Consider the following 230,686-nt stretch of genomic DNA (forward strand, 5'->3'; position numbering starts at 1 on the left):
GCTAGCTCCTAGTAAAGCTTAACAAATGGATAACTTCAAAATCACCTTTTTGGTCTCACATCATTGACAAAGGTACATTTACTTAAATGAAAACGTATTTTTTCTTTAGTTTTCGAGCTTAGTATATTGTTAAAAAATAGTTTTCAAAATAGATTTCTTTCATATATTTTCACTATTTTTCACTTTTATATCAATAAAATTATAAAACCCCGTTGATTACAACTGGTTTCATGATTATTCTTGCTCTTCTTTTTGTTTTTTCTTTTTGAGTAGTCCAAATAACAGCATTCCTCCGAGCAAGGAGAGGGATTGCTGGATAGAGTTGGATAGTGACTCGGAGACGGACTCAAAGGCAGATTCCTATACGGAGAGACTCAAACTCTCTGTCATAGGCTGGTAATGAAAAGAAAAGATAAGATTACTCTCACCTTTTCCATTTTTCTAAAATTGAAATCTTTTGCATACATTTTTGATAGTCTTGCATCCTACCAGCTTTCAAATAAAAATCCTTGTGTAGATTCAATCGCCATCTATACGCCATTAATTCCGGCGCAATATCAAAACCAATTAATGACAAAACTGTAATTCGTTCTTCAATACTTTTTAGAGGAAAGACAGAAGAGATTTCGACCGTTTTAGTAACACTTGTTTGTCTTTTTCGATGGTAATATAAACTCGTATTTGAAAAGACAATGCGATCAGCATTCAGATAAATTTTCCAGGTTGTATAGTCGTCCTCAACTTTTTCATCTTCTGGATAAACAATGCCTTCCAATAGGGAGGATTTATAGAGTTTGCACCACGGAACTGTAAAGCATTGACTAATCGCAAATCGGCCTTCATACTCTTTATTAAACCATTCTTGCGGACTATAAACCTGTCTAAAGTAATCTTGAGCTTGTAAATGGAAAGCAAATGAACTCGTCTCTTCCATAAATTGTGTAAAGTTAACCACAGCAATATCAGCATCCGTCTCTTTCAACGACTGATAGAGATATTCAATGTGATTCGGTTCCAACCAATCATCATTATCAACAAAGAGAATATAGTCTCCACTCACCAATTGTAAGGCTGTGTTTCTGGCTGCACCTACTCCACCCCCACCCAGAGGCTTATTCACCAGTTTAACTCGACTATCTTTTTGTCGGTACTGCTCACAAACGCTAGCACTTCCATCCGTTGAACCATCATTCACCAATATTATTTCAAGATTTTGATAGGTTTGATTTATAATACTATCCAAACACTGTTTCAAATAAATACCCGCATTAAAAACAGGAACGATAACCGATACTTTTTCCATCCTACTTAAACTTTCTAAATTGATCGTATAATTCTAACTTCACCCCTATCGTTCGATACAATTCTATCTGTCCTGCATAGAGGGCATCGGCTTTACATTTTTCTAAGCGAGCAACATACGAAGCGATCTGAGCTTGTGGATTATAGCCCATCGTCACTAGCAGAGCAATACGCTCCTCGGCATTACTAATCATGGTCGTAATATCCTGCAACATAGCAGATCGAGATAGTCCTTCCGGCCGTTGAGAATAGTAATAAGGACCTTCATTGGTGAAATGAATCTGGTTAGCTTTCAAATACAACTTATAAATCGTTGCATCATCTTCTCTAAGACGCCCTACCGGATAGCGAATATCCCCAAACAAGGACCTTTTAAATAGTTTCAAAGGAGAGAAGGTGAAAGCTAGATGCATATTGTTCTTCATATCTCCTTCTAGATCCAACCACTCCTGGACAGAATAGACTGTTTGGAAGTAATTTCCTTCGTTATGGTAAAAAAGGAAAGACTGCCGTTCCTCGTTGAAAGAGGTGAAATTTGTGGCAGCAATATCCGATCCTGACTCTATCGCTCCATCATACAGATGTTTTAGATAGAAATCTTCCACAAAATCATCCGAGTCAACAAAGGTAATATATTCCCCATTTGCATTATCGATTCCCTTGTTTCGAGCAGCAGATACTCCTGCGTTTTCCTGATGAATAACTCGGATCCGCTCATCTTTTTTGGCATATTCTTCCAAAACGAAGGCACTTCCGTCTGTCGAACCATCATTAATTAAAATCAATTCAAAATGAGGATAGGTTTGTTTCAATAAGGAATCAATACAACGTTTTAAGTATGGCTTCACATTATAAACAGGGACAATAATACTAATCAAAGTAGATTCTGATTGCATTTTATGCTCTTCTTTCACCGAAACCTCCTGTAGAGTTTGCGGCGCAACACCCACCCAAGCCTTTACGGAAAGAAGGTAGTCCGCATCATCTGTAAACTGAATATCTGTATCAAAATTATGCTCAGCAGTGTGCTTGTGGTCAAGTTTCACCTTGGAAGTCGCTTTCATTTGGAACCATTCATACTCAGAATCGATGTGGCCCAAATCAATTGCCTGATGACCTCTCTTCATCAAATCAACTCCCAAGACCTTGGCTGTTGGCCCCAACATCAGAAGGACCAGCTTATCATCTGCATGCTCTAGAATCGCTTCTAAAATGTCATCGTATTTAGCAAAAGCATTCTTTGATGGACAAACGATTCGAGAAACAGATTCTGCTCCAGCAAACAGATCATTACCAACTCCTGATCGACTGGTCTCACCTTCGACAATCAAAATATCTCGACCCCGCCATAAGTCCTTAATGGCTGCAAAATAGGCTGCCGCAGGTTCCTTATCCACCAAGTCAATATAGGGACGTGAAATGAAGGTTGAACCGTACCAATCAGATTGACACTCGTGGGCATAAAATTGACCATAGCGCTCAAAATGACTCTTCCAAAATTGTTGAGCATTTGAATTATACCGTTCCAATCCTTGAAAGACATCTGGCAAACACACCACTAATTCCGGAGAACTTGGAATGGTCAAAATAGCTTTTAAGGCTGCCGCTAATTCTGAATCATATGGCTGATAGGGGATACTAGACCCCTGAATCACATCAATTTCTCCATCTCCAAATCTCACAACAGAGGATTGGTGTTCTTTGATATAAGCAAGGCTATCTAAAATCGGCAAAACACGAATTTCTTCTAATTTTCTCATCCTTCTCCCCCATCACATATGGCACTAAAGACAGCATCGATCAATAATTTTTTCGTAAAATAGCCTTGTCGAACCAAGGGATTAAAGGCCCTTACTCTAGCCACAAATCCCTGATAGTCAGCTGGTGTCATAGCTTGAATTTTTTCAGCCGCTTCATCCAGACTGTCTACAACCAAACCAAGTCCATTCGCCTCGATGATTTCCTGATTGGCAATTCCTCTCTGAACAATCACAGGGATTCCTGCTGCTACAAAAGCACCTAATTTATACGGACAATAGAGGGTTTGATACCCCTTGTCATGATCATCCATCCAGACCAAGCCAAATCCGCCCTGCGACATTTCTAACAAGAGCTGTTCATCTGGGCGATAAGGCAGGCGTTTCACCATGGTTGGCAACTCCACCTCTTGGCGACAATAAAGATGAACCTGAACAGGATAGTTCCAGCTTTTCATGAAACTAAAACGCTCTGGTGAGCCCGGAAAGTGAATTAAGGGCTTGTAATAAGCTGGTAATTGCGGAGCATTGGTCGGATGATCCCACATCCCCTGAACTAGTGTCTTTTTCACAGTCAAACCATGTTCACGCAAGACATCAATCATCTTTTGACTCGGAGCCACAATGACATCTGCTAGATTATAATAGGCAATGGTCCGGTCCATCAAGTAGTAATTCCCCGCAAACATTAAAGGAACAACATCGTGGATAAAAATCACAATTTTGATTTGATAGGCCTTCAACTTTGCCATCAAGCGCTCATCAAAATTCGTTGTATTCCAAGTCGGCGTTTGGAAGATGACAACATCCCCATGCCGCAAGCCAGCCACAATCCCATCCAAGCGTTTACTGAGTTCAGACGGACTATCTGCCTCCATATTATAAGCATAGACCCCCAGTTCACGATAGCCAAGCCCAATCGCAATATCTGTCACCATATTTTGTCCAAGCTGCGCCGTTGAAGATGCTGCTTGACCGTTTAAATTTGTAATATAGACTCTCATTTAGTTGTTTCCGTATTTATCTATCATCCGCTTGCGGAATTCCAGGTTCTTATAAGCTACTACATCCCCATTACGCAGTTTGCTATCCCGATTTATCTGCGAACGCCATTTGTAGGCGGCAATTTCCCGTGACAAATCAAAACCAAGTAAACCCAGCACCTCAAGGCGTTCTGCCACTGGCTCCGTTGAAAATATTGTCGCCTGATCGGCTGTCTGGGTCATCGACCCCGCATTGACACGATAAATCAGACTAGAGCGATGCATATAGGCGATTCGATTCGCTGCCAAGTATGTTTTCCAAGTTGTCCGATCGTCCTCCCCAAAACCATCTGTCGGATAGAGGATGTATTCAAACAGAGACTTTTTATACATTTTGCTCCAAGGTACTGTGAAACAGAGGGAAATATTGTGGCCAACACCATATTGGAAAGCAAACCACTCTTCTGGGCTATAAACAGCCTCGTAATAATCATCTGTCCCAATGTGTAAATTGAACTGCCCAGTCTCCTCGTAATACTGAGTAAAGTTGGAAATGGCTATATCACTTCCTGTACGAGTAAGTAGTTCATGCAAATCAGAAACATGATTGGGATCTATCCAATCATCTGCATCTACAAAGACGATATACTCTCCTGTCGCCACTTCAAGCGATGTATTACGTGCAGCACCTAGGCCCTCATTCTTCCTCTTGTGAACCACTCGAACCCGTGAATCTTGCTTACGCAACTGCTCGCACAAGAGAGCTGACCCATCTGTCGAACCATCATTGATCAATAAGATCTCTAGATTTTTATAATCCTGTGCAATAATACTTTCGACACACTGACGAAGATGTTTTTCCCCATTGTAAACAGGTACAATTACACTCACTTTTTCCACTTATATGCCTCATTCCCTCTTTATATATTACCATTATCATAGCATGCCTAGACTAGAAATGCAAAAATAGTCTGTTATTTTTCTATAAACAAAAAGGGGATTTTCCCCTTTTTAACGATAGATTCCATAATACTGGTGAGCTGACCATAGCCCCGTCACCATAGCTTGAACCAACTCTGGATCCATCAAAAAATCTGTAACTGCCTGCCCATTGAGGTATCCAGCTTCGCTCTTAAAACCTGTGAAGGCTTGGCAGCGTTCCTCTAGTTCCTTCCGAATGTCCAGATACTTTTGTGGATTTTGCAGAGGCTGGTTCACATCACAAGCTCCTGCCAAAAACTCCTCAATCGTCATGTGATTGGCCAACTCACGCAAACCAGCAAAACGCCCTTCTTCAAATCCTTGTTCCTGAATATTCAAAACAGGTGTTCCAAGCGCCAAACATGGCAAGGTTCCATGCAGACGAGTGGTGACGACAAAACGTGCTGATTGATAGAGATAGAGGTAGTACTGAGCCACTTTCATCCGTTGAGAAGGGCTCATGTACTGGTGGTTGATATCTGCACTCATCCGAATAACAGGATAAATAGATTCTCTTGCCAACTTATCATAAACAGCATTTGGCAAATCAATCGCTAAGACAAAATCCTGCTTTTTCACATTCTTTTCTGGTTGAATGGTTAATGTCAAGCAACCAGACCAGTACGAGTCTACACCGATCGATTCAAGGAAGTCTTTGGTAGCTCCACTCCTCGCACCAACTGGACCATATTTTTTGAAAAATGCTCTATTTTCTTCCGTAGAAAATTGCTCTTGCACCAGATCATCGATAAACATCGATATCAATAAAGGATCGATTTTTTCATTTTTTAATGGAAAATTTTCCGGGCGGTGGGAATACCAGCCATTCATGATAAGCTTGATTGATTCCTCACCATCATACTGGAACTCATTTAAATAATCCCTGTTCACATAGTAATCTATCTGTGGTAAAAAACGACTCGTCGCTACCGACTGAATCTCATCTCCAATATTACCAGTGGTATACGAAAAAAGGGCATATTTGGTCATGACATCTCCTACTTTCTTATTTGGTTCTAGTATAGCACAATATAGTAGGAATGCGAAGCTCGTAGCTTAGATTGTTCGAGCTTGACCTACCCCATTATTGATTTTAAAGACATACTTATGCCCCTGAGTCAGACTATGATAAAAACCATCTCCCTCATAGACTTGGAAAATCTGCATGGTCTTGCGACTTTCCTCGTCCTTGTAAACATGTTGAACATAGGGATTATCCGCAAAAACCTTCTCCAAGAGTTCTTGACTAGCCGGACGTGCCTTCCCTTCAATGCGAATGACCTGAATCAAGTAGTCTTCTTCTGACAGGGCGGTTAGCGCCACGCGCTCATCCCCCATCAGTTGTTGATAGAAATGTGTTTCCGAACCTGTCATAAAGAAAATACCATCTTCATTGGCAGCTGTGATATGGATAGGCCGCGCATGAGGATTTCCATCTGCATCAACCGTCGCAAAAATCCCTAGCTTCATTCCTTCCAAAATTTCCATGACATCTTTGACTTCCATAAGTAGCCTCCTAGACTTACATTCTACCTAAATTATAGCAAATTCCATAGGGAAAGTTAAGGTTAACATACAAAAACCCTTCCGAATATTTCCCATCCCTCTAGCCCTGACGCCCTCTCTTTAGCTGAGTTGTCTTTACATAGTCCCTAAACTGCCAAAGGCATAAAATGACCAACAACCTTTCCTACAATTTTAGGCTGGTCTTCATAAAAGGCAAACTTGTCCGGATGGTCCGGATTAATGGATACAAGTCGGAAACCTTCTTCTTCCCGATAGACACGCTTGATATAGGTATGGCCGAACCAGACAATGGCATAAATACCACCGTCATAATCAAAACCAGTCTCCTTGATAAGCGCCACTTCTCCTGATTGGAACATGGGCTCCATGGAGTTTCCCTTTATCCAAGTCGCTACATCATGGTCCATCTCTTTATCAAAATAGACTGTTTCTGTTTCAAATTCATCATCAAAGGCCTCACCAGGCCCTGCCGACAGCAAAATATTGGTCCGAACCTGATAGGCCACAAACTGTAGAGACTGGTGCTGCTCCTCCAACAAACGCTGTGAGTAACGCTTCACCTTACCTTGATGAGCGCTAGTCAGTTTATGGTAGACCGACAAGAGCTCAAAATCTGCATCAAAATATCCCATTTCCACCAAAAATGTTTCTTCCAATGCTCGCAAATGCTTGGCATTGGGAACCGTCGTCTCCGATTCCCACTTAGAAATCGTCACCTTCCCAACACCAACCAGCTTCCCTAGATTTTCCTGCGTCATCTCATTGACCAAACGAATCGCTCGCAAACGCTCCCCTGAAAACATCCTTCACCTCAATAAGTTTCTTTATAAAGTAACTATATTATACAAAATATTCTGTTTTCTGACAAGTTTTTTTCTATTTCTTTCCACTATTTATATATAGACTCTCTAGCTCAAACTTATTCATTGCATAAAAACCATATACAAAGCATGATTTACCAAGGTTTCTATTTAATATATAAAAAGAGAAGACCAAAATGGTCTTCTAAGTGGCACGCTTTCTTTTGTTCATTACAGTTTCTGGTGATTCACACTTTCACAGAATTTAGTACCAACCAATCAGCTGATGAAGCCATTCCTCAAAAGCAGGAAAGTTCTTCATGGCAAGCAATGTCAAAACCATAACTGCTATCAGAATTAGGAGTACAAGGTATTTCTTCTTCACTTTTTTACTCCTATTTGACCCAAGCAGTCAACACTTCCTCATCAGAAATGGTTTCTGAGATAAAGCTGCCGTTGCTGGTGCGTTCAGACAGGCTAAGCTGGGTCACATCGACCTCATAGAGTTTGCCTGTTTTGGACTGCACGTGAAGGATTTGACTTGTCGTTTCATCTTCATTTGCTGTGCTAAAGAGGTCAAAATCCCCCTGGTCCGTCAAGACTGGACCCGCCGCAAAGACACGGTGAGGCTTGGCCTTGAGTTCACGAAGGACTTGCAAACCACGCTTGGCACGGCTGGTCACAGGGATTTCCTCCGTCGCCATCCGCTTAAGGCTACCACGCTGGGTCAGAAGATAGACAGAGCTGGTCTTGCTGATAAAGGCCGCAGTCACCACATCCTCGTCCTTGAGGTTGACCGCCTTGACACCGGCCGCCTTGGCACCGATAATTGGCACTTCTTCGATGTTAAATCGCAGAGCGTAGCCCTTTTCTGTCATGAGCATGATGTCATCCAAGACTACAGGCGATACAGTAATGACCACATCCTCTGCATCTTTGAGTTTGGCATACTTGGTTGACTTGGACTTGTAAGTCCGCCATGGCGTGAACTCCTTCCGCTCCACACGCTTGATTTGACCGTATTTGGTCACCGCGAAATAAGTTCCCTCTTCAAAATTCTCTACCAATTCAGCGAAGATAATCTCTTCATTGGTGTCAAAGTTCATGAGAGTCTGGCTCAGGTGTTCACCAATATCCTTCCAACGAATATCTGTCAACTCATGGACAGGTCGGTAGATGACATTTCCAAGATTGGTAAAGAGCAATAGGTGCTGGGTTGTCTTGGCATTCTGCAAGAAAATCAGCTGGTCGTCGTCCCGCTTGCCCATTTCTTCAAGGGTTGAGGCATTGAAAGAACGCGGACTTGTCCGTTTGATGTAACCTGCCTTGGTCACGCTGACAAAAGTTTCTTCTTCGACAATCAAGCTGGCGGTGTCAATCTCAATCGTTTCTGCCTGATCCTGCAATTCACTCAAACGAGGATTGCCAAACTGCTTCTTGACCTCACGCAGTTCTTTCTTCATGAGATTGAACATGGTCCGCTCATCGCCGATAATGGCCGCCAAGGTCTGAATCTGCTCGCGTAGGGTTGCTTCTTCATTTTCCAAGGTCACAATGTCGGTATTGGTCAAGCGGTAGAGTTGCAAGGTCACGATTGCTTCTGCCTGTTCCTCACTAAAATCATAGCTGATTTTCAAGTTTTCCTTGGCGTCAGCCTTGTTTTCAGAAGCACGGATAAGGGCAATAACCTCGTCCAAGATGGAAATGACACGAATCAAACCTTCTACGATATGGAGGCGTTTTTCTGCCTTTTCCTTGTCAAACTTAGACCGGGCAATGATAATCTCACGACGATGGGCAATGTAACTAGACAGAATTTTCTGCAAGCCAACCTGACGCGGGGTAAAGTTGTCAATGGCCACCATGTTGAAGTTGTAATTGATTTGCAGGTCGGTGTACTTGTAGAGATAATTTAGGATGGTCTGCTCGTCACTATCTTTTTTCAGTTCAATGGCAATTCGCAAGCCCGTCCGGTCTGACTCGTCACGCACTTCTGCAATGCCCGGCACCTTGTTGTTAACACGGACATCATCAATCTTCTTAACCAGAACAGCCTTGTTGACCTCGTAAGGAATCTCGGTAATGACAATCTGTTTCTTGCCAGCCTTGAGTTGCTCGATTTCACAACGGCTACGGACAACGACACGACCCTTACCAGTTTCATAGGCTTTCTTGATTTCGTCAGCCCCTTGGATAATGGCACCTGTTGGGAAGTCTGGTCCAGGCAAGAACTCCATTAGCTTTTCTAATTTAGCTGTCGGATGATCAATCATGTAGACAACGGCATCAATGACCTCCGCTAGATTATGCGGCGGGATGTCCGTCGCATAACCTGCAGAAATTCCTGTCGCTCCATTGACCAAGAGATTAGGGAAGGCAGCTGGTAGCACAGTGGGTTCTTTTTCCGTATCGTCAAAGTTCCAGGCAAATGGCACAGTCTTTTTCTCGATGTCAGCCAGGAGGTAGCCTGCCATCTCCGACAGGCGAGCCTCGGTGTAACGCATCGCCGCAGGCGGATCACCGTCCATGGAACCGTTGTTCCCGTGCATCTCCACCAAAATCTCGCGGTTCTTCCAGTCCTGACTCATGCGGACCATGGCATCATAAATAGAGAAGTCACCGTGCGGGTGGAAATTTCCCATGATATTTCCGACTGACTTGGCGGACTTGCGGTAACCCTTGTCAAAGGTGTTGCCGTCCTTGTTCATAGAATAAAGAATCCGACGTTGCACGGGCTTGAGACCGTCACGAATGTCCGGCAAAGCCCGCTCCTGAATAATGTATTTGGAGTAGCGACCAAAACGCTCTCCCATGATGTCCTCAAGGGACATGTTTTGAATATTACTCATAATATTCCTTTTTCTTATTTTCTTATTTTTTTGTTAAAAAGTTTACTGCTAATTATACTTGTAACAGCATAATAAGATCTATATCTTCTTTTTTTCAAAGCGTTGTTCAATGGGAACATCATCTTGTTTAGGGTTTGTCTCTATTTTCTGCCGAGCGCAGCTTCTTCCATGCCCGATAATCTTCAATGTCTTTATTAACCCAGTTCCAGCAAGTTGCTATAACCAGCGCATCATCCATTTGACCAAAGAATGGAATCCAGTCTGGAACTACATCTACAGGCGAGAGAAAGTAGATTAAAGCCGAAACAATTGCGAGAATAGTCCTTTTAGGAATCTTGGTATAATCTCGTTTCAAATAGCTTCGAACCATACTAATCATGATGGGAATGTTTTTAAATTCCTGCGCTAAAAAGGGAATCCATATAATTTTCTTTTCTATTTTCTCCAAGAAAGGTTCCATTTTTGAATCATCTTTCAACAGTGACTCAGCTTTCTGGTATCTCTTTTGAATTTCCTCAATTGCCTGTTTTTTAGAAAATCTTTTTTTCATCTTGTCTTCCATACTTTCTTTGTCATAAGTGAAAAACTGTTCATCAAAATACTGTGTTTTCTTCTAGCGTAAACCTAACATTATCCTCAATCCACTTACGGCGTGGCTCGACCTTGTCGCCCATGAGGACGGACACACGGCGTTCAGCACGTGCCAGGTCTTCAATGGTGACACGGATAAGGGTACGGGTTTCAGGGTTCATGGTCGTTTCCCAGAGCTGATCGGCATTCATCTCACCAAGACCCTTGTAGCGTTGGAGGATAAAGCCCTTGCCAAAATCCTTGCGGAGATCTTCTAGTTCCCCGTCAGACCAAGCATATGCAATCTTTTCTGTCTTGCCCTTGCCTTTGGACATCTTATAGAGTGGCGGCAGAGCGATGTAAACTCGCCCTGCTTCTACCAAAGGTCGCATGTAGCGATAAAAGAAGGTCAGCAAGAGGGTCTGAATGTGGGCGCCGTCCGTATCCGCATCGGTCATGATAATAATCTTGTCATAGTTGACATCTTCTAGCGTAAAGTCTGAACCAACACCTGCACCGATGGTGTAGATCATGGTGTTGATTTCTTCGTTTTTGAGGATGTCTGCCATCTTCGCCTTAGCGGTATTGATAACCTTACCACGCAAAGGTAGAATGGCTTGGAACTTGCGGTCACGGCCTTGTTTGGCAGATCCTCCGGCAGAATCTCCTTCGACTAGATAGAGTTCATTTTTAGCTGGATTTTTGGACTGGGCTGGGGTTAATTTTCCTGATAAAAGCCCTTTGTCCTTCTTGTTTTTCTTACCGTTTCGGGATTCGTCACGCGCCTTACGAGCGGCTTCGCGGGCATCACGCGCCTTAATGGCTTTCCGAACTAGATTAGATGCTAGCTCGCCATTTTCCAAAAGGAAGAAGGTCAGCTTATCCGACACAATGCCGTCCACCACAGGACGAGCAAGCGGACTGCCCAGCTTGTCCTTGGTCTGTCCTTCAAACTGCAAATGCTCTTCTGGGACAAGGATAGAAAGGACCGCAGACAGTCCTTCACGGTAGTCAGAGCCTTCCAAGTTCTTGTCCTTTTCCTTGAGCAAGTTGGTCTTACGAGCATAGTCGTTCATGGCCTTGGTAATGGCTAGTTTAAGACCTGTTTCGTGGGTACCGCCGTCCTTGGTACGAACGTTGTTAACGAAGGACAGGATATTGTCCGAATAGCCGTCATTGTACTGCATGGCCACCTGGACTTGGAAACCAGACTCCTCTCCCTCAAAATAGAGAACTGTTGTTAAGGTCTCCTTGTCCTCGTTTAGATAAGTGACAAAGTCCTGCACCCCATTTTCGTAGTGATACTCCTCCTGCTCACCCGTCCGCTCATCCGTCAGGGTCATGGTGACTTGTTTGAGTAAGAAGGCTGATTCTTTCAGGCGTTCGGCAATGGTGTTGAATTTGAAATCCGTCGTTGAGAAAATGGTATCATCAGGCATAAAGGTAACTTTTGTACCTGTTTTTGATTTTGGAGCTGTGCCGATTTTCTCCAAAGTCGTAACTGGCTTGCCGCCCTGCTCAAATCGTTGCTTGTAAACAGCACCGTCACGGGTAATCTCAACTTCCAACCAGCTGGACAGGGCATTGACCACCGAAGAACCAACCCCGTGGAGACCTCCAGAGGTCTTATAGCCACCCTGACCAAACTTACCACCAGCGTGAAGAACGGTAAAGATGACCTCAACCGTCGGTTTCCCAGTTGCGTGCATACCGACTGGCATACCCCGCCCCTTATCTGCTACCGACAAACTACCGTCCTTGTTAATGGTCACCTCAATCCGATCACCAAAACCTGACAGTGCTTCATCGACCGCATTATCGACAATTTCCCAAACCATGTGGTGCAGTCCATTGCCATCGGTCGAACCAATATACATCCCCGGACGTTTGCGAACCGCATCCAACCCTTCCAGCACCTGAATGGCATCGTCGTTATAATTATTTATGTTTATCTCTTTCTTAGCCAAATCTGACCTCCATACATATCGTCTTTACTATCTTACAAGTTTTTAAGCATTTTTGCAAAAAATTTCTGCTATTTCGGCTGGAACAGGGCAAACTTGACTATTTGATGAAAAAGCCGGACAACTATGCTATAATCTAAGTATGTTACAGACAATTTTACTTCTAATATTAGCTTATTTACTGGGCTCGATTCCGTCAGGTCTCTGGATTGGACAAGCCTTTTTCAACATCAACATCCGAGAACATGGTTCGGGCAATACTGGGACGACCAATACCTTCCGTATCCTGGGTAAGAAAGCTGGAATGGCGGTCTTTGCCATCGACTTTCTCAAAGGTACCCTAGCGGCCCTCCTGCCAGTTTTCTTTCATGTAAATAGCCCTTCACCTATCCTATTTGGCTTGATAGCTGTTCTGGGACATACCTTCCCGATTTTTGCCAATTTCAAGGGAGGTAAGGCTGTGGCCACATCGGCTGGCATGTTGCTGGGTGTTGCGCCCCTCTTCTGCCTCTATCTGGTCTTTATTTTCGCGACCTCTCTCTACCTGACCTCCATGGTTTCCTTTTCAAGTGTCTTGGCAGCAGCCCTGGCCATGCTTGGAGCTCTGATTTTCCCAGCCCTTGGTTTCTTGGTCAATAGCTATGACTGGTTGTTCACCGTGATTATCCTATTTCTGGGTAGCTTTGTCATTATCCGACACAAGGACAATATCCAACGCATTTTGAAAAAAGAAGAGAACCTCGTTCCCTTTGGATTAAATATTACAAAGCAAAAGAAGAAATAATTTCAAGCGCCGAGAGGCGTTTTTTTATATCATGAAAGAGAAATAAAGCAGCTTTTTTGTAAGATTCAAAACCCTAAAACTGCTAACTTTGATAAAAAGTTCGTAAAAAGAAGGAGCCAACCAGCTCCTTCAAAACACTTATTTTTCAAATACAACCTGTCCATCCGCAATGGTATAACGAACTTGGCCCATGAGCCAATCACCGACAAAGGGAGAATTGGCGGATTTAGAGGCAAAGGTTGCTGATACTTGACGATTGACTGTAGGATCAAAAATCACTAGGTCGGCCGGTCCATTTTCAGCCAGATAACCTGCATCCAAGCCATAAAGTTTGGCAGGATTGATGGTCATTTTCTCCAATAATTCTTGGAGTGTCAGATGCCCTTCTTCCACCAAATGCGTCAAACCAAGTGATAAAGAGGTCTCCAGTCCAGTCATGCCAGACGGTGCTTGCGTCAAGTCCTCTACATTTTTTTCATCCGCATGATGAGGTGCATGGTCGGTCGCAATAACTGAAATGACACCTGATTTTAGCCCTTCTATGACTGCCAAACGATCGCTTTCCAAACGAAGAGGCGGGTTCATCTTGGCATTTGCCCCCTTGGTCAATAACAAATCTTCTGTCCGAGAAAAATGCTGAGGGGCTACTTCTGCGGTCACACGCGCACCCATACCTTGTGCAAATTCGACCACCTTGACAGACTCAGCTTTGGACAGATGCTGGATATGAACACGGGCACCCGTTTCATAGGCAATCATGACGTCACGAGCAATCATGCTGTATTCAGCCACACCAGTTGCGCCACAGACGTGAAAATACTTGGCAGCGACTTGCTCGTTCAAACCTAGAATACCATTCAAATCTGGATCTTCTTCGTGGAGGCTTAGCAGGCAATCCAATTTCTTAGCCTCCTGCATAGCTTTTCGCACCACACCAGCATTTGTCAATGGAATGCCGTCATCAGAAAGAGCTACAGCACCTGCAATCATGAGCCCTTCAAAATCCGTCAAATCTTGGCCGTTAAATTGATTGGTAATGGTTCCCACACTGTAAATATGAATGTTTTCCTTGCTGGCCGATTGCAGCACATCTTTCAAGGTGTCCACTGTCGAAATGGTCGGATTGGTATTAGCCATCATGACAACCGAGGTAAAACCACCCGCTGCTGCCGCCAGGGCCCCTGTATGAATATCTTCCTTGTGAGTCTGACCAGGCTCACGGAAATGAACATGGACATCCACCAGGCCAGGCGCAACAACCAAGCCACTAGCATCGATAACTTGTTCCGCATCTACCTCAATCTGCTCAGCAATCTTGATGATTTTCTTTTTTTCTATCAAAATATCAGCGACTGTATCCAGACCGGACTGCGGGTCTATGACGCGACCATTTTTAATTAACAGCATGAATACTCCTTTTTAAATGCTACTGTTTAGCCACAGCTTCAACCATTTGCTCCACTTCTTGAGCACTAATCTGGTCATCTACTTCTAAGTAAAGTTCCTTAGCTCGTTCAAAATAGCTGCACTCTTTGGTGATTTCTCCCAAGACACGATTGGCACTAGCTTCCAAATAGGGAAACTCAATACGAGCTGCCTCCTTGAGTACTTTTCGCATCTCTTGCTCTGCCAACTCCATATCTCCCATTAGAAAATGCAAATAGGCTTGCTCATAAGTATTACCAACAAGTTGAGACTCATTGTATTCAAATAGTAAAGATGCTTCCTCTTCAAGAAACTCCAAAGCTTGCTGATAATTGCCTGCTTCTCGCTCTACATCTGCCACCTGGCGCAAGGCCACTGGCTGCAATTCTCTCAGAAAAAATTCCTCAGCCTGGCTATGTTCTCGCGCCAAAACAAGATTAGCCTGAGCCAACTCTTTTGCCAAGTCCATTTCCTTCTCGGCAATCGCCAAATAAATCCGTTGATTTCGTAACCAAAAATGGCCTGAAATATGGGCATCATCCAGCCTTACAACTCCTTCTTCATAAAGCTGGTGAGCTAGGCTAAAGTTCTTTTCATCCAAAGCCTCAAAGAATGATATATCTCTTTCAAAATCGGTCATTTTCATTCCTTCAATTAACTTCATCTTCGCCAATCAATCTCTTCCTTCCCATTCTGTTTCAAAAAGGCATTAGCCTGTGAAAAAGGCTTACTCCCAAAGAAACCTCGGTAGGCTGAAAGCGGACTTGGATGGGCCGACTCGATAATCAAATGTTTGGGATTGTTTATAAGAACCTTCTTCTTCCGGGCATAGACTCCCCAAAGAATGTAGACAACTGGTTGGTCCAGACTATTGACCACCTTGATTACCACATCCGTAAAGGGCTCCCAAATTTGTCCAGCATGTCCATTGGCCTGACCGGCCGGTACCGTCAAACAAGCATTGAGTAAGAGAACGCCCTGTTCAGCCCAGCTGGTTAAATCATGACCTTGTTTGACACCGACATCTTCAGCCAACTCTTTTAGGATATTTTGGAGAGATGGCGGAGCTGGAATGCTATCTGGGACTGAAAAGGATAGCCCTTGTGCTTGTCCAGGTCCGTGATAGGGATCCTGCCCCAAAATGACCACTTTTACATTTTCTAAAGCCGTCTTTTCCAAGGCTGCAAATACCTTTTCCCTGGGTGGGTAAACAGTTCCGGCAGAATAAACCTGGTCCAAAAACTGATTGATGTTGCCAAAATAATGCTCCGGCAACAAGGCCTTTATCCGATCATGCCAAGCAGAATGCTCCATGCTGACTACCTCTTACTTCTTCTCTTTGATGATATAAACCGGTCGATGCTTGGTTTCCAAGAAAACCTTAGCCAAATACTTACCTAAAATACCAATGGTCATCAACTGCAAGCCACCTAAAAAGAGGATGATACAGATAGTTGACGGCCAACCGATAGTCGGATCCCCGAAGACCAGAGTCTTAAAGACAACGACAACCATCAAAACCAAGGACAGGAGGAAGGTGAAGAAACCAGTATAGGATGCAATATTCAGCGGCGTATCTGAAAAATTGATAATCCCTTCAATCGAGTAGGAAAGCAACTTCCAGAAGGACCAGCTGGTTTCACCAGCCACCCGCTCAACATTTTCATAAGGCAGGTATTCTGTCTCAAAACCAACCCAGGCAAAAATTCCTTTTGAAAAACGATTGTACTCTGAAACCGACAGGATAGCATCTACCATGTGTCGGCGCATGAGACGGAAATCTCGGGCCCCGTCCACCACTTCTACCTGGCTAATCTTGTTCATCAGCTTGTAGAAAAGCTTTGCAAAGAAGCTCCGAATAGGCGGCTCGCCATTACGGCTGACACGACGGGTACCAACACAGTCCAGTTCTGGATTAGTATCCAAGATGGCCTTCATCTGGGTAAGCATTTCTGGTGGATCCTGCAAATCCACATCCATGACGGTCACCAATTCACCCTGCGCAGCCTGCAGGCCGGCATAAAGAGCGGCCTCCTTGCCAAAATTTCGGGAAAAGGAAATGTAGCGGACACCATTGCCCTCAGCAGCCAACTGCCGAAGAACCTTGAGCGTCCCATCCTTGGACCCATCATTGACAAAAATATACTCAAATTGCTCCCTCATCTTCCGACGGACCACTTCCATGGCGTCGTAAAAATAGGGAATCGCCTCTTCCTCATTGAAACAAGGAACGATTACTGAAATCATACACTTCTCCTCATACGGTCAATTGTTTTCCCAACATTATACCATTTTCGGGGCCATGTTCCCAGAAATCAGTCGATTTTGCTGTGAAAACTAGTCCTCCAACCAAGTTTCAGGATTCTGGCGGAATTTTTTCAAGAGAGTCAAGCCATCCGCATTGATGTAGCCCTGCACTTTTGCGACTTTTATAAGTTCAGAATAATTGCTGAGCGTCACCAGTTTGACACTAGTGTTGTCAAAATTCCGGTCTGCCACAGGCAATTGGTAGGTGAAAATGGCTGCCACACCAAGTACCTCTGCTCCTTCACGTTGAGCCGCTGCCACTGCATCCAAGACAGAACCACCTGTCGAAATCAGATCTTCGATGATAACCATTTTCTGCCCCTTGACAATGCGACCTTCCAGTTGATTACCAGCCCCGTGCTCTTTTGGTTTGCTACGGATGTAAGCAAATGGCAGATTCATGCGGTCTGCAATAATGGCTCCGTGCGGAATGCCAGCCGTTGCCGTACCTGCAATCACTTCTACTTCTGGAAACTCCTCTTCAATTCGTTGAACAAAACCATCCTCAATCAGGTTACGGGTATCCGGATAAGAAAGCGTGATACGATTGTCCGTATAAATAGGTGACTTGATGCCAGACGCCCAAGTAAAAGGCTTTTCTGGTCGCAAATGAACCGCCTTGATGTCCAACAAATGTGATGCAATTTCTGTTGCTAGTGCCATGATAATTCTCCTTTAGATTAGTAATATTGTTTATTTAGATATTCCATTCTTCTTTGATAGCCAGGTATGCTTCATAAGGATTGGCCGCATGTGTGATAGGACGCCCGACCACGATATAGTCACTGCCAATGCTGGCTGCCTGTGCTGGAGTGACAACCCGTTTTTGATCACCTACTTCGCTACCAGCTGGTCGAATTCCTGGTGTCAGACAGGAAAAGGCTGCACCAGTGGCCTGCTTAATCAAATCGACCTCCTGAGCCGAGCAAACGACACCGTCCAGTTCTGCTTCCTGAGCCTTTTTGGCGTAATGGACCACTGCATCCACCAGGCTAGTCTGGATATTCTGATCCGCCTGCATCTGCTCTTCCGAAGTCGAGGTCAGCTGGGTCACAGCGATCAAGATTGGTCCAGGTCCCAGTCCCTTTCTAGCCGATTGCATCATCTCTACGCCCCCAGCTGCGTGAACATTGGTCATATCAACACCCAGCTTGGCCAACACCGACATAGCTGATTGGACAGTATTGGGAATATCATGAAGTTTCAGGTCTAGGAAAATGCTGTGCCCGCGATCTTTCAGATCTTTGATAATAGCCGGACCTTCCGCATAGTAGAGCTCCATACCAACCTTGAGATAGAGTTTTTCCTGACTTGGGAAATGAGTCAAAAAATCAACGACTTCTTGACTACTTGCGAAATCCAAGGCAATAATGGGACGTTTTTCTTTCATAGTATCCTTTCTGTACACAGAAAAACCCTGCCTACTCTGGACAGGGTTCACGAAATGAGCTTAGAAATTCGACTTCTAAGATGCTTACCATGATACCTTTCCAGCCTCTCTGGACTCAGTTAAAGGTTCTATTTGACTCTATACTACTATTTTATTTGATTTCTGTCAATAGTTTTGAGAATTTCTGCTACAAATAAGGACAAAAGATGAACTTGAGGATGGAAAGCGATTTTGTTTTAGAGAGCTAAATTTGATTGTGAGGTACAAACTGGATCACAAAAATGAAAACACTCATGAAACAATCACAAGTCAACAATAGACTACCATTTTTTTGATTTACAGCTTGAAAGCAAGAAAAGCAACCAGATTTACTGATTGCTCGCAAAGTATTAAATTAGAGTGCTACGCTCCTTTCGTATTGGATTTCAGAAGTAGCAACTCCGTGATACAACTGAATGAAAGCCTTGTAGCATTATTATAGCATGTCAGCCGCCCAGATACGCTTTTCTGACTTCATCTGATGCAAGGAGTTCTTTTCCTGTTCCAGAGAGGACAACTTTTCCTGTTTCTAGGACGTAGCCACGGTCTGCGATTGCGAGGGCCTTGTTGGCGTTTTGTTCAATCAAGAGAACTGTAGTACCTTGTTTTTGGATATCTTGGATGATATCAAAAATTTCTTGGATAAAGATTGGCGCTAATCCCATTGAAGGTTCGTCAAGAAGCAAGAGTTTTGGCTGGCTCATGAGGGCACGCCCCATTGCCAACATCTGCTGCTCACCACCTGAAAGAGTGGCTGCATCTTGGTTCTTACGTTCTTCTAAGCGTGGGAAACGGTCAAAAATCTTTTTCAGATTTGCCTGATTTTCCTCACGGTTGTTACGAAGGAAGGCACCCATTTCTAAGTTTTCCATAACCGTCAAGCCTGCAAAAACGTGACGACCTTCTGGTACTTGAGACAAACCATCTGCCACGATTTTACGAGCTGGAACTTTTTGGATCTCATTTCCGAGGAAAGAAATGCTTCCAGCAGACGGACGAACCAAGCCTGAGATGGTGCGGAGAATAGAGGTCTTGCCTGCACCATTGGCGCCTATAAGGGTCACAACTTCGCCCTCATTGACTTCAAAGCTCACATCCTTGACGGCTTCAATCGCACCGTAGTTGACGGAAAGATTTTTTACTTCTAACATGGTCATTATGCTTCACCTCCAAGGTATGCTTCAATTACACGTTTGTTGGTCCGGATTTCTTCAGGCGTTCCGTGGGCAATCAAACGGCCGTACTCCAGTACATAAATCCGCTCAGTCACTTTCATAACCAGGCTCATATCGTGCTCAATCAGGATAATGGTAATGCCAAATTCCTTTTGAATACGGCGGATGAGTTCGGTCAATTCTGCCGTTTCCTGCGGGTTCATACCAGCCGCCGGCTCATCCAAGAACAAAATTTTCGGTTCTGTCGCAAGGGCACGAACGATTTCCAGACGACGTTGCTGACCATAAGGCAAGTTTTTCGCCAGCGAGTCTGCATCCTTGTCTAAATCGAAAATTGCCAAGAGTTCCATAGCCTTAGCCTTCAAATCCGCCTCGCTCTGGTAATACTTAGGCAAGCGCAGGAAGGAAGCCAAGAGATGCGGTTTGTGATGATTGGCAAATCCAACCAATACATTTTCCAAAACCGTCATATCCTTAAACAGACGAATATTTTGGAAGGTACGTGAGAGACCAAGAGATGCAATCTTGTAAGGTGCCTTACCATTAAGCAAGTGACCGTCAAGCGTCACAGTTCCCTCGCTCGGCTCGTAAACACCGGTCAAAAGGTTGAAGAGGGTTGTCTTACCAGCACCGTTAGGACCAATCAAGCCGACCAACTCACCTTCATTGAGCTCCATGGTAACGTCGCCAACAGCAGTCAAACCACCGAAGTGCTTGGTCAAATTTTTAATTTCCAAAAGTGCCATCTTTGCCCTCCTTCGCTTTTTTCTTAAATAATGATGAGAAGGTTAATTCCCATGTACCGAGCAGACCACCTGGACGGAAAACCATGACCAAAATAAGAGCCAATGAGTAAATAATCATCCGAAGGTCTGAGAAATTTTGCAGGAACATATTGAGGAAACCAAGAACAAGGGCCGCCAAAATCGTACCTGTCATAGAACCCAAACCACCAAGCACCGCGATAATCAAGTAATCAATCGAACGCATGATAGTAAAGTCTTTAGGAACAACCGTACCTATATAACCAACGTATAGAGAACCTGCGATACTTGATAGGATAGCCGCGATAACAAAGACTGTTACCTTGACTTTGGTTGTATTAACACCCATGGACTCCGCAGCGATTTCATTTTCACGCACAGCGATAACCTGACGGCCAAATGAGCTCCGTAAGAAGTTGAGAATCAGAACCGTCAACACTACCACAAATAGAAAGACAACTGTCCAAGTTGTATACGGCAAGATGCCTGTTAAACCAGCAGCACCGTTGGTCAAGTCACCACCATTGATAATGGCAATACGGATAATCTCAGCCACACCAAGGGTTGCAATAGCTAAGTAGTCACCCTTTAGACGAAGAGTTGGGATACCGACCACCAGGGCTACCAGGGCAGCTACAAGACAGCCCACAAGAATAGACAGATAAAAGCCTGCATAGGTAGGATTAGCCTTGGTCAAAATAGCTGTCGCATAGGCACCAATTGCCATAAAACCAGCCTGCCCCAGCGAAAACTGACCTGAAAAACCGAGAACAAGGTTGGTTCCCAAAGCCATGATGATAGAAATTCCAATCCCCATCAAAATCTGTATATAGTAAAGCCCCAGGGCACCAGAGCCAATCAAGGCAGAAAGAACTGCAAAGATAACAAGGACAAGAGCAAGCCAGGTTAAAATTGGTTTGATATTTTGTTTCATAAACTTACACCTTCTCCTTCACATTTTTACCTAAAATACCTGCTGGACGCACCAAAAGGATGATAATCAAGATGCCATATACAACTGCATCACGGTAGCTGGAAAGACCTACAGTTACCGCCAGGGTTTCCAAGAGACCGATGATAAAGCCACCGAGAGCCGCACCTGGAATAATACCAATACCACCGAGAACGGCCGCTACAAAGGCCTTAAGACCTGGCGCCATCCCCATCAGAGGTTCCACAGAGTTATAGTAAAGACCAATCAAGACCCCTGCCGCACCTGCAAGAGCAGACCCAAGAGCAAAGGTAAAACTAATGGTCGAGTTGACGTTAATTCCCATGAGCTGAGCCGCGTCACTGTCTACAGAAACCGCACGCATGGCCTTACCCATTTTGGTTTTTTGGACGATAAATTGCAGAGCCAACATGAGGAAAACAGAGACACCCAAAATCGTCAACTGAACATTGGTCACAGTAATCGGACCAAGGTTGAATTTAACCGTCTCAAGAGCTTGAGGGAAGGCACGTGTATTGGCACCAAAGAGATAAACCATACCGTATTCAAGGAAGAAGGACACACCGATAGCCGTAATCAAGGCCGCAATCTTAGTTGAGTTGCGCAATGGACGGTAGGCCAAGAATTCAATCAGCACACCCAAGGCTGCTGTTAAAACCATGGTCAAAACAAGCGCAACAAAGAAATTTAGCTGGAAGGCATTAATCAGATAATAACCAATAAAGGCCCCCATCATATAAAGGTCACCGTGGGCAAAGTTAATCAACTTGATAATGCCGTAAACCATGGTATAACCCAAGGCAATCAAGGCATAGACACTTCCCAAGATAAGACCATTCACCAATTGCTGGAGCATATAGTCACCAAACTTTCTATAACATAAATAATATCTGGAGAGGTCCAAGCCTCCCCAGATTACATTTTTTAGCTTATTCGGCGCTTACTGCTTCTGCTGAAGCTTCTGCACCGTTTTCCAATTTAACCATGATAGCAGATTTGATAGGGTTGTGGTTTTCATCGATTGAGATTGGACCAGTTACACCTTCAAAGTCTTTCAAGCCAGCAAGGTTTGTTGCTACATCTTTTGAAGTTTTTGCGCCTTCTGCTGCGTCAGCTGCCATGTAGACTGCATCGTAAGCAAGGGCTGCAAACATATTTGGCTCTTCACCGAACTTCTTCTTATAAGCATCAACGAAGTTTGTTGCCTTGTCAGAAAGTGCTACTTTAGTAGAGTAACCAGATACGTAGTAAACATTTGTCGCATTCTTGCTGCCAGCACCTTCGATGAATTTAGCATCCGCAAATCCGTCAGGACCAAGGATTGGCTTGTCGATACCCATTTCACGCGCTTGTTTTGTAATCAAACCAGCTTCAGTGTAGTAACCTGGGATGATGATTGCATCAAAATCTTGATCTTTCAATTTTGTCAAAGCAGCCTGGAAGTCCTTATCGCCTGATTGGTAAGTTTCTTCAACAACGATTTCACCCTTGTAAGCTTCTTTGAAGGCTTTAGCGATACCTTTTGCGTAGTCACTTGAGTTGTCTGAGTAAAGAACAACTTTCTTAGCATCAAGTGTCTTTGTCGCAAATGTAGCCAAGACTTGACCCTGGAAGCTATCTTGGAAAGTTGAACGGAAGACATATTCTTCAACCTTACCATCTTTAGCTGTCAAATCGTCCTGTGTACCAGAAGGTGTAATCAATGGAACGCCTGCTTGTGTCGCACCTGGAGTTGCCGCAGCTACAGCACCTGATGTTGCAGGACCAATCATCGCAAGAACTTTTTCTTCTGTTGCAAGGTTGGTTGTAACAGTCGCTGCTTCAGCGTTGTCAGATTTGTTGTCTTTTGAAACAACTTCGATTTGTTTACCGTCGACACCGCCAGCTGCATTGATTTCCTCAACAGCAAGGTCAGCACCGTTTTTCTCAGCTTGTCCGTATGCTGCTACAGCACCTGATAATTCCAAGTTGTAACCCAATTTAATCGTATCACCAGCTTCGTTACCAGCTGCTGATGAAGTGCTTGTTGGAGCTGCGCCACAGGCAGCAAGGAGAGCTGCTGAAGCAAATGTAGCGATTGCTACTGCAAATTTTCTTGTTTTCATGAAAATACCTTAAAACTTTCTTAAATTTTTACGATGTATCTAATATACAGAATTATCAGAAAATTGTCAACAAAAATGATAAAAATTTTTTAAAATTTTTACAGCTCCAACAAAAAGAAAAGCAGGCTCATTTAAACCTACTCCTTCTCTAATTACAAAGTAACGGGATTTTGCTCGTCCTGCCATAGATTGCCAACAAAATTCTGATCCAGTTCCTTGATGTAGGAAGGAACTACTTTTTTGACAAACTTCTCTTTTTTGAGCTTGCTCATGACTTCCTCAGCTTTTTCTGCATTAACATATAATATAACATAACGCAGGCGCTTTGAATGGTAAATCATGTCACCGTAGTGGTTGAGTTTTCTGGAATCCCGATTATAATGCAAATAAACAGTTAGGCTGGTGCGTTCTTTTTTCTCAAACATGGACTTCTCCTCAGACATTTCTATCTATAATTATACCCTTTTCCAGGGAAAATGAAAAGGACCAAATCCAGCCCTTTCCTTATTTTATTTAGTTTTGCTGTTATCCATGATTTGGTCAATGAAGCCGTATGCCAAGGTTTCTTCAGCGGTCATCCAGTAATCACGCTCCGCATCCTTGTGGATTTGCTTGACTGTTTTACCTGAATTGTCAGCCAAGATTTTTTCTAATTTATTACGGGTTTTAAGCAAGTGTTCTGCAGCAATTGCCATGTCGGTTTGTTGTGTACCGCCGCCAGTTCCACCCATTGGTTGGTGGATCATGTACTCGGCATTTGGCAACATGAAACGTTTGCCCTTGGCACCACTAGATGCAATGATGGTTCCCATAGATGCTGCTGTTCCCATAACAATTGTCTGGACGTCTGCCTTGATAAAGTTCATGGTATCCACGATAGCAAGACCTGCTGACACAGATCCACCTGGGGTATTGACATAGAGATAAATGTCTTTAGTCGGATCTTGCGCATCAAGGAAGAGCAATTGGGCAATGATAGAATTAGCCATATTGTCCTCCACCGGTCCTGTCAACATGACGATACGGTCCTTGAGCAAACGGGAATAAATATCATAAGAACGCTCACCACGACTGGTTTGTTCAATAACTACTGGAATCATAAGAATACTCCTTTTCGAGATAGATATGTGCCTATTATATACCAATAGTCAAAATTGGTCAAATATTTAACACAGAAAAAGAAACCAGCCGAGCTGATTTCTTTTTTACTTATTTTGGCTCTATAATTTCTGTAGTAGGTAAATCCACTGTAGAGATTATGGAGCCTTTTTGAGTGTAGAAAAAAAGTCCCATATGACCTATAATGAAAAGCGACTAAACAACTCATTAGAAAGGGTTCATATGGAACAGCTTTATCATACCACAGAACTAATCGGAATCAAAGACAAAAACATCAAAATTCTCTTCATTTTGAAACATCAGACCCATCTAGAAATCAGGGCAAAGCTAGATTACGACAGCCCTGGTTGTCCTCATTGCCAAGGAAAGTGTATCAAGTACGACTTTCAAAAGTCGTCAAAGATTCCGATTTTGGATTGCCAGGGCTTTCCGACCCTCCTCTTGCTTAAGAAACGGCGGTTTCAATGCAAATCTTGCCAAAAAGTGACTGTAGCTGAGACAGCTCTAGTCAAGAAAAACTGTCAGATTTCCCTACCTATTTGGGAGAAAGTGACACAACTCCATACAGAAAACATGACCAATATAGCCATCGCTAGGAGATTACATATCTCCGTATCAGTCGTCCAGAGGAAACTGGCTCAGTTTCAATTTGAGTATGATTTTACGAAATTACCAAAAGTCTTGAGTTGGGATGAATTTAGTCGGAACAAGGGAAAACTCGCCTTTATTGCTCAGAATTTTGAGACGAGATCGATTGTGACCATTCTTGACAACAACCGCCAAACCACCATCAAGAACTATTTCTACAAGTATCCTAGGGCGGTCAGAGAAACTGTCGAGGTCGTAACGGTGGATATGTCGGGGAGCTATATTCCCATCATCAAAAAACTATTTCCAAGAGCTAAAATTGTCCTTGATAGATTTCACATTATCCAACACCTGAGCCGTGCTATGATGACAACTAGAATTGATATTATGAAGACTTTCGATACGCGTTCCCTACCTTATCGATCCATGAAAAATCACTGGCGTATTCTCCAAAAAGATAGTCGAAAACTGTCTCTGAATCGCTTCTTTTCTCGCACTTTTGGGCAAACAGTAACACCGAGAGAGGTTGTCCAGAAAACATTGAATTTCTCTGAGGAACTGAAATTCTATTACGAACTCTATCAGATCCTTCTCTTCCATTTCCAAGAGATGAACTCAAAATATTTCTTCGAGCTTCTAGAAGACAATCTGAATCTTGTCAATCCTGCCTTTAAAACTGTTTTTAAAACTTTTCTAAAGTATAAAACGTACATCACGAACGCCATGGAGCTTCCATATTCCAACGCTAAGCTGGAAGCGACCAATAAACTCATCAAAGACATCAAGAGGCAAGCGTTCGGCTTTAGGAACTTTACGAACTTTAAAACCAAGATATATATTGCTTTAAACATCAAAAATGAGAGAACGAATTTCGTCCTCTCTAGGTGTTAGCTTTTCATCTACCCACTACAGTTGACAAAGAGCCCTTATTTTGTACCGAAGAGGCGGTCACCTGCATCTCCCAGACCAGGGACGATATAGCCTTTTTCGTTGAGTTTTTCATCCAGGGCAGCTGTGTAGATGTCAATATCTGCATGAGCTTCTTGAAGAGCCTTTACACCTTCTGGAGCTGATACGAGGGCCACAAATTTGATATTGGATGCACCACGTTTTTTCAACGAATCAACAGCAAGAATAGCTGAACCACCTGTTGCAAGCATTGGATCCACAACAAGGATGTGGCGTTGGTCGATATCCTCTGGTAATTTCACCAAATATTCAACGGGTTGGAGGGTCTCTTCATCACGGTACATACCGATGTGACCAACTTTGGCTGCTGGTACTAGGCTGAGCAAGCCGTCCACCATACCAACACCGGCACGCAGGATTGGAACGATTGCCAATTTTTTACCTGCAATCTGCTTTTGAACCGTCTTTGTAATCGGTGTTTCGATTTCTACATCTTCCAATGGCAAGTCACGCAAGACTTCGTAGCCCATTAGCATGGCAATTTCATTAACCAGCTCACGGAAATCTTTTGTAGAAGTTGTCGTCCGACGAAGGATAGACAATTTGTGCTGGATAAGTGGGTGTGAAATAACTTGGAATTTCCCCATAATGATAAAACCTCTCTTTGATGTTTATTGCGGACATTAGAGACTGTGAAGTTTCATGTCACTATATTCTACCAAAATTTCAGGAAAAATGCTTGGAAATATAATAGGAATTTTACTTTTTATAGACTAGAGCTTCATAAGGTCGCAGTTGAGAGGTATCTTCTGATTCCGTTGAATAGTTGTGAAAAAGGATAGTTTCTCCTAATTGTTCTTCAAGACGGTATTCCTGAGCTTGATTGCTAAAGTTGACCAAGACCACAAACTCATCTACATCATCAAATTTACGATAAGCTAATACAAAGGGATTACCTGTATCTAAAGTCTCATAGTTCCCTTCTGCCATGCAGGGATAGAGCTTTCTCAAGGCAATCAATCGTTGGTAGGTATAGAAGAGAGAATTTTTGTCTTCTAATGCCTTTTCTACATTGATAGATGGATAGCTTGGACTAAGCGATAACCATGGTTGTCCCTCAGTAAAACCAGCTCCTTCTTTACCAGACCACTGCATTGGTCGGCGAGCATTGTCTCGCCCTTTCGCATTTATAGAAGTCAATAACTCCTCATTCGAATAGCCCTGCTCCAAACACTCTGCGTACATGCGACGCGTCTCGATGTCATCCGCTTCTTCAATACTTGAAATCGGAGTGTTAACCATGCCAATTTCTTCCCCTTGGTAAATATAAGGCGTACCCGACATGAAATGCAGATAAATAGCTAGCATTTTTCCGCTTAGTTCCCTGAATTCAGGACTATCATCACCAAAGCGGGAAATAGCCCGTGGCAAATCATGGTTGTTCCAAAAAAGCGAGTTCCAACCTTTCCCAACTAATTCTGTCTGCCATTTTGATAAAACCTGATGTAACTTGGCAGGATCAAGCGGAGCTAAATCCCATTTTTCTTTGCCGGCTTGCTGGTCTAGACAAACGTGCTCAAATTGAAAAATCATCGAAAATTCATTACGGTCTGGGTGAGAATATAGCTGGGCACTCTCAGGGGTTGCACTCCAGGTTTCTCCCACGGTTACAAGGTCATAGGCACCAAATGTTTGCTGGTTTAGTTCTTGAATCAAGGGATGGAGAGTCGGACCGTCTGCTGTGATTAAGTTTTCAGGCTCTTTCCCAATCAAGTCAATCACATCCAGTCGAAAACCACCGACTCCCTTGTCAATCCAGAAGTTAATCATCTGCCAAATTTCTTCCTTGACGGCAGGATTCTTCCAGTTCAAGTCTGGTTGTTTGACCGAAAACTGATGCAAGTAATACTTGTCCAAATGTGGAACATATTCCCAAGCAGATCCTGAGAAAGTAGATGTTAATTCATTCGGCTCATCGGCCCATACATAGTAATCATAATAGGGATTTTCTGGACCTTTCAAGGCTTCTTGAAACCAAAAATGTTCGTCAGATGTATGGTTGAGGACCAAGTCCATCACAATCTTAATATTTCGCTTCTGCCCTTCTGCTATCAGCTCCTCCATGTCTTCCATAGTCCCAAATTCCGCCGCAATGGCTTGGTAATCACTGATATCATAGCCATTATCATCCATAGGAGACTGATAGACAGGACTGAGCCAGATAGCCTCTATCCCCAATGTTTGCAAATAATCTAAACGGCTGGTAATTCCTTTGATGTCTCCAATACCATCACCATTCGAATCCTGAAAACTCCTCGGATATACTTGATAAATAACCGACTTTTTCCACCAATTTGATTTTTCCATGTCTATTCCTTTCCAAAGGAAACAAAGGCTAGGAAAGCAATCCTAACCCTTCTTCCAAACTTTATAAGTTGATTTCGTGATGTTGTCCGTCAACTGTTTCAATGATTTCAAATGTTTTATCTTTCAGATTAGCTCTTAATTCTGCCACTGTATTGGCATCGTCATTGGTCCAGCTGATATGAATTGTATTGGCATCTGCCATCTCCACAGCAAACTCTCCATCGAATGCTGCACTGGTATTGCGGAACTTGAGCAAGTTGAACAGGGACTGAACAACCGGACGTTGAACTTCTCGCTCAATTTCTTCCAAATCATAATAGTGACGGTTGATGTTGCGGCCTTCTTTGGTTGATTCGAGCAATTCGATATCATTTTCTCCTGCCAACAAACCAACGTAGTAAATCTGCGGAATACCTGGTGCAAAACATTGAAGCACACGTGCCAAGAGATAGGCTTGGTCATCATTTCCTAAAGCTGAATAGTAGGTGCAATTTATCTGGTAAATGTCCAGATTATTGTAAGCCTCTGTGCTATAAATCTTCTTGACATTTGCTCCTTGGGCATAGAGGGCTTCTCTTGTGGCCTCTGTTTCCTCATCTGTCAGCAAGTCCTTGACATCGACCACTCCGATACCATCATGCGTGTCCAAGGTTGTAAATTGCTTGCGAGGGCAGATTTCCATCCAGTGAACAAGACGGTTGACATTGCCTGAATAAAGAGCATGAAGGACCAACATCGGTAGGGCAAAGTCATAGACATAGTAGTCTTGCTCAGCGATTTTTTGCTGAATGGTGTAATGTTCATGGATTTCTGGTAGAATTTCCACTCCTTTTGGTGCCAATAGCTGACGCGGAAAATGAAGCATGTCCCAAATATCTGGCTCAACAAAGAAACAGTTTGTTCCAATTTTCTTATTGGCGTAGGCAAAGGCGTCCAAGCGAATAATGGAAGCTCCGTGGTCCGCCAGCTGTTCCAGATTTTCTTTGATAAAGCGACGAGTTGTTTCCGTTGTCACATCGAGGTCAATCTGTTGCTCATCAAAGGTACACCAAACTTTTTCCTCACTACCGTCAGCAAACTTGGCAATGCGATAGGGAGCACGTGGCTTCCGTTTATAAATCAGGTCAACATCTTCCTGAGTCGGCTCACCATTTGGCCAAAAGTTTTTGTAGCGGATAAACAAATCTGCATAGACAGACTCATCTTTCTTTTCTAGGAAGTCAAGGAAGTAAGGCGACTTGGCTGAAATATGGTTAATCATGAAATCAAACATGAGGTAGTAATCCTTACTGAGTGCCTCAATGTCGCTCCAATCTCCAAAAGCCTCATCAACCTTGGTATAGTCCATGGGTGCAAACCCGCGGTCACCCGATGATGGAAAGAAGGGAAGAATGTGGACACCACCGACCACATCTTTCAAAGGACCTTCCAAGACCTGCTTCAAGTCTTTCAGATTTTTTCCAAGACTGTCTGAATAGGTAATTAACATTGCTTGATTTTTTACTTTCATTTTCTTCTCCTTTTGAAAGCTTTTTCTTATTGATTTTTGGCAAAAGGTTGAGTTGCCTCAACCTTTCGAGTTTTATTTAACAGATCCGCTGGTCATACCTGAAATGATATGCTTTTGGAAAACGAGATAAACCAGTAGGATTGGGATAATCCCAACTACATAGGACGCAAATGACGGTCCATAATCGCTGAAATACATTCCTTGATAGTTATACTGGAAGAGGGGCAAAGTCCACATTTCTTGGTCACGGTTGAGGACCAAGAGAGGCAAGAGAAAGTCATTCCAGACCCAGAGGGCATTGATGATCAAAATCGTAGCGTGCATGGGCTTCATCAATGGAAAAATAATTCTCCAGTACATTGTAAACTTATCACAACCATCAATTGCTGCCGCCTCGTCCATCTCTTCAGGAACAATTGTCTTGATATAACCAACATAGAGGAAGAGGGCCTGCGGCACTGCATAGGTCAAATAAAGAATAATCAACCCCAAAATATTGTTCAAACCGAGACTAGACATCAACTTGGTCATAGGAAGCATAATCACTTGGAAGGGAACAAAAATTCCGATAATCAAGAAAAAGTAGATAAAGTTGAAAGCTGTTTGCCTCTTCATTTGACGGGCTACTGCAAAGGCTGCCATTGGAATAACCAGAATAATCAAACCTACTGCAGCAATGGTAATCAGAGCAGAATTCCCAAAATATTGAACAACTCCATCTTCAAACAAGCGACTATAGTTGTCTAGTGTGAAATTTTCAGGTAAGCCAAAGAAGTTACCTGTAATTTCTTTAGTTGGCTTGAAGGAACTAATCACCGTCACCAGTAGCGGAATAAACATAAAGAGAATGCCGCTGAATAGAATGAGATATACCCACCAATTGCTTTGTTTGGTCTTATTCATAAACATACCTCCCTATACTTCAAATTTCTTAGAAATCCGCATCTGAATCAAGGAAATCACAATGATAAAGATGAAGAGAACGACTGCCAGAGCGTTGGCATACGAGAATTTATTGTCAACAAAAGCGTAGTTATAAACTAGCAAACCCAGTGACTCTGTCTTGCCATCTGGACCTCCGCTGGTAAGAGCAAAAATGAGGTCAAAGGCTGTCAAGCCAGATTTCATCGCCAGGATAAAGACCATGCTGATAGATGGTAATAGGAAAGGCAATTCAATGTTGAAGAACTGCTGGGAGCGTGTCGCACCGTCGATAGCTGCTGCTTCCTTCACATCATCTGGAATACTTTGCAGACCAGATAGGAAAATGATAACCGGCATCGCCAGACCCTGCCAAAGAGCGACAAAGAGGACGGACGGAATAACAGTATTCTCTTGTACCAATAGGTTTTCCATTAACCAGTCGATTTGGAGAATTTCGCCAATCTGTGTAAAACCGTAGTTAAACAGTTGAACAAAGATGAGACCCAAGGTTACCGTTGACAAAACTGCTGGGAAGAAATACCAGGTCCGGAAAAAGCCAACTGCTTTGATTTTCCGATTAAGCAAGGTTGCCAACCAAATACCAATGACAATTTCCCCAATTACTAGACCAATGGTAAAGATGATGGTAAAGGTGATACTGGTATAGAAGTCAGGGTCCTTCAAAATATCAATGTAGTTTTGAATCCCAATCACATCGTAACTACTGGATAAACCATTCCAGTCTGTTAAACTGTAGAACACCCCTGTTATCAAGGGATAGAAGAAAAAGATTAACTGAAGAGCGATTGGCAGAGCTACAAATAAGTAGGGCCAATATTTTGCAACAAATCCTTTTTGATTCATAAAGAACTCCTTTACTAAATTTATCAAGTATAGTTGTTTAATCTCAGTTCCAAAAAGAATTAGGGGACTCTCCTTCAAACTGAGGTTAAACAACTATAGGGGGGACAGGTTTGGGAAACCCAAACCCTAATCCCATAGTTGTTTTTCATGCTGATTATTTCATCGGATCAAAGAAGGCATTAAGTTTCTTAACAAGTTCTGCTGAATCTGGTTTTTTCACCATTTCAACAGTGATATTCCAAAACTCATCTTCTGAATCCCACTCACTTTGCAACCATACGACATGCTTGTCTGTGAAGGCATATTGTGTAACTCCAGCAGTTTCTTCAAACTTGCCTTCAGTGTCGACTCCTTCAACTGAGGTTGGTGATCCGTCCACGTCATAGTATTTCTGAATGACTGTTGGACGTGAGAGGTATTCTAAGAACTTCTTAGACTCTTCTGGATGCTCTGATTCAGCTGATACAGATAGGGCTAGGTCTGCCGCACCGATCGTGTAATCACCACCTTTTTCATCTCCTGGGAAGGTAAACATGCCGTATTCAAATTCAGGCTCTTGCTGATTGATTGCTGTAGCAGCCCAAGTTCCTTGTGGCATCATGAGGGCTTCTCCTGCTGCAAATGAAGCAACCGCGTCGGCGTAAAGTGCTCCTGTGAAACCTTTTTGACCATTGTCAGTCAAGAGTTCTAAACGCTCCAAGACTTCCTTAGTTGTTGCATCATCTTGGATAGCACCCTTGGCACTGCGAATCAAAATATCCTCTGCACCGTCAAACCCACCTGCAACTGTTACCCAAGCTAATTGGTGGTAACCATTGAGCGACCAGGCATCATTTAGAGAAAGGGCAAATGGTGCCACACTGCCATCAGCCTTAACTTTGTCTACCAAAGCAACAAATTCTGCATAGGTAGTTGGTACTTCCAAACCAAGTTCTTCAAATTTATCTTTGTTGTAGTAGATACCATAGGCATTGGCAGTCAATGGAAGAGTGTAGTTTGTATCATTTACAAGATAAGGTGTTACTGCCCCATCTTTCAAATGACTAAGACCTGCATCATCACCAATTTCAAGGAAACGGCCATCTGCTGCATACTCTTTGAAATCTGCATTTTGAGGGTAGATATTGATAACATCTGGTGCTTCATCATTGGCCATCCGTGTTTTCAAAACAGTTCCTGCGTCTGGCACATTTGAAAACTTAACTTCAATATCTGGATTCTCTTTCTCAAAGTCATCAATAATTTCCTGCAAGGTTGCTTGCATTTCAGGCTTTTGCGAGAAAAATTCAATTTCTACCTTGTCGCTGCTGCTAGAATTTCCGCAGGCTACAAGGAAGCTTGCAAAAGCACAAACCGACGCACATTTGAGAAATCTTCTCATTTTCATAATAAAATCCTCCTAGATTTTCTTAAATATATATTGTACACTAAAATAATCTTCTTGAACATGGGGCATGGTTAAGCCGATGTTCATGAGCTCATCTCCATAGAAACTTGTTTCCAACTGTGGACAGTAATAACAAGCTTCTGGGTCTAGCCCCTTCAATCTTACCTGCAACAGAGGAGCTTCTGGTTGAGCTAGTATTTTTACGAAAGTCAAAACAGCCTGACTCTTATCTGCATCAACATAGTTGGCTGCCCAGGTATTTGCCGTTTTTTTCAAACGATAGAGGTCACCAAACTGGACTGTTGAGCGAATCTGCTTAAAGGTTTCAACCTGTTCAGTAAGAGTTGCTAATTCTTCCGGTGACAGTTGGGTAACATCTAACTCGTAACCAAAGGCTCCGCCCATCATAGCCACATTTCCTCGGGTTTTCAAGGATGTAATTCGACCGACTTGATGGTTAGGAACTGCTGATACATGGGCACCCATTGAAGAGGTTGGGTAGAGCAAGGCCGTACCTTCCTGAATTGAGAGGCGTCCAATCGCGTCTGTATTGTCACTAGCCCAAGCCTGTGGCATATAGTAAAGCAGCCCCAAGTCATTTCGACCGCCACCTCCTGAACAGGATTCAAAGAGAATATCTGGGAAGCGACTGGTCAGAGTTTCTAATACTCGGTAGAGCCCCAACATATAGCGATGATGGAATTCGTAAGAATCAGCGTTAGCGAATTCTTGAGACATACTGGTGATATTACGATTCATATCCCACTTGACATAATCGATTTTGGCAGATTTCAGTACATCGGATACAGCTTGGATAATGTAGTCACAAACTTCTGGTTTGGACAAATCCATTACCAACTGCTCTCGACTGTAAATTGGTGCGCGTCCATCAATATGAATAGCCCAATCTGGATGTTGCCTATAGAGGTCACTATCTATGGAAATCATCTCTGGCTCAAACCAAAGACCAAATTTCATCCCTAAGGCCCGAATCGAATCTGCTAGACCTGCTAAACCATTCGGAAGTTTGTCTGTGTTGACAATCCAATCTCCCAAGGAAGACTCGTCATTGTTCCGTTTTCCAAACCAGCCATCATCAAGCACAAATAACTCAATGCCTGCCTGACTGGCCAATCTGGCCATGGAAAGAATCTTCTCTTCTGTAAAATCAAAGTAGGTTCCTTCCCAGTTATTGATGAGAATCGGTCGTTCTTGATTGACAAATTGAGAACGAATCAAGTGTTTTTTGATGAAGTCATGACTATCCTGAGTCATACCTGTAAAACCTTTATCCGTAAAGGACAGGAGGACCTCAGGTGTCTGAAAACTTTCTCCGGAAGCCAAATTCCAGCTGAAGCTAGTATCATTGATTCCCATGCCCCAACGGACTGTTTCCAAAGCAGTTGTCTCCACAAAACCAGTGAAGTTTCCACTATAGACTAGTTGGGCGGTATAAACTTCGCCATTATCTTCTGTAGCAGTTGGAGCCGCCAAGGCTAAGAATGGAGTCCGCGAGTGACTTGAAGCCCCTCGAATGCTTCCAATAGAGTAGGTACCACTCGTAATCGGCGTTTTCGTCCACTCTTTTTCATAAGCATAGCGACCTGTCAAACTATGGATGACAAAGTCCTTATGGGGCATATCCAAGGTGAAGGACAAGGCTTTTTCCAACTTAGAGGGATAGCGACCTACTTGGATACGAGCCGAGCGTGCAAGATAGTTACTTTCTTCGAAAACCGCATACTGCAAGGTCACTGTCACATCTGCTACAGCATCATAGAGGTCAATTTCTAAACTCTCCACTTCCTCTTCAGAAGCAAAGCTAGCTGGTAAACCATCTAGCAAGGGCTTGCCTTGATAAATCCGGTGTTGCTTGTACTTCAAATCCAAGGCAATGCCGATTTCATTTCGCACATCAATAGAGGCTGTCCGAAAGTCTCCTAGCCCATTGCTGGAATATTCCAAGGACAAGGTGTCCAGTGAGTAGGTCCGATTTCCAGTAATTGGACTAGGCGAGAAGGCTCGGTCCAAATATGTTATTTTGTTTCCATCGCTAAATTTTTCGATTTTTTTCCCAAAATAACGATGAACTAGATCGCCTGTTTCTAGCACCTCTATCACGTAGGAAAATTCTCTTGTTTTCATGTGAAATAGGCCATGTTCTTCTATGTATTGAATCATACTGTCAGCTCCTATCTGTATTACATGAATTATTCTAACAAATGTAAGCGTTTTACAAAATAGGGTTTTGTTGTTAGAATATGGTATAATGTTTCCTAAGGAGAAGAGCTTATGAACATTCTAAATAGCTACAATGAACTAGACAGCCATAACTTTGACCTAAATATCGACCATTACGGTGCGGAACAATGTGATAAAAACTATTCTTTTGGCCCAACCATTCGAGATAATTATGTCCTCCATTTTATCACTGAGGGCAAGGGGAAAATTAGCATTCTCGGAGAAACGACTGAATTGGCTGCGGGCGACTTGTTTATCCTCCCTAAAAACAAGGCCATCTTCTACCAAGCAGATGGACAAGACCCTTGGACTTATATTTGGGTTGGTTTTAGCGGGTCAAAAGCTGAGTCAATTCTTGAACATAGTCGCTTATTGGAAAAATTTTATCTGCATTCCAGCCTCCAGTCCCCCATTTTACAAAAAATGATAGACATTACCAAAACAGACAAACACCCCTTACCAATGGTGGCAGAGCACATCCTGGTCGGCCATCTTCATCAATTACTTGCCTACCTTGTTGCAGAATTTCCCAATCAACAACTGAAAGAGGCCGGTACTCTTGCCAAAAGCTATGTTCACCATGCTATTAAGCTGATTCACAGTCACTACGCTCTACCGATTAAGGTGACAGAAATTGCAGATCAGCTCGCTCTAAGTCGAAGTTATCTCTATAAAATTTTCAAACAGGAAACTGGCTACGCCATCAAAGACTACATTCTTCAGGTAAAAATGAATCGAAGCTGCCAACTCTTAGAAGATCCCGAACGAACCATTACGGAGATTGCTAATTCTGTCGGCTACTATGACCCCCTGACTTTCAGCACAGCCTTTAAGAATTACTTTCACATGAGTCCTACTGACTATCGAAAACAACAAAAAAAGGAATAGCCTAGCTCTTCCTTTTTCTATTTTTATTGCAATCTGGAAAATTGAAAAACAAATTTTCATTCATGGACTAAACTGGCATTCACACCAAAAATATTTCTGTTATTATTTGTTTGGCCAGAAAATGCTCGGACTTCATTGAATTTTTTCTATATTTCTTAGTTACCCAAACACTTCCACCAGTCGTCGGCAGGCTTCCTTGATGACAAATTGTGGTGTTGCTGCGTTCAATCGGAAATGCTTTTCACCTTCTTTTCCAAAGGTCAATCCATCATTCAAATGCAGTTGTGCTTCTTCCAACAATTTCTCTGCTAGCTCTTGATGACTAAGTTCATAGGCTGAAAAATCCAGCCAAATCAAGTAGGTTCCTTGTGGCTTAAGGACCTTTATGAGTGTATTTTTACTCAATTCTTCTTGGACCAACAAGATATTTTCTTCCAAAACTGGTTTTAAGGCGGCCAACCAAGGTTTTCCGTGTCGGTAGGCAACTTCCGTGGTAATCAAGCCTAGGCTAGGGATTTCATGTTGGTTATTGGCCAATTGTCTCTTGGTAAAAGCTTTACGCAACTGAGGATTTTCAATAATAGCAAAGCTGTTTTTTGTTCCCGCTATATTAAATGTCTTGGTTGCAGAAGACAAAATGACCGAAAATTCCTTATGGTTAGAGGAAACCGTATTGAAGGAATGGTGCTCATGTCCAAAAAGGGTTAGGTCCTGATGGATTTCATCAGAGACTAAGATGACTCCATGCTTCTGACAGATAGCACCGAGCTCTTGTAGTTCCTGATGACTCCAAACTCTGCCACCTGGATTGTGGGGATTGCAGAAGATGTAGAGTTTGACACCCTCTTCAACAATCTTTTGCTCCAAAGCCTGAAAATCAAGAGTAAATTGGTCATTTTCTACACGAAGAGGCTGACTAATCAACCGTCTATGATTGAGTTGAATAGTACGGGCAAAAAGGGGATATACTGGCGTATTGCTCATAATTGCATCCCCCTCAGCTGTAAAAACTTGAACTGCGATGGATAGAGCCGGAACTACACCTTCTACCAAAACAAGGGCTTGCCAAAACCAGATAGAAATCATTTTTTCACTTTAGAAGAAGGTCATCACTGTAGTTGAAAATACTTTTTATCTAGTCAATGGTCTTAATAACACGGGCCGGATTGCCAGCCAGTACGACATTGTCTCCGAAAGATTTGGTCACGACAGAACCCGCTCCGACCACGACGTTGTCACCCAAGATCACGCCAGCCAAGATAATAGCACCCCCACCAATCCAGACATTATCACCAATCTCAATCGGTGCTCCATATTCAGGTCCAGCAATGCGTTCCTCTGCCTTGAGCGGATGAAGGGCTGTGTAAAACTGAACATTTGGTCCCAACATAGCATTCTTTCCGATGGTCACAGGGCAAGTATCCAAAACAGTCCAGTTGAAATTGGCATAAAAATCTTCTCCGACGTGGATATTGCAACCATAGTCCAAGGTCAGGGGTGCTTCAATGTAAATCCGCTCTCCCGTTGTTCCCAGCCACTGCTTGGCAATTTCTGTTCGTTTGAAGCTGTCCAACTCTGCAGCATTAAAGGCCTGGCGGTAAACTCTGGCCTGCTGCCGCAAGGCTACCAATTCACTATCTGCTGCATTGTACATCTGCCCCGCCAGCATCTTTTCTTTTTCTGTTTTTTCTTCTCTTTTATCGTTCAAGCTAAACTAGCCTCACTTTCCAAAAACCCTTGCAATCCGCTCACTGGCTTCTTTTATGGTATCAAAAGGTGCTGCGGCATTTAATCGTACATGCTGCTTACCGTCGCTGCCGAAGACCAGACCGTCATTTAGGAGGACTTTAGCCTCTTTTTCTAATTGTTCCATAAGGTCAGCCTGACTCAGGCCGTAAGCTGAAAAATCTAGCCAGATTAAATAAGTCCCCTGTGGTTTCATGACCTGAATCTTGGTACGGGTTTCCAGATAATCCACTGTAAAATCAACATTTGTTTCGATGACTTTTTTCAATTCTGCCAACCAATCGGCTCCGTAACGGAAGGCTGTTTCGGTGGTAATCAAGCCGATAGCAGGAATTTCATGCTGGCTATTAGCCAATTGACGTTTGGCAAAAATCTTCCGCAGTTCTGGATTTTCAATAATGGCAAAGCTATTTTTGGTGCCTGCAATATTGAAAGTCTTAGTCGCAGACGATAGGACAATCGAAAATTCCTTGAATCGGTCATCAACTGTATTGAAGGACTGGTGCTGATTGCCAAAGAGGGCTAAATCCTGGTGGATTTCATCTGAAACCAGAAGGACGCCATGTTTCTGGCAGAGCTGGCCAACAGCAGCCACTTCTTCCTTGGTCCACACACGGCCACCGGGGTTGTGTGGATTACAAAAAATATAAATCTTGACCTCATTTTCGAGGATGTCTTTTTCTAATTTTTTCAAGTCAATGGTAAAAATTCCGTCTGACTTGACAAGAGAATTAGTCACCAAGTGGCGGTTGTTGAGCTTGATAGTCCGCGCAAAGGGAGGATAGGCAGGTGTATTGATGAGGACTGCGTCCCCTTCCTTGGTAAAGGCCTGAACGGCAATGGTCAAAGCTGGTACAACTCCTTCGACCAAGAGAATGCTATCGCGCTCAATCTCGTAGCCATGCTGGTTTCTTTCCCAATCAATAATGGACTGATAAAGCCCCTCGCTGGCATAGGGATAGCCAAAAATGTGCTGGCCAGCATAGTCACGGATAGCTTGGCGGATCTCTGGTAAAGGCTCAAAATCCATGTCCGCAATCCACAGTGGCAAGAGGTCTGCATCCTCTTCCACCTTACGCCATTTTTCTGCATGTTGGCCCAATCGGTTGGGCCGGCTGGTAAAATCATAGCTAGTCATATGATCCCTCCAAGGCTTGTTTCAAATCAGCAATCAAATCATCCGCATCCTCAATTCCAATAGATAGACGGAGTAAATCGTCTGTCAGACCATAGGAATGACGGGTTTCTGCTGGAATATCAGCATGGGTCTGGGTCTCTGGATAGGTAATCAAACTTTCCACCCCACCCAAACTTTCCGCAAAGGTAAAAATCTCAAGGCTGTTGAGAATGTGGGGAATGGTCGCCTCATCTGCAACCTTAACAGAAATCATGCCACCCTTGCCGGTATAGTAAACCTGCTTAACTGCTGGGCTATTCTCCAAATAAGCCACAATCTTCTGAGCATTCTGAGTCGCACGTTCCATGCGGATCGACAGGGTTTTGAGACCACGCATGAGCAGGTAGGCATCCAGCGGCGACAGGGTTGGACCAGTCGTATTTTGGTCATAGAAGAGCTTGTCGTAAATAGCCTGGTCATTGGTCATGAGAACTCCAGCCAAGACATCATTGTGACCAGACAGATACTTGGTCGCAGAATGCAGGACCACGTCAGCACCCAGCGTCAGAGGATTTTGATAAATCGGACTGTAAAAGGTATTATCGACAATGACCTTGGCACCTTTGGCATGGGCGACAGCCGAAACCTTAGCAATGTCAAATTCCACCATGAGCGGGTTGGTCGGTGTCTCAAGGAAAACGTAGTCGGTATGGTCGTCAATGGCCGCTAGTAGATCCTCCTCGCTATTGGCATAGGTAAAGCTGAAACGCCCCAGACTCTCCTGCTCGTTAAACCAGCGGAAAGAACCACCGTAGAGATCACGCGCTGCCACAATTCTACTGCCGACTGGAAAGCCGTTGAAAAGCAAAACCAGAGCCGCCATTCCTGAGCTGGTCACCAGGGCATAGTCCGCCTTCTCAATCGCTGCCAGAGTTTTTTCCAAACTAGCACGGGTCGGATTTTTGGTGCGGGTATAATCAAAACCTGTGGACTGGCCGAACTCCGGATGCTGGTAGGTAGTCGAAAGATGGATAGGCGATATGAGGGCTCCCGACTTCTCGTCACTATTTATGCCCGTCCGGGCCAAAATCGTATCTATTTTTAATTCTGTCATCTTCTCTACCTCGTTTCTATATCTACTAGTCTAGCAGAAATTGGCTTATTTTTGGGAAAGAAACCGAAGATTTCCTATAGGAAAAACTAGAGCTTTCTTATAGTTTTTAGCTATAAAACCCCGTGAACATTTGCATAAAAATCCTGGACAACATCCTTAAGAATTGATATACTATACTTGTGAAAGAGCTTTCAAAGGAGGTTCCTATGACATTCCAAAAAGATTTTTATCGCTATTCGGAGTTTTATTGGTTGATTTTCTGGATGATTCAGATTGGACATATCTGGCTTAGTTACCCGGAAAGTCAGTACCTGCCTTTAAATCTGTTTTTATCTCTGACTCTGCTCATTCATGCTTATCGGGCCTTTTTCAAGCCCAAGCATCGCTTTTCGAAAACCAGAACCATTTGGCTTGTCATTGCCTTGCTACTTCTGTGGCTTGGTGCTATCGTGATATATAGGGGCTACTAAGATGTTCAAACAGTTTAACAATCAGTTTTACCGCAGTCTGGATTTTTACATGGCCATTTGCTTGATACTATATAGTTTGGGAGCTATTTTGGACAATGAATATAACTGGTGGATATACTTACAACCGATTTTGATTCCTTTCACTCTCTACCAATCCTTCTTTTCCAAGAAGGGCAATCTGAAAAAGGATTGGCTGATTTATCTTTGTGTCGGAATCGTCTTCTTGGGATTCTGGTTAGAATTCATTGCCTAGTTACTTGCCCTCTCGTGTATTTCCGAGAGGGTTTTCTTGTCCTGACTTGTCAAATATCCTCGATAGGTTTACAATAGAAACATGATAAAAATTGAACGTGTAGTAGACATCTTAAAAGCGGATAACAACTTCCGCCAGATCAAACAAAATAATCAGATTGATAGCACTTGGACGGATGTCCAGTTTGACGCTCTCAGCTATGACAGCCGCACTGTTAGCCCAACGACCCTCTTTTTTGCCAAGGGTTTGGCCTTTAAGAAGGAATTTCTGGAAAAGGCTATCGAGGCTGGGCTGGCTTTTTACGTGTCTGAAATCGACTATGAGGTTGGCATTCCTGCTATCATCGTCCATGACATCAAGCAGGCTATGAGCCTGATTGCTATGAATTTTTATGGTCATCCCCAGAAACAGCTCAAACTCCTGGCCTTCACCGGTACCAAAGGTAAGACAACGGCGGCTTATTTTGCTTTTAACATTCTTAAACAGAGCCACAAACCTGCCATGCTTTCGACCATGAACACCACGCTGGACGGCAAGACTTTCTTCAAGTCCACCCTGACCACGCCTGAAAGCCTGGACCTCTTTGCCATGATGGCGGAGGCGGTCCAAAACGGCATGACCCACTTGATTATGGAGGTGTCTAGCCAGGCTTACTTGGTCAAGCGAGTTTACGGGCTGACCTTTGATGTCGGCGTCTTCCTCAACATCAGCCCTGACCACATCGGCCCCATTGAGCACCCGACCTTTGAGGACTATTTCTACCACAAGCGGCTTTTGATGGACAATAGCAGAGCGGTTATTGTCAATGCTGGAATGGACCATTTTGAGGTGGTGAAAGACCAAGTCAGCTCCAAAGACCATGACTTTTATGGGCCGACTTCTGAAAACCAGATTAGTCAGTCAGCAGGTTTTGACTTCACAGCGACTGGCAAATTGGCTGGCCACTACGACATCCAGCTGATCGGAGGCTTCAACCAGGAAAATGCCATCGCAGCTGGACTGGCCTGTCTCCGCTTGGGTGCAAGTCTGGAAGATATTCACACAGGGATTGCCCAAACCAATGTCCCTGGCCGCATGGAAGTCCTGACCCAGCAGAACGGGGCCAAGGTATTCGTGGACTACGCCCACAACGGCGATAGCGTGAAAAAGTTAATCGATGTCGTCTTGGAACACCAGACTGGCAAGGTTATCTTAATTTTAGGAGCTCCTGGTAACAAGGGAGAAAGCCGCCGCAAGGACTTCGGTCTCCTCCTCAACAACTATCCGCAGATTGAAGTCATCTTGACAGCAGACGACCCTAACCGAGAAGATCCTGCTGCCATTGCCGCAGAAATTCGTTCCTACATGACTAGACCCAGCGACTTTATCTTGGACCGTGAAGAAGCCATTGCAAAAGCCATGAGCCAAACGACTGGTGGTCAAGATGCGGTCATTATCGCAGGGAAAGGCGCCGATGCCTACCAGATTGTCAATGGAGAGCATGCTCCTTACGACGGCGACTTGGAAGTTGCACGGAAATATCTATAAATAATAAGAGCCCGGGAAAGACCTAGGCTCTTATTTTCAGCAATTTTTCGATGTCCTTTTTCAACTTGCTAGGTGGAGTTGTCGGCAGATAGCGCTTAACAACCCGCCCCTGTCTGTCAATCAAAAATTTGGTAAAATTCCATTCAATGCTCCTGCCCAAAAGGCTGGATTTTTCTTTTTTCAGCCATTGATAGAGCGGATCCGCCTCGGGACCATTAACCTTGATTTTTGCGAAACGAGGGAAGGTCGTACCAAAATTTAGACTACAGGCTTGGTGAATTTCTCGGTCCGTTCCACTAGCTTGATTAGCAAACTGATTGCAGGGAAAATCCAGAACCACAAATCCTTCATCTTTGTAGCTTTCGTACAATTCCTGCAATTCCTTATACTGGGGTGCCAGACCACATCCCGGTGCCGTATTGACTACCAGCAAGACTTGACCAGCAAAATCAGACAGGTCTTGCTGGCTGCCGTCCATTTTCTTCACTGAAAAATCGTATAGATTCATACTTTTCTCCTCAATCGAAATAGGTCAGTAAATGTTGGATTTCTGTTTGGGTTAAGGTTCTGTATTGACCCAGAGGTAAATCTCCTAAAGCGAAGCCGCCAAAACTGATCCGTCGCAGATAAGTCACCTTGACTCCATAGGCTAAAAACATTTTCTTGACCTGATGAAACTTGCCTTCGGACAGCTGGATGGTCGCTCTGCTATGTTCCAAAGAAGAAAAATCAACCGTCAGCTGACAGGGCTGGCAGCGTGTGCCGTCCAAAAAGGTTACGCCTGAGGCAAAGAAAGTGGGCGCATCCTGGCTAAGCGGGCCATTGACCTCTACATAATAGGTCTTGTCCACATGGTGCTTGGGATGGAGCATCCGAAAGCCTAGAGGTCCATTGTTGGTGATGAGGACCAGGCCTTCCGTGTCCCTATCCAAACGCCCCACTGGATATAGCCCAGTCGCCCGATCCTCAGGCTCAAACAGGTCAATAACGGTCTGGTGCTCCTTGTCGGACACGGCAGAAACCACACCCGCAGGCTTATGAAGCAGATAATAACGACTGCCTTCCAGTTCAACCCTCTGGCCTACAACTTCAATGTTCTGTAGACCTGGGTCCACAATTTGGCTTAGGCTGGTTGCGACCTGTCCGTCAATGCAAATCCGCTGGGCTTTGAAAAGTTTTTTTACCTGCTTGCGGGAGCCAATCTGAGCCGCCTCCATACATTTGTCTAATCTCATGGGACTATTGTATCACAAATCATATAGCTTGACTCTTTTTGAAAAAGGTTTATAATACTAGTTAGTGATATATTTTTTTACAAAGGGAATCCAATCATCCTATTGGATTTCCCATTTTTTCAGTAAGGGAGAAAATTCATGGGACTTTTACAAGATGGCAAATGGGTAGATCAGTGGTATGATACCAAGTCTACAGGTGGCAAGTTTGTTCGTACAGTCACACAATTTCGCAACTGGATTACACCTGATGGTCAGGCTGGTCCGACAGGAAAAGCTGGTTTCAAGGCTGAGTCTGGTCGCTACCACCTCTATATTTCTCTGGCTTGTCCTTGGGCTAGTCGGACCTTGATTATGCGTAAATTGAAGGGCTTGGAAGACCATATTTCCCTGTCTGTCGTTCATCCACTCATGTTAGAAAATGGCTGGACCTTTGAAGATGGACCTGGTGTTATCAAGGATCCCCTCTTTAACAGCGACTATCTCTATCAGGTCTATTTGAAGGCTGATCTGCATTACACTGGCCGTGTGACAGTGCCTGTTCTTTGGGATAAAATATCCAACACCATCGTCAGCAATGAGTCTGCTGAGATTATGCGGATGTTCAATACTGCCTTCAATGACATTACGGGCAATCATGATGATTATTATCCAGCAGACTTGCAGGCTGAGATTGATGCCATGAATGACTTTGTCTATCCAAACATCAACAACGGCGTTTACAAGGCAGGCTTTTCAACCAATCAAGCAGTCTATGAAAAAGAAGTCAAAAATCTCTTTGCTGCCTTGGAGAAATTGGAAGAACATTTAGTAGATAAGGACTATCTAGTTGGCAATCAATTAACCGAGGCTGACCTGCGTCTCTTTACCACCTTGGTGCGATTTGACCCTGTATACTTTGGACATTTCAAATGCAATATCAAGGCCTTGGTGGACTATCCAAACTTGTGGGATTATACCAAGCGGATTTACAACCATGCTGGTATCGCAGAAACGGTTGACTTTAACCATATCAAACAGCACTATTACGGTAGCCACAAGACCATCAATCCAACAGGCATTGTCCCTGTCGGACCTGATTTGGACTGGACACTATAAGATATAAAGGGAGATGATATCCTCCCTTTTCGTATGGTATAATAGTTCAGATTTTTTTAAAAGGAGATTGACATGTCTGAAATTATCGCAAAACGCGTATCCAACTATGAATTATTTTATGATTTGGTCTTTGTCCTGGCCACTTCTTCACTGACTGGACTCTTGCACGGTGACCATATCGGTCTCAGGGAAATTCTACTTTTATCACTGCCAACCTGATTATTATGACCTTGTGGATTAATGAGACGATTTACCTCAACAAATATGGTGAACGGGATTTGTTGGATATTAACACGATTATTGCGTCCATGTTTGTGGTGGGACAACTGTCTCTAACCTTTAGCCATGATTTTGAAGCGACCGCCCTACCATTTACCATCTTTTTGACCCTGTCATATTCGATACTTTGCTTGCAGTACTACCTTCGTGGTCGGAAAATCGGTTTTACGGCAGATATAAAAAATAGTCTCTATATATTTGGGATTTATGTGCTGGTATTTTTCTTGACTTCGGTAGCTATTTACTTTAATTTCTGGACCTATGATGAAAAGAGCCTCTTGCTTTTATATCTCCCGTATATTATTTCCTATTTCTTCAAGGACAAACTCAGTCACGATGCTATGAACTTTCCTCACATCGTTGAACGGTGTCAGTTGATTACCATTATTACCTTTGGTGAAACGGTCATTGCGATTTTGAAGAATTATCCGATTCAGACGCATCTGCTCACTAGTGTTCTCTTCTTCTTGGCAATGGCTTTCTCCTTTATGTTTTACATTTCGCAAACCTATCTCAATATCAATCACCATCAAAAGACAAATGTAGCCACCTTACTCTATGCCCATATGGTACTGGTTTTAGGCCTCAACTTTTTTACAGTTGCTGTGGAGGTTTTACCGGGTGAGCACGCTAGTTTGGGTTTGCCTTTCCTACTCATTGGTTACTTCCTCTACTATCTAGGAATCCTAATGACCAGTCGCTACAACCAAGACCTTTATCGACTGAATAAAATGGTTTGGCTTCAATATGCCATTCTGGTATTCAGCACCATCATTCTTCTGATAGCCTTCCACCACTATCTAACCTTGATTGCCGCTATACTGGTTGCTAGTTCATTTATGATGCTCGTCATCTCTTTCCGCCACCGCAATCGTGTAGAAGCTGACCTTGAATCCTAAAAAACCGACTGCCAAAAATGGTAGTCGGTTTTGTCTGTTATGCTAATTTACTGGCTGCTGCCTGGTCCACGATGAGGACTACATCCTCGTGGTTCTGAAGGACGCTGGCAGGGACATCTGTGGTCACTGGCCCTTCCACTGTTGCCTTGATGGCGTCGGCTTTTTCAGGTCCATAGGCCATGAGGACAATGGTTTTTGCCGCCATGATGTTAGCAATCCCCATGGAAATAGCCTGTTTTGGCACTTCCTCAATGGTCTCAAAGAAGCGACTGTTGGCCTCGATGGTCGAAGGAGCCAAATCAACCAAGTGAGTCTGACCGTCAAAGGGCGCCCCTGGTTCATTGAAGCCGATGTGGCCGTTGCGACCGATACCCAGGATTTGAAAATCGATGGGTTTGTCTGCCAAAATTTGATTGTAGCGGGCTGTTTCAGCTGCCGCATCCTCAGCCAATCCATTTGGCAGGTAGGACTGCTTGAAGGGTTTGCTATTGAAGAGTTGCTCCTTCATAAAATAGATATAGGACTGATTACTTTCCTCGCCTAGCCCGACATATTCGTCCAGATTGACCGAGATCAGGTCAGAAAAGTCCAGGTCGCTCTCGCGGATGAGTTTGTAAAATTCCAGAGGACTGGAACCTGTTGCCAAACCGAGGACCTTGGCACCGCCGGCTAATTTTTCTTTTAATAAATTGAAGGCCAAATCTGCGCCTTCTGCTTGATTTTCAACTACATGAACTTTCATGGTAACCTCCTTGTTGGTATAGACCGTTTTCCTAATTTTATTATATGGTATATACCAATTTTTGTCAAGTCATCTTGCTTACAATTCCCATCCTGCTAGCCTATTCCCCCTAAAAATGCTATAATGAAGGTATGTTAAAAGATTTACTCATTCTATTTTTTCTGGGAAATATCCTCTGTCTGATTGGGTATTTTGTGAAAAATCAAGTCCTGCTCAAGCGTATTCTCTATGGGATTGGTGGACTATTGATTGCATCACCATTTTTAGTTCTGGCCTACTTTTTATACGCTATTTTTTTGTAAGGAGTTGATATGAAAACAACAGATTTTGATTTTGAATTGCCTGAGGAGCTGATTGCTCAAGTTCCTCTTGAAAAACGGGACAGCTCCCGCCTGCTCATCCTGGATAGGGAAAAACAGACCATGGTGGACAGCCATTTTGACCACATCATCGACCAGCTCAATCCAGGAGATGCCCTGGTTATGAACAATACCCGTGTCCTACCGGCCCGTCTCCACGGCTTTAAGCCTGAGACTGGTGGTCATGTGGAATTTTTGCTCCTGAAAAATACCCAGGGGGACCAGTGGGAAGTTCTTGCTAAGCCAGCTAAGCGGCTCAAGGTCGGTACTACTGTCGCCTTTGGAGACGGCAGATTGACCGCCACAGTGACCCAGGAATTGGAACATGGTGGTCGCATCGTCGAATTTGCCTACGAGGGCATTTTCCTAGAAGTCTTAGAAAGCCTGGGAGAAATGCCACTTCCGCCCTATATCCATGAGACCCTAGAAGACCGCGACCGCTACCAGACCGTCTATGCCAAGGAAAATGGCTCCGCGGCGGCACCGACAGCTGGTCTCCATTTCACAGAAGAATTGCTCCAAAAAATCGAGGCCAAGGGTGTCAAGCTAGTCTATCTGACCCTCCATGTGGGATTGGGAACCTTTAGACCAGTATCAGCTGATAATCTGGATGAGCATGAGATGCACTCAGAATTCTATACCTTGACGGCCGAGGCTGCAACAATACTCAACCAGGTCAAGGCTGCTGGCGGACGCATTGTCGCTGTCGGCACCACCTCGATTCGCACCCTTGAAACCATCGGCAATAAATTTGACGGCCGACTGGAAGCTGACTCTGGCTGGACCAATATTTTCATTAAGCCCGGCTACCAGTTCCGCATTGTCGATGCCTTTTCTACCAACTTCCACCTACCCAAATCAACCCTGGTCATGCTGGTATCTGCCTTTGCCGGCCGGGAATTTGTCTTGGAAGCTTATAAACACGCCGTAGACCACCAATACCGCTTCTTCAGTTTTGGCGATGCCATGTTTATCCAATAAGGATTGCACTGTATAAAGGAGTTTGCAATGAATAAGATTGAAAGTCGGCACCAACTCATCCTCTCCCTGGTCCTGGAAAAGAAAATCCACACCCAGCAGGAGTTACAAGATTTGCTAGAGACCAACGGTGTGACGGTCACCCAGTCCACCCTGTCGCGCGATATCAAACAGCTCAATCTTGTTAAGGTCAATGAAGCAAACTCCGCCCACTATATCATCAATCCGATAGCGCCATCTCGGTGGGAAAAGCGGCTCCGCCTCTATATGGAGGACGCTCTAGTCGTTTTGAAACCCGTGCAACACCAGGTGGTTCTGAAGACCCTACCTGGTCTGGCCGGAACCTTTGGCTCTATCCTAGATGCCATGGAAATTCCTGAAATCATTGCAACCGTCTGCGGAGACGATGTTTGCCTGATTATCTGTCAGGACGAGGAAGCAGCGCTGGCCTGCTTTGAAGAGCTCAAGCACTACACGCCACCCTTCTTCTTTTCCAAGTAAGTGACAAAAACTCCTAGTTCCAAGTGAGCTAGGAGTTTCTTTTATTAAAATACCTATTTCAGACTAGTTCAAAATAGATTATTTTGTATTTTTCTTTTTGAACAAATAAACTGCGCTGGCAACTGCAGCAAGGCCCAGTAGGGCGTAAGGAAGGACATTCATGGAAGATGATTTTTCCTCACTGGTCTCTTCTTTTTTCTCAGGCGCTGCTTCTACTTCTAGAGTAGCGACACGCGCCTCCAAGTCCTTCTCAATCTCTTTCAGACGGGCAAAGGTTGTTTCCGCCCGCTTGATACTGGTTTCAGTGGCGTGCTTGCTTGCCTCTTCAGGATTTTCAGCTACTAGGGAAATGATTTCCTGGTTCAATACATCCTGTTCCTTGATCCAGTCCGCTTCCAGACTCTTGACTTGGTCAATGACTTCCGTACCAAATTCATCTGGATATTGAGCTACCATATCGTTGATATGAGAAATAACCCAGTACCAAGAATCCGCACTGTATTCTGTGCTGGTGTCCTGATAGGCCTTATAGGTGTCTATGATATTACCAAAATACGGTAGATAAGGTGCATTGCGCGGACTTCCCATGGCTAACCACATCACTCCGCCACCGACTTCTACAGGCAATTCATCCTTGAGCTGGAAGATATGGGCCTCCATGACATTTTCATTAGAAATCGGATAGGCATAGCCATCGATAGCATTCTTATTCTCAGGCTTGCCCTTACCGTCCAATTCCATTTGGTCCAGAGGTTTCAAATCCAAGCCTTCAAAACGGTTTCGCTGCAGGGCCATGGCATCTTCCAAGCCCAATTTTTTATCCGTCGTGTGCAATAATTCATAGTAATCATCTTCGTAGGTCACCTTGGAATCCGGGTCCAATGACTTGATGCCTGAAAATGACCGCGAACGGTTGGCGTCTGATAGCGGTGGATTGTAGGATTGGGCAATATGAAACTGACCGTCCACTTCCTTGTAGGTACCCGCTTCTTCCGCCAAACCTTTGACATTGTCAGAAGTAATCACGCCCTCCTTATCCGAAAAATCAATATGACCTAGATAGAAGGTATTTGGAAAGACAGCAAACTTATCTGCTGGGAATTTGATAGCTACATACTGGTGACCAGACAAGATTTCCATATACCAGATGCCTTCCTTGTCCGCAAAGAGGACAATATTCCCTTCTGCTGAGCCCTTTTCAGTCACAATTTTTGCGACCAGGTCTACAGCTTCACGGGCCGTTTTAGCATATTGGAGAACAATACTGGTCATGGAAGATTCTGCCAATCCATCTTCTACATAGGGATCCAATTTTAGAATGTCATCATTTGCCGTTGCAGAAACGGTCGCTGAAATTGACAGGCCATGTTCATTAAAACCAGCCTCGTCGTAGACACCATACTCCGGAGTAACATCGGGTACCGCTGTGTATTTGTGAGATACTGCTGGCAAAGGATAGGTAAAACCATTAGACTGGTCTTCCCACTTGGCCCCTTGCTCATTTTCCGTCCGTGGATACACGCGGAAGGTCTTATTGTGATTTGGTTCCAGGTCTTCTGTCCGTCCATAAAGCCAGGAACCATCTGTGGTCAGGTCCTTACCGATGACAAAACCCGTGCAGGCTGACACGATTGGCTGACCAATCCATAGACTACTGCACAAAAGCAACAGTATAGCCGATAACTTTTTCTTCATGACTTCCTCCATTCTGAAATCAGTGCAAAAAATAACCTGTATCCACATAGAGCCAGCAGACACAGGTTTTGATAAGAACACAATTTGGAAGTGGAATTCCAATCAGCTACTAGAAGCCGATAACTTTCCAACTTCTATTGATCAGAACCTGCTAGACGATAGACCGCCTCAGCATATATTTCCATGGTCTTATACAAGTCTCCCAGGGGCATTCGTTCATTTTCTTGATGCTCAGTTTGTGGCGTTGATGGGAAGCAAGCCCCAAAGGCCACACAATTTGGCATGGTCCGAGCGAAGGTTGCTCCTCCAGATGAGATGGGCTGACTGTCTAAATCACCTGTTTTTTCCTGATAAACAGCCATCAGCGTAGTCACTAGCTGGCTGTCCAGAGGGACATAAAGGGATGGGAGATAGTCAAATTCCTCATAGGTCAAACCCAAAGCTGCTGCCTTAACAGACAGAGTCTCCACCAGCTGGTCCTTATCTGCCAGGACTGGAATGCGAATATCCAGACGAATTTCAGACCGGTGGGAATCGATGGTCAGGCCCGCAATATTGAAACTCAGAGCACCAGACGGCTCATCACTTACATCTCCAAATAAGCCCTGAGCCGTCGCGTCCTCCCCAATCGTATTAGCAATGAAGTCCAAAGCTGGGTGCTGCTCAAACTTATCCAGAGCCTTGGCCAAGCGCACAATGGCATTGACACCCTGGGCCGCATCCTTGGCGTGTTTGGACAGACCGAGTACGACAACCCTGTCGTCATCCATTTCATAATCAAAGCCCAATTGCTTCAACTCAGCAATAACGCTGGCCAGGAGATGGCCAGAATAGCAAGCCTTAGCCGGTACGACATTGTAGGCCGTCCCAGCCTCCAGGTGCAAATCTCCCTGACCTGGACCATGGAGTTTGGCCTGCAAGAGCCCCTTTTCAGCATAGGTTAGCGGGAAGGATGAATCCGGTGCAAAGCCCATTGTAGCCTCTTCTTCCAGCTGATTGTAGCGATGGAGACAACGCCAGAGCGTTTCCTCATCCGTTCCGAAGATAAAACGCACACGTTTGGTAAAGGTCACACCAGCATCCATCAGGGCCTTGACCGCAAAGAGCGCAGCCATGGATGGTCCCTTGTCATCCTGCACCCCCCGCCCAATCATGAGACCGTCCTTTATCACAGCCTCAAAAGGGGGCGTCTTCCACTTGGTCAGGTCACCAGCCGGCACCACATCCAAATGACAGAGAATGGCTAAAAGTTCCTGACCCTGCCCCACCTCAGCATAGCCGTAATAACCTGCCGGGTCCAGATAGGTTGAAAAGCCTAGCTGACGACAGAAGTCCAGGGTAAATTCTAAGGCATCCTGAATCGGTTGACCAAATGGTGTCTTGGTTTGATGTTCTTGTAAAATAGAGGGGAAGGCGACCAAATCTTGAATGGCCGCTAGACAAGCCTGCTTGTCTTCCTCTCTGATAAAATTCCTTGTCACCTCAATACCTCCATTCTATCCGATAGTCGGAAAACATTCATGGGTAGTTGGCTATATTGCCTAGTCTAAAAGAAGGTTGCTACTGCCAGAATGAGGATGGAAGCCACAATGATAGCGGCAATCAATTTACCAACGTATTTGTACCAGATACCAATTTCGATACGTCCTAGAGCCAGGGCACCCATTACAATACCAGATGTCGGTGCTACCAGGTTAAGGACACCAGACGCTGCCTGGAAGGCTGTGATAATCAAGCTAGCAGGCACATTGACAAATTCGCCCAAAGGAGCCATGATACCCATAGAAGCTCCTGCCAAACCTGAAGTTGATGGAATCAAGAAGGACATTGGCAGATAGAAGAGATAGGTCAGGATGATAAAGACTTGAGGAGATAGGCCTTGCAGACCAACTTCACCCCAGTTGAGGATGGTAGCTGTAATCATACCATCGTTCATAATGACCTGGATACCACGCGCCACCGCACAAATCAAGGCAACGCTGAGCAGGTCGGCTGCACCATTCAAGAAGGATTTGACCAGGCGTTCTTCTTCCATTCCGTAGACAACACCAATCATAACACCGGCTACACCAAAGAGCATAGCACCTTCTGGGAAGTACCACCATCCAAATGGATAGGTCGTAATCCCCACAATTTGACCAAGAACTGGAATGGAAATCAGCCATTCTTTGATATCTGTAAAGAAATTCACGCCCAAGTCTTCCCAAGGAATGAAACTCAAAATCATGAAGACAAAGGTTAGGAAGAAGAGGATCAGCACGCGTTTTTGGGCAGGTGTCAAGGTATTATTGACCTCACGGTCGGCATTAACATTGAAATGCTCCATGTCTGCTTCACGCTGGTTGTAGACCAGTGATTTGGTAGGATCCTTTTTCACTTTTTCCGCATAAGATGCCACAAAGAACATGCCTAAACCGAGGATAACGATGAAAAATACAATCCGCCAGATCATACCATCTGCGATGGAAACCCCTGCTGCCGCTGATGCCACACCAGTCGCAAATGGGTTGACCGTTGAAGCCAAACAGCCAATCTGTGAACCCAAGAGGATAATGGCAACACCAGTCAGACTATCATAGCCAACCGCCATCATAACCGGAATTAACAGAGGGAAGAAGGCCATGGTTTCCTCGCCCATACCATAGGTCGAACCACCCAGGGCAAAGAGGAACATAAGGATGTAAATCAACCATTTTTCATGGCCCTTGAAGCGCTTCACGATAGAGGCAATCCCTACGTCCAGCGCTCCAGTTTCATTCACAACTCCCAGGAAAGCCCCAACCATCAAGATGAAGAAGGAGACATCAATGGCAGCTGATGTTGCTCCGTGGCCCAGCATAGCCCGAACCGGAGCCATAAAGACATCCCAGATACCCTGCGGATTTGAGTCCACAGCTTCATAGGTGCCTGTGATAAAGTTTCCCGCATCATCAACCTGATATTGACCCGCAGGAATAATCCAGGTCATCACTGCCATCGCGGCAATAATGAGCATGAGTATAGTGTAAGATGAAGGCATTTTAAAGCCTTTTTTTACTTTTTCGCTCATGGCAAAAAACCTCCTAATATATTTTTACATGATTGTTTTTCACAGGAAAAACACTTAGAAGCTCTATTCACAAGCAAGGAACATTTAGACCAGAAAGTTTTTCTTATCAAGATAATTTCTTCAAGAATACAAGATATTCTGAAAAAACTAGGATGATTGACAGATAACCAGTCATAGCCAAATGCACTGCTCTGTGAATACAGATTCCTACATACAAATACACAGGCTGGTACAATCTTAGACTTAGAAAATAGATTTCCAAGCTAATCGCCAAGCCTTTTATCAAAAGAGGTTTGAGCAAGTAAATGAATAAAGTTAATCCAGGTCGTCAAACTGACGCAGGAAGGCAGACAGGCGCTTTAAGCCTTCTTGGAGAATAGACCGATGGGTACAATAGCCCAGTCGCGCATAGCCCGGCATATCAAAGCGATTGCCCGGTACCAGCAAGACCCCCTCCTCCTGCAAGAGACGGAGGCAGAAACTCTCCGTATCTTCTGGAATATCCAATCGAATAAAGGAAGTTGATACCTGTTTTGGGAAGACCAGTTGCACATGGGGCTCATGTTCTACCCAATCCTGGAGAATCCGCAGATTGCCTTCTACCAGACGGCGATTGCGCTCCAGGATGGCTGCCTTATTTTTCAATACATGAGTTGCCAAGGCATCATCAATCACACCAGCACAAATCATGGTGTAATCTCGATATTTGCGAAACAAATCCGACAATTCCTTGTTGGCTGCCACCCAACCGACCCGAATCCCAGGAATGGAATAGGTCTTAGACAGGCTATTGGTCGAAATGCCCTTTTCGTACAAATCAACGATGGCAGGCACATCCATCCCTTCTTCCAAGGGTTGATAGACCTCATCTGACAAGATATAGGCACCCACACTCCGAGCCAGTTCAACCACTTTCTCCAAAAAATCCCTGGTCATAACAGACCCCGTCGGATTGTTGGCATTATTGATACAAATCATCTTGGTATTTGGCCGAAGGAGGGACTTCAAGTCCTCCAAGTCAGGCAACCAATCACGCTTCTCATCAATCCGCCACAAGTCTACCTCCGCCCCAAAAGAACGAGGAATATCATACAACTGTTGGTAGGACGGATAGAGAGAAATCACATGATCTCCTGGCTGGATCAAGGCGTAGATGGCCAAGTGGTTGGCCCCTGTCGCTCCATTGGTCTGGAGAATCGAGTCGACACTGACTGTCTCGTATAACTTGGCAACTTCTTCCTTAAAGGCAGGTGAACCTTCTATCCAGCCGTAGTTCATCTTGGCTTGCAATAAATCCCCCATCACCGCCTGGCCATCTCCCAAAGCCAAGACCTCTTCCAAGGTCATTGAAGCAATCGAACTACCTGCAATATCATATTTGGCTTGAGTTTCCCACTCATTGAGCCATTCTTCTACACCAAAGGCTTGAATGTCCATCTTTCTTCCCCTCTTCTCTATCCAGAAGCTCGGACAAGCAGGTCCGACTTCCAGAATCAATCCTTGTTATTATAACATAGTCCGAAATCAAGTCCTCACAATTACCCTTGGCTAGGCCCTCTTCCTTTTCATTTACTGCTTAACTTTTGACAATGATGGTGCCACTTTCTGATTCAATCAAGGCACCGAGATTTTCAAGAGAGGTGATAATTGCTTGGGAACTTGGCTTATGATTGACAAAGGCAATCGTCGCCTCTACCTTAGGCAGCATAGAACCTGGTGCAAATTGGCCTTGTTTGATGTATTCTTCCAATTCTGCCACCGTCACGCGCTCCAACTTCTCTTGATTTGGTTTGTTAAAGTTGACATAGACATAGTCCACACCTGTCAGGACGATAAAGAGATCTGCATCGACCAGTTCAGCCAGACATTGAGAGGCAAAATCCTTATCAATAACAGCCTCTACCCCTGTCAAGGTGCCATCAGCCTCCTCAATGACCGGAATACCACCGCCACCTGCAGCAATAATCACTTCCTCTGCATCCAAGAGGGTACGGATGGTGCCGATTTCCTTGATACCAATTGGTTTTGGTGAGGCAACGACCTTGCGCCAACCACGACCAGCATCTTCCTTAAAGGTTGCTCCTGTTTTTTCCGCTTCAGCCTTGGCTTCCTCTTCTGTATAGAAGGGACCGATTGGCTTGGTCAGATTCTCAAAAGCAGGGTCTGCCTTGTCAACAATGACCTGGGTCACTACTGAAGCGACATCCTTCTTAATGCCTTCCTTGACCAACTCATTTTCCAGGGCATTTTGCAACCAAAAGCCGATAGAGCCTTCGGTCATGGCCACCAGGCTATCCAGTGGAAAGGCAGGGTTTTTCTCAGAATCAGCCGCCAAATTTTGCAACAGCAGATTGCCTACCTGCGGACCATTTCCGTGTGTGATGATTAAGTCATCACCATTTTTTATCAACTTAACCAGGTGCTTGGCTGTGTCAACCAAGGCCTGCTTCTGGGCCTGGGCTGATGGATCGGATGATAGAATGGCATTTCCACCCAAAGCCACGACAATTTTACGATTTGCCATAGAACAAGATCACTCCTCTCTTTTATTTAGGAAACCGTTTTCACGATTCTCTTGAAGGGAGGACTGACTCGTCAAAAGCCAGCCCACCCACTGCTGCTGTCATTTCATCAACCTACTTCTCAACCTCCAATATCTCGGAGATTGATCAGCAAGCAATTTTATACTTCTATATTACACTCTTGGCACAAATGGATCACCCAAGGTCGCAGCCATGACTGCTTTGATTGTGTGCATGCGGTTTTCAGCCTGGTCAAAATGACGAGCGTATTTGCTGCGGAAGACTTCGTCTGTCACTTCCATTTCTTCTACGCCAAATTTCTCAGCCACATCCTTGCCATAAACGGTATTGGTATCGTGGAAGGCAGGCAAGCAATGCAAGAAGATGAGATTTTCGTTGCCAGCTTTTTTCACCAAATCCATATTAACTTGGTAAGGTTTGAGCATTTTCACCCGTTCTTCAAACTTAGCTTCTTCACCCATAGACACCCAAACGTCCGTATAAAGGACATCTGCGCCCTTAACTGCTTCGTCCGCATCATCCGTAATCAGGATACGCGCGCCACTTTCCTTGGCAAATCCTTGCGCCAATTCCACGACTGTTTCATCTGGGAAGAGTTCTTTTGGCGAGAAAATATGCACATTAACACCCAGAATAGCACCAGTCACCAAGAGAGAATTAGCAACGTTATTGCGGCCATCGCCACAGTAAACCAAAGTTACACCTTCCAACTTGCCGAAGTTTTCCTTGACGGTCAAATAATCGGCCAACATCTGTGTTGGATGCCAAGCATCGGTCAAGCCATTCCAGACAGGTACGCCAGAGAATTCTGCCAATTCTTCGACCATTTTTTGGCTAAAGCCACGGAATTCAATCCCGTCAAACATCCGGCCCAAAACTTTTGCGGTGTCCTCAGTTGACTCTTTCTTGCCCAATTGAATGTCGTTGGCACCCAGATATTCTGGATGAGCACCCAGGTCAATGGAAGCTACTGTAAAGGCCGCACGGGTACGAGTGGACGTTTTTTCAAACAAGAGAGCAATATTTTTCCCTTCCAAATAACGATGTGGAATATTGCGCTGTTTCAAATCCTTCAAGTGTGCCGCAAAATCAATCAACCATTCCAATTCTGCGCGTGTAAAATTTTTTTCTGCTAGGAAATGTCTTCCTTTGAAAATATTTGTCATTTGTCTTTCCTCTTCTAAAAAGCTGTATTCACAAGTGAGGTAAATGTAGATAAGAGATAGTTTTTTGCTGGAGTACTGACTGTATTTCGTAAAAAACTAGCCTTAGCTCAGGTGCCGAGCTGTGAATATAGATTCTAATCATTGTCTAATCGTTTTGACAGGGTCTGGCACCATTCCCCATCTTCCTGGTAAAGCTCTGAACTGGCCACATATCCCAAAGACTCATAAAAGGTCTTAGCCGTCAGCTCCGAATGGATATCCAAGTGGTGAATACCTACCTCTCTGGCATAGTCTTCCAGGGCCATGACGATACTTCTAGCATAGCCCTTACCCCGATGACTGGCCAAGGTAGCAATCCGTGTCAACCGTGCTCTCCCTGAACCTATTGGAAGAAAGCGACCAGTTGAGACAGGTTCTTCATCAATCAAGAGATTCGCATAGACACGTCCTTCTTGATCATGGCTATCAAATTCATCTTCGAGATGAATCGAGCGCTCCAGGACAAAAACTTGGAATCGCACATAGATGGAACATGCCCGTTCCCAGGCCTGCGAGCCGACCACAAGTTTTTCATTCTTCATCTTAAATATCTTCCCGCTCAAACGGCATTGACATACATCGTGGACCACCACGACCACGAACCAATTCACTACCGCTAACCTTAATCAAGCGAAGTCCCTTGGATTCCAAAATCGCATTGGTGATGGTATTACGCTTGTAAACAACAACCACACCAGGTGCCACAGTCAAGGTATTGGAACCATCATTCCATTGCTCACGACCAGCAGCAACCAAGTCACCGCCACCGCAACGAATCAAATCAACCTTTTCAAGACCCAGATTGCTTGCCAATACTTCCGCTAAATCACCATGCTCTTCTTCGATGTGCAGGGTTTCATTTTCATAAGTCACAGAGAAGACACGCAGGGTTCCTTCAATCTCAGGGTGGATGGTAAATTTATCATAGTCCACCATGGTGAAGACCGTATCCAGGTGCATGAACTTACGGCTATTGGCAAATTCAAAGGCAATCACTTTCTTGAAGCCAACGCCACGTTCAAAGATATTGATGAGCAGTTTTTCAATCGAAGCCGCATCTGTCCGCTGAGAAATACCAACCGCCAACAAGTCTTTAGACAAGACAAGCTCGTCACCGCCCTCGATACGAGTGGTTTCATCACGATTGTAAACCAATGGCACCTTACCTGCATAGTCAGGATGGTAGGTGAAAATATATTTTCCATAAAGCGTTTCACGGTTACGAGTCTCCGCATACATGTGATTAAGAGACACCGCGTTACCAATAGTCGCAAATGGGTCACGAGTGAAATAAAGGTTTGGCATTGGGTCAATGGCAAATGGATAGCTGGATTCTACCAAGTCTGTCAAACCAGTTTCTTCCTCAGGCATCGCTGGCAATTCACACTTCTGCACACCTGCCATGGTCTTTTCAATCAACTCACGATTGCCCTCAATCGCCAAGAGCAACTTGCGAATGGCTTTTTTGGTTGCACGTCCGCGGATATTTGCTTCATTCAGGTATTCATCAATGAATTGTTCCTTAACTTCTTGGCTAATCAAGGATTCCGCTGCCAATTGCTCCAGATAGAGAACCTCTACTCCTTCGTCGCGCAGGGCTTGAGCAAAAGCATCGTGCTCCTTCTGAGCTTCTTCTAAGAATGGAATATCATCGAAGAGGAAGCGCTCCAAATAGTCCGGCATCAAGTTTTCAAGTTCCTTACCTGGCCGGTGCAACATAACTTTTTTCAGTTTACCAATCTCTGAAAAAACGTGAATGGGATGTGTAGACATCTCAGTACCTCCTATTGTATATTTTTTTCTTTGTGGCAAGGTTGAGTAAGTATTTCCTCGCCTGTTCACCTATACTTTATCAAAGAAAGCGGATGCAATCATGAAGTTTTTAGCAATCAATATGAGAGGAATTTCTCATTTTCAGGAGACATGGTAGATTTTTATGCAAAAATGCGGCCAAATAATCAATATTTCTATCATTTTAGCGATTTAATCAATATTTATTTTTTTGTTAAAAGTAACAAAAAAGCTCTCCTGTCAGTTTTGACAAGAGAGTCTATCTCCTACAGATGCGATTGGTTAACAGGGAGGACGTTTCCAATCACATCATAAGAAGCTTAATATAATCAAGAGGAGAGGCCCTCAGCAGATAGGGCTGACTGCCTCTACTCAATGATCCCCATGCTAAGATGGGAAGTTGTTGCCTAGTCTTCGCGACGACGGCGTTTGCCTGCAAGGCCAAGGGCTGCAACCAGCATTGCTGCTCCGAGAACACCTGCTACTGATGAAGATTCACCAGTGTTTGGCAATTGTCCAGCTGTAAATGGTTGTGCTGGAGTGTCGGAACCTGGGTTGTACCGCCTGGGCTGTTATCGCCACCATTTGGTCCACCTGGCTTATCATCAGTGCCTGGCTCACCTGGTTGACCATCATCCTTAACTGGTACATAAGGAATATGTGTATCTTCCCTGGGTTTCTTGGAACTGGTGGAATGTAGCCCTTAGATGGATCTTCTGGATTTACTGGTTTCAACGGCTCATTCGTACCTGGATCAACCGGAACATAAGCTGGAACGTGTGGAATAACTGGGACATCGCCACCTTCAACTGGTAATGTTAAATCTGCAGGGACAGTCATCGCGGAGCAATCATTCAACTTGAGATAAGAACACTTTCGGCGATTGGTTTCATAGACACGTTGTCCACTATCAGCGAAATAGGTGCTGAAATAGGTTCGTTTCCCATTCTTATCCTGTACCTGATCTACTGAACCACGTTTGATTTCTCGACAGATTGTAGACCGGTGACGACCCAGAAGTCGAGCGATTTCAATTGGTTTCTTTCCCATTTTAAGATAAGCAGCAATTTCACCACGTTCTGTGGCTGAGAGATGAGAATAGGATGTTTTTCTGGTAGAATGAGTGTTGGACATGTTCATCTGCTTTCTATGCTGAGTTGGGGAATTCTAGTATATCAGACGAACATGTCTTTTTTCTTGCACTTCATTTTACAACGTGGGATTTTTATGCAATAGTTTACAATAACTAAAAGACAAGCCCAACGGACTTGTCTAGAAAGGAGAATCAACTAATTTAAACTTTTGAGGAAGAAAGGAACATCCTTGTAGGTCAGGCGCTTGTGGCCGTAAGCGATTTTATCAGCTTCCTTTAATTCCTTGCAGACATGGCTAGCAGTTTCCCTAGTCGTAGCCGCCAGGCGGGCAATCTCTTGGATACTAATGTCAAACGGTAATTCCTCCAAGAACTCTCGCCGGCACATGTCCCAGTAAAGTAAGGCTAGGACCTGAACCACTCGACTACTGGCCTTTGACACCATGGCATTGCGCAAACGCAGCTCCTGAAAACGCAGGATATTGGACAATTTTCTGTTGATATAGACCAATTGCCTCGGATTGCGCATGGAATACTTTTCATAAAGAGCCATAGGAATAATAAAGTACTCCAAGTCCGTGATGGCAATGGCCGTATAATGGTAGGTCTTGTCCTGAAACATATCTCCAAAAGGAAATGAACCGCCCTGCCGAATGTAATCCAGGTAGCTGTAAGTGTCCGTCTCATCATACTGCTCAATCCGCGCATAACCCTTGCCTATGACAAAGAGATAGTCACGCTTGTCTTCCGCATAGAAAATGATCTGACCCTTGGGAATCTTCCGAAAACGGATTTCCTTGGCCAGCTGATCAAAATGCTCCACGAACAGCTGATTAAAGCTTGGATGATTTTTCAGGTACATATACTGGTCAGTTGTGATCATGGCACTCCTCATCCTATTTCTCTACGGCTATTGAACATCCACGTGGTGACACCGGTGTCATTTAGCTTAATTTTTAGCGACTCCTATATTCATTATATCAAAATATCTTTAATTTTGAAAAGGAATACACAAAAAGCAAGCAGGATTGAATCCCGCTTGCTATCAAGTGTAAGGAGCTTATTGAACTTCTTTACGCTTAATTGAAACAGCTGTACCCAGTGATACCAATCCACCCAAGCTGATAAGGAGAGCTGTCAAGTCAGATTGACCAGTGTTTGGCAATGTTTTCTCTTCCTTGCTAGCTAGAGTTGGCTTTGGTTCTGTGGTTGGGTCTATGATCGGGTCGGTTGGTCGAGTTGGTTTTTGTTCTGGTTTTGGATCAGTTGGGTCTTCTGGGGTTGGGTCTATGATTGGGTCGGTTGGTCGAGTTGGTTTTTGTTCTGGTTTTGGATTAGTTGGGTCTTCTGGGGTTGGCTTCTCTGTTTCCTCCTGAGGAGTTGGGTCTGACGGTGGAGTTTCTTCCTCAATTGGAGCTGGCTCTTCTTTCTCGATAAATTTCTTACGACCATAGATTTGAGCAGTGATTTTCTGACCAGCTTTTTCCAAGTCTGACAGGTATTCAACAAAGACTTCAGTATCGGGATTGATGGCCCCAATCAATTTTGCTTCCTTGAAGATAGAGAAACCATCGCCACCGCCATAGAGGAAGTCATTGATAACCAATTGATAGGTCTCAGTTGGCACTAATTCACTACCATCTGCCTTGAAGACTTTGGCTACCTTATATGGATTTTCTTCCGTTGGATTGTCCGCTACTGTGTAAATGTAGTTAAGACCTGACACTTGAAGAAAGTATTTTTCACCTTCATCGTACTGCTGGTTAAGGGCAGTGATAATTTGCTCACCTGTCATTTCCACAACTTGAAGGATATTTCCAAATGGCTGAACAGCCTGTGCAGCACCCCACGTCACTGTACCATCTTCTTGAACAGCCAAGTCTGCACGGATACCACCGTTATTTGTAAAGGCGAAATCAACATTGTAGCCAGATTTTCTAGCGATTTCCAGCTGGGCAGTTGTCACCAGATTTCCGACTGCACTTTCATTGAATTTATTAACATCACGAGAAATGGCAGTTGTAGACGCCGCAGTCGCAATTTTTTTGTCTGTCACTTGTTTGACGATGGTATTTGCCTCATCGACAATGGCCTGGATGGTTGCGGACGGTGTTTTTTGGTCAGGTGCTACTGCCTTGATAGTCGCCGTTGGAATAGCCACAAAGTCTGCGATGTCTGTCTCATAAATAGCACGAACATCCGCAAAGGCCTTACCTTGTGAAGTTGCTTGGACAATCAAGGTATTGCCCGCTGTGCCATTTACTGCGACATGGTTGTGACCCGCAAAGACAAGGTCCACTGAGTTTTCTGGGTAGAGGCTATTGAGTTTTTCCAGCATATCCGCTGCTGCACCAGCTGCCACACCTTCCTTACTTGTAGCAGGAACGTGGGCAAGAACAACAATCGCCTTGACACCTTGGTCGTTCAATTCCTTAGAATATTTGGCAATGGTTTCTGCCTCGTCAAGGAAGTCATATTGTTCGTAGTTTGCCTTCAAGACAAGGTTTGGAATTTCTGTTGTTACCACACCGATAAAGCCGATATTGGCAACTTTGTCATTAACAGGAATGGTCTTGATAGCATATGGTTTCCAGCCAAATGGAATTTCGCCTGTTGCCTTATCTACCACGTTTGCGATGACAATTTCCTGCGTAGAAGCCTGGCGGTCATAACTATCCACGATTGGGTTGAATTTTCCAGCTTCTGGGGCCTGACCAGTCACGATACGGTCGAATTCTGCCAAACCTTCGTCAAACTCGTGGTTACCCAAGGTTCCGTATTCAACGCCAATTTCATTGAAGACTTTGACAGTTGGCTCATCCTGCAAGAGGCCTGAGTTGGCTGGACTGGCACCAACCATATCACCAGCCTGAACACGGATAGATTCCGCTGGAATTTCTTTAGCTGTTGCTTCTGCTTCAAATTCTACTTGAGCATCATCCATGTAGGTATCTAGCAAGGCCGCTGTACCAGCGTTACGGACAGTTTCCCCCTCCAAACGAGCTGTACCAGTTGTATCCAATGCACCGTGGAAATCGTTGACACCCATGATTTGCACAGCCAACTCATCTGCCAGGGTGGTTTGCGTAGCTGCCACACTAAAACCAGCTACCAAGGCCAAGATACTAGACTTCAAACGAATATTCTTCATCAGAATGACTCCTTGTTCTTATATTATTTTTATATAATTATCATAATCCTATTCTCAGCAAAAGGCAAGATAAAACAACGTTTTTTATAAAAATAACGATAAATGTTCGCTTTATGTGAAATTGTAGTGAAAAAATCAGAAATATTATGAAAATGGAGGTGAATTTCTTATTTCATTCGATATTTTGTTTCTAGGAGCATAAACTATCATACAACAAAAAACAAGCAGGTTTCCCCACTTGTTCTGTCTGTTATTTAGCCGCTTTATAAAGCTCGTTTACTTTGTCCCAGTTAATGACTTCAAAGAATGCTTTGATGTAGTTTGGACGAACGTTGCGGTAGTTGAGGTAGTAGGCATGTTCCCAAACATCCAAGGCCAAGATTGGCTTCAAACCTTGCATGATCGGTGTATCTTGGTTGGCTGTTGAAATAACTTCCAACTTGCCTTCTTTGTTAACAACCAAGAAAGCCCAACCTGAACCAAAACGAGTTGTTGCTGCAGTTGTGAAAGCTTCTTTGAAGGCATCAAATGAACCAAATGTTGCATCGATGTCCGCCGCCAATTCTGCTGAAATTTCTGTTTTTTCTGGCGAAAGCAATTCCCAGAAAAGCGCGTGGTTGAGGTGACCACCACCATTGTTGATCAAGGCTTGACGGATGTCCGCTGGAATAGACTCAACATCTGAAAGAAGAGCTTCCAAGTCTTCACCGATTTCAGGATGCTTCTCAAGCGCTGCATTGGCATTTGCCACATAAGTCGCATGGTGCTTGTCATGGTGAAGCGTCATTGTCTCTGCATCAATGTGTGGCTCCAAAGCGTCGTAAGCGTAAGGTAGGTCTGGTAAAATAATTGCCATAATCGAATTCTCCTATCAATTTGATAGTTTTATTTTACCGCTTTCTGGCAGCCTTTTCAATTTATTTGTCTGAAAATCACGACGTAGCGATTTTGAGTAGAATGAGACAGTATATTAAATAGTAAAACATCAATAACTATTTTCTACCCGTTATTACAATTGTGATGGTGGGAGATTGGGACTGCTTCTACAATCCCCTTTAATTATTTTTGAAAGGACGGTGATGCCTATGAGCATAACTACTAAAATCCTATTATAAAGGAGCAGCAACTTTTGTCCACAGCAGAGGATTTGTAGTGATGCTAGAGTTTGGCGGTTTTACCATCAACCTATTAACACTTGTCATAGCGATAAACCTGCTTACAGATAAAAAGAAATAACCGTCTTAAACGGATTTTCGCAGGAGTTAGTTGGAGCTAACTCCTTTTATATTTTTATTATAACTTATGACTTCTTTTTTCAAGTTTTATCATCTCCATTGCCTCAAATCAACTCGTAGCGATTTTAAGCAGGGCCAAGTCAAACAGGTAATCCTTGTCCATGACTCCAGTCTTTATTTGGTAATCCGTCTCAATCAGCAAGCGCACCACCTTCTTGAGAAAGCCTACCGACAGATGCCTTGAGTCACGCAGGGCAAACTTAATCTGATAAGGATTGACCTTGCGCCCCGAAATCTCAGACAATTCCGCCACCATCTGCTGCTCACTCCGCCCCTGCTCCTGCATGATTTGCACCTGCAGATAGGTTCGAAACTGGGTCAGCATAATCGCAATCAGTTTAATCTCATCCTCCCCTTGCAGGCGTAAGTCCCGCACCAGGCTCCTTGCCTCATCCATCTTAGACTGGAGGACCAGCTGGGTCAGGTCAAAAATATTATCCTGCAGGGTCTTAGGAATAGCCGCATCAATGTCCGCCTGTGAAATCTGCTCCTGCCCCTTATAGGATTGGAGAAAGGCTAGATTTTTACTGACTTCAGCAAATTCAAAATTGGATTTGACCAAGAGATAGTGATAGGTCTGGGCATCTAGATTGAGCCCCAGGCGACCAATTTCTTTCTGAAAATGAGCCTTCAAATCATTTTCCTTGAGAGGATTGGCCTCCAGAATCAGTCCATCTCGTTTGAGAATTTTCACCAAACGGCGCTTGCTATCTAGCTTACCAGGGGCTAGGATGACCAAACGCGTCGTCTCAACCGGATTTTCCAAATACCCCTCAAAAAGCTTGAGCTCATCATCCGTCAAATAGCGCTTTTTATCAGACGTAATATCCGCAAAATAATCCAAAATGACCACTTTCTCATCCGAGAAAAAGGGTAGGGACACCAAATCTAAATCCACCTGGCTGTAATCCGCCTCAGACATATCAAAATAAGCATAGGTCAAGTCCGCCGGATCAAACTCCAACTGTTGCAGCAGGCGGTCCTTGGCTATCTGGTATTGACCCACGTCCTCACCGCAGAGCACCGTCAGTAAGCCCAATTTATCTTTTTTTACTGTTTCAATCTGTTCAATAACTGTCATAGGAATATTATACCATGTAGATGAAAAAGGAGGCTTACTTAGCCCCCTCGATATCATATTTACTATCTAGACCCTCGTCGGCCACCAGCACGCACCCTCCGGCGTTTTTTCTTGATGCGTGAAATGATAAAAAGGAGCACCAACAGACCAAAGAAAATTCCCAGTCCCAAGAGGATATAAGGCATTAGCGGAGAGGAAATGAGGGAACTAGTCGTTTCAAGAACCGTATCTACCACAGGTTTTTCTTCGACAATGTCCACTCCCTTACTTGAATCAATAGAATTGGCAAGCATGACCTTATTGTTCTCAATAGTCAGACTTGGCTCTTCCCCCTCCTTAACCAAACCGGTCAAGGGCTGTTCAATACGGATTTCCTCACCATTTACAGTGTGTTTCCCAGGTTCAAGAACCGTTGCTTGTTTGTAGTCTGCGAAGCTTTTTTCCAAGAGGCCATTGACATAATAATGACGAACAAATTCACCCTCTGGATCGCCCCACTCGCTCGCTCCTAGAACTACCGTAATCAGGCGGGTATCACCCCGTTTAGCAGTGACAATCGAATTGTAACCAGCACTTGGGCTAGAGCCCGTTTTCAGACCGTCTACCCCTTCAATTCCCATAGGATCACCAGGCAGAGAGTGGTTATAGGCCTCAAACGATTCCTCATTCGGAGTACCTTCTTTGACTGTCACCTTGGTCGCATTTGTGAATTCCAGAACCTCTGGGTGGCGTTTAATCATATGATAGCCAAGAATAGCCAAATCCTTAGCGGTTGATTCATTGGCCAGGCTTTGATCAACTCCCTCCGGAGCATATAAACCTTCATAGGCCTCTGTAATAGCCCCCGTCGCGTTGTAAAATACCGTATTCTTCATTCCCAGAGCCTGGGCCGTATCATTCATCAATGTAAGGAATCCAGCGTCATCCCCTTCAAAAATCAAATGTGCCAACATCAGTGTCGCCACATTGGACGAGGGAACCAGGGTCATAGTCAGCAACTCTCTGACTTTGTAACTAACACCTGCAAGGATATTATTATTACTCAAGGCATAGATTTGGGAAATAGCCTGGTCTTGCTCTGTCGCAACCACTTCTGTGTCTAGGGTAATTTTTCCCTGACTAATGGCTTCTAGAGTCAAATACACCACCATTACCTTGCTCGTGCTTGCTGGATCGCGCACTAAATCTCCATTGTCGTCCCATAAAATCTGACCATTGTCTGCATTGATAACAATAGAGCTCTTTGGCGCAGTCTCTTCACTAGCTGGATAACCTGCCGCCTTGGCAATGTCTACAATTGACTCTGCAGCCAAAACAGAATGTAGGGGGGTGAAGCACCAACAAACCAACAATACTAAACTAATAACCTTTTTCATGATTCCTCCGTCTCGAATTTACCCTTACTAGTATAGCATAGAAAAGCCTCATTTGTAAAAAGAGGTGAAAAAAACTCACTTGAATTATGCTGAACAAGTGAGTTTTGGAAAAGGGGCTAGCTCATTTAAGCAATTTGAACATAGCGACGATTTCCACTATAGGCAATATAGGATAACCAGGTTTTACCGTCTTCTTTCACCACACGGTCGTAATTGATGCTTTCACCGGCTGCGAAGGTGTAAAGAGCTGGGCTCGTAGATTTTGCTGCGTTTCGGACAACTGCTCCCTTGGTAAAACGGTAGGTTCCTTTTGCTGGCAATGGCTGAGCAGCGACATTTGTAGCACCACTGTTAGCTTGATTAGCTTGGACAGTTTGTTTCTTCTGATAATCTCCCCCTGGAATACCGTAATATTCCTCAAGAGTCAGACCAGATTGGTAAATATCCTTGGCTTCCTTACCAACGTAACGGAGATGCCATGGCTCAGACATGTAGCCTGTCACTGCTTCTTTTCCTGGTAGGTAGCGAACAACGAAGCCGTACTTGTGGGCATTGTCCTTGAGCCACTGCTCTGCTCTGCTATTTGTCAATAAAGCGCCTGAAGCATCTGTCAGGTCAAAGGCTAAGCCAGTCTGGTGCTCACTGTGACCTGGGCGAGCTGAGTAACGATCCGCCGCAGCCTGCCCATCACGTTGAACATAGTTCAGATAGAGAGACTGCTGGGTCTCATAGCTACGGAAGCCACTGTAGGCCTTGCCAACGTTGAATCCTTGGCGAATCATATCATTGCGCAAGTTCTGATAAGCGTTACGAGCAGTCGGATTCTCACCTGGGTTATAGGTGGAAGCCAGCCCATGCTGTTTATTGACAATGATAACTGGACCGTACTTGCCATCAACGCTGTAGTATTGACCGTTGAAGGTAAGCTTGGCTTTTTTTGCCTGTGTCTCAGTCGAAAGATTTGAAACTGATGGTTTGTCAGCCTTATCAGTCAGCTTAGCCACTGGGATATAAGAACGACCGCCGCTGAAGGAAATGTAGCTTAGCCACTGATGATTATCGGCTGTGATAACCTTGTCATAGTTGACCTTCATGCCCTTGTCGTAAAAAGCAACATCTGGACTGGTCATTTTGGCTTCGCGTTTTATTCCAACACGCTCAGTAAAGGTGTAGGTGCCTTGCGGAGCTAGCTTGAGAGACGCTTCTGCGGTTTCAGTTTGGGATGCTGCTGGGGTGACAGTTGGTTTGTCTGGTTTTGGACTTTCAACAGGTTTGTGAACGGTTGGAGTGGTTACAGGTGCAACCTTAGCCACTGGGATATAAGAACGACCGCCGCTGAAGGAAATGTAGCTCAACCACTGATGATTGTCGGCGGTGATAATCTTGTCATAATTGACCTTCATACCCTTATCATAAAAAGCTACATCTGGGCTAGACAATTTGGCTTCACGTTTAACACCCGCACGCTCGATAAAGGTGTAGGTGCCTTGCGGAGCTAGCTTGAGAGACGCTTCTGAGGTTTCAGTTTGGGATGTTGCTGGGGTGACAGCCGGTTTGTCTGGTTTTGGACTTTCAACAGGTTTGTGAACAGTTGGAGTGGTTATAGACGCTATTTTAGCCACTGGGATATAAGAACGACCGCCGCTGAAGGAAATGTAGCTCAACCACTGATGATTGTCAGCGGTGATAACCTTGTCATAGTTAACCTTCATGCCCTTGTCGTAAAAGGCAACATCTGGACTGGTCATTTTGGCTTCACGTTTGATACCTACACGCTCGGTAAAGGTGTAGCTACCTTGAGGAGCTAATTTGAGAGACGCTTCTGCGGTTTCAGTTTGGGTTGTTGGTGGAGTTTGAACCACCGGAGTGACTGGTGTAGCGACTTTTGAAATGGCAATGTAACGACGAGTTCCATTGTAAGAAACATAAGAAATCCAATTATGGTCATCCGCTACCAGTGTTGAATCGTAATTGACTTTCTCACCTTTTTGATAAAAATATTCCGCTGGGCTACTCATTTTAGGCTGATTGCGGATAGGCATATCTTGAGTAAAACGATAAGTACCAGCTTTAGGGAGTTCTGATACAGGTGTGGCAGTTTCAGCAGGTTTGTGAACGGTTGGAGTGCTTACAGGTGCAACTTTAGCCACTGGAATATAAGAACGGCCGCCACCGAAGGAAATGTAACTCAACCACTGATGACTGTCAGCGGTGATGACCTTGTCATAGTTGACCTTCATACCCTTATCATAAAAAGCAACATCTGGACTGGTCATTTTGGCTTCGCGTTTGACACCTACACGCTCGGTAAAGGTGTAGCTACCTTGAGGAGCTAATTTGAGGGAAGTCTCTGCGGTTTGAGTTTGGTTGGTTGCCGGAGTTTCAACAGGCTTATCAGTAACTAATGTAGTCGTTGGTTCTGTTTTTGTTAGCTTATTGATAGGGGCGTAGCGACGAGTACCACTGAAGGAAACATAGGAAATCCACTGATAGTCATCCGCTGTCATAACCTTATCATAGATGACCTTTTGCCCCTTATCGTAATAAAATTGATCCTGGCTAGCGATGACAGGTTCATTTTTGATTCCAGTCTTTTCAGTAAATGTATAAGTCCCTTGCTTAGGAAGCACTGATACTTGAACAGTCGGAACTTCAGTCACAGTAGCCTCCGTCTGTGTCCCTACGTTGCTTGTAGTCACGCTGGCACTTGTAGTCTCCGAAATAGTTTCAACTACCTCTCTAGTCACAATCGGAGGACTAACAAGAACTGGATTTTCTTCACTAGGCGGCGTTGACTGAATCTCATCAGCAGCTGCAATTTGGCTAGACATAAAAGAAAGGGTTGCAAGCAAGACAGAAGCTGCACCAACAGAATATTTGCGAATGGAGAAACGATTCTCTTGCTTAGTGTACCAACGTTTATTCATTTTTCTAATCCTCCTTTGTAATTATTTTCACTTACATATATTTTTATTATAACATAGGTTTTGTAAAAATAAAAACAAAAACGTAATATTTTGAAATATTTTTGTAACATTTGTCATAATCAGACCATTACCAAATATCCCTTCACCTATCAATTCGCAAAATTTCTAAAAAAATCTGGAAAATGTTAAATTTTTTATAAAAAAATAGAAAGTGACCCAAAAATCACTTTCTACATTTATCTATTTACCTAAAACAGCAGACGCCAAGGCCTTTTGAATAGCAATGACGGACTTGTCGCTCTTAAATTGCAGAGTCTCTGCTGGCTCTGCTGCTGAAGAAATCCATATTTTCAACTCCGCATCCAGGTCAAAATGTCCAGAGGTTTCGACCGTAAAGCGAGAAATGGAACGATAGGGAATGGACTTGTAGGATACTTTTTTGCCCGACATACCTTGCTTATCCACCAAAATCAACCGATACTCGGTAAAGACAATTAGGTCGCGAACCAAACTAAAGGCCATTTCTACCTGTTCCGCATCCAAAAGGATATCTGCCAACTCTTGCTCTACCTTGTCATTATTCATCTGCGAGGCATTGCCCATCAAACCTGAAAACAAACCCATGTGTTTACTCCTTTTTTTACTTTTCCTTATTTTACCGAAAAATGTGGAATAAAAAAAGCAAAAACCCCAGAAGAGTTTTTGCTGCTGTCAAACTTAATAAACATCACGACGATAGCCAACAGTCACCACAAGTACAACCAATTCATCATCAATAATATCACAAATAACCTGATACCAGCAATCAGCGGTCCACTGGTCATATAGTCCACCAATTGCGGGAAAAATGGTTTGTCCGTCAAATGGTCATAGTGGGCGGCAATCAAGTCTTCCTTCGCCGTCATCATTTTCAAATCAGAAATGGTAAAGCCACGGTGCTCGATGCGGGAAATCATCTGCCCCACCAGCCCATGCTGGACAGCGTCTGGTTTAATAATGAAAAATGTACGTTCCATAAATTACCTCCATTTTACAGGTGTCAGAGGGACAAAACCTCAATCTGATTTCCGCCCAAAAGAATTAAGTATGAGTCCACTCGGTCAATCGCATAGGCCTGTCTCAAGCTGGCAGCGTAGAGGGCCATTTGTTGCCGGTAACGTTCTCGTAATTGTTCCGGATGCTTGTATTTATCGGTCTTGTAATCAAACAGAACGATATGGTCCTCATAAAGGATGTAGCCGTCAATAATTCCACGCAGGACAAATTCCTCTTTAGAAGTTGCATCTTTTTGGATACTGGCAAAAGGTGCCTCTCGGTGTAGCTTGTCAGTATTGGACAAGATTTCCCGTCCCAAATCTGTATCAAAAAAGTCAAAAATCTTCTGAGTATCAATCCTGTCCTTGACAGCCTGATCAGCCTGCACACGGGCAAGAGCTTCTTTAACCGTATCCTCTGTCACCAGCCATGACAAATCAATAGCCTGCATGAGCTCATGGATGGCAGACCCAATATCAGCACCTGTCACCTGCTTGTGTTTAGTGAAATTCGGTAAGCTAAAGGAATGCTCTGTCTGTCTCGGTTCAATCACATCCAGGGCCTCATCAGATAAGACCGGCTCATAGAGTTTTTTAATCTGACTTGGCGTCCGCAAGGTCGGCAAATCAATAGCTGGCTTGTAGCGCTGATTGAGTTCTTCGACACCTTTTAGTTGCTTGATAGTATCTGAAATAGCTTTAGACTGTCGCTGGTCTTTGCCCCCAGGATTGGTCTGCTTGTCAGGCATTTCCAACTTATCCTCATCAGTAAATTCCAAATCAGTGTCTTGGATAAATCGCTTCTTGAAATGCAGGTCTTGGTCTGGAAAGGCCGCCTCAATGGCTAGCACCCAGTCTTGGAAAGAGGTCATGCTCTCTCTGCTGGCCCTTGCAAGAACGCCATCTTGACGCTTGCCATCGTAGCGAGTAGCTAATTTTTCCTGACTGCCCTTGCCCACTAGATAGAGCTTTTTCTCCGCACGGGTCATAGCCACATAGAGCAAGCGCATTTGCTCCGATAGGTTGGCAATTTTCAGCTCCTGGCCATTTATCTGATAGGGAAGGGTGTCCATTTGCACGCGCACATGCGGGAGCGGCGTATCAAACTGGTCTTTCATATCTGCGATAAACTGGATGCCCAGGCCATTTTCCCGACTGAGAATATAAGGCGCCCGACTTTCCATGGCATTGAACTTCTTGTCCATATTCATGAGAAAGACATACTGGAACTCCAAGCCCTTGGACTTATGGACCGTCATGAGCTGGACAGCCTCCTTGGGAACAACCACTTCTACCTCGGCCAGGTCATTGTCGCTGGCTAGGACCTTATCAATCATGCTGATGAAGCGTGACAAGCCCTTAAATCCTGTCTTTTCAAACTGATTGGCCCGCAAGCCCAGGGCATAAAGATTGGCCTGCCGCTTCTGACCATTGGGCAGAGCACCCACATAATCATAGTAAAAGCGGTCATTGAAAATCTTCCAAATCAGGTCGTGAATGGAATGAAGCTTGGCAAATTTTCTCCAGTCTGACAAGACGGCATCAAACTTCTGAACTTTTTCCAGTAAATCCTGCTCAATCAAGTCTGCATTCTCCGATTGACCCGATAGAGCCAGCTGAATCTTGTCGTAGAAAAATCCAGTCTCTGACTGGAGAGCCAGACGAGCCAACTGGTCCTCATCAAAAGCGAACATAGGGGATTTGAGCAGGGCTACCAGGGCATAATCATTGAGTGGCTGGTTAATGGTCCGCAGGGTGTCCAGCATGACCATGACCTCCAGCGACTTGAGATAGGAAGCCATACCACCATCCGCTACCAAGGGGATACCATGCTTTTCAAAACTGGTCAAGATAGCATCGTTGCGGGTCCGACTTGGCACCAGTAGCGTAATCTTTGAAAAAGCTACTCCTTCCTGCTTATGCAGGCGAATGATTTCCTTGGCCACCAGCTCCACCTCGCCAGCTGTAAAGGATTGCTCCTCCTGCTCCTCGTCAGATATATCCGTATTGTAAATCAAATACTCCATCTCATTATTGGGCAGGATGAGTTCTTGTTTCCCTTGCTCCTCACTACCAGCAACCAGGCTATGAGTCTCATCATACTTGATTTGCCCCACTTCCTTGTCCATGAGGCGCGTGAAAATAGCATTGGTCGCATCGATGACCTCTACCCGGCTACGGAAATTTTCCTTGAGCAAGATCAGTTTGCCAGCCTCTGGTTTGGCCTGGTAGAGCTCGAACTTATCTTGGAAAATCTGAGGATCCGCCTGACGGAAACGGTAGATGGACTGCTTGATATCTCCCACCATAAAGCGATTGTGCCCATTTGACAAGAGGTCCAGCATCCGCTCCTGGGTGTGGTTGTTATCCTGATACTCGTCCACCATGACCTCATGGTACTTTTCTTGGAAATGCTGGCGAATCTGCGCATTGCTTTCTAAAATACCGATGGCTAAATGGCTGATATCAGAAAACTCAAAAGCATTTTCCTGCATCTTGGCCTGCAAATATTGATAAGAGAAATCGCAAACAAATTCCTGCAAAATCCTCATAAGTGGCAAGACCTGGGGCTGGTAGGCAAAAATTGTCTCTAAAAACTGGAGATTCTGCAAGTGGGATTTGAGCTGCTTAAAGACAGGGTACTTGACCCCAGCCACTGTGACATCGCTGGACGAAGGGAGGATGTCCACTAATTTACCAGTCAATTCCGGCAGGCGGGCCGCATCCATATGCCTGTCAAATTCCTGGGCCCACTCGCGCAGACTTTGGAAAATCAATTGGTGCTTCTTGTAGACCGCCGTATCCTCTCCCTTGGCTGTTTTTTGCTTGTAATCCGGCAAATCAGTCAAGTCCTGCAGGTCATCAGCGGCCTGAAACATGGCTGCCAGCAAACCTGTTAGGCAAGAGCTAGGCAGGCTCTCCCAGTCCCTATAAACTTGATAGCCCTTGAGCAAATTTTGCCGCAGCCACTTGTCTGGTGCGCTAGTTGCCTGGCTAAAGTCATAGATCTGGTAGACCAATTCCCGAAAATTCTTATTATCCTTGCGGTTGCCGGAGAAATTCCGAACCAATTGCTCAAACGACTTACCATCTTTTCCAGACAGATAATCTGCAAAGAGATCACCGAACACTTCATTTTTCAGCAAATCCTGCTCATTCTTATCTGTCATGATACGAAAATTGGGCGCCACGCCCAGCTCATAGCCATAGGTCGTGACTAATTTCTGGGTAAAAGAGTCCATGGTTCCGATATCCGCATTGCCCAATTCAGCCAATTGAGCCGTCAAATGCCTGCGGATGTCCTCATCCACCGTCTCTTTGATTTCCGTGTTGAGCCTTTTCTCAATCCTCTCCTTCAATTCACCGGCCGCCTTGACCGTGAAGGTGGAGATAAAGAGCTGGTCGATATGGACACCCCGTTTGAGCTTGTCCAAAATCCGCTCGACCATGACAAAGGTTTTTCCTGAGCCCGCTGATGCGGACACCAGAATATTCTGCCCATGGCTGTAAATGGCCTCAATCTGCTCTGGAGTTCGCTTCTGGTCTTTTTCGGAAGCCAATTCCTGGGCCTGAATCTCTTTGATTTCTTCTTCGGTTAAAAATGCTTGAAAGCTCACAATTGGCTCCCTCCTTTCATTCGCTCTAACCAGTCTTCTCGCCTACCACCCTTGACCAAGACACGAGCCTGGCTCAGATGCCGGTCTGCTTCAAATCCGGTAATGGCCTTGAGCTGGTCACCTGCAACGGAACGTCCATCTTCTGTATAGGGATTGATGGCAAATTCCCCCTCTAAAATGCGGCTGGCTGCCTGGCGGTACAATTTCTCATTATGGGCCATTAGAAGCCCTAATTCCTTGCGACTATACAGACTGGCCTTGGTCTTATGATAGAGCTGGTTGAGACGATTGCTCTCCTCTTCGATAAACAAGCCCTTATAAACCAAGGATTTGTATGCTTCAGCAAGTACCTGGTCCTGCCCCTTAGTATCGGCTAATTTGACAATGGGATCCAGCAAATGCAGATACATGGCCCCAAATACCTTATCTGTCTGCCCAGCAACCTTCATCTGACTAACGGCCGACAGATAGGTAATGAGCTGGGGACTAAGGCCATTGTAAAATCTGTCAATCTTAAAGCTATTGGCACTGGACTTGTAGTCAACCACACCCAAAGCCTGGTTTGATAGCAGCTGATCCAGGCGGTCAATCTTACCGATAATTTGTAGCTTACGACCACCTTCTAGTTCTAAATGGGCTTGCTCGTTCTGACCAAACACTGCTTCATTGGCCAAGACTCGCACAGGATTATCGCCTCTTAAAACGAGGGAACTTGCACGCGCTACGTCCAACAAAATTTGCTCCGAATAACGACTATCGGCATTCTCACCGTATAGGGCCTGGAAATCCTTTTCCTGACGGGTTGCTGCAATGGCCTGCTCCAACTTTTCATCGAAGAAGGCACTGCTGTGGTCCATGGTCACGCGCTCAAAAATCCGATGGAGGAAATTCCCATGGCTACGAGCATCCGGTCGAATAGAATCCTGCTCCTGCAAACGCAGGACATGCTTAATGAAAAAGAGGTATTCATTCTTGTAGAAGTCCGTCAAACTAGACACCGACAACCTCAAGGGCTGGTCAACTGGATAGAGGGTTGCCAGAGTTTTCTTGGCCAGCTTCTGACTGCGCAATTGGCTGGAAATTGTCGGAATGGTAACGCCCTTTTGCTTTAACTTCTTATCAAGATAACGGACAGCCGCCGACCAAAAGTTCTTGATATCAGTATCCTCTTCTGTAGCCAATTCCTCAGGATTGAGCTTAATTACTTGGGATAGGAGACCATTAAAATGCCCGACATCCGTTGGCAGAAGGGTCTTCCTCCGACCTTTTTCAATGGATTTCACACCCAAGCCCGTCAATAGCTTCAGATAAGGAGAGACTAATTCCTGACCTTCATTGTACAATTGCGGAGCTGATAAGACCAGATGCTCAGTCGCCGAATACAGCAAGGACATAAAGGTAGCATGGTTTTTCTTGCCATTTTCCCGACTAGGAATGTGGAACTGGGCTAGGGAGTCCGAACGTTCATTCATCCTGGCCTTCTCCTCGTCGGTCAAAATACCTGTATTCTTGGCAACTTTTGGGAAATTCGACTGGCTCAACCCCAGGGCATAGACATACTTGGCCGTATGCGGTTCAATCAAATCATAGGACTTGACAGACACTACATCCACCGTAGCTGGCACGGTCCGGTAATGACTAGATTGCATACCCGCCTTGAGTAGGGAAAGGAAATCTTCGACCGACAGGGTTTCCTTGGCAAACAAGTGTTGAAAAACTTCCAGAATATGGCAGAAAGCCTTCCAAACCTCTTCCTCTTTTTCAATTTGCAGCTGCCTCAGTCCCTCTGACAAGGCAGCCATATTTTCAGCCAAGTTGATGCGACGGGCAAACTCCATGAATTTTTCTAGGAGGGATTGGCCTGACTGCGGACGAGCCTTGAAAAACTGTGTCAGAGGTGCCATAATGTTCTCTCGTAGCTGGTTCAAAACCTCCAAATCATAATTCGCTCTGCTATTGACCGTAAAATCACGAGAAAACTTAGCCTGGCCCTTGAGATCCGCAAAGGTAATATAAGCGTGGAAGCGGTCCAGTTGCCCCTGCTCCAACTGGCCATAGAGACCAGATTTCAGCAAGTTAATCAGGTCCTCCGCCCGAAAATTATAGCGTTTCAGACGCTCCAGGGACTCCACAAAATGCACCAGCGGATGGTGGCTCATTTCCTCAGCCCTGCCAAAATAGTGGGGGATTTCATATTTATCAAAAATCTTGCCAATCTGAAGTTGGTAGCTATCCACATCACCTAGCAGGACTAGGATATCCTTATAGCGAGTCCCCTCAAACAATCTTTTACGAATGGAACGAGCAACCGCTTCGACCTCCTCCTTTTGATTGGTAGCCTCCCAAATTTCAATAGCTGACAAATCCTCTTCAGTCAGCTCATAGGCAGGTTTGGAATAATCAAACTGGCTTTCAATATTTTTGGAGAGTTTTGCAAGGGATGGCCTCGGAACATCGCCATCATCCCTTGTCAACTTGCCTTGATCAACTCCGTCCATGAAAATGGGCTTGGTCTGGTAGCTAAAAGCCAAGTGACGGAGAAATTCAACACTAGCTTGAAAAACATTCCCCTCAAGATGAGTTTCCTGGTAGGCTTTTTTGCTGGCATAGCTGGCAATGTGTATTTCCGCTACACGCCCATGAAGGCTGGCAATTAGGGCTTCCTCTTCAGCTGAAAAACGCGTAAAACCGTCCACAATCAGGACCACCTGGCTGAGCTGGTCATCCAATTGACCTGACTCTACTTTCCGTCTGAATTGCGCCAACTTGGTCTCATTTTCATAATCCTCGTCCATGAGAACGTCCTGCAAGGCTGACAAAATCTTGATAATATCTGCCTTCTTGGCAGAAGTCTCCAGATTTTCCAAGGCAGAAAGGGGCATGTTGGAGGTTTGCAATTCCTTGTAAAGATTGACCACCTGCTCAATAAATGCCGGGTCCTTCTTCAAGCGGCCATAGACCTGCAAATCACCATCTTCAAACTGTGTTAAAACTCGATAGACCATCATGGACAAGCCCAAATCATCCAACGCTTTTTTGCTGTTCTCTTCATGGTAGATAAAATAACGGGCCATTTGCGCAAAGCGGGTCACCAGGATTGACAAACTAGCCTTTCTCGGCAGGTAGGATAGGACCTTTTTTTCCTTTTCAAAGGACAAGGAGTTGGGCGCAATGTAAAATACCCGTTGAACTCGCTGGGACTCTTCCAGTGCTAAAGCGGTCAACTTCTTGGTAATATCATTGCTGATGTCTGAATAATATAACTTCATGGTTTCCTCACACAATTCTGGCGTCTATGAACTGTTCTTTATAATCTGGACTCACAAGTAAGGTACATTTAGGTAAGAGATAGTTTTTTGATAATTAGGACCGTTTTTTGAAGGAATACTGACTGTATTTCTAAAAAACTAACGATGAGTAGTAGAAAACTAGCCTTAGATAAAAGTGCCGAACTGTGAATACAGGTTCTTTTTCCATTATACCAAAAAAAGCCCACCTAAAAGGTGGGCAAGGGCATCGTTTCCGATGAGGTTAGAAGGTTCACAGCATCTAACCAAGGTCCGCTCCTGCGTTTCAATCTAATGAAGACCTCCCTAGCGTCGAATGTGACAAAGTCACTACTCGGCTCATCGCATGTAACTATTCTACCATAATCTCAAGGATTTGCAAGCCTGATTACTCCATTCGTTCTTGAATGGTTACTTGTACTCTATCACCAGCCTGTTTTCCAATAGCTGCTCGAATAGCCTTTTGAACGCCAATAATGTAACAGATATTGCCTGCTTCATCCTTAACTCCCATATTGACAATGGAGCCATCATAGGGATGACCATCAAATCTGGCATGTACTTTTACCCTCCCCTTGTCAAACTCTTCTCGTATATCATAGGGAAAGATGACATAGGCTCCGCCCTTATCTGGAACAGGGTGGATAGTTGCTACAAATTCATATACTTTAGACAAGATTCCTCCTAAATGTACTTACTAGCTTCACGAATGGATAAGCCTGCCATTTGGGAACTGTACTTTTTTAGAAAAGCCCGTACCCAGTCAGGATTGGTCTTGGAATAATCTCGCAAACTCCAGCCAATCGCCTTGTTAATGAAAAATTCAATCTGATTGAGATTATTGATTAGGATTTGTTCCAACAACTCTGTATCTGTCTTTTCTTTCTGCAAGAGTTGGTGGTCAATGGCAATCCGTCTCAACCAGAAATCATCATCCAAACTCCATTCCAAGATTGTCTGCTTGGCCTCTGGATTGTCCAAAACAATCTTACCGACTAGTTTATCTAATCCATCAATACTATCCCACCAAGACTTACTTTGAGCCAGTTTTTTCAAACGGGGTAAATCAGCTAGAACCAAGTCTTTTTTCTTGGTAACCAGATAATCAATGGCGATATATTGAAATTCACGGTAGGGCTTAGACCAGCAAGCCTCAACAAATTCCCAGTCAATTCCCTGAGCCTTAGATTCTTTGAAAAATTGCCTAGCAACTTTTCGGCGGTCAGGAGTTCGCACACCCAGAAAGTCAAAATTGTTTTTCATATAAGCCTTCATAGGCTGGGCCTGACTGGCATCCGCCACAGCCAACAAACGTTTTTCTAATTCGTCAATCTTCATTTTGCTTACCTACAAGAGATTTTTGAAGCCAGACAATATCATGCCAGGTATCAAATTTATAACCAACATTTTTGAAATGTGCTACCTGTTCATACCGTCTCTTCTCATGGAGAGCAAGCGAGGCTGGATTAGGAAGAGCAATACAGGCTAAAAAGTTCTTAAAGCCACGCGCTTTCAAATCTTCTTCTATGGCATCATATAAAAGACTTCCGATTCCTTTTCCACGTGCCTCATTACTGACATATACAGACATTTCAACTGTCCAATCATATGCAGCACGAGCATAGTAGGTCGATGCGTAAGCATACCCCACAACCCGCCCTTCTTCTTCTGCGACAAGATAGGGGAATTTCTCCAAGGTCTTTTTAATCCGACTAGCAAAGTCTGACACCGTAGGCACTTCTGTCTCAAAAGTAATGGCTGTATTTTCAACATAAGGAGCGTAGATAGCCACCAAATCTGCAGCATCCTCTATCCTTGCGGAACGAATGTCTATCATTTAGTTCTCCAATAATTCTCTATCATAAATGGTATAGTCACAACGATAGATAATCAAACGCTTACCATCAATCAAGAGCTCAGATGTTTTTGGCGCATCAGAAGCATAAAGGGATACCTTATCACCAACATAGGTCGCTAATGGTGTTCCATTTTGCGAACGAATCAAGACTACCTTGGCCTTACCTGTAAAATCATTTTTCAAGCTAGAAACCATCCGATTAACCAAGGGAATAGAACGATCATAGTTGGCAATATCTACAGTCGATTGATACTTGGCAAATAAATCCTCCAAGCCCTCTTCGGCAGCAATCAAGGAAGAACCAACATGGTCAATTTCATAATTACCTAGTGTCACCTTCAAAACAGACGAATCCGCATTAGAAAAGCCTTCGGCATCTACTGAGTCGAATTCTTCATTCCGCGAAATCGATAAGGACTTACCAGACATTTCGTCTATTAGCTGAGAATTCTCATCAAATGTCCGAACTGTCATTTCCAGGCCAATCCACTCTTCCTTGGTATTTTTCCACCAATTTGAAATCGACTGACAGGCTGATAAAGTAAACAAACTTGCGACTAAGACAGCACTGAGTGCCAATTTTTTATTCCATCTCATATAAAACCTCCAAAATATGATACTTTATTGTAACATGAAAAAGTTTAGCTGATATAAAAAATCTAACTGTCTTTTATAAATAATCAGGCAACCATAAACAGTATTGCCCTTTTTCAAATTGAAAAAGGCTAACAAAATCTGATTTGCATCAAAAAACTTTTTAAAACTTGTAAAAAGAAGTCTGTGGCAACTTTTAAAAGTTTAAAACGCATCATTTTGTTTGGAATACTACTTTTAAACATTTATAACATTCAACTTGCTCTTGAGATACACCTTTTCAAATTTAAAACTATTTTTCAAATTTTGCACATTTTTGGTTTCCTTTAACGAATAAATAGATAACCGGATAAAAAAATAAAGCGAGGTATATTAAATGAAAATCCGAATTCCATTATACGCCCAACATTTGAATCAGGCAGAGTTTGTTCAACTCATGAGTAGCACAGTTGATACTCTAAAACAGTATCGTTCTTCAAGCAATGATCCTATGGTTGCTGACCTGACACAACGTTTAGAAGACTCCTTACCTTTGATGAAAGAGAGTCTCAAACAAAAACGAGGATCTGATTTGACCAAGGAACTGAAGCAAGCTCTTAAAATCCGAAAGATTGATTTTGCGGCTTTTGTAGGTGGTCTCAAACTCTTTCAAAATGCTCGAACAGATGAAAAGTTAAAGGCCTATCGCCTGTTGCAAGAGCTGGTCAAATTGTATAAGACTGCTCCAACTGCCAATATGCAAGAATCATCTGCCTTGATGGATTCCCTGCTTGCTCGACTCGCACAGCCACCTTACTCCGAAGCTGTCACTATGCTGATGTTAGAGGAGGCTGTCGCCAATCTGCGTGACAGTCAAGAAAAATCCTATAGCCTTTATCTCCAACGTAGTCAAGATACCAGTACACGTGTCAAGATTGATAGTGCTAAAATCCGTAAAAATATGTTCAAAGACTATACTCTTCTGTATAACCACTTGGTCAATAAGGTAAGTTATAATGCTAACGCTAGTGAGAAGGTCATCCTACAAATCCTAAACGATATTCGCCAAGATTTTTCAGAGCGAAATAGACAGAAAAATAAGGTAGAATCTAGCCCTTCCACCATTGAAATCAAAACTGTTTTGCCACAAGGAAAAGAATTGGAGACAACATAGAAAATATCCCCCTAGTCGAAATGATTAGGGGGATTTTCTAAATGAATATGCAAAATATTAATTTTCAGTTAAAGTATAGTTTGGTTGCATGATGGCTGAATCATAAATATTTGGATCTATTATTGGAATAAATTCAATAACTTCCCACTCATTTTCAGCTCTATCTTCATTCCAAAAATGATTGATATACTGTATAATTGCCTTCGGTGATAAAGCGTGAATGTTTCTTTGCAACATTAAAACTGAATTACTCAAGTCAAAGATTGCATTTATATCATTCGCTATAAATTCATCATCATCTAATGGAACATCTCTTTCACTTTCCTCTGTAGCCTTTGCAATATAGGGCATAGCATTATTGGTCAATCGTTCAAATTGCATTAAAAGCAAGTCATTTTCATCAACTCGAAAATTTTTCAATCTAATCGGATCACCATTATATTTCCAACTTCTAGCATCTAAATCTAACTCTTTAACCTTTTCAGCAAATTGCGTTAAATCAAAAAGCATCTTTTCCCGTGAATTATCAACAGTTCTATCAACTTTTAGTTGATAGTATAAAAACTTTACAATTACTTGATTCATTGACATATTCTTCTAATCTCCCTCCCCCACCCTAACCTGTCCATTCATCAGCATTGGCAAGAGCCAATCACGGAGTTGGGTCAGTTCTTGGTTTTGTTGTTTATTTTTTTGTATTGTATTTATAATGGGACGAAAAATATCAACAAACATATTAGCAATAACTGGACAATGTGGCTGGCTGATATTTTGAACATCTCCAATTGTAATATATTTAATTATTGACCCATTCGAACCTTTTCTAAGCTTTTCAATGGATTGCAAACATGCGGGATACATGAATAATAACTCGTTTTCATCTGCTGATTGAATAACATATGTTCGTTGATATGCCTCAAATTTTCCTTCTGTAAAGTTAATATAGAAATTACCGTTACCAGCAATTAATATAGCTTTCCCTTCAAAAGAATACTCATCTGCCTTTATAGGTTCATTGGCTGTTGTCCAAAAATCATACTGACCATTTTCAGTACCAAAATTGGCATCGCGTTTCCCTGTTGCTATATCCAACTCCCCCAACTGCTTCACTCCCCACCCTTCTGGGATTTCGCGTTTGAGTTGGTCGTTATAGACCATTTTTCCACCAGAGGACTTGTAGGGCTTTCCATTTTCATTAGGGAAATCAAACTGCACAAACCAATAATCATAAAGCGTCTTAGCCATCGCTTCCAACTCTTCGTTGATTTGGTTATTCAGAGCGATTTTTTGGTCGATATTGTCTAGAAAAACGGATATTAATTTTTGTTTCTGTAAATCAAGTTCAATATCAACAACCATATTTTTCAACATTGTTTGTGTAATTAGAGGTTGGCTAGAACCTATCTGCTTAGAATTTAATCCTAAAGACTTGAGTAAGTAATAAAAAAATTTTAAATCTTTTTCCTGACTAACAATTCCTGCAATTGCATTATCTGACACCCAACAGGAATTCTTTTCCATGTGAACACTACCACAATATGCACCAACTCTTCCTATGATTATCGTATTCTCATAGTTAGACACATCTGTATAACCAAGTATTCCATTTCCTCCATAAATTGGAATTTTTCCTGATGATTGTTTAATTGCTTTACCATTTTTAAAATCAATTAATTCTCCGAGAGCAACTTTACTCATACCTCACCCTCCTCATCTGCTTCTCTATTTCCTTTTCCAATTCATGGGATTGGGCAAAGAGGCTGGCTAGGCGGTCTTGGAAGCCTTGCATTTTTTCTTCAAACTCTTCTGGGCTAATATCAACGTAGTCAATCTTGATGTCAAAGTACTGACCTGCACTGAGGGAGTAGTTTTTGTCCTTAATCTCCTCATAGCTGACCTTGACAGAAAAGTCTTCGACAACTTCTTTGTTAATAAAGGTCTCAATGATTTGGCTTTCTTCATCAGTGCTAAGGACAGTCTTTTGGTTCTTGCCTTCCTTGACCTTGGTTCCCAGATTAGAAGCATCAATCAAGACCACATCGTCCTTATTCTTCTTATCAATAAAGAGGATAGAGACATTGGTTCCTGTGGTCGCAAAGATATTGGACGGCATGGACACAACTCCTGCTAGCATCTTCTCATCGACCAGGTGCTGACGGATTTTCTTGTCAATACCTGACTGGGCAGTGATAAAGCCCGTCGGCAAGACAATAGCTGCCTGCCCATCTTCTTTAAGACTATAGATAATATGCTGGATAAAGAGTTGGTAAATAGCCATACTCTCTTTCTTCTTGTTGGGAATCTTCGGCACACCGGCAAAAAATCGCTCACTGCTATTTGGTAGGCTTTCTACCTGGTCCCGCCATTCCGAAAAGTCCAGTTTGAAAGGAGGATTGGACACGATATAGTCCATCTTCTCCACATGACGATTGTTGAGGATAGTATTTCCCTGTACAATATTGTGAATGGAATGCTGCAAGCCATTGAGAATCAAGTTGAGACGCAAGAGATTGGAGGATTTTTGAGAAATATCCTGACTGTAAACGCTGGTACGGTCCGTACCAATCTGGCTGGCCAAGTTCATCAAAAGGGTACCTGAACCTGCAGAAGGATCGTAGATTTTGACGTTACTTGGTTGGTCATTTCCCACCAAAATGGCCGCGATGATTTTGGCAACAGAGTGAGGTGTGTAGTATTCCGCATACTTTCCACTATCCTTGTTGTAGTCCTTAATTATGTACTCAAACAAGGTAGAGAAGAAGTCAAAGCCCTGTGAAAAGATCTGCTGGTCAAATTTAACACGCGCCAAGAGATTGATAATAGAAGCCGCCACTTCATTTCGCTTGCTGGCATCAGAAATGGTATCCGTAATCAAGCGTTGATCAAAGAGGCGAATATCTGTTCCACCATCCGTATGAACTGAGAAAATAGCATTGTTGTCAATGGCAATCTGATTGAGCGTTTGTTCAAAAATCTCAGAAAAATCTGCTTGGTTCTGTTGACGGTGTAAGCTTTCAATCAATTGTTCAGGTTTTAGATGAGCAGTTTTAGTCCCAATATCGTCTAAAAACCAGTCATAATCCTCTTCAGAAAGGTCCAAAAGACCTTGATAATCATAGTTATTGTCAACGACTAAGGCTTCGTAGAGAAACTTATCATTTAAAAACTTATATAGGAAGGACTGGGTCAAGAGTTTATACCCTCCTGCTTCACCCCATAATCCTGCATTGGTTAATACTGCATTGAGTTCATCTACCAAGCCTTTTACTTGGCTTTGTACCTGTACGATATAATTGTCTTCCATTTGGTTAGTATTCTCCTTCATAGACTTCCATCAGGGAACGAATCAACTTATCATAATCGACTCGTTTGAGTTGCTTCCCTACTTCTGTTTTCTTCATTTCTTCACGGGCTAGGCGCTTGATCTCCCCTTCCAAATAGGCTTCGTTGTCAAGGATTCCTTGGTTGAGTCCGATTTGATAGTCAATCAAAGGCTTGGCACCTTTTAATATTTGATAAATTGCTGGATAATCACTCACTACTGTGGATTGGGTAACTCGTTTAAAAGTACGGGCTGACATGCTATCTCCGCCAAAGTTCATAGCCAAACGATTCATCCGTGATTTGTAATCCTCTACAGAATCGAACAAGCTTTGGTAGGCCTGTTTGGTCTCCTTGATACGTTCCAAGCTATATCCTTCAACTTCCTGTGTCATGTGTTTGTTTAGAACTCGTTGGAACTCTTCAAATAGGCTAACCCACTCTGGATCTTTCTCGTCCCTACGTAGATTGATACCACTGGCCACACGACGACGGATGTCATCAAGATCATTGGCCGCAAGGCGCAACTCCTCTTCTTTGATCTTTGTAAAGCTAAAGCTAGTTTCAGACATGGCAAGATTTAAGAGTTGTTGGCTAGAAAAACTATCTGGTTTGTCAATCAAACTCAGGGTCAATAGTCGGCGAGATAACATATTTAATAGGCTGGCTATTTCTCCCATATTGACCTGCTCGATGACTTCGTGATAGCCATGGAGGCGCGCCATGTTGTAGTACTGCCGAATGGTCTCAAGCGACTTCCTCAGTTGGATTAATTCCTTCCTATCCTTCACTTGGTCAATTGCTTTTTCAAAATATTCCAAGTTATCTGTTGGATAGTTCATCAAAACCCCTTGCGATTTTTCTAACTGGTCTTTGACTTCTTCTGGTGTGACAAATATAGCTCCAAACGGATTTTCCCCATCCTCATCAGTTAAAGCTGATTGGTATTCGCGATTGAGTTCTTCCAAGTAGGCTTTATTGGTCTTGTCGAATTCTTTAGAAATATCCGCAAAATCAACTACATAGCCAAATGTATAATCCTTGTATGGACGATTGACACGGGTCAGGGTTTGTAAGAGGTTATGAGCCTTGATTTTCCGTCCAAGATAGAGTCGTTTCAAACGTGGTGCATCAAAACCTGTCAAGAGCATAGAGTAGACGATAACAAAGTCAGTTTGACCTTTCTTAAACTTTTCTACTTCTTCTTTCTTGTAATCCTTATCTCCTGCATCATGCAAAATCAAGGTAGAGGTGAAACTTGTATGACCTGCTAGTCGCCGTTCTTCTAATTGCTTATGCAATTCCCGAGCTTGTTCGGAAGAATCACAGACAATCATTCCTCCAATGGATTGATCATCAAACAGTATATTTCGAGCTCTTGTAAAATCTTCTAAAATGAAATCCAACATAGGACTGACATAACGAGGATGAGCAAAAATTTCTTTTTTATCAATCGAACCTTTTTGAATCTCTTCATGTATGGCTTTCAGGTTCTCTTTATAGGATGTTTCGATATCCTCACGTATTAGTCTCAGCGTAAAACCATCCGCAATGGATTGATTATAGTAGTATTTATGGATATAGTCTCCAAAAATATCACGAGTGGTTATAGCCGTTTCCTTGGATTTACCATCTGCTTTCGGAGCAATCAATGGAGTACCTGTCAGCGCAATCTTGATAGCTTGCTTATCAGCATTATACAGATTTGGTAGATAGGACCCTTTTTCATTGTAGGAACGATGGGCTTCATCGATAAAATAGATATTCTGCCGATTTAAGTTATAACCAGAATGGTCCGTCAAGTCGGATGTATCCTTAAATTTTTGAATATTAACCACCGAAACATGACACTTGGCTGGTACTTGATTTAACTCACTGGGCTTGTTTATTCGATTAACTGTTAGGCCACGCTTGCTAAATTCTTTAAAGGCCTGATCAGCCAAATCCAACCTATCTACCACAAAATAAAAACTTGGTACCATACCCTTATCAGCATAATAGTCACGCAAATAGCGGATATTGAAGAAAGCAAGAGCTGTTTTACCGGAGCCTTGTGTATGCCAAATGACACCTTTCTTCAAACCATTTTTCAAGCCTCTTTCAATTGCCTTGGTCGCAAAATATTGAGGATAACGCATGGCGTGTTTTTGTAGTTGAATCTGGTCATGCTCATCTCGTTCTTCCACATAGACTAGACCATAGCGGAGCATGAAAAAGAGCCGTTCTTTCTGATAAAGGGAAGTTAAAAAGGAATTGCAAGGACTTGCAGGATCCAAGTTGGTTCGGAATTCAACTTGCGACTTGAGGGCAAAACGATTAACATCTGTAAGAACCAAATCAATCATTTTTTCTTCCAATGGAGATAGAACTAATTGCTCTGGTTCTTCTTCCTTGAATGAGTTAAATTTGGTACCAGATGAAGCATTGGTGCAGTAATAAGAGCCTTGTAACTGTTGTCCTTGGCTATCATCATAGGGAAGATTGTCTGAAAAAGCAATCAACTGTGTGATATTGTTAAACCGTCTGAACTTTTTATTTTCAAATCGAAACTTGGTCCGATCCTTTTCAGACTGAATACCTGTCTTCCCATCTCGAATGGCATTTGGTTGTTTGACTTCTATATAACTAAGTGGTAAACCATTTATAAATATCGTAATATCTGGTCGGAACTCGTCCTCACCATTTTGACAAGTGACTTCCAAAGCTATATGAAATGTATTTGCCTCAAGATTTTTCCAATTGATATAGGTATAGCCAGAATCAGCATGAATACGTTTGAAGAAACTTCGTCCTAAATCATCTTGTTCTAATTCCAGGCGAATATTTTCAAATTCTTGTTCAAAATCAGCTTCACTTGCATAATTGTTCAATTTAAGGAACTGTTGTTTAAAAATGGATAGTAAGATATTTGTATCCGGATCTCGTTCTTTAATTTCTTTACTAGTAGCCGAAAGATAGTCATAACCGAGTCTGGTCAAATGTAAAGCAGCAGGTATTTGCACCCTCGTAAACTCATTGTGTTCCTTTCTTATCATACATGCTCTCCTAGTCTATTCTTACCATTCATTATACCATATTTGCAAGTGCTTACCGACAAAAAACCGCCCTGTCGGACGGTCAGTACTCTATTAAAAATTAAAGACGTCATTCAAATTCTCAGCCATAGTTGGGTGAGTGAAGATTTGAGTCTTGAAGTAGGTATATGGAATCTTGTTGTCAATGGCCATAGCAATCAAGTTAATCAGCTCCTCTGAGTTGCGACCAAAGAGAGTCGCCCCCAGAACAAGCTTACTTTCCTTATCCACGATAACCTTGAAGATACCTTTGAGGTCGTTATTGACATGGGCACGAGGCATATTGGCAACAGGCAATTCATTGGCAATGTAGTCGTAGCCTACTTCTTTGGCCTCCTTCTCGGTCAGACCAACACGAGACAGCACAGGCGTGATAAAGACGCTGGTTGGAATAGACTTACGTTGGCTCAAGCTGTAAGTTCCAGTCCCAGTCAACTTTCCGAAGACGATACGGAAGTCGTCTAGGGATGTGTAAGTGAATTGTAGACCACCATTGACATCTCCAACAGCATAGACACCTGGAACAGTGGTTTCGCAGTAGTCATCCACCTTAACAGCACCATTTTCCAAAAGCTCAATGGCCGTATTTTCCAAGCCCAAGTCTGCGGTGTTTGGCACACGACCTGTCGCATAGAGGACAGCATCAAAGTTAGCTGTTTCACCATTGACAGTCACAGCCACTTGCTCGCCCGCAGCTGCTACTTGCTCGATGTTAGCTCCAAGCTCGAAGGACACGCCAGCTTCTTCCATATACTCCTTGGCTAGCTGAGCGACTACTTCCTCTTCTCTTGGTAAAATAGCAGAGCCAGCTTCATATACCGTCACCTGACTACCGAGTTTGCTGTAAAGCCCAGCAAATTCCAGTCCAATGTTACCTCCGCCAATAATAGCCAACCTGTCAGGACGAGTTCCCAAGTTCTGAATGCCTGTACTATCATAAACGTGTGGTGTATCCAACAAACCTGGAATTGGAAGAACACGTGACTTGGCACCTGTGTTAATGATAACAGTTTCAGCAGTTAACTGAAGGCTTTCTTCTCCAGCAACTACCTCCACAACCTTGTCAGCCACAAAACGCGCGTGACCTTGATAGAGATGGGCTCCACTGCCTTTCAAGACCGCTTCATTTTTGTTCCGCAAGCGAGTTGTCACAGTTTCCTTTTGCTCCATCACCTGCTCAAAAGTCCAGTTCTTATCTGCTGCAACCAAGAGGGTCTTGGTTGGAATACATCCGATATTGATACAGGTCCCGCCAAACATAGCAGGATTTTCCTCCACCAAGGCAACTTTTTTACCTACCGAAGAAAGCTTTCCTGCCAAGGTCTTACCTGCCTTACCAAAACCAATTACTAACAAATCATACTGTTCCATAAAATACTCCTTTTGCTATTTTCAACCCTAGTCTATCAAAAAAGAAAATTTTTAGCACAATTCTGCTACGGATAACAAAAATCCCTTGAAAATAAGGGATTTCATGTCTTAAAACCGAATAACAAACCGCATGGTATGATGATCAAGCGGAAAAAATTCATAGGAAAACTGGTGACTGTCCAAAATCTGCTTGACCAGGTAGAGTCCAATACCTGTCCCTCCGTCCTCCTTGCTACGACTGTAATCTGGTCGGTAGAAGGGCTGGAAGACTTGGTCAAGTTCTTCCTGGCTGAGGAAATGAGAAACCTGATTATCTATTAAAAGCTGGTTAGCCTGGAGTTTGAGTTTGATAGTTGCTTGATGGCTGGCATAACGAAAGGCGTTGTCCAAGATATTTTTAAAGGCCTTAGTCAGATAAATTGGATTACCTTGGACAAAAACGTCTTCCAAATCTGTTTGAAACTGATAGCCTTCTAACAATGCCCAGTCAACATAGGAAGGTAGGATTTCTTCAAGCAGGCTATGAAGGGCTATTTCTTCTCCCTTGTTTTTTATAGCCATATCCACTGTGGTAGCTTCTAGGATAGACTGAACGAGGGCTGCTTGCTCAGCTAGGATATCACGACACTTGGCTAGGTAGGTCTGATGGTCCTTGAAATCCCCGACATTATAAAGCATCCCCTCGACCAGACCGGTCATGCTGGCAATGGGCGTTTTGAGTTCATGTGAGGTCATACGGAGAAAGTCAGATTTCTCCTTCTCACGCACCAGGCTACGCTCGTTTTCTTCTCGCAACTCTTCTATGCTGCTCTGCAATTTTCCATAAAGATGGTTGATGTCCTGGGCCAAAGTAGCAATCTCATCACGACCCATCACTTGACAGGCCAGACCTGCTTGTAAGCTCTGCATTTGCCGTGTCGTCGCAGAGAGGTGGGTAATCCTACGAGTTGAGAAGCGGCTATAAATAAAGGCTGAGGTCACGGCTAGGGCAATAATCAAGAGGAGCACAAAGGGATAGAAGGTCAAGAGAGTTTGACTGACTCCTGATAGGGTATGGAAACCATATTCGGCTGTGAGAACCAACTCCTTGCCTTCTTTTGTAGTGACAAGAGCCGACCAAGAGCCAATCTCATCGTACTGGCCTTGCTCCAGATAACTGCTTCCCCTCTCCTGACTGCTCTCTTCCTGCGAAGGATAGATAATCTCCTGATCGGCAGAATAGAGGGTCAAAAGTAAGTCGGGGGAATCTTGGTCGTAGGCGGTCAAACTGGCGAGAATCCTTTCCTGGTCCTGACCTTCTAGGGAAATAAGAACTTGGTTATATTCCTGTCTGAGCTGGTCTTTCTTAGCTTGATTGTAATAAATAGGCATGGCATAGTAGAGTAGACCAAGCAAGATAAGTGAGGTCAGGCTGACCATTAGAGTTACGATGAGGAATTGTTTTTTGGCTAGTTTCATCTTAGGTCTCCAACTGATAACCACGGCCAATGACCGTTTTTAGGGGAAGGTCTGGTAATTTCTTTCTCAGATTTTTGATGTGGTTGTCAAGAACGCGAGTATCCAATTCTGTATAGCCCCAGATATCCAACATCAGGCCGTCTCGACTGACAATCTGGCCCTTGTGCTTGATCAGATAGTGTAGAATGCCATACTCCTTCTGGGTCAAGGAAACCAGCTTGCCCTGGTCATAAACCATACCTGTTTTTTCAGATAGGCTGATGTTCCTCACCACCAGTTGATCTGTCTGACATTCCTGACGGAGAATATTCTCAACCCGCTTCATCAGGATAAGAGGAGAAAAGGGTTTGGTGACATAATCACTGATCTGCTGATTAAAAGACAGGAGCTGGGTGCACTCGTCCTCCAAGGCTGTCAGCATGAGCACAGGCATATCGGAGGTTTTCCGAACTTCCTGTAAGACTTCCAAGCCGGTCATATCAGGAACCATGATGTCTAGAATAAGGAGGTCAAACCGGCTTTCCTGACTAGCTTGATAAGCTGCTCTGCCATTGACAAAACTCAGGACTTCGTGCCCTTCTTCCTTCAAAAACTCACAGACAACCTGGTTGATAACAGGGTCGTCTTCCAGTACCAAAATGCGTGCCATAGTCGCTCCCTTTTCTTTCTCTTCTCTCTCCATTATAGGCTTATTTGTCCGAGGGCTCAACTGATTTTTGACAATCGTTGCAAAAAACAGATAAAAAACAGATGACGGATAGGATGAGAATAGTTGGATTTGCTAAACTGGGGATAGAAACTAGAAAGGATGCTTATGTTAAAAGAAAAGAAGAAGTATATTTCGCCAGTGGATTTGCTAGTTGTGGCTGTGATTTTATTCGGTGAGGGAATCATCAACTCAACCTTACAGTGTATCGGTCTTTTCACTCAACAAACCAGCCTGGCGGAGAATTTGACCTTTACACCTCTTGACAATATCAAGGCCTTGCTGATTCAGTTAGTTTGGCTCAGCTTAGCCCTGGCCTATCTTATCTGGCGGAAGGTGGATATTTTTCAGTTGAAAAAACGAATATTCTGGACACCTTGGGTTCCTTTACAGGCTCTAGTAATTTTCGGATTGGCGGCTCTTTCTATGGACCTGTTTCACTTGCTGACCTACCAATTGACCAGTCCAGTCACGCCCTCCATGTTCAGCCTTTTTCCAAATATAGATATCACCCTACTAGCCTACTCTCTCCTCAACGGCTTTTACGAGGAAATCTTTTTTCTTGGGCTATGCTTTATGGTTAAACCAGAGAATAGGAAGTGGCTTCTTCCCTTCTCGCTCCTGGTTCGGTCTAGTTTTCATACCTATCAAGGTTTGGTAGCTGGAATTGGTCTTGGCTTGATTGTGGGGCTTCTCTTTCATTTTCTCTATCAAAAACTCCAGCCCCGCAATCTACTCCCCTTCTTTTTAGCTCATAGTCTGGCTGATGTCATCGGTCTGACAGTCTTGTCTTATCTTCTTTACTAAGCATACGAAAGGAATCTTATGAAACACCTATGGAATACCTCTAAAAGTCAATTTGCCCTTGTTCTTGCCAGCTTTGGTTTTGTCAGTGGTTGCAAAATAATTTTTGATGAACTGGCCAAGCCGAATGGCATGGAAGAAAAATATCCTCTCTTTCTACTGACCATTTCACTGGTAGTCCTCTACCTCCTTCCCTTACTGGTCCTCATCCGTTACTTGGAAAAACGCTATGCTATTTCCAAAAAAGTCAGTCATTTAAGTTGGATTTTGGGCCTGACTGCCGGAGTAGCTTTTTCAGACTATGGACACACAGCTATTGGCTACTTTTTGCTTGAGATTGTCAAGGTCAGCGATGATTTTCGTTATGACTGGGGGGCTGCTGTTTCAGCCCCGTTTGCAGAAGAATTTGGCAAGGCTCTGGTTGTTGTCTTAGTTTTACTCATTGCAAGAAAAATGACTCTCAAACATGCCTTGGTCAGTGGTATCATCGCTGGTCTTAGTTTCCAAATCATTGAAGATATCATGTTCACTTTTCGTGATATATTTATTGGTAAACTAGATGGGTTTGAGACCATTATCGGTCGTGTTGGACAGGCTGGTTGGACCCACTGGGTATTTACCATGCTCTTTGCTATTGGTATAGTGACACTTTTTACCAAACAAAAAGCCGTGTCAAGAATTCAAGGTCTATTTTGGATTGCGGCAAGTATCAGTCTGCACTTCTTCTTCAACTCCCCATTACACACTGGTATATTGACAACCCTACTCCCAATGGCTAGTGTCTTGCTGGGACTTCTTGCCTATCGAACAGTTGATCAGCTAACAGAGTAACAGAAAAAAATCCGCCCAGCCGAGCGGATTTTTTCTATTTCATCAGTTTAGAACAGACCAACGCCAATAATTGCCTACTTGCCAGAACAAACCTCCAAGTTCTGAATGCCTGTGCTGTCATAGACATTTGACGTATCCAACAAGCCAGGAATTGGAAGTATGCGCAACTTAGCACCTGTGTTAATGATAATGGTTTCCGCAGTTAACTAAAGGCTTTCTTCTCCAGCAACTTCCTCCACAACCTTGTCAGTCACAAAGCGTGCGTGACCTTGATAAAGATTGGCACCGCTGCCTTTCAATACTGCCTCGTTTTTGTTCCTCAAGCGAGTTGTTACAGCTTCTTTTTGCTCCATAACCTGCTCAAAAGTCCAGTTTTTATCTGCTACTACCAAGAGGGTTTTGATTGGATTACAACCGATATTGATACAGGTGCCGCCAAACATAGCAGGATTTTCCTCGACAAGAGCTACCTTTTTACCAAGTGAGGCCATCTTCCCAGCCAGGGTCTTACCTGCCTTACCAAATCCGATAACCAACAAATCAAATTGTTCCACGAGATCACTCCTAACATTATTTACTTATCTTCATTCTAGCAAAAAAAAAAAGCATTTTGGCAGAATTTTGCTACGAAAAAAGACTTGAACCATCGTCCAAGTCGATTCTATTTTATGATAAGCTGTCTAGGGCTATCTTCAAGTCTTCAATCAAGTCGTTTACATTCTCGAGACCAATTGAAAGACGGATTTGATTTGGCGTGACACCTGCTGCGAGCTGAGCTTCTTCTGGCAATTGAGCATGTGTGGTAGTAGCTGGGTGGACCACCAAAGATTTAGCATCAGCAACGTTGGCCAAATTAGAGAAGATTTCCAAACTATCAATGACTTTACGAGCTTCTTCGTCTCCGCCTTTTACCTGGAAGGAGAAGATGGACCCCACTCCTTTTGGCAAATACTTATCCGCCAGTGCCTTGTAAGGGCTATTGTCCAGCGAAGGATAATTGACGGATTCTACCTTAGGATGATTGAGCAAGAAATCAACGACTTTTTCTGCATTGGACACATGACGCTCAACGCGAAGAGAAAGAGTTTCTAACCCTTGCAACAACAAGAAGGCGTTGAATGGAGCTAGGGCTGCACCCGTGTCACGGAGCAATTGAACACGAACCGCCACAATGAAGGCTGCTGCACCCAAATCACGGGTATAGCTGATATTGTGATAGCTAGGATCTTCCTCAACAAATTGCGGGAACTTCCCAGATGCTGCCCAGTCAAATTTACCAGAGTCAACAATGACACCACCAATTGTTGTACCATGTCCACCGATAAATTTAGTCGCTGAATGTACTGCAATATCTACACCATGTGAGAAGACATTGATGAGATAAGGCGTTGCAAACGTATTATCCGATACCAATGGAATCTGATTTCTATGTGCAATGTCCGCCAATTTTTCAAGGTCAGGAACATTGATAACCGGATTACCCAAGGTCTCAATAAAAACTAGTTTGGTGTTATCTTGAATCGCTGCTTCTACTGCCTCGAAGTCATCAATATCAACAAAGGTGGTTGTGATTCCATAGCGTGGCAAAGTTTCTTTGAAAAGATTAAAGGTACCACCATAGAGAGTTGTTGCTGCTACGATATGATCACCAGCATGAGCTAAAGCTAATATAGTATAGGTGATAGCCGCCATACCAGATGAAGTAGCCAGAGCTCCAACACCACCTTCTAGCGCTGCAATCCGATTCTCAAAGGTTGCTACTGTAGGGTTAGTAATTCGAGTATAGATATTTCCCAATTTGCGAAGAGCAAATAAGTCTTCCGCCTCCTGGGCATCATCAAATACATAAGAGGTTGTTTGATAGATTGGTACAGCACGAGATTTTGAAGCCGCATCTACTTCCTGTCCCGCATGCAATTGCAAGGTCTCAAACGAAAATTCTCTAGTCATAAGGGATCTCCTTAGTTCTTTTTGAACATTGTACTCTATTTTCACAGGCTTGACCAATAGAAATTTTTAATCAAAAGCTATAGTTATAGACTATACCATTCTAAGAAACAAGAAAAAATACCCAATAATCATGGATTATCGGGTAATACCTATTTCAGTCAACTAATCATCAAGGGTAATTGTTTCAACTACGTTGTCTTTTATGACAAGTTTAAATCCCCTACCCTTGACTGGGAAAATCCCATTTCCAAGGGTTTTTACAACGCTCTGTAATTCCTCATCTTCAGCTATTATTCGATTCAAGATAGCGACATCAAGCTGCTCAACTCGCTCCAAATAACGCAGCATTGCATGTTCCGAAACAATCAAATCGCTTCGGCCTTTCAATGCCTGGATCCTCTGATTGACTGAATTAAGTTTGGAAGAGACTAGAGAAATTTCTTTACCCACCTGACCTTTACGGTCACGAAGGTTCTCTAGCTGGGCCTCTAATAGAACTTTCTTAGATTCGAGGTACTTGAGTTCCTCTTGTTCTTTACGATTGCTCATATTCTGCCCCCTTTCTATATTTTGCAAAAGAATATCACCTTTGCATAACATCCTCTTCTAAATCTATATTAACATAAATCTAAAAAAATGTCTGGTAAACGACATATAATCCTATAACTATTTCTTATGGTTTTATACTAAATCCTCAAAGGAGATTCGATCAGATTCCCCTTGAAAAATAAGCAAATTTTTACTATACTTATCTTAGTAAAACCCACATTTTCATGCCTACAAAAAGGCAAATAACTAATAATTCTGGAGAATGATATAGTCAATTTCAAGACTGGATAACCTATCAGCCTTGTTTATACTTGAACCCTCTTAAACAATGTCACTATCATATAAAACTATGACATATTTCTACACAAAATGTGATGGTCAATCATTATGGAAGGACGGGTAACTATGAAAAAATTATTGCTGACCATACCTATTTGGAGTCAGCTCCTATTCCTTTTTCTAGTGCACAGTTTCATAGCCATCTACTTAATGCCCTACTCATTGTATATTTCCATTTCAATTAGTTTAGGAATCTTAATTCGTTACAGTGTCCGTTTCTCTAAGAAAGCTACTCCTAAATCTCCAACATTTTTTCAACCAAAGCCTTGGAGAAAACTCCTCTTCCTTCTTCTGCTATTGTTAGCGGCATTTGTCAGTGTTTGGCTGTCCAAAGGCAACCAGCAGCAACTGTTTCGTGGAATCTTAATTGGAACACTCTGCCTCTTAGGTGTAGTGCCTCTAGAAAAGTATGACCAATATTTAAGTCAGTTGCGCACTTAGAATGACCACCCAGCCAAATCTAATCCTGGAAAGACATTTTAAGATACATGAAAAATCTCCTAGAATACATTGGTCCTATTGGACTTATTACCCTAATCATTGCCTACAGTATATACAGGAGGCTCCACCCGACGACAGAAGATGATAAGCACCACCTGCCCAGCCGATGTCCAGAATGTTCGTCCACATCTATTCAAGCCTACAAGCCGGCTAGAAAGCGCTACTCTCGAACTGCAGCTATGATGGGCCACCTATTGAATGGTAGTCGAGGAGCTTGGTTTTCTACCCTCTACGAAGCTGACCGAACCTACTACTACTGTCGGTACTGCGGGCACAAATTTGACAGAAAAGAAAATAGATTCCTGGCAGAATAGGATTCGCCTACAAGGCACTTGAGGACGCACTCTCAGGTGCTTTTTATATCCAACTAGCTTGCCAATCTTTCCTCCTGCCCAAGATTGGTCTGATAAAGATAGCGCATCCGTTCAATCTGCAAGCGAAATTGCCCGACCAGGGCTGATACATCCAAAACCATTTCCTTAGTTCGAGTTGCTTCCATGACACCATCTACCAAACGACTGACTTCCTCACCATCTCGAACTCCCATAGACCACAGCTCCTGCAAGATAGTAATACCATAGCGCCTCTCATACTCAACCATGCTTTTCAATACCCACTGGTACTCAGTCTGATGTTTCATTTGATTTCTCCTTATACACGACTCAACAGGGAACGATTGTAAAATTGATTGGTTAAACTGGCCTGCAACATGGCCAACTCCACAATAGACTGGTAGTTTGTCAAATCAAGCCCTTCTAATATCCGATAAGATATAAATAATTTTGGCTGCAAGCGACTCAGATGACTGCTCCAGGCAAGCCCATCCTCTTTGAATAAATCAAAGGCAAGAAAATATATCTGATTGACTAACTGATAGGCTCTGCTATTTAACAAATAGGAATAATCCTGCATTACATCTCGGCAAAAGGAAGCTAACCAAATCGCAGCCCTCAACTCTGGATTCCCCTGGTATTTAGCCAGCAAGCGCATGGTCATGAGACCAGCTGTACCCTCAGACAAGCTGTCAACACACACATCACCCGCATCTAGTCCAAAATGCTCAGCATAATTCTCCCACTCCCGATACAAGGTTTCCCACTGAATCTCAGTCCTCCGAACTTCCATTTGTCTATCCTCCAATCCTTCTGTTTTCATTATCTTACCATCATTTTTGAAATTTGTCAAACGTGTTAAACATAGAATTTGATATTTTTTTCAAGATATGGTAAAATAAGTTAAACAATCAAGGAGGAAAGCCATGATTCTAGGTGACATTTTAAAAAAATACCGGACAAACGAAAAACTATCAATGGATAAATTTGCGGAAAAATCCGGCCTAACAAAGGGTTACATTTCTATGCTGGAAAAAAATCAACATCCAAAGACTAAGAAGCCCCTTCTACCAACCATGGAAACTCTGGAAAAGATTGCGATTGGGATGGGCATCCCAGTGCATGAACTGATTGCCCAATTGGACCAGGACCAGGATATTGCCCTGACCCTGACACCTGGACAATTTGCCCAATTCCATTACAAAATGTCAAATCAGGTGCAAGAACTAGACCAAATATTGGTAGGTGACTACCGTGATAAATGGATTCACTTTGGCTTTGAGCAGGTAGCTACCATGGCAGATTCAGATGCACCGTCAGGTGAGGTTGTCAAGCTGTCTGACTACTTAGAAACCGTCCAACTTCCTGTCCAAGGCAAGGTGTCTGCTGGTAGCGGTTATTGGCAGGACAGCGACTTTGATAACCTAGTCACTTTTTCTGCTGATACTATTCCTGCTCCACAGGAATACGATGCTATTGCTGAGGTGGTCGGAGATTCAATGGCGCCCTACATTGCCAGCGGTGACTATCTCTTTATCCGTCTCTCTCACCAAGTCGAGCTCAACACTGTAGGAATTTTTTCGGTCAACGGCGAAAATTTTGTCAAAAAAAATAAGGGAACCTATCTCGAATCCCTTAATCCCGACTATGATGATATTCCCTTGTCTGAGGACGACGACATCAGACCAATTGGTCAACTCGTCCAAATTTATTCTCCTGAATAATATGAAAAATCCTGTGGTTCTCAAAACTACAGGATTTTTGCTTTATCTTTGAATAGACGACCAAAATGCAGACTTGGCTTGAGGCTTTTCACCACCAAATCGACAGGCTCATCCATTTGATTCCTACAAAAGTTTACTTAATCTTTTCTTCTTCATAATCACCGTTCGGGCAGATGACTTGCTTGCCACCACCACGAACCTTCTTCTCAACCAGATAATGGTCACATTTTGGACAGGCACGACCGACCGGCTTATCCCAAGATGTAAATTCACATTCTGGATAACGGTCACATCCGTAGAAAAGACGATTGCGTTTGCTCTTGCGCTCAATGACCTGACCCTGATGACAGACTGGACAGGTCACGCCGATTTCCTTGGTGATTTGCTTGGTATTGCGGCAATCTGGGAAATTGCTACATGCGTAGAATTTACCAAATCGACCCAGTTTGATGACCATGGGATGACCACAAACGTCACAGTCAAATCCGGCAGGCTCATCCTTGATTTGGATTTTCTCCATTTGCTCCTCAGCCTTGGTCAACTCAATCTTGAAAGGCTGGTAGAAGCTATCGATAATCTTCTGCCACTGCTCTTTTCCATCCTCAACGTCGTCCAATTTCTGCTCCATTTCGGCTGTAAATTTGACGTTGACGATGTCTGGGAAAAATTCAACAATCAATTTATTGACAATCTCGCCCAGCTCCGTCGGCTCAAATCGCTTGGCAGCCAGTTTAACATAATAGCGTTTTTGGATGGTCTCAATGGTCGGTGCATAGGTAGATGGACGACCAACACCATTTTCTTCCAAGGTCTTGATTAGTGTCGCCTCAGAATAGCGAGCTGGTGGCTGCGTAAAGTGCTGCTCAGGATTGGTAGCGGTCCGAGTAACCGTATCACCTTGCTCCATATCCGGCAACATTTTATTCTTGTCTGAGTCGTTGTAAACCGCCATATAACCGTCAAACTTGACTTGGCTACCATTAGCCGCAAAGAGAACACCATTTTTCCCTAGACGAACGCTCATGGTGTCAAATACAGCCGCAGCCATTTGGCTGGCTACAAAACGATTCCAAATCAGTGTATAAAGACGGAGCTGGTCCTTATCCAGATATTTGGCAATAGATTCTGGGGTCAGATTGACATTGGACGGACGAATAGCCTCGTGGGCATCTTGGGCACCACTGGCATTTTTGAACTTGCTGCCATGCTTAGAATAGTTTTGACCAAACCGCTCTGTGATAAAGGCAGCAGCCTGCTCCTGAGCCACTGGACTAATCCGCGTCGAATCGGTACGCATGTAGGTAATAAGACCCTGCGTGCCGCCTGTTCCAAGACTGACCCCTTCATAAAGCTGCTGGGCAATCATCATGGTCTTCCGCGTACGGAAATTGATTTTATTGGCCGCATCCATTTGCATGGTGGAAGTGGTGTACGGTAATGGCGCATTGCGTCTCCGCTCCTTGCGTTCGACTTGCTCCACCAAGAAATCATCACCCTTTAGCCTATCCAAGACTTCCTTGACTTGGTCATTGTTTTCGATTTTGACTTTCTTGCCGTCCACTCCATAAAATGATGCCTGGAATTTTTTCGTTCCTTTTTTGAAGGTAGCGTCAATGGTCCAGTATTCCTCCGGCTTGAAATTGTTGATTTCATTTTCTCGGTCAATGATGAGCTTGAGGGCAACGGATTGCACGCGCCCTGCCGACAAGCCTTTCTTGACCTTTTTCCATAAGATTGGCGAAATCGAATACCCTACGATACGGTCCAAGACCCTACGGGCCTGCTGGGCATCGACCAAGTCATGGTTGATAGCACGCGGCTCCTTGAAGGCATTTTTTACCGCATCCTTGGTGATTTCATTAAATACCACACGGTTTTTGTCCTGCTCATCCAAGCCCAAAATGTGGGCCAAATGCCAGGAAATCGCCTCTCCTTCCCGGTCCGGGTCACTCGCCAGATAGACTTGTTTGGCATTCTTGGCCTCTTTTTTCAAAGAATTGATGAGCGGCCCTTTACCACGAATATTGATGTATTCTGGTGCGTAGTTATTGTCAAAGTCAATGGACATGCTGGATTTTTTCAAATCACGGATATGTCCGACCGAGGCAACTACCTTGTAATTTTTACCAAGATATTTCTCAATGGTCTTGGCCTTGGCAGGCGACTCTACGATAACCAGATTTTTCTTGTTCGCTGTTTTTTTCTTACTAACTGTTTTTGTAGCCATTCTCATTCCTTACAAATATTTTTAACTCACAAAGAATATACTATTTTTCAGCTAGTGTCAAGATTTTTATTTTCCTATAGGAAAACTTATTTTAAAATTGATAGTCAGAAATGATGTCCAAGCCCGATGTGACGCACTTTGCGCCCTCTTGAATCAAATGATGACATCCGTCAGATTTTCCGTCTAAAATGGAGCCTGGAATGGCAAATATTTCCCGCCCTTCTTCCAGGGCACGCTCACAAGTAATCAGGCTACCCGACCGCATTTTTGCCTCGCAGACTACCAGTCCGCCGACCAAACCAGCGATAATCCTATTACGCTCTGGGAAATGAAACTTGAGCGGCTGTTCACCAGGCCCGTACTCTGTTAAGACCAGATGATGCTTGCCTATATAGGACTGCAAATCTTTATTTTCCTTGGGATACGACACATCCAAGCCTGTACCGATGACCGCAATGGTCTGTCCACCATTTTTTAGGCTGGCGATATGGGCCGCAGTGTCAATTCCACGCGCCAGGCCGCTGACAATGACATAGCGATTCTGAAGTTCCTTAATAATCTTCTGGACTGACTGGATGCCGTTTTTACTGGCATTTCGCGTACCAACCACGCCCAACTTTGGTTTATCTAGCAAGTCAAGGTCTCCTTGGTAAAAGAGCAAGACTGGCGGATTGTAAATTTCCTTGAGGGCCAAGGGATAAATGTCATCCAAAATCGAAAAGGATGGAAAGCGATTAAACTCCTCACGGCAGGCCTTGATGTCCAAATTTTTATAATTTTCCATAAAGAGAATGGGATTTTTGCATTCAGAGACGACAGCCATGTTGCGCAAGGATAGCTTTTTATCGTACTTCTCTTGGTAAACCAAGATTTTGTGAATATTGAGATTGGTCAGACCAGCCTTTTTCAACTTAAAAATATCAAAATTATTCATATTAATTACCTCTCTACCTGATTTGTTCGTAAAAAAAATAAATCTCCGAAGAAATTCATAGAAAATTTTGAAACTTTTTTATTCTGAGACTAACAAATTCTTAAGAAATTCTCTGAAATATTGTTAGATTATTCTATTGTTCCTATTTTTTAATAATTAATTTGATTGCCTCTTGCAATCGTCTCTCTTGTTCCTCTGGGTCATCAGAAGGATGTTCAATACAGGATTGAACTTTTTGTGCAATGGCAATTCCCATCATACTATTAATACTGGATCGGACTGCACTAAGCTGCGTTACAATATCTATACATTCTTGTTCTTCTTCAACCATTTTTTGAATACCGCGAAGTTGACCTTCTGCGCGTTTTAATCGGTTTATCATATCTTTTTTATCTGTCTTCATATTTTATATGGTACCGATTGTTTGTAAAAAAGTCAATTCAAAAACTTGACAAGTCATCCTCATCTTTGTTATATTTAAAATACCCTATAGGGTATCTAAGAGGAGGACACATGCTTAAACAAATCTTATCAGGAATCTTTTCATCTTCTGAGAGTCTTACTGTGGCAGAACTGCCACAAGCCTTACAAGAACCCAATACTATATTATTGGATGTCAGAGAAGTCAATGAATTTAATTCTGGACATATTGCACAAGCAATCAATAGCCCACTGAGTCAACTCGAAAACTTCAAAGGCGATAAAACGAAACAGTATCTCGTCATTTGTCAATCAGGCATGCGCAGTCAACGAGCTACTGAGTATTTGACTAGTAGTGGATACCATGCACTGAATGTTCGTGGCGGAATGAATGCCTGGAACGGTCCTATCAAAGGAGATCAATAAATGAAAATTCTAATTATTGGTGGTGTTGCGGGAGGAATGTCCGCTGCTACTCGTCTCCGTCGTCTGATGGAGGGTGCCGAAATTATCGTATTTGAAAAAGGTCCATACGTCTCCTTTGCTAATTGCGGACTTCCCTATCACGTTTCTGGAGAAATTGCAGATCAAAGCAGTCTATTACTCCAAACACCAGAAAGTTTACAAGAGCGATTTAATCTGGATGTTCGGCCTTTTCACGAAGTCATTAACATCCACCCTGACAAACAAACTGTCACTGTCCAAACTCCAAATGGGCAGGTCGAAGAAACTTATGATAAATTGATTGTATCGCCAGGGGCAAAGCCCTTTATTCCTACCCTAGAGGGTATAGAAAATGCAACCAATTTGTTTACTTTGCGAAATGTACCTGATTTGGAAAAAATCATGACACAACTGAAGAAAGTAGAAAATGGGAAAGCAGTTGTCATCGGTGCTGGTTTTATTGGTTTGGAAATGGCTGAAAATTTGTCACTCAAGGGACTGGACGTCACATTGATTGAACAAGCTCCTCATGTCTTGCCGCCTTTGGATGAAGAAATGGCTAGCTTTATTGAGGCTGAACTAATATCGAAAGGAATTCGTGTCCTCACGGGTCAGTCTGTGACAGGTTTCAGCCACAATGGACAAGTATTATCTTTAGCAAATGGGGAAACAATTTCTTCTGACTTGACAATCTTATCTGTCGGGGTACAGCCAGATTCAACATTAGCTGCTGATGCAGGAATCGCAGTGGGACTTCGCGGTGGTATTTTGGTTGATGAAAATTATCAGACCAATCTACCAAATATTTATGCGGTAGGTGATGCTATCGTGGTTAAGCAAGAGATAACCGGGCAAGACGCTTTGATTTCTCTAGCCTCTCCTGCCAATCGACAAGGTAGACAGGTTGCTGATGTCATTGCTGGTTTAAAACGTATCAATAAAGGGTCTATCGGGACAGCCATCGTTAAAGTATTTGACCTAGTCGCAGCCTCAACCGGTCTAAACGAACGGACGGTTCAGACGCTTGGATTTAACCATGCGGTCGTACATACAACAGGCAAGGATCATGCCGGTTACTATCCGGGTGCAACCGATATTGTCCTCAAGTTGATTTTTTCACCAGTTGATGGCAAAATTTATGGGGCGCAGGCTGTTGGCCAAAAAGGGGTTGATAAACGCATTGATGTAATTGCGACAGCTATTAAGGCTGGTTTGACAATTTTTGATTTACCAGAACTTGAGTTGACCTACGCACCTCCATTTGGCTCGGCTAAAGATCCGGTCAACATGATTGGCTACGCAGCCCTCAATATCGCAGAAGGATTGAGTGAGAATATCCAGTGGCATCAATTGGAGCTAGAGTTGGAAAATGGTGCTATTTTATTGGATGTCCGGAATCATAATGAAGTGCGAAAAGGTCATTTTAAAGATTATATACATATTCCACTCGATCAACTCCGTGACCGAATGAATGAATTAGATAAAAATGAGCGCTACATCGTAAGCTGTCATAGCGGTCTCCGTTCTTATATTGCTGAACGTTTGTTAAAACAACATGGTTTCGATGTAAAGAACTTAGACGGTGCCTATTCTCTCTATAAAATGGTGCGACCTAACGCTATCTTAAACTAGATTATCCCTCCAGACTAGATGGTTCTGGAGGAATTTTTATCTTTTCAATTGACAAATTATTTTCATGATTATATAATCTAGTTATGCATACTAGATTAAACAAAAACGAAAGCGATCATCAATTGCCCTATTGGGAAGACTTGCCAGAGATTGATTTGTATCTAGATCAGGTCTTGCTCTATGTCCATCAGGCTACGCAGTTTTCACCGTCTAAGGAGGACAAGGGGCTGACTGCATCTATGGTGAACAATTATGTCAAACACAAGCATTTGGAAAAGCCTATCAAAAAGAAATACCAGAAGCACCAATTGGCTCGACTGATTGCGCTGACTTGTTTGAAGAATGTATTTTCCATCCAAGAAATCAGCCAGACCCTGAATATCTTACAGTCCCACTACTCTTCAGATAGGCTCTACAATTATTTTGTGGATTGTATGAATGAAAATGAGATGGAGACAGCTCCTGAAATCATTCGTTATGCTTGCCAGACCTTGAAACTCTACCGCAAGACGCATCAGCTGGCTTTAGAATTAGAAAGAGGCTAGTCATGGATTACAAAATGAAACTCAGTATTCCCCTAACATTCGGCGAAGAAGTCGCTAACAGCGTCACGCATGCTATTGGTGCCCTTCTGATGCTGGCTCTACTGCCCATTACCGCTGTGCATGCCTTTAAGGATTACAATATCACTGCTGTGGTTGGAATGTCCATTTTTGTCAGCAGTCTGTTTCTGATGTTCCTCTCTTCTTCTATCTATCATTCCATGCCCTATACTTCGGTCCATAAGTATGTTTTGCGGATGATTGACCATAGTATGATTTACATCGCCATTGCGGGCAGCTATACACCTGTTGCTCTCTCCTTAGTCGGTGGTTGGTTGGGCTATCTGATTATCAGCTTGCAGTGGGGCATTACGATTTTCGGCATTCTCTACAAAATATTTGCCAAAGAAATCAATGAAAAATTTAGTTTGGCACTCTATCTGATTATGGGCTGGCTCATCATTTTTATCCTGCCGGCCATTTTCCAACAGACCAATCTGACTTTCGGGCTCCTCATGTTGGCAGGGGGATTGTCTTATTCAATCGGTGCTCTCTTTTATGCCAAGAAACGACCCTATTTTCACATGATTTGGCACTTGTTTATTCTCCTAGCCTCAGCCCTGCAGTATATCGCCATTGTCTATTTTATGTTATACTAGAAATCCGATAGACGTTCCAATTTCATGCGATTTTTTGCTTTCCATGATAAACTGATACATAGGAAATGTTAGAAGCTGCATTCAGAGCTTGGCACTTTTATATAAGTTCACCTTACTTGTGAATACAATTTCTTAGAAAGTAAAAATTATGATTACCAAAGAATTTGACACCATTACTGCCATATCGACTCCCTTGGGTGAGGGCGCTATCGGCATTGTCCGCCTATCAGGAACCGAAGCTTTTGCCATTGCCAGCAAGGTTTTCAAGGGAAAGGACTTAGCAACAGTTCCTAGCCACAGCCTCAACTACGGCCACATTATTGACCCTGCGACAGGGCAAGTGCTTGACGAGGTCATGCTGGGTGTCATGCGTTCCCCAAAGACCTTCACGCGCGAAGATGTCATTGAAATTAATACCCACGGAGGCATCGCCGTTACCAACGAAATTCTCCAGCTCCTGATTCGCCAAGGTGCTCGGATGGCTGAGCCGGGTGAATTTACCAAGCGTGCCTTTCTCAACGGTCGTGTGGATTTGACCCAGGCCGAAGCCGTCATGGATGTTATCCGCGCCAAGACCGACAAGGCCATGCACAATGCCGTACGCCAGCTTGACGGCTCCCTTTCCCAGCTCATCAACGACACCCGCCAGGAGATTCTCAACACACTGGCTCAGGTCGAGGTCAACATCGACTACCCTGAGTACGACGACGTTGAGGAGGCGACGACAGAGCTGGTCCGCGAGAAAACCCTCCAGTTCCAAGCTCTTCTAGAAAATCTCCTCCGCACTGCCCGCCGTGGAAAAATCCTGCGTGAAGGCATCGCAACCGCCATTATTGGTCGTCCCAATGTGGGAAAATCCAGCCTGCTCAATAACCTCCTCCGCGAGGAAAAAGCCATCGTTACAGACATCGCAGGAACAACCCGCGACGTTATCGAAGAATACGTCAACATCAAAGGAGTCCCCCTCAAGCTGATTGATACCGCTGGTATCCGTGAAACAGATGACATCGTTGAAAAAATCGGTGTGGAACGCTCCAAAAAAGCCCTTGAGGAGGCCGACCTCATCCTGCTAGTCCTCAACGCATCCGAACCTCTAACCGAGCAAGATCGCAATCTCCTAGCCATTTCTGATATGTCAAACCGTATCGTCCTGCTCAACAAGACCGACTTGGAAGAACAGATTGAAGCAGACCAGCTGCCTGAGGAGGTCATCCGCATTTCCGTCTTAAAAAACCAGAACATCGACCAGATTGAAGAAAAAATCAACCAGCTCTTCTTTGAAAATGCTGGTCTGGTAGAGCAAGATGCCACCTACCTCTCCAATTCTCGCCACATTTCCTTGATTGAACAAGCCGTCCAAAGCCTGCAAGCTGTCAATGACGGACTGGAAATGGGCATGCCTGTCGACTTGTTACAGGTTGACCTGACCCGCTGTTGGCAGATTTTGGGAGAAATCACAGGCGATGCCGCTCCAGATGAACTCATCACCCAACTCTTTAGCCAGTTCTGCCTTGGAAAATAAGCAAATAATGAATGTCAACAGGCATTCGTTTTTTGCTCATAAAAAAAATTGTAAAATATTCATAAAAACGCTTGCAATTTTCGTTTGGTTGTATTATTATATTGGTGAAAGAGAGGTGCCTATATGAAAAAAATTCTTCTTGTCCTAGCCCTTATTTCCACGATTGCTGCTGGAGTTCTGGCTTGGAATTTTATCAGTTACAAACATGCTCATTTCAAACCAGATGCCCAAGCAGACTTCTATCTCCTCTATCCTGGTCATATCGACTCCTATAAACTGAACGGGGATCAGCCTAGCCTGCTCGCATCGCAAGAACTGCCTAGCAAGGACTACCTTGGTTCAGGCCCAAATTTTACCTTGGGCAAGAACACCCTCGTCTTTTCAGAGGCTGCTTTCAAATATACCAGCGGTAATATCGTCAGTCTTGATTTTGCTAGTGGGAAAATCAATCGCCAACCTAGTAAATACGCAACGGTAACAAGCGGTTCTGACGGCAACTACTTCTACACCGCAGGTATTTCCGATAAACTCGTCCAGTTTGATGCCCAGCTCAAGCCTGTCAAGGAAGTGGACCTGCCAAAATTTTTCAATCCTACTGGCAGAATTAATATGGACGACAAGACAATCTATCTGGTTGGTACAGAACACAATCCCGATGATCCTGATAACTGGAAGGAATTGCTGGTTTTAGTTGATAAAGAAACGATGAAGGTATCAGAAAGTCTCTATTTCGATCGGAAGATGACCGTTCAGGATAGCTACTTAATGAATGGCATTCTCTATCTTCCTGTTATTGCCTATACTGCTGCTAATGGAGATATGAGTGAGTCCAAGCACATCTTGACATTTGATACCAGTACCAAAAAATTTGCGACGATTGATATCAAACAACCTGCTCCTGCCCGTATTCATTCCCTAAACTCTGACACGAGTTTCTTGATTGAGCATGACGGTTACATCACTAAAGATATTCGTTTTACCATTTACAATACGAAGACGGGCGATGAGAGTTTCCATGTCATACCAGATGCCAATCCAAATTATCTCACCATTACTCACCTAAAAGTCTTGGATGAGGAACGGCTGGTTTTCATCGTAGGTGACCAGCTCTATCTCTACAACTGGCAGACCAAGCAAGTTCTCAGCCAGACGCCCCTGGCCTCCGACTACCTGAGCGGTATCTGGGTAACAAAATAAAGAAAAAAGATTGAAGAGTTGTCTGCTAAAAGGCTTCTCTTCAATCTTTTAGTTTATTCGTCGTCTCCCAAGTCCACACTTGGTACAGTCGTAGCTGCATCACTGGTCGCCTGGAAGAGTCCTACTTTCTCATAGCCAAACATAGTAGCATACAGCGATGTTGGAAATCGTTTGATTTTCTTATTGTAGGCTGTTGCGGCAGCGTTGTAGTCCTTGCGGGCAACTAAGATGCGATTTTCCGTGCCTTCTAGCTCGGTTATCAAGTCCGATACCTGTTGGTTGGCCGTTAGCTGCGGATAGTTCTCCGTCAAGACCAAGAGCCGCGATATGGCTGAATCCAACTCGCTTTGCCCCTCCTGATAGGCGGTCGTTCCCTGCTGGCTGGAACCAATCTTGGCACGCGCATCCGCGATAGCTGTAAAAATATCTTTCTCATGCTCCATGGCCCCCTTGACGGCCGATACAACGTTGGGAATCAGATCATAACGTCGCTGGAGCTGGGTCTCGACATTGGCCTGGGCGTTCTCCACTTCGGCGTGGCTATCCACCAGACCATTGTACTGACCGATTGCTCCTATTCCCAAAAATAGCAAAGCTACTAGGGGGATGAGGAAGGTTAACCATTTTTTATTCATACTATTTCCTTTCTTTTTCTTACCAACCAGAGGAGGCGCCGCCTCCGCCGCCTCCACCACCGGACCAGCCACCTCCGCCGCCAAAGCTAGATGAGGAATGGTCAGAATGATGGTGATGATGGTAATGATAATCGTCGACCCACATCCAAAGTAGGCTACCTGGACCGCCTCCGCGGCCACCACGACTGGACTTATCAATAATGATAAAAATAATAACCAGAACAATAATGAGGATGAAAAATGAACCGACATCATCGTCACTATAAGTTTCTTGATTTTCTAAGCTAGCCAGCTGCTGGGCTCCCAGGTCAGTCCCGTAAAAGCGGTCGCCGATGGAATTGACAATGTAGGTGACACCAGCATCATAGTCCTCCTGGCGGAAAAACTCCCTGGAGGAATCTAAAATATCTTTGGCCTCTATATCCCTGATGACGGTGGCTGCATTGTCCGAGGTCTCTATCCGAAACTGCCTGTCATCTATGGCAATGACCAGCAAAATCCCGTTATCCGTCCCGGAAAATCCTACCTGCCAGTGACGAAAGAGCTCATTGGAAAAACTTTCTAAGTCATCATTCAGATGGTCCGTCACATAGACCCCCACCTGCAATTTTTGACCGGTTCGCTCCCATTCTTGATTCTTTTGGTCAATACTGGCGATCGTATCAGCTGATAGGTAGCCTTGTTGGTCTACTACCGTCGTATTCAGCGGCCGATCTGGCAACTGGGCCGCTCTAACAATTGGCGGAAATAAGGCCAGCAAAACTAGGAGACTGACCAAGATTCCGCCTAGCCATACCACATACTTTCTCATCTCAACACCTCCTTCGGCACAAAAAGACAAGAAATCATCTATTTTCTATATACAATTATATCATATTGTGTACTGTTGAACAATATTTTTTATGTCCCTCTGCAATCTGGGTAAGACACGTTCCTTGAACCAGGGATGCTTGGCCTTCCAGATATTATTTCTAGGAGAAGGATGGGGCAGAGGAAAATAACTGGGCAAATAATCCTCAAAATGTCGGACCCTTTCGGTCAAGTTCCTCTGGGATTTCCCAAAAATAGCTTCCTGAGCATAGCTCCCAATTAAAAGCGTCAGATCAATATGAGGCAAATGTTGCAAGATGAGCGGATGCCACTTGTCAGCGAAGTCCTTGCGCGGTGGCAAGTCACCTGTCTTACCCTTACCAGGATAATAAAAATCCATAGGAAGAATAGCAAACAGACCTGAGTCATAAAAGGTTTCTCGGTCTACCCCCAACCAATTCCGAAGATTATCGCCACTAGCATCATCAAAAAGTCGACCTTTTTCTTGTGTTTTCAAACCCGGCGCCTGCCCGATAATCAGAATGCGAGCAGTCTCAGGCGCCTGAAAGAGCGGTTCAATCCCTTGACGTGTAAAAACTTGATTGGCAGGGTCAGACATAATAGCCCGACGAATGGAGGATAGCTGCATATTGTGTCTCCTAAAAAAGACGGAAATCCCGTCTTTTCATCTCTTATTTAATCAACTCGTAAATGGCCTCTGCGTAAATTGCCGCGGCGCGGTAGAGGTCTTCTACATCCGCAAATTCATTGGCCTGGTGCATGGTATCTGTGTAGCCTGGGAACATAGCTCCATAGGCAACGCCACGCTCTAGCAGGCGACCAAAGGTTCCGCCACCGATGACTTGCTCGTGACCTTTCAGTCCTGTGTGTTTCTCATAAACAGACAGGAGAACGGCTACCATTGGGTCGTCAATTGGGCAATAATGCGGTGTGTGACCGTGGTCTGACAGGCTGACGCTTTCTACCTCAAATTTCTCCAAGCCAGCCTTGATGACTTCAGGACTAGTGTTTTTTGGATAACGGAAATTGAGGGCAATGGTGTTGTCTGCTGCGCCTGCATCAAACTTGAAGACACCAGCGTTCATGGACAGGGCACCCATTTGCTGGTCGTAGATAGCTACGCCTAATTTTTTCGCATCGTGGTCCTCAAATAGAGTTTCTCCGGCAAGTTCCAAATAAGCCTTGGCTGCACCTTCAAAGGCAAACTGGTTGAGGAATTTAGCCAAGTAGGTCGCCCCATTGACCCCATTTTCTGGGTGGGCACCGTGGGCTGATTTTCCGATGACGGTCACTTGGACACGACCGTCAGACAGATTATCCGCGCTAGCTGACACGCCGTATTCTGCTGAGAAGGCTGCCAATTTATCCTCAAGACTATCTAACTGACCAGAGATGACTGCTGTCGCGGACTCAGGCACCATGTTCTCACGAAGACCGCCTGTAAAGCTATGCAACTGAGCAGCTCCGCTATTTTCCCCAGCAAAATGCAAATAAGCTGTGATGTTGCCCTTTTCACCGTTGATAATCGGGAATTCGGCATCAGGAGAAAATCCGAAATCTGGCAGAGGGAGACCAACGTTTGCGAAGTAATAATCCATGTCCGCCCAGCCCGACTCTTCGTCGGTACCTACGATGAAGCGGACTTTCTTAGAGATTGGCAAGCCCAATTCTTTGATGATTTTCAAACCGTAGTAGCAAGCCATAGTCGGCCCCTTGTCGTCGGACGAACCGCGCGCAAAGAGCTTCCCATCGATGATTTGTGGATCGTAGGGGTCTGTATTCCAGCCACTACCAGCAGGAACTACATCCAAATGCCCGAAGATACCAAGCACCTCATCGCCTTCACCGAACTCAAAATGTCCAGCATAATTGTCAACATTTTTGGTCGGATAGCCGTCACGCTCAGCAATTTCTAGAAATTTATCCAAGGCACGGACAGGACCCGGTCCGAATGGGTGTTGGGCATCTGCTTGGCTATCGTCGCGCTCTGAATTGATGCGCAAGAGGTCGAATAAATCCGTCATGAATTCATCCTTGCGTTTGTCTACTTCTGCTCTAAAATTGATTGTCATACTGTCTCCTTTGCAATGTAAATGTAAGTCTATTTTATCATAATTTATCATGCAGATATAGAAAAAACTGACCTTTTTCAAGATCAGTTTATTCTTATTCAAATTCCAATTGCACCTTGTCCGTAAAATAAGACTTGTAGGCTGCGTATGATGCGATAACGGAGGCCAGACTGGTAGCCGACAGGAGCATGAACATGACCATAATCTGGTAACGAATGGCAGCTACAGGGTCAACACCTGCAAAAATCAGACCAGACATCATGCCGGGCAGGCTGACCAGACCAACCGTCTTGGCTGAATCAATAGTCGGTTGCATTCCTGTCCTGATACTTTCGCGCAAAATGTCCTGCGAAGCCAATTTGGCAGGCGCGCCCAAGCTCAATTTCTCCAAGACCTGCTGGCGATTATCCGTAAAGAGACGGTACATGGCTCGATAGGACAGACCGATGGCCGACATGGCATTGCTAGCTAGCATACCAGAAATAGGAATGACCTGCGAGGGAATGAACTTAATAGCCCCCGACCAAATCAAAATGCTCAAGGTCAATCCAGTGGAAATCAGAAGCGCAAAAAATGGATGCCAGAAGAACTTGTTGGCGACAGGATTACGCTTATTGGCCTGACGACTAGCATTGTAGAGAATGACTAGGACCATGACCAAGCTCAACCAGCCATTAGATACTTGAAAGACAAACTTCAAGACATAGCCGACCAGAAAGAGTTGGACCACCGTCCGCAAGACAGCCATCACAATGTCTTTGGTAATTCCCAGTTTTTCCTTTTGGCTGATGCTAAGCGCAATCAAGACCAGACCAAAGACCAAGGCCAGAGAAAGATTGCTTACATTTACTTGGTTCATTGGACAATTCTCCCCTTCTCTACCTGGATAATGGTGCTGGCTGCTGCTATTTCCTCCGCATCATGCGTGACTTCGACAATGGTGTGTCCTGCCTTGTGGTAATCGGCAATCAAGTCATGCACCAAGGCTTTGCTTATCGCGTCTAATCCAGCCGTCACTTCGTCCAGTAAGAGCACCTGGGGCTCAAAGAGAAGATTGCGGACCAAGGCCACGCGCTGTTTTTCACCGCCCGACAATTCGGAGATTTTCTTGTCTAAAAATGTCGCTGGCAAATCTACCTTGGCAAGAGCTTGAACCGTGCTTTCTTCATCAACATCCAGCTGACGAATCTCAAAAGGAAAGGCAAGGTTATCCCGCACCATTTGCCCAAAGAGAACCGGCTGCTGGAAACAATAGGAAACCTCTCTGCGGTAGATAGGCATATCCATTTGTGCCAAATCCTGAGACTGGTAGAGGACTTGTCCTTGACTAGGAGAAGTCAACCCTGCCAGCAGTTTTAAAATCGAACTCTTACCAGACCCGGACGGACCAACCAAGGTCAGGCGCTGACCAGCATCTATACTGAGCGTCACATCCTCCAAAATGGTCGTGTCTGCATGAACTAAGCCGACGTGATTTAGCTGAAAAATCGGCATTAGCGACCTGCCTCCTCTGCCTCTTCCGCAGCCATTGCAATAGCCTGAGTCTCGTGAATAGTGCCATGCGCATGGTGAGCAGGACCATAGATAGAATAGAGTTTCAAGTCCTCATCGCCAATGTTGATAACATTGTGGTAGGTATCTTTTGGAATGAAAATGGCAAATTCTGGAACTACTTCTGTATCAAGGGTAATGTTGTCCGCATCTGTTCCCATGATAACCCGTCCCTTCCCTTGCTCCACGCGCAAGAATTGATCATTTTCAGCATGCACTTCCGCGCCAATATCCCCACCAACTGGAATCGACATGAGGGTCACCTGCAAGAGTTCCCCAGTCCAAAGGGCTGTCCGGTAGTTTGTATTTTCCAAGGTTGCGTCTTCAATATTTGTTACAAATGGTGCTTTACCAAAATCTTTCGTTGTCATCTTATATACCTCTCAAATTGTAATCATTCTAAAGTTTATTTAGAATTGTTATAATTATAGAACTTTATCTGCAACTTGTCAAGAAAGAAATTGAAAAAAATTCATAAAAAAAATTGACCAGCTTAACTGATCAATCTTTCCTAGTAAAATGAGCAATTTCTCCTTGGCTGGTCGCATCTACAAAAGCCACCTGCTCTAGATTGCCAATCAGGTCAAATAGGGACTGACTGTTTGACTGGAGCTCCTCTGCCACTTTGTCAGAGGCTTTTTCTACCTTCAAAAATACTGTTAATTGATAGGGTTCCTTGTCTGATTGGATTTCGATATGGTCATAAGTATAACCTTCAGGATAATCCTGTAAAGCAGCTAACTGACTGACCTTGCTATTGTCACCAACATAGTCTGTTTTGTACTGTTCCAGATTCACCTCTTGGCTTTTCTCTGCCTGACAGGCTGCTAAAAAGACGAGGAACAAACAGGAAACAAGAAATAAATATTTTCGCATGACTTTTCCTCCTGAAGCTTATATACTTTAAATTGTAAACCCTTACACAAAGCCTGTCAAGAAAATTGACTTCATGTAATGTATACCAAGAACAGGCTGTATCAAGCTACTCTCTGTCACCTTTGTAACGTAAACCCATAGCATTGATAGCGACAATAACCGTTGATAGACTCATGAGCACGGCCGCCAATAAAGGATCCACCATAATACCCATGCTTGGATAAAGGATTCCAGCAGCTAAAGGAATGGCGATGATGTTGTAACCTGCCCCAAACCAGAGATTTTGCCTCATTTTGCGGATGGTTGTCTTGGCAATGCTCAACATATCCAAGACCGCTGATGGATTGGATTGAACCAAGACTACATCTGCAGAGTGGATGGCAACAGAAGTTCCTGCGCCAATGGCAAAGCCTAAATCTGCCGTCGCTAGAGCAGGCGAATCATTGACCCCATCTCCGATGAAAAGAACTGCCCCACGCGCCTGATAGTCCTTGACCAGCTTCGCCTTATCCTCTGGTTTAAGTTCAGCTCGGTAATCTTCTATGCCCAACTGACTGGCCACTTTTTGTGCAGTAGCTGGGTTATCTCCCGTCAACATCACAGGACTAATGCCCTGCGCTTTCAAGCCTTCTACAAAATCTTTAGCATCTTCTTTTATCTGGTCTCCCAAGGCTACAAATCCCAAGACTACACGATCAGCCACCAAAAAACTCAAAGTAAGGCCCAAATCAAGATAAGGTGCAATCACGTCCTGATCCACTGACAAACCTATTTCCTGCACACCTTTGTAGGAAATAATTTCATAAATCCTTCCATCCAAGACGCCTCGAATCCCACTACCAGGGATATTCTCAACCCGTTCTGCTTGATAGAAAAGTGGACCTGCCGCCTCCACAATCGAAAGGGCAATTGGGTGGGTTGAAAGAACTTCTAACGCTGCCATTTTGGCCAGCGTATCTGCTCCCTGAACCAAATCTTGACTGTGGCGAACTTGAAATTTTCCGTCGGTCAAGGTTCCGGTCTTATCCATCAAGGCAAACCGAATCTGGTTAACCTGTTCAAGAGCTGTTCGGTTCTGAACCAAAAGACCATTTTTTGAAGAAATCGTGGTCAATCGCGCCACAACAAGGGGAATGGCTAAACCAAGGGCATGCGGACAGGCAATGACAAAAACAGAAACTGCCATCATTAAGGCAAAGGCAAGATTGGCCGTCATGGTCCAATAAATAAAGGCCAAAATCCCCACAATTAAAGCTGCATAGAAGAGCCAAGAGGCTACGCGGTCAGCCATATTTTCAAGCTTGGATTTCTGGTTTTGCGCTTGACGGACCATTTCGGTCACCTGCGCCAAAAAGCTGTCCCTACCAAGACTGGTCACTTCCATTTCAAAGGGCGTGTTTTGATTGAGCGAACCACCGAATACCCTATCTCCCGCCTCTTTTTTGACAGCTCGAGATTCCCCAGTAATCATGGATTCATCAATATGAGCAACACTCAAAATCTTACCATCGGCCGGAATTTTTTCATTTTCCTTGACTAAGAGGAAATCCCCAATCTGCAAGTCCTCTACCGCAACATCTGTCCCATCCTTGAGATGGGCTTTTTTCGGAATGAGAGTGGCCAAGTCTTTCAGGGCATCGCCTGCTCCCATAACTGCCTTCATCTCAATGATATGCCCAATCAGCATAATGACAATCAGCGTAGACAACTCAAACCAAAAGTTCATGCTTTCTTGTCCCAATAACGCTAAAATGGTCGCATAAACGGAGTAAAGATAGGAAACAATAATCCCCATGGAAATCAGGGTCATCATTGCCGGTTTTTTAGCTCGCAACTCCCCTCTAGCTCCGTTAAAGAAAGGTGTTCCTGAGTAGAAGAAGATAATAGAACCTAGTATCAGCTGGACAAGTTCAACACCCGGAAAACGTAAGAGAGTGAAACCTGCAATTGGAGAAATGGCCAGTAGGGGAATCATGACTGCCACTGCCACCTTGAGCTTTGTATTCATATCCCCCATGTGCATCATGTGCCCACCATGCTCCATCATGTCATGGTCATGCCCTTGGTGATGCTGATGAGCATCATGAGAATCATGAGTATGATGAGAATGATGACTGACGTCAGAGCCCCCTACATGATGATGGTCGTGATGGACGTGATGGTCAGAATGATGATTGGCGTGAACCCCCTCTTCAGGAGGATGCTCCTGCTGATGAGAATGATGGCTGGTCTGACCAACTTCCTCAGAATGCATCATATGTTGGTGTTCCTGCTTATTTTCTTTTGAATGGTTCATAAGATAACTCCTATTTCTGTCTACATTTGTAATCGATTTACAATTATAGTTTACACTTGTAGTCAAAAAATGTCAACCGATTAGATCAAAAAAACCTAGAATGGCATTAATCCATCTAGGTCATATTATGTGTTCACTTTTCTTTATTTCAAATTAAAAACAGTACTTGCCAAATAATCAGCCAACCTCGGAAAAAGAGTATAGAGCTTATGAGCTACCGCCAAGGTCCAAGGCAGATTGATGTCTCGTTTTTTTGTCCCCATAGCTGAAACAATCTTCTTGGCAACATAATCTGGCTGGAGTAAAAAAGCCTTGACACTTTCTTGATAAGTACCACCTGGATCTGCTTGGTCGAAAAAGCCAGTCGCAATAGGTCCTGGGTTAACAGTTGTAACTGTCACACCATACTGGGCTAATTCCAAGCGAATGGTATTGGAAAATCCCATAGCTGCAAACTTGGTCGCCGAATAAACTGAGGACTTAGCTGAAGCAATCAAGCCTGACATGGAAATGATATTGATAATCTGCCCGCTCCGTCTGGCCTTCATCCGTTTACCTACTAAACGGCACAGGGTCATCAAGGCAAAAGTATTGATGTCAAACATAGCCTGCACCTGCTGGCTGGAAAAATTCTCAAAATCATCATAAATGGCATAGCCAGCATTATTGACTAGAATATCAATCTGACCAAACTGACTATCCAGTTCATCAAAAAATGCCGTCAGAGCTATTTCATCTCGAATGTCTACATCAAAGACAGCCTTTTTTTCATGGTAAGCATAGAGCTGCTCAATTTTTGCCACATCACGACCTAGTAAAATCAAAAAATCATCTTTCAGCAAGGGCACCATTTCCTGTACCAAGCCACCAGAGGCACCTGTGATTAGAATGGTTCTCATAGCTCAATTTCCTCTAAATCCTTGACAATATGAACCTGCTCGAAAATAGTACTTGCATCTTTCCGTAATTGACTAATATCCTTGGATAAAAATCGTGGACTAATATGATTGAGTAAGAGCTGCTTGACACCAGCATCCTTGGCAACCTGAGCGGCTTCCATATTGGTCGAATGCCCGTGCTTACGAGCAATCTTCTCATCGCCTTTTCCGTAAGTCGCCTCATGCACCAGCACATCAGCATTAACAGCCAGACGCACACTAGCATGACACTTGCGCGTATCACCAAGAATGGTCACTACCTTGCCAGGTCGAGGAGGAGAAATATAGTCACTCGCGATAATTTCAGTCCCATCTTCTAGCGTCACGTTTTGACCATTTTTGATTTTTCCAAAGAGGGGACCAAAGGGTACACCGGCCGCACGGAGAGCATCCGCATCCAGCGTTCCCTCCAAATCTTTTTGCATGACGCGGTAGCCGACACATGGCACCGTGTGATCCAGCTTGTCTGCGAATACCGTAAATTTGTCCGTCTCAAGAACCTTGCCAACTGTCTCTACGTCAAACTCATGAAAATGAATGCGGTAAGGCAAGCGGGAACCTGACACTTTCAGACTGGCCAAGACAAAGGAACGAATGCCCGTCGGACCATAAATTTCAATATCCGTCTGCTCCTCACTAGACTGGAAAGAACGGCTGGACAAGAACCCGGGCAAACCAAAAATATGATCGCCATGCAGGTGAGTAATGAAAATCTTAGCCACCTTGCGCGGACGAATGGTTGTTTCAAGGATTTGATTTTGCGTTCCTTCGCCACAATCAAAGAGCCAGACCTCATTGATTTCGTCCAAGAGTTTCAAGGCCAAGCTGGACACGTTTCTTGCCTTGGAGGGCTGACCCGCCCCCGTACCTAAAAATTGAATTTGCATTGTTTACTTTCTAATGTTTTATATATAAAATTGCAGAGCGACCCGACCAAGCAACATACCGTTGACCGTCATACTTTTCTGCCGCTTGCAGGACTTCTTCTTGATTGAGACCACTTATTTTGACAAATTGGTCGCTAACAGACACATCCGTCAGAAGAAATTCTGTCTCTTCTGCCACCAAGATAGTCTCATCAAAATCATTGCCTTTCATCCACACCTTGCCTGCTTGCTCAAAGACTACATAGTGAGGGAAAATTTGCGCAATCTCAAACAGCAAATTCTCTGCAACCTCAACGTCCTGCTCGGCAAAGACCTGAGCCAAACCGTCCGTCGACACATAGGCAAATCCGAAAGACTTGCCTGATAAATTCAGGCGGACAAAAGGCTTATCTTCTTCAAAGCTGGGCTTTTTTGGAAAAAGGCTCAGCTGCTGAGATAGGGCGAGATAGTAATCCGTCGCCTCTTCTGCTCCTTGTTTCTGGTAGATTTCCGCAAAATAAGCATTGATAACTGAAGGCGGTGGTGTGATGAAGTCCAACTTCTGCTGGTCGGTCAAATCTTCTAATTTCTTAGCCAGATAGACCTTGTCCAGACTGGTAAAGCCACCGTATTTGATTGCCAAATCAAGATAATCCGTCATAAAATTCTTCCAACTTCCATTTATTGCTGGAAGCGATATAGCCTGATACCACTTCCACATCCTCTTCGTAGGTCCGATGTTCAATCAGTGCCAAAGTGGCTAAATCATGCAATTTATAAGCTTCAGCAAGTGGGACCCTGACCTCAAATCGTTCAAACATGGTCTTAATCTTGGCCAAGACCATCATCTGAATATGGCCTTTGGCATTTTCATCCTTAGCTGACAGCATGACATGAGGAAACTGACTGGGAGTAAAGCTGTCATCGGTCTTGTCCAGCTTGTTATAGAGAGCTAGTCGGGGAATATCCAACATGTCCAAGTCCTTGAGAATGTCCAAGACCACCTGTTCCTGCTCACTGTGGTTGGGGTCAGAAGCATCGATGACATGGAGCAAGAGGTCCACATTCATGGACTCCTCCAAGGTGGACTTGAAGGCAGAAATCAACTCGGTCGGCAGGTCCTGAATGAACCCAACCGTATCGGTCAAGGTCACGTTGAACTTGTCAGCCAAGTTAATCTGCTTGGTCGTGGCATCCAGTGTGGCAAAGAGTTCGTCCGCCTCGTACTGACGCTTGTCGGTCATAGCATTCATGATAGTGGACTTACCAGCATTGGTATAGCCAATCAGACCGATTTTAAAAATCCCCGACTGCAAGCGACGTTCACGAACAGTCGCTCGGTTTTTCTCCACTGTTTTGAGTTGGCGTTCGATGTCGTGAATCTGGTTGCGAATGCTTCGACGGTTGAGCTCCAACTGGCTTTCACCCGGTCCACGAGAGCCAATCCCCCCTGCCTGACGGCTGAGCATAATCCCCTGACCAACTAGACGGGGCAACATGTATTTTAACTGGGCCAGATGAACCTGCAATTTCCCCTCGTGGCTCCTAGCTCGCATGGCAAAAATGTCCAAAATCAACTGCATCCGGTCGATGACCTTGACACCGAGAATTTCTTCTAAGTTGACATTCTGACGGGGTGTCAGCCGGTTATTGACAATGACGGTATCAATCTCGTCAGCTTCGACCATCTGGGCAATTTCATCTAGTTTCCCTGAGCCGACAAAGGTCTTGCTGTCGTATTTTTCACGTTTTTGAGTGTAGACTCCCTTGACCTGAGCGCCAGCCGTCTTAGCAAGACTTGCCAACTCCTCCATGGACATGTCAAAATTATCTGTCTGCTGTAATTCCACTCCAACCAGGAGGGCACGTTCTTGTTCTTTCTGGGTTTCAATCATCTAAAAATTCCTCCACAGCGGTAAAAATGGCCTCTTTGACTGTCGGCTGACCGATTTCATAGAAGGTTACGGGCATGCGGTTGCGGAACCAAGTCAACTGGCGTTTGGCAAAGCGGCGACTGTTCTGCTTGACCTTATCGATAGCCTCTTCCAGCGAAATCTCACCAGCCAGATAGGGGAAAAACTCCTTATAGCCGATGCCCATAGCCGCTTGAGCGGTCGGGTGGTTCTCATAGAGCCATCTCACTTCCTCCAGCAAACCCTGTTCCATCATCTTATCCACTCGCTGATTGATGCGGTCGTAAAGAACCTGTCTGTCATCTGTCAGGCAGATGTAAAGAGGCTCATATTCTGACTCTGTATTTTCTAAGTTTTTGCCAATTTTTTTCAACTCTAACCCACGAATCATTCTCCGTCGGCTGTTTCCCTCGACCGTCAAACCTGCCTGCTCTGCCATTGTTTCCAAATCCTCGTCAGACAAGCAGTCGAGTTCCGCCCGATAAGTAAGAACTTGCTCCTGGTCAACCTGCCCGCCCAGATGGTAGCCTTCTAACAGACTTTGGATGTAAAGTCCCGTACCACCAACGATAACAGGCAACTTGCCACGACTTTTAATGTCAGCAATCAGGGCCTTGGCTTCTGCTACAAATTCATAAGCCGAATAACCATCGGTCACATCCCGGACATCAATCAAATGATGAACTGCTGCCGCCTGCTCCTCTGGACTGGCCTTGGCTGTCCCAATATCCAGCTTACGGTAGACCTGTTGGCTGTCTCCGCTGATAATTTCGCCCTTATAGCGCTTGGCCAGTTCAATTCCCAGCGCTGTTTTTCCCACCGCTGTCGGTCCCAAGACCACAATTACCTTAGTTTTCATCTTTTTCCTTGAAAATTTTTTGTTTTTTCGCTAAAATCTATTATAACACAAGTAAAGGAGAATTCACTATGGCTAAAGGTTTTGGCAAAGGTTTCTTGACAGGCGTTCTTTCTACCGTTGCTGTGGCAGCAGGTGCTATCTTCACCGTTCATAAAACAATTATCGAACCAGAAGAAAAGAAAGAAGCCTTCATTGAAGAAAATCGTAAAAAAGCAGCACGCCGTCGCGTGTCACGTTAAGGAAAAGTTGGATGAAACGTCCAGCTTTTTTCTTTTGGCAGCAACATAAAAACAGCCCAAAACGGACTGTTGACTTCAGCATTTTCCTACAAAATAATCTCTTCCTTCTCAATCAAGACAATGGTCCACATCATGACCAGGGTCACCACTGCTAGTGCCAAAATCAGCGGTAACCATGACCCAAATACTGGAAAACTATAGCCCAGGAGACCTGGACCAAAGGCAGCAATCAGATAGCCGCCCGTCTGCACCATACCGGATAATTGGGCAGTCGCCTGTGGGTTGCTGGTTTTCAGGGTAAAGCCCAGCATCATATAAGGGAACAATGCACCATTGGTAAAGCTCAAAATCAAATGAATGGCAGTCCAAATGGCAAGATTTACAGGCGCTAAGGCCATGAGAGCGAGACCTACTAGAGAAACAGCGGAGATGATTAACATTATCCACCTACGCCCATCCTTGGTCTGACGAGAAAGAATAGCCGGTGTCACCATAGACATGGGAATGCCCATGAGATTGTACATGCCGGACATGAAACCAGCCTCAGCCTTGCTAAAGCCAATGGACTGAGCAATGGTTGGGAGCCAGGTAATCTCTGTATAGAAGAGCACCGACTGGAGACCGCCGAAAATCAGAAAGGCAAGTGCAGCCTTATTTTTCCAAAGAGATTGACCAGATGACTTTTCCTGATTACTTTCAAAACGATGATTATGGCGGACATTTGGCAGCCAAATCAAGAGGGCCAAAAAGATTACGGCCGTGACCAGATAGATAAAGGTCTGCCATGAAGTCGCCGTAACCACAGGTACTGCCGCCATAGAGGCCGTAGTTCCAGCCACCCCCATCAGGGTCACATAAATAGTGGTATAAAGCCCGATTTTCTTAGGAAAATTGGCTGTCACAATACTTGGCAGCAGGACATTGATAAAGGCAATGGTCCCGCCCAGCAAAACGGTTCCTACAAACAAGCCCACCAGACCGCTGGCCCGCATTCCTGAGCCAATAGTCATGATGAAGAGCACCAGCGCCATCAACTTTTCCAAGCCTAGCTTGCCAGCCAAGCGCGGTGCCAAGGATGAGCAGAGGGCAAACATAATCAGCGGAATAGAGGTCAGAACCCCCAAGGAGCTGACTTGTACCCCCAAGCCAGCCGCGATGTCCGTCAAAATGGCAGGCAAGGCTGTAAAGGGAGCCCGCATAACCACACCCAGCATAATAATACCAGCTACCATAAATAGCGATTGTTTTTTCATATCGTGATAGTTGTCCCTTCTCTAACGTTCGGATTTCAGCAAGTATGATTATACCATACTTGACAAATGATAGAAAGTTATTCTGTTTTATTTCTGGTTATAGTTTTAAGCTATATCATTTCCCATTAAATAACTATTTTTCAAATGGGAAAATTTACGTTAGAATACAAACATACCAAACGAAAGCGAGAAAATATAACATGACACAATCAAGATTCCTACTAGTTGGCTCCCTCCTCCGCCCTTCAGCCCTTGGAGAATACAAGCGCCAAATCGAGGCACGTGATGACATCAAGTACCCATTTTACGATGCCTTCGACGGCTACAAAGAGACTGAAACTGAACTTATCGAGAAAATCGTTGCGGAACAAAAAGAAAATGGTCTAGACATCGTAACTGATGGCGAATTTGGTCGCTCTATGTGGCACCTGGACTTCCTCTGGGGCTTTGAGGGTATCGAGCGTTACATCGCTGATCACGGCTATCCATTTAAAGACCACGATGGCCAGCCTTATGAAACTCGTAAGGACATCGGTCTTCGCATTACCGCTCCACTTTCTTCTAAAAATCACCACTTCATCGATATTTACAAGCAAGTACAGGAATTGGCTGGGGACACGACAACCAAGCAGACTATCTACGGACCAGCTCATGCCTTCAATGAATTGATTATTTTCAACGGTCAGGTTGGACCAGATCAAGTCTACAAGACCCGTGAAGACTTGAAAGAAGGCCTCATTGCTGCCTACAAGGAATTCTTGGACCAGTATAAGGCTGCTGGTGGTCAGATTGTTCAATTTGACGACTGTCTCTGGGAACTCTTCGACCCATCGAATCCTGTGCCATTCTTGCCGCAGGATGACCCAGAAGCTTTGGCTACTCTTGCAGATGAATTTATCGCTATCAACAATGCCGTTGCTGACTACGGTCATGAAATTGGCTTGACAGTCTGGACCCATAACTGCCGTGGTAACTATGAAAGTCGCTCTGCAGCTGGTGGTACTTACGAGGCTATCGCTGAGAAATTCTTGAAAAACCAGCGTTACAGCCGTTTCTTCCTGGAATGGGATGATGAGCGTGCCGGCGATTTGAAAGCTTTGGAAAGCTTGAAAGATTCGGATGTCGAAATTGTTCTGGGTCTGCTTTCAAGTAAGACTTCTGAACTCGACGATGAAGAGCGTGTTTACAAACTCCTCGAAGAGGCCAGCAAAATCATTCCAAAAGAACGCCTCTACCTGTCACATCAGTGCGGTTTTGCATCATGTGACTCTGGCAATGAGCTTGCTATCCCACAACAATGGGCGAAAATCAAACAAGGTCAAGACATTGCAGCCAAATTCTGGGCTGACTAAAGAAGTAAATCAAGGAGCCATCAGCATTGCTGGTGGTTTTCTCATGTTCAAAATCGCCTGACGCACAAAACGACCCTGAAACTCAAGCTACAGGGTTGTTTGTCTATCTAATAAAGTAATTGTGCCAAAATCAAAACCGCAATCAGGGCCAGCAGATGACCGATATTGACAACGATAAAGGAATGCTTCAAGCCCCGCTTCATGCTCAATTTGGCCAGATTATGGAAGGTAATCATAACTCCCGATTGAGGAACAACTGTCAGCACCGCCGAGGCAATAACCGTCACCCTGTGCAAAACCTGGGGATCGATACCCGAATCAAGGTAGGCGGGCAAGAAATTGCTGGCAGCAATCCCTACCGCACCAGACGAAGAGCCAATGATACCACCGATTAGGGCAGTCGACACCGAAAGACTAATCAGGGGCGAACCAGAAATCTGTCCAATCCAGTCTTGGATAAGCAAGAAGCCTGAGGACATGGCCAAGACCGTTCCGAAAGCCACTGTGCTAGAAGTCGCAAATGCAGGTAGAACAGATGCCGTTGTCCCTTTATTTAAAAGAGTTTGCTGATTGACCAGATTCTTACGGAAGAGAAAATCTGACACCAGTATGGCCACCGTTAGCCCCACAACCAAGATATAAGGTGTTTTCTGAAAGATATAAATAGTTGCAACCAAGCTCAACATGGGCAGGCTTGCCAAAACTAGATCAGGAAGATTTGCATTATCTGTAGTCACAATTTCCTCATCACGCTCAGTATAACCCTCATTTTTCGCCATACTTTTCTTCAAGGCAAACCGCATATAGGTCAAACCAAAAACGACTAAAATTAAGCTTGAAACCAGACTCAAGAGCGGTGCGGCGGTCAAAGTCGTCCCCAAAACCTTAGTTGGAACCGCATTATGAATGGACGGCGTCCCTGGCAAACTGGACATGGTCAGGGTGCTGACACCTAAAAAAACTGGAATTGGAAATAGTTCCCAATTGATATTCAGCTCCTTAAAGAGCGGTCTCGACAGGGGCAAGAGGGTGAAAATAACCACAAAAAGGCTGACACCCCCATAGGTCAACAAGGAGGCAATCAGGACAATAGCCAGCAATACCTTATAAGGACTTTCCTTACCAACCACTCGCAGAATACTATTGGCAATGGTCTGGGTAGCACCACTTGCTTCCATATACTTGGCAAGTATGGAGCCCAGCATAAAAATCGCAAAGTTATTGATTAAAAAACCAGCCAGGCCAGTCATATAAGACTGCTCCTTGCCCAACATGGTCTCTAAAATAGGCATTTGATTGGTCAAAGCCACGATCAAGCTCGCCAAAGGGGCCGCAACCATCACGTTTAGATTCTTTGTGGTCCAATAAATAATGGCCACAATCGCCAAAAATACCCCTACTACTCCTAAAATTGTCATAGTTCTCCTTTAATGAAAAGAGGGATTGCTCCCTCTGATTTTTACCTATACTGCCGAATGTCCTCTTTCCCTTGAACCTTTGCCAGCAACTGGACCACTGTCTGCCCTAGAATTGGATGGACATAATCAGCCGCAATATCAGCCAGAGGCTGTAGGACAAAGGCCCGCTCATGGGCATAGGGATGGGGCACCGTCAGCCGTTCGGACTGGATGATTTCCTGGTCCCAGAAAATAATATCCAGGTCAATGGTCCTCTGTCCCCATTTTTCAATACGAACACGGTCCAAGTCCAGTTCGATTTTTTGACAGATTTCCAAAAATGCTAGAGGCTCCAAATCCGTAAAGACCCGACAGGCTAGATTGAGAAAGTCAGCCTGGTCCGTCTTGCCCCAAGCTGGTGTCTCATAAAGAGCCGATACGGCTCCCAGCTGACAGGCAGGATGATTATCCAAACTCTCCAAGGCAGCCTGCAAATAGGCCTCACGGTCCCCCATATTGCCACCAATGCTCAGATAAGCTGTGTGTTTCATAGGCGTTTACGCTCCAACTCAATACCAACTGAATCATAGTGGCCAGCGATAGGCGGATTTTCCTTGTGGATGGCCAGCTTGATCTTCTCTACTTTGGGAAATTGGTCAAAAATCTCCTGACAAATCAGCCCTGCAACTTTTTCAATCAGAATATAGGGTTTACCTTCGACCACTTTTTTCATAGCCTCGAAAACAAGGCCATAATGAACTGTATCTTCCAAATTATCCGACAATGAGGCAGCGGTTAAATCCAGAAACAAATCGCAGTCCACCGTAAAAATTTGCCCCAGGGTCTGCTCTTCCTTGAAGGCGCCGTGGTAGCCATAAAATTTGCATTGTTTGAGTGAAATCTTATCCATTCTTGCTCCCATTCACTAATTGGTCCCAGACAGTAACCAGATCTCGATTGGCTTGGACATTGTGGACTCGGACCATTTTACAGCCCTTGGAAATAGCCCAAGCAGACAGGGCTGCCGTTGCCTGATCCCGGTCAGCTGCCAAGGTATTACCACCCAAAAGATGGTCAACCACCCGCTTACGGGAAATCCCAAAAAGAACTGGATAACCAAGCCCAGTAATCTTCTCCAAGCCTTGGAGAAGATCCAGATTGTGCTGGGCATTTTTGGCAAATCCAAGCCCAGGATCCAGCCAAATCTTGTCAGCCGAAATACCAGCTGCTAGGGCTGCCTGAGCCCGCTCCGCTAGAAAATCTCGCACTTCTTGCACAATATCCTCGTAGACTTCCTCTGTTTGATTGTGCATGAGGATAATGGGTACCTGATACTCCGCTGCCAGGGCCAGCATTTCTCCGTCATAGAGACCTGCCCAGACATCATTGAGAATGTCTGCACCAGCCTCCAGAGCCGCACGCGCTGTCCCAGTCTTATAGGTGTCGATAGAAACCAGGCAGTCAAAACGCTCCTTTATAGCACGAATAATCGGTACCACACGGGCGATTTCCTCCTCTTGGGAAACAAATTCCGCCCCCGGTCGGGTAGACTCGCCACCGACATCGATGACCTGGGCACCTGCTGTCAAAAGCTCTTCAGCCTGCGCAAGGGCAGATTCTACTTCATTAAATTTTCCACCGTCAGAAAAAGAATCCGGCGTGACATTGATAATGCCCATGATGGACACTTGCTGGTGTAAGTTGTCAATCGACATAGCTCCTCCTATTTGTGAATCATGGACAGCAATTCGCGACGCAAAACAGCATCTTCCTTGTATTTTCCAAGAGCAACTGTGGTCACAGTCTTGCTGCCTGGCTTGCGAACACCACGCATACCCATACACATGTGTTCCGCCTCCACCATAACGTAGACGCCTTCTGGCTCCAAGGCGTCCTGAAGGGCATGGGCTACCTGGTGAGTCAAGCGCTCCTGCAATTGTGGACGGCGACTAGCCACTTCCACCGCACGCGCCAATTTGCTGAGGCCTGTCACACGACCCTTGCTAGGTAGATAGGCCACATGTGCCACCCCATAAAAAGGCACCAAATGATGCTCACACATGGAGTGAAAGGGAATATCCTTGACCAAGACCACTTCCTCATGCCCCTCCGAAAAGACCGCCGTAAACTGATCCTTAGGGGCTTCATTGAGACCAGAAAACATCTCCTGGTACATCTTGGCCACACGCTTAGGCGTATCCAGTAGTCCCTCACGGTTAGGGTCCTCGCCCAATAATTCCAACAATTGGTAAATGGTTTGTTCAATTTTCTCTTGCTTTGACATAATACATCCCCTTGTTTAATGTTCTTATTATACCCTAAAAAGGCTCCTAGGAAAAGTCTTACTCCCCTTTGTGATATAATAAAACAAAGAATTGTAAGGAGAGCGTCACATGACCAAGAAACCCGTCCAGTTAGCGACGATTTGCTATATTGACAATGGCAAGGAATTTTTATTACTTCACCGCAACAAGAAAGAAAATGATGTGCATCGCGGCAAGTGGATTGGCGTCGGTGGAAAATTAGAAGCCGGTGAGACCCCTCAAGCCTGCGCAGCCCGTGAAGTCTTGGAAGAGACAGGCCTTACGGCCACCAAATTGGCTCTGAAAGGCATTATTACCTTTCCTGACTTCACCCCCAATATGGATTGGTACACCTATGTCTTCAAGATTACCGAGTTTGAAGGTAACCTAATCGACTGTAACGAAGGAGATTTGGAGTGGGTTCCCTATGACCAGGTCCTATCCAAGCCCACCTGGGAAGGCGATCGACATTTCCAAGAATGGCTCTTAGAAAACAAGCCCTTCTTCTCCGCCTGTTTCCGCTATGACGGAGATAACTTACTAGACTACTCAGTGGATTTTTATGAGTGATAAACAGCTTAAAACCTGCAGGTCAGCTGACCTGCAGGTTTTAAGTTATTCTGATACTGGTTGCTCTGCTTGAGATTGAGCCTGCTTGCCTTCATCAAGGAGGGCTGCAATAATCTTCTGGTCACGCAGTTTGACGGAATCGTTGATGGTCTCAGCTGAGTGGATAATAGCCGCCTCCAACTCACGGCGTTTCTGACGCCCTTCATCAATAGCGGCGATGATGCCGTTGTTCTGGGCTACCAGACTTTCAGCCAATTTTGTCACCGACTGAACAGCCAGAGTCGGATTTTGAGCTGTGCGTTCCATCATCGGAATGGCTTCCTTAGACGTATCTGCCAGCATCTGTAGAGCAGCATTATTGGCATTGACGATGGCATCAGCCGTCTGGCTGGACTTTATGGACTGTTGCAAAATACCTAACTGGGCGATGGATAACTTCATGGTCGGAATGGTATTGCGGCGGAGCATGCCCAAACGCTGTTTCATATCGGACGATACCTTGACCAGATTCCGCATCTGCGGTGTCGTTGTCCAGGCCACATAGAGACGGCTCAGGTATTCAGAATGCTGTTGCTCCAAAATATTGGCCACTTCTGTGATCCGCGCCAGCTTTTCAGAGGCTACCTGATAGTCAACAGTGGTCGGAACCAGGCTAGCCAGTCTTTCCTGCTCTGCTCTTGCTCGCTGAGCGGCCTCTTGACCTGTCGCCTCGATAAAGGCAATGACACCGACCAGATTCTCGATAGACTTGGTATTGTTTTCAATCAAGAGCTCGGCAGAAACGATATTGCGCGAGAGAACTTCTTCCTGCTTGACCACGCTGGCTGCCATAGTGTCCATTTTCTTTTCGATGGTCTGAGAATCGAAGTAAAATTCCTGCAAGTCGTTCTTGGTCTGCTTGAAAAGACGCTGGAAGAAACCAGGTTTCTTCTCTAATTCAGCCGTGCTTGAAATGTCCTTATACTTGGCCACAAAGCCGTTAAGTTCACGGTTGGTATTAGCCAAAAGCTCATCCACCTGCGGAATTTCAATCTTCTTCTGCTCACTCAAGATGTGGTTGACCGTTGCATTGACCTCCTCAACCGCCTCCTTGCCAAAGTCCAGGAGGGCGTTCTGGTTAGATACAAAATTATCCACCAACTGCGGTGCCTTGGCCTGGATTCCGGCCTGCTGTTCAGGTGTCAATTGGGCAAGGAAGGATACTTTCTGACTGTCACCAATGGGCGTAGCCTGGATGATTTCAGTTGTCTTGTCCTTCTGGTTCAAGCCGTTGCTGGCAATGGCATCTATATCAAAATTAAATCCTGACATCTTATTCCTCTACTTTCTTGTCACGTTTCATCATACGCAGGCTGACTTCAAAATCCTGCATATCGGCTTCGTTAAACTGGCGAATGGTATTATCCAAGTCACTATCAAAGGTCTCCATGGCAGATTTTGCCTGGGCCAAACGTTCTTCCGCATTGAAATAATCCTTGGGAGACTGCTTGATTTTCATATACCCCTGCAAAATATCCTGGAAACGCTGCATATTGGCCTCATGAATGGCCGTCAGCTCTTCCTTCTTATCCGTTGTCGCCTCTAATTTCTCTAAAATAACTAGATGATCCCGTTGGATATTGCAGTAGGTCTCAAGAATTTCCGGCGTCAGGTCCGCAATCCACTCCTGCTCCGTCAGCTCCTGCTTGGCTTGAACGAAAGGCTCTGCCTCCTTGACAGGCTCTGCTGACTTTTCAGGAAGTTTGAGCTGATACTTGAGCTGGAGGGTGCCCACAACTTCCTTACTCTTATAGGCATCTAGGTACTTACCAACCTTTTGATAGACTTGGTCCAGCTCAAAGAGTTCTGCCAGCAAGCGTCCCCGCAATTGCAGAACCGCCTTGTCCTCCCCATTTTCAGCCAAGAGCTGCTGGTGCTTGGAAAATCCCGCACTGATGGACCATACCAGATTTTCCAACCGCCGGATAGATGAACGGTTGAGCATCCGATGAACCGCAGGACGATTCTTTACATAGAGATAACCCAGTCCCAGAGGCAAAATAATATACCAAAAATTTATCAAAATCCCCAAGACAATGAACAGGGCAAGGATAGAGCCCCAACCATCATCTTTTTTATAGCGTTTTTTACCCATACGTTTTCCTCATTTTTCCATTATAATTATATCATATTCCTCCCCATCTATGAAAAATTTACCAAAGAAAAAAGCCGGGTTTCCCCAACTTTTTAGAAGGCCTTGGCCTGGGTTGCATGGATGCTGTCAATGGAAATACCAGAGGTGGCAAACAGGTTCTCCAATTCCTCTACAGCGATGCGGCCTTCGATTTGAACCTCGATGACCACATTGCCTTTTTTAGTTTGTAATTGAACGGTGCTAATGATATTGTAGCCCTTGTCAGAAATAATCTTGATAATCTTCGCAAGCTCACCAGCCTTATTTTCAACTAGGAAACGAGCCCGCACGCCCTCTTCTCCATAGCCTGAAACGTGGAGGAAGGCAGCAAAGATATCGCGGTCTGTGATGACACCGTAGAGCTGACCATTGTCCACAACCGGCAGGATGCCCACCTTGTTTTTATACATGAGGTAGACTGCATCCTCCAAGCTGGCATAGCCTGAAATTGTGATGACGTCCTTAATCATGACATCCTTGACCTTGGTCTTGTTGAGCAGGTAGTTCATCTCGTAGATAGACAGGCTGGTCGCCTTTGACGGACTAGCTTCTGCTATGGTACCTTCTGTCACCAAACCGACCAATTTATCATTTTCAATGACCGGCAAGCGGTGCAAATCCTGCTCACGCATGATGTCTGCAGCATGGGCGATCGTTGTATCTGGTGAAATGTAAACAACCTTACGGGTCATAAAATCTTTAACGGACATGGAACTTCCTCCTCGATATTTTCTACTCCTATTATAGCAAAAAACGAAAACGATTTCAATATCTTATGAAAAGAAATGAAAATCAGTGATCAACGACCACTGATTTGTTAGAAACTAGATTCACAAGTAAGGCACTTTAAGTTTTTTGATGGAATACTGACTGTATTTCGAGAAAAAACGAACGAAACTTGCCTTAGCTCAGGTGCCGAATTGTGAGTACAGGTTCTAAAATTATACACCCTTAACTGCGAAATAGATCCCGCTTGGGCAGGCAAAGTTAAAGTTAGGGAAAGGCTGTTCATTGACTGGGCTGCAGGTATCTGTCAAACCAGCGATGCGCTCCTGAAGGCCTGCAATATCGGATGTTTCAAACAAGACGCTCGGTACATTGTCCAACACCTCTGGCGATACTTGAGCGATAAATTCCTTGGCATAAACCGTAATCGTAGTCGTCGCATCCGCATGAGACTTCATATCAAAGGTCACAAAGCCCATCATCTCCGCTTCATTTTCAATGACAAAACCTGCCGCTGACCAAAAACTTTTTTCTGCCGCCACATCATCCACATAGAGCATGAGTCCCAATTCTTTATTAAACATCTGTTATCCTCTTTCTAAAACGATATTGCTAATCATAGCAAGATATGGTTCAAATTGCAAGAATGAATTTCTAACCTTCTAGCGATTTGTCGGCTGCCTGGGCCAGTCTCCCTTCTTCCAACTCAGCCTGCTCACGCGCCTGCTTTTTCAGACTCTTAATCTCGCTCTTCAAGCCCATATTTTTTGACATTCCAAGCAAATATTGGATGACCAAGCCAAGAAATACAGAGCCGAGAATGACCAAAATCAAGGGCAGACGGAAATAACCAAAGATATAATTGACCTTAACAACCTGTTGGTTAGCCAAAGACAAGACCACCGTCAGAACGATAATAACCAGTAAGCCGATTAGGGATAGTTTTTTCTTCATATAGCACCTCTTTCATCTGTCAGTCTATCATAAAACAGGAATCGTGACAAGGAAGGGGGATTGTGAATTGTATAGGAATATTTTCAGAAATTACTGCTATATTTTTTTACATATAAATAGGCAAATGAATCAAATGAAAAACCTGCCTATTCTCAATTTTTTTCATTTTCCAAAGAAACTATTCCCTGAAAAATAAGGAGGAACCTATGACAAAATATCAGTAAACAATCATTGTTTTATCACCCAACATAAGCAACAATACCTATTTATATAGGTGCATATCCTCATCATAATTTTTGCAACAAGTTTTTAGTTTGATATTTGTAAATAGGATACAATTTTCAAACTCTCAAAACTAAGAAGACACAAATATAAACATTCAATAATTTCATAAGTTCCGCTGATTTCCCACCCTCAAAAATGGACTTTTCTTCATTTCTTTCCTATTTCATGATACAATAGAGCTATGAGAATCCAACAATTATATTATGTTATAAAAATCGCAGAAACAGGGAGTATGAACGAGGCTGCAAAACAGCTTTTCATTACCCAACCAAGCCTGTCCAATGCTATCCGTGACCTAGAAAAAGAGCTCAATATCAAGATTTTTTTCCGTAATCCCAAAGGCATTACCCTGACCAAGGACGGGATTGAGTTTCTATCCTATGCCCGCCAGATTGTCGAGCAGACTGAGCTTCTGGAAGACCGCTATAAAAATCCCAATGCTAAGCGCCAACTCTTCAGCGTATCCTCCCAGCACTACGCCTTTGTGGTCAATGCCTTTGTCTCCCTGCTCAAGGAGACTGAAATGGAAGACTACGAGCTCTTCCTGCGGGAAACCCGAACCTGGGAAATCATCGATGACGTCAATAATTTCCGCTCAGAAATCGGCGTCCTCTTCCTTAATAACTACAACCGTGAAGTCCTGCTCAAGTTGCTGGATGACCACAGGCTCTCCCAAACGCATCTTTTCACTGCCAAGCCTCATGTTTTCGTCAGCAAGACCAATCCACTGGCACAAAAGAAAAGTATTAGCCTGGACGACCTAGCCGACTATCCCTATCTCAGCTATGAGCAAGGGATTCACAATTCCTTCTACTTTGCCGAGGAAATTCTCTCCCAAGTCCACCACAAGAAATCCATCGTCGTATCCGATAGAGCGACCCTCTTCAATCTCCTGATTGGGCTAAACGGCTATACGGTTGCAACTGGTATCTTGAACTCCAACCTAAACGGGGACAATATCGTCTCCATCCCGCTGGATTATGACGATGAAATCGAGCTCATCTACATCAAACATGAGAAAGCTGCCCTATCCGACATGGGGGAAAAATTCATTGACTATCTCCTGGATGAAGTAAAATTCGATAAAAAACAATGACATATTTAAGTAGATTTCTTCTATCAATATATGTTATAATGCTATCATGAAAGCAGTTGAAAGTGATGTTGGTAATATTTCAACAAAATCACGGGAACCGCTTTCATTTTTTTGTTCTTTATGCTATAATACTTCTATAATAAATTTTAAGGAGTGATGAGATGGCTCAAAATAAAATGTTAGCTATGATTCTTGCAGGTGGACGGGGAACCCGTCTTGAAGGTTTAACAAAAAAGGTGGCCAAACCTGCCGTTGCCTTCGGTGGAAAATACCGCATCATCGATTTCCCTCTCAGCAACTGTGCCAACTCTGGTATCGATATTGTCGGTGTCTTGACCCAGTACGAACCGGTCTTGCTCAACTCATACGTTGCCCAATCACAGCGTTGGGGGTTGGATGTCCAAGGTTCTGGTATTTTTGTCCTGCCACCAAGTGAGAAAATCGAAGGTTTTGGTCTCTATAAGGGCACGGCTGACGCCATCACTCAAAATATCGACTTCATTGATTTGAACGAGCCTGAGTATGTCCTCATCCTGTCTGGTGACCACATCTACAAGATGAACTACGACAAGCTCTTGGATACCCACATTTCCAAGAAGGCTGATGCGACTATAGCAGTTATCGAAGTTCCTATCAAGGAAGCGTCACGCTTTGGTATCATGAATACGGATGATGAGTACCGCATCGAGGAATTTGAAGAAAAACCGGCCAACCCTAAGAGCAATCTTGCCTCAATGGGTATCTATATTTTTACATGGAAAACGCTTAAGAAATACCTCCTGGAAGACGACAAATCAGAAACCTCATCACACGACTTCGGCCACGATATTATTCCAAAATACCTGGCAGATGGTCGCACTCTGATTGCTCACCCATTCCGTGGCTACTGGAAGGACGTGGGTACGGTTAATAGTCTCTGGGAATCTAACATGGACCTGATTGACCATGCAGATGAGCTAGACCTGTCTGACCGTTCATGGAGAATCTACTCTGAAGACAAGGGCTCTCCTGCTCAAGTTATCAGTGCTACTGCCTCTGTCAAGTCTGCCTATATCGATAAGGGAGCCATTATTGATGGTGCCATCGAGCACTCTGTTATCTCAAATGATGTGCAAGTTAATGTCGATGCGGTTGTCAAAAATTCTGTCCTCCTACCTGGTGCTATCATCGGTGAGGACGTTGAATTGGACTATGTCATCGTGGCTGAAAATGTCAAGATTGCGGACGGTGTCAAATTGGCTGGTGAACCAGACAATATCCTCTTGATTGATAAGAATGTGAACAAGTAAGAAAGGTCGATTATGTTAAGAAATACTCTAGGAATTGTAAATATTGAAGGGAATAATGTGCACTTCGGCAATGTCATGGACCACCGTGGTGTACAAGCCTTTGGTTTCCTTGGCCGCTACCGCTTGATTGACTTTGTCTTATCCAATATGTCCAACTCTGGCATTACGGAATTTCAGGTCTACATGCCTGCCAAAATGCGCTCAACCATCCAGCACGTCGGAACTGGTAAGCACTACAACATTAACAGTAAGCGTGGTTCGCTCCGTCTCTTGAACGGCGTGACAGACCCCAACTCTGTTTACCAGCATGACATCAATGCCTTTTCAGAAAATCTTCATTACATTGAAAGTTCGACCAAGGAATATGTGCTGATTGCGCCATCTTACTTCCTCTACAGCCAAGATTTCACAAAGGTCATGGCAGAGCATCAGGAAACTGGAGCTGACATCACCGTTCTCTACAAAAATGTTATGGACGCCAAAGAGAATTTTATCGGATGCCAAACCTTGAAATTCGATGATGACAAGCGGGTCGTGGCCTTTGAAGAAAACCACGGTAAATACAAGAATCGTCCTGTTTCACTTGAAGCCTACATCATGAAGCGGACCACCTTTATCGAGCTCATCCGCCGTGCCAACAAGGTTTCCTCGCTCTACTGGCTCAAGGATATCCTGCGCGATGTGGCTGACCAGTATGTCATCCGTGGCTACGCCCACCGTGACTTCGTTGCCTGCATCAACAGCATTGATAGCTATTTCAATACCCAGCTGGACCTCTTGCAGCGTGACACGCGCAAATTGCTCTTCAAAAATGATTGGCCTATCCATACCCAGACCAGCGATTCATCTCCTACTCTTTACGGAACACTGGCAGATGTCAAACGATGCCTGATTGCCAACGGTGCCAATATCAATGGTCAGGTTGAAAATTCTATTATTGACCGGGATGTCATTATCGAGGACGGGGTGACCATTAAGAACTCCATTATCTTAAATGGTGTAACGGTGCGCAACGGTGTCACTATTGAAAATGCCATTATCGATAAGGCGACCAAGATTGTTCATTCTACGGATATTAAAGGAACTGCAAGTAATCCAGCCTATATCAAGGCACATCAAATCATCTAGGAGTAAACATGACAAAAAAATCTGTACTCTTTGTAGCATCTGAGGGACTTCCATTCATCAAAACTGGCGGCTTGGCTGATGTGATCGGCTCTCTGCCAAAAGAATTGGTCAAACAGGGGATGGATGTTCGGGTTGTGCTGCCACTTTACAGGAAAATCGCCATCAACAACCATGCTGATTTTGATTATGTATCCAGCTACGATGTGCGAGCAGGCGATATCCAGTCCATGGCCAATGTCTACAGCCAGGTCGTCGATGGTGTGACCTTCTACTTCATCGAACATCGTGATTTCTTTGAGCGTGACGAGCTCTATGGCTACGATGATGACGCCATGCGGTTTGGGTTCTTCCAGCATGCGACCTGCCGTCTACTTGAGGCTCTCAACTTCTTCCCAGATGTCATTCATTCCCACGACTGGCATGCGGCGGTCATGCCCTTCCTCTGCCGGACCTTCTACAGCTACCGGGAGGAATTCCGTAATATCAAGCATGTCTTTACCATTCATAACCTGGCTTTCCAAGGGATTTTCAACAAGCAAGCCCTCTGGTCTGCCCTGGGGATGGACTACAGCTACTATCTGGATGGTATTGCACGTTTCCACGACGAATGTATCAGCTTTATGAAGCTAGGTATACTCTACGCTGACAAAGTAACGACTGTTTCTGATACCTACGCCAGAGAAATCCTTACCGAAGAATTCGGCGAAAATATGCAACACGTCCTCGAACTTCGCAAGCATGATTTGGTCGGTATTGTCAACGGTATCGATTACGATAGTTGGGACAGTCAGACAGATCATTATCTAGTGAAGAACTACGGTCTTGAAACAATCGGAGATAAGAAAGCCAATAAATTGGCCTTGCAAGCTCAGTTTGGACTTCCACAGGATGAACATGTCCTGATGATCGGTATCGTATCTCGTTTGACCTGGCAGAAAGGCTTCTACCTCTTGACTGAGGTGCTCGGCCATCTTCTTCAAGCCCATGTGCAATTTGTCATCTTGGGTAATGGTGAAGCAGACGTTGAAAATGCCTTCAACCACTTCAAGCATGCCTATCCTGAAAAATTTGCCTTCTACCGTGGCTACAATGAACCGCTTGCCCACCAAATTTATGCAGCAAGTGACCTCTTCCTCATGCCATCCATGTTTGAGCCCTGTGGTATTAGCCAGCTGATTTCCATGCACTATGGGACCCTGCCACTTGTCCGTGAGACAGGGGGATTGGTGGACACCGTCAAGCCATACCACATCGAAACAGCTCAAGGAACTGGCTTTAGCTTCGGCGGCCGTGATGCCTACAGTATGAAACAGGTCTATGACCTGGCCCTACAGACCTACTACGACCGACCAGAAGACTGGAATGCCATGGTCAAGCAAGCCATGGAAGAAGACTTCAGCTGGACCTCTTCAGCTGAGAAATATATCTGGCTCTACCGTGAAATTAGTGGCTAGGTAAGATTTGACCACAAACTAAAGGGGAGTGCGACCAAGGTCCACTCCTTTTCCACAAGGGAGATTGTTATGACAGAATTTACTGATTTGGATTTATACTATATGAATTCCGGTGAGCACACCACACTCTATGAGAAAATGGGGGCTCATATCATCAAGGAGCGTAATAAAATTCTTGGCACCCAATTTCGTGTCTATGCTCCAAATGCGAGAGAAATCTTTTTAGTTGGTGATTTCAATAACTGGGATCGCAGTCATCCCATGAATCGGGAAATTGACGGGGTCTTTGAGCTCTATGTGCCTGATTTGAAATCACTGGAAGACTACAAGTACCTGATTATCAGCCATGACGGTCGGGAAATTTATAAGGCAGACCCCTATGCCTTTTTCAGCCAGGTCCGGCCCAATACTGCCTCCACGACCTATAACAGTCGCTACAAGTTTAAGGACGATATCTGGATGTATGACCGGGTTTCTTACGATTTCAAGGAAGAACCTGTGTCTATTTACGAGGTTCATCTGGGTTCTTGGAAACAAAAGGTTGTCAATCAAAACCAGGCTGGCGCCCCGCTTGAATCCTTCTATTCCTATAAGGAAATCGCCCCTCTCTTGATTGACTATGTCAAGGAAAACAAATTCACCCACATCGAGCTGATGCCCATCACCGAGCATCCTCTGGATGCCTCTTGGGGCTATCAGGTCACTGGCTATTACAGTCCGACCAGCCGCTATGGCAAGCCTGATGAATTAAAATACCTGGTAGACCAGTGTCACCAGGCTGGGATTGGGGTTATTTTGGACTGGGTTCCCCTCCACTTCTGTAAGGATGCCCATGGTCTCTATCAGTTTGACGGATCCTGGCTCTATGAGTATTTCCATGAAAATGACCGTGAAAATAGACAGTGGGGTACGGCCAACTTTGACCTGGGCAAGGGCATTACGCGGTCCTTCCTCCTCTCTAACCTTAAATACTGGCTAGACAACTTCCATTTTGACGGCATTCGGGTCGATGCCCTTTCCTACCTCCTCTATTGGCGCGGAGAAACCGAAGAGGACAAAATCAACCATGCCGCAATTGACTTTATCAAGCGGGTCAATGCCATGGTTCACACCGATTACAAGGGCGTTCTCATGATTGCCGAGGATTCCTCAAGCTATCCAAAAGTCACCCATGCACTGGAAGACGGCGGTATTGGCTTTGACCTCAAATGGGACTTGGGCTGGATGAATGATACCCTGAAATTTGTCGAGCGTCCGTCTGTTTATCGTAAATACCATTCCAAGGAAATCACCTTTGGCATGTATTACAATCAAAACGAGCACTACCTCCTACCCCTGTCCCACGACGAGGTTGTCCATGGGAAACACTCTATCATTAATAAGATGAACGGGGATTTTGAAGATAAATTCCACCTGGCCCGTGTTTACTACAGCTTCTACTATGCCCATCCTGGTAAAAAACTCCTCTTCATGGGTAATGAATGGGGCCACATCCGCGAATGGCATGAATATACAGAAATGGACTGGGGATTGCGCCTTTATCCAAACCACGAGTCCTTCTACCAGATGATGAAAACCCTGTCTAACTTCTATCGGGACAATGATGCCTTTTGGAAATACGACCATCAAGCCTATGACAAGGGCTTTGATTGGATAACAATCGATGAAGAGGCCAGCGTCTACGCCTTTGTCCGCAAGAGTGATGACCAGGAAATTCTAACTGTTCATAACTTCAATGATCAGGAGGTCTTCGATGTGCACCTAGCCCTACCAACAGATTCTGAATACAAACTGGTCTTCTCATCCAATGCCATTCCAATGGAATCCTTCAGCCTTTATCCGGATGAAAATGGAGCCAAGATTACTGTTCCAAGGTTGACGTCCTTCTATCTGGAGCGAGTGAAATAGCGATAAAATCTTGTGCCTTTGGTGCAAGATTTTTTTCTGTGCATTTGAGGAAAAATTCCACACAAAAAAGCCAGCCACTGTTTAGATGACTGACCTATGTATTCTATTCAACTGCTGTGTAAGTTGCTGCTTTCTCAAGGAAGGCGTCAAATTCACCTTTGGCTTTGACATCAGCGATAACCTTGTCGATTTCTGCTTTGAGGTCTGCGCTGCCTTTTGGAAGAGCAATGACTTTTGAATTTTCATCAATGGTTGGGAACTCAGCTTTGGCGATGGCCAAGTCAGCATTTTGTGAAACATAACCTGCTGCCACTGGCGAGTCCATCAAGACTGCATCAACCTTACCAGCCTTCAATTCGTTGACCGCTTCGCCCATCAAAGTGAGAGAAACAATCTTAGCACTGCTCAAGTTTTCTTTAGCATACGTTTCTTGTGTAGAACCTTTTTGAACGGCCAAGTTAAGACCTGCAAGAGCGTCGGTGTCTTTAATCTGATCTGCCTTGTCCTTGTTGACCAAGAGAACATCTGAAATCAGGTAATATTCTTCAGAGAAATCAAATGTTTTCGCACGTTCTTCTGAGTAAGAAATACCCGCGATGGCGATATCTGCCTTGCCATTTTGCACGCTGGTCAAGACGTTGTCAAAGTTCATTGGAGAGATTTCCAATTTTACGCCCAATTCATCAGCAATTTTCTGTGCCAACATGATGTCCGCACCAACGACTTCGTTTTTGCCGTCTACAAGTGCTTGGAATTCAAAAGGTGCATAGTCTGGGCTAGTAGCTGCGACCAAGGTACCTTTTTCCTTGATAACATCCAAAGTTGACTTGCTTGACTCCGTCGTTGACGATGAACAAGCTGCCAAGGTAAGACCAGCTACAACAGTTGCCGCAAGAGTTAAAATTTTATTAAATTTCATGATAATTTCCTTCTTTATTGCTTATGTTTTCAGATATTCTGAAACAACATGACCTATTATATGGTATTTTTATTCATTTGTCAACGGGAGTGCTTTGAATATTTATTCTTTATTTACTGATTGACTGTTGGTAGGCTTCTTCGACAAAGTCTGACATCTTGCCTGACTCAACCAGCTCTTTCACGACCTTGTCAATCTTAGCTTTCAGCTCTGCGCTTCCTTTTGGCATGGCAACAACATAAGAGTCCGAAATGGTTGTCTCAATGTCCATGTCCACAATTTGCAGGTCTGGGTTGCTACCCACATAAGCCTTAGCAATCGGTTCTTCAAAGATTACACCGTCCAATTGGCCAGATTTTAATTGCTGGATCAGGTCGCCGTTCTTCTCTAGACTGAGGATGGATGAGTCAGCAAAAGCCTCCTTGGCAACGGATTCTTGGATAGAACCTTTCTGGGTACCGATGGTTACTGATGCGAAATCTTCAGCCTTGCTGTATTTAGCTGCGTCATCCTTTTTGACAATCATCTTGTTGACCGACTGGTAGTAGGCTTCTGAGAAGTCGTAGGTTTTGGCGCGTTCTTCTGTGGCAGAAATCCCTGAAATACCAACGTCCGCCGTACCTTTTTGGACACTTGCCAATACGTTAGAGAAGCTCATTGGTGAGAACTCTACTTCCACGCCCAATTCTTCACCGATGGCCTTGGCCAACTCGATATCTGCCCCTACGATGGTATCCTTACCGTCAATCAATTGCTTGTATTCAAAGGGCGGGAATTCTGGGTTGAGGGCAACGACCAGGGTCCCCTTGTCTTCGATTTTTTCAAGTGTGGTTTGGTCGCTGTTTGATGAACCACATGCAGCCAAAGCCAAACTAGCAAAGCAAACTGTCGCAAATGTATAAACTTTTTTTAATTTCATGATAATCTCCTTTTTATGCAATAGACACTATTTTTATACCATACATTTCGTATGTTTATGCTATTTTATACCATAATTATGCAATTGTCAACCATAAAATCCGAATTTTTATACATTTTCTTGAAAAAAGTGAAAAATGCTGAAAAAACACCCTGTTGCCAGAGTGTTCCAGTTATCAGTTTTTAATCAATTTCTAAGCCGCCTGTATACAGTCTGTAGTAGACGCCTTTTTTCTCCATGAGCTCTGCGTGGTTACCACGTTCGACAATGCGGCCATGGTCCATAACCATAATGACATCAGAGTTGACAATCGTCGACAAGCGGTGGGCTATGACAAAGACGGTCCGGCCCTGCATGAGCTTGTCCATACCCTCTTGGACCATTTTCTCGGTCAAGGAATCGATAGAGGAAGTCGCCTCATCCAAAATCAGGACCGGAGCATTGGCTAGCGCTGCCCTGGCAATAGCAATCAGCTGACGTTGACCATTTGACAAGCCAGCCCCATCACCGCTAATCTGGGCGTCGTAGCCATTTTCCAAATGTTTGACAAAGCGGTCAACATTAGATAATTTTGCCGCAGCCAGTATCTCATCTCGACTGGCAGCTTCATTGCCATAGGCGATATTTTCCGCAATGGTCCCTTTAAAGAGGTGGGTATCCTGCAAGACAATGCCCAGGGATTTCCTCAGAGAAGCCTTATCAATCAAACGAATGTCAATGCCGTCGTAGGTAATCATGCCTGACTGGATCTCGTAAAAACGGTTAATGAGATTGGTAATAGTCGTTTTCCCAGCTCCTGTCGCTCCGATTGATCCCTTGGTCGATAATCGCCGCCATCAAAAAGGGAATGGATAGCTCGAACAGCACTTCAATCGTCATCGCCAAGAATGCCAAAATCGAGGGTCGCTTATAGTTACCAACATAGCCTAGTAGTATCTTATACATTACTCTCCTCCTTTATTATAATTGTCACTAACTATTATTATATTACTATTCAAGAAAATATTCAATGATTAACATGAAAATGACAGGAAAAAAAGCCGAACATTCTTGTTCAACTTTGCTCCTATCTATAATTCCTATCCCATTCTCCATCCTGGTCTTTCCTTGTATAGAAAAATTCAGACAGATTTGGATCATCCATGACCTTGAGAATTTCCAGCAAGTCATAGGCCAAATCCATTTGGGGTAAATCCGATTTTTTAACCCAACGGACTTCTCCTTCTTCCGTCGAGAGGAGTTGACCGGTAAATGCTGTCGCCTTGTAGAGAAAGACAATGTAACGATGCCCCTCCTTATCAGGCCAGTGCTTGGTCCCAACCAGCTGGGCATTCTGAATTGTCAGACCGGTTTCTTCATAGACCTCACGGACGACCGAATCATAAAATGGCTCATTTTCCTCAATGTGACCCCCTGGGAATGCAACGCCGGACCAACGATAACGATCGGGGTCGCGGATTTGTACCACCACATTTCCATCCTTGTCTTCAATGAGGCACATATTGGTCAGAGTAACGGTTTGCTTACGGGACATAGTTCACTCCTTTTATAATATATTCCTCATTATACCACAAAAGTCAAGGAAATCCCTCGGCTTTCTTAATTTCTTACCAACGTGGTTCTGCTTCAAAGGTCCATTTCCGGGTCCAAGAATGGCTCTGACCTGGCTGGATAGAAATGGTTTGGATGATTTCTGGGCTGACGATATGGTCCGTTGCCCATAGGAGGAGACTGGTTGGGGTGACGCTGTCCGTCCCAGTCACGCTAGCCTTAGCCCCTTTGTGCAAGAGTTTCCATGAAAACTCATCTCGGAGCGGAGCATTTTCCGTAGAAAGCACACTCAAAGACACATCGGTCTCACACTTGTCAAAGGCAATGGCCTTCCCGTCTGCTATGAAATTATTATGGTCATAGCTACCAAAACCCTCCAGGCGCTGGTCGCCCAAATCATACATGTCCGGCAGCTCCAGGCGGTAGTCAGGCGAAATAGCCATCCCATCGATACTGAGGAAATTATGGCAATATTCCTCGGTCACAATCTCCCGCTCGCCAACATTAGTGATGGTCGCCTCCAAAATCAGGTGATTGTCCTCTATCCGAATGGTCTTACGCACCTGAGCCGCAATACCCAAACAAGGCACCGCATCCGTCACAAAGTCCGCACTGGTCTCCGTGTGGCTAAAAGTCACAGGATAGGGCACAACCTCCTCATACTTGTGTTCAAACTGGTAGCCCAGGTCGCTGTCCTGCTTGATCAGACCCACTCCCAGCTTTGGAAAATAGTCTCCGACTGCAGCACATTGTGAAAAATCACCCGAAAACTCACAACACAGACCGCGGCCACCCGATGACAAGTGTCTCAGGTTCATGGGTTCATTGGCACAGAAATGCGTATCTCCGTCCAAAATGACATTAGAGATGAAACCAGCTCGGTCAAAGCGAAAAGTATCATTGGGCCGCTCGCCAGGCTCAGCAATCTCCACTCGCAGGCGATGATTGGTAAGGTAGATCATAAGAACCTCCGTGAATATTTTATAACATAATTATATATTAAATATCCACCTAAGACAATAGCCTACCCTACTTTTCCAAAATCATCCGATATTCTGTCCGTTCTTGGCCGAGATGGACCTGTTTGCTCACCCCATCAAAGCGAAAGCCGACTTTTTCATAGAAAGAAATAGCACGCGCATTTCCTTCCAGCACCCAGAGGCAAACTCTATCGTAGTCTTGCATTTTTTCCAGCGCAGCTTGGAGCAGTCGGTAGCCGACTTTCTGACCGTAGACATCCGCCAGCACATAGAGGGCGTATAGTTCGCCAGCATTTTCCAAATCCTCCGACATGGACTGACCATAGCAGGAGAAGCCTACTACCTGGTCATTTTCAAGAGCCACAAAAATCCTCTCTGGATAGCGAAAAGCAAAGTCTTGACAGTGTTCCAGCGTATAGGTATTTTGCAGAAAATCCTGCGGCAAGAGGTCTGCATATGCCTCCTGCCAAGCATTCCAATGAACATAGGCCTTGCCCATCTTTTCCTCGTCCGTCTGCATCGGTTTAATAATCATCACTATCGCCTCCTTTTGAGATAATTATACTTAAAAAAAGAAGCTAACACAAGGCCAACTTCTCATCTTCATTACGGATGCAAGCGATGCAACATACGTGGGAACGGAATGGCTTCACGGATGTGTTTTGTACCTGCAACGAAGGTTACCATACGTTCGATACCGATACCGAAACCACCGTGTGGTACTGAGCCGTACTTACGAAGGTCAAGGTAGAATTCGTATTCTGACTTGTCCATGCCGAGCTCATCCATCTTAGCCACCAAAGCATCGTAGTTGTCCTCACGCATAGAACCACCGATGATTTCACCGTATCCTTCTGGTGCCAAGAGGTCCGCACAAAGCACGCGCTCTGGATTGCCAGGAACTGGTTTCATGTAGAAGGCCTTGAAGCTTGCTGGATAGTTAACCACGAAAGTCGGTACACCAAAGTAGTTTGAAATCCAAGTTTCATGTGGTGAGCCAAAGTCATCTCCATGCTCGATGTGTTCGTAGTCTGTATCTTCATCAGCTTCGTGTTCTTGCAGAAGGGTAATGGCATCATCGTAAGCCACACGTTTGAATGGTTCTGCAATGTAGCGTTTGAGAGCATCTACATCACGCTCAAGAGTTTCCAAGGCTTGCGGAGCACGGTCGATAACACCTTGGATCAAGGCTTTGACATAAGCTTCTTGCAGGTCAAGTGACTCTTCATGGCTGAGGAATGAATACTCGGCATCCATCATCCAGAACTCCGTCAAGTGACGGCGAGTTTTTGATTTTTCCGCACGGAAAACCGGACCGAAGTCGAAAACACGACCAAGGGCCATAGCACCAGCTTCAAGGTAAAGCTGACCTGATTGACTGAGATAAGCTGGTTGACCAAAGTAGTCTGTTTCAAACAATTCTGTCGAATCTTCTGCAGCATTTCCTGACAAGATTGGGCTATCAAACTTGATAAAGCCATTCTTTTCAAAGAATTCATAGGTCGCATAGATGATGGCGTTACGGATTTGCTGGATAGCAACCTGTTTACGCGAACGCAACCAGAGATGACGATTGTCCATCAGGAAGTCTGTACCATGTTCTTTAGGCGTAATTGGATAATCTTGTGACTCACCAATCACTTCAAGGTCTGTCACATCCAACTCGTAACCAAACTTAGAACGCTCATCTTCCTTGACAATCCCTGTCACATAAACAGAGGTTTCTTGGCTAAGGCGTTTTGCTACATCGAACTTCTCCGCACCAGCTTCTTCGCCGAATTTTTCAATAAAGTTTGGCTTGAAAGCAACAGCTTGGAAGAAGGCTGTTCCGTCACGCAATTGCAGGAAGGCTAACTTGCCCTTGCCTGATTTGTTGGCAACCCAGGCACCGATGGTCACTTCTTGACCTACATAATCTTTTACTTGGTTGATGGTAATCAATTTTCTAGACATTTTTTTCCTCTTTTTATTTTTTCATAAACGTATGTAGTCGAGCCACTGCTTCTTTGAGCGTGTCCATATCTGTCGCATAGCTGAGGCGGATATTCTCAGGAGCTCCAAAACCAGCACCTGTCACCAAGGCCACGCCCACTTCTTCCAGGATAGCTGTGGTAAATTCAGTCACATCTGCGTAGCCCTTCATTTCCATAGCTTTTTTGACATTTGGGAAGAGGTAGAAGGCACCTTCTGGCTTGATAACCTCAAAACCTGGTACTTCTGCCAGCAAGGGATAAATGGTATTGAGTCGTTCTTCAAAGGCCTGACGCATGGTTTCGACCGTATCTTGCGGGCCTGTAAAGGCTTCGATGGCCGCATACTGAGCAGCAGTTGTTAAGTTTGACGTCGTTTGTCCGACAATCTTACTCATGGCCGCAATAATCTCAGGATTACCAACCGCAAAGCCAACCCGCCAACCTGTCATGGCATAGGCCTTGGCCACCCCATTGACAACAATAGTCTGCTGACGAATGCTTTCTGAAATGCTTGAAATCGGTGTGAAGCTATTTCCATTATAGACCAAACGGCCATAAATATCGTCTGCCAAGATGAGAATGTCGTGTTCCACAGCCCAGTTTCCAATAACTTCCAATTCCTCACGACTGTAAATCATACCTGTCGGATTGGACGGGCTGTTGAGCAAGAGGACCTTGGTCTTGTCTGTTCGAACCGCTTCCAACTGGTCAACCGTCACCTTGAAATTATGGTCTTCTGTGGCAGTGACAAAAACTGGCACTCCTTCGTTCATCTTGATCTGGTCGGCATAGGAAACCCAGTAAGGTGTTGGAATCAGCACCTCATCACCCGGATTGATAACCGCTGCAAAGAAGGCATAGAGGATAAACTTAGCACCCGTTCCCAGCACAACCTGATTGCGCTCAATGGAGTAGCCGTAAAATCGCTCAAAATACGTATTGACCGCATCTTTCAACTCTGGCAAACCAGATGCCACCGTGTAAAAGCTGGCCTTGCCATTTTCGATAGACTGAATGGCTGCTTCTTGGATATTCTTAGGAGTGAAAAAATCTGGCTCTCCCAAGGTCAACTCCAAAATATCGCGTCCCTGCGCTTTCAAGGCCTTGGCACGCGCACCAGCCGCCAAGGTCACACTTTCTTCCATTTCCAAAACGCGGTTTGATAGCTTACTCATAAGCCCTCCTTTTTGATAAAGTCTCCAGTTTTAAAATCAATGTTATAATAGGCCGTCCCTGACTTGATTTCCCAAATAGGCTTGCCCTCCCGCATGCCGATAATCGCGCGGTCAATCTGGCCGGCTCCCTGCTCTTGGGCAATGGTCTCAGCCTGGGCTTGGGCAACGCCGTCAGATAGTTTGTAAACATAAACTTGGGTGGTTTGGTCTGACACTAGGATCGCCAGCTCTTGTCCATCAGAATCCGTCCCTAAGACGGTATGAAAGTCGTCCACACCTCGGTAGGAGCTAATCTTTTCAATGGTTTCCAACTGGACTGCTTGACGGGCCAGATTCTCTGCCCTCTCACTTGCCTGGGCATAGGGACTGCTGGCCATTTCCAAAATCAGGAGTATAGAAAATGTCAAAACCGTCAGGATAACTGCTGAACCAATCAAGAATTGTTGACCTAAGGTCAGGCTAATCCAAGGTTCACGTGATGTTTTCGCCATAATAGGAATATTATACTACAAGTTGCCACATATTGCTAATTGAATCCGAAAATTCTGCAAAAAAACTTCAGCTAAAATTCGATATGGGAAAATGCGCTCAAAATCTTGTCAGAATCAGCTTTTTCAGCCATCAAATTTCTTGCCAAAGGAACTAGTTATTGATAAAATATACTTATGAATAAAGTAGAAAACTCTCTAAAAGAAAATCAGCATGCCCTACATAGTTTAGTTGTCTTTCGTCGCGCTGCCAATACTATTAGCAGACAGGAGACAGATATCATCAGAAAACATGGATTAACCGTTGGCCAATTTGGCGTGATGGAAGCACTTTACAATAAGGGGAATTTACGCATCCAGGATTTGATTGATAAGCTGCTCAGCACTTCTGGCAACATGACGGTAGTCATTCGGAATATGGTCCGTGATGGCTATATATTCAAGACCCAGGATGAAAGTGATAAGCGGGCTTCCTTGATTGGTTTGACTCCTTTCGGTCGGGAAACGATTGAGAAGGTTTTGCCGGAACACTATGCTCATGTTGGAAAAATTTTCTCTGTTTTGAGCCAGGAAGAACAGGATTTATTGGCCGATTTACTAAAAAGATTCAAATTCATAGACAAAAATGTTGCTAATTAGTGATTTATGTGTTATGATAGTCACATCAAGTAATTAAGGAGTTACATTATCTCAAACATTTTATTTTTAGTTGGTTCTCTTCGTGAAGGTTCATTCACTGCTCAATTGGCTCAAGCTGCTGAAAAAGCGCTTGAAGGTAAAGCAACTGTATCTTACCTTGATTGGAAAGAAATTCCTGTATTCTCACAAGATTTGGAAGCTGATGCTCCTGCATCTGTAAAAGCTGCGCGTGAAGCAGTTGTTGCTGCTGACGCTATCTGGATTTTCTCACCAGTTTACAACGCTGCTATCCCTGGTTCAGTGAAAAATGTTCTCGATTGGCTCAGCCGTGCACTTGATTTGTCAGATCCACGTGGTGCATCTGCTCTTCATGAAAAAGTGGCAACAGTATCTATCACTTCATTTGCACACCAAGAAGATGCAGCTGTTCAATACCGTGCACTTCTTCCATTCATCCGCACAAACTTCGTAGATGAATTGACATTTGCAACAAACGGCGCTCCAGTTGATGAAGAACAATTGGCTAAACAAGTTGACGCAGTTCTCGCTGCAATTAACTAATTCGCAAGCCTCCCTACAACAAGAACCTGTATTCACAAGCTAAATATGTTGAGCTGCAAATACATGTTCTAAGTCTATTTCGCAGGAGATAGGCTTTTCTTTTTTACTCAAAAAGTCCTAGGTTCTTAACTTCCTAGGACTGCTGCTTTTATCTGAATAGATTTTATGTGCTTGAATTTGGACTAACCCAGATTTTTTGCGACAATATCCGCCGTCGAACTGATTTTCTGACGTCTTCTGGTCCTATTTCCTAGTTATTTTATAGCAGAATGGGGAAAGATTCTCAATACGCATATTCCATAGAATAGACAAGGCACCCAGATTCTGGGTGCCTATCTATTTTCTACTTCCAAACAGGTCTGCTATCTGGCCTACAAGTGGGAGGTGAGAAGATGCAATATAAACCAATCATTCGACTAGTGGTGGGAATGTAGGTCCAGATAAAGACCATGTAGGATAGTTGGAAAGCATAAGGATTACTCTTCTCTTCTGCGAGCTGTGCCTGCTATGGCAAGGGCAGCTAGGAAGAGGCTAGCACCAATTGCAGTCACTGCATGTGAATCGCTGGTACCAGTATTTGGCAATTGAGCCGTACCAGGGCTAGCTGGTTGTGCAGGTCCTGCTGGGCTCGGTTGAGCTGGAGTTGTTGGAACTTCTGGCTCAACTGGAGTCTCAGGCTTGACAGGTGTCACAACAATCGGTCTACTTGGTCGAGCTGGTGGGCTCGGAATGTAGTTGATTGGTGTATCTTGACCTGGATTTCCTGGGATAGGAGGCGCAATGTAGCCCTTGGTTGGATCACTTGGATCTACTGGCTGCAATGGTACTCCTCCTGGGCCGACAGGGATATAACCCGGAACATGCGGAATAGATGGTAGATCTGTACCTGGTTTGCCTGGGTCAGTCGGATGATTCGGATATGGAATCGGAGTAGATGGCTGACCTGGAATGTTTGGTACATAGCTTCCAATTGGTACATAAGTGTAGACAACACTTGTACCGCCTGCTGGAATCTTACCAGAAGCATTGCTTGGTACTTCCTTGAGCAGATAGCCCTTGATGATCTCAGGGGTGGTCGTGTAATCATCACCAACCTTACCTGGAATGGACTTGCTTGGAATCAAATCATTGCCCTTGTCATCCACATAGCGCACGGTCACGCTAGCGTCTTGTGGAATGTACTTGATAACAGTATCTTCACCTGGCTTGCTTGGTACAGGTGGCAGGTAGTTACCGTCTGGACCCTTAGGCAATTCTTTACCATCTGGTCCTACAGGGATGTAGCCTGGAACGACTGGCACAACACCTGTCGGAATACCTGGTTTACCTGGGTCTGTCGGATGGTTCGGATACGGAATTGGTGGCACTGGGTCGTGACCCTCTGGCAATTCTGGTACCCATGAACCGAGTTTATTGTAAACATAGACAACGGTTGTACCTTCTGCTCCCACCTTGCCCTTGCTGTTAGCAGGGATTTCAGTTAGATAGTAGCCCTCAATCACCTGTGGAGTGGTGGTGTAGTCATCACCGACCTTGACTTCCTTGCTTTCTGTTGGACGCAGGTCTGCACCCGTATCGTCCACATACTTGACAGTCAGGCTAACAGTGTTTGGAACATACTCGATAACCGTATCTTCACCTGGCTTGCTTGGTACAGGCGGAAGCTCATAACCTCCATCTGGACTTGGTTCCAATGGAATGGTTTGTCCAGGGTTATTTGGATCTGGGTAGACAGGAATGGTTCCAGGTATAGCTGGAATAGTCGGCACTTCTGTACCTGGCTTGGTCGGATCCTCCGGATCACGTGGGTAGGTCACAGGCGGCACAGGTTTAGTACCCGGTGGCACGACTGGTTTCCATTGGCCAAGAAGTGTGTAGGTCACGACTTCATTGATGTCTTCATCCTCAGCCTTGACGGTGCTTGCTGGCACTTCGAGCTTGTCTACCAGGTGGTTGTCCTTGAGCGGTGAAGTCACTTTTTCAAAGGTTTGATCAGCAGACCAGTCACCGTAGGTAATGGCACCAGTTACGATGTTAACCTTAGCTGTACGCTTGAAGGTCTTGGTTTCTTTGATTTCCTCAAAGACAGTATTACCTTTGGTATCCACATAAGAAATGGTACGCGTCACTTCTTCAGTCGTCACAAGATCTCTGACAGAATCTGGCCATTTCGGTCCGTCAGGATTGTTCGGATCAACTGGCTCACCTGGTTTAGGCGTTGGTGTATTTGGATCATCTGGATTGATGTCCACCGTCCGCTCTACCAATTCGTAGACAAAGGTGTTGGACTTCAGATCTGGTCCAAATGTGCCGTCCTTATCGTAATTATCCTTGTTGGTAACTATGTAGCCCAGGTTTTCGTACATGGTAACAATGCTGGATACATCCATGCCCAGCTTATCGCCAGTCTTACCAGACAGGTCAATGGTCACCTTGGTCACGGGATTTTCAGGAACTGTCACGTCCACAAAGCTAATCTTACCAACTTGCTCAACCGGTTTGTAGGTAATCGGCGTTGGCTGGCTTGGATCCTTCGGTTTCGGTGGAATATAGTTGCCATCGTCATCCTTAGGCAATTCATTACCATCAGGGTCTACTGGTACATAGCCTGGATAGTCTGGGACCGTTGGAATTGGATTGTTTGGATCCTCTTCATTTGGTCTGGTTGGTTTTGGATCCGCAGGCTTGGTCGGATCGTTCGGATCGTTTTCATACGGAATGTCTGGAACTGGGTCATTTCCTGGAGGCGGTGTGACGGTCCAGCTAGACAGTTTCTTGTAGGTCACGACTTCGCTGATATCAGTCGTAGTTTCCGTAGCGGTCACATCCTCCGCAGTTGTGCTAGCCTCTACCTTGTCACCGTTCTTAGTCGCTGCAATAGCCACATAGCCGTCAATGACTGGCAATGGATTTCCTTCCAGAACAGCGTCGCCATCCTTGGCTTCCCAATCCGTGTAAGTCACTTGCTTGATTACGAAGTTGTAGCTACCTGTCCGCTCGAAGGTCACTGTTGTAGTCTTGCCTTCTGGAGCTGTTACAGTCTCGCCCTCTGGACTTTCGACCACATAGGACACCTTACGAGTAATGGTGCGAGAAACATCTTCCCACTTCGGTCCATCAGGATTATTCGGATCGACAGGATCACCTGGATTTGGATTGTTTGGATCATCCGGTGAATTTGGATCTTCTGGCACAATGGTAGCTGTTTTCTCAACGATAGAGAAGACAAAGCTGTCATGGTGTTCTGGATCATCAGAATAAGTCTTGGTCGCCGCATAATCATTTTCATTGGTGACCACATAGCCTGCCATCTCATAGTCTTTGACCAATGGAGTTGGGTCATAGCCAAACTGGTCACCGCTCTTACCTGTCAACGGAATAGTTGTTAGCTCCACAGGCGCAACTGGATTTGTCTTATTGACAAATGTGATGCTGGCTTTTTGGGCAACTGGTTTGTAAGTGATCTCTGTTGGTTTTGTTGGGTCAGTTGGTTTCGGTGGAATATAGTTACCATCTGGATCCTTAGGCAATTCATTACCATCAGGGTCTACTGGTACATAACCTGGATAGTCTGGAACCGTTGGAATTGGATTGTTTGGATCCTCTTCATTTGGTCTGGTTGGTTTTGGATCCGCAGGCTTGGTCGGATCGTTCGGATCGTTTTCATACGGAATGTCTGGAACTGGGTCATTTCCTGGAGGCGGTGTGACGGTCCAGCTAGACAGTTTCTTGTAGGTCACGACTTCGCTGATATCGGTCGTAGTTTCCGTAGCGGTCACATCCTCCGCAGTTGTACTAGCCTCTACCTTGTCACCGTTCTTAGTCGCTGCAATAGCCACATAGCCGTCAATGACTGGCAATGGATTTCCTTCCAGAACAGCGTCGCCATCCTTGGCTTCCCAATCCGTGTAAGTCACTTGCTTGGTTACGAAGTTGTAGCTACCTGTCCGCTCGAAGGTCACTGTTGTAGTCTTACCTTCTGGAGCTGTTACAGTCTCGCCCTCTGGACTTTCGACCACATAGGACACCTTACGAGTAATGGTGCGAGAAACATCTTCCCACTTCGGTCCATCAGGATTATTCGGATCCACTGGCGTACCTGGGGTCTGCGGATTATCCGGAGTGGTTGTGACAACCTTCTCTCTAAACACAACTGTGTACTCCTGTGTACTGGTTGTATCACGGTCAAATGTCGCATTCGTTGGGAAGTTGTCTTGCACCAATTCATAGCCACGTTCCTTAATCAAGGCAATGGTATCTGCTGTGCTGTATACAATTGGTTGATCTGCTAGACCAGTTACTTCATCAGCTGGAGAGAGAACCTTATTGCTGCCTTCTTCCAAGTATTGGATGACTGCCTTCTGTTCAAGGGCCTTGTAAGTAATAACTGTTGGCTGAGTTGGGTCAGTCGGTACTGGTGGGATGTAGTTTCCATCTGGATCCTTAGGCAATTCATTTCCATCTGGTCCAACTGGGACATAGCCATCCACTTTCGGAATTGCTGGGGTCGGAGTTGGATCCGCCGGCTTGGTTGGGTCGGTCGGATGGTTGCCGTAAGGAATTGGTGGAACTGGGTCTGTACCTGATGGTGGAGTGATGGTCCAAGAGCTGAGGGCCTTGTAAACGACAATCTCATCCACATTATCAGTCGTAGCACTTGCTTCAATGGCTTCTGCCGTTGCACTTGGTGATACTGTCTGGCTATTTCTAGTTGCGGTGACAGCCACATAACCGGTCACCAATGGTAGTGTCTGGCCTTCCAGAGTCGAATCGCCATCCTTAGCTACCCAATCCGTGTAGGTCACTTGTTTGGTCACGTGGTTGTAGCTACCAGTCCGTTCGAAGGTGACTGAATTGGTCTTGGTTTCGGTAGTCGGAGCTGGTTGACCATCGACAGTATCCAGTTTGTAAGCTACTGTACGAGTGATGGTCTTGGTCACTTCTTCCCAACGTGGTCCGTCTGGATTAGTCGGATCGACTGGCGTGCCTGGGGTCTGTGGATTATCCGGAGTGGTTGTGACAACCTTCTCTCTAAACACAACTGTGTACTCCTGTGTACTGGTTGTATCACGGTCAAATGTCGCATTCGTTGGGAAGTTGTCTTGCACCAATTCATAGCCACGTTCCTTAATCAAGGCAATGGTATCTGCTGTGCTGTATACAATTGGTTGATCTGCTAGACCAGTTACTTCATCAGCTGGAGAGAGAACCTTATTGCTGCCTTCTTCCAAGTATTTGATGACTGCCTTCTGTTCAAGGGCCTTGTAAGTAATAACTGTTGGCTGAGTTGGGTCAGTCGGTACTGGTGGGATGTAGTTACCATCTGGATCCTTAGGCAATTCATTTCCATCTGGTCCAACTGGGACATAGCCATCCACTTTCGGAATTGCTGGGGTCGGAGTTGGATCCGCCGGCTTGGTTGGGTCGGTCGGATGGTTGTCGTAAGGAATTGGTGGAACTGGGTCTGTACCTGTTGGAGGAGTGATGGTCCAAGAGCTGAGGGCCTTGTAAACGACAATCTCATCCACATTATCTGTCGTAGCACTTGCTTCAATGGCTTCTGCCGTTGCGCTTGGTGTTACTGTCTGGTTATTTCTAGTTGCGGTGACAGCCACATAACCAGTCACCAATGGTAGTGTCTGGCCTTCCAGAGTCGAATCGCCATCCTTAGCTACCCAATCCGTGTAGGTCACTTGTTTGGTCACGTGGTTGTAGCTACCAGTCCGTTCGAAGGTGACTGAATTGGTCTTGGTTTCGGTAGTCGGAGCTGGTTGACCATCGACAGTATCCAATTTGTAAGCCACTGTACGAGTGATGGTCTTGGTCACTTCTTCCCAACGTGGTCCGTCTGGATTATTCGGATCCACTGGCGTACCTGGGGTCTGTGGATTATCTGGGGTGGTTGTAGTCGTTTTTTGAACCAATTCAAATATAAACTCTTGAGGCACATCTTTTTCTGTATCGTACAGAGTCGCTGGACTGTAAGAATGTTTATTGGTTACTTGATAGCCAGCTTTTTCATATAAGTTCACTAGAGGAGTGACATCATAACCAATCTCCTCACTAGATTTGCCAGAGAGTGTGATGGTATTTAATTCATTCCTAGCTTGTGGATTTGTTACATCAACAAAGCGAATAATTGCCTCTTGTTTGTCTTTTTGATAAGTAACAACTTCCACAATATCTGGAGCTTCTGCCTCAACAGTACGAGGGTTTTCAGTGACTATCGCCTCAGCTACAAGGGAATCCGATGTGGCCCCTTTGATAGAATAACCTGCTATGGTTGGCAATGGATTTCCTGCTAATTCCTTGTCACTATTAACCGCCTCCCAAGAACCTAGGTTAACCGCTCCTGTTACCAAATTAACTGTAGCAGTTCTCGTAAAGCTAACTGTATCTTCAAATGAAGGCGATAGAGGTGCTCCCGCTTCATCTACATAAGAAATAGTCCGCTTCACTTCATCTTTGGTTACAATTCCACTAACTGAATCCGGCCACTTCGGTCCATCTGGATTATTCGGATCGACTGGCGTACCTGGTGTTGGTGGATTTGATGGATCGACAGGAACTACTCTTTCCGTCAAATGGTAAATAAACTCATCATGACTATTTGGATCTGGAGAGAATAAACCTTCCTTGTCATAATTTGAAATATCACTGACTTCATAGCCTTGCTGTCTAAATTCTTCAATAATCGCTGCTGTATCAACTGTAAATTTATCACCTGTTTTACCAGTCAACGGAATCTCTCTAACAAGCACTTCTTGACTAGGATCCGTTACATTGATAAAGCTAATTTTACCAAGCTGTGCATCCGGAGTATAAACAACAATCTCCGTAATATTATTATCAAGATGAGTGACCGTTTTATTGCGTGTTGTTGAAAGTGGCAAGACTTCCTCATCATTTGCAGTCGCCTTAGTTGCAGTGTAGCCTAGTACATCTGGTAAAGCATGACCCTCTAAAGTCGCATCGCCATCCTTAGCTACCCAATTCGTATAGGTAATCTGATTGCTTACAAAATTATAAGTACCAGTGCGTTCAAAGGTAACGGTATTGGTCTGACTGCTAGTTCCTGGTGCTTCTGGTCCATCAACTGTGTTCAATTTGTAGGAAACTGTACGAGTGATGGTCTTGGTTACTTCCTCCCAACGAGGACTATCCGGAATGCTTGGATCCACTTGATCACCTGGAGTCTTCGGTTGATCTGGAGTTGTGACAGTTGTTTTAGGACGGAATAAAATATCCCAGTTCTGAACTCGCGCCGTATCCGTATCAAAGCTCTTATTCGCTTCGTTTGCGAATCCATCCTCAACCAGTTCATAGCCACGCGCTATAATTTCAGCAATTTTGGCAGCTGTTGTATAAGTAATTGGTGCAGAAGAGTAACCAATCTCCTGATCTTTAGCCAACTCTGGTCCATCAACGACCCTGTATGTAAATGTCGCTAATTGCTTATCATGTTCACGATAGACAATCGTAATGGTTTCATCCACTGCCTCAGCAGGAACATCTCTGCGCTCCGCCACCTCAAGTTGACTTGCTGTATAATTTGTAATGACTGGAGAAGTTACCAGTGGGAAATCATTATCCGTAGATTCCCAAGGACTGTAGGAAATTTCCCCTGTCAATGGGTTTGCTGTTGCTGTGCGTGTGTATTCAAGAACCTTTTCAACACTGGTACTTGCTTCACGACCATCTGCATAAACATAATGAATGGTCCGCTTAACCGTTTCTTTCAGCTCATCTTCAGGGACGTCAATAACCTTAGGTACATAGGTAGTGGATACTTTTGTACCGTTGACATCCGCAATCGTAATGGTAACACCATTAGCTAGTCCAACAAAATCTGGCTCTGGGGTAAAGGTAATCGTGCCATCACCATTCAAGCGATAAACACCCTCACCAGCCACTTGCACACTGTCTACTTCCTGACCTTGTTGATTGATAAGTTTGCGACTATCAGGATTTAAGGCCACAACTTCTGTAGCTGGATCATATACCTTATTACCATCCAAATCAATCTGCCCAGCAGTAAAGAAGTCACTCCTAGAAGTTTGCTCAGCTCCTTTTAGGCCGTAAGTCTTATCTGGATCAGCAATTGGGCGAACTTCAATGACATTTGGTGAATAAGTTGTTACAACCGTGCTACCATTACTATCTGCTTGACGAACATTAACTGGGGTCGGACTGCCATAGTAATTCGGTAACGGTGTAAAGGTGATACTACCATCCGGATTTAAGACATAGCTACCCTGATCAGGTACGTCTACCCTTGTAGCTGGCTGACCACTTGCATCAAGCAAGGTCAAGCTACTTGGTACCAATTCACCTACACCATCAATTGCAGAACCTTTAGTAAAGGTCGGACGACCAGTTTGCTGTTTTCCTTGCAAACCAACAGAAGTCGCAGCAACTGCTGATGGACTCAGTGGCGTAATTGTAGGGGTGTAGGTAGCTGTTGCAGCAGAGCCATTGACATCCTTGGATTGTACAGTTACAGGCAATAAACTACCAATATAGCGTTTCCCTTCATCGTTTGGTGTATAAGTTACTGTGCCATCCGTGCTAGAAATCCTATACTCACCTACAGCTGTACGGACACCCTTGACCATGGCATAGGCAGTTGTAGCATCAACAGGATTAGAGCTATCATCCAATAACTTCGTTGTATTTGGATCCATAGGGACTTGGGCACCTGTGGAAATTGTTCCAGGAACGAAAGTTGGTCTTCCTGTCTGGACAGCACCTTGGACAGCACTCGAAGTCGCATCAACTCCACTAGGAACAACAGCAACCACATGAGGAATATAGCGACCATCCATAGTATTGGTCTGTTCTGAAATATTCGCAATTCCATGAACATCCGTAGTCGCCGTCCAACCTGTTGTATAGGCTGCCGTACCAGCCTTATCTACTACTGTTCCTGTCCGGCGAATAGTGATACCCTTAGCCTGTTTGACGATACTACCATCCGTCCGCTTGGTGACAAAATTCTCTTCCGGAATAAATTCAACATCTACATTCTTGCCATTAGCAGTTATCTTATACCTACCCTCTCCTGGCACAACATAATAACCATCAACTAACTCACTATCCTGTACTAATTGACCGTCTTCTTTGACGATTGAAGGAGGGATTGTTTCATCGATTTTTGCAGCTGTACTTTCGTAAGCATTCCTGCCATAAGCAAAAAATTCTACAGTAGCTCTCTGGGTTTCCCCTTGGCTAGCAGTGGTTTCTTTTTTAGTACCGCGCGGTGGGTGGGTTAATTGAACTTGGAAGTCCTCCACCTCACCAGACAAGGCTGTCAAATGTGGGGTTAAAATATCATTTCTATCAACCGCTATACGGACACGAACACCTAACTTCGTTAAGTCTGTATCCGTAATTTGTGGAATTCCAGTAAAGTTTAAGGTATAGGTTTTAGCCGATGTTACTTCGACCACTCCAGACGCTTCTCCTTCATCGAAAATTCCATTGTTATTAAAATCAATCCATCCCTGCATATGTGCTTTGGGATTACCATTTGCAGAAGCTTGTAATTTCAGTTCATAGCTACCATTAGTAGAATGGTGAAGGGTGTAATTATTGTTATTCTTCGCCGCGTCACTTGCCCCCAAGAGCTGAATAGGTCCTTCATCCCACTGGTTGATTAACTCATCACGATACCATGGAGCAGCGTCAGCTGGAATAGCCTCTGGCACAAAATCCAAATCAGCCATAACTGTTCCAAGGAATGGGTTCTTATCCGCAACATTGAGGTTAAGGGCGTGTTTACCTTCCCCATATGAGGCTGGAGCATCCCCTTCATCATAGACCATGACCCCAATCATGGCAGACTGTCTACCCAATGAAGTGATAAACATCCCTACTTCTGAAGCATTTTTAGTGAGCAAGATAGGGGTCGAATATTCCTCATTCGGAGATACTGTAGATTTCCTACGGTTTGTTACTGGTCCAAAAACCTTAGTACCTAACCCATCTACCAGGGTCATATTTCCCTCTGTTAAGGTTTGTCCTGCAGTTGCAATGGTTTCTGACGTGCCAACATTGACATAGTCCAAAGCATCAAAACGTGCCGCCCAATTGTTGGGGATAGTGACATCTTCAAATCTATTTCTATCTTTGAAGTAGCCCGTCGTGATAGGACTGTAGGATGACAAGGTCAAATCGTTGGAAAGTTCTCCAAGTAGTTCAAAATTTTCTCCATTGGTCGTGAAAATGACAAGTTCTTCCCTCTTAGCTTCTTCTGCCTCCATCAAAACAAAGTTGATTGGGACAGAATTTCCTAGATAGGTTGCTGAACCTCGGAAGATCACCCCTACATTTCCTCCATCCTTGTGGGATTGGAGAGTAACGGCTTTTTCACCAAAGTTCAGACCTTGTCTTGCTGCTTGCGACCAAGTTGGATCTTGCTTCACCGCAATAATTTCAGCCTGCTCGCCAGTTCTAATGATATGGTTTTTTCGGTTCGCATCGAAATACTGTTCTCGATCTGTTCCAGCAATCCGCTCTTTATAGATTTCAGTTGCTTCGAAAGGTTTTAAGCCAATGACTTCCAACGTCACTTCATATCCTGGAGCAATGACTTTCTTGTATTTTGTACCAATTCGAAGCGAAGGAGCTAATTTATTACCGTCAGCTTGGTTTGGAGCAGTACCCGTTCCTGAAATCGTACTGGCATCCGAAAAATCAATCCAGGTAATCTGGTTAAGCAACTTATCCCTACTAAAACCTTGATAATTTTTGAAATTTTGATTACCTGAAAAAGCAGTTCTATTCTCCGCAGGAATAGCCCTAAACCCACTCGTACCTTCCGCATTGCCACCGTCTGTCGGTTGGTCGACTTGACCGTTGGCTGCTGGTGGCACTGTTGCCCTAAAGCCTGTATAGCCTTCTGTTACTACCTTGGTTTCTGGGACAGCTACAGGGCGCACTGAAAAAGCTACTGGGTTGGCCTGGCCTTCGTGGACGGTGGCGGTCACGTTGGTCTTGGCTGGGTCTGACAGCTCATAGCCCTTCGGCAGGTAGTCAGCTGTGACAGTCACTTCTGCGCTAGCCTTTTCCTCAGTAGTGGTGACGATGGTCGCCTGTGGTTTGCCCTTGCCGACCTCTTCCTTTGTGGTTTCTTCCACATAGGAGGCATGGTAGACGATACCTGCTTGACGTTCGACAGGCACTTCCACCTCTGGTGCAGCTGGTGCTTGTGGCGCGACTGGCTCAGCAGTTACTTCTGGGACAACTTCCGCAGGTGCTACTGGAGCTTCAAGGACAGGTGCTTCTGGCTCTGGACTTGGCAAGCTTTCCACCACGGGAACTTCTGGCACTTCTACTGGAAGCTCAGCTGGTGGCGTCTCTGGGACTGGAACTTCTACCGCTGGCTGGGTAGAAAGGTCGATTTCCTCCGCCTGGGCCAATGGACCTGTCGCTAGACTGGCAATGGCAACACCAAGCAAAACACTGGCAGCACCGAAATGGTACTTACGAATGGAGAAACGCTGGCGCAGACTATACCAGTCAAAACCACGATTCCTCCGATTAGTTTTATTTGACATTGCAAACCCTCCTCTATATATTATTTTGTTTATTAAAACAATTTAAAGATAGCATATAGTTTTGTATAAATCAAGAATTTTTATGTTACTATAAGTATCTCTAATAGGTTATATATATTTGTATTTTGTTAGAATGGTTTATCGGTAAAATATTCATGGAAAACTGCTATTTTATTAGGTTTTATTGACAGATCAATAAAAAATATCCCCTACAAATTTTTGCAAGGGATAATGACTGATTTGTGAAATTTTCACAAAAATTATTGATAAAATACATTTATATATATATATATATATCTGTTTTAGTATGTTATCGGTAGCTTGGTTTCCTCCGCTACGACCAGGCGCTTGTCCTCCTTGTCCGTAAAAGGCAGGACTGGTGGGCGCAGTCTTTCCAGGCAGGAGACCACTTGGCTACCATCCTGGTTAAACTTGAGCAGGGCATAGTAAGGGTCGTGGTAAAAGAGGAAGGTGTAGCCTTGACTGTAGGCTTGCTTGATCCACTTTTCCTTGGCCTTGATACTGTCCATAGGGTAGTCGTCTACTGCTGCCACCCAGAGGGGATTAAAGTGGGCATGGGTCAGGAGTGTGTCGGCCATGTGTATCAGGGTCTCCCCATCTTGCTTGAGTAGGATGATGCTGTGGCCACGGCTGTGACCGCCTGTGTGGTGCATCTCAATGCCGTCGACCAGCTTGAGCTCTGAGCCAAAGGTCTGGACCTGGTCTTGGATAGCCTGCCAGTTTTCAGGCAGGTAGGTAGCCCTGGTACGGGGATTGGGATAGCGCACTTCTTCCCACTCGATGTCATTGATGTAGATGGTGGCATTTGGGAAGGTGGGAACCAGCTCGCCATCGACTAGCCTGGTCAGGCCACCGGCATGGTCATTGTGCATGTGGGTCATGAGGACCACATCGATATCCTCAGGGCTGAGGCCCAGCTGGTCCAGGCTTTCTAGGACACGGTTTTCTGAGATGACGCCGAGATTTCTCCGGAGTTTGTCACTGAGCTTTTCCGTTCCCAGACTGGTGTCAATCAGGTAATGCTTGCCCTGGTAGCTGATGAGGATGGGGTCTGTCAGGTCATGGATAAGCCCCTGTTCATTGGTCGGGAAATAGCGGGACCAGACAGCCTTGGGCACAGGTCCGAAGATGGTTCCTGCATCCGTGTACTTGTCTGCCCCTCTCAGCCAGGTCAGGGTCATCTGGCCGAATTGGTAGGTTTGTAGTTTCATATTTTCATATTCTCCTCATTTCACATGAGTTTTACAGCCACATTTCTGCAATTTTTTTCTTGAGTCGATCTGTTTTTCCGCCGTATTCCTTGGTAATATTTGCATCGTGAACATAGCGCTCGATATCATCGTTTCCAATGAAGCTATAAGCTCCAGTTATACGAACTACTTCCTCAGAAATGGTTGAGGCCAGTCTGGAGGTGATGATTTTCAGCATGGAGACCTCTCGTTCGTCCGACATATCGGTCCGCAGGTAGTCATGGTAATAGGCTTCGCAGGCAACCAGGGCCGTTTTCAGGTCGACGATGCGGAGTTGATTGATAGATACGTCGATAGGACGCTTGCCAAAGCCCCGGCGAATCTGTGAATAGGCCAGACCTTTCTTGAAGGCACCTTCTGCAATGCCCAGGGATTGAGCACTGATGGCCAGCCGCATCTTAATCATAGACTGGGTGTACTGTTGCTTGCCGGCAATCTGGTGGCCCAACAGCTGGTCGTTGGTCAGCTGGACATTTTCAAAACTAATAGGTGCCAGCGGCATAGAGCGGACACCGACCTTGTCAATGGTGGGACCGACCTGGACACCGGGAGTCTTGCTGTCGAGGACAAAGATAGCCATGTCCTTCTTGCCGTACTGGTCCACGGTCTGGCAGAGGACAAAGAGGACATCTGCCATAGGAGCATTGGAAACCATCTGCTTGCGACCGTTGATAATCCAGCCCTTGTCGGTCTGTCTGGCCATGGTTTCGGGAAATTGCTTGTCCAGATTGATATCTTCCTCGGAAAAGGCAAAGGCACCTATTTTTTTGAAGTTGAGCAAATCATCCAGATAGCGCTCCTTCTGCTCAGGACTGCCAAAATGCTCCAAGAGCCAGATGGCAAAGAAGGCCTGGGTCATGAGGATGGCCGCCAAGGAGGAAAACTCGATGGACAGGAGGCGAATGACCTCTAGAAAGGTCCTGAGCCCGCTGTCTCTGTCCACAGTTTGGTGGAGCAGGTGGAAAATCTTGTGATCTGTGACCAGCCGATTGATAAAGAGGAGCGGAAAGAGCTTATGCTCATCATAGTGTGCTGCTTGGCCAACTATCTCTGCCTGGATATAGTCGCTAATCTGGTCTAACTTTTCTTGGTCGTATTGCATGATTCACCTACTTTATTCGACAGGCGTGTAGTATAATTTCAGGAATTCTTCGTAGACAAAGGACTCGATTTCATTGGTCTTGGACTTGTACGGTCGGCAGAACCAGATATTAAAAGGCAAAAAGTCTCTGAAGCGGACCATGGTATGCTTGTCCTTGTCCACCAAATCTTCGATTGGCCGGGGTAGGAGGGTGATGATATTATTGCCAGATGTGGCTTCGATTAGGTAGTCCCAAGAGTAGGCTAGGAAGCTGAGCTTAGGCTTGATTTTTTCTTTTTTGAACTTGTCCTTGAGGAGGTGGTAGGTGGTGTAGGACTTGTTAAAGGTGGCGACTTGATAGGGTTCAATGTCCTTCCACTCTAGCAGGTCCTTACTGGCCAAGGGATGATTCTTGTCCATAAAAGCCACGTATTCGTCCATCTGGATGATGTGCTGCTCGTATTTTTGGCTATCCAAGGAGGTCGGCTCAATGACCACGACAAAGTTGAGGTCCTCAGCCAGGAACATACGGTTAAGGTCCACTCCTCCTCCTTCGGTAATCTGGATATCAATATTTGGGTGTTTGAGCAGGAAGTCCGGCAGGATATTGGCAAAATAGACCCGCAATATCAAAGACGGAATACCCAGACGGATAGTGCCCTTCTGCTTGGTAGACTCGGTCTGAATCATTCTTTGCATGTCTTCATATTTCTCGACAATTTCGGTGGCAAAACGGTAGACACGCTCACCTGCCTCGGTCAGTTTTTCCAGGCGACCATTTTTTCTATGGAAGAGCTGGAGCCCTTCATTGGTCTCAAACTGGGTGATGAACTGGCTGAGAGCTGACTGGCTGATATGAATCTTCTTGGCGGCTAGGGATAGATTACAGTTGTTCTCAACAATATTGATAAAATACCCCATTTGAACAATATCCATTCCCATAGCATATCCTCCTTTGTCCTTTTGGACAAGCGTTTTTCATATAATCTTGTCTCACCTATCTGAACTGGTAGCTAGGTGATGTTTTTTCATGTTTTGTTTATCGTTTTGCCCTAAAAATCTGGCAACTAAGGTTTCAATTTGTTTTTAGTAGACAACGATAAATTCCTCGATTTATTATATCATATTGCTGAATACTTTTAAATAAATCTGCTCGAATTTCACAAATAAATCCCAGCAAATTGACTACTGGGATATTTCTTGTACTTAACATCTGTCAAACCGACCTCAAGAACTGTCCCATTGTCTTGTTGCTAGTAAGTGTAGCTAGTAAAGTCAGGTTTGCGGAAATGCTTTCCTAGATTGGCATGGTGATGACATTGTCAGCAACGACCACGTCACCTGCTGTTTTTTCTAGGACTTCTTCTACCGTCACTCCAGGAGCTACTTCCTTGAGCAGGTATTTGCCATCTTGGAATTCAAATACGGCTAATTCGGTGATGACCATGGATACCACTCCTTTGGCAGAAAGAGGTAAGGTACATTCTTTCAAGACTTTGGATTCACCATGTTTGTCAACGTGTTGAAGGGCTACAATAACCCGTTTCGCACCAACAAGCAAATCCATCGCTCCACCCATACCTGGAGCAAATTTTCCAGGGATAATCCAGTTAGCAATACTTGCATCTTGACTCACTTCAAGAGCACCTAGGACTGTAGCATCCACATGTCCACCCCGAATAATTGCAAATGAGGTTTGAATGTCAAATGTTGAAGCACCTGGCATAAGGGTGATGGGAGCACCACCTGAGTTGGCAATATTTGGATGGTAGTTATCCTTGCCTGGGGTTTCACCGAAACGAAGGGCTCCATTTTCAGCTTGGAGGATAACGCTCACTCCAGCTGGGATATAGTCAGCAGATGCGTTTGGAATACCGAATCCCAGGTTGACAACGTCTCCGTCATGGAATTCTAAAGCGACACGACGTGCAATAACTTCTTTTGCTTTCATATTTTTACACCCCTGCTAGTTTCTTCGTTTCTGTCCAGAGAGCACCCATCATTTCATGGTGTTCTTGTGCTGTCAAACCTTGGACGACATAATCTACTAAAATACCAGGAATATAGACATCATCCGGCTTGATTTCTCCGATTTCTACCACTTCATTGGTCTCAACGATGACTGTGTCGGCAGCCAGGGCCAGTTGCAATGAAATGTTTTTAGTGGTTCCTTCGATGTAAAGGTTTCCGTACTTGTCTGCCTTGCTGGCCTTGATTAAGGCTACGTCAATTTTCAATGGATCATAGACTAGGTACTCACGGCCGTTGCGGACAACTTTTTCTTGTTTTTCTTCTAGGATGGTTCCAACGCCTGTCGGTGTCAATACGGCACCTAGACCTGCACCTGCAGCGTGGAGGCGTTCAACCACTGTGCCCATCGGTGTGAATTCAACTTCCATCTCACCGCTGAAGTAGGCTTTTTGGGCACCTGGTGAGGTTCCGACGTGGGCTGCTATGTATTTGGATACTTGGTGGTTTTCGCAGAGGCGACCTACTCCGACTTCCTTACCAGGATGGGAGGTTACGACAGATGTCAGAGTCAGGTTTTTTGTGCCTTGTTCCACCAAGCCATCAATCAATTCAAAGGGTTCACCGACACCGAGGAAGCCTGAGATTCCCACGATGTGTCCCGGTTGTACCAGCGATACTGCTTCTTTGAGCGTTACAATTTTTGCCATTTTTTTCTCCTCGTCAAAGCTACTTATTTCCGTGTAAAGACTGCTTTTCGTTTTTCAACAAAAGCGCCCATGCCTTCTTTTTTATCCTCTGTTGAGAAGAGGAGTGCTTCTGCTTCTGTTTCCAAGCGGATAGCACTTTGCAGTGGTAATTCTGTTCCCACGCTGATGACATGTTTGGCTTTTTCGACAGCCAACGGAGCATTCTTCAAAATAGATTTTGCTAGATTTTCAGCTTCCTGCATCAATTCCTCTGCTGGGACCAGGCGATTGAGTATGCCGAGTTCGACTGCTTCTGGTCCTTTTACATTTCGAGCCGTGAAAATGAGTTCCTTGGCCTTGCTGATGCCGATGAGGCGTGGCATCCGTTGGGTTCCTGCAAATCCTGGTATAATTCCAAGTGTCACTTCAGGGAAGCCCAACAACACTTTCTCATGGCCCAGACGAATGTCTGTTGACAGAGCCAATTCCATACCACCTCCCAAAGCATATCCGTTAATTGCTGCAATGGATGGCTGGCGAAGATGTTCTAGTCTGGAGAAAGTATCATTGGCATAGGTCATGTATTCGAAGGCTTGTGTCGGCGTCATCTTATCCATTTCCTTGATGTCTGCGCCGGCTACAAATGATTTCTCACCTGCACCTGTGACGATGACTACACCAATTTCTGTACTGGTTTCCACTACATCCAATACTTCATTCAAGTCTTTCAAGACTTGTGAGCTGAGGGCATTCAATGCTTCTGGACGATTGATAGTGATATAGCCGATGCCATCTTTGACGTCCAACAATACAGTTTTGTTCATAAACATTCTCCTAATGTGTAATGTGATCGGTCACCTAGGGTCAACAATGCAACCAATCGATTGACAAAATGTAAAACGCTTACATTATTAGTTTATCAACTATTTACATATTCGTCTACTTAAGAAATTTTAATAGTCGTATTAGGTGGGCTTATAGAAATTGTGCGAAAACCAACTTATTTATTGAGGTTGTTCAACCATCAAAAGTAATCAAGAACGCTTTCCCAGAAAGTAAAAAAGCACCCAGATTTCTCCGGGCACTAGAGGTTAGGAAGCTTTTTTAGATTTAGCAATGTAGTAAAGCTGGAGCAAGATTCCGACCACGGCCATGCCGATGACGATATAGAAGGCCATAGAGTAGTCTCCATTGTTGGCTTGAGCCAGACGAGCACCCAGCTGTGGTCCTGCAATAGCAGCAACACCGTAAGCCGTAAACATCCAGCCGTAGTTGGTACCTACATTGGCCACACCCCAGTTATCAGCAGTGATACCTGGGAAGGAACCGAGGAAACCACCGAAGGACAAGGCAACCAGCATGACACCGATGATAGCCAGGACACTGCCTTCACCTTTAAAGGTCGCTGTCAGGAAGAGCCCTCCTGCTACTGCGGCAAACATGGCAACAACGGTCGGGTAGCGACCAATCTTATCAGACACTGCTCCCCAGAAAATCCGGCCAAAGGTATTGGCGATGGAAACCAGCATGACAAAGAATGTCGCTTCACTGACCAGCTTGTATTGGTCAGAGATGGATGCGGCACCACCGATAATCATCATACCGCCGGTCGCACCGAGGATGTAAATCAACCAGAGTAGCCAGAAATTGCCTTCACGCAACATTTCCTTATGGGTCTTACCAGTCGGAGCTGCAGCACCTGGTGTCGGAGCAGCTGCTGGAGCCTTTTCCATGACCAGAGAAGACGCACAGATGACCACCAAGAGGGCAATACCCAGTACATTGAAGGTCCGGTAAACACCCATGGCGCCAATCATGCCTTTAGCAACTGGCCCAATAATCAGGGGACCAAGACCAAAGCCTGCCGCTGTCAAACCACCAGCCAGACCTTTTTTATCAGGGAACCATTTGGAAGCGACCGAAGTGGCTGCACCATAGGCAGACCCGATACCTAGACCCAGGATGACACCGTAGGTCAGATAGAGAATCGACAAGCTGGTTGCAAAGCCTGTGGCAAACATGCCTAGACCAAAGAGGATACCACCTAAGAATACAAATTTCTTAGGACCGAGGGCATCAACCTTGGGGCCGAAAATAATCATTCCGACCGGAACCATGGCAAAGGAGATACTAAAGGCCAGTGAGGTCTGGGCCTGTACCCATCCTTGGTCGGCATTGGCTTCCAAGAGAGCTTTTTGGAAAACGGACCAGGCATAGCCCGCTCCCAAGGAGAGGTTGGTCAAGATGGCCGCCGCCAAAATGACCCAACGATTTGGTGTTTTTTTCATAATCTTTCCTCACATAATCTACAAATGGTGAAAGTTACTCAATGAAAATCAGGAAGACGCGGAGAACTCTGACGCTTATGGTTTTATGACGACAGGCTGAAAAGCACACCCAGAGCTTTTCACACATCAAGTCGAGTCAACAACGTCTGCGTTTGATTTTCGAAGAGTACTATCTGCTCACGATAACGGCTATCCCCATACCACCACCGATACAGAGAGTTGCTAAACCGCATTTGGCATCACGTTTTTGCATTTCATGTAGAAGGGTGACAAAGATACGGGCGCCTGACGCTCCGATTGGGTGACCGAGGGCAATGGCACCACCGTTTACATTGACAATATCTGGATTGAGTCCTAGTTCGCGATTGACTGCGCAAGCTTGGGACGCAAAGGCTTCGTTGGCTTCAACCAAATCTAGGTCACTGACAGACAAGCCTGCCTTATCCAGGGCCTTACGGGATGCGTAGATAGGACCGCAACCCATAATAGTTGGATCTAGACCTGCACTTGCATAAGATTTGATAGTAGCAAGGACTGGCAGACCCAATTGTGCAGCTTTTTCACTGCTCATCATAATGATAGCCGCTGCTCCGTCATTGATACCAGAGGCATTTCCGGCAGTAACAGTACCGTCTTTCTTGAAGGCTGGGCGCAATTTAGCCATGCCTTCCATGCTGGCATTTTCACGTGGATATTCGTCTGTGTCAAAGACGAGTGGATCGCCCTTACGTTGCGGAATCAGGACTGGTACGATTTCGTCTTTGAATTTACCTTCCTTGATAGCAGCGACAGCCTTTTCCTGGGAACGAACCGCAAAGCTATCCTGATCTTCACGGGTAATATTGTACTTGGCTGCGACATTTTCTGCTGTGATACCCATGTGCATTGGCTCAAAGGCATCCGTCAGTCCATCTTTTAGCATGGTATCAATCACTTTGCTGTCGCCCATGCGGGAACCCCAGCGCTGATTTTGAATAACATACGGCGCCTGGCTCATATTTTCCGTACCACCTGCAATGACAACATCTGCATCTCCCAAAAGGATAGCTTGGGCTGCTAGGCTGATGGTTTTCAGACCAGATCCGCAAACTTTATTAATGGTGAAGGAAGGAGTCGTTACAGGCAAGCCAGATTTGATACTAACTTGACGTGCGACGTTTTGTCCAAGACCTGCACCAAGTACATTACCAAAAATCACTTCATCCACCAAAGTAGGATCAAGGTTAATTTTTTCGAGTGCGCCTTTGACAGCAGTTACTCCCAAATCAACAGCAGATATATCTTTTAAACTTCCACCGTAACTGCCAATTGGTGTTCGAACAGCTGCTACAATTACTGCTTCTCTCATCTCTTTCTCCCTTCCTAATACGTAAAGAATCCTTGACCAGTCTTACGACCAAGTTTACCAGATTCCACCATTTTTTTAAGAAGTGGAGCTGGACGGTATTTTGGATCCGCGAAGCCATTGCTCAAGACATTCATAATAGCCAAAACAACATCGAGGCCAATTAAATCAGCTAGAGCTAATGGGCCAATCGGATGGTTGGCACCCAATTTCATGGCTGTGTCAATTTCTTCTGCACTGGCAACGCCTTCTCCCAAGACAAAGATTGCTTCGTTGATCATTGGAATCAGGATACGGTTGACCACAAAACCATAGGAATCCGCCACGCGCACCGCTGTTTTATTGATTTTTGCAGTGACTTCTTCTACCGCAGCAGCTGTTTCTGGAGAGGTTTGAATGGCTCGAATAACTTCGACCAATTTCATAAGAGGAGCTGGGTTAAAGAAGTGCATACCTAGCACCTTATCCGGACGACCTGAAGCAGCAGCAATATCGGTCACAGACAGGGAGGAGGTATTGGATGCCAGGATGGTTTCTGGAGCTGTAATCTCGTTTAATTGCTTAAAGATGCTCAGCTTGATATCGCGGTTTTCAGTCGCTGCTTCAACGACAAGTTGCACATGTTTCGCATCTTGATAGTCTGTTGAAGGAATCAGTCGTGCCATTGCTGCATCTGCTTCTTCCTGAGTCATTTTTTCTTTTCCAACAGCACGATCAAATTGTTTCTTAATACCTGCTAGACCACGTTCAACAAATTCTAATTTAATATCATTGAGATAGACAGTGAAGCCTGATTGGGCAAAAACTTGAGCAATCCCGCTGCCCATTTGACCAGACCCAATGACCATAACATTTTTAATTTCCATTATACTTTTTTCCTTTCCTTTCGCCCTAGAGCCAATATCCTGGGAGCAGGAGATTCCCCACTCCCAGATGAATTGCTTACTCTTAGAAAATCATTTCTCTTTTCAAAAGCCTTGACCAGCGAAAATCTCCAGTGGAGGTTTGCGGCCTGTCGCCTTGAGCCGAGAGATGGATTTTCAGTGAGTTTTAGACGAAGGCACCGATTCCAGTCAATTCACGCGCCACAATCATGGCATTGATTTCGTGTGTTCCTTCATAGGTGTAAATAGCTTCCGCATCTGTGAAGAAGCGAGCAACTTCTGTTTCGTAGGTAATACCGTTACCGCCGCAGACTTCACGAGCCAGGGCTACTGTTTCTCTCATGCGGAGAGAGTTGTGGAGCTTAGCCAGTGAAGAGTTGAGCATTTCTTCTGTGCCAGATTCTTGGATTTCGGCAATGCGTGCGGAGTAAGCAATGGCTGCCTGCACATTTGCCTGCATACGAGCCAATTTTTCCTGTACCAATTGGAAGCCACCGAGTTTGCGGCCGAATTGTTCACGAGTTGTTGTCAAGCGAAGGGCTGCATTGAAGGCACCAGCCGCTGTACCCATGGCAATGTAAGCAACGTCTGCGCGTGTGCGAACGAAGATTTTCGCTACATCACCATAGCCGTTGATATTGACAAGACGGTCTGCTTCAGGAACTTCCACATCTTTGAGTGTAATGTGACCATTGTTTACGATACGGAGGGAAATCTTGTGCTCCACGTTTTCCACAGAAAGACCTGGGCTACCTTGTTTCACCATGAAACATTTGATTTTCTTGGTTTCCACATCGCGGGCAAAGATTGGAATAAAGTCTGCTGTCTTAGCACCACCAATCCAGCGTTTTTCGCCGTTCAATACCCAGACATCACCCTTGCGCTCAGCTGTTGTTGCAAGACCACCTGCAATGTCAGAACCATGGTCAGGCTCTGTCAAACCGAAACAGGTCTGTGCTTCAAAATTACGAACTGGTGTACCAAAGCGCTCAATCTGCTCCTGGCTACCACCAATGAGAATCGTATTGTAACCAAGTCCGCCATGCACTGTGTAGAAGGTTGCAACAGACGGATCGAAGCGAGCCATTTCCAGGTAGAGGAAGGCGTTGTAAAGCTCACCAGCCTTCCAAGATCCTTCGCGACCAACGAATAAATCTGGGTGAGTCATAATTTTGGCTGCTGCAAATGCTCCCAGGATTTCTTCACGTGGAAGCAGGGCTTTTTCATAGCTGTCAATCAAGACTGGACGAACACGTGCTTCTAATTCTTGGCGCAAGTGTTTCAAGACTTTCAGTTCACCCTCCGTCAATTTTTCGGCATAACCGAACAAATCTTCTGGGTACAACTCTCTAGCTAATTCTTTAACTGACATGGTAATAGACTCCTTTTTGTATTTTTTGCTTTTTGTAAAGCGTTTACATTTTGTTGACAACATTATAATATAACGAAATTACATAAAAATCTACTTAATAAAAATTAATACGACTATAAGTGAAGATTATAGAATTTCACAAAGTAGGAAAACACAAGAATCCTTACCATTCCTAACTTTGGAAAGTATAAAAATAGGAAGAACAGAAAGTTTGTGAAGAAAAAAGCAGACCGGATTCTGAATCCAGCCTGCCAAAGAGGAAATTGGTAGTGTATTAAAAATTAGAGGTGGAGTTTCTTCAAGACATGCTCTGCTTCTGTAAAGATTGTCTCGATAATGGCCTTGGCAGGCTTGATGTCATTGACCAGACCAGCAATTTGTCCAGCCATGAGAGAGCCGTTTTCAGCATCTCCATCCTTGACCGCCTTGGCAAGAGCCCCCATGGTGATTTCTTCCAGATCATGACGGGAAGTAGCCTGAGCCTCGATTTCCAGATATTTGTCTGTCATAGCATTGCGGATACAGCGCACCGGCGCCTTAAATTTGCGACCAGTCACGACAGTTGAGGTGTCTACCGCATCCAGCACGGCCTGCTTGTAGCTATCTGGTATCGGGCATTCTTCTGCCGCGAGGAATACGGTCCCCATCTGCACCCCTTCTGCTCCCAGGGCAAAGGCTGCGACCACACCATGGCCATCTGCCACACCACCTGCACAAATCACAGGAATATCTAGAGCAGCAGCCACCTGTCTCGTCAGGGGCATGGAGGCCGTTTCGCCGATGTGACCACCAGATTCCATCCCTTCAGCCACTACAGCATCACAGCCCAATTCCTGCATTTTGAGGGCCAGCTTGACACTTGGAATAACTGGGACTACCTTGATACCAGCTTCCTTGAGACGAGGCATATAGGGTTTCGGCGTACCTGCACCTGTGGTCACGACCTTAACCCCTTCTTCAATCAGGACTTCCACAATCTCTGCCACATTGTCCATCATCAACATCAGATTGACCGCAAACGGCTTATCCGTCAGGGCCTTGGTCTTCCGAATTTCCTCTCGGACCTCATCTGCCGTCATGCCGCCTGAAGCAAGAATACCCAGACCGCCAGCGTTTGAGACAGCGCTGACCAATTGGTGACGAGAAATTTGAGCCATGGCTCCTTGGAAAACGGGATACTGGATACCCAACAATTCTGTAACACGATTCATCTTGTATATTCCTCCTGTTTCGTTATCTTTGTCACAATCATACCAAATATTGAAACCCTTTTCAATCCTTCTTCTATTACAAAATCTTATGTCAACCATAACAAATTGTAATGTGTCTGGACTAGCCTATTTTGGCGGGATAACATTGGCCTGACCAGCTATGACCTTGACACCATCCTGATTGGTCACGATAGTCTCCAAGGTCAACCAGCCCTTGTCATCAATGTCTGTAATGGTTGCGGTCGCAGTCAAGGTATCCCCGATTCCAACGGGTTTGAGGAATTTCAACTCCTGCCCCAGATAGATGGTGCCAGGACCAGGCAGATACATGCCCAAGACGGTTGAAATCAAGGAAGCACCCAACATGCCGTGGGCAATCCGCTTCTTGAACATACCCTGTGAAGCCTCAACTTCGTTGACATGGGCAGGATTCAAATCACCTGAAATCCCTGCAAAAAGGATCACATCTGTCTCTGTAATGGTCTTAGCAAACTGACCCGTCTGCCCAATTTCAAATACTTTTGTCATTGTACTACTCCTTTTCGTCATTTTATTTATCCTCAATGAAAATCAATCTAACCACCAGCAGAACTCTATCACTAACTTATTTCAAAGCGACAGGCTGAAAGGCTCTTGACAAGGGATGGTTTTGATTTTCGAATAGTATTAGTTGATTTTTTATTATTTTTTACTATAATGGGGTCAAAGAAAGGGTTATTATATGAAATCATATCCTATCCACTACCATACACTGAAAAATGGCGAGCGGCTAGCCTATTCAAGAACTGGCACTACTGGCCCAGCCTTGATTCTCCTGCATGGCAACCTGAGTTCGTCGGTTCATTTCTACCAGCTGGCAGAGGCTCTGGAAGGAGACTTTCAGCTAATTCTTCCAGACATGCGTGGCTTCGGGCATTCCAGCTACCAGCAGCCTGTCCATTCTCTACAGGAATTGGCTCTGGACTTGGTGGAGCTCATGGATGTGCTGGCAATCCCTAGCTATGCTATCCTTGGTTGGTCCACAGGCGGTGGGGTTGCCTTGGAAATGGCTGCGCTAAAACCACAAGCCGTTGAGCAGGTATTTCTCCTCGCCTCCATCGGCATACAGGGCTACCTGTCTCCTAGCGGTATCAATCAACCTCAATTAGGCCTACTGCTGCTCCTCATCCAAACCAATCGGGCCATGGCCAAGTGGAATCCCGTCCTGCAGAAGGTTGAATTAGCCTTACAAAACCGTGACCAGCGTATCCTCAAGAAAATAATGGACCCCCTCTACCAACTCTACCCGATTTCTGAGCAGGATTACCAGGCCTATATGGATGCCATGTGCCAGCAGCAAAACTACTCTGACATTTTTATCAACCTCTTCACCTTCAATATGACCAATCGGACAAACGGCCTGGTCGCCGGAACCAACCGGATTCAAGATGTCACCTGTCCGGTCATCATTATCCACGGGGACAAGGACAAGGTTGTTCGCATGGACTCTGCTCTTCTGACCTATCAGACCTTGAAGCAACAGGCCCAGCTCTATGTTATGGATGCTGGTCACTCTATCCAGACAGACCAACCTAATCAGCTTGCAGACATTCTAAGAAAACATCTCCTCTAGCGAACAAGCCACATTGGCAACTTTCACCATTATAGACAAGGAGCTGGGCTTAAGCCCAGCCCTTTTTACTCATCATGGGTTTTATAGAAATCCATGAGTTTTGGTATTACTTGTTGGCGAGACCGCTTGCTGACAAAGAGGCCGATATGGCCGGAATCATAATAGACAGTCTCCGTATCTTTTGAGCCAACTAATTTCGGTAATGGTTCAGAAGCCAGAGTCGGCACTTGGTCATCCCGATTGGCAATGATATTGAGCAATGGCTGCTTGATATTCTTGAGATTGACCGTTTCATCGCCGATTTTGAGCTCGCCCTTGACCAGCTTATTATCATGGTACATGTCATTGGTAAACTGACGAATGGTCGCTCCAGCCTGGGCAGGGCTGTCAAAAATCCAGCTTTCCAGGGCCAAGAAATTGGTCATGGCTTTTTCATTGTCCAATTTATCAATCAAATCCAAATATTTATTGGTGGTTAATTTGATAGGCGATAAGAGCAAGAATCCGTTGTTCATGACTTCTCCAGACAGGTTGCCATAGGCTTCGACCATACTGTCTGCATCCATATATTTGCCCCACTGGAAGAGCAACTTATCACACGGAGAGAAATCAATCGGCGCCACAACAGTCACCAGATTCTTGACCAAGTCAGGATTGAGGGCTGTAAAGATAGTCGCAAAATTGGCTCCCTGGCAAATGCCGAAAAAGTTGATTTTATCGGCACCAGAATGGTCCAAAACAGCCTCCACACAGTTGCGCATATAGCCCTGGATATAGTCTTCCATGGTGATATACATGTCATCCTTGGTCGGATAACCCCAGTCGATGACATAGAGATCCGCCCCCGCATTGAGCATGTCTTCCACAAAGCTATTGCCCTCCTGCAGGTCTAGCATGTAGTATTTATTGACCAGGGCATAAGAAATCAGGGTCGGCGTCTTGAGCGGTCGTTTTACTTTTGGTTTAAAATGATAGAGGACCAACTTATCCTCTGCGTAGATGACTTCTTTTTCCGATACGCCACCTTTTGGTCGTTCCAGCTTGGTCAAGGTTTCAATGCCCTTAATCAAGCGTTGTTGGGATTCCAGGGCATCCTGGATATTTTTCTTCGGTATGGTAAATAATTCCTCAAACATAGGCCATCTCCCTTCTTACTTATTTGCTGTCAGCTTTCTTGCTGGGCTTGGTCTTAGCAGGCTTGGCCTCTGCGCCTTGCTTGATGTCCTTGAGTTCGCGCTTGAGCTTAGTCACTTCGCGTTTCAACTCTTGAACCTTTTTATACAGGCTGCGCGCATCACTTTCTAGGACAATCGGCAGGCCTTTAAGGACTAATTCCAAAAGTTTATTGCGGGCAATGACAAACTGCGCATTGGCGGTACCAAATTTGGCCAAGAGTTGAGAAAATTCATCTGAGTAGAAATATTCTTGTAAGGTTTTTTCTACTTCATTAGACCAATGATGATAAAATTCCTTGTATGTTTGCGGTTGCTCACCCTTTTTAACCAATTCAGCAAATTCTTCCATTAAAGTTTTAGCCCGATTTTTGGTTACTTGGGTTAGTTTTTGCTGGAACTCTACACTTGTTAGGATTAACTGAATACTATTGTCAATGAAGGCGTTCTGAGCTTCAATCTTCTCCGTGTTGTTGCCCATGCCTGGAATGCGCAAGAGCGGTGCTACTGTCTGCTCATACTGGCTCTTCCACTGGTCAAAGAAACCAGCCAGCTTGTCTGGATCTCCATTGGCACCCTCGACATAGAGACGACTGAGGTCAAAGAAGGATTCAGCCCACGGCCCCAAGAATTGAGACCAGTTATCCTTGAGCGCGCCGGTCAGCTGATAAGGCGCTTCTAGGATTGAGCGCAGCTGGGCAGGAATATAGGGTTGGACAAAATCAGCATAAAATTGCTGGCCATCTGACATCCACTTGTTGACCCATTCCTTGCCATCTTCTTCAAATGGCTTGGAATAGAGGTCACGAAGGTTGTCAAAATAGCGATAAAAACTAACAAAATGCTTGTTGGCATCCATCATCTTGACCAAGGTTGCATAAGAATCCGAATCAAGGGCATCATAGAGACGGGATGGATTGAACTGGTTGCGGTAAAATTCCAAATAGGTATTCATATCTGGAAATTGGGAAATGTAGTTGCCCAGAGGTCCTTCTTGATAGGCCTTTTGCATCTGTTCTGTCCAGCTAGACTGAAGTTTGTTCCAAGAATCCAGGGCAGGATTGGTCATCCCAGTTTGGAAGGGCATGGTAAATCCATTGGTCGGATTCAAGGACTTGAGATAGTCAGTGAAGAATTGCTGCTGGGCGGTCAAAATATCTGCCATACCTTTTGGGCCATCTTCAGCCTGTTTTGGTATCAGACTTTGCCACTGCTCAGCCATTTTCTTTTGAGCCTCAAACCACTGATTGATCATATCGTATTGGGACATAAGATTCCTCCTTATAAGAATTCGGTCAATTCCTGGACCGTCAGGTTAGACAAGTGGGACAGTCTACCTACAATTCTTATCTTATTATAGAGAGTTTTCAATTTCAAGCTGTCATGCTCTAAATGCAACTTAGAGTTTTTTATAGCAACTAGTAGGCCAACTAATACATAAAAATAATACGACACTCACAGTTAGCTTTTGATACTCAGTCAAATTCAAAAAGAGTGAATATCAGTTCGTTTTCTTAATCGACAAAAACATATATAAGGTTGTTTTTTGTTAAAACCTAGCTAGGATGTCTATTCGCCTCTAGAGATTTCCAAAGATTTTCTCTAGAGGTCTCCCCCTCTTTCAGAATGGTTAGATTGAATTTTGCTGGGTTTGAGCAAACAAAAAGCAGGCTCATCATCAACAAGCCTGCCGTCATTCGTTATCATTCTTCCTTACTCGTATGTCGCTTGCCAAGGTCCTTAGCTTCTTGCTCCGACATGCTAATCACTTTTGACCAATTGGTATTCTTAGGCATATTATCCTTGGAATACCAATAAACATCCGCCTTTCCATTACGGGCAATATAGACGACCGGAGCCAATTCCTGACTTGCTTCCGTGCTTGGATCAGTCGCTTGCTGGCTGGATGCAGATGCTGTCGTCGAGCTACTTGCCGTTTCAGTTGGTACCAGACTAGGCTTGGCTGTCCCCGTCAAGTAGTCAATCTCCGCATTCTTAGAATAATTCTCCAAAACAACCCGCGTAATGCCATAGGCATCGACTAGCTCTTTTTCACTACCCAGCTGAATCTCCAGTAGATTTCCAGCCTGATCTATGCCTACGTATTGGAGCTCAATCTGGCGTGGCAGCAATTCATCGCCTCTATAAATCGGAGTCACCCGATAATCCAACCAATAGTTAGGATGGGTTGCCAGCCAAGAATCCAGCCGATTTTCATAAAAAAGCATGCCTTCAATGTTGGTGTCCTTGGTCCCTTTGTAATGACCACTATTGGTCCAGGCAGTCAGAGGAACCAAATTTTCACCCTGGTCGGTCAAGCCGCTGAACTGGTAGCCGATTAGGTGGCCACGATTGAAGAGATAGGCCTTCTTCCCATCCTTGTTATAGGTCAGTTTGTAATTGTGCCAGCCTACAGGATTGTATTTTATCCGAGGCTCCCGCTGCTTCTTGGGTTCATCCTTATCCTGCAATTGAATATGGGCAAATGTCGCACGCCTGAGATGGTCAAATTCTCCAAGAACCAACTGCTTCTGACCTGTAAAAGGCAGTAATAGCAAGCCCTGATAGTCCACTTGATTGGCCAGGGTTGCAGGCCCATTGCCGAAAAAGAAAATCACCGTCAGAATGCCAAGGATGAGCCGAAAAATACGCCGTTTCATACATACTACTCCTTAGGATAAACGAAATCTGTCTATCATTAGTATATCATGAAACCGCTTCATATTCACGACAAAACTGAAACATCTTGGCCTGCTTAGCCCATCTTATTTCACCGTTTCAATCCGCCACTGACTCAAACCTCTAAACCGCACTGCTCCCTGCTGGTCCGTCCGATAAATGTGCATATCTTCATGTGCAAATCGCTCCAAGGTTTCTTGATGAGGGTGCTTGTAGCGGTTATTTTCCCCAGCCGATACCAGGGCAATCTTGGCCTTGATATGGTCCAAAAATTCAGGATAAGAGGAGCCTTTGGACCCATGATGCCCCGCTTTTAAGATATCGACCGGCAGAGTGGGATAGGTCTCCACCAGCTCCAGCTCACTCTGCTCCAAATCCCCCGTAAAGAGGAAATTGGCCTGCAAGAGCCTGCCGTAAAGCACGATAGAATCATCATTGCCACCGTCACCTACGAGCTTGGGATAAAGCACCTCCAGATGAGAATCAAAAATCGGCAATCTATCTCCAACCTGCACCACTCTGACAGGCGCATTGACCGCTCTCAACTTCTCCACAAAGTCCGCATCGGTCACACTTCCCGGCGACACATAGATAGTTCCAATCTCCACAGCCTTGGCTACAGCCAAGAGGTCGCCCACATGGTCTGCATCGGTATGGGTCAAGACCAAACTGTCAATCCTGCCCACACCTCGACTATGAAGGTAAGGAATCAAGGTCTGCTCTGCATTGGCCTTGCGCGACCGCTCCTGCCAGGCCTCCTTGGCTGCAAAATCCACGCGCCCACCCACATCAATGAGCACCGTCCGCCCCCGCCAATCCCGCAGGAAAAGGCTATCTCCCTGCCCCACGTCCACCATGGTCACCTCGTTTTCCAGGGGATGTTTTGTCATGAAAAATAGCAGAGCGAGGACCATGCTGAGACCAATCAGCCATTTTTTCCGCCTGTGAAAATCATAGAGCAAGAAAAGACCGACCAGCAAAACCAGCAAGACCAGAGGTGATGGCTTGCCAAAAATCCACGGACGCAACCCCAAATCCGCCACCCAGACAATGATTTTCTCCAAGAGTACAAAAAATCCATTGACCCAAGTAATTTTGACCAAGGGTGACAGCAGGAAAATCAAGGACAGACCTGGTAGGAGCAAGACATCGAATACAAAGGAAAAAGTAAAGGTCAGCAGAATGGACAGGGGCTGGAAAGAATAAAAATAGCCGATTAGAATAGGTAAAATCCCAGCCGAAATAGCCAAACTTTCCACCACAATTTTCTTAAACCAGCCCAAGTCCTCGAAGTCAAAAACTGTCAGCAAGAAAGCGTAGGTAAAGGTCAGGACACCGCCTGCTGTCAGCAAAAAGCGTGGCATAATGAGCAGGCAGACAAAGACCGTCACCGCAAAGTTATCCAACTTCCGAAACCCCAAATTGCCCAGAATTTTCTGTACTAAAGACCGGACGACAGAAACCGACCAGCCTGTCAGACCAGCATAAACAAGTGAAAAGGGAATTTGAACCTTGTCCACCGTCTCCTTGGTCAGACCCAGCCGCAGGAGAATCCAACGAAACTTGTCCACAAAAAAGCCAACCTGCATACCAGACAGGGCAAAGAGGTGGATAATGCCCAGACTGGAATAGAGCTCACTCATCTGGTCAAAATCGCTATCCAACTCCCCAAACAAAAGCCCCGTCATATAATGGCTCATGGGAGCAGGGAAATTGGTTTTCACATAGACCAGAGCCTTTCTGCGCAGGCTAGATAGCCAGTCCAGAGGATGCCAGCTCACAACCTTGTCAACATTATGAATAGCTGCAACCTTGACCGTCCGATAAATGCCCTGAGTCCGCAAATAGGCAGCATAATCAAAACCATTGAAATTACGCTGACCGGCTGGCCGGCTCACCTCAGCCTCTACCGTCAGCTCAACCAGGTCCGACAGATTTTGAAAAGCTTCCTGCTCCTCTTGGCTGGTCAATTTGTAGAAGGCTTGGTAAACTCGCCCGTCAGCCCGACCGCGAAAGGACAGGCTGTCTCCGTTGATGTCAATGGTATCTGGAATGACCAGTAGGGTCGTCACCTGCTCAGGGGCTGACTGGTCTGCCCTGGTCCATTGATACAACTGAAATCCGAAGTAGAGACCACATAGGCCTAAAAGCGCCAGCAGTCTGACTAAAGCCTTCTGCCCCTGCTGAAAGCAGAAGACCACCAAGAGAAAACTGAGCAGGCCTATTGCCAAAAGCGAAAAGCGATGAACCACAAAATACAGTGAGACGACTAAAAGGGCCAGGTGGATAGGCTGGCAGGGGAGCTTAAACCGTGACATAAGGCCGGATGTTCTCTAGGGTCTTGTCGCCGATACCCGACACATTATTGAGGTCGTCGATGCTCTTGAAGCCACCATTGGCCTCCCGATAGGCGATAATGTCCGCCGCCCGCTTGGCCCCAACGCCTGAAATGGTCTGCAGCTCCGCCTCGGTCGCCGTATTGAGATTGACTAGACCTTGCTTGTCGTCTTGATTTTGGGACATAGCAGAGCTGGGATTGCTGCTTGCCACCACCGAGATATTTTCACCTTTACTAGCCACATAGACCACCGCTTCGTCGCTCAGCTTCTGAGCCAGATTGACTGACTTCTGATCTGCCTCCTGGGAAAATCCACCCGCAGCCAGCAAGGCATCGTTGACCCGGCTACCATGTTCAAGGGTATAGAGCCCCGGCTTTTTCACCGCTCCCTTGACATCGACCACCAACTGGCTGCTCACTTCAATTGAGCTAGATGCTGTTTTCGTTTGGTCCTCAGACGATGCAGAGCTTGTCTGCTCTGTCCTGGTTAAGTCAGCTAGACCTGTTTGATCAACGGATTTGGCGGGTTGGCTAAAGAGCAGAAAGCTGGTCAAAATGACCCCTGCCGCAGCCGGCAGACCAATCTGCCACTTATAGTTTTTCAATATTTCGATATAAGAATGGATATTGTTCATTTTACTACCTCCAACTAGTAAGTGCGTAAAAGAACAGAAAAAACTCACAAAATTTGCGAGTTTTTTATCTCCTTATTTCTTGTCCAATTCAACCGATGGATTCCAGACGAAACTAGCCAGGTAGCTAAATACATAGGTCAGTCCCAAAATCAAGGCCACCAGCAAAAGTATCGGAATACGGTAGATATAGGTCAAGACATTTGGTTTTTTCTTGGTTTGGAAGGAGCCAGCGTAGTCGTCCAGACGCTTGAATTCCTTTTCGATACGGCCTGTTACCTCAGCTGTTCCTGCATCGTCCATGCGCTTGATGTCTAAAATATCAATTGGATTGCCAAAAGCCACATCAATCCGCTCACCAGCCAACAAGCCCTTGAGGGTCAGAGGACCGACATAGGTCGCAGGCATGAGCTTGACCTTGGCAGACTTAGCAATCACAGCCACCCCTCCCTTGAGCTCAGATGAATGACGGCTACCAGATGGAAACATGACTAGCGAACGGTCGCTTTTCTTGAGCATATTGACAGGGTACTTAATAGCCGACATACTAGGATTTTCACGGTCAATAGGAAAGGCTCCACACATGCGAATCCACCAACCAAAGCCACGGTCCTTGAAGAGTTCCTTTTTGGCCATAAAGATAAATTGCTTTGGTGCCGCCGCATAGCCCATGAAAACAGGGTCCCAGAAGGTCTTGTGAGGAGCAATCAGAATATAATTCTCTTCCTTGGGCAGGATATTTTCCTTATCATGGTAGTGAATATTACCATTGACAGCCCAGAGTAAAAATGATAGTAATGTTCGTAAATAAGCGTAAAACATAGATTCTCCTTTTTATCCCTTCTATTATAGCATAGTTTGAAAAATGGTGCTGCCTTTTCTCTGGTAAACTTGGTTCTAATCAAAATACGATATCACGACTTTTTTCTTGCCAACATGGTCGCAAAGCGCATCTTGAGGAAATTTCCATTCTCATCCCGCTTGTGGAGCTGTCCAAAGTCTTCGTTGTACTTGACCAAGTCCCAGTCACGGTAGTATTCCTTCAACTCCCCTTCTCCAAAGGTAAAGGAGAAATTCATAGGACAAGGTGCATCTTCCGTATCCATGGCTGCTACAATCAAGTTATAGCCACCAGGTCGTGTCTGCTCCTGCATATTGCGGATAATGGCTGGCACCCGATCCCGCTCCAAAAACATGAAGACCACAGTTGAGATTATCCAGTCGTAGTCCTGCTCCAAACTAGCTGAGTTGATATCGTAAATCCCAGCCTGTAAATCCAAATCCTCCGCTTCCTTGACCTGCAAGAGTGTCTGAATGCTCGGAACATGCTTATCAACTGCCGTCACCTCAAAACCCTGCTTGGCCAAGTAAAGACTGTTCCTACCACGGCCGCAGCCCAAATCCAATACATTACAAGGTTTGATAGTATTCAAGGCCTCCAAGACCTCCGAATGCGTCCGCGTGTAGTCGTACTTTTTGGCAAAATAGTCTTCTGGTTGACAGAAAAATTCCAAGAAAAACTCCGTATCTTCTGTCAACAAGGTCACCCGATGCCAAGCCTGTGGCTCAACAAAAGGAATCTCATCTGTTGGACCATAGACAAATTCTCCCAACATTTCATTATGATCTGAAATCAGCTCAAATTTGAGTTGCCCTTTCAAAACCTTGATTTTTGCCCAAGTACCTACCTTGGTATTGTGCTTGGTTAAAAAATGCTGGGGAACCGTCTCCTGATTCCAAATGGGCATGCGTTTGTAAGGAACCAAAACAGTCATCATCTCTCCTTTTCGTCTACAAATCTTTAAAGGTGTTTCTAGTCTACCACAAAGAAATCTTTCCTTCAAATCTATATTTTTACTTGACTTGGAGTTGACTCCAAGGTGTATAATATATTATATAGTCATTCAGAAAGGACATTTACTTGTAAATGTAGGTGTATAGTAAATATGAAAACAGCTATTTATGAAAAATCCGGCAAGATGACCCTTGATGAAGTCGAAAAACCAAGCCTTCAAGCTAAGGACGATGTCATTATCAAGGTCGTTCGGGCCTGTGTCTGTGGGTCTGACCTCTGGCGTTATGATGACAATGTTCCTCATGAATACGGTGATAAAAACTCTGGTCATGAGGCAATCGGGATTGTTGAGGAAGTTGGCGAGGACATTACGACACTTGTTCCTGGTGATTTCGTAATTGTACCCTTTACACACGGTTGTGGACACTGTGATGCCTGCCGTGCTGGTTTCGATGGTACCTGTGACAACCATCCAGGTCTACAAAATTTTGGCATTAATTACCAGTCACAATACATCCGTTTCCACTACGGAAACTGGGCCTTGATCAAGGTACCAGGTCAGCCAAGCGACTACTCAGAAGGCATGATCAAATCCCTCTTGACTCTGGCAGATGTCATGCCAACAGGCTACCATGCGGCTCGCGTAGCAGATGTCAAACCTGGTGATAAGGTTGTCGTCATCGGTGACGGAGCAGTGGGACAATGTGCTGTAATTGCTGCAAAAATGCGAGGGGCTTCTCAGATTATTATGATGAGCCGCCATGCAGACCGCCAGCAAATGGCTCTGGAATCAGGTGCAACTGCTGTTGTTGCTGAACGGGGCGAGGAAGGAATTGCCAAGGTCCGTGAAATTCTAAGAGGTGGAGCTGATGCTGCCCTTGAATGTGTGGGAACAGAAGCCTCAATTGACCAAGCCCTCGGCGTGCTTCACAATGGTGGTCGCATCGGCTTTGTCGGCATTCCACATTACAACAACCACGCCCTCGGCTCCACCTTCTCGACCAACATTATCATTGGTGGCGGGGCAGCTTCCGTGACAACCTATGTCAAAGACTTCCTGTTAGATGCCGTCCTCAAAGGCCACATCAATCCAGGTCGAGTTTTCACCCAAACTTACAACCTAGACAATATCGACCAAGCCTACAGAGACATGGCCAACCGCAAAACTATTAAAGCAATGGTGACGGTGGATTAAGGTGCCAAACATGGTTAAAAAATTCAAGAGTATCTAGTAATAATCTCCAAGTTTGAATCACTTATTACACAGAAAAGTAAAATCCCTCACCTACCTAGAAATCGTGGTGAGGGTTTGTTTATCTATCATTAGGGCATTTCCACTACTAGAAAGGTGTAAGCAGTCTACATATCAGATTATCACTCTGATTGTATCAATCCACTCAATATCATTATTATCTATTCAAAACACAGTCATTTCTAAAAAGGATTGTATTTTGAAAGACCTCTTAGATTCAGTTTTGGATCTGGTTTTGGGATATAGTTTTTCTAACGGGCATTGTGTCGAAACCTGAAGTAATACGACTAGCAAAATGTGTTAGAAAACTGATTATGGTAGAAAGCTGCAAGATATTGGCGCCAATGACCAGAGCAACGATAATGTGCAACAGAATTCCTGTTCCAATAGAGCATCCAGTTGATTCACAAATTAATTACTTTTATTTTATTATATATTTCAAATCCTTATATTCACTGAGTTGATTAAATTAATTAAATTCAACTAAATGACAATAATCATTCAAAGCATTGTCTACAAAAAAATTAAAGCAGTTGCTATGAAAAAATTGGTAGCTAATATCTGCTAGAAACGACATGGCGAATAGATTCATTTGCAATGAACTAGGCAATAAATAACAAGACAACTATCTTGACTGCGTATCAATTGTAAAATAGGTTGTGAATGTTGTTTTGTTTCTTTCACCAGTGGTTCTTATTGACAAATTTATTTTTAAGACTTAGTGTTTAATAAACGTAACTTGATTCTTCTTCAAATTCTCTGGGAATTGTTTTCTAACATATTTAGTGTAAGCTTCTTCTGTTAATTTGATATACCCATCTTCTATCCCAGTTGCAATAAGACTTTCAGACTCAATAAATTTCATGTTTTGTGTGGTTGCAACATATATTATTGGATTTTTTATTTCTCCTTGAGTCAGCGAATCTAATCCACCATCATAATGATAAGTTTCAAACACAATTGTTCGTTCATTTTGAAACCTTGTTTCTAATAAATTATTTCCATCTAATCCATTTAATGCATCAGTGGTAAGAAAACTTATTATCTTATTCTTATCTTCTTCACTATATATATCCGGTAGTAAATACAATCTAGTTCCATTTTTTGCTTGATCTATCAGTTTTTCAGGTAAATCTAACCCAGTATCTATGAGATAATTTGGTGATACCGTAAAATACCATAAATCCATATCAGGTGCATGTATATTATAATGACTATCACGCCATTCTCTCAATAGCTTGGTTGAATAATGAACAGAGTTTAAAATGTAAACTCCATCCTTGCCTTCAATGCTCTGATACCAGTTATACATGTCTTTAGACATTTGATCTACACTAGATCGTAATTTTGTTTCATCGCCTTCTATAAAAAATCTATCTATATAATAGTAATCTGAATCAGAATTTGAAACACATGCTCCGAGCATCGTCAACATGCATGTTAGAAATATTGAAATAAATATTTTTTTCATCAGTATTCCTCCAATTTTTGCAGACAGTACAAACAGGGTATCACATTATCATTAAATACTTTTTCCAATCCCAAACTATTAAATAAAAGTTTTTATTCTTAGCTTTTTCAAATAGTAAATACCAAAATTACACATTAATTATAACACAAAACAAATAAGTAAACAACAGGGTATTATAATAACATAGTGGATGTTTGCTAATTTTTATTGGAACTTTTCAAGTTTGTTTTTTATTTGACAAATTGCTGTCTAACTTACTGTCCAACAATGTTCAGTATTACCTTGTTAACTTGACTTGTCGTGTAAAAAGCACAAATAGAGATCTTCAGGATGTTTACTAGAAGTATAAAAAAAGCTACACACCTTATCAATATTAACAACATTCGCACAATTTTTTCTCCGAACATTACGGTCACACAGTCTGTATTTCATTTTCCTAAAACAAAAAGACCAGGATTTCTCCCAGTCTATCGACTATTGATAGCCTTCATGGTTCGTTTGATGTCCCGGTCTTGCTCACGGCGTTTAATCGACTCTCGCTTGTCGTAGTCGTGCTTCCCTTTGGCAAGCCCAATCAAGACCTTGGCAAAGCCGTCCTTGATATAGACCTTGAGGGGCACCAGAGTCATCCCTGTTCCCTTGACCTCATTGCCCAAGGACTCGATTTGCTTCTTCCGCAAGAGGAGCTTGCGGGTTCGCGTTGGCTCCTGGTTCCAGATATTGCCCTCATCATAGGGAGCGATATGGACATTGACCAACCAAGCCTCGCCCTGCTTGATTTGGGCAAAGCCATCCTTAAGGTTAATCCGCCCCGCACGAATAGACTTAATCTCCGTCCCCGTCAGGACCATCCCCGCCTCCACTGTATCGACAATGGTATAGTCGTGGCGGGCTTTTTTATTCTGTGCAATCACATTGCCCTCACCCTTGGCCATGCCTATCTCCTTTTCTTCTTGTTCTTTTTAGCCACTTCTTTGTAAAATGGTTTCTTTTTCTTGTCTTTTTTCCCACTTTTTGACTTGTGGTCTTTCCCAGACTTGTGACGTCCGCTGTCGCGACCAGCAGCTTCTTGTTTGTGGTGCTTGCCCCGTCCTCGCCCTGACCGATCATCACGGTCACGGTTGGAGTGACTAGCCGTTCTCCGCTTTGCTTTCAAAGCTTTTTCCACAATATCCAGCTCGGACGGCACGTGGGCAAAATCGATTTCCCCTGTCATCTTATCCGCCCGCGTTAGCTTAATTCGGATTGGCTGACCGACACGGAAGACACGACCTGATTTCTCACCCTGCAAGGTCAGAGTTCGTTCGTGGAACTGGTAGTATTCGTTGAGATTGGTGATGTGAATCAGACCTTCAACCGTATTTGGTAACTCGACAAAAAGCCCAAACTTGACCACGCTAGACACCACACCGTCAAACTCTTGCCCAACAAATTCTTGCATGAATTCTGCCTTCTTCATGGCTTCGACTTCCCGCTCTGCCTCAATGGCACGGCGTTCTAAACTAGACGAAGACTTGGCAAGCTCTGGAATGACCTGCTCAAAATGCTCTGCTTTTTCCGCAGGATTGTGACCATATTCCCGTACCATACGGTGAACCAGCAGGTCGGGATAGCGGCGGATAGGACTGGTGAAGTGGGTGTAGAACTCCGCACCCAGACCGTAGTGGCCGTGGTTGTGCTCCGAGTAGCGTGCCTGCTGCATGGAACGCAGCAACATCATGTTGAGAACATCGGCGTAGGGCTGATCCTTGACCCGCTCCATGAGGTCCTGAAGGGCGTCCTGGCTGATAGAGCTGGCCGTTCCATAGACGGTCAGACCAAAGCTGGTCGCATAGTCGATGAACTTCTGCAACTTGTCTGACTTGGGCTCCTCGTGGATCCGATAGATAAAAGGCAGGTCCAGCTTGGCAAAATGCTCAGCAACGCACTCGTTGGCCGCCAACATGAAGGACTCAATCATCCGCTCGGCAATGCCTCGCTGGCGCAGTTGGATATCGACTGGCAGACCGTCCTTGTTGACGATGATTTTGGCTTCAGTCGTGTCAAAGTTGAGGGCACCGCGTTTGTAGCGCATGTTTTCCAGGGTTTCATGGAGTTTAACCATAAGCTCTACACTTGGAACGATAGCCTTGTATGTAGCCAACTTTTCCTGATTGCCCGCAATCATGTCATTGACATCGGAATAGGTCATACGGAAGGTGGTTTTGATGACCGTTTGGCCAATCCAGTGCTTGACTACCTTTCCCTTGCGGTCAATTTCCATAATAGCTGACTGGGTTAGACGGTCCACGTTTGGATTAAGGGAACAAATGCCGTTTGACAGGCGTTCTGGCAGCATTGGTACCACACGGTCGGTCACATAGACAGAGGTCCCACGCTTGACAGCTTCCTGGTCCAAGGCAGAACCTTCGGTCACATAATAGCTGACATCAGCGATATGGACACCCAGTTCCAGATTACCGTTCTTGAGTTGCTTGATATGAACCGCATCGTCCAAGTCCTTGGCATCCGCACCGTCTATAGTGAAGACGATTTCATCCCGCAGGTCCAAGCGGCCTTCAAAGTCCTGTTCAGACGGACTTTCTGGCACCCGATTGGCCTCTGCCAAAACTTCATTAGGGAATTCCGACACGATGTCCATGGATTCCAAAACTTCCAAGACATCGATTCCCACATCGTCCTTATGCCCCACCACATCCCGAATGGTCGCGACAAAGTGGTCCCGTTTCTTATTGGGATAGGCTTCAATATCAACTTTTAGGATTTCCGTTCCGGTCAATACCAGAGGTGACTTCTTGATATAAATCTTCTGAGCGATTTTCTGGTTTTTAGACTTGATGTAGCCTGCATATTCTGGCTTGTCTTCGTCAAAAACAATCAAGCCCACCGCAGTTTTCAGGCTATGTTCTAAAATATCAATGACTTCCGCTTCTGCGGCAGTTCCTTTGAGCCTGTCAGCCACTTTCTTAATGGCCACTTCCACTCGGTCACCCTCGATGGCAAAGTTGACATCGTCACGGCTGACAAAGAGGTCATCTTCCTCTTCATCAATAGTCACAAAGCCAAAACCAGACTTGTGGGCACGAAAAATACCCTGTAAGGTTACCTTGTTTTTGGACACTTTTGGAGTTGGCAAAGCAATTCGACCCGCATTGTCAAAGACAAGCTGACGGCTACCTTCCATGCTGGAAACCAGCTTGACCAAGTCAGTAAACGCCTTGGCTGAACTAGCCTGCAAGTGGTCCGCTAGCTGGTCCATGGTTACAGGACCAACAGCTTTAATATAGTTTATAATTTCGTTTTTCATGTTGTATTTACCAGAGTGCTAGTTAAGAATCTAGCACTATTTCTCTTAGTGTGCGTTATATCCAGACGCAGTGGTTGATTGCTCCAACAATCAAATGATTGTTGGAGGTGGGAGATAGGATTTGCAAAGCAAATCTCAATAGTTCGCGAATAACGCTCCGAACCATACCTATTCAACTTATGCGGGGGTGGGCAGACGAACTCTTTATACTTGTCGAGTTCTGTCCCACTCCCAAAAAAATAGACCAAGAGCATTGCCCCAGTCTACATTTGATTCTATTAATTACTTGAAATGATAACCAGAACCAGCGCATTGAGCAACCAAAGGGCAACTAGAATGGCTGTAAAACGCTGCATCACTGCCTCAAACCCACGCGCCTTTGTCCGCTCAAAAAGAGCACCACTAGAAGCATCAAAGACATTACTTGATTGGTTTTTAGCTGGCTGAATAAAAATCACCGCCACAAGAATAACAGATAAAATCAACAGAATGGTTAATAATACTTGATACATACTTTTTTCACTTTCTTAAATAACTCCTGCTATTATACCACAGAATCTATTTCGTTTCAAGGTGGAGGGTTACTTTTCTCTCCTTGGGGCAGTATTTCAAGACCTGGATTTTATCCGGATGGGTCTTGGCATTCTTGCTAGTCAAATAATTCTTACTGCCACATTCAGAACATTGCAAATTGATTTTTACTCTCACTAGACTTCCCTTACTTTCAAGTAGTTTCTAAAATTCACCAAGGACCAAATCAGATTAAACAAAACCAGAGCGCTAGACACATAAAACACCCAATCATAGCCTAGATGAGCAGCAGTCGTTGACCCAATCATGGGTCCCACAACCGAACCTAGATTATTAAAAATCTGATTGTAGGAGAAAATGCGCGAAATCCCTTCTTTGGGCGTTAACTTGGTCAAGAGGGAATTAACCGACGGCAATAGAGCTCCCGTACCAAAACCATAGAGAAAGCGCAGTACACCTAGCTGGAAAGGACTTTGGGCAAAGACGCAGAGGACATTGATCAAGAGACTGTAGGCCAAGGCCATGAGCAGCAACCTGTGATTGCCAATTCGGTCCCCCAATTTCCCCAAAGGACCTGAAGTCACCAGCGAGGCCATGCCCGGCAGGGAAATAATAAATCCAGCTACAAAAAGCAGATTGTCCGTCTGACCCAGATGCCGCACATAAAGAGTTAAAATCGGCACGATAGCCTGAGCCGCTGCAATGATAATCATGGAAGTGATAAACAGTCCCACCATCATCTGCTTGTCCTTGATTTGATGAAAGAGCTCTGCAATCATCATCTGCTGCCCCTTTTCCATCGGCTTGAAATCTTCACGAATATATAAAACTGTCAAAACCGCCACCAAGAGATAGAGCAAACCGACCAGCAGAAAGACATTGTGAATCCCCACTATTTCCGCCAAAAAACCACCCAGAGTCGGGCCAATCAAGTTACCCGCCACAGCCCCTGTTGACAAGGTTCCCAGAGCATAGCCTGTCTTGTCCTTGGGCACCTGACTGGCTACTAGAGCCGTCGCATTGGGAATATAGCCGGTAAAAATCCCATTCAACACACGCAGGACAATCATCCAAAAAACATTTGGCACAAAAGCCATCCCACCCATGGTGAAAATCATAGCAAAAGCCGCCCGCACCATCATGGGCTTGCGACCATAACGGTCCGCCAAACTCCCCCAAATCGGTGCCATAATAGCTGCCGCCAGGGCATTGGTCGACACAGCCAGACCAGCAAAATACTCCACCTGACTGCCAGTCACTCCCAACTCCTCCACAAAGACCGAGATAAAAGGCATGACCAAGGTAAAACTAACCCCCGTCAAAAAATTCCCAATCCAGGCCACTTTCAAATTCGGCTTCCAGTAACTACTACCCTCGTCCATTTCCAATCTCCTCCACCAAAGACGCCACCTGCGCCAAGGTCGCCTCCCGCGACCCACTGTTATCAATCACCTTATCTGCCCGTTCTTTTTTCTTTTCTAAAGAAAGCTGCGCTGCCAAGCGATTCTCCGCCTCCTGCAGGCTATAGCCGTTGCGAGCCATGAGCCGTGCCAACTGCTGGCGTTCATCGACATAGACCAGCCAGACCTCATCGACCTCCCCGCTATAATCCAACTCGTAGAGCAGGGGAATATCCATGAAAACCACTTCTTCTGTCTGTGATAGCAAATCCCGTCGTGCCAACAGTTCTTGCCGAATAATCTGGTCCTGCAGTTCAGATAAGCGGGCCCGCAACTGGCTATCCGCAAAGACCTGCTGGCCTAATTTTACTCGGTCCAATTGACCATCAGCTGCTAGAATTGCCGGACCAAACTCCTCCAGCAAGACCTGATAGAGCCGTCCGCCCTTTTTCTGCAAGTCATGAACCACCCCGTCTGCATCGATGACCTGATAGCCCTTCTCTCGTAAAAAAGCTGTCACTGTTGACTTGCCCGACGCGATACCGCCTGTTAATCCGATTACCTTAGCCATGCTTCACCTGACACTGGGGACAGAAATGCGTGCCCCGACCGCCCAGCTGGATTTTGACAATCTCCGTCTGGCAACGCGGACAGGCCTGCCCCTGCTTTCCATAAACTTGTAAATAATCCTGCATGGTCCCATCCATGCCTAAGGCATTTTTGTAGGTCCGAATGGTCGAACCGCCCTTTTCAACTCCCAGAGCCAAAACATCAATGGTGGCTTGGCGAAGGCCCGCCACCTGTTCTGCTGTCAAGGTTGAACTTCCCTGGGCAGGATGAACCTGTGCTCGGAAAAGCACCTCATCGACATAGATATTGCCCAGACCAGCCACTAGGGTTTGGTCCAGCAGGTGCGACTTGATTGGCTTTTTGGACTTAGCTAATTTGGTCTGAAAAACAGCCATATCAAAGTCTTCTTCCGTCGGCTCAGGACCTAATTTTTTAGACAAGAAATAGGCTTCCAAGTCCACTTCCCGCAACAATTCCATGGTGCCAAACTTGCGGACATCTTGGTAAACCAAGGTAGAACCGTCTGACAATGCAAAAAAGACATGAAAGTGCTTGCTAGCAGGCACCACATCATGGAAGAGATTGTACTTGCCCTCCATACGCAGATGGGAAATCAGCACAAAATCTGTCAGATAGAGGAGCAAATATTTACCCCGACGGTCCACCTCCATGATGGTTTGACCAACCAACTGCTCACGAAAGCTGTCCGCACCAGTCACAATCATACGAGGATAGTCCACCCGGACACGTTCAATTTTCTTACCTTTGACAAGACGATTGAGCCCACGACGAACCGTCTCAACCTCTGGAAGTTCGGGCATACTATTCCACCTCAACCTTTCTGACATAATGTATATTTCTACTTACTTCTCTGAAACCATTCTTGGTATGAAAAGCCTGACTGTGGCTATTTTTAAAATCCGTATCAGATGCCAGTTCCCGTGCTCCATGAGATTTAGCCCACGAATCTGCAAAATCGAGTAATTCGGCAGCAATCCCTTGTCCACGATAATCAGGATGAACAAAAATTCCTTCTACATAGGCAACTGGACTAAACTGACAGCCTTCCACATAATCATGGCGGAGTGACAAACTTATCCATGCAACCGCTATACCTGACGAAGAATAATAAAGAAACTCAAATGGAAACTTACCCTCAGCAAATTCTTCCATCAAAACTTGTTTATCTGTCTGCCATACCGAACTTGCAAATGAACCCCAAACAGAAACTATTTCTTCCGTAACAGATTTTATTGACATACTTTCTCTCCTTTGCGACGTAAAACACCACTAACGTGGTGTCTAAATGTTTCTTTATATGTTTTTACCTAAAAGATGTAGCAACATGGCATTATTGCGGCACTTTCGGATTTCTGGGATCGGAATATTAGAGACTATCCATAGGCTCACAGCCGTCTTCTTACTTCAAGGCTAGCGGGCTATTGAGGTCACTCCCTGACTGCCTCGCTCTACAATTTTAAAGCTCGGGTTTAATTCGCCAAAGTTGAATGCATTAAAACGCTACTCAACTAACGGCAATTCTCTGCGGAATTGCCTAGGCGACTTACTAGTTTCTAACATCCACTGGACTGCTTCGCTCCCCCGAACCTTCCTCGCTCTCCAATTTCTAGGCTCGGGTTTTCACATGGTCACTTTCGCATTTTTAGGTGACCAGCTGAAACAGTCTATTCCCAGACTGTTTCACTCCCCCGGACGTTTTTAATACTCTTTCTCATTATAACCAAAGTCTGCCAGATCGAGTTTTTTGTCACGCCAGTTTTTCTTGACTTTGACCCAGGTTTCCAGGAAGACCTTGTCCCCCAGCATGAGTTCAATATCGCGTCGGGCCATGGAGCCGATTTTCTTGAGCATGGCTCCTTGTTTGCCAATGATAATGCCTTTTTGGCTATCGCGTTCGACCATGATGGTCGCGCGGATATGAACCTTGTCTGTAAATTCATCCCGTTTCATGGACTCGATAACCACTGCCACCGAATGCGGAATTTCCTCGCGAGTTAGGTGCAAGACCTTCTCGCGAATCATCTCGGACACCAAAAAGCGCTCTGGATGATCGGTAATCTGGTCTGCTGGGAAATATTGGAAACCTTCATCCAGATTTTCCTTGAGAATTTCCATCAAGCGATTGACATTATTGCCTTGGGTTGCAGAAATAGGCACAATTTCCTTGAAATCCATCTGCTGGCGGAAATCATCAATCTGCTCCAATAGCTGGTCTGGATGGACCTTGTCAATCTTGTTGACCACCAAAATAACCGGCACCTTGGCCTGACGCAGACGCTCCATAATCATATCATCACCCTTGCCCCGTTTTTCATCGGCAGGCACCATAAAGAGCACCGTATCCACCTCACGCAAGGTGCTGTAAGCAGACTCAACCATGAAGTCTCCCAAGGCCGTCTTTGGCTTGTGAATACCTGGCGTGTCGATAAAGACAAATTGTTCCTCGTCCGTTGTGTAAATCCCCATAATCTTGTTACGGGTAGTCTGAGCCTTGTCGCTCATGATAGCAATTTTTTGCCCCATTACATAGTTGAGAAAAGTCGATTTCCCCACATTTGGACGACCCAAAATCGCCACAAAACCTGACTTGAAAGTCATAGATTCTCCTTATTTTCCTAAAAAATCAAATCCCAAATCTTAGGGATAAAAATAATCAATCCTGTCAAAAGGGCAAAGCCTGAGACAAAAAGGACCGCTCCTGCCGCCATATCCTTGGCATTCTTGGCCAAAATGTGAAAATGATAGTCCGAGGCCAAATCCACCACGCTTTCAATAGCCGAATTCATGATTTCAAAGGCAATCACCAGGCTAATGCTGAGCAGGAGAAAGAGCCATTCTGTAGCCGATACCTGAAAAATCAAGCCAGCCAAGACCACCAAAAAGGCCGTTGCCGCATGCTTTTTCATATTGCGCTCTTCCTTAAAGGCCGTTATCAAGCCGGAAACCGCAAAATCCATACTGGCTACCAGGTTCTGATTCTTCCAGCGTTTCTTTGAATTATTCTCTCGTAAGTCCATAAGCCGTCAAAATCTCTTCTTGCAAACCAAACATCTCCGCCTCCTCCTCAGGCGTGTAGTGATCATAGCCGTTGATATGGAGGAAGCCGTGCACAGCCAAAAAGCCCATTTCGCGGTCAAAACTATGGCCGTAGTCCTCTGCCTGCTCACGCGCCTTGTCAATGGAGATAAAAAGCTCACCGATATAGGCATCAAAATCTTCCATCATCTCAGCCAATTCAGGATTGTCCAGCAAATCTTCCTCATCAAAGACAATCTCCTGCTCCGGCTTGTACTCTAGGCTGACTACATCCGTCGGACGGTCAATCCCCCGGTACTCTAAATTCACTTCATGGACACGCGCATTATCCACAAAGGTCACAGCCATTTCCTTGTTTTGCTTGCCGATTTTCTCCGCCGCAAATTGGAGCAAGTCTGTAATCTGCTCTTGCATCTGAGCAGAAACCTGCCCTGTTTCATCAATCATTTCAATATACATGGTCATACATTCCCTTTACTATTTAACATTATATCACAAATGGCAGAAAGATTCTTTTTTATGGTATAATAGAAATACACTATATTATTACAGGGAACTACTATGAAAGCTGAACAGAATATCATTGCCATCATCGACAGCAATCTGGAACAGATGACCAAGCTGGAAAGGGAAATTGCGGCCTACTTTACAAGCCTGGACTCCAAGACCATGGATTTGAGCTTGGAAATCGTCACCCAGGAACTACATATTTCTCCTTCTGCCCTGACCCGCTTTGCTAAGAAATGCGGATTTTCAGGCTATCGGGAATTTGTCTTTGCCTTTCAAAACCAGCAACAACAGCTAGACAAACAATTTAAACATGTCCAAAACAACCTGACCAAGAAGGTCCTGGTGGATTACGACGAAATTCTAACTGCGACCAGCCAGCTGGTGGACGAGGAAAAACTGCAGGAAATCGCCCACCTGATTGACCAAAGCAAGCGGGTTTATTTCTACGGCACCGGCAGTTCAGGCCTCGTTGCCATGGAGATTAAGTCCCGTTTCATGCGCCTGGGAGTTGTCTGCGACGCCATTACCGACCGCAATAACCTGATCTGGACCACCAATATCCTGGATCCCAACTGCCTAGTGATTGGGCTCTCCCTGTCTGGCTATACTGAGGATATCATCGACCACCTGACTCTGGCAGCCGAGCGAGGTATTCAGACAGCCCTCTTGACAACCAGGGAATTTGATACAACTCCTATTGACACCCTTATCCCTGTCGCATCTGTTCGCAATTTGAACTATGGCAATCGCATTTCACCACAGATCCCGTTATTGATCATGTTAGATATTCTCTACGCATACTTTCATGCTATAGATCAAGAGAAAAAAGAAAGCATATTTAAACAAACAATCGTTGACTAGATTTGCCAAACGTTTTCAAAAAGAGTAAGATAGAAGGTAACAATGCAAAAGGAGAAACATATGAAATTTTCTGAATATACCTATGTCCGTCCAGATTATGAAGCTATCAAGGCTCAGTTTTCTGACCTAACAGACCAGTTGGCTCAGGCAAGCGACTTGGAAACAACTCGCACACTTGTAGCAGCCGTTACAAAATTACTTAGCCTCATCGATACTCAGTACAATCTTTGGATGATTCGTCACACCATTGACATGAATGATGAGTTTTACAATGAAGAAACCAAGTTTTGGAATGAGTATTCTCCACTTTTTGAAGAATTGACAACCAACTACTATCGTGTCATTGTCCAAACACCCTACAAGGTTGAATTGGCAGATATTTTACCTGAAACTTTCTTCATGCAGGCAGAAAACAAGCTTAAGACTTTCTCATCGGATGCAATTCCCTTGTTCCAAAAGGAAAACGAATTGACCGATGAATACAGCAAATTGATTGCTGGTGCAGAGATTGATTTCCAAGGTCAGACCTACAACCTGGCACAAATGGGGCCTTTCGGTCAATCAACCGACCGTGAAGTCCGCAAGGCTGCTTCTGCTGCCACAACTGCCTTCTTTGAAAGCAAGGAAGCCGACTTTGACCGTGTGTACGATGAATTAGTAAAGGTCCGCACGGAAATCGCCCACAAACTCGGCTTCAAGGACTATGTAGAATACGGCTACCTCAAGATGAACCGTTTCGATTACAATCGTGACATGGTCAAGGTGTACCGTGAAGAAATTCTCAAGCATATCGTACCGATTGTGCAAAATCTGCGTCAACGCCAAGCCAAACGCTTGCAAGTACCAAGCCTCAAACACTACGACCTCAATCTTGAGTTCTTAGACGGCAATGCGGTCCCACAAGGTGACCCCGACTTTATCGTCAGCCAAGCCCAAGACATGTACCGTGAATTGTCAGCAGAAACAGGCGAGTTCTTCGATTTCATGATTGAGCATGAACTCTTGGACCTGGTGGCAAAACCAGGCAAAAACAGCGGTGGTTACTGTACCTATATCCCTGACTTCAAGAGCCCATTCATCTTCTCTAACTTCAACGGAACCAGCGGTGATATTGATGTCTTGACCCACGAAGCAGGTCACGCTTTCCAAGTCTATCGTTCCCGTTGGATTCAAAGTCCAGAAGTTGTTTGGCCAACCTACGAAACCTGTGAAATCCACTCCATGTCTATGGAATTTATGACCTGGCCTTGGATGGACCGTTTCTTCAAGGAACAAGTCGATAAATATAAATTTACTCACTTGGCAAGTGCCCTTCTCTTCTTGCCTTACGGTGTCTTAGTGGATCACTTCCAGCACGAAGTCTATGAACACCCAGAGATGACACCAGCAGAACGCAAGGCGACTTGGAAAAAACTCCAAGACCTCTACTTGCCAGACCGTGATTATTCCGAATCAGAAGCCCTCAACCGTGGTATCTTCTGGTATCGTCAAGGGCATATCTTTGCTAGTCCATTCTACTACATCGACTATACCTTGGCCCAAGTCTGCGCCCTCCAATTCTGGAAACGCACGCAGGTGGATCACGATGAGACAGCTTGGGAAGACTACATCCGCATCTGTGATTTGGGTGGCACCAAGTCCTTCTTGCAAGTGGTTGAAGCCGCAAACCTCCAATCACCATTCAAGGAAGGTGCCCTTGAAAGTACAGCCAAGGCTGCTGCTAGCTGGCTAGAAGCCGTTAAGGATGACGAACTATAAAAGACAAAAATCTGAATGAGATACGAACTCATTCAGATTTTTTTGCTTTGACAAAGTCGATGTACTTATCCCCAAAAACTTCAATTTGCTCCAAAACCAACTTAAATTCTTGACCAATCTCGCTCAGTTCATATTCCACTTTTGGCGGAACCTGTGCATAAACCTTCCGAATGATTAAACCATCATCTTCTAGCTGGCGCAACTGCTTGGTCAAGGTTGCTTGGGAAATTCCAGTCAAACGACGATGCAATTCATTAAACCGAATGGGACCTTCTTCGATATGATGTAGTAATAAGATACTCCATTTCCCAGATAAGACACTCTGAGTGGTCACATAAGGACACTCCGGAACCGTATGTTGTGTGAAAGTTGCCATAATTTCTCCTTTATTTTCCCTTAATACTACACATTGCTTTACAAAAAGATAGTGACTATTCAAAAAAATCGTACTTGTAATATTTTTAGTACCTGATACAATAATACCATAAACTGCGAGAGCAGGGAAGAAAAAATTGTTAGAGGTATAAGATCATGAAAAACATTCTATTTATCGTCGGTTCACTACGTGAAGGTTCATTTAATCACCAAATGGCAAAGCAAGCTGAAAGTATCTTAGAAGGTCAAGCAACTGTGACTTACCTTGACTACAAGGATACTCCACTTATGAACCAAGACCTTGAAACACCAGTCTTGCCAGCTGTCCAAGCTGCACGCGATGCGATTATGGCTGCAGATGCTATCTGGATTTTCTCACCAGTTCACAACTTTGCTATTCCAGGTACTGTGAAGAACTTGATTGACTGGCTCAGCCGTGCCCTAGACTTGTCAGAAACACGTGGCCCGTCAGCTCTCCAGGACAAAATTGTTACTGTATCATCTGTTGCCAATGCTGGACATGACCAAATGTTCACTAGCTATCAGGCTCTCCTACCATTTGTTCGTATGCAAGTCGTTGGTGAGTTTACAGGGACAACTGTCAATCCAGAAGCATGGGGAACTGGACAGTTGGTATTGTCAGAGGAAGCCATCGCCGGTCTACAAGCGCAAGCTCAAGCTTTGTTAGAAGCTTAGATTCTACAAGTCAATATACATCCTTCTATGATCTTTATCGAGTTGAAGATGATAAAATTGCAGAACTCTGGGATCTTGTTGAGCCAATCGAGGAAAATTCCAAAACTTCCAATAGCAATGCTAAATTCTAATCAAAAACCAAGAAATCGAAATGAAAGAAATTTAATATGAAACTATATTACATCATCGATGCTTATTGTGGTTGGACCTACGGCTTTAACCACATTTTCACAAAATTCATGCAAGACCATCCTGACATAGAAATAGAGGTCATTAACGGAGGCTTGTTTGTCGGAGATAACAAAAAGAAAATGGTTGATTTCCAGCAGGCACAGACCATCAATAAACAAATCGAAAGCTATTACCAAATGTCTTTTGGCGATAACTACAATCAATTGTTTAAGGATACGAACTTTATCATGGACTCCCTTGGTCCTGCTAGAGCCTACTCCGTTTTGAAAAACTACGTTGAACCACACCAGCTTGCTCCGCTGACATTAGACATTCAAACATTGTTTTTTGAAGATGGGTTAGACCTCAGTCAAGCAGACAGTTACACCAGCCTAATTGGTAGCTATCAGTTACCCACAAAGGCTATGGAAGAACTATCAAGCATCTTGAATCAACCAGAAAGTCTACACCCTGACTTTATCAAGGCTTATGAAATGGGGGTAACCTCTTTCCCAACCTTGTTACTTGAAAAAGACGGAAACTTCTTTAATCTTATCAATAAAGTTCGCACAGTAGACGATTTGGAAAAAATTTTCCAAGAGGCAGTTGCTCAATAGAAAAGAAAATACCTATGTCAAAAAATCAATTATATAAAAATATTTTAGAAGAGACTTATCTAGCTACTGCTCAAGGTCGAATAGAAGATTTCAAGAGCCATTTGGCTGCTGATATCTCTTGGACAGAAGCTGCAGGCTTTCCCTATGCTGGTACCTATATCGGTCCAGATGCAGTGATTGAAAACGTCCATGCAAGACTAGGTTCTGAATGGACCAATTATAGTGCCACACCTGTTGATTACGCCTTTTCAGGAAACCGTGTCATGGTTTACGGCTACTACAAGGGAACCTACAAGCTTACTGAGAAATCCTTTCAAGCAGACTTTGTCCATATTTACGATTTTAATGCTGAAGATAGAATTACACACTTTATCCAAATCGTAGATAGCGCACTTGTTGAGAAAGCTAGATATTCCCATGTACAATTACAAATTTGAACTGGGCCATGTTGCCCTCAATGTCCGCAATTTAGAACTACAAAGCCTATTTTACCAGCAGGTATTGGGTCTCCAAGTTCTGACTGAAAACTCTAAACAGATTGACCTTGGTGTCGGACAGACCTCCCTTGTCCGCCTGATTCAAACAGAGCAGAAAGGCGAAGTTAGCCACAGCTACGGACTTTACCACTTGGCCATTGTCCTACCTAGCCGAGAGGATTTAGGTACCATTTTCCGCCACTTTATCGACAACAAAGTTCCCCTACAAGGCGCCAGCGACCACGGTTACAGTGAAGCCATTTACCTAGCCGACACCGAAGGTAACGGCATCGAAATTTACCGCGACCTCCCGCAAGACTCTTGGGATGTCCGCCCAGATGGACGCATCGTTGGCATCACTGAGCCTATGGATGCTGAAACGATCTATGCTTTAGGGAAAAAAGCTGACGCAGCCTATCAGATGCCCCTTGGCAGTCGCATGGGGCATGTCCATCTATCTGTCCGAGAAAGCGCTGCTTCTAGCCGTTTTTACCAAGAGGTCCTAGCTGTCGAGGATAAATTTTCCGTCCCATCTGCAGCTTGGCTAGCCTCAGGCGACTATCATCACCACCTAGCTGTCAACGAATGGGGTGGAAAACTGCTGGCCACACGAAAAGAAGGCATGCCAGGACTTGCCTACTATACGGTCATCTATTCCAATCCAGAAGCTTTTGAAGCAACCTTGAATCGCGCCATTGCTGCAAACTTAAAGATAGAAAGAATGAATAGTTCTGCCGCCTTTGTCGATGTGGATGGTATCAGGACCCGATTGGTCTACCAAACGAAATAAGAGGTTAGACAGATACCTAACCTCTTTTATTTTATCAAACCTAAATCGTATTTCATCCCCAAAATCCGTTCCACTGATTGCTCAATGCGGTCCTCGCTTAGTTTTCCTCTTTTTACTTGGTCCAAAAGATAGGGAATCTGACTCGTAAAGTTGGAAGACAAAATCATATCCGCCCCCGCCTCGATTGCCTGAAGGGCTGCTTCATTTTGATCAAGAAATTCTGACAAACCCAATTTATCAAAATCATCTGTCAAAATAACCCCTTCAAAGCCCAGCTCCTGACGTAAAATAGCCATCACCTCAGGTGATATAGAGGACGGTTGGTCCGAAACAGCAGTCAGAATAATGTGACTGACCATGACTGAGTCCGCTCCTGCTTCAATCCCTGCCTCAAACGGTAAGAAATCCTGCTTTCTCAATTCATCTACAGGACGGTCATCATAGACCAGCCCCGTAATCGCATCACCCGTCTCACTCGAACCAGGGAAATGCTTCAAGGTAGATAGAAAATTTTCTTCCTTGAGCAATGTGACGACCTCACGAACGTAGTCAGATGTTGTCATGGCATCCTGGCCTAGTGTCCGTTCATAAATGGGTGAACTGGGATTGGTTACAACATCAGCAATCGGGAAAAAGCCCGCTGAAATACCTAAATCCTTTAGAACCGAAACCTTGGATTTTGCTCCCTCCAGGACAGCATCCAAACCTCCCTCATCATACAATTCCATCGGTGATGCAAAAGGTTCTTTCAAGATTGGACTAATTTGACTAACAGCTCCTCCCTCCTCATTGGAAGCCAAAAGCAAGGGAATATTGGAGGCTTTTTGATAGCTTGCCAAGTCTTTTTTTAGCTGACTCAGCGACTTACCTTCTACATCTTTGGATTCCAGCATATAACCTCCTAGATAATAGGCCCCAACAATCTGTTCAGCCTCTTGCTCAGGAATATGCCCTAAAAATAATTGACCAATCTTATCCTCCATGGTCATACCTTCCATCATTTGATTGATAGTCCTCTGCTTCTGTGTCAGACCACTATCAACAGCTGGGGATTCCATCTTATCAAAAACAATCCAACCACTCAGCAAGGTCATCAAAAGAAGGCTAACCACAGAAAATATAGCGAAGTTTTCTTTGTTCTGAATAAATCTATCTTTCTCAATCATCCTCTAATCCGATTCAAATAATCCTGATAAGACTCCGTCTCCATCAAGGTCTTTGCATTTTCCACACGCGCCCTAGTCGGCGGTTTTGTCCCCTCCAGCGGGTAAGGTCTCCCCAACTCTCTCCACTTAAATTCACCTAAATTGTGATAAGGCAGAACTTCAAAGCGCTCGACATTGTTCAAGGTTTTGACAAATTTGCCCAACTCAACCAGGTCCTCATCTCGGTCTGTCAATCCTGGAACCAAGACATGTCGAATCCAAACAGGCTTGCCAATATCCGATAGGTAACGAGCACACTCTAAAATAGTTTTATTACTATGACCTGTAACAATACGATGCTGGTCAGGATTGATTTCCTTGATATCTAAGAGCACCAAGTCGGTCACTTCCATGAGACGGTTGTATTTTTCCAAATAACGCTCAGTCGAACGGAAGGTCAGGGCACAGGTATCTAAAGTCGTATGGATGCCTTTTTCTTTTGCCAGGGTAAAGAGAGCAATCAAGAAATCAATCTGAATGGTCGCTTCACCACCAGACACCGTAATCCCCCCTTCCTTGCCCCAGAACATCCGAAAACGCAGAGCTTCTTTTAGGACATCCTCAGCAGTACGCTCGGTTGCTGCCGGGTTAACCAAATCCCAGGTATCAGGATTGTGACAATACTGGCAACGCATGTGACAGCCTTGCATGAAGACCACAAAGCGAACACCAGGTCCATCAACTGAACCAAAACTTTCGGTAGAATGAACTAGACCGGTAACTTTTCCATAATCAATCTCTGTCATTGGCTTTTCCTCACTTTTTACTATGATTATTATATCACAAAAAATGAAAACGCTCTATATTTTCTGAATGAATAAATTGACATCCCGTTACTACACACTAAAAACCACCCACAAAACTGGGCTCTATAAGACTGTAGTGGGTAAATCCCCTATGGAGATTATGGAGCCTTTTTGAGTATAGAAAAAAAGTCCCACATGACCTAAAATGAAAAGCGTCTAAACCATCATTAAAAAGGAATCATATGGAATAGATAAATAGTCAGGGAAGTGACTGTTTATCCCCGAGCCCAGAAATAATAAAGCGAGGATAGTATCACAAACTTACTGGGAACGAAAGACCCCAACATCACTATTTTGGATTATGAGGACTGCACTTCTCACAAGGAAATTCTTGCCAAACTGGATTATTCAGCTCCTAAATACCACTCTTGTCATGGTCAAATGACTAAATACGATTTCCATAAAACCTCTAAAATTCCCTACTTAGAATCTGCTGGATACCCTCTGCTTATCCGCTTGAGAAAGCACCGTTTCCGCTGTAAAAATTGCGGAAAAATGGCTGTCACAGAAACCTCTCTGATCTAGAAAAACCACCAAATCTCAACCATTGTTCACCAGAAAATAGCTCAACCTCTCATTGAAAAACAGTCTATGACAGACATCGCTAAGCGTCTTGCCGTCTCCACCTCAACTGTCATTCGCAAGCTAAATGAGTTCCAATTTAAAACCGACTGGAATTGGTTGCCTGAAAATATAAGCTGATTTCAAGAAAGGAAAAATGAGTTTCATTGCTCAGGATTTTGACTTGCTAAAGGTCATTACAATCCTTGACGGACGCACACAAGCCACAATCAGAAATCACTTCCTGCGCTATTCCAGACAAGCTAGAAATCGTGTTAAAGTCATCACTATGGACATATTTATACTCAACTAAAATCAAAAATAGCCAAACTCCAATCTCTACGTACAATTGATTTGAGTTGAGAAGGAGATAGGTTTTGAATAACCTCTTGAAGTTTATCAATAACCTCATTCAAGCTTCTAAATATCTTATTCTTGAAACCACGTTTGCGGATTTCGGCCCAGACTTGCTCAATAGGGTTCATCTCTGGTGTGTAAGGTGGAATAAAGGTAAATTCTATATTCTCAGGGATATTCAATGTCTGAGATTTATGCCAGATGGCATTGTCCATGACTAGAATAATGTAGTCATCTGATAAGCTTCTGACAATTGGTGTAGAAATTCATTCATCCAATCACTATCACAACCGCTTCTGCTCGGTCACTAACCCAATCAATGACTTGTGGTTGGAAGAACCTAAAAACTCAAAAACCGAGCTTCATTTGAAACTCGGTTAGTGGTTATTATCAGGAAGGTCCGACTCCAGAAGTTAATGATTAAAAACTAATATGCTTCGATTGCTACCCATTTTCTATTAATTTTCAATTGTCTAAAGTGTGGAGATTGCTTTATTTTTTACAGTGTTCTAAATATAATATCCGAAAATCAATCAATGACTGACGATCTTTTCTGGAAATACCAGGTCGGTATTTCCCAAGTTTGAACGGGCAGCAAGCCAATGAAAATAAGGTTGTGAATAAAGAATATCATAAATAGATGAGTGGAACTGAAGCAGACCTTCCTCTAGTTACTGCCTTAGGGGGCAATAGCTAGTTTGCTAAAGAATAAATGAAATCATCTTTCTATCTACAATGTTAATATAACACTTTTTCAAAATAAATTCAAATAATTGTGTGCAAAAAACAAACTTATTTTTTAAAATTTTTGTTAAATTCATCCCACATTTTCTGCTGTGGCTTGGCAAAGGGATAGGTATGGAAATCTTCAACCGAAACCCATTTTAATTCACGATTAGCTGGTAAATCCGACTGACTCGCTACTCCTTCTATCAACTCAATCTGCCATTTGCGGTGGCTGAAAATATGCTGAACGATCTCAAATTCTTGCTCCTGCCAGTCAATAGTCAGACCATATTCTTCTGTAAAGCGCAGCTTCATATCAGGCTGCTCCGGCTCTTCTGCCACTTCAAACAAGGAAACTTGTTTGGCTTGAATAGCCCCTTTTTCCAAAAGCGGAAAAGACCAAAATCCTGATAAGAGTCCAGCGTCGGTATTTTTCTCAAGGAGAAATTGATTATCCTGATTGCGAATGAGAAAGCCTTGATAGGCGACTGGGACAGGCTTTTTCTTGGGTACCTTGATAGGATATTTGTCCATTGTGCCATTGAGATAGGCAGCACTAAAGTCCTTCACGGGACTTTCTTCTGGCCGTGGATTGGCAGGTGCCTCAATATCTGAACCCAAATCCATCAGGGCTTGGTTAAAGTCTCCCGGTCTAGCTGGGTCAATCAAGATGTCCATCATGGCTTGAAAAATCTTGCGATTCGCAGGGAGACCAATGTCATAATCCACTTCAAACAAACGGCTGAGCACGCGCATGACGTTGCCGTCTACCGCAGGCTCCGGCAAACCGAAGGCAATGCTAGAAATAGCACCAGCTGTATAGGGACCAATGCCTTTTAGACTGGAAATTTCTGCGTGTGTCTTGGGAAAGGAACCATCGAACCGTTCGACCATCTCTTGGGCCGCTTTTTGCATATTGCGGACACGAGAATAATAGCCCAACCCTTCCCACAATTTGAGAATGACTTCTTCCGGTGCCACTGCCAAGTCTCTGATGGTCGGCAGATGGTGGAGAAAGCGCTCATAGTAAGGAATGACCGTATCCACACGCGTCTGTTGCAACATAATCTCCGACACCCAAATGGCGTAGGGATCCGATGTTCGTCGCCAAGGCAGGTCTCGTTTGTGCTCATCATACCAATCAAGAAGAGCCTTGCGAAAGGCGACAATCTTCTCTTCTGACCACATGTCAATTCCATATTCTTTCAAATCTAACATAATTCTAGTATAGCACAAAGAAAGGGAGCTAGCTGTGACTAACTCCCTGTCTGTAGTATGAAATGTTGCTTACCTACTGTTCAGCAGCCTGCTGGCTCATCTGCATCTGGTAATAAAAACCTTGCGCATCCATCAATTCCCTATGATTGCCTTGTTCGACAATTTTTCCATCTACCATGACCAAAATCAAGTCAGCTGATTGGATGGTTGATAGGCGATGGGCAATGATAAAGCTGGTCCGTCCTTGCATCAATTTGGCAAAGGCTTCTTGAACCAATAACTCCGTCCGTGTGTCAATCGACGAGGTCGCCTCATCCAAAATTAAGATTTTAGGGATTTTGACAAAAACGCGCGCAATCGACAGCAATTGCCGTTGACCCTGCGATAGAGAGGCGCCGCCATCTGTCAGGACAGTATCATATCCTTGGGGCAATTGACGAATAAAGAAATCCGCATTGGCTGCCTTGGCCACCTCGATAACCCATTCCCTAGTCGCATGAGGATATCCATAGGCAATATTTTCATGGATAGTTCCTGATTTTATCCAGGTTTCTTGGAGAACCATGCCAATCTGCCGCCGCAAATCCTCTCGGCTGTATTGGAAAATAGGCACACCATCCAGGACAATCTGGCCAGCATTGACATCGTAAAAACGCATGAGCAGATTAATCATGGTCGATTTCCCTGCGCCAGTCGGACCAACGATAGCCACCTTTTGACCAGAGGTAACATCAATCGTCAGGTCCTCAATGAGCGATTTTTCAGGCTGATAAGAGAAAGATACATTTTCAAAGGAAATAGCCCCCTGCAACTGATCCGAGTCAATTGTCCGCTCTGCCCTATCCTCTTCGCTAGCTAGATTAACAAGGGCAAAGAGCCTGTCTGCACAAGCTAAAGCGCTCTGCAATTCCGATAGGACAGAAGAAATATCGTTAAAAGGCTTGCTGTACTGGCTGGCATAGTTGAGAAAGGTGGTCAGAGAGCCGACTGTAAAGGTCCCCTGCATGATGCGAAGTGCTCCAAGACCTGTCAAAAGCGCATAAATCAAGGCATTGACAAATCGGGTAGTCGGATTAACCGTAGACGAAGCAAATATTGCCTTCTGCAAATAATGAGCGTAGTCGCCATTGACCTGCTGGAACTGCTTCTTAAACTGGTCTTGGGCATTGAAGGCCTGCACCAGACTGAGCTGGCTAATGGTCTCCTCTAAGAGCTGAGCTTGCTGCCCACGCGCCTGGGTCTGGCGACTGTAGTAAGTATAGCTCTTCTTGGCAATAAAACGCGCCACAAAAAGAGATAGCGGGGTCAAGGCAACAACCAAAAGCATCATGACAAGATCCAAACCTGCCATGGTAAAAATGGTCAAGAGAATGGTCAAAATTCCAGCGAAAAACTGGTTGAAGACCATCAAAAGACCGTTAGTCAGCTGTTCACTATCACTGGAAAATCGTGCAACCAAGTCCCCCGTTGACTGCCTATCCAGATAGGAAAGGGGCAACTGGTGCAATTTGACATAGACCTGCTCCCGCAAGTCTGCCACCATATCATAGACCAGGCGATTGGTGACCAAGGGCAGATACCACTGGACCAGGCCATTGGCCAGAATGACGACAAACATCTGCAGCAGAATCTCCAGCAAGACCTGGCTATCTGCTACCAAGACCGCGTCGACTGCCCGACCGATAAGGATAGGAAGATAGACGGTCAGAAGGACCTGAGCCAGTGTCGCCAGCAAGAGCAGAGTCAGACGAATGGGCTGTTTTAGGACCAGTCCCGTCAATTGATGCAGACTAGTTTTCTTCATGGCTGCTCTCCTCTCCATGCTGGGATTGGTCAATTTCACGGTAAATAGCAGAGCTTTCTAGCAAGTCTTGATGACGACCTAGCCCCACCTGCTGTCCCTGGTCCAGCACCAAAATTTGATCCGCCGTCTTCAGGCTATTGGTCCGTTGAGACACCATAATCAAGGTTTGGTCAGGCAATTCCTCCTTGATAGCCTGCAGGAGACGGCTCTCTGTCAGATAGTCCAGGGCCGACGTCGCATCATCCAAAATCAAAACAGGTGCTTCTTTCAAGAGAGCACGCGCAATGGTCAGCCGTTGCCGTTGTCCACCGGAAAAATTCTTCCCAAAGGCTGCTACAGGACTATCCAAACCGCCCTTTTCTGCCACAAATCCATCCGCCTGAGCAATCTTCAGGGCCCACCAAATGCGTTCTTCGGAACTATCAGCCCGTCCCAAGGTAAGATTTGAGCGGACTGTTCCAGCAAAGAGCTGAGCCTGCTGGGCAACGGTGGCACAATTAGCCCGCCAGGTTTTGAGATTCACAGGACTCTTTCCATCAATAAAGTACATCAATTGATTAGCTGGCATCGGATAAAAGGCCTGTAAGAGATTGACCAAGGTCGTCTTACCAGCACCCGTACCACCGATGATGCCGATAAACTGGCCTTTCTTTATCTGAATAGAAATTCCTGACAGGGCCTGTTCAGCAGCATTGGGATAGGCAAAATCCAGCTTGAATAGTGCAAAAACATCAGCTGGGTCATTGGCTTGCAGGACTGGCAGAGTGCCTTCCAGGTCTTCGGATTCTTGCTTGAAAATTTCCTGAATCCGTTGACCAGCGATATAAGACTGGTTGATAGATGAGACAACCATGACCATCTTGACCAGCTCCGCCAAGATTTGCAAGAGATAATTGATTAGGGCAATCAGCATCCCTTGCTCTAGCAGATTGTTAGAAATGGCTAGATTTCCTTGCCAAATCAAAATCATCAAGGTCGCATTAACCACCAGAAAAGTCAGTGGCGACAGCAGGCTAGACCAGTAACCAGCCTGTAACTGTCTATTTTTATAGGCCAGATTGAGTGCTTGAAAATGAGCAACTTCTCTCGCTACCTGGCCAAAGGCACGAATGACCCGCCAGCCCGTAACCGTTTCACGCACCTGCCCTACCAAGCTGTCCAAATCTCTACGAATCGATAAGAGATAGCGACTGACAGCCGCCGTAATACCTGCCACAATCACCAGCAAAATAGCAATCATCCCCAGAAAATAGAGAGAAAGGCTAGGACTGATATAGAAGGCCATGAAGAGAGCACCAAAGACCACAATCGGAGCCCGTAGAAACAGGCGCAAGAAAATATTGATTCCTGCTTGAATCTGCAAGGTATCACTGGTCAAGCGCGTCAAAATTGATGAGCGGGACAAAGTATCCTGACTAGCTTGCGGCAAAGATAAGACTTTTTCAAACAGGTCCTCTGTCAACTGCTTGGTCACCCCAACTGCTGCCTTGGCTGAATAATATTGCCCTAAAATAGATACTAGAACTCCCACAATTGCCAACCCTGTCAGGAGTAAAAGCATAGCAACCAGGTCTCCCTGATTGCCATGTGGAATAATAGTATCAACGATATGGGCAATAGCCAAGGGAACAAGGAGTTCAAAGCAGGCCTCCAACAGTTTGAAGAGAGGAGCCAGCGTAACTTCTTTCAGGTAATCCCTGACATATCGTAGGATAAATGTCATAAGCTTATAAAGCGTCTACAGCCTGAGCTGCTGTGATAATACCAAGTTTGTAGACGTCTTCTGAACTACAACCGCGAGACAGGTCATTTACTGGTTTATTCAAACCTTGCAAGACAGGACCTACCGCTTCGTAACCACCAAGACGTTCAACTACTTTGTAAGTAATGTTGCCTGCTTCAATAGCCGGGAAGACAAAGACATTGGCTTGACCTGCTACTGGACTTCCAGGTGCTTTCAAACGAGCTGTATCTGGAACCAGGGCAGCATCCATCTGCAATTCTCCATCAATCAATAGATCTGGACGAAGTTCCTGAGCCAAGCGAGTTGCTTCCACTACCTTATCAACACGTGGACCTGAACCTGACCCTTTTGTTGAGTATGAAATCATAGCCACTTTTGGATCGATTCCAAATGTCTTAGCCGTTTCTGCTGATTGGATTGCAATCTCAGCCAAGGTTTCTGCGTCTGGTTCAATGTTAATTGCACAGTCTCCAAAGACAAACTTGTGCTGGTCTTTAACCATCAAGAAGACACCTGAAGTACGTTTTACACCTGGTTTTGTCTTAATAATTTGAAGGGCAGGACGTACAGTATCTGCTGTTGAGTGGATCGCACCAGAAACCATCCCTTCTGCTAATCCCATTTGCACCAACATCACACCAAAGTAGTTGACATCACGCAAAATTTCATCGGCCTGTTCTTCATCAACTTTACCTTTACGAAGAGTAACAAATTCATGCTTCATGGCATCGAAGTTTGCGTAATTGTTAGGATCAATAACTGTGATTCCAGGGTTTGAGAAACCAAAGTCTGTCAACAAAGTATGAACATCTTCCGGCACACCAAGGATGATAGGCTCTACCAAACCTTCAAATTTCAAACGAGCTGCTGCACGCACGACGCGCTCATCTGTACCTTCTGGGAAAACGATACGTAGTTTTTTACCTACGATTTTTTGCTTCATTTCACCAAATAAATTCCGAATTTCCATTTAAATTCTCCTTTTAAATATTATTTATTAGTTAACGATGTAATAACAGCCTGAAAATCGTCTGGAAGTGGAGCTTCCAAGTCAATCCTTTGAGCTGAGAAAGGATTGTCAAAAGCCAAATTGTGACAATGCAAGGCCTGACGTTGAATACCACATTCTAAACTGCCACCATACATATCATCCCCTAGCAAAGGAAATCCAATGTGGGAAAAATGAACACGAATCTGGTGGGTTCGACCAGTGTGCAACTGAATGTCCACCAGGTGAATGTCTCCCCAGGACTGGACCACCTTATAGGAAGTGTGGGAATACTTGCCCTCCTTGGTCACAATTCGAGTAATGATGCTATCAGCCGGTCTGCCGATAGGAGCGATAATCTCCCCTTCTGCATCCAGCTTCCCCTCACCCTTGACCAGAGCATAGTAGCGCTTATGGATAAGCTTTGCCTGCAATTGCTTGTCCAATCTAGCATGGGCATAGCCGTGCTTAGCAAAGAGCATGACCCCAGACGTATCCCTATCCAGACGAGTCACTATGTGGACCTGCTTGTTTTCATAGTCCTGCTCGACCAAGTAACCCTTGACAAAGTTGGCAATGGTCGACGAATGAAGACTGCTAGGAATGGAGGCATAGCCAACCGGCTTATTGATAGCTAAAAAATGGTCATCCTCGTAGACAATGTCCAGGGGAAAGGAAATAGGTTCCAAACTACCTGTCAAATCCGCTTCAGCTGGTATATCAATTGTAACTCTATCGCCAATATCAAGCAAGTAAGTAGCTTTCTGTGGCTGGTCGTTAACCAAAATAGCACCACCAGTGTACTTGATTTTAGCCAGCAATCCCTTGGACACCCCATGTTTCTTCAGGAAGGTCTTGATTTTGGTGTGCTGGTCGGCTATAAATTCAAACCGCATTACTCCACCTCGCCGATAAAGGCATCTTTGACCCGATTCCAAAAGCTAGTATGGCTGGGCGATGCGACAAAATGGATTTTACTATTGTCAATCTGGTATTCAATGCTCTTAATATTGTCGTAGACATAGGTCTTATTGTCCACTGCAATAGAATAGCGGTCATCATGCTGGGGCTCGATAACAATCTTGTCCTTTTTCGGTACTACGACTGATGACCCCAGCGTCCGGTAGACCCGATTGTTCAGACTGGCCACTTCTGCAATCTGCAGAGCCTCAATAGTCGGATGAAGGACAGCGCCCCCCAGCGACTTATTGTAGGCCGTTGAGCCAGTCGGTGTCGATACCGATATGCCATCCCCACGAAAACGCTCGAAGGGAACATGGTTGATGATAATATCAGCCACCATGGTCTTGGTCAGGCGCTTGATAGTCGCCTCATTGAGGGCACGCGCCGTGATTACCCGGCCATCATTGAGTTTGACCTTGACATTAAGAATGGGATAGGAAACACGAGCTCCCCTGTCCAACTTCAAATTCTCTACTAGCTTGTCCACTTCAAAATCCCGATAATCCGTGTAAAAACCCAGATGCCCCGTATGAATACCGACAAAGCGGACCCTATCGATGAGTTTCTCATACTTATGAAAGGCCGACAGGAGCATGCCATCTCCACCAATGGAAATGACAATATCTGGATTCTTGGGTGTGAGGATAAAATTCGCCTCTTTGAGCTTGGTCCAAAGTTCCTTGGACACCGCTTCACTCTTGGGATTTCGGCTGGCGAGCAGAGCGATTTTTTTTCTATCTGTATTCTTCATCTGAATCATCACTATTTCCGACACCGTCATTCAACTTGCGGTGGGCAGGGTCAAAAAGAGCCTGAGCCTCCTGAATGTCGTTGCGGATTTTACGCATCTCCTCGTCTAGTTCGTAGGCAATCTTGGCTGTAATTTCCAGCCGTTTCTTGATTTCCTCAGGGAAATTTCCCTTATACTTGTAATTAAGCGAATGTTCAATAGTCGCCCAAAAGTTCATAGAAAGTGTTCGAATCTGGATTTCTGCTAGGACGGTCTTGCTGCCATTGATCGTATCCACCGGATACTCAACGACCACATGATAGGAACGATAGCCCGATGCTTTCATGTGCTTGATATAGTCCCGCTCATGGACAATCTGCATGTCCTTGCGCTTACGCAAAATAGCCAAGACCTCCTCAATGTCATCCACAAACTGGACCATGATCCTCAGACCGGCAATGTCCTGCATGTCCTGGGCCAGATTTTCTAGCTTGATATGCCGCAGAGCCATCTTTTCCTGAATAGACTCGATAGGCTTGACCCGCCCCGTCACAAATTCAATGGGAGAATGGCGGTTAAACTTGCGGTACTGCTTTCGAATACCACGCAGCTTAATTTTCAACTCCCCGACAGTCTGAATATAGGGGTCTAAAAATTCTTCCCAATTAAACTCCATACGGCTCCTTTCTTGTCAAATCCTATAAATTGTATTAGAATAACACAAAGATTATTATACCATATGAAAGGGGTTTACAGTATGAAAAACCATCTGGAAATTGAGTACAAAACATTATTAACCAAATCTGAGTATCTTCGACTGCTACCCGATTTCGCAGATATCCAGCCTGTCATGCAGACCAATCACTACATAGACACGCCGGATTTAGATATGAAAAGCAACCGATTTTCCCTCCGTATTCGGACCTTTGAGGACATGGCAGAGCTGACCCTAAAAATTCCCCAGGAGATTGGCAATCAGGAATACAATCAAGCTCTAGACATCGATACTGCACGACAATTGCTGACCAATTTTCAACTGCCAAAAGGACAGATTACTGACATCATTTCAGCCACCGATGTCCCTCTTGATAACCTAGCCGTCTGGGGTAGCTTGACCACCAAACGCTATGAAAAAGTGACCTCTATCGGTCTCATGGCCCTGGATGAAAATGACTATGCCGGCATCCATGATTATGAACTAGAGGTTGAAGTGGCCGATGCCGAAGAAGGCAAAATCCTCTTTGACGACTACTTAAAAAAACAATCCATCCAATTCAAATACGCCAGCAGCAAGGTCGCCCGCACCGCAGCCCAGATAAAATCAGCCCAATAAGGCTGATTTTTGACTTTACTACTGAAAATTGTCCGTTTTTTTGGTAAAATAAATCTATCTATGTTTCATTGCTTTTATGAAAAAGTAGGGTTATAAAAAGGAGTTAGTCAAAATGGTACAACCACTTGGTGAACATAACATTAAATTATTCTCGCTCAACAGTAACCGTGATATCGCTGAAAAAATTGCAGAATCAGCCGGTATTCCTCTTGGAAAAATGTCTTCACGTCAATTTTCTGACGGTGAAATCCAGATTAACATTGAGGAATCAGTCCGTGGTGTTGATGTCTATATCATCCAATCAACTAGCTACCCAGTCAACAATCACTTGTGGGAACTCTTGATTATGATTGACGCTTGTAAGCGTGCCTCTGCCAACACCATTACCGCTGTCATGCCGTATTTTGGCTACGCTCGTCAAGACCGCACAGCCTCTCCACGCGAACCAATCACTGCTAAACTAGTAGCAAATATGTTGGTAAAAGCCGGTGTCGACCGCGTTCTGACCCTGGACCTCCACGCATCACAGATTCAAGGTTTCTTTGATATTCCAGTGGATAATCTCCTGACAGAGCCACTCTTTGCGTCCTACTACATGGAAAAAGGCCTCTGCAACGACGATGTGGTCATCGTTAGTCCCAAAAATTCAGGAATCAAGCGTGCTCGTAACATCGCAGAATTTTTGAATGCACCGATTGCTATCATTGACTACGCCCAAGACGATTCGGAACGTGCCGAAGGCTATATCATCGGTGATGTTGCTGGGAAGAAAGCCATCCTGGTCGACGATATTCTAAATACAGGTCGCACTTTCTCTCAAGCATCCAAAATTGTTCAAGACGGTGGTGCAACTGAAATTTTCGCCGTTGCCAGTCATGGACTTTTCGCTGGGACTGCTGCGGAACTCTTGGACAACTCTCCTATCAAGGAAATTTTGGTCACAGACTCTGTAGCCAGCAAGGAACAACATCCTAATAATATTGCTTTCATTACGGCTAGCGACTTGATTGCTGACGCTATCCACCGCATTCAAGAACACCAGCCATTGAGCCCTCTTTTCAAATTTAACAGCCCACTTAAATAAAACTAGGAGTTACACTTGATTTATTTAGATAATGCAGCTACGACTGCCCTGTCACCGGCTGCCCTAGAACGGATGACGGAAGTCGCTGCAGACATCTATGGCAATCCGTCTAGCATCCACGGTGCTGGTCGCAAGGCTAATCAGGTTCTCAGACAGGCACGACAGGATATAGCTGATATCTTGTCGGTCCGTCCTGATAACTTAATCTTCACATCTGGAGGCTCTGAGGCCAATAATTTAGCCATTCAAGGCTATGCTCTGGCCCATCAAGACAAGGGCAAGCACCTTATCACTACTGCCATTGAACACCATGCAGTCCTCCATACCATGCAGTATCTGGAGGAACGCTTTGGCTTTGAAGTGACCTATATCCAGCCAATCGACCAAATCATCACAGCCCAGCAGATCAAGGATGCACTTAGACCAGACACCATTCTGGTTAGCACCATGTTTGCCAATAATGAAACTGGCCAACTGCTCCCTATCCAAGAAATTGGACAGTTACTAGCAGACCACCAGGCAGTTTTCCATGTTGATGCAGTTCAGGTCATGGGAAAATTGCCTGTCCAGCCTGAAGAACTGGGAATTGATTTCCTATCTGCTGCTGCCCATAAATTTCATGGCCCAAAAGGTATTGGTTTCCTCTATTCAAGATTGCCTAAATTTGATGCACTCATACATGGCGGTAAGCAAGAAAATCAACATCGTGCAGGAACAGAAAACCTCCCTGCCATTGCAGCGATGGCCACAGCCCTCAAAGAGCAAACTGCTAAAAGGGACCAAGATCTTCAATACATCACTTCCCTAAAAGAACACCTCATCCACCACCTGGCCGACACCGACTACTACATCAATCAAACTGGCGACCACCTTCCTCATATCATCAATCTTGGCTTTCCTGGTCAACTCAATGAGCAGGTACTCATGCGCCTAGATCTAGCCGGAATCGCAGTTTCAAGTGGTTCTGCCTGCACAGCAGGTGTTGTACAAAACAGTCATGTCCTTGAGGCTATGTATGGAAAAGATTCTCCACGACTGAAAGAATCCATCCGCATCAGTTTCTCAGAAAGCAATTCGACTGCTGATATTGATGCACTCATCACTGAATTACACAAGATAATAGGAGGATAAAATGGTATTTGAAAAAACTGTACGTTTAAAAGATTGTAACTTTACCTATCATATCAGCTCAGGTATCAAAAAATACACCCTGCGTGACAATACCTTTGAGCAAACCAAGGCTGGCCACTATCAGCTGGAACGCCTACTAGAAGAAGTTCCCAATTCTGGGCAAGGTTTCCTCTTAAAAATTATCATCAACCAAGATTTGACTGGTTTCAAAATCAACATCACAGACAAGTCTGGTCTTCGTTTGATTAACATTTTCAAACCAGGTAGCAATCCAGTTATTCAGGAAAAATTCTACTTCCTCATGGATAGCCTGGTCGACCGAGATATATTTACAAAAGAGGCCTAAGATGATTGAAATCTACTACACTGATGCCTACAAACTAGAACGGGTTCAACAATTTGATAATCTGGATGAGGCTAAATTGGCCTTTGCAGGCTGTGTCACCCTACCAGATTATTACCCTGTTACCCGCATTCTCAAGGACGGACAAGCTCTTGACTTCCAAGGCACCGTCGGAGACCTCTATCGCTATTTTCAAACCCTGTAGAAAGACCAAGTTGTTTGGTCTTTTTTTCAAATCAATCTGTTGATTTTTTCACAAACATAGACTAAAATAGAAGAAAGAAGTGAACTAACAAACAAGCTGATAGTGATGTTATCGATTTTGCAATCCCTTGCAAAGTTTTGATACGATTTACAAAAGATTGTGAAATCTATTTGACCAGTAACCGGTGTCCTACAGCTAGAAGGAGAAAAGAGTGAAGAACATTAAAAACACTGACATCCCCCGGGCCACGGCCAAGCGACTTTCCTTATATTACCGCATTTTCAAGCGATTCCACGCTAGCAATATTGACAAGGCCAGCTCAAAAGATATTGCAGAAGCTATCGGAATTGACTCTGCAACTGTCCGCCGTGATTTTTCTTATTTCGGTGAACTAGGTCGCCGTGGTTTTGGCTATGACGTCCAAAAATTGATGGAATTTTTTGCTGAAATTTTAAATGACAATTCCATCACCAACGTTATGCTCATAGGGGTTGGTAACATGGGACGTGCCCTACTCCACTATAAGTTCCACGAGCGAAACAAAATGAAGATTGTTATGGCTTTTGAAGCAGATGATAATCCAGCTGTGGGCACAGTTGATGAATCTATTCCAATCTATGCCATTTCTGAATTGAAGGAACGGATTGCCGAGGCTGATTCAAAAACTGCCATCTTAACCGTCCCAAGTGTTAAAGCCCAGGAAGTAGCTGATGTGCTCGTTGAGTCCGGTGTCAAAGGAATCCTCAGTTTCTCACCAGTTAACCTCTCTGTACCAAAAGATGTGGTTGTCCAATATGTGGATTTGACTAGCGAACTGCAAACACTCCTGTATTTTATGAGAAAAGGCGAATAAGAGAGCAAAACAGGGTTAGTTTCGACTAGCCCTGTTTTTTGATACTAAAATAATTCACTCTCTTCCCTGAAAGAATAATAGTCCTTCTGCCCGACAATCAGATGATCCAAGAGAACCAGACCCAAAGTCTCACAAGAATTCTTCAAATTTTCAGTAAAGAGCAAATCGTTTTTACTCGGCTGTACAGAGCCTGACGGATGATTGTGAACGATGATAATCGAGGTCGCCATACACTTGACTGCATAGTGCAAAATCTCCCTGGGCTCTGCAATACTGCGATTGACACTGCCGATAAAGACTGTTTTTTGGTGGATGACCTGATTCTGAGTGTTGAGATAGAGGGCGACCAGATGCTCCTGCTTCTGCTGTCCAATCTCCTGAATCATTTTACGCCCCAGTTTTTCACTACCCAAAATACGATCGTTGAGCAAAATCTCAGACTGATTGATGCGCTTACCAAGCTCAATCATGGCCTTTATCTCAATCGCCTTGACCCGACCAATCCCAGTCAAGCTCTGCAATTCCTCAATAGACAAATCCCTTAGAGCCGCCAGATTTTCCAGCTGATTGTGTAGATTGTTGGACAAGATAGAAACCGGCTCCTTTTTTGTACCCGTACGGATGAAAATAGCCAGGAGTTCCTGGTTACTCAGGCGTTCCGGCCCCAATTCTAACAAGCGTTCACGGGGCATCAGTGCTTCTTCCTTAAAATCAATTTGATACATAAAATCCTCCTCACCTATCTGTTCGTAAAAAAATTGAAAAAAGGATAGAAATTCTACCCTTTTGACAAATCAATTTATAGTTGAACCTGATTATATGTTTGTTCAAAGTATTTGAGTGTTTCACCATCAGCCTGGTCATAAGGAATCACTTCTTCTAAGTCCCCCTTAACAATGGTCCGCATGGTGGCAGCCAAGTCTTCACAGGTAACCAGCGTAATCTCATTTTGCCCTTCAACATCATCGATGACATAGACACTATCAGGCGTCACTGACTGAACACTTTTCACGTTATAAACATAGACGTTTTCCTTGTCAGTCAAATAAATCTTCATCCCCTCTTTGGCATTTTCAAGAGGAGAAAAGAGAGTTTCACTGGCTCCAGCCATACCAAAAATATGGTGGCTGGCTAGCGAATAGTTGCCTTTACCCATTTCTTGCGTTTCTTTCATAGTGCCCGCTCCATACATGAGGGCAACGTTTGAAAGACCTTTGAAAATTGGCAGGTTAATCTTCAAATCTGGGATAGCAATCCCTCCAATAACTGGCAGCTGCTGCGCTTCCCACTGGGCCTTCATAACAGCTTCCGTAGAGATAGATTCTACTTGAGCAAAATCAAATGTAGTGTCCACCTCTTTATTGCTAGCAATTTCTTCCTTGGATACTTTGGTTACCTGATACTTATTACTGTTCCAGGCAATCATCATATTGCGGATAGATGTGTTGAAAATCAAGGCTAGCGAGATGAGCATTAGGAGACCCACTGCAAGATTTCTCAACCATGACCCCCGTCTTGCTTTCCTTTTCTTATCCTTTGTCATTACTTATCCTCTTCTTCCGTATTTTCTTCGCCTTCTGCGGCATCAACCAGTGCAAAGGTCATGATTTTCGCTTCCTGATCCAGTTTCATTACCTTGACACCCATAGTCGAACGACCTGTTTGCGAAATATTGGCAACGCTGGTCCGAATAATGACACCTGTATCTGTAATCACCATGATGTCCTCAGTACCTGACACCGTAATCAATCCAGCCAATGGACCATTCTTTTCTGCCACTTTCATGGTGATAATTCCCTTACCACCACGACCTTTTGTCGGATACTCACTCGCAGGCGTCCGTTTGCCAAAGCCCTTCTCGGATAGCACCAGAACTTCCTGGTCATCGGAAATCATGGTCGCTCCGACCACCTGGTCACCGTCTCGCAGGGTAATCCCTTTGACACCCGTTGCAATACGGCTCATACCGCGGACAGCTGTCTCCGTAAAACGTACAGTATAGCCAAACTTGGTTCCCATAATGACGTCTGCCTGACCATCTGTCAAGAAAACATTGATGAGTTCATCATCTTCTTTCAAATTCAAAGCCTTGAGACCATTTTGACGGATATTGCCAAATTCGGACACGCTGGTACGTTTGACAATCCCCTGACGGGTCGCAAAGAAGAGATAATGGCCATCTTCCTGCTCCTTGGTCACATTGATAATGGTCTGGATGGACTCATTTTCCTCCAGTTTGAGGAGATTGACCACTGGCAAGCCCTTGGCAGTCCGACCGTATTCAGGAATTTCGTAACCTTTCAGACGGTAAACACGGCCTTTGTTGGTAAAGAAGAGCAGACGGTCATGGGTGCTGGTTGACACCAGTTCACGGACAAAGTCGTCGTCCTTGACACCTGTCCCCTGAACACCGCGTCCACCACGTTTCTGAGCGTGGAATTCATCCTGGGCCAAACGCTTGATATAGCCCTGGTTTGACAAGGTAATCAAGACATCTGCCTCTTCAATCAAGTCCTCGTCTTCTAGTGACAAGACCTCACCGACCATCAATTCTGTCCGACGTTCATCCGCATACTTGCGCTTCACTTCGTCCAGCTCTTCCTTGATGATGAGAATCACACGCTCTGGCTTGGCCAAAATATCCGCCAAATCAGCAATCAAAGCTATCAATTCATCATATTCAGACTGAATCTTATCACGTTCCAATCCTGTCAGACGACGGAGACGCATATCCAGAATAGCCTGGCTCTGACGCTCTGAAAGATTGAATTTGGCCATCAATTCTGCTTGGGCAATAGCATCCGTTTCCGAATTGCGGATGATACGAATAACCTCGTCAATATGATCCAGCGCAATCAGCAAGCCTTCTAAAATATGGGCACGTGCCTCAGCCTTCTCCTTGTCAAACTGGGTCCGACGGGTTACTACTTCTTTTTGATGCTCGATATAGGATTCCAAAATCTGACGAACAGAAAGGATTTTCGGAACACCATTTTGAATAGCCAACATGTTGAAACTAAAGTTGGTTTGGAGCTGGGTCTGCTTGAAGAGATTGTTCAAAATCACGTTAGCAGAGGCATCACGACGCACCTCAATGACGAAACGAACACCCTCACGGTTGGACTCATCACGGACCGCGGTAATACCCTCAATCCGTTTTTCCTGCACCAAGCGAACGATATGTTCTTGAACCTTGGATTTGTTGACCATGTAAGGAAATTCCGTTACGACAATCCGCTCACGGCCATTGCCATATTCTTCAATCTCCGTGCGCGAGCGCAGGGTAATCGATCCCTTACCAGTCTCATAAGCACGGTGAATACCTGATTTACCCATAACCAGGGCTCCCGTTGGAAAGTCAGGCCCCGGTAAAACCTCCATAATTTCACGAGTGGTGACTTCTGGATTGTCCATAACCAGCTTGACCGCATCAATGGTTTCACCCAGATTATGCGGCGGAATATTGGTCGCCATACCAACGGCGATACCTGTCGTCCCGTTGACCAAAAGGTTGGGGAATCGTGCTGGCAATACCTCTGGCTCACGCTCGCTGGAATCATAGTTGTCCGCGAAATTAACGGTATTTTTGTTAATATCGCGCAGCATTTCTAGCGCAATCTTGCTCATCCGAGCTTCAGTGTAACGCTGGGCAGCGGCACCGTCCCCGTCCATGGAACCAAAGTTCCCGTGACCATCAACCAGCATGTGACGATAGCTCCACCACTGGGCCATACGGACCATGGCCTCATAGATGGCAGCATCCCCATGCGGATGGTATTTACCCATAACATCACCCGTGATACGGGCAGATTTCTTATGGGGCTTGTCAGGAGTGATTCCCAATTCATTCATTCCATACAAAATACGGCGATGAACCGGCTTAAGACCGTCACGCACATCTGGCAGTGCACGAGAAACAATGACACTCATCGCATAGTCAATGAATGAGCTTTTCATTTCGTTGGTCAGATTCACCGTCACTAAGTTTTTATCTTGCATTCTATGCCTCATTTCAACTGCATTCTTACTACTATTATACCATATTCTGGGGCTCTTTTCTGACTTGGGAATTGCTATGTAAACATTTTCAAGTCCCTATTTCCAAGTGACAAACCACAGGAAAAGTGCTAGAATGGAATGTGGTCAGGGGACAACATGCCCCCTAAATAAAACTAAGGAGATGTTTAGAAGATGACTGCAACTAAACAACACAAAAAAGTGATCCTTGTCGGTGATGGTGCCGTAGGTTCAGCTTATGCTTATGCCCTTGTCAACCAAGGTATTGGTCAAGAATTGGGTATCATTGATATCAATAAGGACCGTACACAAGGTGACGCGGAAGATTTGAGCCACGCTTTGGCCTTCACTTCACCAAAGAAAATTTATTCTGCTGAGTACTCTGATGCTCACGATGCTGACCTTGTTGTCTTGACAGCAGGTTTGCCACAAAAACCAGGTGAAACTCGCCTTGAATTGGTAGAGAAAAACCTCCGTATCAACCAACAAATCGTTTCTGAAATCGTTAAGTCTGGTTTCGACGGTATCTTCCTCGTCGCTGCTAACCCAGTTGATATCTTGACTTACTCAACTTGGAAATTCTCAGGCTTCCCTAAAGAGCGCGTTATCGGTTCAGGTACTTCACTTGACTCAGCTCGTTTCCGTCAAGCCTTGGCTGATAAGATTGGTATCGACGCTCGTTCCGTCCACGCCTACATCATGGGTGAGCACGGTGACTCTGAGTTCGCTGTGTGGTCACACGCTAACGTTGCTGGTGTGAAATTGTACGACTGGTTGCAAGACAACCGCGATATCGATGAGCAAGGTCTTGTTGACTTGTTTGTATCCGTTCGTGATGCTGCTTACTCAATCATCAACAAAAAAGGTGCTACTTACTACGGTATCGGTGTTGCTCTTGCCCGTATCACTAAAGCAATCTTTGATGATGAAAATGCTGTACTTCCATTGTCAGTTTACCAAGCTGGTCAATACGAAGGTGTTGAAGATGTCTTCATCGGTCAACCAGCTATCATCGGCGCACATGGTATCGTTCGTCCAGTAAACATCCCATTGAACGAAGCTGAATTGCAAAAAATGCAAGCTTCTGCAAAACAGTTGAAAGATATCATGGACGACGCATTTGCTAACCCTGAAATCGCAGCTGCAATCAAAAACTAAGATAAAAAAGATGAGTTGATTTAGCTCATCTTTTATTTATCTCGCACATCATAGCGGAGCATGGCGATGCCATCTGTCACAGTTGATTCGACCAAAGTCAATGTCTGCTCTTCTGCTAAAAAATCAAAGAGACGAATGCCATTTCCTAAAATAGTTGGTATAATCCCGATAATAAAATGATCAATCAATCTTTCCTTAAGACAAATTTGAACGAGTTGAGCGCCACCAAACAACCAGATATCTGAACCATCTTCTCCTTTCAACTTTTTGATTACATCAACAATATTTGAAACAAAGCGGACATTGTCATAGCTGGGCTGTTGATGGCGACTAGCAATGATAAACTCCTTCTCCTCATATCCGGCAATCATTTCCAGAGGACAATCTTCTAGTGATTTTCTGCCCATAATAACCGTATCACACGATTTGAAAAAAGCTTCATTATCAAACTGCAGGCTCGTATCATAGTCAGTTGTTCTATGCCCTTGTATCCAATCGTAAGAACCATCCGTTCTGGCGATGTAGCCGTCTAAACTCATGGCAATATTTAATACTAACCGACGCATAAATCTCCTTTCAAAAGGCAGAACCCTCAACAAATACTGAGGGTTCTTTGTATAGCTATTTTGATTTGATATAGTTGATACCATCGGCTTTTGGTGCCACAGCTTTACCAAAGAAGGCAGATAGGGCAATAACGGTAATCAAGTAAGGTGCAATTTGTAGGTAAACGGTCGGAATATCTTTCAAGCCTGGCAACTGGCTACCGATAACCGCCAAACTTTGTGACAAACCAAAGAAGAGACTGGCTAACATAGCACCAAGCGGATTCCATTTACCAAAGATAACAGCGGCCAGGGCAATGAAACCTGAACCAACGATGGTTGTCGCTGAAAAGTTGATGTTTACCGATTGAGCACTTACTGCTCCTCCAACACCGCCAAGGAAACCGGCAATCAATACACCCGCGTAACGCATAACATAAACGTTAATACCCAGTGTATCAGCCGCTTGTGGGTGCTCACCAACTGAACGGAGACGCAAACCGAATTTCGTTTTATACAGGATAAACCAAGATAGGAAGGCTGTTGCAATCGCGACATAGCCCATCAAACTGGTGTTCTTGAAGAAGAGGTCCCCCAAGACCGGAATATCTGCCAACACTGGGAAGGAAAATTTACCAAATGATTGACGAATACTATCTGTCTGACCTTTATTGTAAATAACCTTAACCAGGAAGACACCGAGAGCTGGTGCTAAGAGGTTGAGTACCGTACCTGACACGACGTGGTCCGCGCGGAAGTTAATGGTCGCCATGGCATGGATTGCTGCAAAGATAACTCCAGCCAAACCACCAACAATCACTGCTAATAGTGGGGTAGCTTTACCAAAGGTCTCAGCAAATTCAATATTGAAGACAACTCCAGCAAAGGCACCAATAACCATGATCCCTTCCAGACCGACGTTGACAATACCACCACGCTCAGAGAACACACCACCTAGACTGGTGAAAATCAATGGCGCTGAATAAATCAGCATTTGCGAAATGAGTAGCGTTAAAATAGTCAAGTTCATCTTATTTTACCCCTTTCGCTTTCTTTTTTGAGTTGAGTAACTGCTCAAAGATAAATTTCACACCGATGAAGAAGATGATAGACGCTGTTACAACGTTGATCAATTCTGGTGGAATCTGAGCACGAACCATACCTGGAGCACCTACAGATAGGGCACCGAAGAGGAAGGCCGCAAATGGAATACCAAGCGGTGAGTTAGTTGCTAGAAGAGCAACAGACATACCGTTGAAACCAATATCCAGGTTACCACTTTGAATATAGACATTTTGGAAGGTACCCAAACCTTGGATAGCTCCACCCAGGCCAGCAAGTGCACCTGAAATAATCATAGACAAGATGATAGTCCGTTTTGCCGACATACCTGCATAATCAGACGCTGTCGGGTTGATACCAACCGAACGGATTTCAAAACCAAGTGTCGTCTTGGTCAAGAGGAACCAGATAACAATAACAGCGATAATGGCAAAGAAGATACCGATATTCATACGCGAATTGTCTGTCAAAGCCCGCAACCATTCTGTTTGATAGGAAGCATTGGCCGAAACGTTGATAGACGAGTCCGTATTTTTCATCAAATCATCTGAGAAAATATCACGGATAATGTAGTTCCCAGAATAGAGTAAGATGTAGTTCATCATGATGGTCACGATGACCTCACTGGTTCCCAGATAGGCACGGAGAACACCAGGAATGGCTCCAGCAATACCACCAGCTAACATAGCAATGATTACCGTTGCCAAAATCAAGACTGGACGAGGTAAATCTGGATTAGCCAAGGCAAACCACCCTGCAAAAATCCAGCCTACATAAGCTTGACCTGACAAACCGACGTTGAAGAAACCAGCACGACTCGCCACCGCAAAACCAAGGGCAGTGAAAATCAGCGGTGCCATAGCGCGGAAAATTTCACCGACAGACTTGATAGTACCGAAGGCTGAGTAGAACAATTCCTCATAGCCCCAGATTGGGTCATAGCCAAAAATCAACATGACAATTGATCCCAATACAAGACCGCTCACAACAGCAAGTAAAGGAAGGATCAGATTTTGATATTTCTTAAGCATGTTCTTCTCCTTTCTCAATGTGACCACCTGCCATCAACACACCGAGCTCTTGCTTGTTGGTCTTAGCAGGGTCAACGATACCGTGGATGACACCATCATGGATAACTGCAATACGGTCTGAAACATCCAAGATTTCATCCAATTCAAAGCTGACAACCAAAACAGCTTTCCCTTTATCACGCTCGGCAATGAGACGCTTACGGATGTATTCAATGGCACCAACGTCCAAACCACGGGTCGGTTGGCTAACAATCAAGAGATCGGGATTACGGTCCACTTCACGAGCGATAATAGCTTTCTGCTGGTTACCACCAGAAAGTGCCTTGGCAGGAACCAATTCACTGGCACCGCGAACATCGAATTCTTGCATCAATTGACGGGCTTTTTCATTGATAACGTTGTAGTTCAAAATACCATTCTTAGAAACGGGTTCTTTGTAGTAGGTCTGTAGAGAAATATTTTCGGCTACCGTCATTGGAAGGACCAAACCATCGCGGTGACGGTCTTCTGGTACGTGGCTGACCTGCATCTCTGTAATCTTACGAGGGGTCTTACCAACCACTTCTTCACCCTTAATCTTGATAGAACCAGATTTGACCTTACGGAGACCTGTAATGGCCTGAATGAGCTCACTCTGACCATTTCCATCGATACCTGCGATACCGACGACTTCGCCAGCACGGACTTCCAAATTCAAGCCCTTAACAGCTGGAATTCCACGGTTCTCATTAACAACCAGATCCTTAATAGACAAAATGACTTCTTTTGGATTGGCAGGAATTTTCTCTGTTTTAAAGGAAACAGAACGGCCTACCATCCACTCAGCCAAGTCTTGGTTGGTTGCATCCCCGACAGGAACTGTCTCGATTGATTTACCACGACGGATAACCGTTACCGTATCAGCAACCGCACGAATCTCATCCAGCTTATGGGTAATCAAGATGATGGATTTGCCTTCAGAAACCAGGGTCTTCATAATCTTCAAGAGCTCTGCAATTTCCGCGGGAGTCAAAACAGCCGTAGGTTCGTCGAAAATGAGCAAGTCAGCTCCGCGATAGAGAGTTTTCAAGATTTCAACACGCTGTTGAGCACCGACCGAAATATCCGCAACCTTGGCAGTTGGGTCAACTTCCAAACCATATTTCTGGGAAAGCTCTTTAATCTCAACAATAGCCTTCTTGAGGTCAATCACACCGCCCTTGGTTGTCTCACTACCGAGGATAATATTTTCCGCAACTGTAAAGGCATCCACCAACATAAAGTGCTGGTGAACCATCCCGATACCCAAGTGGGCTGCCCTAGAAGGTGAATCAATGTTAACTGGTTGACCATTGATAACAATTTCACCGCTAGTCGGTTCCAAGAGACCAGCCAGCATGTTCATCAATGTTGATTTACCGGCACCATTCTCACCGAGCAGGGCATGGATTTCACCACGTCTGACATTCAAATTGATGTGGTCATTCGCAACAAACTCACCAAAAATTTTGGTGATTTCGCGCATCTCAATGACATAATCCTTAGTCATAATCTATTTCCTTTCTGACTACAATCGCTAAACGAAAAATCGTTTTCACATAACTATTGTACCATTTTTGTCAGTAAAACCTACCACCATTTGATAGGCTTTACTGAGAAAAATCTCAGCTCCGAAAAGGGCGACCGATAGGCCGCCACTTCGGAAAACTAATGTTATTCAGCTTATTTTTCTGGTGTTTCTGGAACTTCAACTTTACCATCCAAGATTGCTTGTTTAGCGTCTGCGACAGCTTTAGAAGCATCTTCAGAAAGGTTTGTTTCAGCCAATTCTACACCTTTGTCAGCAAGTGAGAATTGAACAACTGTACCACCAGGGAATTCACCTTTAACTGCTTTTTCAGTGATGTCTTTAACTGAAGTACCAACTTCTTTGATGGTTGATGCCAATACGAAGTTAGATTCTTTACCGTCTTTAGAAGTGTAAACACCTTCAGCAGATTGGTCACGGTCAACACCGATTACCCAAACTTTATCTGCTTCATCACGAGTTTCGTTTTCAGCTTTAGCAGCAGCAAATACACCATTACCAGTACCACCAGATGCGTGGAAGATAATGTCTGCACCTGCAGCGTATTGAGCAGCAGCGATTGTTTGACCTTTTGCAGCATCACCGAATGAACCTGCATAATCGATTGTGATTTTGATGTCTGGGTTTACAGACTTAGCACCAGCTACGAAACCAGCTTCAAAGCGGTCGATAACGACACCTTCCATACCACCGATGAAACCAACGTGGTTTGTTTTAGTAGATTTAGCAGCTGCAACACCTGCCAAGTAAGAAGCTTGGTGGTCTGCAAATCCAACGCTGACTACGTTCTCTTGATCTGGAACAACTGAGTCAACGATTACAAAGTGAGTTTCTGGGTTATTTGGAGCTGCTTCAGCAATCGCAGTTTCCAAGGCGAAACCAATACCGAATACAAGGTTGTAACCACCAGCAACAGCTGAGTCAAGGTTTGTTACGTAGTCTGATTCACTTTGTGATTGAATGTAGTCATAGCCGCTACCTTTTGACAAACCATTTTCGTCACCCCAAGCAGTCAAACCTTCCCAAGCTGACTGGTTAAATGAACGGTCATCAACACCACCGATGTCTGTTACGATCATTGGCTTAACTGATATTTCTGATGAGTCTGTTGAGGCTGCTTCTTTGTTTGCAGTACGGCTTCCACAGGCAGCCAATGTAAGAGCTGCAACAGTAGCTAGACCAAATCCGACAAGTTTCTTGTTCATTTCTGAACCCTCCTAAAAAATTCTTTTTGCAACTTTCGTTGCGGTGATGATACTACAGTCTAACGACTGTCTTACAGACTAGTTCAGGTCTGTAAAAGAATATGGAAGTAATTCCCCGACTGTCATCTCGACTGTCGATAGATCTTTGGCAACAAGTGTTACCTTTAAATCCTTATCAAAAAATTCAGCCATGACCTGGCGACAAGCACCACATGGTGAAACTGGTTTCTCTGTCTGACCATAAACAATCAGCTCAGAAAAATCCAAGACGCCCTCTGAAACAGCTTTGAAAATAGCTGTTCGTTCGCCACAGTTGGTCAAGCCAAAGCTGGCGTTTTCAATGTTAACACCTGTAAAGACTTGCCCATCCTTGGCAACCAAGACAGCTCCAATTGGAAAATGAGAATAGGGAACGTAGGCTTTCTTACTCACTTCCTCAGATAATTTTATCAACTCAGTAGTCGCCATCTGCTACAGCTCCGTTCATAATCGCTACACCTGAAGATGCACCAATACGGGTTGCACCAGCTTCGATAAAGGCAAGGGCATCCTCATAGGTACGCGCACCACCAGATGCTTTGACACCCATATCTGGTCCTACTGTTTGGCGCATCAAGGCAACATCAACCACTGTCGCACCACCTGTAGAAAATCCAGTAGAAGTCTTAACAAAATCAGCACCGGCCTCTTGAGACAATTGACAAGCCTTCACCTTTTCCTCATCGGTCAAAAGACAGGTTTCGATGATGACTTTAACCAATTTATCGCCACTGGCTTCCACAACCGCCTGTATATCTTCCAATACTAGGTCATAGTTCTGAGATTTGAGGGCACCAATATTGATGACCATATCAATCTCGTCTGCACCATTTGCAATCGCATCCTTGGTCTCAAAAGCCTTGACAGCTGGCGTGTTAGCTCCCAAAGGAAAACCAATCACTGTACAAACCTTGACCTCTGTTCCAGCTAACCTCTTTGCAGCGTAGGCAACCCAAGTTGGATTAACACAGACGCTAGCAAAGTCGTATTCTTTTGCCTCTTCGATAATCTTTGCAACCTGTTGCTCAGTTGATTCAGGTTTCAAAATGGTATGGTCGATATATTTATTTAATTTCATAAGTTTTCTCCGTACATTAAGAAATGATTTCAATGATTTCCTTCGTATTTACACTTACATCATCTATTTTAACATTTTTTTGGAAATTTGTAAGCATATTTTCCGAAATATTTTCATTTGCATAGATGGTTGCAATCGGCTGATCTTTTTCGACTGCATCCCCCACTTTTTTGTGGAAAACAATACCAGTCTCATAGTCCAGTTCATCTGTTTTTACCGCTCGACCTGCTCCTAGTTTCATGGCAAATAGACCAAATTCTAGAGCTGGCAAACCAACAATATAGCCATCTCGCTCTGCCAATACGTCCACCTTGTGGGAAACATTTGCCGGACGGTAGAGGTCTTCTAAATCGCCTCCTTGAGCCTGAACCATTTCCTCAAATTTCTTAAGGGCAGCTCCATTTTCAATATGCTGACGAACTTCCGCAACCGTCTTTTCAACATCAGCAAGTCCCAACATGATTTGAGCCAATTCACAGATAAACTCTGTCACGTCTTCCCTACCCTTGCCTTGTAAAATTTCCAAGGCCTCAAGGATTTCCAGGCGATTACCAATGCTGGTTCCCACCGGCTGAGACATATTTGTCAAAACTGCAATAGTCTTACGTCCGACAGCCTTACCAAGGTCCACCATGGTCTGAGCCAGCACACGCGCCTCTTCTACTGTCTTCATGAAAGCACCTTCGCCCACCGTGACATCAAGGAGAATGGCATCTGCACCAGCCGCAATCTTCTTAGACATAACCGAGCTTGCAATCAGGGGAATAATGTCCACCGTCGCTGTCACATCGCGCAGAGCATAGAGCAACTTATCAGCCTTGACCAAATTATCTGATTGGCCAATAACCGCAACTCCCGTCTCCTGAACCTGCTTGATAAAGTCTTCCTGAGTCACCTCAATCTGATACCCTTTAATGGACTCCAATTTGTCCAGAGTGCCACCTGTGTGACCCAAACCGCGTCCGCTCATCTTGGCAACTGGCACTTCAAAACTAGCTACCAAAGGAGCTAAAATCAAGGTTACCTTGTCACCCACACCACCAGTCGAGTGCTTGTCTACCTTGATACCAGGAATAGCAGATAAGTCAATCTGGTCACCTGATGCCACCATATTCATAGTTAAATCAGAAATCTCTCGCGTTGACATACCTTTAAAGTAAATGGCCATCGCCAGGGCTGACATTTGGTAGTCAGGCACTGTTCCAGCCACGTAGCCCTCAATCAACCATTTAATTTCCTCAGAAGACAATTCCAAACCATCTCGTTTTTTCTGAATTAAATCAACTGCTCTCATTCTTTCACACTTTCTAAAATATAGTATCCCTTATCCTTTTTCTTTATTTGACAATTGCCAAACACTTCTTCCATCTTGGTCTTGGCACTTGGTGCGCCCTGTTTCTTTTGAATCACAATGGTCAAGGTTCCACCGTCCACTAAGTATGCATGGGCACCTGAAATGACTTCGTGCACCACCTCCTTGCCAGCACGGATAGGTGGGTTGGAGATAATATAATCAAAATTTCCGCTGACATTTTCATAGATATTGGACTGGAAGATAGTTGCTGGAACACCGTTTTTCTCAGCATTTTTTTCAGCCAACTCAAGCGCTCTGCTATTGATATCAATCAAGGTCACATCAACATTAAAGACCTTTGCCAAGGTTAATCCAAGTGGACCATAGCCACAGCCAACATCCAAGAGGGTCTTCCCAGTTTCTAATTCCAGGGATTGTAAAAGCACCTGACTTCCATAATCAACCATTTTCTTACTAAATACACCTGCATCTGTCAAGAATGTCATGTAGGTATCTAATAAACGGACACGGAGTTCATGAATATCATGTGCTAAATCTGGATTATTTTCGAAATACATTGTAGACATACTTACATTATACCATAGTATTAAAACGTTTTCAATTTGTTTTACTTAATTTACATTCTATGTTAGAATGAATGGTAAAATGATAGAGGTATACTGATCTGAATCAATTGAGTTTTTCTAACTCTTACCATCTCACAACAACAAGGATAACAAAATGAAACATGAATTTTTAAATTTTGAAGAAATCGATCGAGCCACCTGGCAGCAACTTCACCGTAAAACCATCATCCCCTTGACTCAAAGTGAACTCAATTCCATCAAAAGTTTCAATGATAAGATCCAACTTCATGAGGTATCAGACGTCTACCTCCCCTTGGTCAACCTCATTCACATCTATCGCAAGGCCAGAAAAGATTTAACCTTTACAAAGAGTCTCTTCCTCCAGAAATCCATCAAGTCTCAACCATTTATCATCGGTATTTCCGGAAGTGTTGCTGTTGGTAAATCCACTACCAGTCGCTTGCTCCAGATTTTGATTGCCCGCACTTTCAAGCATTCAACTGTAGAACTGGTTACCACCGACGGTTTTCTTTACCCCAATGCTACCCTAGAGGAAATGAATCTATTGGACAAAAAAGGCTTTCCTGAGTCTTATGATATGGAAAAACTGATTGGATTCTTAGACAATATCAAAAATGGCATCAATTGTGAAATTCCTGTCTATTCTCACGAAACCTACGATATTGTCCCTGATAAAAGTCAAAAAATTCAGGTCCCTGATTTTCTAATTGTCGAGGGAATCAATGTCTTCCAGAACCCTCAAAACCAGCGACTCTATGTCAGCGATTATTTTGATGTGTCTATCTATGTGGATGCCGAGGTGGAGAATATCGAAACCTGGTACTTAGAACGCTTCCAAAAATTGCTGAAACTTGCAAAAAATGACTCTAGCAACTACTACCATCGCTACACCCGGCTATCCTATCCAGAAATCATCGCAGTCGCTCAAAATACTTGGAAAAATATCAACCTTGCCAACCTCGAAAAATACATCGAGCCGACGCGCAATCGGGCGGATATTATCTTGCACAAGGCTGAAAACCATGAAATTGATAAAATTTATCTAAAAAAATA

211 protein-coding genes and 7 pseudogenes (1 of these 218 cut by a window edge) are annotated in these 230,686 nt (G+C 44.6%); 51 read left to right on the forward strand and 167 right to left on the reverse strand.

Translation table 11 applies throughout. The features are described from left to right. Positions 1 to 424: 424 nt before the first annotated feature. The 10 genes from ACHBIF_RS00005 to parE form a co-directional block, all read right to left on the reverse strand. Complete coding sequence (locus ACHBIF_RS00005) at positions 425 to 1,303, reverse strand: glycosyltransferase family 2 protein (RefSeq protein WP_394717809.1); 879 nt, start codon at positions 1,301 to 1,303, stop codon at positions 425 to 427. A 1-nt stretch (position 1,304) separates the two neighbouring features. Further along, complete coding sequence (locus tag ACHBIF_RS00010) at positions 1,305 to 3,062, reverse strand: SP_1767 family glycosyltransferase (RefSeq protein ID WP_394717811.1); 1,758 nt, start codon at positions 3,060 to 3,062, stop codon at positions 1,305 to 1,307. Then, the gene (locus tag ACHBIF_RS00015; protein ID WP_172023025.1) at positions 3,059 to 4,063 is read right to left on the reverse strand and encodes a sugar transferase; all 1,005 of its coding nucleotides are present in this window, start codon (positions 4,061 to 4,063) and stop codon (positions 3,059 to 3,061) included. Before ACHBIF_RS00015 ends, ACHBIF_RS00010 begins: the two co-directional genes overlap by 4 nt. After that, positions 4,064 to 4,933 carry a glycosyltransferase family 2 protein gene (locus tag ACHBIF_RS00020; protein WP_394717813.1) on the reverse strand — a complete coding sequence of 290 codons (870 nt, stop codon included), beginning with the start codon at positions 4,931 to 4,933 and terminating at the stop codon, positions 4,064 to 4,066. 120 nt (positions 4,934 to 5,053) lie between these two features. Next, a complete protein-coding gene (locus ACHBIF_RS00025) occupies positions 5,054 to 6,013 on the reverse strand; it encodes a polysaccharide pyruvyl transferase family protein (protein ID WP_105122847.1) in 960 nt (319 codons plus the stop codon). A 66-nt stretch (positions 6,014 to 6,079) separates the two neighbouring features. Further along, positions 6,080 to 6,529 carry a pyridoxamine 5'-phosphate oxidase family protein gene (locus ACHBIF_RS00030; protein ID WP_394717816.1) on the reverse strand — a complete coding sequence of 150 codons (450 nt, stop codon included), beginning with the start codon at positions 6,527 to 6,529 and terminating at the stop codon, positions 6,080 to 6,082. Positions 6,530 to 6,675: 146 nt separating this feature from the next. Then, entirely contained in the window at positions 6,676 to 7,353 is a 678-nt protein-coding gene (locus tag ACHBIF_RS00035; RefSeq protein ID WP_394717818.1) for a helix-turn-helix transcriptional regulator, read from the reverse strand. A gap of 392 nt (positions 7,354 to 7,745) precedes the next feature. After that, the gene (gene parC / locus ACHBIF_RS00040; protein WP_394717820.1) at positions 7,746 to 10,199 is read right to left on the reverse strand and encodes a DNA topoisomerase IV subunit A; all 2,454 of its coding nucleotides are present in this window, start codon (positions 10,197 to 10,199) and stop codon (positions 7,746 to 7,748) included. Between the two features lie 127 nt (positions 10,200 to 10,326). Then, on the reverse strand, positions 10,327 to 10,749 hold the full coding sequence (locus ACHBIF_RS00045; RefSeq protein ID WP_394717822.1) for a YkvA family protein: 423 nt from the start codon (positions 10,747 to 10,749) through the stop codon (positions 10,327 to 10,329). A gap of 43 nt (positions 10,750 to 10,792) precedes the next feature. Continuing rightward, entirely contained in the window at positions 10,793 to 12,736 is a 1,944-nt protein-coding gene (gene parE / locus ACHBIF_RS00050; protein ID WP_394717824.1) for a DNA topoisomerase IV subunit B, read from the reverse strand. A gap of 139 nt (positions 12,737 to 12,875) precedes the next feature. On the opposite strand from parE, the gene plsY reads away from it, so the two are divergent. Next, complete coding sequence (plsY, locus tag ACHBIF_RS00055; RefSeq protein WP_125265559.1) at positions 12,876 to 13,517, forward strand: glycerol-3-phosphate 1-O-acyltransferase PlsY; 642 nt, start codon at positions 12,876 to 12,878, stop codon at positions 13,515 to 13,517. 138 nt (positions 13,518 to 13,655) lie between these two features. On the opposite strand, the gene ACHBIF_RS00060 is transcribed toward plsY, so the two are convergent. The 13 genes from ACHBIF_RS00060 to ACHBIF_RS00120 form a co-directional block, all read right to left on the reverse strand. Then, on the reverse strand, positions 13,656 to 14,924 hold the full coding sequence (locus ACHBIF_RS00060) for a dihydroorotase (protein WP_394717826.1): 1,269 nt from the start codon (positions 14,922 to 14,924) through the stop codon (positions 13,656 to 13,658). 19 nt (positions 14,925 to 14,943) lie between these two features. Further along, positions 14,944 to 15,606, reverse strand: coding sequence for a hypothetical protein (locus tag ACHBIF_RS00065; RefSeq protein WP_394717828.1), 663 nt, complete (start codon positions 15,604 to 15,606; stop codon positions 14,944 to 14,946). Further along, positions 15,603 to 16,256, reverse strand: a complete 654-nt coding sequence (locus ACHBIF_RS00070; RefSeq protein ID WP_394717830.1) for a uracil-DNA glycosylase — start codon at positions 16,254 to 16,256, stop codon at positions 15,603 to 15,605. The genes ACHBIF_RS00065 and ACHBIF_RS00070 overlap by 4 nt, the downstream gene beginning before the upstream one ends. A 12-nt stretch (positions 16,257 to 16,268) precedes the next feature. Continuing rightward, the gene (locus ACHBIF_RS00075; protein WP_394717832.1) at positions 16,269 to 17,189 is read right to left on the reverse strand and encodes a glycosyltransferase family 2 protein; all 921 of its coding nucleotides are present in this window, start codon (positions 17,187 to 17,189) and stop codon (positions 16,269 to 16,271) included. A 90-nt stretch (positions 17,190 to 17,279) separates the two neighbouring features. Continuing rightward, entirely contained in the window at positions 17,280 to 17,912 is a 633-nt protein-coding gene (gene pyrE, locus ACHBIF_RS00080) for an orotate phosphoribosyltransferase (RefSeq protein ID WP_394717834.1), read from the reverse strand. A gap of 34 nt (positions 17,913 to 17,946) precedes the next feature. Beyond that, on the reverse strand, positions 17,947 to 18,639 hold the full coding sequence (pyrF, locus tag ACHBIF_RS00085; RefSeq protein ID WP_394717836.1) for an orotidine-5'-phosphate decarboxylase: 693 nt from the start codon (positions 18,637 to 18,639) through the stop codon (positions 17,947 to 17,949). 485 nt (positions 18,640 to 19,124) lie between these two features. Continuing rightward, entirely contained in the window at positions 19,125 to 19,835 is a 711-nt protein-coding gene (locus ACHBIF_RS00090) for an ATP-binding cassette domain-containing protein (protein ID WP_172062627.1), read from the reverse strand. Further along, entirely contained in the window at positions 19,835 to 20,599 is a 765-nt protein-coding gene (locus tag ACHBIF_RS00095; protein WP_105111400.1) for an ABC transporter ATP-binding protein, read from the reverse strand. The genes ACHBIF_RS00090 and ACHBIF_RS00095 overlap by 1 nt, the downstream gene beginning before the upstream one ends. After that, entirely contained in the window at positions 20,580 to 21,551 is a 972-nt protein-coding gene (locus tag ACHBIF_RS00100) for a branched-chain amino acid ABC transporter permease (RefSeq protein WP_394717839.1), read from the reverse strand. The genes ACHBIF_RS00095 and ACHBIF_RS00100 overlap by 20 nt, the downstream gene beginning before the upstream one ends. A 4-nt stretch (positions 21,552 to 21,555) precedes the next feature. Beyond that, positions 21,556 to 22,425: a branched-chain amino acid ABC transporter permease gene (locus ACHBIF_RS00105; RefSeq protein WP_105111398.1), complete on the reverse strand. Its 870-nt coding sequence runs from the start codon at positions 22,423 to 22,425 to the stop codon at positions 21,556 to 21,558. A gap of 73 nt (positions 22,426 to 22,498) precedes the next feature. Then, the gene (locus tag ACHBIF_RS00110; RefSeq protein ID WP_172058928.1) at positions 22,499 to 23,674 is read right to left on the reverse strand and encodes an ABC transporter substrate-binding protein; all 1,176 of its coding nucleotides are present in this window, start codon (positions 23,672 to 23,674) and stop codon (positions 22,499 to 22,501) included. A 152-nt stretch (positions 23,675 to 23,826) separates the two neighbouring features. Next, a complete protein-coding gene (locus ACHBIF_RS00115; RefSeq protein WP_394717842.1) occupies positions 23,827 to 24,099 on the reverse strand; it encodes a DUF2129 domain-containing protein in 273 nt (90 codons plus the stop codon). An 84-nt stretch (positions 24,100 to 24,183) separates the two neighbouring features. After that, positions 24,184 to 24,774 carry an ATP-dependent Clp protease proteolytic subunit gene (locus tag ACHBIF_RS00120; RefSeq protein ID WP_105110524.1) on the reverse strand — a complete coding sequence of 197 codons (591 nt, stop codon included), beginning with the start codon at positions 24,772 to 24,774 and terminating at the stop codon, positions 24,184 to 24,186. 241 nt (positions 24,775 to 25,015) lie between these two features. Between ACHBIF_RS00120 and ACHBIF_RS00125 the strand changes: the two genes are divergently transcribed. Then, positions 25,016 to 26,272, forward strand: a complete 1,257-nt coding sequence (locus ACHBIF_RS00125) for an ISL3 family transposase (RefSeq protein WP_394717844.1) — start codon at positions 25,016 to 25,018, stop codon at positions 26,270 to 26,272. Between the two features lie 35 nt (positions 26,273 to 26,307). Here ACHBIF_RS00125 and upp read toward each other — a convergent pair whose 3' ends face one another. From upp to ACHBIF_RS00160, 7 genes are all read right to left on the reverse strand, one after another. Beyond that, a complete protein-coding gene (gene upp, locus ACHBIF_RS00130) occupies positions 26,308 to 26,937 on the reverse strand; it encodes a uracil phosphoribosyltransferase (RefSeq protein ID WP_105110525.1) in 630 nt (209 codons plus the stop codon). A 112-nt stretch (positions 26,938 to 27,049) separates the two neighbouring features. Next, positions 27,050 to 28,657, reverse strand: a complete 1,608-nt coding sequence (locus ACHBIF_RS00135; protein WP_394717846.1) for an alpha-glucosidase — start codon at positions 28,655 to 28,657, stop codon at positions 27,050 to 27,052. Positions 28,658 to 28,718: 61 nt separating this feature from the next. Further along, positions 28,719 to 30,167 (reverse strand): sucrose phosphorylase, encoded by a 1,449-nt coding sequence (gene gtfA / locus ACHBIF_RS00140; RefSeq protein WP_394717848.1) that lies wholly within the window; start codon positions 30,165 to 30,167, stop codon positions 28,719 to 28,721. Positions 30,168 to 30,239: 72 nt separating this feature from the next. Beyond that, positions 30,240 to 31,070, reverse strand: a complete 831-nt coding sequence (locus tag ACHBIF_RS00145; RefSeq protein WP_105122828.1) for a carbohydrate ABC transporter permease — start codon at positions 31,068 to 31,070, stop codon at positions 30,240 to 30,242. 12 nt (positions 31,071 to 31,082) lie between these two features. Further along, the gene (locus tag ACHBIF_RS00150; RefSeq protein ID WP_105110529.1) at positions 31,083 to 31,955 is read right to left on the reverse strand and encodes a carbohydrate ABC transporter permease; all 873 of its coding nucleotides are present in this window, start codon (positions 31,953 to 31,955) and stop codon (positions 31,083 to 31,085) included. Positions 31,956 to 32,109: 154 nt separating this feature from the next. Further along, entirely contained in the window at positions 32,110 to 33,342 is a 1,233-nt protein-coding gene (locus ACHBIF_RS00155; RefSeq protein ID WP_105110530.1) for an extracellular solute-binding protein, read from the reverse strand. A 12-nt stretch (positions 33,343 to 33,354) separates the two neighbouring features. Further along, entirely contained in the window at positions 33,355 to 35,523 is a 2,169-nt protein-coding gene (locus ACHBIF_RS00160) for an alpha-galactosidase (RefSeq protein WP_394717851.1), read from the reverse strand. Positions 35,524 to 35,634: 111 nt separating this feature from the next. On the opposite strand from ACHBIF_RS00160, the gene ACHBIF_RS00165 reads away from it, so the two are divergent. Next, the gene (locus ACHBIF_RS00165) at positions 35,635 to 36,471 is read left to right on the forward strand and encodes an AraC family transcriptional regulator (RefSeq protein ID WP_105110532.1); all 837 of its coding nucleotides are present in this window, start codon (positions 35,635 to 35,637) and stop codon (positions 36,469 to 36,471) included. 159 nt (positions 36,472 to 36,630) lie between these two features. Here the strand turns inward: ACHBIF_RS00165 and ACHBIF_RS00170 are convergent, their stop codons facing one another. From ACHBIF_RS00170 to ACHBIF_RS00185, 4 genes are read right to left on the reverse strand one after another with little or no spacing between them, the layout of a single operon-like run. Then, positions 36,631 to 37,557 carry a MalY/PatB family protein gene (locus ACHBIF_RS00170; RefSeq protein ID WP_394717853.1) on the reverse strand — a complete coding sequence of 309 codons (927 nt, stop codon included), beginning with the start codon at positions 37,555 to 37,557 and terminating at the stop codon, positions 36,631 to 36,633. Positions 37,558 to 37,606: 49 nt separating this feature from the next. Beyond that, positions 37,607 to 38,140: a sugar O-acetyltransferase gene (locus tag ACHBIF_RS00175; protein WP_394718119.1), complete on the reverse strand. Its 534-nt coding sequence runs from the start codon at positions 38,138 to 38,140 to the stop codon at positions 37,607 to 37,609. A 51-nt stretch (positions 38,141 to 38,191) separates the two neighbouring features. Continuing rightward, on the reverse strand, positions 38,192 to 39,355 hold the full coding sequence (locus ACHBIF_RS00180) for a MalY/PatB family protein (RefSeq protein WP_394717855.1): 1,164 nt from the start codon (positions 39,353 to 39,355) through the stop codon (positions 38,192 to 38,194). Continuing rightward, positions 39,348 to 40,448, reverse strand: coding sequence for a cystathionine gamma-synthase (locus ACHBIF_RS00185; RefSeq protein WP_394717857.1), 1,101 nt, complete (start codon positions 40,446 to 40,448; stop codon positions 39,348 to 39,350). Before ACHBIF_RS00185 ends, ACHBIF_RS00180 begins: the two co-directional genes overlap by 8 nt. 206 nt (positions 40,449 to 40,654) lie before the next feature. Here ACHBIF_RS00185 and ACHBIF_RS00190 point away from each other — a divergent pair, with 206 nt between their 5' ends. The 3 genes from ACHBIF_RS00190 (at position 40,655) to ACHBIF_RS00200 (ending at position 42,698) form a co-directional block, all read left to right on the forward strand. Next, the gene (locus ACHBIF_RS00190) at positions 40,655 to 40,918 is read left to right on the forward strand and encodes a hypothetical protein (RefSeq protein WP_105122821.1); all 264 of its coding nucleotides are present in this window, start codon (positions 40,655 to 40,657) and stop codon (positions 40,916 to 40,918) included. 1 nt (position 40,919) lies between these two features. Further along, positions 40,920 to 41,171 carry a hypothetical protein gene (locus ACHBIF_RS00195; protein ID WP_257104375.1) on the forward strand — a complete coding sequence of 84 codons (252 nt, stop codon included), beginning with the start codon at positions 40,920 to 40,922 and terminating at the stop codon, positions 41,169 to 41,171. An 81-nt stretch (positions 41,172 to 41,252) separates the two neighbouring features. Continuing rightward, a complete protein-coding gene (locus tag ACHBIF_RS00200) occupies positions 41,253 to 42,698 on the forward strand; it encodes a UDP-N-acetylmuramoyl-L-alanyl-D-glutamate--L-lysine ligase (protein WP_394717860.1) in 1,446 nt (481 codons plus the stop codon). Positions 42,699 to 42,720: 22 nt separating this feature from the next. Here the strand turns inward: ACHBIF_RS00200 and ACHBIF_RS00205 are convergent, their stop codons facing one another. Together ACHBIF_RS00205 and ACHBIF_RS00210 are read right to left on the reverse strand one after the other, a co-directional pair. Beyond that, on the reverse strand, positions 42,721 to 43,206 hold the full coding sequence (locus ACHBIF_RS00205) for a glutathione peroxidase (protein ID WP_172067004.1): 486 nt from the start codon (positions 43,204 to 43,206) through the stop codon (positions 42,721 to 42,723). A 10-nt stretch (positions 43,207 to 43,216) separates the two neighbouring features. Further along, entirely contained in the window at positions 43,217 to 43,933 is a 717-nt protein-coding gene (locus ACHBIF_RS00210) for a pseudouridine synthase (RefSeq protein WP_105110541.1), read from the reverse strand. 138 nt (positions 43,934 to 44,071) lie between these two features. Between ACHBIF_RS00210 and ACHBIF_RS00215 the strand changes: the two genes are divergently transcribed. From ACHBIF_RS00215 to ACHBIF_RS00225, 3 genes are all read left to right on the forward strand, one after another. After that, a complete protein-coding gene (locus ACHBIF_RS00215; protein WP_105122816.1) occupies positions 44,072 to 45,028 on the forward strand; it encodes a glutathione S-transferase family protein in 957 nt (318 codons plus the stop codon). A 72-nt stretch (positions 45,029 to 45,100) separates the two neighbouring features. Further along, positions 45,101 to 45,247, forward strand: coding sequence for a hypothetical protein (locus tag ACHBIF_RS00220; RefSeq protein ID WP_238140732.1), 147 nt, complete (start codon positions 45,101 to 45,103; stop codon positions 45,245 to 45,247). Positions 45,248 to 45,252: 5 nt separating this feature from the next. Further along, a complete protein-coding gene (locus tag ACHBIF_RS00225) occupies positions 45,253 to 46,206 on the forward strand; it encodes a low temperature requirement protein A (RefSeq protein ID WP_238140731.1) in 954 nt (317 codons plus the stop codon). A 37-nt stretch (positions 46,207 to 46,243) separates the two neighbouring features. Here the strand turns inward: ACHBIF_RS00225 and ACHBIF_RS00230 are convergent, their stop codons facing one another. Continuing rightward, entirely contained in the window at positions 46,244 to 46,948 is a 705-nt protein-coding gene (locus ACHBIF_RS00230; RefSeq protein WP_394717864.1) for a glucosamine-6-phosphate deaminase, read from the reverse strand. A gap of 311 nt (positions 46,949 to 47,259) precedes the next feature. On the opposite strand from ACHBIF_RS00230, the gene queA reads away from it, so the two are divergent. Both queA and ACHBIF_RS00240 read left to right on the forward strand, forming a co-directional pair. Continuing rightward, complete coding sequence (queA, locus tag ACHBIF_RS00235; protein WP_394717866.1) at positions 47,260 to 48,288, forward strand: tRNA preQ1(34) S-adenosylmethionine ribosyltransferase-isomerase QueA; 1,029 nt, start codon at positions 47,260 to 47,262, stop codon at positions 48,286 to 48,288. Between the two features lie 27 nt (positions 48,289 to 48,315). Continuing rightward, the gene (locus ACHBIF_RS00240; protein WP_105122813.1) at positions 48,316 to 48,786 is read left to right on the forward strand and encodes an arginine repressor; all 471 of its coding nucleotides are present in this window, start codon (positions 48,316 to 48,318) and stop codon (positions 48,784 to 48,786) included. Positions 48,787 to 48,864: 78 nt separating this feature from the next. Here ACHBIF_RS00240 and ACHBIF_RS00245 read toward each other — a convergent pair whose 3' ends face one another. From ACHBIF_RS00245 to sodA, 13 genes and pseudogenes are all read right to left on the reverse strand, one after another. After that, entirely contained in the window at positions 48,865 to 50,481 is a 1,617-nt protein-coding gene (locus ACHBIF_RS00245; RefSeq protein WP_394717868.1) for a C69 family dipeptidase, read from the reverse strand. A 134-nt stretch (positions 50,482 to 50,615) separates the two neighbouring features. Then, positions 50,616 to 51,962: a dipeptidase gene (locus ACHBIF_RS00250; protein WP_394717870.1), complete on the reverse strand. Its 1,347-nt coding sequence runs from the start codon at positions 51,960 to 51,962 to the stop codon at positions 50,616 to 50,618. Between the two features lie 65 nt (positions 51,963 to 52,027). Then, entirely contained in the window at positions 52,028 to 53,530 is a 1,503-nt protein-coding gene (locus ACHBIF_RS00255; RefSeq protein ID WP_394717872.1) for a YfcC family protein, read from the reverse strand. 315 nt (positions 53,531 to 53,845) lie between these two features. Then, positions 53,846 to 54,967: an aminotransferase gene (locus ACHBIF_RS00260; RefSeq protein WP_172022289.1), complete on the reverse strand. Its 1,122-nt coding sequence runs from the start codon at positions 54,965 to 54,967 to the stop codon at positions 53,846 to 53,848. Positions 54,968 to 55,106: 139 nt separating this feature from the next. Then, positions 55,107 to 56,054 carry a carbamate kinase gene (gene arcC, locus ACHBIF_RS00265; protein ID WP_394717874.1) on the reverse strand — a complete coding sequence of 316 codons (948 nt, stop codon included), beginning with the start codon at positions 56,052 to 56,054 and terminating at the stop codon, positions 55,107 to 55,109. Positions 56,055 to 56,225: 171 nt separating this feature from the next. Beyond that, complete coding sequence (argF, locus tag ACHBIF_RS00270) at positions 56,226 to 57,239, reverse strand: ornithine carbamoyltransferase (protein ID WP_394717876.1); 1,014 nt, start codon at positions 57,237 to 57,239, stop codon at positions 56,226 to 56,228. 134 nt (positions 57,240 to 57,373) lie between these two features. Continuing rightward, positions 57,374 to 57,820: a GNAT family N-acetyltransferase gene (locus tag ACHBIF_RS00275; RefSeq protein ID WP_394717878.1), complete on the reverse strand. Its 447-nt coding sequence runs from the start codon at positions 57,818 to 57,820 to the stop codon at positions 57,374 to 57,376. A 1-nt stretch (position 57,821) separates the two neighbouring features. After that, positions 57,822 to 59,051, reverse strand: coding sequence for an arginine deiminase (gene arcA / locus ACHBIF_RS00280; protein ID WP_394717880.1), 1,230 nt, complete (start codon positions 59,049 to 59,051; stop codon positions 57,822 to 57,824). Between the two features lie 425 nt (positions 59,052 to 59,476). After that, positions 59,477 to 59,581, reverse strand: a complete 105-nt coding sequence (locus ACHBIF_RS00285) for an LPXTG cell wall anchor domain-containing protein (RefSeq protein WP_394717882.1) — start codon at positions 59,579 to 59,581, stop codon at positions 59,477 to 59,479. Positions 59,582 to 59,912: 331 nt separating this feature from the next. Continuing rightward, positions 59,913 to 60,203, reverse strand: a pseudogene (locus ACHBIF_RS00290) (helix-turn-helix domain-containing protein); the annotation flags it as partial. A 155-nt stretch (positions 60,204 to 60,358) separates the two neighbouring features. After that, the gene (locus ACHBIF_RS00295) at positions 60,359 to 61,045 is read right to left on the reverse strand and encodes a Crp/Fnr family transcriptional regulator (RefSeq protein ID WP_394717884.1); all 687 of its coding nucleotides are present in this window, start codon (positions 61,043 to 61,045) and stop codon (positions 60,359 to 60,361) included. 177 nt (positions 61,046 to 61,222) lie between these two features. After that, a complete protein-coding gene (locus ACHBIF_RS00300) occupies positions 61,223 to 63,316 on the reverse strand; it encodes a 5'-nucleotidase C-terminal domain-containing protein (RefSeq protein WP_394718121.1) in 2,094 nt (697 codons plus the stop codon). A gap of 247 nt (positions 63,317 to 63,563) precedes the next feature. Next, positions 63,564 to 64,169 (reverse strand): superoxide dismutase SodA, encoded by a 606-nt coding sequence (sodA, locus tag ACHBIF_RS00305; RefSeq protein ID WP_105122802.1) that lies wholly within the window; start codon positions 64,167 to 64,169, stop codon positions 63,564 to 63,566. 299 nt (positions 64,170 to 64,468) lie between these two features. Here sodA and ACHBIF_RS00310 point away from each other — a divergent pair, with 299 nt between their 5' ends. Beyond that, positions 64,469 to 64,549 carry a putative holin-like toxin gene (locus tag ACHBIF_RS00310; protein ID WP_394718123.1) on the forward strand — a complete coding sequence of 27 codons (81 nt, stop codon included), beginning with the start codon at positions 64,469 to 64,471 and terminating at the stop codon, positions 64,547 to 64,549. Between the two features lie 108 nt (positions 64,550 to 64,657). On the opposite strand, the gene holA is transcribed toward ACHBIF_RS00310, so the two are convergent. From holA to ACHBIF_RS00365, 11 genes are all read right to left on the reverse strand, one after another. Further along, positions 64,658 to 65,689 (reverse strand): DNA polymerase III subunit delta, encoded by a 1,032-nt coding sequence (holA, locus tag ACHBIF_RS00315; RefSeq protein ID WP_105160438.1) that lies wholly within the window; start codon positions 65,687 to 65,689, stop codon positions 64,658 to 64,660. A gap of 62 nt (positions 65,690 to 65,751) precedes the next feature. Continuing rightward, positions 65,752 to 67,065 (reverse strand): serine hydrolase, encoded by a 1,314-nt coding sequence (locus ACHBIF_RS00320; protein WP_394717887.1) that lies wholly within the window; start codon positions 67,063 to 67,065, stop codon positions 65,752 to 65,754. Between the two features lie 125 nt (positions 67,066 to 67,190). Further along, a complete protein-coding gene (ldcB, locus tag ACHBIF_RS00325) occupies positions 67,191 to 69,992 on the reverse strand; it encodes an LD-carboxypeptidase LdcB/DacB (RefSeq protein ID WP_394717889.1) in 2,802 nt (933 codons plus the stop codon). Positions 69,993 to 70,232: 240 nt separating this feature from the next. Next, on the reverse strand, positions 70,233 to 70,616 hold the full coding sequence (locus ACHBIF_RS00330; RefSeq protein WP_024397275.1) for a PH domain-containing protein: 384 nt from the start codon (positions 70,614 to 70,616) through the stop codon (positions 70,233 to 70,235). 122 nt (positions 70,617 to 70,738) lie between these two features. Further along, positions 70,739 to 71,008, reverse strand: coding sequence for a nucleoside-diphosphate kinase (locus ACHBIF_RS00335; protein ID WP_394717891.1), 270 nt, complete (start codon positions 71,006 to 71,008; stop codon positions 70,739 to 70,741). A gap of 23 nt (positions 71,009 to 71,031) precedes the next feature. Continuing rightward, the gene (gene addA / locus ACHBIF_RS00340; RefSeq protein WP_394717893.1) at positions 71,032 to 74,643 is read right to left on the reverse strand and encodes a helicase-exonuclease AddAB subunit AddA; all 3,612 of its coding nucleotides are present in this window, start codon (positions 74,641 to 74,643) and stop codon (positions 71,032 to 71,034) included. Further along, positions 74,640 to 77,912, reverse strand: a complete 3,273-nt coding sequence (gene rexB / locus ACHBIF_RS00345) for an ATP-dependent nuclease subunit B (protein WP_394717895.1) — start codon at positions 77,910 to 77,912, stop codon at positions 74,640 to 74,642. Before rexB ends, addA begins: the two co-directional genes overlap by 4 nt. Positions 77,913 to 78,318: 406 nt before the next feature. Further along, a complete protein-coding gene (locus tag ACHBIF_RS00350) occupies positions 78,319 to 78,606 on the reverse strand; it encodes a DUF1905 domain-containing protein (protein ID WP_394717897.1) in 288 nt (95 codons plus the stop codon). An 8-nt stretch (positions 78,607 to 78,614) separates the two neighbouring features. Beyond that, entirely contained in the window at positions 78,615 to 79,268 is a 654-nt protein-coding gene (locus tag ACHBIF_RS00355) for a DNA alkylation repair protein (RefSeq protein ID WP_172058900.1), read from the reverse strand. Further along, complete coding sequence (locus tag ACHBIF_RS00360; protein WP_394717899.1) at positions 79,258 to 79,767, reverse strand: GNAT family N-acetyltransferase; 510 nt, start codon at positions 79,765 to 79,767, stop codon at positions 79,258 to 79,260. The genes ACHBIF_RS00355 and ACHBIF_RS00360 overlap by 11 nt, the downstream gene beginning before the upstream one ends. Continuing rightward, on the reverse strand, positions 79,768 to 80,385 hold the full coding sequence (locus tag ACHBIF_RS00365) for a DUF5052 family protein (protein ID WP_394717901.1): 618 nt from the start codon (positions 80,383 to 80,385) through the stop codon (positions 79,768 to 79,770). A 373-nt stretch (positions 80,386 to 80,758) separates the two neighbouring features. Here ACHBIF_RS00365 and ACHBIF_RS00370 point away from each other — a divergent pair, with 373 nt between their 5' ends. Beyond that, entirely contained in the window at positions 80,759 to 81,535 is a 777-nt protein-coding gene (locus tag ACHBIF_RS00370) for a DUF6261 family protein (RefSeq protein WP_394717903.1), read from the forward strand. A gap of 57 nt (positions 81,536 to 81,592) precedes the next feature. Here ACHBIF_RS00370 and ACHBIF_RS00375 read toward each other — a convergent pair whose 3' ends face one another. The 7 genes from ACHBIF_RS00375 to ACHBIF_RS00405 form a co-directional block, all read right to left on the reverse strand. Beyond that, positions 81,593 to 82,126: a DUF6731 family protein gene (locus ACHBIF_RS00375; RefSeq protein WP_394717905.1), complete on the reverse strand. Its 534-nt coding sequence runs from the start codon at positions 82,124 to 82,126 to the stop codon at positions 81,593 to 81,595. A gap of 6 nt (positions 82,127 to 82,132) precedes the next feature. Continuing rightward, positions 82,133 to 83,233: a restriction endonuclease subunit S gene (locus ACHBIF_RS00380; protein WP_394717907.1), complete on the reverse strand. Its 1,101-nt coding sequence runs from the start codon at positions 83,231 to 83,233 to the stop codon at positions 82,133 to 82,135. Beyond that, the gene (locus ACHBIF_RS00385; protein ID WP_394717909.1) at positions 83,226 to 84,839 is read right to left on the reverse strand and encodes a class I SAM-dependent DNA methyltransferase; all 1,614 of its coding nucleotides are present in this window, start codon (positions 84,837 to 84,839) and stop codon (positions 83,226 to 83,228) included. Before ACHBIF_RS00385 ends, ACHBIF_RS00380 begins: the two co-directional genes overlap by 8 nt. A gap of 4 nt (positions 84,840 to 84,843) precedes the next feature. Continuing rightward, positions 84,844 to 87,891, reverse strand: a complete 3,048-nt coding sequence (locus ACHBIF_RS00390) for a type I restriction endonuclease (RefSeq protein ID WP_394717911.1) — start codon at positions 87,889 to 87,891, stop codon at positions 84,844 to 84,846. Positions 87,892 to 87,984: 93 nt separating this feature from the next. Then, positions 87,985 to 89,301: an FAD-containing oxidoreductase gene (locus ACHBIF_RS00395; RefSeq protein ID WP_394717913.1), complete on the reverse strand. Its 1,317-nt coding sequence runs from the start codon at positions 89,299 to 89,301 to the stop codon at positions 87,985 to 87,987. A 108-nt stretch (positions 89,302 to 89,409) separates the two neighbouring features. Next, positions 89,410 to 90,759: a HAMP domain-containing sensor histidine kinase gene (locus ACHBIF_RS00400; RefSeq protein WP_105110571.1), complete on the reverse strand. Its 1,350-nt coding sequence runs from the start codon at positions 90,757 to 90,759 to the stop codon at positions 89,410 to 89,412. Position 90,760: 1 nt separating this feature from the next. Next, positions 90,761 to 91,408, reverse strand: coding sequence for a response regulator transcription factor (locus ACHBIF_RS00405; RefSeq protein ID WP_105110572.1), 648 nt, complete (start codon positions 91,406 to 91,408; stop codon positions 90,761 to 90,763). 165 nt (positions 91,409 to 91,573) lie between these two features. On the opposite strand from ACHBIF_RS00405, the gene ACHBIF_RS00410 reads away from it, so the two are divergent. Both ACHBIF_RS00410 and ACHBIF_RS00415 read left to right on the forward strand, forming a co-directional pair. Beyond that, on the forward strand, positions 91,574 to 92,272 hold the full coding sequence (locus ACHBIF_RS00410; protein WP_105110573.1) for a type II CAAX prenyl endopeptidase Rce1 family protein: 699 nt from the start codon (positions 91,574 to 91,576) through the stop codon (positions 92,270 to 92,272). Positions 92,273 to 92,290: 18 nt separating this feature from the next. Further along, positions 92,291 to 93,100, forward strand: a complete 810-nt coding sequence (locus ACHBIF_RS00415) for a PrsW family glutamic-type intramembrane protease (RefSeq protein ID WP_105110574.1) — start codon at positions 92,291 to 92,293, stop codon at positions 93,098 to 93,100. Positions 93,101 to 93,192: 92 nt separating this feature from the next. On the opposite strand, the pseudogene ACHBIF_RS00420 reads toward ACHBIF_RS00415, so the two are convergent. The 3 genes and pseudogenes from ACHBIF_RS00420 to ACHBIF_RS00430 form a co-directional block, all read right to left on the reverse strand. Further along, positions 93,193 to 93,654 (reverse strand): annotated as a pseudogene (locus ACHBIF_RS00420) (FAD-dependent oxidoreductase); the annotation flags it as partial. A gap of 112 nt (positions 93,655 to 93,766) precedes the next feature. Beyond that, positions 93,767 to 95,050 (reverse strand): O-acetylhomoserine aminocarboxypropyltransferase/cysteine synthase family protein, encoded by a 1,284-nt coding sequence (locus ACHBIF_RS00425; RefSeq protein ID WP_105110575.1) that lies wholly within the window; start codon positions 95,048 to 95,050, stop codon positions 93,767 to 93,769. A 162-nt stretch (positions 95,051 to 95,212) separates the two neighbouring features. Then, entirely contained in the window at positions 95,213 to 95,599 is a 387-nt protein-coding gene (locus ACHBIF_RS00430) for a hypothetical protein (RefSeq protein WP_125265615.1), read from the reverse strand. Between the two features lie 405 nt (positions 95,600 to 96,004). Between ACHBIF_RS00430 and ACHBIF_RS00435 the strand changes: the two genes are divergently transcribed. After that, a complete protein-coding gene (locus ACHBIF_RS00435) occupies positions 96,005 to 96,379 on the forward strand; it encodes a hypothetical protein (protein ID WP_394717917.1) in 375 nt (124 codons plus the stop codon). Between the two features lie 47 nt (positions 96,380 to 96,426). Further along, a complete protein-coding gene (locus ACHBIF_RS00440; protein WP_172095179.1) occupies positions 96,427 to 96,753 on the forward strand; it encodes a hypothetical protein in 327 nt (108 codons plus the stop codon). A gap of 53 nt (positions 96,754 to 96,806) precedes the next feature. Here ACHBIF_RS00440 and ACHBIF_RS00445 read toward each other — a convergent pair whose 3' ends face one another. Together ACHBIF_RS00445 and ACHBIF_RS00450 are read right to left on the reverse strand one after the other, a co-directional pair. Further along, positions 96,807 to 97,079: a hypothetical protein gene (locus ACHBIF_RS00445; protein ID WP_105110579.1), complete on the reverse strand. Its 273-nt coding sequence runs from the start codon at positions 97,077 to 97,079 to the stop codon at positions 96,807 to 96,809. Between the two features lie 11 nt (positions 97,080 to 97,090). After that, on the reverse strand, positions 97,091 to 97,564 hold the full coding sequence (locus ACHBIF_RS00450; protein ID WP_394717919.1) for a hypothetical protein: 474 nt from the start codon (positions 97,562 to 97,564) through the stop codon (positions 97,091 to 97,093). Between the two features lie 133 nt (positions 97,565 to 97,697). Between ACHBIF_RS00450 and ACHBIF_RS00455 the strand changes: the two genes are divergently transcribed. Then, the gene (locus tag ACHBIF_RS00455; protein WP_394717921.1) at positions 97,698 to 98,495 is read left to right on the forward strand and encodes a helix-turn-helix domain-containing protein; all 798 of its coding nucleotides are present in this window, start codon (positions 97,698 to 97,700) and stop codon (positions 98,493 to 98,495) included. Positions 98,496 to 98,628: 133 nt separating this feature from the next. On the opposite strand, the gene topA is transcribed toward ACHBIF_RS00455, so the two are convergent. The 3 genes from topA to ACHBIF_RS00470 form a co-directional block, all read right to left on the reverse strand. Then, entirely contained in the window at positions 98,629 to 100,722 is a 2,094-nt protein-coding gene (topA, locus tag ACHBIF_RS00460; protein ID WP_394717923.1) for a type I DNA topoisomerase, read from the reverse strand. A 91-nt stretch (positions 100,723 to 100,813) separates the two neighbouring features. Continuing rightward, positions 100,814 to 101,656, reverse strand: a complete 843-nt coding sequence (gene dprA / locus ACHBIF_RS00465) for a DNA-processing protein DprA (protein ID WP_172095214.1) — start codon at positions 101,654 to 101,656, stop codon at positions 100,814 to 100,816. Between the two features lie 142 nt (positions 101,657 to 101,798). Then, positions 101,799 to 102,059: a metal-sensing transcriptional repressor gene (locus ACHBIF_RS00470; protein WP_172074525.1), complete on the reverse strand. Its 261-nt coding sequence runs from the start codon at positions 102,057 to 102,059 to the stop codon at positions 101,799 to 101,801. 110 nt (positions 102,060 to 102,169) lie between these two features. Between ACHBIF_RS00470 and ACHBIF_RS00475 the strand changes: the two genes are divergently transcribed. From ACHBIF_RS00475 to ACHBIF_RS00500, 6 genes are all read left to right on the forward strand, one after another. Next, positions 102,170 to 102,502, forward strand: coding sequence for a rhodanese-like domain-containing protein (locus tag ACHBIF_RS00475; protein WP_125265621.1), 333 nt, complete (start codon positions 102,170 to 102,172; stop codon positions 102,500 to 102,502). Continuing rightward, complete coding sequence (locus ACHBIF_RS00480) at positions 102,503 to 104,152, forward strand: FAD-dependent oxidoreductase (protein ID WP_394717926.1); 1,650 nt, start codon at positions 102,503 to 102,505, stop codon at positions 104,150 to 104,152. An 83-nt stretch (positions 104,153 to 104,235) separates the two neighbouring features. After that, entirely contained in the window at positions 104,236 to 104,697 is a 462-nt protein-coding gene (locus ACHBIF_RS00485; protein ID WP_394717928.1) for a DUF1836 domain-containing protein, read from the forward strand. A gap of 2 nt (positions 104,698 to 104,699) precedes the next feature. Continuing rightward, a complete protein-coding gene (locus ACHBIF_RS00490; RefSeq protein WP_125265624.1) occupies positions 104,700 to 105,353 on the forward strand; it encodes a hemolysin III family protein in 654 nt (217 codons plus the stop codon). 148 nt (positions 105,354 to 105,501) lie between these two features. Next, positions 105,502 to 106,875 (forward strand): tRNA uridine-5-carboxymethylaminomethyl(34) synthesis GTPase MnmE, encoded by a 1,374-nt coding sequence (mnmE, locus tag ACHBIF_RS00495; RefSeq protein WP_394717930.1) that lies wholly within the window; start codon positions 105,502 to 105,504, stop codon positions 106,873 to 106,875. A gap of 123 nt (positions 106,876 to 106,998) precedes the next feature. Beyond that, positions 106,999 to 108,072, forward strand: a complete 1,074-nt coding sequence (locus ACHBIF_RS00500; protein ID WP_394717932.1) for a hypothetical protein — start codon at positions 106,999 to 107,001, stop codon at positions 108,070 to 108,072. Positions 108,073 to 108,125: 53 nt separating this feature from the next. On the opposite strand, the gene ACHBIF_RS00505 is transcribed toward ACHBIF_RS00500, so the two are convergent. The 15 genes and pseudogenes from ACHBIF_RS00505 to miaA all read right to left on the reverse strand — a co-directional run bounded on the left by ACHBIF_RS00505 (position 108,126) and on the right by miaA (position 120,909). After that, the gene (locus tag ACHBIF_RS00505) at positions 108,126 to 108,707 is read right to left on the reverse strand and encodes a LemA family protein (protein WP_394717934.1); all 582 of its coding nucleotides are present in this window, start codon (positions 108,705 to 108,707) and stop codon (positions 108,126 to 108,128) included. 19 nt (positions 108,708 to 108,726) lie between these two features. Beyond that, complete coding sequence (locus ACHBIF_RS00510; protein ID WP_172063556.1) at positions 108,727 to 109,518, reverse strand: TPM domain-containing protein; 792 nt, start codon at positions 109,516 to 109,518, stop codon at positions 108,727 to 108,729. Positions 109,519 to 109,578: 60 nt separating this feature from the next. Next, on the reverse strand, positions 109,579 to 110,166 hold the full coding sequence (locus tag ACHBIF_RS00515) for a uracil-DNA glycosylase family protein (protein WP_394717936.1): 588 nt from the start codon (positions 110,164 to 110,166) through the stop codon (positions 109,579 to 109,581). Between the two features lie 43 nt (positions 110,167 to 110,209). Beyond that, on the reverse strand, positions 110,210 to 111,610 hold the full coding sequence (gene pepV, locus ACHBIF_RS00520) for a dipeptidase PepV (protein WP_394717938.1): 1,401 nt from the start codon (positions 111,608 to 111,610) through the stop codon (positions 110,210 to 110,212). Between the two features lie 94 nt (positions 111,611 to 111,704). Then, positions 111,705 to 112,469 (reverse strand): ABC transporter permease, encoded by a 765-nt coding sequence (locus tag ACHBIF_RS00525; protein ID WP_394717940.1) that lies wholly within the window; start codon positions 112,467 to 112,469, stop codon positions 111,705 to 111,707. Beyond that, a complete protein-coding gene (locus ACHBIF_RS00530) occupies positions 112,466 to 113,104 on the reverse strand; it encodes an ATP-binding cassette domain-containing protein (RefSeq protein ID WP_172095204.1) in 639 nt (212 codons plus the stop codon). The genes ACHBIF_RS00525 and ACHBIF_RS00530 overlap by 4 nt, the downstream gene beginning before the upstream one ends. Beyond that, a complete protein-coding gene (locus ACHBIF_RS00535; protein ID WP_105122775.1) occupies positions 113,104 to 113,532 on the reverse strand; it encodes a cupin domain-containing protein in 429 nt (142 codons plus the stop codon). The genes ACHBIF_RS00530 and ACHBIF_RS00535 overlap by 1 nt, the downstream gene beginning before the upstream one ends. A gap of 130 nt (positions 113,533 to 113,662) precedes the next feature. Further along, on the reverse strand, positions 113,663 to 114,037 hold the full coding sequence (locus ACHBIF_RS00540; protein ID WP_105161193.1) for a DUF4825 domain-containing protein: 375 nt from the start codon (positions 114,035 to 114,037) through the stop codon (positions 113,663 to 113,665). A 106-nt stretch (positions 114,038 to 114,143) separates the two neighbouring features. Then, positions 114,144 to 116,333: a copper-translocating P-type ATPase gene (locus ACHBIF_RS00545; protein WP_394717943.1), complete on the reverse strand. Its 2,190-nt coding sequence runs from the start codon at positions 116,331 to 116,333 to the stop codon at positions 114,144 to 114,146. A gap of 143 nt (positions 116,334 to 116,476) precedes the next feature. Further along, complete coding sequence (locus tag ACHBIF_RS00550; RefSeq protein WP_394717945.1) at positions 116,477 to 117,232, reverse strand: SDR family NAD(P)-dependent oxidoreductase; 756 nt, start codon at positions 117,230 to 117,232, stop codon at positions 116,477 to 116,479. Further along, entirely contained in the window at positions 117,229 to 118,158 is a 930-nt protein-coding gene (gene rnz, locus ACHBIF_RS00555; RefSeq protein ID WP_394717947.1) for a ribonuclease Z, read from the reverse strand. The genes ACHBIF_RS00550 and rnz overlap by 4 nt, the downstream gene beginning before the upstream one ends. Before the next feature lie 10 nt (positions 118,159 to 118,168). After that, positions 118,169 to 118,798: a cystathionine beta-lyase gene (locus ACHBIF_RS00560; RefSeq protein ID WP_394717949.1), complete on the reverse strand. Its 630-nt coding sequence runs from the start codon at positions 118,796 to 118,798 to the stop codon at positions 118,169 to 118,171. Then, positions 118,782 to 118,928, reverse strand: a pseudogene (locus ACHBIF_RS00565) (GTPase HflX); the annotation flags it as partial. The gene ACHBIF_RS00560 and the pseudogene ACHBIF_RS00565, both read right to left, overlap by 17 nt. Positions 118,929 to 119,002: 74 nt before the next feature. Then, positions 119,003 to 120,032, reverse strand: a pseudogene (hflX, locus tag ACHBIF_RS00570) (GTPase HflX); the annotation flags it as partial. After that, complete coding sequence (gene miaA / locus ACHBIF_RS00575; protein ID WP_394717951.1) at positions 120,025 to 120,909, reverse strand: tRNA (adenosine(37)-N6)-dimethylallyltransferase MiaA; 885 nt, start codon at positions 120,907 to 120,909, stop codon at positions 120,025 to 120,027. The pseudogene hflX and the gene miaA, both read right to left, overlap by 8 nt. 68 nt (positions 120,910 to 120,977) lie before the next feature. On the opposite strand from miaA, the gene ACHBIF_RS00580 reads away from it, so the two are divergent. Continuing rightward, complete coding sequence (locus ACHBIF_RS00580) at positions 120,978 to 121,148, forward strand: DUF3042 family protein (protein WP_105122767.1); 171 nt, start codon at positions 120,978 to 120,980, stop codon at positions 121,146 to 121,148. Between the two features lie 86 nt (positions 121,149 to 121,234). Here ACHBIF_RS00580 and ACHBIF_RS00585 read toward each other — a convergent pair whose 3' ends face one another. Beyond that, complete coding sequence (locus ACHBIF_RS00585; RefSeq protein ID WP_394717953.1) at positions 121,235 to 122,401, reverse strand: MFS transporter; 1,167 nt, start codon at positions 122,399 to 122,401, stop codon at positions 121,235 to 121,237. A 200-nt stretch (positions 122,402 to 122,601) separates the two neighbouring features. Here ACHBIF_RS00585 and ACHBIF_RS00590 point away from each other — a divergent pair, with 200 nt between their 5' ends. Further along, a complete protein-coding gene (locus tag ACHBIF_RS00590) occupies positions 122,602 to 123,753 on the forward strand; it encodes a cobalamin-independent methionine synthase II family protein (protein ID WP_394717955.1) in 1,152 nt (383 codons plus the stop codon). 107 nt (positions 123,754 to 123,860) lie between these two features. Here the strand turns inward: ACHBIF_RS00590 and ACHBIF_RS00595 are convergent, their stop codons facing one another. From ACHBIF_RS00595 to folE, 5 genes are read right to left on the reverse strand one after another with little or no spacing between them, the layout of a single operon-like run. Continuing rightward, a complete protein-coding gene (locus ACHBIF_RS00595; RefSeq protein WP_394717957.1) occupies positions 123,861 to 125,171 on the reverse strand; it encodes a GntP family permease in 1,311 nt (436 codons plus the stop codon). A 41-nt stretch (positions 125,172 to 125,212) separates the two neighbouring features. Further along, positions 125,213 to 125,701, reverse strand: a complete 489-nt coding sequence (folK, locus tag ACHBIF_RS00600; RefSeq protein WP_105161184.1) for a 2-amino-4-hydroxy-6-hydroxymethyldihydropteridine diphosphokinase — start codon at positions 125,699 to 125,701, stop codon at positions 125,213 to 125,215. Beyond that, complete coding sequence (folB, locus tag ACHBIF_RS00605) at positions 125,698 to 126,060, reverse strand: dihydroneopterin aldolase (RefSeq protein ID WP_125265645.1); 363 nt, start codon at positions 126,058 to 126,060, stop codon at positions 125,698 to 125,700. The genes folK and folB overlap by 4 nt, the downstream gene beginning before the upstream one ends. Next, positions 126,053 to 126,865: a dihydropteroate synthase gene (gene folP / locus ACHBIF_RS00610; RefSeq protein WP_394717960.1), complete on the reverse strand. Its 813-nt coding sequence runs from the start codon at positions 126,863 to 126,865 to the stop codon at positions 126,053 to 126,055. Before folP ends, folB begins: the two co-directional genes overlap by 8 nt. Positions 126,866 to 126,873: 8 nt before the next feature. After that, a complete protein-coding gene (gene folE / locus ACHBIF_RS00615; RefSeq protein WP_105122760.1) occupies positions 126,874 to 127,434 on the reverse strand; it encodes a GTP cyclohydrolase I FolE in 561 nt (186 codons plus the stop codon). A gap of 109 nt (positions 127,435 to 127,543) precedes the next feature. On the opposite strand from folE, the gene ACHBIF_RS00620 reads away from it, so the two are divergent. Then, positions 127,544 to 128,023, forward strand: a complete 480-nt coding sequence (locus ACHBIF_RS00620; protein WP_105110478.1) for an 8-oxo-dGTP diphosphatase — start codon at positions 127,544 to 127,546, stop codon at positions 128,021 to 128,023. 45 nt (positions 128,024 to 128,068) lie between these two features. On the opposite strand, the gene ACHBIF_RS00625 is transcribed toward ACHBIF_RS00620, so the two are convergent. The 5 genes from ACHBIF_RS00625 to ACHBIF_RS00645 form a co-directional block, all read right to left on the reverse strand. Further along, a complete protein-coding gene (locus ACHBIF_RS00625; protein ID WP_172023055.1) occupies positions 128,069 to 129,334 on the reverse strand; it encodes a toxic anion resistance protein in 1,266 nt (421 codons plus the stop codon). Position 129,335: 1 nt separating this feature from the next. After that, positions 129,336 to 130,157: a hypothetical protein gene (locus ACHBIF_RS00630; protein WP_394717963.1), complete on the reverse strand. Its 822-nt coding sequence runs from the start codon at positions 130,155 to 130,157 to the stop codon at positions 129,336 to 129,338. A 92-nt stretch (positions 130,158 to 130,249) separates the two neighbouring features. Then, a complete protein-coding gene (locus ACHBIF_RS00635; RefSeq protein ID WP_172023053.1) occupies positions 130,250 to 130,906 on the reverse strand; it encodes a CBS domain-containing protein in 657 nt (218 codons plus the stop codon). Positions 130,907 to 131,137: 231 nt separating this feature from the next. Further along, the gene (locus ACHBIF_RS00640) at positions 131,138 to 131,506 is read right to left on the reverse strand and encodes a glyoxalase (RefSeq protein WP_172067058.1); all 369 of its coding nucleotides are present in this window, start codon (positions 131,504 to 131,506) and stop codon (positions 131,138 to 131,140) included. A gap of 70 nt (positions 131,507 to 131,576) precedes the next feature. Beyond that, positions 131,577 to 131,876 carry a lipopolysaccharide assembly LapA domain-containing protein gene (locus ACHBIF_RS00645; RefSeq protein WP_394717965.1) on the reverse strand — a complete coding sequence of 100 codons (300 nt, stop codon included), beginning with the start codon at positions 131,874 to 131,876 and terminating at the stop codon, positions 131,577 to 131,579. 466 nt (positions 131,877 to 132,342) lie between these two features. Between ACHBIF_RS00645 and ACHBIF_RS00650 the strand changes: the two genes are divergently transcribed. From ACHBIF_RS00650 to glgB, 5 genes are all read left to right on the forward strand, one after another. Then, the gene (locus tag ACHBIF_RS00650; protein ID WP_394717967.1) at positions 132,343 to 133,257 is read left to right on the forward strand and encodes a LysR family transcriptional regulator; all 915 of its coding nucleotides are present in this window, start codon (positions 132,343 to 132,345) and stop codon (positions 133,255 to 133,257) included. A 161-nt stretch (positions 133,258 to 133,418) separates the two neighbouring features. Next, positions 133,419 to 134,546 (forward strand): glucose-1-phosphate adenylyltransferase, encoded by a 1,128-nt coding sequence (locus ACHBIF_RS00655; protein WP_172096185.1) that lies wholly within the window; start codon positions 133,419 to 133,421, stop codon positions 134,544 to 134,546. Between the two features lie 12 nt (positions 134,547 to 134,558). Beyond that, positions 134,559 to 135,674 carry a glucose-1-phosphate adenylyltransferase subunit GlgD gene (gene glgD, locus ACHBIF_RS00660; RefSeq protein ID WP_172023051.1) on the forward strand — a complete coding sequence of 372 codons (1,116 nt, stop codon included), beginning with the start codon at positions 134,559 to 134,561 and terminating at the stop codon, positions 135,672 to 135,674. Between the two features lie 8 nt (positions 135,675 to 135,682). After that, entirely contained in the window at positions 135,683 to 137,128 is a 1,446-nt protein-coding gene (glgA, locus tag ACHBIF_RS00665) for a glycogen synthase GlgA (RefSeq protein WP_172073259.1), read from the forward strand. A 69-nt stretch (positions 137,129 to 137,197) separates the two neighbouring features. Further along, on the forward strand, positions 137,198 to 139,036 hold the full coding sequence (glgB, locus tag ACHBIF_RS00670; protein WP_125265653.1) for a 1,4-alpha-glucan branching protein GlgB: 1,839 nt from the start codon (positions 137,198 to 137,200) through the stop codon (positions 139,034 to 139,036). 103 nt (positions 139,037 to 139,139) lie between these two features. Here the strand turns inward: glgB and ACHBIF_RS00675 are convergent, their stop codons facing one another. The 10 genes and pseudogenes from ACHBIF_RS00675 to ACHBIF_RS00720 all read right to left on the reverse strand — a co-directional run bounded on the left by ACHBIF_RS00675 (position 139,140) and on the right by ACHBIF_RS00720 (position 147,044). Beyond that, entirely contained in the window at positions 139,140 to 139,955 is an 816-nt protein-coding gene (locus ACHBIF_RS00675) for a transporter substrate-binding domain-containing protein (protein WP_394717971.1), read from the reverse strand. 109 nt (positions 139,956 to 140,064) lie between these two features. Then, on the reverse strand, positions 140,065 to 140,877 hold the full coding sequence (locus tag ACHBIF_RS00680; protein ID WP_394718125.1) for a transporter substrate-binding domain-containing protein: 813 nt from the start codon (positions 140,875 to 140,877) through the stop codon (positions 140,065 to 140,067). Positions 140,878 to 141,056: 179 nt separating this feature from the next. Then, positions 141,057 to 141,683: pseudogene (locus ACHBIF_RS00685) on the reverse strand (ABC transporter ATP-binding protein); the annotation flags it as partial. Continuing rightward, positions 141,637 to 141,819, reverse strand: coding sequence for a hypothetical protein (locus ACHBIF_RS00690; RefSeq protein WP_172023045.1), 183 nt, complete (start codon positions 141,817 to 141,819; stop codon positions 141,637 to 141,639). The gene ACHBIF_RS00690 and the pseudogene ACHBIF_RS00685, both read right to left, overlap by 47 nt. Positions 141,820 to 141,940: 121 nt before the next feature. Next, complete coding sequence (locus ACHBIF_RS00695) at positions 141,941 to 142,408, reverse strand: 8-oxo-dGTP diphosphatase (RefSeq protein WP_105110492.1); 468 nt, start codon at positions 142,406 to 142,408, stop codon at positions 141,941 to 141,943. Between the two features lie 73 nt (positions 142,409 to 142,481). Further along, positions 142,482 to 143,387, reverse strand: coding sequence for a hypothetical protein (locus ACHBIF_RS00700; RefSeq protein ID WP_394717974.1), 906 nt, complete (start codon positions 143,385 to 143,387; stop codon positions 142,482 to 142,484). 67 nt (positions 143,388 to 143,454) lie between these two features. Further along, the gene (locus tag ACHBIF_RS00705; RefSeq protein ID WP_394717976.1) at positions 143,455 to 143,940 is read right to left on the reverse strand and encodes a GNAT family N-acetyltransferase; all 486 of its coding nucleotides are present in this window, start codon (positions 143,938 to 143,940) and stop codon (positions 143,455 to 143,457) included. 71 nt (positions 143,941 to 144,011) lie between these two features. Further along, complete coding sequence (gene asnS, locus ACHBIF_RS00710; RefSeq protein ID WP_014638198.1) at positions 144,012 to 145,358, reverse strand: asparagine--tRNA ligase; 1,347 nt, start codon at positions 145,356 to 145,358, stop codon at positions 144,012 to 144,014. Positions 145,359 to 145,371: 13 nt separating this feature from the next. After that, positions 145,372 to 146,553, reverse strand: a complete 1,182-nt coding sequence (locus tag ACHBIF_RS00715) for a pyridoxal phosphate-dependent aminotransferase (RefSeq protein WP_394717978.1) — start codon at positions 146,551 to 146,553, stop codon at positions 145,372 to 145,374. Continuing rightward, positions 146,550 to 147,044: a DUF5590 domain-containing protein gene (locus ACHBIF_RS00720; RefSeq protein WP_394717980.1), complete on the reverse strand. Its 495-nt coding sequence runs from the start codon at positions 147,042 to 147,044 to the stop codon at positions 146,550 to 146,552. Before ACHBIF_RS00720 ends, ACHBIF_RS00715 begins: the two co-directional genes overlap by 4 nt. A gap of 174 nt (positions 147,045 to 147,218) precedes the next feature. On the opposite strand from ACHBIF_RS00720, the gene ACHBIF_RS00725 reads away from it, so the two are divergent. After that, entirely contained in the window at positions 147,219 to 147,680 is a 462-nt protein-coding gene (locus tag ACHBIF_RS00725) for a MarR family winged helix-turn-helix transcriptional regulator (protein WP_394717982.1), read from the forward strand. A 48-nt stretch (positions 147,681 to 147,728) separates the two neighbouring features. Further along, the gene (locus ACHBIF_RS00730) at positions 147,729 to 148,241 is read left to right on the forward strand and encodes an NAD(P)H-dependent oxidoreductase (RefSeq protein WP_172023033.1); all 513 of its coding nucleotides are present in this window, start codon (positions 147,729 to 147,731) and stop codon (positions 148,239 to 148,241) included. A gap of 476 nt (positions 148,242 to 148,717) precedes the next feature. Here the strand turns inward: ACHBIF_RS00730 and ACHBIF_RS00735 are convergent, their stop codons facing one another. The 13 genes from ACHBIF_RS00735 to ACHBIF_RS00795 all read right to left on the reverse strand — a co-directional run bounded on the left by ACHBIF_RS00735 (position 148,718) and on the right by ACHBIF_RS00795 (position 172,436). After that, positions 148,718 to 159,799 carry a MucBP domain-containing protein gene (locus tag ACHBIF_RS00735; protein ID WP_394717984.1) on the reverse strand — a complete coding sequence of 3,694 codons (11,082 nt, stop codon included), beginning with the start codon at positions 159,797 to 159,799 and terminating at the stop codon, positions 148,718 to 148,720. A 302-nt stretch (positions 159,800 to 160,101) separates the two neighbouring features. After that, on the reverse strand, positions 160,102 to 161,031 hold the full coding sequence (locus tag ACHBIF_RS00740) for an MBL fold metallo-hydrolase (protein WP_394717986.1): 930 nt from the start codon (positions 161,029 to 161,031) through the stop codon (positions 160,102 to 160,104). 31 nt (positions 161,032 to 161,062) lie between these two features. Continuing rightward, a complete protein-coding gene (locus ACHBIF_RS00745; RefSeq protein ID WP_172095581.1) occupies positions 161,063 to 162,172 on the reverse strand; it encodes an acyl-CoA dehydrogenase family protein in 1,110 nt (369 codons plus the stop codon). A gap of 12 nt (positions 162,173 to 162,184) precedes the next feature. Further along, positions 162,185 to 163,087 carry a LysR family transcriptional regulator gene (locus ACHBIF_RS00750; protein WP_105122333.1) on the reverse strand — a complete coding sequence of 301 codons (903 nt, stop codon included), beginning with the start codon at positions 163,085 to 163,087 and terminating at the stop codon, positions 162,185 to 162,187. Positions 163,088 to 163,448: 361 nt separating this feature from the next. Continuing rightward, entirely contained in the window at positions 163,449 to 164,102 is a 654-nt protein-coding gene (locus ACHBIF_RS00755; protein WP_394717988.1) for a 3-oxoacid CoA-transferase subunit B, read from the reverse strand. Between the two features lie 4 nt (positions 164,103 to 164,106). Beyond that, positions 164,107 to 164,829, reverse strand: a complete 723-nt coding sequence (locus ACHBIF_RS00760) for a CoA transferase subunit A (RefSeq protein ID WP_105110502.1) — start codon at positions 164,827 to 164,829, stop codon at positions 164,107 to 164,109. A 23-nt stretch (positions 164,830 to 164,852) separates the two neighbouring features. Then, entirely contained in the window at positions 164,853 to 165,632 is a 780-nt protein-coding gene (locus tag ACHBIF_RS00765; RefSeq protein WP_105110503.1) for an enoyl-CoA hydratase/isomerase family protein, read from the reverse strand. Between the two features lie 267 nt (positions 165,633 to 165,899). Beyond that, positions 165,900 to 167,096 carry an MFS transporter gene (locus ACHBIF_RS00770; protein ID WP_172010144.1) on the reverse strand — a complete coding sequence of 399 codons (1,197 nt, stop codon included), beginning with the start codon at positions 167,094 to 167,096 and terminating at the stop codon, positions 165,900 to 165,902. A gap of 169 nt (positions 167,097 to 167,265) precedes the next feature. Continuing rightward, entirely contained in the window at positions 167,266 to 168,444 is a 1,179-nt protein-coding gene (locus ACHBIF_RS00775; protein ID WP_172059306.1) for an acetyl-CoA C-acyltransferase, read from the reverse strand. A 14-nt stretch (positions 168,445 to 168,458) separates the two neighbouring features. After that, positions 168,459 to 169,307, reverse strand: a complete 849-nt coding sequence (locus tag ACHBIF_RS00780) for a 3-hydroxybutyryl-CoA dehydrogenase (protein ID WP_105122331.1) — start codon at positions 169,305 to 169,307, stop codon at positions 168,459 to 168,461. 184 nt (positions 169,308 to 169,491) lie between these two features. Then, positions 169,492 to 170,697, reverse strand: a complete 1,206-nt coding sequence (locus ACHBIF_RS00785) for an acyl-CoA dehydrogenase family protein (RefSeq protein ID WP_105122330.1) — start codon at positions 170,695 to 170,697, stop codon at positions 169,492 to 169,494. A gap of 281 nt (positions 170,698 to 170,978) precedes the next feature. Then, positions 170,979 to 171,908, reverse strand: a complete 930-nt coding sequence (locus tag ACHBIF_RS00790; RefSeq protein ID WP_105161164.1) for a nitronate monooxygenase — start codon at positions 171,906 to 171,908, stop codon at positions 170,979 to 170,981. 126 nt (positions 171,909 to 172,034) lie between these two features. Then, positions 172,035 to 172,436, reverse strand: coding sequence for a MaoC family dehydratase (locus tag ACHBIF_RS00795; RefSeq protein ID WP_394717993.1), 402 nt, complete (start codon positions 172,434 to 172,436; stop codon positions 172,035 to 172,037). Between the two features lie 193 nt (positions 172,437 to 172,629). Here ACHBIF_RS00795 and ACHBIF_RS00800 point away from each other — a divergent pair, with 193 nt between their 5' ends. Next, the gene (locus tag ACHBIF_RS00800) at positions 172,630 to 173,520 is read left to right on the forward strand and encodes an alpha/beta fold hydrolase (RefSeq protein WP_394717995.1); all 891 of its coding nucleotides are present in this window, start codon (positions 172,630 to 172,632) and stop codon (positions 173,518 to 173,520) included. A 65-nt stretch (positions 173,521 to 173,585) separates the two neighbouring features. Here ACHBIF_RS00800 and phaC read toward each other — a convergent pair whose 3' ends face one another. The 7 genes from phaC to tehB form a co-directional block, all read right to left on the reverse strand. Further along, positions 173,586 to 174,656 (reverse strand): class III poly(R)-hydroxyalkanoic acid synthase subunit PhaC, encoded by a 1,071-nt coding sequence (phaC, locus tag ACHBIF_RS00805; protein WP_105110511.1) that lies wholly within the window; start codon positions 174,654 to 174,656, stop codon positions 173,586 to 173,588. Positions 174,657 to 174,675: 19 nt separating this feature from the next. After that, on the reverse strand, positions 174,676 to 175,962 hold the full coding sequence (locus ACHBIF_RS00810; RefSeq protein ID WP_105110512.1) for a poly(R)-hydroxyalkanoic acid synthase subunit PhaE: 1,287 nt from the start codon (positions 175,960 to 175,962) through the stop codon (positions 174,676 to 174,678). Between the two features lie 433 nt (positions 175,963 to 176,395). Next, positions 176,396 to 177,352 (reverse strand): DNA/RNA non-specific endonuclease, encoded by a 957-nt coding sequence (locus ACHBIF_RS00815; protein ID WP_394717997.1) that lies wholly within the window; start codon positions 177,350 to 177,352, stop codon positions 176,396 to 176,398. Positions 177,353 to 177,457: 105 nt separating this feature from the next. Then, the gene (locus ACHBIF_RS00820; RefSeq protein WP_394717999.1) at positions 177,458 to 179,689 is read right to left on the reverse strand and encodes a DNA internalization-related competence protein ComEC/Rec2; all 2,232 of its coding nucleotides are present in this window, start codon (positions 179,687 to 179,689) and stop codon (positions 177,458 to 177,460) included. Further along, positions 179,676 to 180,344 carry a helix-hairpin-helix domain-containing protein gene (locus ACHBIF_RS00825; RefSeq protein WP_105110515.1) on the reverse strand — a complete coding sequence of 223 codons (669 nt, stop codon included), beginning with the start codon at positions 180,342 to 180,344 and terminating at the stop codon, positions 179,676 to 179,678. Before ACHBIF_RS00825 ends, ACHBIF_RS00820 begins: the two co-directional genes overlap by 14 nt. A 72-nt stretch (positions 180,345 to 180,416) precedes the next feature. Further along, the gene (locus ACHBIF_RS00830) at positions 180,417 to 181,163 is read right to left on the reverse strand and encodes a lysophospholipid acyltransferase family protein (protein ID WP_394718002.1); all 747 of its coding nucleotides are present in this window, start codon (positions 181,161 to 181,163) and stop codon (positions 180,417 to 180,419) included. 92 nt (positions 181,164 to 181,255) lie between these two features. Next, positions 181,256 to 182,116: an SAM-dependent methyltransferase TehB gene (gene tehB / locus ACHBIF_RS00835; RefSeq protein WP_394718004.1), complete on the reverse strand. Its 861-nt coding sequence runs from the start codon at positions 182,114 to 182,116 to the stop codon at positions 181,256 to 181,258. 171 nt (positions 182,117 to 182,287) lie between these two features. Here tehB and ACHBIF_RS00840 point away from each other — a divergent pair, with 171 nt between their 5' ends. Then, the gene (locus ACHBIF_RS00840) at positions 182,288 to 183,331 is read left to right on the forward strand and encodes a zinc-binding dehydrogenase (RefSeq protein WP_125265855.1); all 1,044 of its coding nucleotides are present in this window, start codon (positions 182,288 to 182,290) and stop codon (positions 183,329 to 183,331) included. A 775-nt stretch (positions 183,332 to 184,106) separates the two neighbouring features. Here the strand turns inward: ACHBIF_RS00840 and ACHBIF_RS00845 are convergent. The 12 genes from ACHBIF_RS00845 to ybeY form a co-directional block, all read right to left on the reverse strand. Continuing rightward, positions 184,107 to 184,859, reverse strand: a complete 753-nt coding sequence (locus ACHBIF_RS00845) for a hypothetical protein (protein ID WP_105110519.1) — start codon at positions 184,857 to 184,859, stop codon at positions 184,107 to 184,109. Between the two features lie 467 nt (positions 184,860 to 185,326). Further along, positions 185,327 to 185,794 (reverse strand): SsrA-binding protein SmpB, encoded by a 468-nt coding sequence (gene smpB / locus ACHBIF_RS00850; RefSeq protein WP_002935771.1) that lies wholly within the window; start codon positions 185,792 to 185,794, stop codon positions 185,327 to 185,329. Between the two features lie 2 nt (positions 185,795 to 185,796). After that, positions 185,797 to 188,166 (reverse strand): ribonuclease R, encoded by a 2,370-nt coding sequence (gene rnr, locus ACHBIF_RS00855; protein WP_394718009.1) that lies wholly within the window; start codon positions 188,164 to 188,166, stop codon positions 185,797 to 185,799. 278 nt (positions 188,167 to 188,444) lie between these two features. Further along, positions 188,445 to 188,678 carry a preprotein translocase subunit SecG gene (secG, locus tag ACHBIF_RS00860; RefSeq protein ID WP_105110659.1) on the reverse strand — a complete coding sequence of 78 codons (234 nt, stop codon included), beginning with the start codon at positions 188,676 to 188,678 and terminating at the stop codon, positions 188,445 to 188,447. A 46-nt stretch (positions 188,679 to 188,724) separates the two neighbouring features. After that, the gene (rpmG, locus tag ACHBIF_RS00865; protein WP_105122613.1) at positions 188,725 to 188,874 is read right to left on the reverse strand and encodes a 50S ribosomal protein L33; all 150 of its coding nucleotides are present in this window, start codon (positions 188,872 to 188,874) and stop codon (positions 188,725 to 188,727) included. Beyond that, the gene (locus ACHBIF_RS00870; RefSeq protein ID WP_394718012.1) at positions 188,874 to 190,079 is read right to left on the reverse strand and encodes a multidrug efflux MFS transporter; all 1,206 of its coding nucleotides are present in this window, start codon (positions 190,077 to 190,079) and stop codon (positions 188,874 to 188,876) included. The genes rpmG and ACHBIF_RS00870 overlap by 1 nt, the downstream gene beginning before the upstream one ends. Continuing rightward, on the reverse strand, positions 190,066 to 190,668 hold the full coding sequence (gene coaE, locus ACHBIF_RS00875; protein WP_394718014.1) for a dephospho-CoA kinase: 603 nt from the start codon (positions 190,666 to 190,668) through the stop codon (positions 190,066 to 190,068). The genes ACHBIF_RS00870 and coaE overlap by 14 nt, the downstream gene beginning before the upstream one ends. Continuing rightward, positions 190,661 to 191,488: a DNA-formamidopyrimidine glycosylase gene (gene mutM, locus ACHBIF_RS00880; RefSeq protein ID WP_105122610.1), complete on the reverse strand. Its 828-nt coding sequence runs from the start codon at positions 191,486 to 191,488 to the stop codon at positions 190,661 to 190,663. Before mutM ends, coaE begins: the two co-directional genes overlap by 8 nt. A 1-nt stretch (position 191,489) precedes the next feature. Continuing rightward, complete coding sequence (locus tag ACHBIF_RS00885) at positions 191,490 to 191,927, reverse strand: GNAT family N-acetyltransferase (RefSeq protein ID WP_105110654.1); 438 nt, start codon at positions 191,925 to 191,927, stop codon at positions 191,490 to 191,492. Between the two features lie 459 nt (positions 191,928 to 192,386). After that, entirely contained in the window at positions 192,387 to 193,286 is a 900-nt protein-coding gene (era, locus tag ACHBIF_RS00890) for a GTPase Era (protein ID WP_394718016.1), read from the reverse strand. Positions 193,287 to 193,303: 17 nt separating this feature from the next. Further along, positions 193,304 to 193,705 carry a diacylglycerol kinase family protein gene (locus ACHBIF_RS00895; RefSeq protein WP_105110652.1) on the reverse strand — a complete coding sequence of 134 codons (402 nt, stop codon included), beginning with the start codon at positions 193,703 to 193,705 and terminating at the stop codon, positions 193,304 to 193,306. Further along, the gene (gene ybeY, locus ACHBIF_RS00900; RefSeq protein ID WP_105110662.1) at positions 193,686 to 194,183 is read right to left on the reverse strand and encodes an rRNA maturation RNase YbeY; all 498 of its coding nucleotides are present in this window, start codon (positions 194,181 to 194,183) and stop codon (positions 193,686 to 193,688) included. Before ybeY ends, ACHBIF_RS00895 begins: the two co-directional genes overlap by 20 nt. A 102-nt stretch (positions 194,184 to 194,285) precedes the next feature. Here ybeY and ACHBIF_RS00905 point away from each other — a divergent pair, with 102 nt between their 5' ends. Both ACHBIF_RS00905 and ACHBIF_RS00910 read left to right on the forward strand, forming a co-directional pair. After that, the gene (locus ACHBIF_RS00905) at positions 194,286 to 195,095 is read left to right on the forward strand and encodes a MurR/RpiR family transcriptional regulator (protein ID WP_105161151.1); all 810 of its coding nucleotides are present in this window, start codon (positions 194,286 to 194,288) and stop codon (positions 195,093 to 195,095) included. Positions 195,096 to 195,155: 60 nt separating this feature from the next. Continuing rightward, on the forward strand, positions 195,156 to 196,853 hold the full coding sequence (locus ACHBIF_RS00910) for a M3 family oligoendopeptidase (RefSeq protein WP_394718019.1): 1,698 nt from the start codon (positions 195,156 to 195,158) through the stop codon (positions 196,851 to 196,853). 28 nt (positions 196,854 to 196,881) lie between these two features. On the opposite strand, the gene ACHBIF_RS00915 is transcribed toward ACHBIF_RS00910, so the two are convergent. Continuing rightward, complete coding sequence (locus ACHBIF_RS00915) at positions 196,882 to 197,229, reverse strand: winged helix-turn-helix transcriptional regulator (protein WP_394718021.1); 348 nt, start codon at positions 197,227 to 197,229, stop codon at positions 196,882 to 196,884. Between the two features lie 155 nt (positions 197,230 to 197,384). Here ACHBIF_RS00915 and ACHBIF_RS00920 point away from each other — a divergent pair, with 155 nt between their 5' ends. The 4 genes from ACHBIF_RS00920 to ACHBIF_RS00935 all read left to right on the forward strand — a co-directional run bounded on the left by ACHBIF_RS00920 (position 197,385) and on the right by ACHBIF_RS00935 (position 199,978). Then, complete coding sequence (locus ACHBIF_RS00920; protein WP_394718024.1) at positions 197,385 to 197,924, forward strand: NADPH-dependent FMN reductase; 540 nt, start codon at positions 197,385 to 197,387, stop codon at positions 197,922 to 197,924. Between the two features lie 167 nt (positions 197,925 to 198,091). Next, positions 198,092 to 198,712, forward strand: coding sequence for a DsbA family protein (locus ACHBIF_RS00925; protein ID WP_394718026.1), 621 nt, complete (start codon positions 198,092 to 198,094; stop codon positions 198,710 to 198,712). Between the two features lie 14 nt (positions 198,713 to 198,726). Continuing rightward, the gene (locus tag ACHBIF_RS00930) at positions 198,727 to 199,149 is read left to right on the forward strand and encodes a nuclear transport factor 2 family protein (RefSeq protein WP_394718028.1); all 423 of its coding nucleotides are present in this window, start codon (positions 198,727 to 198,729) and stop codon (positions 199,147 to 199,149) included. Beyond that, on the forward strand, positions 199,130 to 199,978 hold the full coding sequence (locus tag ACHBIF_RS00935) for a VOC family protein (RefSeq protein ID WP_394718030.1): 849 nt from the start codon (positions 199,130 to 199,132) through the stop codon (positions 199,976 to 199,978). Before ACHBIF_RS00930 ends, ACHBIF_RS00935 begins: the two co-directional genes overlap by 20 nt. A gap of 26 nt (positions 199,979 to 200,004) precedes the next feature. Here the strand turns inward: ACHBIF_RS00935 and ACHBIF_RS00940 are convergent, their stop codons facing one another. Further along, positions 200,005 to 201,144, reverse strand: coding sequence for a glycoside hydrolase family 3 N-terminal domain-containing protein (locus ACHBIF_RS00940; RefSeq protein WP_394718032.1), 1,140 nt, complete (start codon positions 201,142 to 201,144; stop codon positions 200,005 to 200,007). Further along, on the reverse strand, positions 201,141 to 201,929 hold the full coding sequence (gene pflA, locus ACHBIF_RS00945; protein ID WP_105110643.1) for a pyruvate formate-lyase-activating protein: 789 nt from the start codon (positions 201,927 to 201,929) through the stop codon (positions 201,141 to 201,143). The genes ACHBIF_RS00940 and pflA overlap by 4 nt, the downstream gene beginning before the upstream one ends. A 312-nt stretch (positions 201,930 to 202,241) precedes the next feature. On the opposite strand from pflA, the pseudogene ACHBIF_RS00950 reads away from it, so the two are divergent. After that, positions 202,242 to 202,851: pseudogene (locus ACHBIF_RS00950) on the forward strand (helix-turn-helix domain-containing protein); the annotation flags it as partial. A 4-nt stretch (positions 202,852 to 202,855) separates the two neighbouring features. On the opposite strand, the pseudogene ACHBIF_RS00955 reads toward ACHBIF_RS00950, so the two are convergent. The 8 genes and pseudogenes from ACHBIF_RS00955 to ACHBIF_RS00990 all read right to left on the reverse strand — a co-directional run. Further along, positions 202,856 to 203,199, reverse strand: a pseudogene (locus ACHBIF_RS00955) (transposase); the annotation flags it as partial. A gap of 500 nt (positions 203,200 to 203,699) precedes the next feature. After that, complete coding sequence (mutY, locus tag ACHBIF_RS00960) at positions 203,700 to 204,851, reverse strand: A/G-specific adenine glycosylase (protein ID WP_394718035.1); 1,152 nt, start codon at positions 204,849 to 204,851, stop codon at positions 203,700 to 203,702. Positions 204,852 to 204,924: 73 nt separating this feature from the next. After that, positions 204,925 to 206,673 (reverse strand): ABC transporter ATP-binding protein, encoded by a 1,749-nt coding sequence (locus ACHBIF_RS00965; RefSeq protein WP_394718128.1) that lies wholly within the window; start codon positions 206,671 to 206,673, stop codon positions 204,925 to 204,927. Continuing rightward, complete coding sequence (locus ACHBIF_RS00970; protein WP_394718037.1) at positions 206,642 to 208,378, reverse strand: ABC transporter ATP-binding protein; 1,737 nt, start codon at positions 208,376 to 208,378, stop codon at positions 206,642 to 206,644. The genes ACHBIF_RS00965 and ACHBIF_RS00970 overlap by 32 nt, the downstream gene beginning before the upstream one ends. A gap of 4 nt (positions 208,379 to 208,382) precedes the next feature. Next, positions 208,383 to 209,369 (reverse strand): phosphate acetyltransferase, encoded by a 987-nt coding sequence (pta, locus tag ACHBIF_RS00975; RefSeq protein WP_125265836.1) that lies wholly within the window; start codon positions 209,367 to 209,369, stop codon positions 208,383 to 208,385. A 20-nt stretch (positions 209,370 to 209,389) separates the two neighbouring features. Continuing rightward, positions 209,390 to 210,283 carry an RluA family pseudouridine synthase gene (locus ACHBIF_RS00980; RefSeq protein ID WP_394718040.1) on the reverse strand — a complete coding sequence of 298 codons (894 nt, stop codon included), beginning with the start codon at positions 210,281 to 210,283 and terminating at the stop codon, positions 209,390 to 209,392. After that, positions 210,283 to 211,101: an NAD kinase gene (locus tag ACHBIF_RS00985; RefSeq protein ID WP_105110661.1), complete on the reverse strand. Its 819-nt coding sequence runs from the start codon at positions 211,099 to 211,101 to the stop codon at positions 210,283 to 210,285. Before ACHBIF_RS00985 ends, ACHBIF_RS00980 begins: the two co-directional genes overlap by 1 nt. Continuing rightward, positions 211,085 to 211,756, reverse strand: a complete 672-nt coding sequence (locus tag ACHBIF_RS00990; RefSeq protein WP_394718042.1) for a GTP pyrophosphokinase family protein — start codon at positions 211,754 to 211,756, stop codon at positions 211,085 to 211,087. Before ACHBIF_RS00990 ends, ACHBIF_RS00985 begins: the two co-directional genes overlap by 17 nt. Before the next feature lie 81 nt (positions 211,757 to 211,837). On the opposite strand from ACHBIF_RS00990, the gene ACHBIF_RS00995 reads away from it, so the two are divergent. The 6 genes from ACHBIF_RS00995 to ACHBIF_RS01020 all read left to right on the forward strand — a co-directional run bounded on the left by ACHBIF_RS00995 (position 211,838) and on the right by ACHBIF_RS01020 (position 216,029). Next, on the forward strand, positions 211,838 to 212,413 hold the full coding sequence (locus ACHBIF_RS00995; protein WP_394718044.1) for a CYTH domain-containing protein: 576 nt from the start codon (positions 211,838 to 211,840) through the stop codon (positions 212,411 to 212,413). A 112-nt stretch (positions 212,414 to 212,525) separates the two neighbouring features. Beyond that, the gene (locus ACHBIF_RS01000) at positions 212,526 to 213,497 is read left to right on the forward strand and encodes a ribose-phosphate diphosphokinase (RefSeq protein WP_172095272.1); all 972 of its coding nucleotides are present in this window, start codon (positions 212,526 to 212,528) and stop codon (positions 213,495 to 213,497) included. A gap of 15 nt (positions 213,498 to 213,512) precedes the next feature. After that, on the forward strand, positions 213,513 to 214,628 hold the full coding sequence (locus tag ACHBIF_RS01005) for a cysteine desulfurase family protein (RefSeq protein ID WP_394718047.1): 1,116 nt from the start codon (positions 213,513 to 213,515) through the stop codon (positions 214,626 to 214,628). Between the two features lies 1 nt (position 214,629). After that, positions 214,630 to 214,974, forward strand: a complete 345-nt coding sequence (locus ACHBIF_RS01010) for a DUF1831 domain-containing protein (RefSeq protein ID WP_394718049.1) — start codon at positions 214,630 to 214,632, stop codon at positions 214,972 to 214,974. A gap of 1 nt (position 214,975) precedes the next feature. Beyond that, positions 214,976 to 215,176: a DUF4649 family protein gene (locus ACHBIF_RS01015; RefSeq protein WP_105110631.1), complete on the forward strand. Its 201-nt coding sequence runs from the start codon at positions 214,976 to 214,978 to the stop codon at positions 215,174 to 215,176. Between the two features lie 211 nt (positions 215,177 to 215,387). Next, positions 215,388 to 216,029, forward strand: coding sequence for a redox-sensing transcriptional repressor Rex (locus ACHBIF_RS01020; protein ID WP_394718051.1), 642 nt, complete (start codon positions 215,388 to 215,390; stop codon positions 216,027 to 216,029). 44 nt (positions 216,030 to 216,073) lie between these two features. Here ACHBIF_RS01020 and radC read toward each other — a convergent pair whose 3' ends face one another. The 3 genes from radC to gyrA all read right to left on the reverse strand — a co-directional run bounded on the left by radC (position 216,074) and on the right by gyrA (position 220,028). Further along, entirely contained in the window at positions 216,074 to 216,754 is a 681-nt protein-coding gene (gene radC / locus ACHBIF_RS01025; RefSeq protein WP_172079416.1) for a DNA repair protein RadC, read from the reverse strand. A 74-nt stretch (positions 216,755 to 216,828) separates the two neighbouring features. After that, positions 216,829 to 217,572: a class A sortase gene (locus ACHBIF_RS01030; protein WP_105110895.1), complete on the reverse strand. Its 744-nt coding sequence runs from the start codon at positions 217,570 to 217,572 to the stop codon at positions 216,829 to 216,831. Continuing rightward, entirely contained in the window at positions 217,572 to 220,028 is a 2,457-nt protein-coding gene (gene gyrA / locus ACHBIF_RS01035) for a DNA gyrase subunit A (protein ID WP_394718054.1), read from the reverse strand. Before gyrA ends, ACHBIF_RS01030 begins: the two co-directional genes overlap by 1 nt. Positions 220,029 to 220,220: 192 nt before the next feature. Between gyrA and ACHBIF_RS01040 the strand changes: the two genes are divergently transcribed. Next, a complete protein-coding gene (locus tag ACHBIF_RS01040; protein WP_105110897.1) occupies positions 220,221 to 221,204 on the forward strand; it encodes an L-lactate dehydrogenase in 984 nt (327 codons plus the stop codon). 32 nt (positions 221,205 to 221,236) lie between these two features. Here the strand turns inward: ACHBIF_RS01040 and ACHBIF_RS01045 are convergent, their stop codons facing one another. From ACHBIF_RS01045 to ACHBIF_RS01085, 9 genes are all read right to left on the reverse strand, one after another. Further along, positions 221,237 to 221,770: a dihydrofolate reductase family protein gene (locus tag ACHBIF_RS01045; RefSeq protein WP_394718056.1), complete on the reverse strand. Its 534-nt coding sequence runs from the start codon at positions 221,768 to 221,770 to the stop codon at positions 221,237 to 221,239. A 55-nt stretch (positions 221,771 to 221,825) separates the two neighbouring features. Beyond that, positions 221,826 to 222,779 carry an ABC transporter permease gene (locus ACHBIF_RS01050; RefSeq protein WP_394718058.1) on the reverse strand — a complete coding sequence of 318 codons (954 nt, stop codon included), beginning with the start codon at positions 222,777 to 222,779 and terminating at the stop codon, positions 221,826 to 221,828. A gap of 1 nt (position 222,780) precedes the next feature. Beyond that, positions 222,781 to 223,842 (reverse strand): ABC transporter permease, encoded by a 1,062-nt coding sequence (locus ACHBIF_RS01055; RefSeq protein ID WP_105110900.1) that lies wholly within the window; start codon positions 223,840 to 223,842, stop codon positions 222,781 to 222,783. After that, entirely contained in the window at positions 223,835 to 225,370 is a 1,536-nt protein-coding gene (locus ACHBIF_RS01060) for an ABC transporter ATP-binding protein (protein WP_105110901.1), read from the reverse strand. The genes ACHBIF_RS01055 and ACHBIF_RS01060 overlap by 8 nt, the downstream gene beginning before the upstream one ends. Before the next feature lie 173 nt (positions 225,371 to 225,543). Then, positions 225,544 to 226,614, reverse strand: a complete 1,071-nt coding sequence (locus tag ACHBIF_RS01065) for a BMP family protein (protein WP_105161133.1) — start codon at positions 226,612 to 226,614, stop codon at positions 225,544 to 225,546. Positions 226,615 to 226,692: 78 nt separating this feature from the next. Beyond that, positions 226,693 to 227,082, reverse strand: coding sequence for a cytidine deaminase (locus ACHBIF_RS01070; RefSeq protein ID WP_105122586.1), 390 nt, complete (start codon positions 227,080 to 227,082; stop codon positions 226,693 to 226,695). Beyond that, positions 227,069 to 227,731 carry a deoxyribose-phosphate aldolase gene (deoC, locus tag ACHBIF_RS01075; RefSeq protein WP_394718062.1) on the reverse strand — a complete coding sequence of 221 codons (663 nt, stop codon included), beginning with the start codon at positions 227,729 to 227,731 and terminating at the stop codon, positions 227,069 to 227,071. The genes ACHBIF_RS01070 and deoC overlap by 14 nt, the downstream gene beginning before the upstream one ends. 16 nt (positions 227,732 to 227,747) lie before the next feature. After that, a complete protein-coding gene (locus ACHBIF_RS01080) occupies positions 227,748 to 229,025 on the reverse strand; it encodes a pyrimidine-nucleoside phosphorylase (protein ID WP_105161132.1) in 1,278 nt (425 codons plus the stop codon). Further along, entirely contained in the window at positions 229,022 to 229,612 is a 591-nt protein-coding gene (locus ACHBIF_RS01085) for a class I SAM-dependent methyltransferase (RefSeq protein WP_394718064.1), read from the reverse strand. Before ACHBIF_RS01085 ends, ACHBIF_RS01080 begins: the two co-directional genes overlap by 4 nt. A 154-nt stretch (positions 229,613 to 229,766) precedes the next feature. Between ACHBIF_RS01085 and coaA the strand changes: the two genes are divergently transcribed. After that, a protein-coding gene (coaA, locus tag ACHBIF_RS01090) for a type I pantothenate kinase (protein ID WP_394718066.1) crosses the window boundary here: on the forward strand, positions 229,767 to 230,686 show its 5' portion. Its footprint extends 1 nt past the window's final position; the window shows 920 of its 921 coding nt (coding positions 1-920); its start codon is at positions 229,767 to 229,769; only part of the stop codon is in view: it crosses the right edge, with 2 bases visible at positions 230,685 to 230,686.

This window comes from Streptococcus sp. A11 (genome assembly GCF_043674225.1).
Classification (GTDB): Bacteria; Bacillota; Bacilli; order Lactobacillales; family Streptococcaceae; genus Streptococcus; species Streptococcus suis_V.

What these genes read in the sequence shown, in the direction of transcription:
- ACHBIF_RS00255 (WP_394717872.1), bottom strand. Translation starts at nt 53,530, where the DNA reads ATGAGCGAAAAAGTAAAAAAAGGCTTTAAAATGCCTTCATCTTACACT.
- ACHBIF_RS00435 (WP_394717917.1), top strand. Translation starts at nt 96,005, where the DNA reads ATGAAAAAATTATTGCTGACCATACCTATTTGGAGTCAGCTCCTATTC.
- glgB (WP_125265653.1), top strand. Translation starts at nt 137,198, where the DNA reads ATGACAGAATTTACTGATTTGGATTTATACTATATGAATTCCGGTGAG.
- ACHBIF_RS00120 (WP_105110524.1), bottom strand. Translation starts at nt 24,774, where the DNA reads ATGATTCCAGTAGTTATTGAACAAACCAGTCGTGGTGAGCGTTCTTAT.
- ACHBIF_RS00200 (WP_394717860.1), top strand. Translation starts at nt 41,253, where the DNA reads ATGATAAAAATTGAACGTGTAGTAGACATCTTAAAAGCGGATAACAAC.
- ACHBIF_RS01030 (WP_105110895.1), bottom strand. Translation starts at nt 217,572, where the DNA reads ATGACAAAGGATAAGAAAAGGAAAGCAAGACGGGGGTCATGGTTGAGA.
- ACHBIF_RS00840 (WP_125265855.1), top strand. Translation starts at nt 182,288, where the DNA reads ATGAAAACAGCTATTTATGAAAAATCCGGCAAGATGACCCTTGATGAA.
- ACHBIF_RS00630 (WP_394717963.1), bottom strand. Translation starts at nt 130,157, where the DNA reads ATGGGTAAAAAACGCTATAAAAAAGATGATGGTTGGGGCTCTATCCTT.
- ACHBIF_RS00995 (WP_394718044.1), top strand. Translation starts at nt 211,838, where the DNA reads ATGAAAAACCATCTGGAAATTGAGTACAAAACATTATTAACCAAATCT.
- ACHBIF_RS00030 (WP_394717816.1), bottom strand. Translation starts at nt 6,529, where the DNA reads ATGGAAGTCAAAGATGTCATGGAAATTTTGGAAGGAATGAAGCTAGGG.
- ACHBIF_RS00450 (WP_394717919.1), bottom strand. Translation starts at nt 97,564, where the DNA reads ATGGAAGTTCGGAGGACTGAGATTCAGTGGGAAACCTTGTATCGGGAG.
- ACHBIF_RS00525 (WP_394717940.1), bottom strand. Translation starts at nt 112,469, where the DNA reads ATGAACCAAGTAAATGTAAGCAATCTTTCTCTGGCCTTGGTCTTTGGT.
- ACHBIF_RS00380 (WP_394717907.1), bottom strand. Translation starts at nt 83,233, where the DNA reads ATGAGTAAAGTTGCTCTCGGAGAATTAATTGATTTTAAAAATGGTAAA.
- folP (WP_394717960.1), bottom strand. Translation starts at nt 126,865, where the DNA reads ATGTCGATTGACAACTTACACCAGCAAGTGTCCATCATGGGCATTATC.
- ldcB (WP_394717889.1), bottom strand. Translation starts at nt 69,992, where the DNA reads ATGAATAAACGTTGGTACACTAAGCAAGAGAATCGTTTCTCCATTCGC.
- tehB (WP_394718004.1), bottom strand. Translation starts at nt 182,116, where the DNA reads ATGACTGTTTTGGTTCCTTACAAACGCATGCCCATTTGGAATCAGGAG.
- gtfA (WP_394717848.1), bottom strand. Translation starts at nt 30,167, where the DNA reads ATGAAAGTAAAAAATCAAGCAATGTTAATTACCTATTCAGACAGTCTT.
- ACHBIF_RS00810 (WP_105110512.1), bottom strand. Translation starts at nt 175,962, where the DNA reads ATGTCCCAATACGATATGATCAATCAGTGGTTTGAGGCTCAAAAGAAA.
- ACHBIF_RS00980 (WP_394718040.1), bottom strand. Translation starts at nt 210,283, where the DNA reads ATGCGGTTTGAATTTATAGCCGACCAGCACACCAAAATCAAGACCTTC.
- pyrE (WP_394717834.1), bottom strand. Translation starts at nt 17,912, where the DNA reads ATGGCACTAGCAACAGAAATTGCATCACATTTGTTGGACATCAAGGCG.
- pepV (WP_394717938.1), bottom strand. Translation starts at nt 111,610, where the DNA reads ATGACAATCAATTTTAGAGCAGAAGTAGACAAACGCAAGGATGAATTC.
- ACHBIF_RS00190 (WP_105122821.1), top strand. Translation starts at nt 40,655, where the DNA reads ATGACATTCCAAAAAGATTTTTATCGCTATTCGGAGTTTTATTGGTTG.
- ACHBIF_RS00560 (WP_394717949.1), bottom strand. Translation starts at nt 118,798, where the DNA reads ATGACGGATTATCTTGATTTGGCAATCAAATACGGTGGCTTTACCAGT.
- folE (WP_105122760.1), bottom strand. Translation starts at nt 127,434, where the DNA reads ATGTCAAAGCAAGAGAAAATTGAACAAACCATTTACCAATTGTTGGAA.
- ACHBIF_RS00895 (WP_105110652.1), bottom strand. Translation starts at nt 193,705, where the DNA reads ATGGACTTACGAGAGAATAATTCAAAGAAACGCTGGAAGAATCAGAAC.
- ACHBIF_RS00825 (WP_105110515.1), bottom strand. Translation starts at nt 180,344, where the DNA reads ATGAACAATATCCATTCTTATATCGAAATATTGAAAAACTATAAGTGG.
- ACHBIF_RS00640 (WP_172067058.1), bottom strand. Translation starts at nt 131,506, where the DNA reads ATGTTTAATAAAGAATTGGGACTCATGCTCTATGTGGATGATGTGGCG.
- ACHBIF_RS00065 (WP_394717828.1), bottom strand. Translation starts at nt 15,606, where the DNA reads ATGAAGTTAATTGAAGGAATGAAAATGACCGATTTTGAAAGAGATATA.
- ACHBIF_RS00375 (WP_394717905.1), bottom strand. Translation starts at nt 82,126, where the DNA reads ATGTCAATGAATCAAGTAATTGTAAAGTTTTTATACTATCAACTAAAA.
- ACHBIF_RS00775 (WP_172059306.1), bottom strand. Translation starts at nt 168,444, where the DNA reads ATGAGAGAAGCAGTAATTGTAGCAGCTGTTCGAACACCAATTGGCAGT.
- ACHBIF_RS00195 (WP_257104375.1), top strand. Translation starts at nt 40,920, where the DNA reads ATGTTCAAACAGTTTAACAATCAGTTTTACCGCAGTCTGGATTTTTAC.
- ACHBIF_RS00010 (WP_394717811.1), bottom strand. Translation starts at nt 3,062, where the DNA reads ATGAGAAAATTAGAAGAAATTCGTGTTTTGCCGATTTTAGATAGCCTT.
- ACHBIF_RS01085 (WP_394718064.1), bottom strand. Translation starts at nt 229,612, where the DNA reads ATGTCTACAATGTATTTCGAAAATAATCCAGATTTAGCACATGATATT.
- ACHBIF_RS00410 (WP_105110573.1), top strand. Translation starts at nt 91,574, where the DNA reads ATGTTAAAAGAAAAGAAGAAGTATATTTCGCCAGTGGATTTGCTAGTT.
- ACHBIF_RS00935 (WP_394718030.1), top strand. Translation starts at nt 199,130, where the DNA reads ATGTACAATTACAAATTTGAACTGGGCCATGTTGCCCTCAATGTCCGC.
- ACHBIF_RS00015 (WP_172023025.1), bottom strand. Translation starts at nt 4,063, where the DNA reads ATGAGAGTCTATATTACAAATTTAAACGGTCAAGCAGCATCTTCAACG.
- ACHBIF_RS00645 (WP_394717965.1), bottom strand. Translation starts at nt 131,876, where the DNA reads ATGAAGAAAAAACTATCCCTAATCGGCTTACTGGTTATTATCGTTCTG.
- ACHBIF_RS00705 (WP_394717976.1), bottom strand. Translation starts at nt 143,940, where the DNA reads ATGATTATTAAACCGATGCAGACGGACGAGGAAAAGATGGGCAAGGCC.
- ACHBIF_RS00310 (WP_394718123.1), top strand. Translation starts at nt 64,469, where the DNA reads ATGCTAGAGTTTGGCGGTTTTACCATCAACCTATTAACACTTGTCATA.
- ACHBIF_RS00690 (WP_172023045.1), bottom strand. Translation starts at nt 141,819, where the DNA reads ATGTATAAGATACTACTAGGCTATGTTGGTAACTATAAGCGACCCTCG.
- radC (WP_172079416.1), bottom strand. Translation starts at nt 216,754, where the DNA reads ATGTATCAAATTGATTTTAAGGAAGAAGCACTGATGCCCCGTGAACGC.
- ACHBIF_RS00785 (WP_105122330.1), bottom strand. Translation starts at nt 170,697, where the DNA reads ATGTCAGTTAAAGAATTAGCTAGAGAGTTGTACCCAGAAGATTTGTTC.
- parC (WP_394717820.1), bottom strand. Translation starts at nt 10,199, where the DNA reads ATGAGTAATATTCAAAACATGTCCCTTGAGGACATCATGGGAGAGCGT.
- ACHBIF_RS00245 (WP_394717868.1), bottom strand. Translation starts at nt 50,481, where the DNA reads ATGAAGAAAAAGTTATCGGCTATACTGTTGCTTTTGTGCAGTAGTCTA.
- ACHBIF_RS00540 (WP_105161193.1), bottom strand. Translation starts at nt 114,037, where the DNA reads ATGCGAAAATATTTATTTCTTGTTTCCTGTTTGTTCCTCGTCTTTTTA.
- ybeY (WP_105110662.1), bottom strand. Translation starts at nt 194,183, where the DNA reads ATGTATATTGAAATGATTGATGAAACAGGGCAGGTTTCTGCTCAGATG.
- ACHBIF_RS01080 (WP_105161132.1), bottom strand. Translation starts at nt 229,025, where the DNA reads ATGAGAGCAGTTGATTTAATTCAGAAAAAACGAGATGGTTTGGAATTG.
- ACHBIF_RS00920 (WP_394718024.1), top strand. Translation starts at nt 197,385, where the DNA reads ATGAAAAACATTCTATTTATCGTCGGTTCACTACGTGAAGGTTCATTT.
- ACHBIF_RS00905 (WP_105161151.1), top strand. Translation starts at nt 194,286, where the DNA reads ATGAAAGCTGAACAGAATATCATTGCCATCATCGACAGCAATCTGGAA.
- argF (WP_394717876.1), bottom strand. Translation starts at nt 57,239, where the DNA reads ATGACAAATATTTTCAAAGGAAGACATTTCCTAGCAGAAAAAAATTTT.
- ACHBIF_RS00845 (WP_105110519.1), bottom strand. Translation starts at nt 184,859, where the DNA reads ATGAAAAAAATATTTATTTCAATATTTCTAACATGCATGTTGACGATG.
- asnS (WP_014638198.1), bottom strand. Translation starts at nt 145,358, where the DNA reads ATGTCTAGAAAATTGATTACCATCAACCAAGTAAAAGATTATGTAGGT.
- ACHBIF_RS00225 (WP_238140731.1), top strand. Translation starts at nt 45,253, where the DNA reads ATGACCTTGTGGATTAATGAGACGATTTACCTCAACAAATATGGTGAA.
- ACHBIF_RS00365 (WP_394717901.1), bottom strand. Translation starts at nt 80,385, where the DNA reads ATGAGATGGAATAAAAAATTGGCACTCAGTGCTGTCTTAGTCGCAAGT.
- ACHBIF_RS00135 (WP_394717846.1), bottom strand. Translation starts at nt 28,657, where the DNA reads ATGGAAAAATCAAATTGGTGGAAAAAGTCGGTTATTTATCAAGTATAT.
- ACHBIF_RS00175 (WP_394718119.1), bottom strand. Translation starts at nt 38,140, where the DNA reads ATGCTGGCGGGGCAGATGTACAATGCAGCAGATAGTGAATTGGTAGCC.
- pta (WP_125265836.1), bottom strand. Translation starts at nt 209,369, where the DNA reads ATGGAAATTCGGAATTTATTTGGTGAAATGAAGCAAAAAATCGTAGGT.
- miaA (WP_394717951.1), bottom strand. Translation starts at nt 120,909, where the DNA reads ATGAAAACTAAGGTAATTGTGGTCTTGGGACCGACAGCGGTGGGAAAA.
- glgA (WP_172073259.1), top strand. Translation starts at nt 135,683, where the DNA reads ATGACAAAAAAATCTGTACTCTTTGTAGCATCTGAGGGACTTCCATTC.
- ACHBIF_RS00480 (WP_394717926.1), top strand. Translation starts at nt 102,503, where the DNA reads ATGAAAATTCTAATTATTGGTGGTGTTGCGGGAGGAATGTCCGCTGCT.
- ACHBIF_RS00045 (WP_394717822.1), bottom strand. Translation starts at nt 10,749, where the DNA reads ATGAAAAAAAGATTTTCTAAAAAACAGGCAATTGAGGAAATTCAAAAG.
- ACHBIF_RS01040 (WP_105110897.1), top strand. Translation starts at nt 220,221, where the DNA reads ATGACTGCAACTAAACAACACAAAAAAGTGATCCTTGTCGGTGATGGT.
- ACHBIF_RS00925 (WP_394718026.1), top strand. Translation starts at nt 198,092, where the DNA reads ATGAAACTATATTACATCATCGATGCTTATTGTGGTTGGACCTACGGC.
- ACHBIF_RS00990 (WP_394718042.1), bottom strand. Translation starts at nt 211,756, where the DNA reads ATGGAGTTTAATTGGGAAGAATTTTTAGACCCCTATATTCAGACTGTC.
- ACHBIF_RS00765 (WP_105110503.1), bottom strand. Translation starts at nt 165,632, where the DNA reads ATGAACAAAACTGTATTGTTGGACGTCAAAGATGGCATCGGCTATATC.
- topA (WP_394717923.1), bottom strand. Translation starts at nt 100,722, where the DNA reads ATGGCTACAAAAACAGTTAGTAAGAAAAAAACAGCGAACAAGAAAAAT.
- ACHBIF_RS00070 (WP_394717830.1), bottom strand. Translation starts at nt 16,256, where the DNA reads ATGGAGCATTCTGCTTGGCATGATCGGATAAAGGCCTTGTTGCCGGAG.
- arcA (WP_394717880.1), bottom strand. Translation starts at nt 59,051, where the DNA reads ATGTCTACACATCCCATTCACGTTTTTTCAGAGATTGGTAAACTGAAA.
- ACHBIF_RS00985 (WP_105110661.1), bottom strand. Translation starts at nt 211,101, where the DNA reads ATGAAGAATACAGATAGAAAAAAAATCGCTCTGCTCGCCAGCCGAAAT.
- ACHBIF_RS00550 (WP_394717945.1), bottom strand. Translation starts at nt 117,232, where the DNA reads ATGAGAACCATTCTAATCACAGGTGCCTCTGGTGGCTTGGTACAGGAA.
- ACHBIF_RS00160 (WP_394717851.1), bottom strand. Translation starts at nt 35,523, where the DNA reads ATGATTCAATACATAGAAGAACATGGCCTATTTCACATGAAAACAAGA.
- ACHBIF_RS00240 (WP_105122813.1), top strand. Translation starts at nt 48,316, where the DNA reads ATGAATAAGATTGAAAGTCGGCACCAACTCATCCTCTCCCTGGTCCTG.
- ACHBIF_RS00170 (WP_394717853.1), bottom strand. Translation starts at nt 37,557, where the DNA reads ATGATTTCTATCTGGTTTTGGCAAGCCCTTGTTTTGGTAGAAGGTGTA.
- ACHBIF_RS01065 (WP_105161133.1), bottom strand. Translation starts at nt 226,614, where the DNA reads ATGAACAAGAAACTTGTCGGATTTGGTCTAGCTACTGTTGCAGCTCTT.
- upp (WP_105110525.1), bottom strand. Translation starts at nt 26,937, where the DNA reads ATGGGGAAATTCCAAGTTATTTCACACCCACTTATCCAGCACAAATTG.
- ACHBIF_RS00965 (WP_394718128.1), bottom strand. Translation starts at nt 206,673, where the DNA reads ATGGAGAGGAGAGCAGCCATGAAGAAAACTAGTCTGCATCAATTGACG.
- ACHBIF_RS00720 (WP_394717980.1), bottom strand. Translation starts at nt 147,044, where the DNA reads ATGGCGAAAACATCACGTGAACCTTGGATTAGCCTGACCTTAGGTCAA.
- ACHBIF_RS00355 (WP_172058900.1), bottom strand. Translation starts at nt 79,268, where the DNA reads ATGAAGATTGACGAATTAGAAAAACGTTTGTTGGCTGTGGCGGATGCC.
- ACHBIF_RS00970 (WP_394718037.1), bottom strand. Translation starts at nt 208,378, where the DNA reads ATGACATTTATCCTACGATATGTCAGGGATTACCTGAAAGAAGTTACG.
- ACHBIF_RS00430 (WP_125265615.1), bottom strand. Translation starts at nt 95,599, where the DNA reads ATGAGCAATCGTAAAGAACAAGAGGAACTCAAGTACCTCGAATCTAAG.
- ACHBIF_RS00145 (WP_105122828.1), bottom strand. Translation starts at nt 31,070, where the DNA reads ATGAATAAGACCAAACAAAGCAATTGGTGGGTATATCTCATTCTATTC.
- ACHBIF_RS00415 (WP_105110574.1), top strand. Translation starts at nt 92,291, where the DNA reads ATGAAACACCTATGGAATACCTCTAAAAGTCAATTTGCCCTTGTTCTT.
- ACHBIF_RS00500 (WP_394717932.1), top strand. Translation starts at nt 106,999, where the DNA reads ATGAAAAAAATTCTTCTTGTCCTAGCCCTTATTTCCACGATTGCTGCT.
- ACHBIF_RS00700 (WP_394717974.1), bottom strand. Translation starts at nt 143,387, where the DNA reads ATGATCTACCTTACCAATCATCGCCTGCGAGTGGAGATTGCTGAGCCT.
- era (WP_394718016.1), bottom strand. Translation starts at nt 193,286, where the DNA reads ATGACTTTCAAGTCAGGTTTTGTGGCGATTTTGGGTCGTCCAAATGTG.
- ACHBIF_RS00385 (WP_394717909.1), bottom strand. Translation starts at nt 84,839, where the DNA reads ATGGAAGACAATTATATCGTACAGGTACAAAGCCAAGTAAAAGGCTTG.
- pyrF (WP_394717836.1), bottom strand. Translation starts at nt 18,639, where the DNA reads ATGAAAGAAAAACGTCCCATTATTGCCTTGGATTTCGCAAGTAGTCAA.
- ACHBIF_RS01000 (WP_172095272.1), top strand. Translation starts at nt 212,526, where the DNA reads ATGGTACAACCACTTGGTGAACATAACATTAAATTATTCTCGCTCAAC.
- ACHBIF_RS01060 (WP_105110901.1), bottom strand. Translation starts at nt 225,370, where the DNA reads ATGACTAAGGATTATGTCATTGAGATGCGCGAAATCACCAAAATTTTT.
- ACHBIF_RS01045 (WP_394718056.1), bottom strand. Translation starts at nt 221,770, where the DNA reads ATGCGTCGGTTAGTATTAAATATTGCCATGAGTTTAGACGGCTACATC.
- ACHBIF_RS00035 (WP_394717818.1), bottom strand. Translation starts at nt 7,353, where the DNA reads ATGTTTTCAGGGGAGCGTTTGCGAGCGATTCGTTTGGTCAATGAGATG.
- ACHBIF_RS00885 (WP_105110654.1), bottom strand. Translation starts at nt 191,927, where the DNA reads ATGTCAATAAAATCTGTTACGGAAGAAATAGTTTCTGTTTGGGGTTCA.
- ACHBIF_RS01070 (WP_105122586.1), bottom strand. Translation starts at nt 227,082, where the DNA reads ATGGCGACTACTGAGTTGATAAAATTATCTGAGGAAGTGAGTAAGAAA.
- ACHBIF_RS00105 (WP_105111398.1), bottom strand. Translation starts at nt 22,425, where the DNA reads ATGCTCCAGCAATTGGTGAATGGTCTTATCTTGGGAAGTGTCTATGCC.
- ACHBIF_RS00760 (WP_105110502.1), bottom strand. Translation starts at nt 164,829, where the DNA reads ATGGCAAAAATTGTAACGCTCAAAGAAGCAGTATCGCTGGTACAACCG.
- ACHBIF_RS00025 (WP_105122847.1), bottom strand. Translation starts at nt 6,013, where the DNA reads ATGACCAAATATGCCCTTTTTTCGTATACCACTGGTAATATTGGAGAT.
- ACHBIF_RS00940 (WP_394718032.1), bottom strand. Translation starts at nt 201,144, where the DNA reads ATGATTGAGAAAGATAGATTTATTCAGAACAAAGAAAACTTCGCTATA.
- ACHBIF_RS00795 (WP_394717993.1), bottom strand. Translation starts at nt 172,436, where the DNA reads ATGACAAAAGTATTTGAAATTGGGCAGACGGGTCAGTTTGCTAAGACC.
- ACHBIF_RS00125 (WP_394717844.1), top strand. Translation starts at nt 25,016, where the DNA reads ATGGAACAGCTTTATCATACCACAGAACTAATCGGAATCAAAGACAAA.
- ACHBIF_RS00915 (WP_394718021.1), bottom strand. Translation starts at nt 197,229, where the DNA reads ATGGCAACTTTCACACAACATACGGTTCCGGAGTGTCCTTATGTGACC.
- mnmE (WP_394717930.1), top strand. Translation starts at nt 105,502, where the DNA reads ATGATTACCAAAGAATTTGACACCATTACTGCCATATCGACTCCCTTG.
- sodA (WP_105122802.1), bottom strand. Translation starts at nt 64,169, where the DNA reads ATGGCAATTATTTTACCAGACCTACCTTACGCTTACGACGCTTTGGAG.
- ACHBIF_RS00320 (WP_394717887.1), bottom strand. Translation starts at nt 67,065, where the DNA reads ATGAAAAAGGTTATTAGTTTAGTATTGTTGGTTTGTTGGTGCTTCACC.
- ACHBIF_RS01055 (WP_105110900.1), bottom strand. Translation starts at nt 223,842, where the DNA reads ATGCTTAAGAAATATCAAAATCTGATCCTTCCTTTACTTGCTGTTGTG.
- mutY (WP_394718035.1), bottom strand. Translation starts at nt 204,851, where the DNA reads ATGTTAGATTTGAAAGAATATGGAATTGACATGTGGTCAGAAGAGAAG.
- arcC (WP_394717874.1), bottom strand. Translation starts at nt 56,054, where the DNA reads ATGGCAAATCGTAAAATTGTCGTGGCTTTGGGTGGAAATGCCATTCTA.
- ACHBIF_RS00220 (WP_238140732.1), top strand. Translation starts at nt 45,101, where the DNA reads ATGTCTGAAATTATCGCAAAACGCGTATCCAACTATGAATTATTTTAT.
- ACHBIF_RS00820 (WP_394717999.1), bottom strand. Translation starts at nt 179,689, where the DNA reads ATGTCACGGTTTAAGCTCCCCTGCCAGCCTATCCACCTGGCCCTTTTA.
- ACHBIF_RS00260 (WP_172022289.1), bottom strand. Translation starts at nt 54,967, where the DNA reads ATGGACATTCAAGCCTTTGGTGTAGAAGAATGGCTCAATGAGTGGGAA.
- secG (WP_105110659.1), bottom strand. Translation starts at nt 188,678, where the DNA reads ATGTATCAAGTATTATTAACCATTCTGTTGATTTTATCTGTTATTCTT.
- rexB (WP_394717895.1), bottom strand. Translation starts at nt 77,912, where the DNA reads ATGAAGTTATATTATTCAGACATCAGCAATGATATTACCAAGAAGTTG.
- ACHBIF_RS00150 (WP_105110529.1), bottom strand. Translation starts at nt 31,955, where the DNA reads ATGAATCAAAAAGGATTTGTTGCAAAATATTGGCCCTACTTATTTGTA.
- ACHBIF_RS00745 (WP_172095581.1), bottom strand. Translation starts at nt 162,172, where the DNA reads ATGCAATACGACCAAGAAAAGTTAGACCAGATTAGCGACTATATCCAG.
- ACHBIF_RS00715 (WP_394717978.1), bottom strand. Translation starts at nt 146,553, where the DNA reads ATGAGTAAGCTATCAAACCGCGTTTTGGAAATGGAAGAAAGTGTGACC.
- ACHBIF_RS00110 (WP_172058928.1), bottom strand. Translation starts at nt 23,674, where the DNA reads ATGAAAACAAGAAAATTTGCAGTAGCAATCGCTACATTTGCTTCAGCA.
- ACHBIF_RS00165 (WP_105110532.1), top strand. Translation starts at nt 35,635, where the DNA reads ATGAACATTCTAAATAGCTACAATGAACTAGACAGCCATAACTTTGAC.
- dprA (WP_172095214.1), bottom strand. Translation starts at nt 101,656, where the DNA reads ATGAATAATTTTGATATTTTTAAGTTGAAAAAGGCTGGTCTGACCAAT.
- ACHBIF_RS01010 (WP_394718049.1), top strand. Translation starts at nt 214,630, where the DNA reads ATGGTATTTGAAAAAACTGTACGTTTAAAAGATTGTAACTTTACCTAT.
- smpB (WP_002935771.1), bottom strand. Translation starts at nt 185,794, where the DNA reads ATGGCCAAGGGTGAGGGCAATGTGATTGCACAGAATAAAAAAGCCCGC.
- gyrA (WP_394718054.1), bottom strand. Translation starts at nt 220,028, where the DNA reads ATGCAAGATAAAAACTTAGTGACGGTGAATCTGACCAACGAAATGAAA.
- ACHBIF_RS00505 (WP_394717934.1), bottom strand. Translation starts at nt 108,707, where the DNA reads ATGAATAAAAAATGGTTAACCTTCCTCATCCCCCTAGTAGCTTTGCTA.
- ACHBIF_RS00740 (WP_394717986.1), bottom strand. Translation starts at nt 161,031, where the DNA reads ATGAAACTACAAACCTACCAATTCGGCCAGATGACCCTGACCTGGCTG.
- deoC (WP_394718062.1), bottom strand. Translation starts at nt 227,731, where the DNA reads ATGAAATTAAATAAATATATCGACCATACCATTTTGAAACCTGAATCA.
- ACHBIF_RS00800 (WP_394717995.1), top strand. Translation starts at nt 172,630, where the DNA reads ATGAAATCATATCCTATCCACTACCATACACTGAAAAATGGCGAGCGG.
- ACHBIF_RS00060 (WP_394717826.1), bottom strand. Translation starts at nt 14,924, where the DNA reads ATGCTGTTAATTAAAAATGGTCGCGTCATAGACCCGCAGTCCGGTCTG.
- ACHBIF_RS00075 (WP_394717832.1), bottom strand. Translation starts at nt 17,189, where the DNA reads ATGATTTCAGTAATCGTTCCTTGTTTCAATGAGGAAGAGGCGATTCCC.
- ACHBIF_RS00755 (WP_394717988.1), bottom strand. Translation starts at nt 164,102, where the DNA reads ATGAAAGCAAAAGAAGTTATTGCACGTCGTGTCGCTTTAGAATTCCAT.
- ACHBIF_RS00490 (WP_125265624.1), top strand. Translation starts at nt 104,700, where the DNA reads ATGGATTACAAAATGAAACTCAGTATTCCCCTAACATTCGGCGAAGAA.
- ACHBIF_RS00185 (WP_394717857.1), bottom strand. Translation starts at nt 40,448, where the DNA reads ATGACAGAATTAAAAATAGATACGATTTTGGCCCGGACGGGCATAAAT.
- ACHBIF_RS00585 (WP_394717953.1), bottom strand. Translation starts at nt 122,401, where the DNA reads ATGAAAAAACAATCGCTATTTATGGTAGCTGGTATTATTATGCTGGGT.
- ACHBIF_RS00595 (WP_394717957.1), bottom strand. Translation starts at nt 125,171, where the DNA reads ATGACAATTTTAGGAGTAGTAGGGGTATTTTTGGCGATTGTGGCCATT.
- ACHBIF_RS00545 (WP_394717943.1), bottom strand. Translation starts at nt 116,333, where the DNA reads ATGAACCATTCAAAAGAAAATAAGCAGGAACACCAACATATGATGCAT.
- ACHBIF_RS00425 (WP_105110575.1), bottom strand. Translation starts at nt 95,050, where the DNA reads ATGACTAGAGAATTTTCGTTTGAGACCTTGCAATTGCATGCGGGACAG.
- ACHBIF_RS00530 (WP_172095204.1), bottom strand. Translation starts at nt 113,104, where the DNA reads ATGCCGATTTTTCAGCTAAATCACGTCGGCTTAGTTCATGCAGACACG.
- ACHBIF_RS00370 (WP_394717903.1), top strand. Translation starts at nt 80,759, where the DNA reads ATGAAAATCCGAATTCCATTATACGCCCAACATTTGAATCAGGCAGAG.
- ACHBIF_RS00230 (WP_394717864.1), bottom strand. Translation starts at nt 46,948, where the DNA reads ATGAAAGTTCATGTAGTTGAAAATCAAGCAGAAGGCGCAGATTTGGCC.
- ACHBIF_RS00735 (WP_394717984.1), bottom strand. Translation starts at nt 159,799, where the DNA reads ATGTCAAATAAAACTAATCGGAGGAATCGTGGTTTTGACTGGTATAGT.
- ACHBIF_RS00180 (WP_394717855.1), bottom strand. Translation starts at nt 39,355, where the DNA reads ATGACTAGCTATGATTTTACCAGCCGGCCCAACCGATTGGGCCAACAT.
- ACHBIF_RS00655 (WP_172096185.1), top strand. Translation starts at nt 133,419, where the DNA reads ATGGCTCAAAATAAAATGTTAGCTATGATTCTTGCAGGTGGACGGGGA.
- ACHBIF_RS00635 (WP_172023053.1), bottom strand. Translation starts at nt 130,906, where the DNA reads ATGTCCGTTAAAGATTTTATGACCCGTAAGGTTGTTTACATTTCACCA.
- ACHBIF_RS00910 (WP_394718019.1), top strand. Translation starts at nt 195,156, where the DNA reads ATGAAATTTTCTGAATATACCTATGTCCGTCCAGATTATGAAGCTATC.
- queA (WP_394717866.1), top strand. Translation starts at nt 47,260, where the DNA reads ATGAAAACAACAGATTTTGATTTTGAATTGCCTGAGGAGCTGATTGCT.
- folK (WP_105161184.1), bottom strand. Translation starts at nt 125,701, where the DNA reads ATGAAACACACAGCTTATCTGAGCATTGGTGGCAATATGGGGGACCGT.
- ACHBIF_RS00815 (WP_394717997.1), bottom strand. Translation starts at nt 177,352, where the DNA reads ATGAAACGGCGTATTTTTCGGCTCATCCTTGGCATTCTGACGGTGATT.
- ACHBIF_RS00590 (WP_394717955.1), top strand. Translation starts at nt 122,602, where the DNA reads ATGACACAATCAAGATTCCTACTAGTTGGCTCCCTCCTCCGCCCTTCA.
- coaE (WP_394718014.1), bottom strand. Translation starts at nt 190,668, where the DNA reads ATGGCTAAGGTAATCGGATTAACAGGCGGTATCGCGTCGGGCAAGTCA.
- ACHBIF_RS00725 (WP_394717982.1), top strand. Translation starts at nt 147,219, where the DNA reads ATGAATAAAGTAGAAAACTCTCTAAAAGAAAATCAGCATGCCCTACAT.
- ACHBIF_RS00100 (WP_394717839.1), bottom strand. Translation starts at nt 21,551, where the DNA reads ATGAAACAAAATATCAAACCAATTTTAACCTGGCTTGCTCTTGTCCTT.
- ACHBIF_RS00090 (WP_172062627.1), bottom strand. Translation starts at nt 19,835, where the DNA reads ATGACCATGTTAGAAGTAAAAAATCTTTCCGTCAACTACGGTGCGATT.
- ACHBIF_RS00390 (WP_394717911.1), bottom strand. Translation starts at nt 87,891, where the DNA reads ATGATAAGAAAGGAACACAATGAGTTTACGAGGGTGCAAATACCTGCT.
- ACHBIF_RS00470 (WP_172074525.1), bottom strand. Translation starts at nt 102,059, where the DNA reads ATGAAGACAGATAAAAAAGATATGATAAACCGATTAAAACGCGCAGAA.
- ACHBIF_RS00790 (WP_105161164.1), bottom strand. Translation starts at nt 171,908, where the DNA reads ATGAATCGTGTTACAGAATTGTTGGGTATCCAGTATCCCGTTTTCCAA.
- ACHBIF_RS00535 (WP_105122775.1), bottom strand. Translation starts at nt 113,532, where the DNA reads ATGACAACGAAAGATTTTGGTAAAGCACCATTTGTAACAAATATTGAA.
- mutM (WP_105122610.1), bottom strand. Translation starts at nt 191,488, where the DNA reads ATGCCCGAACTTCCAGAGGTTGAGACGGTTCGTCGTGGGCTCAATCGT.
- ACHBIF_RS00930 (WP_394718028.1), top strand. Translation starts at nt 198,727, where the DNA reads ATGTCAAAAAATCAATTATATAAAAATATTTTAGAAGAGACTTATCTA.
- ACHBIF_RS00155 (WP_105110530.1), bottom strand. Translation starts at nt 33,342, where the DNA reads ATGAAAATGAGAAGATTTCTCAAATGTGCGTCGGTTTGTGCTTTTGCA.
- ACHBIF_RS00780 (WP_105122331.1), bottom strand. Translation starts at nt 169,307, where the DNA reads ATGGAAATTAAAAATGTTATGGTCATTGGGTCTGGTCAAATGGGCAGC.
- ACHBIF_RS00205 (WP_172067004.1), bottom strand. Translation starts at nt 43,206, where the DNA reads ATGAATCTATACGATTTTTCAGTGAAGAAAATGGACGGCAGCCAGCAA.
- ACHBIF_RS00445 (WP_105110579.1), bottom strand. Translation starts at nt 97,079, where the DNA reads ATGAAACATCAGACTGAGTACCAGTGGGTATTGAAAAGCATGGTTGAG.
- ACHBIF_RS00330 (WP_024397275.1), bottom strand. Translation starts at nt 70,616, where the DNA reads ATGGGTTTGTTTTCAGGTTTGATGGGCAATGCCTCGCAGATGAATAAT.
- ACHBIF_RS00510 (WP_172063556.1), bottom strand. Translation starts at nt 109,518, where the DNA reads ATGAGAAAGTATGTGGTATGGCTAGGCGGAATCTTGGTCAGTCTCCTA.
- ACHBIF_RS00870 (WP_394718012.1), bottom strand. Translation starts at nt 190,079, where the DNA reads ATGGACGAGGGTAGTAGTTACTGGAAGCCGAATTTGAAAGTGGCCTGG.
- ACHBIF_RS00115 (WP_394717842.1), bottom strand. Translation starts at nt 24,099, where the DNA reads ATGTTTGAGAAAAAAGAACGCACCAGCCTAACTGTTTATTTGCATTAT.
- ACHBIF_RS00650 (WP_394717967.1), top strand. Translation starts at nt 132,343, where the DNA reads ATGAGAATCCAACAATTATATTATGTTATAAAAATCGCAGAAACAGGG.
- ACHBIF_RS00440 (WP_172095179.1), top strand. Translation starts at nt 96,427, where the DNA reads ATGAAAAATCTCCTAGAATACATTGGTCCTATTGGACTTATTACCCTA.
- ACHBIF_RS00215 (WP_105122816.1), top strand. Translation starts at nt 44,072, where the DNA reads ATGGGACTTTTACAAGATGGCAAATGGGTAGATCAGTGGTATGATACC.
- ACHBIF_RS00485 (WP_394717928.1), top strand. Translation starts at nt 104,236, where the DNA reads ATGCATACTAGATTAAACAAAAACGAAAGCGATCATCAATTGCCCTAT.
- ACHBIF_RS00770 (WP_172010144.1), bottom strand. Translation starts at nt 167,096, where the DNA reads ATGAAAAAAACACCAAATCGTTGGGTCATTTTGGCGGCGGCCATCTTG.
- ACHBIF_RS00210 (WP_105110541.1), bottom strand. Translation starts at nt 43,933, where the DNA reads ATGAGATTAGACAAATGTATGGAGGCGGCTCAGATTGGCTCCCGCAAG.
- ACHBIF_RS00400 (WP_105110571.1), bottom strand. Translation starts at nt 90,759, where the DNA reads ATGAAACTAGCCAAAAAACAATTCCTCATCGTAACTCTAATGGTCAGC.
- glgD (WP_172023051.1), top strand. Translation starts at nt 134,559, where the DNA reads ATGTTAAGAAATACTCTAGGAATTGTAAATATTGAAGGGAATAATGTG.
- ACHBIF_RS00580 (WP_105122767.1), top strand. Translation starts at nt 120,978, where the DNA reads ATGGCTAAAGGTTTTGGCAAAGGTTTCTTGACAGGCGTTCTTTCTACC.
- ACHBIF_RS00005 (WP_394717809.1), bottom strand. Translation starts at nt 1,303, where the DNA reads ATGGAAAAAGTATCGGTTATCGTTCCTGTTTTTAATGCGGGTATTTAT.
- ACHBIF_RS00455 (WP_394717921.1), top strand. Translation starts at nt 97,698, where the DNA reads ATGATTCTAGGTGACATTTTAAAAAAATACCGGACAAACGAAAAACTA.
- phaC (WP_105110511.1), bottom strand. Translation starts at nt 174,656, where the DNA reads ATGTTTGAGGAATTATTTACCATACCGAAGAAAAATATCCAGGATGCC.
- ACHBIF_RS00405 (WP_105110572.1), bottom strand. Translation starts at nt 91,408, where the DNA reads ATGGCACGCATTTTGGTACTGGAAGACGACCCTGTTATCAACCAGGTT.
- rnr (WP_394718009.1), bottom strand. Translation starts at nt 188,166, where the DNA reads ATGAAAAACGAAATTATAAACTATATTAAAGCTGTTGGTCCTGTAACC.
- ACHBIF_RS00515 (WP_394717936.1), bottom strand. Translation starts at nt 110,166, where the DNA reads ATGCAGCTATCCTCCATTCGTCGGGCTATTATGTCTGACCCTGCCAAT.
- ACHBIF_RS00095 (WP_105111400.1), bottom strand. Translation starts at nt 20,599, where the DNA reads ATGGCACTTTTGGAAATTAAAAATTTGACCAAGCACTTCGGTGGTTTG.
- ACHBIF_RS01050 (WP_394718058.1), bottom strand. Translation starts at nt 222,779, where the DNA reads ATGAACTTGACTATTTTAACGCTACTCATTTCGCAAATGCTGATTTAT.
- ACHBIF_RS00275 (WP_394717878.1), bottom strand. Translation starts at nt 57,820, where the DNA reads ATGAAGAATGAAAAACTTGTGGTCGGCTCGCAGGCCTGGGAACGGGCA.
- holA (WP_105160438.1), bottom strand. Translation starts at nt 65,689, where the DNA reads ATGACAGTTATTGAACAGATTGAAACAGTAAAAAAAGATAAATTGGGC.
- ACHBIF_RS00750 (WP_105122333.1), bottom strand. Translation starts at nt 163,087, where the DNA reads ATGGATATTGTTCAAATGGGGTATTTTATCAATATTGTTGAGAACAAC.
- ACHBIF_RS00620 (WP_105110478.1), top strand. Translation starts at nt 127,544, where the DNA reads ATGACCAAGAAACCCGTCCAGTTAGCGACGATTTGCTATATTGACAAT.
- ACHBIF_RS00625 (WP_172023055.1), bottom strand. Translation starts at nt 129,334, where the DNA reads ATGTCAGGATTTAATTTTGATATAGATGCCATTGCCAGCAACGGCTTG.
- ACHBIF_RS00335 (WP_394717891.1), bottom strand. Translation starts at nt 71,008, where the DNA reads ATGGAACGTACATTTTTCATTATTAAACCAGACGCTGTCCAGCATGGG.
- ACHBIF_RS01015 (WP_105110631.1), top strand. Translation starts at nt 214,976, where the DNA reads ATGATTGAAATCTACTACACTGATGCCTACAAACTAGAACGGGTTCAA.
- ACHBIF_RS00475 (WP_125265621.1), top strand. Translation starts at nt 102,170, where the DNA reads ATGCTTAAACAAATCTTATCAGGAATCTTTTCATCTTCTGAGAGTCTT.
- pflA (WP_105110643.1), bottom strand. Translation starts at nt 201,929, where the DNA reads ATGACAGAGATTGATTATGGAAAAGTTACCGGTCTAGTTCATTCTACC.
- plsY (WP_125265559.1), top strand. Translation starts at nt 12,876, where the DNA reads ATGTTACAGACAATTTTACTTCTAATATTAGCTTATTTACTGGGCTCG.
- rnz (WP_394717947.1), bottom strand. Translation starts at nt 118,158, where the DNA reads ATGCAAATTCAATTTTTAGGTACGGGGGCGGGTCAGCCCTCCAAGGCA.
- ACHBIF_RS00395 (WP_394717913.1), bottom strand. Translation starts at nt 89,301, where the DNA reads ATGGAACAGTATGATTTGTTAGTAATTGGTTTTGGTAAGGCAGGTAAG.
- ACHBIF_RS00295 (WP_394717884.1), bottom strand. Translation starts at nt 61,045, where the DNA reads ATGATCACAACTGACCAGTATATGTACCTGAAAAATCATCCAAGCTTT.
- ACHBIF_RS00695 (WP_105110492.1), bottom strand. Translation starts at nt 142,408, where the DNA reads ATGTCCCGTAAGCAAACCGTTACTCTGACCAATATGTGCCTCATTGAA.
- ACHBIF_RS00360 (WP_394717899.1), bottom strand. Translation starts at nt 79,767, where the DNA reads ATGATAGACATTCGTTCCGCAAGGATAGAGGATGCTGCAGATTTGGTG.
- ACHBIF_RS00675 (WP_394717971.1), bottom strand. Translation starts at nt 139,955, where the DNA reads ATGAAATTTAATAAAATTTTAACTCTTGCGGCAACTGTTGTAGCTGGT.
- folB (WP_125265645.1), bottom strand. Translation starts at nt 126,060, where the DNA reads ATGGATAAGATTTCACTCAAACAATGCAAATTTTATGGCTACCACGGC.
- ACHBIF_RS00830 (WP_394718002.1), bottom strand. Translation starts at nt 181,163, where the DNA reads ATGTTTTACGCTTATTTACGAACATTACTATCATTTTTACTCTGGGCT.